This is a genomic window from Neisseria sp. P0006.S004, from assembly GCF_051963015.1.
Taxonomy (GTDB): domain Bacteria; phylum Pseudomonadota; class Gammaproteobacteria; order Burkholderiales; family Neisseriaceae; genus Neisseria.
Genome location: NZ_JBQCUS010000003.1, coordinates 113,190 through 343,875, shown reverse-complemented (window position 1 = coordinate 343,875; position 230,686 = coordinate 113,190). Strand labels below are relative to the sequence as shown.

Here is a 230,686-nt window from a genome sequence, read left to right as displayed (position 1 = left end):
TACGCCGATCGGCCGCTGGCAAAACAGCATGGTGGTAACCGATAACGTCGCGCTGACTTCTTCGCGCGATGTAATTGAAAACTTGTCTAAAGAAGGTGTGGTGGACAAGGCTTTGATCAGTATTGGTTATTCAAAATGGGGCAAAGGGCAGTTGGAGCGCGAGCTGGCAGAAAATGTTTGGCTGACCGTCCCTGCGGACGAGCATATTCTTTTTGATGTGCCTTATGAACTTCGTTATGCCGCCGCTTTTGAAAAATTGGGCGTCAATCCGAACGCCTTGGTTTCAGGAGTCGGCCATGCCTGATGCACCAAAAGGTACGGTTTTGGCCTTTGATTTCGGTGAGGCGCGTATCGGCGTGGCGCAGGGCGATGCCGAGTTGGGCATGACCCATCCGCTGGCGACGGTAACCGGCAACAGCAATGATGAAAAATTCGAAGCCATTGCCAAGCTGGTCAAAGAATGGCAACCCAAGTATTTTGTGGTCGGCCTGCCGACGCATACCGACGGTACGGAGCATGAGCTGACCCGTTTGAGCCGTAAGTTTGGCCGCCGTTTGCACGGACGTTTTAATTTGCCGGTTTATTGGGTTGACGAAAGGATGTCTTCCTTATACGCGGAAAGCCTACTTGCGGAAGCCCAAGTATTTGGCCGAAAACAAAAATCCGTGCTTGACCAAGTAGCGGCGCAGGCGATTTTGCAATGGTTTTTTGAAGGTGGCGCGGCCGAGTATTTCAATGGCCGCGAAGAATAGCATTATTGATTATTAGGCCGTCTGAAACTGGGTTTCAGACGGCCTTTGTTTTGTTACGGCTTTGGGATAAAAGAAGTTTAGTTTGGTTAAGCCTGATTTTTTCAGTGCAAATTTTGCTACACTCCGTTTTCTTTTTTTAGACACAAATACAAGGAAAAAGTCATGGCACTCATGGACAATCTTTTGAATGCGGCTACTCAAATGTTGGGTGGCAACAGCGAAAACGGCGCACAAGGTTCTCTGACCGATATGGCGATGGATTTGGTGAAACAGCAAGGCGGCGTGGGCAACCTGATCAACCAACTGCAACAAGGCGGTTTGGGCGATGCCCTGAGCAGCTGGGTTTCCAACCAATCCAGCAACCTGCCTGTGTCCGGCGCCGACCTGCAAAATGCTTTGGGCAGCGATACGGTAAACCAAATCGCGCAAAAATTCGGTGTGGATGCCGGTCAAGTAGGCGATTTGTTAGCAAAAGTATTGCCTGACTTGGTCGATAAAGCCACACCTAACGGCACGGCTCAAGATGCGGATGGCTTCGGCTTGGACGACATTGCTTCTATGCTGCTGAAAAACTTTATGAAATAATGAGTTGAATCATTTGATAAGGCCGTCTGAATCCGTTCGGACGGCCTTATAACTTTTGGTTTACGGTAAATAACCAATAAGTCTTTTTCTGATAGAGACGGATGGCTTATGATGGTCGCTTCATTTCACCAGATAAGAAGGTTATACACATGTCCCGCTTGACCATACACACAGTCGAAACCGCTCCTGAAGCCGCCAAACCACGCATTGAAGCCGTATTGAAAAACAACGGCTTTATTCCTAACCTGATCGGCGTTTTGGCCAATGCGCCTGAAGCTTTGGCGTTTTATCAAGAAGTTGGCAAGCTGAATGCGGCCAACAGCCTGACTGACGGCGAAGTCGAAGTTGTCCAAATTATCGCTGCCCGTACCAACGAATGCGGTTTCTGCGTTGCCGGCCACACCAAACTGGCTACCCTGAAAAAACTGTTGTCCGAACAATCCATCAAAGCCGCACGCGCGTTGGCTGCGGGTGAGTTTGACGATGCCAAACTGAGTGCTTTGGCGACATTCACCCAAGCCGTTATGGCGAAAAAAGGCGCGGTATCCGACGACGAGCTGAAAGCTTTCTTTGATGCAGGCTACAACCAACAGCAAGCCGTTGAAGTCGTCATGGGCGTTGCTTTGGCAACCTTGTGCAACTACGTCAACAACCTTGCCAAAACCGAGATCAACCCTGAATTGCAGGCATTTGCCTAATCCCATCAAAGGCCGTCTGAAAATTCAGACGGCCTTTTAGCAAAAAGCAAGGGATATCCTTGTTGCAAAGAATAATTCATGAGTAGAGCCATCTACGCTTCAAACCTTATTCAGAGGAAAAAATCATGACACGCGAAGCTTTACTGAACAATGTTGCCGCACTCGTTAAAAGCAAGCTGAAACCATTGGTGGACGACATCGACCGCAAAGGCCTGTACCCGAAAGAATTTATGCTGGAATTGGGCAAAATCGGCGGTTTTGCCGCGACCGGTACGGTTGAAGAAGGCGGTAACGGTTTGGGTTTGGCAACGCAAATCGCCGTATTGCGCGAAATCGGTAAAGAATGCGGCGCGACTTCGTTCAGCGCATGGTGTCAGGCGGCTTGCGCGTGGTATCTGCATCAATCCCCCAACCAAGCGGTTAAAGACAAATATTTGGCCGATATTCTGCAGGGCAAAGTTTTGGCCGGTACGGGTATGTCCAATACTGTCAAACACCTTGCCGGTATCGAAAAACACAATCTGCAAGCCGAACGTGTCGAAGGCGGCTACAAAATCAACGGCGCTTTGCCTTGGGTATCCAATATCGGCGAAGACCATATTTGGGCGAATACCGCCCAAATCAGCGACAGCTATGTGATGTTTATCACCGGCGGTCAATGGGAAGGCGTTACCTTGCAAGATTGCCCTGAGTTCTGCGGTTTGGAAGGCACACGCACTTACAGCCTGAATTTTAAAGACGTGTTTATTCCGGATGAAGATGTGATTGCTACGCCTGAGCAGTTCCAGTCTTATATCCCGACCATTAAAGCCGGTTTCATCTTGCTGCAAATGGGTATCGGCGCCGGTGTGATTGACGGAGCGCTCGGCATTATCCGCATGGCCAATGTAGTGAATGCGGAAGTGAACGCTTACCTAGACCACAGTTACGATGATTTGAAAGCCGCATTGGACGGCGCATGGGCGGAAACTGAACGCCTTGCCGATGATGCGTGGAACAACAAACCTGACACGCTGGCAACCTTGAAACTGCGTGAAGCGGCTGCTGTGTTGGCACTGAACGCCACTCAATCTGCCGCATTGCATGCAGGCGCGAAAGGCTATCTGATGCGCAGTCCGGCGCAACGCCGCGTTCGCGAGGCCATGTTTGTCGCCATCGTAACACCGGCCATCAAACACCTGCGTAAAGAAATCGCCGCTTTGGAAGCAGCTCAATAAATTCAAAATATCAACAATAAAACACGCAAAAGGCCGTCTGAAAATACGGTTTCAGACGGCCTTTTAAAATAGAAGGAACACAAAATGGCTCAATATATGTGCGGCCCTTGCGGCTGGATTTACGATGAAGATGTCGGCGACCCCGAACACGGTCTGCCAGCAGGTACCAAGTTCGAAGACATCCCCGACGACTGGAAATGCCCTGAATGCGGCGTAGGCAAAGAAGATTTCTACCTTCTGGACTTTACCATATAAATTATCCGATTATTTAATAAAAAGGCCGTCTGAAATTTCAGACGGCCTTTGTTTTATCGGCGGTATAAAGCAACTATGGTTTCAGCCGCTTTAACGCAGCTGTCCACATCGGCAACCAAAGCGATGCGGACGTAGCCTTCTCCCGGATTACCTTGTTCGGTATCGCGGGCGAGGAAGCGGCCGGGCAACACTTGGATAGCGGCTTTCTGCCACAGGTTGCGCGTAAATGCCAAGTCGTCGCCATCGGGAACTTTCAGCCAAATGTAGAACGACGCGTCAGGCAGTTTGACATCGAATGCCTGTTGCAAAATGGGGATAACGCGGTCGAATTTTTCTTGGTAGAGGCGGCGGTTGTCAATAACGTGTTCTTCATCGTTCCAAGCGGCAATGCTGGCGCGTTGGACGGGAATACTCATCGCGCTGCCGTGGTAGGTGCGGTAGAGCAGGAAGTTTTTGAGCAACTCGGCATCGCCTGCGACAAAGCCGGAACGCAAACCGGGGACATTGGAGCGTTTGGACAGGCTGGTGAACATAATAATGTTGCGCGTGCCGCGTCCTAATTGCGCCGCAGCCTGCAGGCCGCCGATTGGTTTGTTGTCGTCAAAATAGATTTCGGAATAGCATTCGTCAGAGGCAATAACGAAGCCGTATTTGTCTTGTAAATCAAAAATTTCTTTCCAATCTTCTAATTGCAGGACGCTGCCGCTCGGGTTGTTGGGCGAGCAGACAATTAGGACTTTGGTGCGCTGCCATACGTCTTCGGACAGGCTGCTCCAATCGGGATTGAAGCTGGGCGCAGGACAGTTGGCAAAATGGATTTCGCCGCCGCCCAAAATAGTCGCGCCTTCGTAAATTTGATAGAACGGATTGGGGCTGATAACGACCGGTTTGGGGCCGTCTGAAGCCGGATTTAAAATGGTTTGGATAAAAGAGAACAACGCTTCCCGGCTGCCCAATACGGGCAGGATTTCATTGTCGGGATTGAGGCTCAAACCATCATAACGGCGGGCAACCCATTCGGCGCAGGCTTGGCGCAGTTCGGGCAGGCCTGCGGTCAGCGGATATTTTTCCAGTTCATGCAGGGAGGCGGTCAGCGCGTCGGTGATGACTTTGGGTGTCGGGTGTTTCGGCTCGCCGATTTGCAGATGAATGGGCGTTACGTCTTCGGGTGCATCAATGCCTTGCATGGCTTCACGCAGGCGGGCGAAAGGATAGGGTTTGAGATGGTTTAATAATGGGTTCATGATGTTTCTGCCGATAAATTAAGGCAATAATCTTAGCATTTTTTAGATGGATTGGGACAAAAAGGCCGTCTGAAAACAGGGTTTAAATGTTTTCAGACGGCCTTTTGAATGCAGCCAAAACGGTCCCGTCATCACCAACTATTACAGCAACGTCTGCTACGGCCAGCACAGCGACCGCACCTTTTTCACCAATTCGGAAGGCATCATCATCGATTATCACTGGGCACTCAGCAATTCATGGTGTGTGAATTGTAATAATCATGTTTTGGGACGCCCGCCCCGATAAGGCCGTCTGAAAGCGCGAGCTTTAACGAAGTTGGAACACAAAAGCAGCCTGCACTTGGGCTTTCCCAAATGTGCAGGTTGCTTTTCACGCTTTCAGGCTGCTTATCCCCGCCCACCCATCTTCTCACGATACCACGCCAGCTTCCGCTCCAAAAACGCCCAATGAGCGTCCAATTCCTGCCGTTTGCGTTTCAAAGCTGCCTGATGTTCCTGCAAAATCCGGTAACGTTCGGGGACGGTTTCATCGCCCAAATGCCGCAGCCGCGCGTATTCCTTGATTTGCGCCAGCGGCACGCCCATGTCTTTCAGCCGAAGGATGAAACCCACCCATTCCAAATCGCGCGCACCGTATTCGCGGTAGCCGTTGGCGTTTCGTTCGGGGCGCAGCAGCCCTTCCTGCTCGTAGTAGCGCAGCGTGGCGGCGGACAAACCCGTTTGCGCGGTAAATTCCTTGGTCTGCATCAAATCTCCTTGCTATAAAGTGCGCTTGATAGTTTAACCTGTCCGCGCAATTTTGCAAATTTGAGTATGGAGACGAAAAATGTTGAATCATCAGGATTTAATGGCACGCGGCTCAGCGAAGCTGAACGAAATCGACGGCGAGCAGGGCGACAAGGTGAAGCAGGCGTTGGCGGATATTTCGCCCGATTTGGGCAAATACATCATTGGTTTCGCGTTTGGCGAGATTTACCAGCGCCCGCAGCTTGATGTGCGGCAGCGCGAGCTGGTAACGCTGGCGGCTCTGGCGGCGCAGGGCGGCTGTGAAAACCAGTTGCGCGTGCATATCCACGCTTCGCTGAACGTGGGGCTGACGCGCGATGAAATTGTGGAGGCGTTTATCCAATGTATCCCGTATTTGGGTTTTCCAAAGGTGCTGAATGCGGTGTTTGTAGCGAAGGAGGTGTTTGCGGCGGCGGAGTGATGCAGGCTGCCTGAAACCTAAAAAGGCTACCTGAAAGCGTAGCTTCAACGAAGTTAAAACGGAGTTTCTGCGAAACGAAAAGCAGCCTGCACATCCACAAAACAAATTGATGCGTTTATTTGGCAGGGACGACGGGCAGGGAACCGTTCAAGAGATAATGAATGGTTTCTTGAACCGTACGGATGGCATTGCCAAACGGCAACGGGTCTTTACCGCGGAAAAACAGGCCTTTATCGACTTCGCCGCGGAATGCGGCGGAAAGTTGGATGTCGATACAGAATTGACCGGCTTTGGCCAAACCGTCGCGCAAACCGCAGCTGGTCAGGCAGTTCAGGCCTTGTGTGCAACGGCGCGGATCGTTTTTGGCATTGGCTTGCAATTTGGCCTCGCGTTTGATGTAGTTGTCGAGGAATTTGGTGCGCACGCCGCGTGCAGGCAAACCGGCAACAGACATGAATTCAACCACTTTTTCAGTTTCCGCACCGGCCAGCGTTTTCTTGAAGTTGATGTGGGCATCACCTTCTTCGGTAACGGCAAACGCGGTACCGATTTGGACGGCGGACGCGCCCCAGTTTTTCAAGGCTGTTTTGACTTTTTCAAAGTTTGCCATGCCGCCGGCGAGTACCAACGGGATTTTTTCGCTTTCCAAGCCCAAGTTTTTGAATACTTCAAACGTTTCTTCAATAACGCGTTTGAACTCGAATTTGGCATCGTTCACGCCGTCAACGGTTGCCGCGCCCAAGTGGCCGGCTGCGTGGGCAGGGTGTTCGATAACGATGGCATCGGGCAAAATGCCTTTTTTCATCCAACGTTTCAAAACGATGTTGATACCGCGTGACTCGGACAAGATAGGGAAAAGGGCGACATCTTTGTGGTAACCCTCGGTCATTTCCGGCAAGTCCAAAGGCAAGCCTGCGCCCATCACAATCGCGTCAGCACCGGATTCGCAGGCCTGACGGACGTAGGCGGCATGGTCTTTAACCGCTTTCATGACGTTGACGGCAATCATGCCTTTGCCTTCTGAATCGGCTTTGGCTTTTTTGATTTCGCGGTCAAGCGCGATGCAATTGAGGTGGGTGTATTTTTCTTCGCTGGAATCGATTTTTGATTCGGCCAGCAAATCTTCGTGCAAGTGGCGCAAATCGACGCTGGCGATGGTGCCTACGCCGTTTTCGCGCGCAACAGCGCTGGAGAGTTTTGATGCGGAAACGCCTACACCCATACCGCCTTGTACGACGGGAATCAGTGATTTACCACGGATAATCAATGGGTCAAAGTTGTTTTGCATGGATGCTCCTTCATAGATTCTGGATGGTGCCGTCTGAAATCTTATGAAATAGATTGGATAACGGGCTGATGTGTATATAAATAAGTGTGTTTTTCGCCGCCGTTTTTCAGACGGCATGAGGCGTGTTTTTAAAATTTTAGGAATTATACTCTAAGTTAATGTAAAAATTAGAGTATTAATACAGTTTTTTTGAAGGAAAAATTGAAAAGTCTTGTTAATAAAGGAATAAATTTTATGATGGATTGGATTGAGGAGGAGAAATTGCAAACAAAATCTACAAAGAAAAAGGCCGTCTGAAATTTCAGACGGCCTTAAGTATGGGAATCAGACAGATGTCGGATTACATTTGTTTTTTAGCGGCATCAATGGCGCGTTGGTCTGGGTTGATCAAGATTTCAACGCGGCGGTTTTGTGCGCGGCCTTCAACAGTAGCGTTGGAGGCGATTGGTTGGCGGGAGCCGTAACCGAAAGTGCTCAAACGGGTGCTGCTTACGCCACGGGATTGCAGGAAGGTGGCAACAGATTCGGCGCGGTTGCGAGACAATGGTTCGTTGATGGCGTCGTTACCGGTGTTGTCGGTGTGGCCGTTGATGGTCAAAGTCGTGTCAGGATATTGAACCAAAGTTTGTGCAGCGGCAGACAAGGCGCTTTGAGCATGGCCGCTCAGGGCAGCGCTGCCGGTAGCGAAGGTTACGTTTTCAGGCATAACCAGTTTGATTTGGTTGCCTTGACGTTCAACTTCGATGTTGGTGTTGGCCAGGCTTTGACGCAGTTTTTTCTCTTGGTAGTCCATGTAACCGCCGATACCCGCACCTACTGCACCGCAAGCCAATGCGGAGTTGCGCGCGCCTTTACCGCCATGGGTCAGCGCACCAACGATGCCGCAAACAGCCGCACCGCCCAAACCGTACATAGCGGTTTTGCTGGCGGATTGTTGGCCGGTAACAGGATCAGTTACACAGCCGGTGAGTGCCAAAGGAATTGCAGTAGCAATAACGGTCAGGGGTTTCAAGAATTTCATGTCGTATCCTCTTTTTAGATGACGGCCCGGGCCGTCTGAAAAAATGAATAAAAACCGCGTGGGTCATTACGGATTTATGATACCCAATATCCGAAACGCAAAAGAATGGGTTTAACCCGATATTACGAAAATATTTGCCAGTTAACATAATTCTGAAGCATTTCTGCATTTCTCCGACAGTTTGGTCATTTTGCCGCGAAATAATAAGCAAAGTTTTTTACAGTTTCTTCCGTTTTTTCTGCTTGCGGCGATACCAGCTGACAAATGCCCATTTCAATCTGACCTTGACATCGTATCCCACCGAGCCTGCGCCCAGTATGAACAAAACGGCGGAAACGGGCAGGGCGAAATGATGGCCGACCAGATGATAACCCCATGCGCCAACCACGCCGCCCAGCAAAAACGACAGCATCAAGCCGCTTAAAAGCCACATTTTCGGTTTGTTAACGCGGACGTGCGGCAGGCGCGGATGATGCTGTTTTGAGTAATAAAGCGCGCGTGAAATTTCAATGCCTAAGTCGGTCGCCGTGCCGGTCATGTGGGTGGAGCGGATGGCGCCGCCGGAAAGAAGCGTGATAACCGTATTGTGCATGCCCATAATAAAACACAATAAAAACAATGCCAAAGACGGCATAATAAAATCAGAGCCGCCAAAATCCCATTCCATCGCGGCAATACCGAACCAACCGAATATCAACAGATAAACTGCTTCCAGCCACATGGAAAACCCAAAGCTGCCACGGAAACGCATCTGCTGCGTCCATAAAATCACCCAACCCGAATGCGCGGCACCGGCAACAAAACACAACACGCTGATTGTGGCAATAATGGCCACACTCCACTCTTGAAGATACAAAACATCTGCCAACAGCGACATTGAGCCGGTAACGTGGGAGGTATAACGTGAGAACGCGAAGAAGCCGCCGGCATTAATCGCGCCGGCAAGAAAGGCCATGATGTAGCCCAGCCGTCTGAAACGGGCATCGGAAATATTGTGTTCGTGTAGATACGGGCGATCCGCCTGCCAAAACGGCGGCGTGTGTTGCCTGTGGTGGCGCAATCGGTAGGAGTGGGGCGGTTTGTCAGCGTTCATTGAGTGGGTTTGTAGTTAAACATTCATACAGAGTGTATTTTATATGCAACTGCCTGCTGCCAAAAACAAATAATATAAAGTGTCCCCAAGTTGCCACACTTGCCCATTACACAATGAGGGCGTACATTAATAGCCATACATGAGTATAAGGAAACATCCAATGAATCCTATCCGTCTGACCTTATTGTTTGGCGCCGTTGCATTGCTGGCCGCCTGCGCCACCACGCCCGAGCAAAAAGCCGCACGCGCCCAAGCGCAGAAACGCTATGAACAGGATCTTCAAGTACATCTTGCCGCCCAATGCGATCAGGAAACTGCCACGCTGATCCGCCGCAAATTTGACGAAGAAGGTAAACCTGGTGCCGCAACTGCGGAACAAAAAGCTTTCCGCCTCAAATATATCGACAAAGTTTCCGATCCGATGTTCCAAGCCTGCTACAAAATGGCATGGCAAAACTATATTTCCCAAGAACAGCTGCGCGAAGCCCGCTACTATCGCTATTACGACGATTGGGGTTATCCGTTTGGCCGTTATCCTTGGTGGTGGTAAGGTATTAACAAACTTTAGGGCCGTCTGAAAGCATATATTTAAAGAATTTTAGACATTAGATAGAAAAGGATTGTTTTAAGATTTAGATGTTGTTTGAATAATTAATTGCAACTGTTATAATATTGATCTTGAACATTTCTACTTGCAAGAGATGTTTATGAATATATTTTAATTATTTCTTTTTTTAATTATTTTATTAAATAGAAAGGGTATCTTAAATGAGTCAGGAAAACGACAAGTATCAGGTATTACCTGATAGTAAAAAAATTCTTAAAAATGCCAGTTTAATAGATATTATCTTATCAATTATTATACCAATATTTGGATTAATTATTGGAATTTATGCTCTTATTAAAGGGGAAAAAAAGAGAGGTTTTACATTGTTAGGAATTTTTGCATTGTGCTGTGTAATACAGTTCATTGTGATTTATAGTTAATTCGAATAAAAGTTGGTACTATAGGTTTTAGGCGGCCTAAGGTTTATTGAAACAGCAATAACGTTTACAATAGCCGCCTATTCAAACACAATACCCACCACCCATGAACATCTGGCTTGGACAGCGACACGCGCCCAAATTTCCGCAAGGAGCCGCCGTAACCATCGGCAACTTCGACGGCGTACACCTCGGGCACAAACACATTCTACAAAAACTCAAACGAGAGGCAGACCAACGCGGTCTGCCTGTTGTCGTTGTTGTTTTTGAGCCTCAGCCCAAAGAATTTTTTGCGCGCAAAGCCGGGAAAAAGCTGCCTTACCGTATCAGTCCGCTGCGTACCAAATTGCGCCTTTTGCGTGAAACCGGCTGTGTGGATGCCGTTTGGGTCTTGCGTTTTAACCAAGCTTTCTCCGATATGAGCGCACAAGCGTTTATCGACCAACTTTTGCGCCAAACGCTCAATACGCGGTATCTGCTGATTGGCGACGATTTCCGTTTTGGTGCCGGCCGTGAAGGCTGTTTTGAACTCTTGGCACAACAGCCCGATATGCAAACCGAACGCACGCCGTCCGTTATCGTTGAAGACATCCGCACCAGCAGTACCGCCGTCCGCCAAGCCCTTTCAGACGGTAAGTTGGAATACGCCAAAAGACTGTTGGGCCATGATTACGTTTTAAGCGGAAAGGTCAAACATGGACAAAAACTTGGCCGCACCATCAACGCGCCTACCGCCAATGTCCAGCTTCCCCCGTATCATTATGCGCTAAGCGGCGTATTTGTCGTTGAAGCAGACGGCACATTCGGCACGCGCCGAGGCGTTGCCAGCTTTGGTTTTAACCCCACTGTCAGCAACAACCGCTCGCAAAAGCTGGAAGTCCATCTGTTTGATTTCAACGGCGATTTGTACGGCCAGCGTATCTTCGTCCGCTTCCTGCACAAACTGCGTGACGAGAAAAAATTTGAGAGTATCGAAGCATTGAAAACCCAAATTTTGCAAGATATGGAAGATGCGAGGGTTTGGGAAGCATAGAAACGCTTCTAGAAGCTTATAAAATCAAGACAATTGGGCTACAATAAGTCCTTTGAATTTTTTCAGACGGCCTGTTCTTTTCAAAATGAGCAATCAGGCCATCTGAAACCGAAATACCGCAACAATAGAGATCAAAAAATGACCGATTACAGTAAAACCGTAAACCTGCTCGAGAGCCCGTTTCCAATGCGCGGCAATCTTGCCAAGCGCGAGCCTGCATGGCTGAAAAGCTGGTACGAGCAAAAACGCTACCAAAAACTGCGCGAAATCGCCAAAGGCCGTCCGAAATTTATTCTGCACGACGGTCCTCCGTATGCCAACGGCGACATCCACATCGGTCATGCCGTCAATAAAATTCTCAAAGACATCATTATCCGCAGCAAAACCCAAGCCGGTTTTGATGCGCCTTATGTACCGGGTTGGGACTGCCACGGTTTGCCTATCGAAGTGATGGTAGAAAAACTGCACGGTAAAGACATGCCTAAAGCCCGTTTCCGCGAATTGTGCCGCGAATACGCTGCCGAACAGATTGCCCGTCAGAAAAAAGATTTTATCCGCTTGGGTGTGTTGGGCGACTGGGACAATCCTTACCTGACCATGGATTTCAAAACCGAAGCCGATACCGTGCGTATGCTCGGCGAAATCTACAAATCCGGCTATCTCTACCGCGGCGCGAAACCGGTTCAATTCTGCTTGGACTGCGGCTCTTCCTTGGCTGAAGCCGAAGTGGAATATAAAGACAAAGTATCGCCTGCGATTGACGTTGCCTATCCGTTTAAAGACACTGCCGCGCTTGCCGCCGCATTCGGTTTGGCAAGTATTGAAGGCAAAGCGTTTGCCGTTATCTGGACAACTACGCCTTGGACTTTGCCTGCGAGCCAAGCTGTTTCAGCTGGTGCAGACGTGGTGTATCAACTGATTGATACACCTAAAGGCAAATTGGTGTTGGCCAAAGATTTGGCAGAAGACGCGCTCAAACGTTACGGTTTTTCAGACGGCATTGCTATTCTTGCCGAAACCACCGGCGACAGGCTGGAAAACCTGCACATGAATCATCCGTTCCTCGAACGCGATATTCCCATGCTCAACGGCGACCATGTGACCACCGATGCCGGTACCGGCTTGGTGCATACTGCGCCTGCGCATGGTCTGGAAGACTACGCTGTCTGCAATAAATACGGCATTGAGCTTTACAACCCTGTAAATGCCGAAGGCAAATACATCAGCGAAACACCTCGTGTTGCTGGTATGCGAGTTTGGGAAGCCAATCCCGTTATCCTGCAATGGTTGGAAGAAACCGGCAACCTCTTGGCAAGCAGCAAAATCGAGCATAGCTACGCCCACTGTTGGCGCCACAAAACCCCGCTGATTTACCGCGCGACAGGTCAATGGTTTGTCGGTATGGACAAAGCAGGTGCAGATGGTAAAACCCTGCGCGACAAAGCCATCAAAGCCGTTGATGACACCGAATTCTTCCCATCATGGGGTCGTGCGCGTTTAGAAGCCATGATTGAAGGCCGTCCTGACTGGGTGGTTTCACGCCAACGCTATTGGGGCACGCCGATGACTTTCTTTGTTCACAAAGAGACCGGTGAATTGCATCCGAACTCTGCCGAGTTGTTGGAAAAAGTTGCCCAAAAAATCGAAGGAAAAGGTATCGAAGCGTGGTTCTCTCTTGATAAGAGCGAACTCTTGAGCGCGGAAGATTGTGAAAATTACGACAAACTTTCCGACACGATGGACGTATGGTTCGACTCCGGCTCGACCCATTATTCCGTCTTGAAACAACGCGAAGAATTGGAATGGCCGGCTGACTTGTACCTCGAAGGCAGCGACCAACACCGCGGCTGGTTCCAATCCTCCATGTTGACCGGTTGCGCCTCATCAATGGGTCGTGCACCATACAAACAGCTGTTGACCCACGGTTTTGTGGTTGACCAAAACGGCCGCAAAATGTCGAAATCCATCGGCAACGTCGTCGCACCGCAAGAAGTCTATAACGAGTTCGGCGCCGACATCCTGCGCCTGTGGGCGGCATCTACTGATTACAGCGGCGAATTGGCGATTTCCAAAGAAATCCTCAAACGTGTAACTGAAAGCTATCGTCGTATCCGCAATACCCTGAGCTTCCTGTTTGCCAACCTCAGCGACTTCAATCCTATTGAAGATGCCGTGCAACAGGCAGACATGGTGGAAATCGACCGCTACGCCTTGGTATTGGCGCGTCAGCTGCAAGAGCGTCTGGCGGGCGACTTCTATCCGCGCTACGCCTTCCACTTTGCTGTAAAAGACATTGTTTCTTTCTGCTCGGAAGACTTGGGCGCGTTCTACCTCGACATCCTGAAAGACCGCCTCTACACCACCAAAGCAGACAGCCATGCACGCCGCAGCGCGCAAACTGCCCTGTATCACATCACACGTAGTTTGGTTCTGCTGATTGCTCCGATTTTGTGCTTCACCGGCGAGGAAGCATGGGACATTATCGGCGGCGGCGAAGAAGACAGCGTCCTCTTCCACACATGGCATGAGTTTCCATCTATCAATGAAAAAGCCGAAGCCGAATTGGTGAAAAAATGGACGGCAATCCGCGAAGCACGCGAAGCGGTAACTGCTGCCATCGAGCCTTTGCGTACGGATAAAACCGTCGGTTCTTCATTGCAAGCCGAAACCGAAATTACGGCTCCGGAAGAAATTGCCGACTATCTGAACACTTTGGGCGAAGAATTGCGTTTTGCTTTGCTGGTGTCTAAAGCTGAAGTGAAAGTAGGTAATGAGCTTGCTGTAACCGCTAAAGCCAGTGATGGTGAAAAATGCGAACGCTGCTGGCACTATACCCACGATGTGGGTGCAGTTGCAGGCCATGAAACCATCTGTAAACGTTGTGCCGACAACGTTGATGGCAAAGGCGAAGACAGACATTACGCTTAATTGTTTGGTCTAAATAAAGGCTGTCTGAAAACTTTGGTAATAGGTTTTCAGACGGCCTTTGTTTATTGAATCTGTTTCGTATAGCGAATAGATTTTGAAGGGTAATTGGGATTTGTGATTTAGGTAAAATACAGGATAGGGTTTCAAGTTATTGTGGGGTAGGAGTTTAATTGCAAAAAATGACTCTTACTTCAGAGAAAATTTGTTGAGGATATAGGAATGACGAATAATCATTTGTCTAGAATTGAGATCAATCATTATAATTCTGTATTCGTCAGTCTTTAATAACAATGAGGTATCCTATGCGTCCTAAAGATAAGTTTGACATCAAGGCTTGCAAAAAAATTAAGGACTGCAACGATGAGGAATTAATTGAGATGGGGGAGTGGCTCTCAGGATGGTTGGGAGATGCGAACTTTCCTGTTTTTAGTGAAATTGTCGAAATCTTTGTAGAACGACAAGACACATTACTTCCATTCGTTTCAAATATTTTTTACTCAAATGATAGTATATGCATTTATTGGGTTTTACTTGAACTCTATCCAAAATTATCCTATCAAAACCAAGTAGCCTTAGCCATTGATTTGGAGCATTGTCTTCATAATATTTCGGAAAAATTAACTTTGGATGAAGATGATGAAAACCTTAAAGAAATCTTGGAAAAAGTTTTAAATTAAGGTAGATATATATATTTAATGATTTTGAAATAATGCATTGTCGGAGAAGATGCCTTTCAAAGGGTCTTACTTATCCGTGGAGTATGGACGTATTTTGAATCTTCAAATAGCCTCATATTTACATTTTATCCTTAAACGGACTTTCGTTTTATCCAATATAAAAGGCCGTCTGAAACAAGTTTTCAGACGGCCTTTAGTTATTCTATTGCTTAGTAGAAATTAGCGGGCAGAGCAAGAGGTTTCTACTTTGTTGCCGTATGGGTCAGTGAAGCCGAAGAATGCTTCGCTGCCTTTTTGATGCCATTCAGCGCCTTTGCCGAACAGGCCTTGGTTGGCAACATAGCGTTCGCCTGAACCTGCAACGGCAGAAGACAGGGTGGCAACTTTGTCGTCCAGACGCAGTTCAACTTGGTTGGTGCTCAGGTTGCGGACTTGTACAGACAGGCCGTTTTCGCAGCTGAATGATTGAACACGGCCATGGCTGTGCATGTCATGATGTTGGTGGCCATGTTCGTGTGCATGATTGTGCTCATGACGTTGACCATGGTCATGGCGATGGGCTTCAGGTGCGGCGCAGGCAGCGAGGCTCATGGCGGCGGCAATTGCAAGCAGGGCTTTTACTTTCATTTTTGACTCCTATGGTCAGTGTTGAAGGAAGAATGTAGCGGCATGTTATAAATATCTTTATGGCTTCACAATAGGGATAACCATTATTTACTTTTTCTTCCTGTTTTTGGGAGTATGGCAGGATTTTTTGTAGTTTTGATATGAATGATTAATGCTGTTTGAAAAAAAGCCGCACTTGCGCTAGAGGTAAACGAAAGTGCGGAAAATTCAGAGAGTTACATTGAAATATGGGTTGGGCCGCTTAACGTTGGCGTGCTTTAAAACGGGGATTGCTCTTGCAAATGACGTACACTTTGCCTTTTCGGCGGACAATTTGGCAGTCGCGGTGTCGTTTTTTTGCAGTTTTCAGGGATGAGAGGACTTGCATCATTTATCCTTTCTGAAAGAAGACATCATGGATTGGTAACGTTGGTTGAACTTGCTGGCGCGACCTTCGACATTGATATTGCGTTGTTTGCCTGTGTATACGGGGTGGGACGCGGAAGAGGTATCAAGAGAGAAGAGGGGATACTCTACTCCGTCTTTCCAAACCATGGTTTTTCCGTGGGTATTGGCGCATGAACGGATGAGCCATCCTTGGTCTGCACCGCTGTCGTAAAACAGGACGGTACGATAGTTGTCTGGGTGGATATCGGGTTTCATTTCTTTCTCCAGTAAATGTTATGGTATAACATTATACTCCTAAAAAAAGAGCAGGCAAGTGTTTTTTGGTTTTTCTTTATCACGGGGTTGTGGCATTTTGATAAAATATGTTGTTTCAGATGGCCTTTTTTATGAGGCCGTCTGAAACATTTTGTTTTCTGATGATAGGAATATGATGTATCTGCATAAGGGTTTCAGATTGGGCGGTGCGGTAAGCAAGGTGATGCCGATTGTCCATGTATTGTCCAAGCTGGGGCTGTTGTTTTCATTACTGTTGGCCGTGCCGACACTGATGTCGTATTTTTATCACGACAGCGCGTTTCTCGTGTTTGCCTATACGGCTTTGACCGTATTGCTGGTGTCGTGTGTAACTTGGGTGTTGACGCTGCGTTTCAACCGTGAATTGCGGCCACGTGACGGATTTACCCTGGTATTGATGCTGTGGCTGGCTTTTGCTGTCGTGGCGGCGATGCCGATTTATTTTTATATGCCGTCCATGAGTTTCACCGATGCATTTTTTGAGGCGATGTCAGGGCTGACGACAACGGGGGCAACAGTGATTTCCGGCTTGGATACGCTGGATCCGTCGGTAAATTTTTGGCGGCACATGCTCAACTGGCTTGGCGGTATGGGTATTATCGTGCTGGCTGTGGCGATTTTGCCGATGTTGGGCGTGGGGGGGACGCAGCTCTTCAAAGCGGAAATTCCGGGTATGGATAAGGAAAGCAAGATGGCTCCCCGCATTTCGCAAGTGGCCAAACGGCTATGGTTTGCCTATGCGCTGACAACTGCTGCCGCCTTTGTATCCTTGCATATTGCCGGCATGGGCTGGTTTGATGCCTTGTGCCATGCGATGTCGGCAGTGGCCTTAGGCGGTTTTTCGACACATGATGACAGCGTTGCCTATTTTAATTCTGTAACAGTCGAATGGACGTTGATGTTTTTTACTGTCTGGGGCGGTATCAATTTCGCCAGCCACTTTACTGCGCTGGGCAACCGCTCCTTGCAGGTGTATTGGAAAGATGAAGAATGCCGTTCCATGTTGTTAGTTTTGTCGGGCAGTATTTTGATTTCGGCATTGTATTTATGGCAACAGGACGTTTATCAAAGCCTTGGCGAAGCTTTGCGCTTTGTCAGCTTCAACTTTGTGTCCATCGGATTGGCCAGCGGTTTCTCCAATGCTGACTTTGCCCAATGGCCGCTGATTGTGTCGCTGTGGATGTTTTTCCTGTCGAACGTATTGGCAAGCTCAGGCTCTATGGGTGGCGGTATTAAAAATGTGCGTGCGTTAGTGTTGTTCAAATTCAGCTTGCGCGAAATGCTGATTTTGCTGCACCCGCGTGCGGTTCGTACGGTAAAGGTCAACAATCGCTCCATTCCGGATCGCATGGCGCTGACCGTCATGTCGTTCATCTTTATTTATTTTATGACGGTCATCGTATTCAGCTTTTTACTGATGGCGGCAGGCTTGGACTTTTTATCCGCCTTTACGGCAGTCATTGCCTGTATTACCAATGCAGGACCGGGTTTAGGTGCAGTTGGTCCGTCGCATAATTATGCCGCGCTGAGCGATGTACAGAAGTGGCTGTGTACGGCGGTGATGTTGTTGGGACGTTTGGAGATTTTTACCGTTCTGATTTTGCTGACTCCGGCATATTGGAAGAAATAAGTTTGAGAAAAAGGCCGTCTGAAATTTCAGACGGCCTTTTTATAATGGCTGGGCTTAAGCGTATTGTTTGAGCAATTCTTTGAATTGTTCGCCAGTTTCAGGGTGTTTCAAACCATAAGCCACGGTTGCTTCAAGGTAACCCAATTTGCTGCCGCAGTCGTAGCGTTTGCCATCAAAAGCATGAGCCAATACAAACTCATGGTCGAGCAGGCGGGCGATACCGTCTGTCAGTTGGATTTCGTTACCGGCGCCTCGGGGCAGGTTGGTCAACAAGTCAAAAATACGCGGGGTCAGGATGTAGCGGCCGACAACGGCGAGGTTGGAAGGCGCTTCTTCCGGTTTTGGTTTTTCAACAATATTGACTACACGTTGATAGCTTTTCAGTTTTTCAACTTCAACGATACCGTAAGAGCCTGTTTGGGAAGGATCAACGGTTTCAACGCCTAAAACGCTGTTGCCGCTTTGGTCATACACGTCAACCATTTGTTTTAGCGCGCCTTTAGGCGCATCAATCAAATCGTCTGCCAAAATAACGGCAAAAGGTTCATTACCGACGGCAGCTTGCGCGCACAATACGGCATGACCCAAACCCAATGCTTCAGTTTGACGGATGTACATGCAGGTAATGTTGGAAGGCAAGATATCACGAACGTGCGCCAACAGTTTGTCTTTTTGACGCAATTCCAATTCGGTTTCCAACTCGTATGCTTTGTCGAAGTGATCTTCGATGCTGCGTTTGTTACGACCGGTGATGAACACCATTTCGGTACAGCCGGCTTCAACCGCTTCTTCAACTGCATATTGAATCAGAGGTTTGTCCACAATAGGCAGCATTTCTTTGGGGCTGGCTTTGGTCGCAGGCAAGAAACGGGTGCCCATACCGGCAACGGGGAAGACGCATTTTTTAATGGGTTTCATATTATTATCCTATTTTAACTGTGGGTTTATACCCCAAAAAGTGTAAAGATGTAGTCGTATGTAACAATAATACCACATGATAAGGAAGCAGTTGGCTTGAAAAGGCGGATTGCTTGTAGATACTGTCTTATCTCAGCAACGACAGTAATTCTTCTTCGGTTAATACGGCCACGCCCAAAGCTTGGGCTTTTTCCAATTTACTGCCTGCAGCTTCTCCGGCGACAACGTAGTCGGTTTTTTTGGATACGCTGCCGGAAACTTTACCGCCTGCAGCCTCAATCATGGCTTGGGCTTGGTCGCGTTTGAGTGTGGGTAAAGTCCCTGTTAATACAAAGGTTTTACCTGCTATGGCCTCGTTAATGCCGTCTGAAATAGTTTCATCTTGAAGATTAGACAGCGTTTGAGCAAAGAAAGTTTTCATATTTTCAAGCAGGGCTGCGTTTTGCGGTTTACTGCGCCATATTTGCCAATCGGCAGGCAACGCTTTGTCAGTTTGCAAACCTTCTATGCTTTGTCCGGCAAGCTCCCACAAGGCCAGCGCTTTGGTTTCGCTGATTTTAAAATCAGGCAGGCGGGCAATCCAGCGTTGCGGCTCGGCATGGCGTAACGGCGGGATAGTGACAGCCTGGCTTTGCGGGGCAACACCTACAGCCAGCAGCTCGTCTATCATCGCCTGTTGTGCTTCTTGGGCAAAAAAGTGGGCGATGGAGTGGGCAACCACTGTACCGATATCGGGCAGGCAGGCGAGGATGGGTTCGGGTGCATGGCGGACGTTTCCCAGTGTGCCGAATGCCTGTGCCAGCGTTTTGGCGGTGCGTTCGCCGACGTGACGGATGCCGAGGGCAAAAAGGAAGCGGGCAAGTTCAGGCGTTTTGCTGGCTTCTATGCCTGCGAGGATGTTTTCCGCCCATTTAGTTGGCTGTTTTTTACTGGTTTTGCTAAGCAGGGCATTGCCGCTCTCGCTTTCAAAGTCTTCATCAATCTCACTGTTTGATAGTTCTTCCTCATTAGCTGACGCTTTATCCGCCGTTTCCTTCATTTTTTGCAGGGTTGGGATATCGAGGCGGTAGAGGTCGGCGAAATGACGAACCAAATCTTGTGCTACCAGTTGCTCGATTTGTTTTTGTCCAAGTCCGTCGATGTCCATGGCTTTGCGTGAGGCGAAGTGGATTAAACCTTGCGCACGTTGTGCTTGGCAAAGCATGCCACCGCTGCATCGGGCAACCGCTTCGCCTTCTTCACGTTCGATTTCGCTGCAGCAGATAGGGCAATGGGTGGGCAAGCGGTAGGGTTTGTGAAGCGGTTCGGATCGGGTTTCAGAAGGTGTTTCGGCAAACAAATCGTCTTGCAGGCCGTCTGAAACAGCAATGTTGATCTTCTGCATTGGGCGGCGTTCAAAAATTACGCGCACCACCTCGGGAATCACGTCTCCGGCACGGCGCACGACAACTGTATCGCCAACGCGCACATCTTTGCGCGATACTTCGTCCTGATTATGCAGGGTAGCGTTGGTAACGGTAACGCCGCCGACGAATACGGGTTGCAGGCGGGCAACCGGGGTTACTGCGCCGGTGCGTCCGATTTGTACATCAATGGCTTCGACAATGGTCAATGCTTCTTCGGCAGGGAATTTGTGGGCAATGGCCCAGCGCGGCGCACGGGAGATGAAACCCAGTTTTTCTTGTTGCGCCAAGCTGTTGACTTTGACCACCATGCCGTCGATTTCATAAGGCAAAGTAGGGCGTTTTTGTTGCATTTTCTCGTAAAACGCTAATACTTCATTGATATTTGGGAAACAGCCGAAATTACCATCGGGCAGGCTGAAGCCGAGTTCTTTACAGTAGCTCAGCTCTTGCAGGTGTTCTTCCGCGACAAAACCGCCTTGTTGTCGAGCGATGGAATAGGGGAAGAAATGCAGTTTGCGCTGTGCCGTAATGCGCGAATCGAGTTGACGCAGACTGCCGGCGGCGGCATTGCGCGGATTGGCGAAAGGTTTTTGTCCGTTTTCAGCCTGTCGTGCGTTTAAAGCGGCAAAATCGGCTTTGAGCATCAGTACTTCGCCGCGTATTTCGATAAGCTCGGGAATATTTTCTCCATGCAGGCGCAGGGGAATGTTGGATACGGTTTTGACGTTTTGGGTAACGTCTTCGCCTGTTGTGCCGTCGCCACGGGTTGCCGCTTGAGTCAATACGCCGTCGCGGTACAGCAGGCTGATGGCCAGACCGTCAAATTTAGGTTCGATAACGTATTCCGGTTTTTCTCCGTTTAATCCGCCACGAACGCGCTCATCGAAAGCATACATTTCGGCATGGTCGAACACGCCGTTTTCATCTTGTGGCGAGAAGGCGTTGGTCAGCGACAGCATCGGTACTTCGTGGCGCACTTCGGCAAAGCCTGCCAAAGGCTCGCCACCGACGCGCTGTGTTGGGCTGTCGGGCAATTTGAACTCGGGGTAGTTCCGCTCCAATGCTTCAAGCTCACGGAACAATTTGTCGTATTCGGCATCGGGTACGCTGGGCGCGTCTAGGGTGTAGTATTCGTAGGCGTAGCGGTTGAGGAGGTCGGTCAGGTATTTGATACGTTGTTCAGTCGGATTCATTGTGTAATCGGAATAGAGTTTTCAGACGGCCTGATGATAGAGAGGCCGTCTGAAAATTGATGAATATTGAAGATGAAGGGATTTTACCTGAAAAAAGCGGATATGCCGTCATTGCATATCCGCTTTTTGATTGGGGAAGTTTAAGAGAACAGGCGCAGGGCTTGTTTGCTGCCGGGTTTTAGGCCGACTTTAAGCATTTCTTCCTGACGGGCTAAAACGTAGTTGCGTACGTCTTTGAGCCATTGGGTGGAAACTTCTTCCATTTGGTCGTTAACCAAATCTAAGCTGAGTTGGCCGGAGAGTTTGACAGCCAAGTCCATAAATTTGTCGAAAGTTTTTTCGCCGGCAGGAACATGCGGAATATCCAACAGCATGCTGAAGCCGCGGTAGGCTTGGTTGTCCAACAGAGGATTGGTAAACGGTTTGTTGTCCAAAGTATGGATGGAGAACAATTGAGGGTTGTTGTTGTCGCCGAAGTGGAACGCGCCGTCTTCACCCAGTTTGAAACCGGTTTCTTCCACGGCGGCACGCAACTCTACGCCGCTGATGTTGGAATGGGAAACCAAGTGAATGGCGATGGTTTGGTCAACACGCGCACAGAATTGGTCGAGGGCTTGTGCGACTTCGGTGAACGCATCCAAGTCGGTATGCAAAACTTTGCCGTCCATCAGTTGGGCAAAGGCATCAACCTGTTGGTCGAAGTGTTGCAGCTCTTCACGCGCTGCCAAACCGTTACGGCTGACAGCTTGCAGGCCCATAACGAAGCCTTGGTAGTAAACGCCCGGAATCGGCTCTGCAACACGGAAATGGTCGTCCATGGTGCAACCGATGATTTGGAAGCGGTGTGTGCTGGAAAGGCGCGGCAGTGCGTGCAATTCTTGGGCCTGTTTCAGGGAGATGTAGGCCATGTAGTCGAAGCGCGGGTCAAACCAAGGCAACTCGACTTGAGACAATTCGTCCAAGCTGATCAATGGTACTTGTGCCACAGGTTCGGCTGCGGTTTCAACCGGAGCAGAAGCGGCTTCGGCAGGGCTGACGGTAATTTCGTTGTTTAAGCCGATAACGGTGTGTTGGACTTTTTCTTCTGCGGAGAAGTCGTCTTCCATGGTCAGCTCGACATCGGTTTTAAGTTGGGCAGGATGAGCCAGTTTGGCTTTTGCCGCGTAGATTTCATCTTGCTCTTGCAGGTTGCGCAATGCCTCTTCGTTTTTTTTGTTTTTCTTGATAAACAAACCTTGGCCGCCGGTTTCTTTGCTGTCGCGGACGTGCTTGGTTTTGCTGGTTAAAAGTGCATCCTTATCGGAATGGCCGAATTGTTCACGCACTTGTTTGCGGTATTGGTTTTCCTGGTACATGTTGTAACCGATGACCGCCAAAAGGGCGGCGAGGGCTAAGACGATGAAAATCATGGAGTAATCACTTTTTAAAAAGGCAGCATTCCGTCTTTTTCAGGGTGCGGAATCTTGCTGCGTGGGAAGTTCGTTGGAGCCGGACTTTATGCGTCCGAATGAATAGCTGAATTATAACGAAAATAAACGGTTGTGACAGCATTATGTCTGCCAATCATTTCAGGCCGTCTGAAAGTTATCCGCGCCGGATGGGAAAACCTGCTTTTTGAAGGCGAGGCCAATCGAAGAAATGTCCGGGATCGGTTTTCCTGTCCGGAGCAATGTCCTGATGACCGGTAACGGCCTGAATCGGGTAATGTTTGGAAATGGCGGTCAGCAAGGCTTGCAGGCTGGTGTATTGTGCTTCGGTAAAAGGCTCGAAATCGCAGCCTTCCAATTCGATACCGATGGAAAAAGCATTGCATTTTTCTCTGCCTTGAAACGACGATACGCCGGCATGATAGGCCATGTCGTCGCAGGAAACGAATTGGACGGTTTCGCCCTTACGGCTGATGAAAAAATGGCTGGAAACGCGCAAGGTGTGGATAATGCTGAAGAAAGGATGCTCGTCAGGGTTGATTTGGTTGGTAAACAATTTTTCCACTGCCCCTGTGTTGTATTCAAAAGGAGGGAGGGAAATATTGTGGAGGACAACCAATGAGACGTTTTCATCCGGTTCGCGCGGGCTGAAATTGGGCGAATGAGTTTGGCGTGCATTCAGCCAACGGCCGTTTTGCCAAGTGTTTTTTAAAGGGGAATTCATGGTTTCAGACGGCCTTTCGGGATAGGAAAACATACGTTGGGTAAGGTGGCAGGCGTGGTGCGCTTGTTTTCGGTTATACTGTCGCCCGACACGTTCACAAACCAAGAATCCTACCATGCTGAAAAAATTGTTGAAATGGCTGGCCGTATTTTTGACGGCATTTGCCGCCGTGGTTGCCGCATTGTTGTTTGTTCCGAAAAACAACGGCAAACCATACCGTATTACCATTACCAAAAATCAAGGTATCTCTTCCGTCAGCCGTAAGCTGGCTCAAGACGGCATCGTTTATAACCGTTATGTGCTGGTAGCCGCCGCGTATGTGATGGGCGTGCACAACCAACTCAATGCCGGTTCTTACCGCCTGTCTGCCAAAGTATCGGCTTGGGACATTTTAAAACGCATTAAAAAAGGCCGTCCTGATTCGGTCAGCGTGCAAATTCTAGAGGGTGCACGGTTTGCACAAATGCGCCGTATTATCGACAACACTGCCGATATTTCCCATGATACGCGCGGCTGGAGCGATGAAAAACTGATGGCCGAAGTAGCCCCCGACGCTTTGAGCAGCAATCCCGAAGGACAGTTTTTCCCGGATAGTTACGAAATTGATGCCGGCGGCAGCGATCTTCAAATTTACAAAATCGCCTACCGTAAAATGCGGGAAAACCTGCAAGAAGCATGGGACGACCGTCAAAGCGGCCTACCTTATAAAAATCCGTACGAAATGCTGATTATGGCGAGTCTGATTGAAAAAGAAACCGCGCACGAAGACGACCGCGCCCATGTGGCCGCCGTATTCGTCAACCGCCTGAATATCGGCATGCGCCTGCAAACCGACCCGACCGTCATCTATGGTATGGGCGATGCGTATAAAGACAGAATCCGCAAAGCCGACTTGCAACGCGATACGCCTTATAATACCTATACGCGCAGCGGTTTGACGCCGACGCCGATTGCGCTTCCCGGCAAGGCCGCGCTTGAAGCAGCGGGTCATCCGTCTGATGAAAAATATCTGTATTTCGTCTCAAAAATGGATGGTACGGGCCTGAGCGAGTTCAGCCACAATCTTTCTGAACACAACGCCGCTGTACGCAAATATATTTTGAAGAAATAAACCGAATAGGCCGTCTGAAACATTTATAATCCCTGTTTCAGACGGCCTTTAAATTGACGATATCCATATGAAACCCAGATTTATTACCCTTGACGGCATAGACGGCGCAGGAAAATCCACCAATCTTGCCGTAATAAAAGCATGGTTTGAAAAACACCAACTGCCCGTATTGTTTACGCGCGAACCGGGAGGTACTCCGGCCGGAGAAGCATTGCGTGAAATCCTGCTCAATCCTGCCACCCAAGTCAGCCTGCGCACTGAAACCCTGCTGATGTTTGCAGCCAGACAGCAACACTTGGAAACAGTCATTCTGCCTGCCCTGAAAAACGGCACGCATGTCGTTTCCGACCGCTTTACCGATGCAACGTTTGCCTATCAAGGTGGCGGACGAGGCGTTCCCTTGCAAGATATTGCCACGCTTGAGCATTGGGTGCAGGGCGATTTTCGTCCAGATTTAACTTTGCTGTTGGATGTGCCTTTGGAAGTGTCAATGGCGCGCATCAACCAAACGCGTGAGAAAGACCGCTTTGAACAAGAAGAAGCCGAGTTTTTCAATCGGGTGCGCGAAGTATATCTGCAACGTGCTAACAAACAGCCGGAACGCTATGCCGTCATCGACAGCAGCCAAAGTCTGGACGCAGTAAAAAATCAGATTGAAACCGCGCTAGACAATCATTTTGGATTGAATGTTTAAGTTTAAATAAAATGCCGTCTGAAAGAAGGGTAATGTGGCGAAGAAATATTATTACAGAAGTTTTTAGACATAAAACCAAATAAAACGAAATATCAAAACAAATGTAATAAATATCGGTATGCGCCACCAAAATAACATGATAAAATTACGGTCCCTTACAAAGCCGGTCTGTTAACAATCCGACTTTAGAAATTTTAAATGTCTGAAGCAGCCTGTTTCAGACTTGTTCGCTGTAAAATCTCTCTCGCAAACAGGATCGATAAATGGAAAATTCATTAAAAGAAGCCGCCCTGCAGTTCCACGAATTCCCCGTGCCGGGCAAAATCTCCGTTACCCCAACCAAATCTCTGGCCACTTCTAAAGATTTGGCGTTGGCGTACTCTCCGGGCGTAGCCGCTCCTTGTATGGAAATCCATGCCGATCCGCAAACTGCCTACAAATACACTGCCAAAGGCAATTTGGTTGCCGTGATTTCCAACGGTACCGCAGTGTTGGGTTTGGGCAACATCGGCGCATTGGCCGGTAAACCTGTAATGGAAGGCAAAGGCGTATTGTTCAAAAAATTCGCCGGCGTTGACGTATTCGATATCGAAATCGATGAAAAAGACCCTCAAAAATTGGTAGACATCATCGCTTCTTTGGAACCGACTTTCGGCGGCATCAACCTCGAAGACATCAAAGCGCCTGAGTGCTTCTACATCGAACGCGAATTGCGCAAACGTTGCAAAATCCCTGTATTCCACGACGACCAACACGGTACCGCCATCATTACCGCTGCCGCTGTACTGAACGCTTTGCGTTATACCGGCCGCAAAATCGAAGAAGCAACTTTGGTGTGCTCCGGCGCAGGTGCGGCCGCGATTGCCTGCTTGAACCAATTGCTGGATTTGGGTTTGAAACGCGAAAACGTGACCGTTTGCGACTCCAAAGGCGTGATTTACAAAACCCGCGAAGACAAAGACCGTATGGACGAGTCCAAACAGTTCTACGCTATTGAAGATAACGGCCAACGCGTATTGGCCGATGCCGTTAAAGGTAAAGACATCTTCTTGGGTCTGTCCGGCGCAAACCTGCTGACGCCTGAAATGCTGAACACCATGAACGAAAAACCAATCGTGTTCGCTATGGCAAACCCAAATCCGGAAATCCTGCCTCCATTGGCAAAAGAAACCCGTTCGGATGTAGTAATCGGTACCGGCCGCTCAGACTTCCCGAATCAAGTAAACAACGTATTGTGCTTCCCGTTCATCTTCCGTGGCGCATTGGATGTCGGCGCGACCACCATCAATGAAGAAATGAAACGCGCTTGCGTATACGCTTTGGCTGACTTGGCAATGGAAGAGGTAACTGAAGAAGTAGTTGCCGCTTACGGTAAGAAATTTGAATTCGGTGCGGAATACCTGATTCCTACCCCATTCGACTCCCGCCTGTTGCCTCGCGTTGCTACAGCTACTGCTAAAGCAGCAATGGAAAGCGGCGTGGCTACCCGTCCAATCGCCGACTTGGATGCGTATGCTGCTAAACTGGCCGGTTTGAAATTGTAATCCGGTAAGTAGTATTTGATTGAAAATGCCGTCTGAAAGTTGTATTTCAGACGGCATTTTTGTTTGTCGCGTATTTTATAGAGAGTTTAATGAAACGGCTGGAATGATGAACATGGTAAGCTGTCGATTCAAAATAGGCGTGGAAATATGAATTGCTTTCTAAAATAGGTTTCTTATTTTTGAGCCGCTTTGATTTTGCAGAATTGGTATGGGTTTCAAATACAACATTTTTGCCAGTCTTTAAAAAAATATCAGGCCGTCTGAAATTGGGTTTTCAGACGGCCTAAGTTAATGAAACGGTTTATTTTTGCCAATAGGTTTTGACGTTGACGAATTCGTACAGCCCGAATTCTGATAGCTCGCGTCCATAGCCTGAAGCTTTGACACCGCCAAAGGGAAGGCGCAGGTCGCTGCTGGTGTGGCGGTTGATAAAGACAGAGCCTGCTTGGATTTTTTCGGCATATTTCCATGCATTTGCCGTGTCGGCTGTGTAGATACAGGCGCCGAGGCCGAAAGGTGTGTCATTGGCAAGCGCAACGGCGTGATCCGGATTGTCGGCGCGTAAGATCATGGCGACCGGGCCGAAGACTTCTTCGTGCCAAACGCGGCAGTTTGGGTTGATTTGATCCAATACCGTGGCAGGGTAAAACCAGCTTTCTCCCTCAGGGATATAGCCGCCGCTTAAGCATTGCGCACCGTGTGCAACCGCATCTTGAACCTGCTCGTGTACGGTTTGACGCAAGTCTTCACGGTGAAGTGGGGCAAGGGTGGTGTTCGGGTCTTTGGGGTTGCCGGTTTGCAGTTTGGCGCACTCGGCAAGGAAAAGCGGGATAAACTGTTCGGCAATATCTTGGGTAACAACGATGCGTTTGGCGGCGTTGCAGGATTGCCCGGCATCACGGAAACGAGAATAGCAGGCATCGATGGCTGCGCGTTGCAGATCGGCGTCGGGCAGGATGATAAACGGATTGCTGCCGCCCAGTTCAAGGACGGTTTTTTTCAGATGTTTGCCTGCATGGGCGGCCAGCAGGCGGCCCGTATGGGTCGAACCGGTAAACGCCATGGCATCGGTATCTTCAATGGCTTTAAGCGTGTCTTCATGGCTTAACCATGCGCCGATAAGCGGCAAACCTTTGGGGACAAGACCGAAGAGGGCCTCGCTGACGCGGGCGACACTGGGCGCAGGTTTGACCGCACAGGCATTGCCGGCACAGAGGGCAGGGATGGCAAATCGTAAAATCTGCCAAACAGGATAGTTCCACGGCATGACTGCCAAAACAACGCCCAAAGGCTCGAAGCGGACTTGGCTGAGGCTGGCTTGGGTGGCGATGGTTTTATGGGCTAGCAGTTCGGGCGCGAGGCGAACGTAGTAGCGGATAAGCTCGATGGATTTGCTGATTTCGGCACGGCATTCGTGCAGGCAGCGTCCGACTTCTTCGCAAACCATTTCGGCGAGGCGTTCTTGGTTTTGGGTGAGGCTGTCGGCAAATTGCTGTAAGAGGGCGGTGCGCTCGATAATGCTTGATTGTGCGAAGGTTTGCTGAAGGGTTTGGAGGCGGTTTAATTCGTCGGTAAATTCAGTGTAGCTTTGTGCTGGTCGGCGGCAAATGGTTTCACCGGTAAAGACATGGGTGCTGTGAAACATGGTTGGCTCCTTTGTTTTTATGTTTTTATGAGGCCGTCTGAAAATGTTTCAGACGGCCTTTTATTGTGATAATTGTACTTCAAGCGACCAGTTGGGGAAAAATAGATTTTAGGCCGGCAACAATAATCTCTACGGAAATGGCGGCAAGCATCATGCCCATAATGCGGTTGAGGATGGTCAGGCCAGTCGTGCCCAAGCGTTTACTGATGCGTCCGGCAACGATCAGGATGAGATAGCAAATCAGGCTGACCAGAAAGCCGGAGATGATAATTAGAGCAATATCGCTGTAATTTTTGGCGGCAGAGGAGTAAATAATGACGGTAGAGATACCACCGGGGCCGATGGTAATCGGAATGGCAATGGGTACGACGGCAATGGCTTTTTCATTGCGGCGGACTTGTTGCGCACTTTGATGTTCTTCTGAATGGGAATCAATTTTGGGTTTGGCAGGATTATCGTTGCCGTTCATTAAGGAGATGGCAATCAGCAAAACCAGAATACCGCCGCCGACTTGGAAAGAGCCCACGCTGATACCGAGTACTTTCAACAAGATACCGCCGCCCAGCGCAAAGACGACAATCACGATGAAAACGGCTAGTGCGGCAGTACGCGCAATTCTGCGTTTTTCTTTGGTGCTGTGGTCTTGCGTCAGGTCAAGATAAATCGAGAGTGCGCTGAAGGGGTTGATCAGTACAAGAAGTGCAACGAGAAGTTTGCCGATTTCTACACCTAATTCCATATTATTCCTTGCTTGCAGTCAGGTCGTCGTTGTCCATATTACGACGGCGGAGGTTTTTGTGTTCGTTGGCAATACCCATCAACAGGGCGAGCACCACCATGATGGAAAGCGTAGCCGTACCGCCGTAGCTGACCAAGGGGAGAGGGACGCCGACAACGGGCAAAATACCGCTGACCATGCCCATGTTTACAAAGGCATAGCAGAAAAAGGTCATGGTCAACGCGCCTGCCAGAGTACGGCTGTAAAGGGATTGAGCTTGCGCGGCAATCCACAATCCGCGTGCCAAAATGATAAGGTAAACCAGCAGTAAAAGGATATTGCCAATCAGGCCGAATTCTTCGCCGAATACTGCGAAAATAAAGTCAGTCGTTGATTCGGGAATATAGTCCAAATGGGTTTGCGTACCGTTGAGCCAGCCTTTACCCCATACGCCGCCCGAACCGATGGCAATCATGGATTGGATGATGTGGTAGCCTGCGCCTAACGGGTCTTTGGTTGGATCGAGCAGAGTGAGGACGCGGGTTTTCTGGTAGTCGTGCATGCCGTAATTCCACAAGAGCGGCAAAGCGGCCACAAAGGCAATAATGGCGGCAAAAATAGCCTTCCAAGGCAATCCGGCAAAGAAGATGACAAAAATACCCGAAGCCATAATCAGCGCGGCTGTACCGAGGTCGGGCTGTTTCAAAATCAGGGCGACAGGAACAAGAATCAGAACGAGGGCGACAATATAATGTATCCATTTCAGACGGCCTTCATAGCGTTGGAAATACCACGCGACAGTCATGGGAATACCGATTTTCATGATTTCGGAAGGTTGGATACGGGTAAAGCCGAGGCTCAGCCAACGGGTCGAACCGTTGACGGTAACGCCGGCAACTTCGACGCCAATCAGCAGTAATACGCCGACAATATAAACAGGCAGGGCAACTTTGGCAGCCGTTTGCGGCTTGAATACGGCGATAATCCATAACAGGGCAAAGCCCAAAACGGTATGGATGGTTTTGTTTTCCAATTGGCCGAACTCTTGCCCGTCTGCAGAATAGAGCAGGAATAGGCTCATGATGTAGATAGCGAGCATGGCAAAAAACAGCCAAGGGTCAATCGGGGCTGTAATGGTGGATTTGAACGTTTTCCACGCTGATGTGTTATTCATGATGAACCTCCGGCTGTGAGGCAGGGCTTGTCGGAGTCAGTCCGTAGGCAGATTGGAAAATGCTGGTAATAGGCTGATGCTTGTCCATTGTTTCAGTTTTGGCCAAATCTGCCTCAAGGCCGTCTGAAAACTGTTGCGGCTTGACATTAAGCATATAAAAATCAGTCATTTCACGGGCCAATGGCGCGGCATACGCACCCCAACCGCCGTTTTCCAAAATAACGGCAATGGCAATTTCAGGTTTTTCCAATGGCGCAAACGAGATAAACCATGCGTGGTCGCGGTGTTGTTCGCGCAGGGCTGCGGCATTGTAGCGGCCGCCCTGTTTGATTTGTACGACCTGGGCCGTACCGGTTTTACCGCCCATCGTATAAGCGAGTCCGCCACCGATACGGTGCGCCGTACCACCCGGTTTCAATACCTTTTCCATTGCGCGTTTGACGTATTCGAAGTTATCGGCTTTGAACGGAATTTGACGCTCAGGATTGGGATTGATACGGGTAATTTTGCGCGCGCCGAAATCCAATACTTCTTTGACCAAATGCGGCTGATGAACGACCCCGTTATTGGCCAGAGATGCTGTCGCATGTGCCATTTGCAAAGGCGTGTAGGCATTGTAGCCTTGGCCGATACTGACGGAAACCATCTCGCCGGCGCGCCATTCTTTGGCAGTCGGGTCGGAAGATTTGGCAAAGCGTTTGGCTTTCCATTCGCGGCTGGGCAAAACGCCTGTGTATTCGCTGGGCAGGTCAATGCCGGTTTTTTGGCCAAAACCGAATTGCGCCAGATACGGAGAGGCTTTATCAATACCCATCTCGTAACCCAAGCGGTAGAAGAAAGTATCTGAGGATACTTGAATGGCTTTGCTCAAGTTGGCCGAGCCGTGACCGCTGCGGACAGAGTCGCGGAAAATATGGCGGCTGCCAGGTATGCTCCATGCGCCGGGAGCGGGGACAATGGTGTTTTGAGTGATTTTTCCGCTTTCCAACAAAGCCATGCCCATAAAGGGTTTGAATGTAGAACCCGGCGGATAAAGGCCTTGGGTAACGCGGTTGATCAAAGGCTTTTTCCAATCGTCATTCAGCATTTTCCAAGTATCGCTGTCGATGCCGTCAATAAAGAGGTTGGGATCGAAGGAAGGTTTGGAAACAAAAGCCAAGACAGTACCGTCTTGCGGATTGATGGCCACCAATGCGCCACGGCGGTCGCCCAAGATTCGGTCGGCTTCCTGCTGCATACGGATATCCATCCCTAGGCGCAAGGTTTGCCCCATTTTGGACGGGACATTTTTCAATACGCGGACGATATTGCCGTAAGCGTCTTTTTCGACTTCCTGATAGCCTGGAATGCCATGAAGCTGGTGTTCGTAATATTTTTCCAAGCCGGATTTGCCGATATGCGTACTGCCACGGTAGAGGGCGGTCAGACCTTCTTCTTCCAACATTTCTTTGTCTTTATCGCTAATACGGCCGATGTAGCCTAAGAAATGGGAGGTCAGTTTGCCGTAAGGATATTCGCGGAATGTGCGTGAGTTGATCTCTACACCTTTGAATTCGCGCAGATGCACGGACAAACGGGCGACCTCTTCATCGGTCAGCCTAAGCTTGAGCGGGATATTTTCAAATTTTCGATAGCTTTCGCGGTATTTTTTGAAGCGTTTTAAATCTGTCGGCGTGATATCGACGTATTTTTTCAATGCTTCAATAACATCTTCCATCTTGCCTTCGATGCGGCTGGGAATAACTTCGAGCGAAAAGACGGGATAGTTTTTGGCTAAAGGAACGCCGTTGATATCGACGATTTCGCCGCGTACGGGCGGCGTTGGAATCAGGGTGATACGGTTGCTTGATGCTTGACCGGAAAACTCATTGTGTTGAGTTACTTGCAGGTAGAAGAACCGCGCCAGTAAGATGGAAAAGAAGATGACAATCAGGATAAAGGCAACGAGCAGGCGCAACAAAGCATCGGCTTGTGCTGCCTGAGCGGAAGGTTTTTTGGTATGTTGACCACCGGAAAGACGGCGTGGAAGAATCGGTTTCATCTTTTCAGTGGGAGCGGTAAATACGGGTCACGATCAGCATCAGCTGGCTGAGTATCGGCCAAAGCAATGCGCCGACAAATGGGGCAACAAAGCCTTGCAAAGTAATGACCTGATGATTGAGGAACAGACGGGCAACAGTTAAGACGGCCTGATTGATAAGCAGCGCAGCCAAGACAGCGGCCAATTGCATAATATGGCCGTAAAGCATGATTTGGCGGCGGCGGTTTAAGATGAAATAAGTCATCACGACGTAAGACAGGGCGTGCAAGCCCAAAGTCGCGGCGGTTGCTGCATCGACAATCAGACCGATGGCAAAAGCCAGTCCCATGCCTGCGCGTTGCGGTTGGTGCAATGCCCAATACAGCAACATCAGTGCCGTCATTTCAGGCAGCCAGAAGAATCCGTCAAAGGAAAACGGCATAAAGTCCAGTATCATCATCACAATGAGACTGGCCGCCATGATGTGCAGCGGTACTGCACGGTAAGAATCGTCAAAATCGTTCATGAAATCAGCGTGGGGAAGAAGGGCCGGAAGAAAGTACCAAGACAAAACGGCTGCTGCGTAAAGCGGCCAAAGGCGTCAGTTGCGTATCGTAATAAGGTGTTCCCGATGCGCGGACAACCTTGCTGACGGTTGCAACGGGAATCCCCGCCGGATAAGTACCATCCAGGCCGGAAGTCAGCAGAATATCGCCGGGTTTCAAGTCTGAGCCGGTTGGAAAATAGCGCAAATCCAAACCGTTGCCATTGCCGTATGCCAAATTGCGTTCACCGGTGCGGCTGACGGCTACGGGGACAATGCTTTGTCCACTTGAGATCAGTTCAATTTCCGCGCTTTGTGTGTGAACTTGTGTCAACAGGCCAATCAAACCGCTTTGATCGATGACTGCATCGCCAACTTTCAAACCGTCTTGGCTGCCCTTGCCGATAATCAGTCTTTCGGAAAGCGGATCTTTGCCATTGGAAATGACTTCCGCACCGATAACGTTGTGAATGCCTTTTTGTTGCAAACCATACAGTTTTTTCAATTCGCGCAATTCATCGGTATTGACTTTATCCCGCTGCAAATCGATTTTCAGACGGCCATTTTCTTCTAAAAGCTGGCGGTTCTGTTCCAAGAGCTCGGATTTGGACTGGGAGAGGTCGGCAAAATATTGATAAAGTTGAACAGGTTGATTCGCCAGCCATTGAACAGGGTAGAGCATGGGCATTACTGCCGCACGCACCGGCTGCATCAATGAAAAGCGGTAATCGGCCACCATCAGGCCGGCAGCCAGAGTGATATAAACGACAAAACGAGGCAACAGCTTAGGGCCTTTTGCCTCGTCAAAGCGCAAAGAAGAGCGTTCCATAACCATCTACCTTATGGGTTTTCCGTAAACACGGTATCCCATTTGCCGATATAGTCCAAAGCCTTACCGGCACCATAGGCGACACAGTTCAGAGGCTGGTCGGCAATGCCGACGGGCAGACCGGTTGCATCGGCCAAGACGGTATCGATACCGTGCAGAAGTGCGCCGCCGCCGGTCAGCATAATGCCGCGGTCGGCTATGTCGCCGGCCAGTTCGGGCGGAGCTTGTTCCAAAGCCAGACGGACGGCGCGGATGATTTGATTTACCGTTTCACTCAATGCTTCACGGATTTCATTTGACGTAACCGCCAAGGATTTAGGCGTACCTTCGGCCAGGTCGCGGCCTTTAATGCGCATGGCTGTTTCGGTTTCAAAGCCCGAGGCCGAGCCGATTTGTTTCTTCAATTCCTCTGCCGTCGCTTCGCCGATCAAGACGCCGCGATGTCGGCGCAGGTAATGGATGATGCTTTTATCGAATTCATCGCCGGCTGCGCGGACAGAAGCAGAGTAGGCCATACCGCCCAGTGAAAGAATACCGATCTCAGTCGTACCGCCGCCAATATCGACAATCATCGAACCTGCCGCATCTTCAATCGGCAAGCCCGCGCCCAAAGCGGCGGCCATCGGCTCTTCAATCAAATGCACGCTTGCCGCGCCGGCGGCAAACGCCGAATCCAAAATTGCTTTACGTTCCACTTGGGTAGAGCCGCCAGGAACACAGATAACCACACGGGGCGGAACCAAAGATCGTCCTTCAGTGGCTTTTTTAATCAACATACCCAGCATACGCTCGGTAATCACAAAATCAGCAATCACGCCGTCCCTCATCGGGCGGACGATTTCAATATTGCGCGGCGCACGGCCCTGCATTTTTTTGGCTTCCGTACCAACTGCCATAATTTTACTTTTATTGCCTGCGCCGGATTGAATCGCAACCATGGACGGCTCATCCAAAACAATCCCTTTGCCGCGTACAAAAATCAGCGTGTTGGCCGTGCCCAAGTCGATGGCAATATCATTGGAGAGGAAACGAGATAAAAGACGAAACATAGGATTCCTGAAATTCCGGCCCAGCCCGGATGTGTTTAGCATTATTTAAAATAAGAAAAACAGGTACACGGTTTTAGACGGATAAATGCACCCTTTAAAGGCCGTCTGAATTAAAACACCATGCCAACCTGTTTGGTTTTCGGTTATAATTCTTCGCTTCATAGAAGACGAAATGCAATGATACCCCAAACCCAAGAGGCATTGCTATCAGACAAGGATTTTTTATGGCTTTAAGCTTAAATGATGTGGAAAAAATCGCAAAACTCTCGCGCCTCACTTTAACGGACGAAGAAAAAAACAAAACGCTTGCCGAGTTGAACGACATTTTCGCCATGGTTGAAAACATGCAAAGCGTCAATACCGACGGCATCGAACCCATGGCGCATCCGCACGAAGCCGCTTTGCGTCTGCGCGAAGATAAAGTAACTGAAACCGACCACGCTGCAGAATATCAGGCGGTTGCCCCCGAAGTGCGCAATCGTCTGTATATCGTTCCTCAAGTGATTGAGGAATAAGGCTTCAGACGGCCTTTGCTTATCGGCAAACCCCTATTGCAAGGCCGTCTGAAAGGATATTTTGTTCAGACGGCCCGATTTATTGATTTAAACGGATGTTTTCAATATCTGTTTTGAAAACAAAAACTGTTTTATAGAAAGTACGGCACAATGACCGCTTACACGCTCAAACAAGCCAGCAGCCTGCTGCAATCCAAACAAATTTCTGCAGTCGAATTGGCGACCGAATATTTGGCCGCTATTGCTGCGAAAAATCCTGCCATCAATGGCTATGTGACCATCGATCAAGATAAGACCCTTGCTGAAGCCAAGGCAGCCGATGCGCGTATCGCGGCCGGTAATGCAACGGCTTTGACCGGTGTGCCGGTTGCTTACAAAGATATTTTCTGCCAAACAGGTTGGCGCAGTGCATGCAGCTCCAAAATGTTGGATAACTTTGTTTCTCCTTATACTGCCACAGTGGTGCAAAACCTGTTGGATGCCGGCATGGTGACCCTTGGCCGTACCAATATGGACGAGTTTGCCATGGGTTCGACCAATGAGACTTCGTTCTACGGCGCAACCAAAAACCCGTGGAATCTTGAACATGTTCCCGGCGGTTCGTCAGGCGGTTCGGCTGCTGTGATTGCGGCGCGTTTGGCACCGGCTGCGTTGGGTTCGGATACCGGCGGTTCTATCCGTCAGCCTGCATCGCATTGCGGTATTACCGGCATCAAGCCGACTTACGGTACGGTTTCACGCTTCGGTATGGTTGCTTATGCTTCCAGCTTTGACCAAGCCGGTCCTATGGCGCAAACGGCCGAAGACTGTGCGATTTTGTTGAACGCTATGGCCAGCTTTGACGAGCGCGATTCCACCAGCTTGGAACGCGACAAAGAAGACTACACCCGTGATTTGGACAAGCCGCTCAAAGGTTTGAAAATCGGTTTGCCTAAAGAATATTTCGGTGAAGGCGCGGATGCCGATGTTCAGACGGCCTTGCAAAGTGTTATCGATTTGCTCAAAGCACAAGGTGCGGAGACTGTTGAAGTTTCCCTGCCGCAAACATCATTGTCGATTCCTGCTTATTACGTTCTTGCCTCTGCTGAAGCAAGTACCAACTTGTCCCGTTTCGACGGCGTACGTTATGGCCATCGTGCAGCGCAATTTGGCGATTTGGAAGAAATGTACAGCAACACCCGTGCCGAAGGTTTCGGCAGCGAGGTTAAGCGCCGTATCATGATCGGTACTTATGTATTGAGCCATGGTTACTACGATGCGTACTACCTGAAAGCGCAAAAATTGCGCCGTCTGGTTGCCAATGATTTTCAGACGGCCTTTGGTCAATGTGATTTCATTTTGGCGCCGACTGCACCGACTGCTGCGCCGAAACTTGGCAGCGACATTCAAGACCCTGTGCAAATGTACTTATCCGATATTTACACTATCGCCGTGAACCTTGCCGGTTTGCCTGCACTGACCCTGCCTGCCGGTTTCAGCGCAAACGGTCTGCCGATTGGTGTGCAATTTATCGGTAACTATTTCTCTGAAGCCAAAATTTTGGGTGCCGCACATCAAGTTCAACTGAACAGCGATTGGCATACTAAAGCACCGGAGTAAGGGCAGGGAGTCTATATGCCTGAAAAGTTTTCTTTTCCAGGATTTAAAACTGTTTATCAGAATGCGCCAAAGTTTAAAACGCAGCATTTAAAATTTACATTGAGGACATTGTGGTATCGTAAAGAAATTAAGGCATTTGAGCAGTTTGTAAATACTTCGAAAATATGCCAAAGTTTTTTTAGTGAAATGCCTCAAGATGCCTATCCTTTGATACATGAATTTGTTGATAAACAATTTAGTGGTGCCGATAGATTAAAAATTATGCAGTCAGATTTTGAGGCTGCAGAAAAGCTTTTTGGAAAAGAAAGAGTAATGGGTATGAAAACCCGTTCCTTTCATATTGTTTTGGCAAAACCTTCAGACGGCCTTGAGATTTGGCTTAACCGAAATGACAATTGTGTCGATGAGGGAATGTGGTCTCTTTCTTTGCGGGAAGACGGTGGAAAACGGCTGTATATGGCAACTTTTGCCTTTGTAAATAATATGCTGCTTGCCGCCTCTCTTCAGGGGCCTGCAGGAGAAGAGGCGAAAGATATAGTCCGGAGCTCAACTAAGAGGCTGCATGGATTGCGTCCTCAACAACTGATGGTGCATGCATTGCAATATTTTGCTATTGCACTAAAGCTGGATGGTGTGATTGGTATTACACAAGATAGGCAAGTTAAGCTACGTTGGCGCTTAAAGAAACGTGTCAAAATGAATTATGACCAATTTTGGCAAGAGCATGGTGCCCGAAAAGGTGTTGATGGATTATGGCATCTGCCAAAAGAGCCGATACGTAAGGACTTTGAGGAAATTGAAAGCAAAAAACGGTCTATGTATCGTAAGCGTTATCAGATGTTAGATGAAATAGAAATGCAAATAAGAAATGTTTTAGCATCTACAAATTAAACTATCATCTGACGAGAATACATGTTATGAATACAACCGACTTCATTCAAATCATTGGGACAGCCGCGTTTGCCATTTCCGGCTATTTGGTCGGCTACAACAAGCGGTTGGATGTACTCGGTGTCGTCATTACTGCGTTATTGACGGCTGTCGGCGGCGGCGTGATACGCGATGGCTTGGTCGGCCGGATTCCGCAAGTATTTTTGCAAACCGATGCGCTGATAGTCGTGTTTGCCACGCTTGCCATCGCATGGTTGATAAGGGTGCAACGTTATCGCAGCACCTATTTGGCCGCTGCTTTTATTATTGCCGATGCCATCGGTTTGGCAGCGTTCAGCATTACCGGCGCACAAATCGGTATGGCCTTGCAGCTCAATCTATTCGGCGTTATTTCTTTGGCTTTTGTGACAGCCGTTGGCGGCGGTATTGCGCGCGATATTTTGGTCAATGATGTGCCGATGATTTTGCGCACCGACCTTTACGGCAGCGTGGCCATTTTGATTGGCGGATTGATTTATCTGTTCGGGCATTTGGGCTGGATTAATATTTTTACGTTAAACCTGCTCTTTGCCGGTGGATTGTTGTTTCGCCTGACTGCATACCGTTTCCATTGGCAACTACCCGGTTTCCAACGCCGCAGGAAATAAACTTATCTTACAGACGGCCTGTTATGGTTTTTTATTCAGGCCGTCTGAAAAACGAATCACTCATTTAACCGATTAACTTTTTTTCGACAGAAAGACCCTTATGACTTGGGAAACCGTAATCGGACTGGAAATCCACGTCCAACTCAACACCCAATCCAAAATCTTCAGCGGCGCATCCACTGCATTCGGTGCCGAGCCTAATGCCCACGCCAGCGTGGTTGAGTGTGCGTTGCCGGGCGTATTGCCGGTAATGAACCGCGAAGTCGTCGAAAAAGCCATCAAACTCGGTTTGGCTTTGGATGCGAAAATCAATCAGAAAAACGTGTTTGACCGTAAAAACTATTTCTATCCTGATTTGCCGAAAGGCTATCAAATCAGTCAGTTGGATTTGCCGATTGTTGAACACGGCAAACTGGAAATCGTGGTGGGCGATGAGGTTAAAACCATCAATGTTACCCGTGCGCACATGGAAGAAGATGCGGGTAAATCCGTACATGAAGGTTTGAACGGTGCTACCGGTATCGACTTGAACCGTGCCGGTACGCCTTTGTTGGAAGTTGTCTCCGAGCCTGAAATGCGTTCCGCAGCCGAAGCTGTGGCATATGCTAAAGCGTTGCACGGTTTGGTGACTTGGCTGGATATTTGTGACGGTAATATGGCGGAAGGCTCGTTCCGCGTTGATGCCAACGTTTCTGTACGTCCCAAAGGTCAGGCGGAGTTCGGCACACGCCGTGAAATCAAAAACCTCAACTCTTTCCGCTTCTTGGAACAAGCCATCAATTATGAAGTAGAAGCGCAAATTGAAATCTTGGAAGACGGCGGTAAAGTACAGCAGGCAACCATGTTGTTTGACCCTGAAAAAGGTGAAACCCGTGTGATGCGTTTGAAAGAAGATGCGCACGATTACCGCTATTTCCCAGATCCAGATTTGCTACCGGTCATTATTTCAGACGGCCAATTGCAGAAAGCCAAAGAGCAAATGCCTGAATTGCCGTATGAAATGGCGGCGCGTTTTGTTGCCGATTACGGTGTGTCTGACTATGATGCGCGCCTGTTGACTGCCAGCCGCGCCCAAGCTGCCTATTTTGAAGAAGCAGCCAAAGCCTGCGGCCAAGGTAAATTGACGGCGAACTGGATGAACGGGGAGCTTGCCGCTATCTTGAACAAAGAAGGTTTGGAATTGGCTGAAAGCCCGATTACAGCTCCACGCCTTGCCGAGTTGGTTGCTAAAGTTGCGGATGGAACATTAAGCAGTAAACTGGCGAAAAAAGCTTTTGAAGCAATGTGGGCTGAGCCTGAAGCAGGTATTGCCGAAATCATCGAGAAACATGGTTTGCAACAAATTACTGACACTGGTGCAATTGAAGCGATGGTGGACGAAGTGTTGGCAAACAATGCGAAAGCCATTGAGCAATTCCGTTCCGGCAATGAAAAAGCCTTGAATGCGATTGTCGGCCAAGTGATGAAAGCAAGTAAAGGCAAGGCCAATCCGGCTCAAGTTCAAGAGTTGATTAAAGCCAAATTAGCTTGATAGATAGGACGGGCCGTCTGAAAAATAGGTCTTATTTTTCAGACGGCCTTTATTTTTAATTCTAAAATTATTCTAAATACCATGACACATACTATTACCTTATCAGATGAAATCACATTTACGGCAAACGAGGATGAAACCGTTCTTGCTGCCGCGACCCGTCAGAATTTAAATCTGCCTCATTCTTGTAAAAGCGGTGCTTGCGGACAATGTAAGGCCGAGTTGATGAGTGGTGAATTTGAGATGGGCGATCATATTGATAAAGCCATCAGCACAGAAGAAAAAGTGCAGGGTAAAGTGTTATTGTGTTGCACTACTGCGAAGAGCGACCTCAAAATCAATGTGCCTGGGTTTAATCCGAATGCTTTGCCGGTGCGCACTTTGCCTGTACGCATTGAAACGATTGAACTCAAACATGATGTTGCTTTGTTGCGATTGGCTTTGCCTAAAGCGCCGTCATTTGTATTTTATGCTGGACAATATATTGATTTGCTGCTTCCTGGCAATATCAGCCGCAGCTATTCAATCGCCAATTCGCCTGACCAGGAAGGCATTTTGGAATTGCATATCCGCAAACGTGAAAACGGCGTATGCTCAGAAATGATTTTTGGTGCCGAGCCTAAAATCAAAGAAAAAGGTATTGTCCGTGTTAAAGGTCCATTGGGTACGTTTACTTTGCAAAAAGGCAGCGATAAACCGATTGTTTTGTTGGCAACGGGTACAGGTTATGCCCCTATCCGCAGCATTTTGCTTGATTTGATTTATCAGAATAGCGAACGTCAGGTTCATTTCTACTGGGGAGCACGTCAGCAGGCGGATCTGTACGCATTGGAAGAAGCCGAAGCATTAATAGGCCGTCTGAAAAATGCGAAATTCTCGCCGGTTCTTTCTAAGCCTGATTCCGATTGGAAAGGGGAGAATGGCTATGTGCAAGATGTTGCTGCGCAAAATTATCCTGATTTGGGCCAATATGAAGTTTATGCTTGCGGATCACCAGAGATGACCGAAAGTGCACATGGTTTACTTACTCAAAAATGCGCTTTACCGGAAGATGCCTTTTTCTGTGATGCTTTTTCACCGGCATAGGAATATATTTTACGGAATTCATATGTTTGGATAAGGGTATTAAGCATAGAGTTTGACGACAATTCGTTTGAAGAAGAGAGTGTGTTTTTGCACACTCTTTTTTTTATACAGTAATTTTCAAAAAATATTTTTATCTTTAAGTAAAGACCATTCTGTTTGTTATCAAACATTAACTTGAGTATCTATCATCAAGAAAAAGGCCGTCTGAATCTTTCAGACGGCCTTTTTTTGAAGTAAGTATTAGCTACCCATCAGTTTTAAACGTTGACCAGGGGTCACAGTACGGGTATTGCGGTTCCAACGACGAATATCATTAACATCAACATTGAAATGGCTGGCAATGGTGTTCAAAGTATCGCCTTTGCGTACAGTGTAGGAAACGTTTTGAATCGGGTTGCCGCGGACTTTTGCCGGAGCAGCTGTAACACGGAGGATTTGGCCTTTTTTGATATTGTTGCCTTTAATGTTGTTGGCAATAATCAAATCGGCTACGCTCAAGTTGTAACGTTTGGAGATGTTAAACAATGTATCGCCATCTTCCACGCGGTGTGTGCCTGCTGCAAGTGCTGCAGTTTGTGTGTTTTGTTGGCCATTTACACGGGCAAGACGCGCATTGATGCGTTGTTGTTGTTTAGCGGTATTAGCTGCGATACGTGCGGCACGAGCGCTTTCAGCAGTAACAACAGTTTGAACTTGTTTGTTCTCCGGTGTGGTCTCGGCAACAGTTGCTGAAGATTCCTCTGCCGGTCGGTTTTGTACCAATGCCATCAGGTCGTCATGCTCTTCTTGCGCCGGCGCAGCGGCAACAGTTTCAACTACAGGAGTAGTGGCTACATCGTTTGCGGCAACAGTCGGCGCGGTCAAGTCTGCAGGGATGGCTGATTTGGGTGCTTCTGTAACATTTTTAGCAATGGTCTCGGTAGTCGCATGGGTCATGGCTGCAACTGGAGCAGGCACTTCCGCATTTGCAACTTGAGGTTGGGCTTTGGCTTCTGTTACCACTACGGAAGTAACGTTTTCAGTTTTGCTGCGTGCAATAAAGTCAACCGGTTTGCTGGACTGTGGAACAACAGGAGCAACAATATTGGTCACGGTATTTTGAGCGACTTTAACCGGTTCTGCTACGCTGGAAGCAATAATCGGAGACATAGCCGGCATATTGGATTGGTAAGTATCCGGAGTATTGTCTTTGTCGATAAAGTTAATAATGTCTTGATTTTGGGTAGCTGAGTTTTTAGCCACCAAAATGCTGCGGCCTTCAGAAATGGCGCTACCGCTCAGGCCGTTGAGGCGCTTGAGTTCGGCTACGCTCATGCCGGTATCGTTGGCGATGGCATTAAGCTTTTTGTTACCCAAAGAAGTATAAATATCCCAAGACATCAGGGTATCTGGATTGGCATTGCGGTAGTTCTTCTCAAATGCAGAAACCGCAGAAACCGGCAACAACAGGCGACGGTTATTTTTAGGGATGAATACTGGAGCATTGAAACCTGGGTTGAGTGCCAACAGTTCGCTTTCGCTGATATTTGCAAAGCGAGCAATTGTGCTGTTATCGATAGGTTTGTCGATGCTGACAGATTTGAAATACGGCTGATTGCTGATTTCACTGATATTCATGCCAAAAGTTTGCGGATTGGCGACGATATTACGGACAGCCAAGAGTTTTGGAACGTAGTTGCGTGTTTCGTTCGGCATACGCAGGTTTTCGTATGTCGGCTCCAAACCTTGCGCGCGGGCACGGTTTACGGCACGGCCGACGTTACCTTCCCCCCAGTTGTAAGCGGCAAGGGCCAAAGACCAGTCGCCGAACATACCGTGCAAGTATTGCAGGTAGTTCAATGCAGCATCGGTAGCGGCGTAAATATCGTGGCGGCCGTCATACAAAGGCGTTTTTTCCAAGCCGAAGTGGCGGCCGGTAGCCGGCATAAATTGCCACAGGCCGGATGCGCCGACGTGTGATTTGGCTTTGGTTACGAATGCGCTTTCAATGAAAGGTAGCAAAGCAATTTCGGCGGGCATATTGCGTTTTTTAACTTCATTGGCAATATGGTACATATAAGGTTTGCTGCGGGAGATGGTGCGGTCGAAATATGCGCTGTTTGCAGCAAATTTGTTTTCATGGCGGCGAACCAGTTCTGTGTTGACTTCGTTGATGCGGAAGTCTTTACGCAACGATGCCCATAAGCTACCGGAGCCGAAGGTTTGTGCTTTGGCTTGGTCGAGCAGGGCGGAGTTGAGGCGCATCATGGCCATGCCGACTTGGTTGGGCGTAGCGTTTTGCGCATAGGCTGTGGCGGAAACCGCCGACAGGCTTGAAACGGTCAGAGCGATGGTTTTTAGTTTTGCCATAGTAAATAAAGTTATCAAATATATAATAAAATTTCGTCTTTTTGATAGTATCGTTTCAGCATTTAAACGTCAAGTCGAGCAGGGAATTTGCTTGTGTGATGTGGCCGTGGTGTTAAAATTCTGTCACACAAGTCGGGATGAATAGGGGAGCATTTAATGGAAACTTTTTTTATGCAAATGCCAATGGGACAATATCTCGCTCAAAAAGAGGCGGATTTTTTCAGACGGCATTTGCAGTATTTGAATAGGCAAGTGGCGGTTCAATTAGGCGGTATATGGCAGAAGCCGTCTGAAAATATGATTGTGGTGCCTCGCGATGTACGGATGGATGCTGAAATGTTGGCATTTGAAACGCATTCCGTGGATGTGTTATTGATGCCTCATCTTTTGGAAGTTTCATCTGCAGATTTGGTGTTGCAAGAGGCGTTTAGGATATTAAAACCTGAAGGCAGGTTGATTTTGACGGGGTTCAACCCTAAATCTTTGTGGGGATTGAGCTCGTGGTTTGATGGGGAAAAGCTGCCTTTAAAATCTCAATGCTTGGCTCTGGCTGAGTTGAAACGAAAAATTGCGGATATTGGTTTTGAAATAGAATATGGGCAGTTTATGGATTATCTGCCTGCTGTGAATTCGCCTTCTGCTTTGAAGTTTTGGCGGTTTATGGAAAAGGCAGGGGATAGGTGGTGGCCGCAGTGTGCAGCGGTTTATGGGATGGTGTTAACGAAACATTTGGTTGGTGTCCATCCTTTGCCTGAATTGGAAACTGCATTCGATGGCAATACGGTTGCTTTAAGTACGGCACGCTTGGCCGAATAGTTTTCAGACGGCCTATATATAATGATGAATTTGGAGAATAATGATGCCTGAATTACCTGAGGTAGAAACGACTTTACGTGGAATCGCGCCGCATATTGATGGCAAAAAGATAGAAAAAGTCATTATTCGCCAGTTTAAATTGAGATGGCCTATTCATCCGAACTTGGTGCAAATTTTGGCCGGGCGCAAAGTTTTGGCATGCAGCCGACGTGCGAAGTATTTGATTATTACTTTTGAAACGGGTATTTTACTTATTCATTTGGGTATGTCCGGCAGTTTGCGGATTTTTACCGCTGATGATGAGCGTATCGCCACGCCGGATAAACACGATCATTTGGATTTTGTATTTGATGACGGTACCATATTGCGTTATCACGACCCGCGTAAATTTGGTGCGGTATTGTGGTATGAGGGTATTGCCGAACATCATCCACTGTTGGAAAAGTTGGGACCGGAGCCGCTCTCGGGCGATTTTGATGCAAATTACCTGTATCAGAAATTGAAAACCCAAAAGCGTGCAGTCAAATTAGTGCTGATGGATAATGCGGTGGTGGTTGGCGTTGGCAATATTTATGCGAATGAAAGCCTGTTTAAGGCGGGTATTTCGCCATTGCGTCCGGCGAATAAGCTGACCAAGAAAGAATGCGCATTATTGGTGGAAACCGTCAAAGCGGTTCTGCAAAGGGCGATTGAAACGGGCGGTAGTACGCTGCGGGACTTTGTCAATAGCGATGGCAAAAGCGGCTATTTCCAGCAGGAATATACGGTCTATGGCCGTCATAACGAGCCTTGCGTTCAGTGTGGCGGGTTGATTTTTAAAGAAACTTTGGGGCAGCGTGGAACATTTTATTGTCCAAATTGCCAGAAATAGTTTCAGACGGCCTTAAATGTCAGAGGCCGTCTGAAAATAATGAATACAATACAGAAGAAATTTTATGTCTAAACAAAAAGCTCCTTTTTTTAAACGACTGGGCAGGCTTTGCCGTTTGGCGGCTTGGTTGTTCCGAACCGGTCGGAATTTGCGTGCCATCGATGGCAATAATGCAGAGGAACGCAATCATGCGGTGGTTGTTTTGGGAAAAGGTGCGTTGGATGCTTTGGATATCGAATTGGAAATTGGCGTACCGCCTCAAGGAAATGTGAGTGGTACTTTGGTGGTGGCCAATCATGTATCTTGGTTGGATATTTTTGCCATGAGTGCCGTTTATCCAAGCAGTTTTATTGCGAAACAGGAAATCAGCGGCTGGCCGGTTTTGGGGAAAATGGGTAAAAATGCCGGTACGGTGTTTATCAACCGCAACTCCCGCCGTGATGTCGAACCGATTAATCAGGCGATTTGTGCAGCATTGAAAGCAGGGCAGAATGTAAGTTTTTTCCCCGAGGCGCGCACTTCTTCCGGCTTGGGTATTTTGCCGTTTAAAGCAGCCCTGTTTCAATCGGCTATCGATGCGAAAGCGCCGATTCAGGCGGTAACCTTACGCTATTATGATGACGAAGGACAACGGACGGACTTGCCGTCTTATGCGGAGATAAACCTGTTTCAATCTTTATGGCGCATTGTTTCGATGAAGAAAATCCGTATCCGTTTGGATTTCTCGCCTCAATACAAACCGACAGATATGCCGGATAAAGACCGCTATGCTTTGAAGGATATTGCGGAAACAGCCATCGGCGAAATTGTGGCTTCGGATTCGCCTGTTCAGCCCTTACCTAAAAAATAATTTCAGTCAGGTACTTGTTTTATTTCAGATGGCCTTCATTTAGAAGAACAGCTGTTTTCGATTTAATTAAATTGATAGTTTGATGTAATTAATATTATTTGAACTATAAATTATACAAATCGATAGGCCTGCATTAAAATGCAAGCATTGATTCATTTCTCAAACCTGAATTTTTAAGGAGCTTAAAAATGGCTTTGCAAGATCGTACCGGTCAAAAAGTACCTTCCGTAGTATTCCACACTCGCGTTGGCGACACTTGGAAAGATGTTTCTACTGATGATTTGTTCAAAGGCAAAAAAGTAGTCGTGTTCTCTCTGCCTGGCGCATTTACTCCAACTTGCTCTTCTTCTCACCTGCCACGCTACAACGAATTGTTTGGTGCGTTCAAAGAAAACGGTGTTGACGCAATCTACTGCGTATCTGTAAACGACACTTTCGTAATGAACGCTTGGGCTGCTGAAGAAGAAGCCGACAACATCTACATGATCCCTGATGGCAACGGTGAATTCACTGAAGGCATGGGCATGTTGGTTGACAAAGAAGACTTGGGCTTCGGTAAACGCTCTTGGCGTTACTCCATGCTGGTTAACGACGGCGTGGTTGAAAAAATGTTTATCGAACCTGAAGAACCAGGCGATCCTTTCAAAGTGTCTGACGCTGACACTATGTTGAAATACATTGCTCCTGACTGGAAAGCTCAAGAGTCTGTTGCCATCTTCACCAAACCTGGCTGCCAATTCTGCGCTAAAGCTAAAAAAGCGCTGCAAGACAAAGGCTTGTCTTACGAAGAAATCGTATTGGGCAAAGATGCAACTGTTACTTCCGTACGCGCTATTACCGGCAAGATGACTGCTCCTCAAGTATTCATCGGCGGCAAATATATCGGCGGCAGCGAAGACTTGGAAGCTTACTTGGCTAAAAACTAATTGCCTGTATGCTTGAGACGGCTTGAAAAGGCCGTCTGAAAGACCAAATATAGAGTTATTCAGACGACGTTTGCAAATCGGCGTTCTGAATAACTCTATATTTACAAGTAGAATTTGAGATTATTGTTTTAAATCGATATTTAGATATTGGCTATTGATTTTTAAATTTTGATAGTTTATGAAGTTTAGGCCGTCTGAAAACGGATAACCTGATGGCAATATCGGTTTGGATATAGACAGTAAGGATAAATTATGAAAAAGATTCAAGCAGATGTGGTGGTACTGGGTGGCGGTACAGCCGGTATGGGCGCATTTCGCAATGCCCGCCTTCATACAGACAATGTTTACCTGATTGAAAACAATGTATTCGGAACAACTTGTGCGCGCGTGGGCTGCATGCCTTCCAAACTCTTGATTGCCGCCGCAGAAGCGCGCCATCATGCTTTGCATACCGATCCGTTTGGCGTGCATTTGGACAAAGACAGCATCGTCGTCAACGGCGAAGAAGTCATGCAACGCGTCAAATCCGAACGCGACCGTTTTGTCGGTTTTGTGGTCAGCGATGTAGAAGAGTGGCCTGCCGACAAGCGCATTATGGGTACGGCAAAATTTGTTGACGAACACACCGTCCAAATCGATGACCATACTCAAATTACTGCAAAAAGTTTTGTGATTGCTACAGGTTCGCGCCCTGTGATTTTCCCTCAGTGGGAAGTTTTGGGCGATCGCTTGATTGTGAATGATGATGTTTTCTCTTGGGATACCCTGCCTAAGAGTGTGGCCGTATTCGGCCCTGGTGTAATCGGCTTAGAGTTGGGTCAGGCTTTGCACCGTTTAGGCGTAAAAGTTGAAATTTTTGGCGTGGCAGGCGCTATTGGCGGTATTTCCGACCCTGTTGTTGCTGAAGAAGCCAAAGCTGTTTTTGGCGAAGAGTTGGCTTTACATCTGGATGCTAAAACCGAAGTCAAACTGGATGCGGAAGGCAATGTTGAAGTTCATTGGGAACAAGACGGCGAAAAAGGTGTGTTCGTTGCCGAATATATGCTGGCAGCCGTAGGCCGCCGTCCGAACGTGGACAATATCGGTTTGGAAAATCTGACTATCGAAAAAGATGCGCGTGGTGTGCCTATTGCCGATCCGCTGACCATGCAAACCAGCATTCCGCATATCTTTATCGCAGGCGATGCGTCCAATCAATTGCCTCTGCTGCATGAAGCTGCCGACCAAGGCAAAATTGCCGGCGACAATGCGGGCCGCTATCCGAATATCGGCGGTGGTTTGCGCCGCAGTGTAATTGGCGTGGTGTTCACCAATCCGCAAATTGCCTCTGTCGGCTTGAAATACGCGCAAGTTGCGGCGAAATATCAACCTGACGAGTTTGTAATCGGCGAAGTTTCCTTCCGAAACCAAGGCCGCAGCCGTGTTATGTTGGTAAACAAAGGCCATATGCGTTTGTATGCTGAGAAAGCGACCGGCCGTTTCATTGGTGCGGAAGTTGTCGGCCCTGCTGCCGAACATTTGGCACACTTGATGGCTTGGGCGCATCAAATGAAGATGACGATTCCGCAAATGCTGGATATGCCGTTCTACCATCCGGTTATCGAGGAAGGTCTGCGCACTGCATTGCGTGATGCCGATGCAAAATTGAAACAGGCTTGATTATTTGATGGGATAAAGGCCGTCTGAAACTCGTAGTGAGGTTTCAGACGGCCTTTTTTTATGCTTTGAAGCTGTTAAATCAATTCTAAATCCGGACCGGCATTTTGCGCACGACGGCTTCGTAATTGAATGTCTAAGCGCAAGTCATGAGCGGAGTCGGCATTTTTAATGGTATCTTGATAGCTGATATCGCCGTTTTCATACAAGTCATACAAGGCTTGGTCAAAAGTGATCATGCCCATGCCGGTTGATTTTTTCATCATTTCTTTGATGTTGTGGACTTCGCCTTTTTGAATCAAGTCGGCAATAATCGGCGAATTGAGCAAAACTTCGACCGCCGCCACACGACCCCGGCCGCTTTCACGGGGAATCAGACGTTGTGAAATAAAGGCTTGCAGGTTGAGCGACAAGTCGGTCAGCAACTGGGTACGGCGCTCTTCGGGGAAGAAGTTGATGATGCGGTCGAGCGCTTGGTTGGTACTGTTGGCGTGCAGTGTCGCCATACACAAATGGCCGGTTTCCGCGAAGGAAATGGCGTAGTCCATGGTCTCGCGGTCGCGGATTTCACCAATCAGAATAACATCTGGCGCTTGGCGTAGAGTATTTTTCAATGCAATCGGCCAATTTTCGGTATCTACACCGATTTCGCGTTGGGTAATGATGCAGTTTTTGTGTTGGTGGATAAACTCAATCGGGTCTTCGATGGTAATAATGTGGTCGAAGCTGTTTTCGTTTCGATAGTCGATAAGGGAGGCGAGGGAAGTGGACTTGCCCGAACCTGTACCGCCGACAAAAATAACCAAACCGCGTTTTCTGAGGGCGATGTCTTTCAGAATAGGAGGCAGATTGAGCGTTTCAAATTTAGGGATATTACTGGTAATGGAACGGAATACCAAAGCAGTTGCACCGCGTTGAACCATTGCATTGACACGGAAGCGGCTGGTATCGGGCAGGCTGATGGCGAAGTTGCATTCGTTGGTGGAAGAAAATTCTTCGATCTGTTTGGAAGACATAATCGAAAAAGCGATTTCCATACATTTTTCAGCACTCAGCGGCTCATCGCTCAGTCGCGTAATTTTACCGTCCACTTTCATGGCCGGCGGGAAATTGGTGGTAATGAAAAGGTCGGAGCCTTTGTATTTGTTCATATGGCGTAGCCAAGCGAACAATTCTTCTTTTGCGCCCGGAGTATTTTCGTTAAACATAAGAATTTAGGTATTTAAAATAGAGTTATTTTATCTATAGTAATTATAACAGAGGCAATCATTATTTGCTGATTGCTAGCTAGAGCATCAATCTGTTTTAAATTGGGTGTCGTTCTGGGAATATAGCAGATTTTTCAGTATCCCTGTGATTTTAAATTCTGCTGTTATAATGTTGCCCGATTAGTGAATGGAAAGGTAACGAGATGTCAGTACAAACAATTGCCGTGGTCGGCGCAATGGAACAGGAAATCGAGCTTTTGCGTGAAAGCATGACCAATGTCAAGCATGTGTCCTTCGGTAAATTCTCGGCGTATGAAGGTGAATTGGCCGGAAAACGTATGGTATTGGTTTTGAGCGGTATCGGTAAAGTCAATGCGGCGGTTTCGACTTCTTGGGTCATTCATCAGTTTGCACCGGATTGCGTCATCAATACCGGCAGTGCAGGCGGTTTGGGTAAAGGTCTGAAGGTTGGCGATGTGGTTATCGGCGAAACTGTGGCGCATCATGATGTTGACGTAACGGCTTTTGGTTATGTTTGGGGACAAGTACCGCAACTTCCTGCTGTGTTTGTATCGGATTCAAACCTGATTCGTCAAGCAGAAAAGGCAGCGCAAGTGTTTGAAGGTGCGGCCGTAACGCAAGGCCTGATTGTCAGTGGCGACCGTTTTGTACACAGCAGCGAAGGTGTTGCGGAAATTCGCAGTCATTTTCCTGACGTAAAAGCAGTTGAAATGGAAGCTGCGGCGATTGCGCAAACCTGTCACCAGTTGGAAGTGCCGTTTGTGATTATTCGTGCCGTATCCGATTCGGCAGATGAGAAAGCGGACATTAGCTTTGAAGAGTTTTTGAAAACGGCTGCCGTCAGCTCGGCGAAGATGGTGACCGAGATTGTCAAATCGCTATAAAATCATGCAAAAGCGTTGAATTTCCGTTAGAATACGGAACGATTCAACCTTATTCTAAGGCCGTCTGAAAACCGAATCCCTGTTTTTTCAGACGGCCTTTCAGCCTTTAATTGCATTTATCTTAATAACAATATGAAAAACATACGGAATTTCTCCATTATTGCCCACATCGACCACGGCAAATCTACGCTTGCTGACCGTTTTATCCAATACTGTGGCGGTTTGGATTTGCGCGAAATGAGTACGCAGGTGCTCGATTCCATGGACATCGAAAAAGAGCGCGGCATTACCATTAAAGCGCAAACCGCCGCGCTCAACTATAAAGCACGCGATGGGCAGGTGTATCAGCTCAACCTGATTGATACTCCGGGACACGTCGACTTCTCTTACGAAGTATCCCGTTCGCTGTCGGCTTGCGAAGGTGCGCTTTTGGTGGTCGATGCGTCTCAAGGTGTAGAAGCGCAAACCGTGGCGAACTGCTATACCGCGATTGATTTGGGCGTGGAAGTTGTGCCTGTTTTGAACAAAATCGACTTACCTGCAGCAGAACCCGATCGCGTGGAGCAGGAAATTGAAGACATCATCGGCATTGATGCCGTTGGTGCGGTGCAATGTTCTGCAAAAAGCGGCATTGGTGTGGAAGATGTTTTGGAAGAGATCGTTGCCAAAATCCCTGCGCCGACTGGTGATGAAAATGCGCCGTTGCAAGCGGTTATTGTCGATTCGTGGTTTGACAACTATGTCGGCGTAGTCATGCTGATTCGTGTGAAAAACGGTACCATCAAGCTGAAAGACAAAGTGCGCTTTATGAGTACTAAGGCGGAAACACAGGTTGAGCAGCTGGGCGTATTCACACCAAAATCAGTTCAAAAACAAGAACTCAAAGCCGGTGAAGTAGGCTTTTTAATTACCGGCGTGAAAGAATTGGGTCAGGCGAAAGTCGGCGATACGGTTACGTTGGTTGCCAACCCCGCTTCTGAGCCGCTGCCCGGCTTCCAAGAAGTACAAAGCCAAGTATTCGCAGGCCTTTATCCGGTGGAAAGCCATGACTACGAAGCCTTGCGTGACGCTTTGGAAAAATTGCAGCTGAACGATGCTTCGTTGAAATTTGAGCCTGAGGTTTCCCAAGCATTGGGCTTCGGCTTCCGTTGCGGCTTCTTGGGTCTGTTGCATTTGGAAATCGTGCAGGAACGTTTGGAGCGCGAGTTCGACATGGACTTGATTACCACTGCGCCAACGGTGGTTTATGAAGTCGTGTTGAAAAACGGCGAGAAAATCGAAGTTGAAAACCCGTCCAAACTGCCTGAAATCAGCACCATCGAAACTATTCTTGAGCCGATTATCACTGCGACCATTCTTGTGCCGCAGGAGTATGTCGGCAACGTCATGACTTTGTGTAACCAAAAGCGTGGTGTTCAGGTCAATATGCAATACATGGGCCGTCAAGTCATGCTGACTTATGATTTGCCGATGAACGAAGTCGTAATGGATTTCTTTGACAAGCTTAAATCGACTTCGCGCGGTTATGCTTCGTTGGACTACCATTTCAAAGAGTTCCAACCGTCTGATTTGATTAAGCTCGACATTATGGTCAACGGCGAAAAAGTCGATGCCTTGAGCCTGATTGTGCACCGTCAAAGCGCCGTTCACCGCGGTCGAGAGCTGGCATCAAAAATGCGCGAACTGATTCCGCGCCAAATGTTCGACATCGCCGTCCAAGCCGCCATCGGCAGCCAGATTATCGCCCGCGAAAACGTCAAAGCCCTGCGTAAAAACGTTTTGGCGAAATGTTACGGCGGCGATATTACGCGTAAGAAAAAACTTCTTGAAAAACAAAAAGCAGGTAAGCGCCGCATGAAACAAGTGGGCAATGTGGAAATCCCGCAAAGCGCATTCTTGGCGATTCTGCAAGTGAGTGATAAATAATGAGTATAAATCTGACTTTAGGCGCAATCGTTGTACTGCTGGCCGGCTTGGTCCTCAACTTCAAAAGCAGCAAAGAGCGTCAGGAAAACGGCGAATGGAGCTCCGGCTTGCAATGGAGTTATCTCTTGTGCATGGTCGGCGTATTCGGAATTTTGTCCGAATTTATGAGCTTTACCGCCGTATTGCTGGTGTTTGTCGTGTTCACCGGTATTGTTTGGGCAATCCATAAAGGCCGTCTGAAAAAAAGCGAAACCGGCGAAGACAATGCACATTTTACCGACTACATGGGCGGCTTTTTTCCTATCATCTTGGTTATCTTTGTATTGCGTAGCTTTATTGCTGAGCCGTTCCAAATTCCGTCCAGTTCCATGCGTCCGGGCTTGGTCAAAGGCGATTTTATCTTGGTAAACAAATTTTCTTACGGTATCCGCCTGCCGATTTTGAATAAGGTCATTATCCCTGTCGGCAATATTGCCCGAGGCGATGTCGTGGTGTTCAATTACCCACTTCAGCCTGAGATGAATTACATCAAACGTATCGTCGGTATTCCGGGTGATGTTGTGGAATATCGTGATAAGGTTTTGACTGTTAACGGTGAAATTATTCCCGAAAAACCAAACGGCAATTATCAATACGCAGATGATACCGATCCGTCTATGATTCATACGCTTGAGCGTTTTCAGACGGCCTTGAACGGCAAAAACTTTGATGTGGTCAAAGAAGCCGGTCAGCCTTCCGTATCCATTGCCGTATTGAACAAATACACCTCCGAAGTAATGCCTGAAAGCAATTACTCGCTTGAAACGAGCGGTTTGGAAAATTGTGAGTACGCAGAAGACGGCAATGGCTTTATTTGTAAAGTTCCCGAAGGCCGTTATTTCGCGATGGGCGACAACCGCGACAACAGCGCCGATTCTCGTTACTGGGGATTTGTCGATGACAAGTTGATTGTCGGTAAAGCCTTCTTTGTTTGGATGAACTTTGGCGAACTCAGCCGTATCGGTACCAGTATTAAATAAGCAATAACAGATGAAAAGGCCGTCTGAAATTTTTCAGACGGCCTTTTTGGTATCTATTTTTTGTCTTTTAACGAACCTAAATAAATCGCCAATAAAGTCAAAGTAGCGCCGCTCCATTGGACGGCGTTAATCGGTTTATCTAGCCAGAAATAATCGATCAACATGGCGGCAACTGGTTCGGAGAGCAGTAGTAGGCCGGTCAGTGACAAGGATAAAAGCGGGATGGCGTAAGCAATCAATGCCCAAGCAAAGCATTGCATAACGATGCCGTAGATGGAGACTAGAATCACATCGTTTAAAGTTTTGGGGTAAAGATGGGCGGCATCGAATAGCAGAGATGGGATGACCAGCGCCATTGCGCCGCCAAAGCTTAAAATCATCATCAGTGGAAACAAACCGACTTTTTCCTGTTCATGGGTTTTGCGTACGAAAACCATAGACAGGGCCAGCATAGCACCGGACACTACGCCGCTGACAAATCCCCATGCGGCATTGTTGTTATGACCGAATTCTGGGCTGCCGATTAAGGCTACGCCTATGGTAGCCAATATCAAACTTAAAATTTGCAGGGCGCTTAGACGTTCCGAATAAAAGAAGAAGCCGATGGCGGCTAAAAAGAAAATCTGCAGGCTGTTGAGCAAGGTGGAAATGCCGGGGCCTACGGCGTGAATGCTTTCATGCCACAGAGCGAGGTCGAATGCGAGGAAAACGCCGGATAAGACTGCGTAGCCAACTGTTTTTCTTTTCGTGGGCATTTTTTGTCTGAAAAAACGCCCGAGCAGGAAGAATATAGGGGCGGCGATCAGCAAGCGCCAGAATGCGATGGCGTAAGAGCCGACATCGACAAATTTGACGATCAAACTGCCCAAGCCGAAGACGACGCAGCCGACGACTAGCAGGGGCGCTGCATAATTTCCTGAACGTGTGTTCATCGGCTTCTCCAAGAATTAAATGAAGACGATTATTCCATAAAAGACAGATGAGGCGTTAATGATAAATAGTGGTAAGCCAAGATAAAGGGTTTATGATGAAAGGCCGTCTGAAAACTGTTTCAGACGGCCTTTTGATGATTTTCTGGCTTGATTTCGTATTGTTGTAGTATAAAATCGTTTTACGCCGTGTTTTCAGACGGCCTGATCAGTTTTGGTTTTGAGAAAAGGATTATTGGAAATGGCAAACCCTATTCGTGCGTTTTTGGATTATGTGCCGTCGGTTGATGAGTCTTGTTTTGTAGATGAGACTTCGGTAGTGATTGGCGAAGTGTCGCTGGCGGAAGATGTATCGATTTGGCCTTATGCTGTATTGCGCGGCGATGTGAACAGTATCTCTATCGGTAAGCGCAGCAATGTGCAGGATGGCAGCGTTTTGCATGTGTCGCATAAGAATGCGGCGAAGCCTGACGGTTCGCCCCTGATTATCGGCGATGATGTGACGATTGGGCATAAGGTCATGCTGCATGGCTGCCGAATTGGAAATCGTGTTTTGGTGGGCATGGGTTCAATTATTTTGGACGATACGGTTGTCGAAGATGATGTGATGATAGGCGCGGGCAGTTTGGTGCCGCCGCGCAAGCGATTGGAAAGCGGTTTTTTATACGTCGGCTCGCCTGTGAGACAAGTGCGTCCGCTGACGGATGAGGAAAAGGCATTTTTGACGTATTCGGCTGCGCATTATGTCCGCCTGTTCGGACAGCATAAAATTTCAAAATAAGGAAGTTCAATACAATGAACGCAATTTATCTGGCCTCGGGCAGTCCGCGCCGTCGTGAGATTTTGGAGAATTTAGGTTTCACGGTACGCCGCCTTCCTGCGGATATTGATGAAACCCCCAAAGAAGGCGAAGCCGCAGTAGAGTATGTGCGCCGTATGGCCTGCGAGAAAAATCAGGTAGCGGTAGCGCAATGGTTTACTGCTCATGATCAAGAGCCTGAGTTTGCTGTATTAACGGCGGATACGACGGTGGCGGATGGTGCGGCTATTTTGGGTAAACCGGAATCCGAGGCGGATGCGGTCGATATGCTGGAACGCTTGTCCGGACGGACGCATCAAGTGCTGACGGCTGTATGCGTTTACTGGCGAGGCGTGCGCCATGATGTGGTGCAGACGAGCGAAGTGCGCTTTAAAACGTTGACGGCTGAGGAGATTGCAGCCTATGTTGCCAGCGGCGAGCCGATGGACAAAGCCGGTGCGTATGGGATTCAGGGCTTGGGCGGCGTATTTGTCGAGCATTTGCAGGGCAGTTTTACCGGCGTGATGGGTTTGCCGGTTTATGAGACCGCGCAACTACTGAAATCTTTGGGTTTGGAAGCGCCGCCGTTTGCTTAAAATTAGGCAAATGCCGTCTGAAAGCGTGCCGACAAAAACGCCTGTTTCAGTTACAATACTGCCTTAAACAGCTTGCTTGAAGAAAGATATGAAAGAACATAAGGCCCGGAAACGCTTCGGGCAGAATTTTTTGCAGGATACGCGGATTATTAGCGATATTGTCAATGCGGTCAGACCGCAGCCCGATGATATCGTGATTGAAATCGGCCCGGGCTTGGCAGCCATTACCGAGCCTTTGGCGAAAAAACTCAACCGCCTGCATGTTTGCGAAATCGACCGCGACATCGTACGCCGTCTGAAAACCTTGCCGTTTGCAGACAAATTGGTGATACACGAAGGCGATGTATTACAGTTTGATTTTAACAGCATTGAAGGCAAGAAAAAAATTGTCGGCAACCTGCCGTACAATATTTCCACGCCGCTTTTGTTCCGATTGAGCGAAGTGGCAGACGATGTGATCGATATGCACTTTATGCTGCAAAAAGAAGTGGTCGAACGCATGGTGGCGCAGCCGAAAACCAACGACTATGGCCGTCTGGGCGTAATGCTGCAATATTTCTTCGATATGGAAATGTTGATTGAAGTACCGCCTGAATCCTTTGATCCTGCGCCGAAAGTAGATTCGGCCGTCGTGCGCATGATTCCGGTGAAACACCGCATTGGTAAAGCGGAAGATTTTGAACATTTTGCCAAACTGGTGAAACTGGCTTTCCATCAACGCCGCAAAACCATACGCAATAATTTGAAGGAACTTGCCGGCGATGATGATTTGCAGGCAGTCGGCATCAATCCGCAGGACAGGGCAGAACACATTGCCGCTGAAAAATATGTGGCATTGAGCAATTATCTGGTTCAAAAGGCCGTCTGAAACAGTGATGGCAATTTTTAAGCAACCTCCTATTCAATGGGGGTTTCTAGGTAATTCATATTTGTGGCGCAAGTTGGCGCAGTATTTTTCCGGTAAGGATATGCCGCCTGAGCGGCACCGTTTTGAAGCGGCAATTATCGGCGCAGTTTGGGTATTGACCGGGCATCGTCTCGATAGGGAAGAGCAATTTAAAGTCAATCGGTACAATCAAGGTGGAACCTCCGACGGCATAGTCAGCTGCCGTTTTTGGCTTGAAACGGCCATTCCTTTGCTTTGGCAGCGGCAAGCGAAACTTAAGCCCCGAAAATTTTGGCAGTTTGGAAAGAAATAATGATTAAATTCAAAAATGTACACAAACATTTTAAAGATTTGCACGTTATCAACGGCGTGAATCTGGAAGTCAAACAAGGCGAAGTGGTCGTTGTATGCGGCCCTTCAGGTAGTGGCAAATCTACGCTGATTCGTACGGTAAACCAACTCGAGCGCATTGAAAGCGGCGAGATTTGGGTGGACGGCATCAATGTTGCCGATCCGAAAACCGATTTGAACAAAGTGCGCGAAGAAGTGGGCTTTGTGTTCCAAGGGTTCAATCTGTATCCGCATTTGACTGTCTTGGAAAATATTATTCTTTCTCCGATGAAAGTGAAAAACCAAAGCCGTGAAGAGGCGGAAAAGAAAGCGATGGAGCTTTTGGAACGTGTCGGCTTGGCGCATAAAAAAGATGCGCTGCCCGGTCAGCTTTCCGGCGGTCAGCAGCAGCGTGTGGCGATTGCACGCGGTTTGGCGATGGAGCCGCGCGTGATGTTGTTTGACGAGCCGACTTCTGCGCTTGACCCTGAAATGGTCGGCGAAGTATTGAAAGTGATGAAAGACTTGGCGGAAAGCGGCATGACCATGATGTGTGTAACCCATGAAATGGGTTTTGCGCGCGAAGTCGCCGACCGTGTGATTTTTGTCGATAAAGGCCAGATTTTGGAAGACGAAACGCCGGAAGAATTTTTTACCAATCCGAAACACGAGCGTGCCAAACAATTCCTGCAACAGGTGATGACACATTAAACTCGGGTCGTCTGAAATTTCAGACGGCATGATCGGTTTGAATGATTTTGAAAGTTGAAAATAATGTATTTTGTTGACCGTACTGCTGTTGTGCTGAAGCCGACCGCCCGTTTTTTGGAATGGCTGAAATCCGCCGATGAAAATATGCCCGACTTGACCGTCGAGCAACTGCGCACCAACTGCTCCGTATTCCTTGTGCCGCAATTTGACGAACCCGAATCCGTCATTTCTTATTTTGACGAACGCTACCAGCAGATTTTTGAAGCCGAATTGGCAGGCTGGGACATTGATAAAAGCAAATGGCCGCAAGACATGAGCTTGAAGGCTTTTTGGGAATTTTTCGATACCGAAATCCACGATATGGTTTTGGATATGGAAGAGGCGGAATTGAACATTACGCCTGTTTTCGACAATATGATGTAAAGCCGTGAGAAGTTTTCAGACGGCCTTAAAGCCCTCGCGTTCTTTGAAAATTCTGATTGTTTTCTTACACCTTTCGGCGTTGGCCTTATGCCTTGCCGAGTTTTACGGCTGGATGATGTGGTTGGGTTTGGCGGCATTGGCCGGCAGTTTTGCCTATGCATGGCACAGCGTTAATTTTCATGCTCAAAATTCGGTCAGAAAAATCATCATCGACCGCCAATACCGTGCGACGGTTTACTTGAATGACGAGGAAGAGGGAAGAAGCGCGGTTTTGCAAGACAGCAGTATGTTGACGGTTTATGCTTTGTTTTTGCAATGGAATGTTGACGGAAAAATGATCAAACACTGCATCTTGCCCGATATGGCCGACCGCGATGCCTACCGCCGTCTGAAAGTGTGGGCGCGCTGGTGCCGTGAAAAAGAAGACAAAGCAGAACTTGCAGCAGATATGGATTAAACGGCTGTTTCAGACGGCCTTTTGAAGCGATAAATACTAATGAAAACATTACAAGACTGGCTTTCTCATTTGGAGACTGCCCATAGTTCCGGCCTTATTGATATGGGTTTGGAACGCGTGGGAGAAGTGAAAAAACGCATGAATTTGGTGCCGCAATGTCCTGTCGTGGTGGTGGCGGGTACCAATGGCAAAGGTTCCGTATGTGCCTATTTGTCGCATATTTATAAAGAAGCCGGTTTTAAAGTCGGTACGCTGACCAGTCCTCATCTTCTGCGTTACAACGAACGAATCGCCATCAACACTCAGCCGGTTTCAGATGAATTGATTGTTTCCTCATTTGAGCGTATCGAAGCGGCGCGCGGCGAAATTTCGCTGACGTATTTTGAGTTTAATGCTTTGGCGGCCGTCGATATTTTCATGCGTGAAAATGTGGACGTAATGATTTTGGAAGTTGGTTTGGGCGGACGATTGGATGCTGTGAACGTATTCGATGGCGACTGCTCGGTTGTTACCAGCGTGGATTTGGACCATCAGGCATTTTTGGGTGATACTGTCGAGCAGGTCGGTTTTGAAAAAGCCGGAGTGTTCCGTAGCGGCAAACCTGTCGTATGCGGTCAGAATCCTGCGCCTGAATCATTGGTCAAACACGCAGAAGAAATTGGCGCAAAACTGTTGATGGTTCAGCGAGATTTTGATTTTGCGTCAATGGAAAGCGTACAGTGGAACTACCGCTTCCATCCGCAATCTTCAGACGGCCAAAGCCGTAACCGCAATTCCTTGCCGTTTCCTGCTTTGCGCGGTGCCTATCAGTTGTCTAATGCCGCATGTGCATTGACTGTGTTGGAATGTTTGAACGAACAATTGCCGGTTGATATCGGCGCGATTAAACGCGGTTTGCTGTTGGTTGAGAATCCTGGACGTTTCCAAGTTTTGCCCGGCCGTCCGCTGGTGGTTTTGGATGTCGGCCACAATCCGCACGCAGCCCGTGCTTTGCGCCGCAGTCTGATTAACCTTGCCTTTGCCCAAAAACGTACTGCTGTATTCAGTATGTTGTCCGACAAAGATATTGATGGCGTGCTGGAAATCGTTAAAGATCAGTTTGACGAGTGGAACATCGCGCCTTTAGATGTACCGCGCGGTATGACGATAGAGGCTTTGCAGGCCAAACTGGCTGAACACGGCATCGACAATGTAAATGTTTTTGAAACTGTCGCTGCTGCCTACCGCGCTGCTTTGGCTAAAGCAACCGAAAATGATAGAATCGTTGTTTTCGGCTCATTCCATACTGTTGCCGATGTAATGGCTGTTTTGAAAGAACACTAACGAGGAAATTATCATGTCCGACAATAAACAAAAAGAAACTCCAAACGGATACGATTTAGACGGTTACGAACAACTCAAACGTCGCAACCGCCGTCGCTTGGTCTTAGCCTCCGGCTTGGTGGTGGCATCGGGTATGCTGTTCGGTCTGGCACTGACTTCCGGCGACGATAAAAATTCACCGTTTAAAGAAGCACCTGTCGGTCAGAGCCAAGTCAAAACGGCTGATGAGCCGAGCAAGGCCGTTGTTTTAGAGCCGAATAAAGAGGATGTTGCGATGGCTGAAGAAGCAGCCCGCCATGCGGATGCCGAAGCGCAAAGCAAACCTCAAAATGCCGGCGACGAAGAAGACAATGCGCCGGTTGAAGTATTGAAGCCAAACCGTGAGTCTGCTCCCGAAGATGTCGGCGAACCGTTGGTTTTGATTAATGATACTTTGGATGACGGCAATATTAAAGGTTTGGAAGAGTCTGAGCGTATTCAACGAGCTGAGGCCGCCAAACGCGAAGCTGCGGAGCGCCGAGCCGAAGAACGCCGCCAACGCCAGGCAGAACAACGTGCTGCGGCACGCAAGGCACAAGCCCAACAGGAAGCGGATGAAAAAGAAAACGCATTGGCTGCTAAAAAACGTGCACTTCAAGCGCGTGCTGAAAAAGCAGAGCGTGAAGCTGCTGCTGAACGCAATAAATTAGCACAATTGGAAAAAGCAGAGAAAGCCATTGCCGAGCGTAAATCTGCCAAAAACAGCAAAGACAGCGTAAAAGACAAGGCCGAACCTACTAAGAAAGCAGAAGCCAAAGTTGAAAAACCAAAAAATGAAAAAGCTAAACCAGAAACGGCCAAAGCAGAAAAAGCCGATAAGGTAAAAACTGCCGAGAAGCCGTCTGAAAAAGCCAAACCTAAAGCTGAAAAAGAAAAAGCAGAAGCTAAACCTGCTAAAAAGGCCGCTATTCAGGCTGGTTATGCTGAAAAAGAACGCGCACAAAGCCTGCAACGTAAAATGAAAGCCGCAGGTATCGATTCGACCATTACTGAAGTGATGACCGATAAAGGTAAGGTGTATCGCGTGAAATCAGCCAGTTATAAAAATGCACGCGATGCAGAGCGCGATTTGAACAAATTGCGTGTACATGGCATTGCCGGTCAGGTGACCAGTGAGTAATTTGCCTGTTGCCGATTTATTGGCTGCCGCCGTCATCGTCATCTGCATCATTGTCTCGTTGACACGGGGTATTATTGCGGAAGCAGGGGCGATGGTGGCGTGGGTGGTATCGTTCATTGCAGCCCGAACGCTCGCTGTGCCGTTTGCCGATGTGGTCTTTAAATCGGTTGAACCGCATTCCTTGGCGGTTGCCATGGGTTTTGCCGCTGTGTTTTTTCTGGCATGGCTGTTGCAGAAACTGGCACGATCGCTGTTGAGCAGTTTGATGTCTGCCGTTGGTTTAGGAAGCATCAACCGTTTGCTTGGCGGCGTATTCGGTGCTGTGAAAGGTGTGATTTTAGTGACACTGGCAGTGATGGTTTTTTCACACACTGATTTGCCGAAAACGGAAGAGTGGCAAAGCTCGCATACGATTCCGTATTTTGAATCACTTGCCGATGCTGCGATGCCTTATCTGCCTGGAAAAGATACCGCAATGCCGCATCTTTCGGGTAAAGCAGCTGAAGTTGAAGAATTGGATGATTGAGTTTGACGGATTCAGACGGCCTATGGGTCGTCTGAATCCGTTTTTATTTGCGTAAATTTGACATCATATTGTCAACAATTCGAGCAAACTCATCTAAATTATTTTATAATGACAGCTTACCCATTTAATCTTCAAACTCGGAGAAGCACGATATGTGTGGTGTATTAGGTTTGGTTAGTCATGAGCCGGTCAATCAGATGTTGTATGATGGTTTGCAGATGTTGCAACACCGTGGTCAGGACGCAGCAGGTATTGTTACTGCCGAAGGCAATATATTTCATATGCACAAGGGCAAAGGCATGGTGCGCGAAGTGTTCCGTACCCGTAATATGCGCGACTTGGTCGGTAATGCAGGCATTGCACATGTCCGCTATCCGACTGCAGGCAATGCGGGCAGCAGTGCAGAAGCCCAGCCGTTTTATGTCAGCTCCCCATTCGGCATTGTTTTGGCACACAATGGTAATCTGACCAATACCGAAGAGCTCTATGAAAACGTATGCAACAAACACCTGCGCCACGTTAATACCAGCTCCGATTCTGAAGTCCTACTCAATGTATTCGCACACGAATTACGCCGCGAAGTCTCTAAAAATACAGCCCCTTATCAACTTACCATCGACAATATTTTCAACGCCGTTTCCGAAGTGCACCGTTTGGTGCGCGGCGCATACGGTGTTGTAGCCATGATTGCAGGATACGGCATGCTGGCTTTCCGAGATCCTTTCGGTATCCGTCCGTTGGTTTTGGGTTCGCAAACCGATGAATCCGGCAAAAAATCGTATGCTGTTGCCTCCGAATCCGTTGCCTTTAATGCACTTGCCTATGATTTGGAACGCGATATCCAGCCGGGCGAAGCCGTATTTATTGGTTTTGACGGCACGATTATTTCCCGTCAATGCAGCGAGAAAGCCAAATTAAGCCCTTGTCTTTTTGAATATGTTTATTTTGCCCGCCCAGACTCCGTCATCGATGGCGTTTCCGTTTATCAGTCCCGTATGGATATGGGCGTATCTTTGGCAGAAAAAATCAAACGCGAGCTGCCTGTCGATGATATCGATGTCGTGATGCCGATTCCCGATACCAGCCGACCCAGCGCGATGGAGCTTGCCGTTCATCTCGAAAAACCTTACCGCGAAGGTCTGATTAAAAACCGCTACATTGGCCGCACCTTTATTATGCCTGGCCAAGCAACACGCAAAAAATCAGTACGCCAAAAACTCAGCCCGATGGAAACCGAGTTTAACGGCAAAAGCGTTTTATTGGTGGATGATTCCATTGTACGCGGTACGACCAGCCGTGAAATCGTCGAAATGGTACGCGCGGCAGGTGCACGCAAAGTCTACATTGCTTCTGCCGCTCCTGAAGTACGCTATCCGAATGTGTACGGCATCGATATGCCGACCCGTGAAGAACTGATTGCAAACGGCCGCAGCGCAGCAGAAATAGCAACCGAAATTGGCGCGGATGGCATCGTCTTCCAAAACTTAGAAGACTTGGAAGCAGTAGTCAAAGCACTCAATTCAAAAATTGAATCCTTTGATTCTTCATGCTTTAACGGTGTTTATCAAACAGGCGATATCGATGAAGCATATCTGAACCGTCTCTCTACCGAAAAATCAGGTTGTGGCGGCTTGAAAGTACATCCAAGTAAAATGGAACACAGCATCAGTATCAGCGATAGCGATGATGAAGAATAAAGTAAATTGACTTACAATAAAGGCCGTCTGAAAATTAACGTTCAGACGGCCTTTAATTATGTTTTAGACACATCATGAGTACCGAAACCAAAAATTACATCACGCCTACTGGCTGGCAGGCATTGAAAGACGAACTTTATCATCTGGTCAACAAAGAACGCCCGGAAATCGTCCAAATCGTTAACTGGGCGGCAAGCAATGGCGACCGCAGCGAAAATGGCGACTATCTTTACGGCAAACGCCGTATGCGCGAAATCGACCGCCGTATCCGCTTCCTAACCAAACGCTTGGAAGCAGCCGTTGTCGTCGACCCTGAAGCGCGCGAAGCCACGGACCAGGTTTTTTTCAGCGCCACCGTTGATTTATTGCGCGGAGACGGTCGTGAACAAACCGTCAAAATCGTCGGTGTAGATGAAATCGATACCGCTAAAAATAAAATCTCATGGATTTCCCCTTTGGCACGCAGCCTGATTAAAGCACGCGAAGGCGATGAAGTTGTCTTGAATACACCGGAAGGGCGTGAGGTTATAGAGATTCTGTCGGTGGAATATATTAAGATTGACTGATTATGCGTGAATAAAAACTATAAAGGCCGTCTGAAAAATATACTTTCAGACGGCCTTTAAAATGATTTCAAAGAAAATCCTACATTTGCACCGAGCCGTTGACGGTCAGGCTGATCTCTTCCGAACCGGGGGAAGCAGGTATGCCATCTTCTATTCCTGCAGCCACTTCTGCAGCAGGGATTGCACGCAGCATTTTGGCGTGTGCAAAGTTGCCGCCGACTTGGCGGTTGCCGATATGGCCTAAGTTGAGTTTAACGATTTTGTAGCTGGAGAAGCCGAGCGTTTGGGCGAGATTTTGGGCGCGGTCTTTGAAGCGCAGGATGACGGCTTTGCTCAGTTGGTCGACGGTTTCTTCGCGTTTTTCTTTGGATACGGAAAATGAGGAGCTTTCCAAAACGGCGATATTGATGCTGTCGGCAATCAGGCGGTTGAGTGCTTCAAAGTCTTTGCTTTCTACTTTGAAGTAGGCGTGTTCTTCCCAGCCGGTTTGGGTGCGTTTGCCGTTGGTGTATTGATAGCGCGGGGATGCGTTGCGCTCCATCAGCTCGGCTTTAAATTTGCTGTTTTGGGAGATTTTGTTGAACTGGTTGAATTTCTTCATGAAGGCTTGGTTGACGGCTTGACGGTCTTTACCTTCTGCGTTGACGCTGAAATGCGCGGTCATGGTGTCCCGCGGCACTTCCATATTCGCGGATTCGGAAAATTCAACGATGTTGTAGTTGAGGCTTTCTGCTGCAATGGGCAGGGAGGCGGCTAGGAGTAGGGCGGTAAGGGTTGGGCGGAGCATTTTGTTTTCCTTGTGATGCGGATTTTAAAAAAGTAATTTAGCATGAAAGATGGAAATGTTGGCTTTGGCAAGCGTAAGGATTTGTATGGGTTGAGGCCGTCTGAAAATAAGTTACTTTGTGTCCATCAAGCCGACCTCATGGGGATTGAGGCGGGCTTTTCCTTCTTGGCCTAAGCCGACCAATTTCCGTAAGCGAGTCATGTAGGCATTGACATCAAGGCCTCGTCCGTAGCGTTGCGCCTCCCAGATGGTTTCTGCCAAGGCTTCCATCATATCGTGTTCGGCTTTGACCCAGTCGCCGTTGTAACGGGCGCAAAGTTGATGGTGGATGGCACGGATGCCCGGGGGCTGGTCAATGGCACTTTGCTCTTGCAGGGAAAGGTGTAGCGACATATGCAGGAATGGGTTGCTTTCTCCGTCTTCGGGCAACCATTCTTTATCTAAATATTGTTCGATGTCTTCGAGATAGTGTCCGTATTCGGGATGGGCTTCGATAATGCGCAAAGCTTTTTGTTGCAGGCCGTCCAATTGGAGCGGTGCGAGCCTGTGTTGCCAGACGTGGGCAAAGAATCGGCGGACATCGTGGGTGTTTACGTCATACATGATGGGTGTGATTTGATTTTGGGATATGTGATTATATAGCGATTGCGATAAAAAAGGCCGTCTGAAAAACATGTTTTCAGACGGCCTTTGTTTTGCAGGGTTTAGCGGCGGTCGATGATTCGGTAATACACTTCGCCGTCTTGGACATAGCCCAATTCGACGCGGGCAATTTCGGCGATAGCCTCTTGTCCGTGTGCCAAATCTTCAACTTCCGCATTGAGGAAATTGTTGCGTAAAGTGAGCGTTTGGTTTTTTTCCTCCTGACGGACGAGCTGCTCCTGCAATTCTTCCGTATGCCCGACACTGCCTTTACCGAACCAAAGGCTGTACTGACAGCACAAAAGTGCGAAGGTTAAAACAAAAGTTACCCACTTCATACAATCAATATCCTATATTTTGCTTATTTGCCCAGTTGGTAGAATGCGGCTTTGCCAGGGTAGTAGGCGGCTTCGGCCAATTCTTCTTCAATGCGCAACAATTGGTTGTATTTCGCCATGCGGTCGGAACGGGACAGGGAGCCGGTTTTGATTTGCATACAGTTGGTGGCAACTGCCAAGTCGGCAATAGTGCTGTCTTCGGTTTCACCGGAACGGTGGCTCATTACGCTTGCGTAGCGGTTGCGTTTGGCCAAGTCAACGGCTTGCAGGGTTTCGCTCAATGTACCGATTTGGTTGACTTTAACCAGCAATGCGTTTGCCACGCCTTTTTCGATGCCTTCGGCCAAGATTTTTGGATTGGTTACGAACAAGTCGTCGCCGACCAATTGAACTTTTTTGCCCAATTTTTCGGTCAGCAGTTTCCAGCCTTCCCAGTCGTTTTCGTCCATGCCGTCTTCGATGGAAATGATTGGGAATTCGTTAACCAGGCCTTCCAAGTATTCGGCAAATTCTGCGCTGGTGTAAGAGCGGCCTTCGGCTTCCAGATGATATTGACCGTCTTTATAGAACTCGCTGGATGCGCAGTCCAGGGCGAACAATACGTCTTCGCCTGCTTTGTAGCCTGCGGCTTCAGTGGCTTCTACGATCAGTTGCAGGGCTTCTTTGTGGCTGTTCAAGTTAGGTGCGAAACCGCCTTCGTCGCCCACGGTGGTTGGGAAGCCTTTGGCATCACACAGTTTTTTCAGTGCGTGGAAGATTTCGGCGCCGCAACGCAGGGCTTCGCGGAAAGATTTTGCGCCGACAGGCATAATCATGAATTCTTGGATGTTCAGGCTGTTGTTGGCATGTTCGCCGCCGTTGATAACGTTCATCATTGGAGCAGGCAGAGCCATTGGGCCTGCGCCGCCCAAGTAACGATACAGAGGCAGGCCTGCATCTTCAGCGGCTGCGCGTGCTACGGCCATAGAAACGGCCAAAGTGGCGTTGGCACCCAAGTTGCCTTTGTTTTCAGTACCGTCCAATTCGATCATGATTTGGTCGATATAAGATTGTTCGTTGGCATCGATACCGATGAGGGCTTGCGCGATTTGGTTGTTTACGTGGTCAACGGCTTTCAATACGCCTTTGCCCAAGTAACGGGATTTGTCGCCGTCACGCAGTTCCAAAGCTTCTTTTTGGCCGGTTGATGCGCCGCTAGGTACGGCTGCGCGTCCCATGACGCCGGATTCCAACAATACGTCACACTCTACAGTAGGGTTGCCGCGGGAGTCCAAAATTTCGCGTGCAAAAATATCAACGATTGCGCTCATGAATATCTCCAAATAGGATAGTAAAAGAAAAGTAGCTTTGTTACGTTTCAGACGGCCTTAAGGATGATTGCCAAAGTCTGATGAATGCAGACATTATACCGTCTTTGCCAAGTATGGCATCGGAGTCGGTATGAAACCGACTGTAAGTTTGTTTCACGTCAATATCGTTCAAACAAACATAAGCCGTATAGTGTAACATTTTTTACCCTTTTTAGGGTGAAAAGCTGATTAAATAAGGCATAAGGCCGTCTGAAAACCAGATTAGCCTGCTCCCAAAATCATCGAGCCTACGCCGTCATCGGTCAGCACTTCCAAGAGCAGGGCGTTTGGAACGCGGCCGTCTATGATATGCGTGGCTTTGACGCCGCTTTTGGCGGCTTCGACGGCAGAGGCAATTTTAGGCAGCATACCGCCGTACAGCGTGCCGTCTTCAATCAGTTCGTCAATGCGGCTTGGCGTCAGGGTGGTCAATAATTTGCCTTCTTTATCCAGTACGCCGGGAATATTGGTCATCATCAGCAGTTTTTCGGCCTGAAGTTTTTCCGCCAGTTTGCCGGCAACCAAGTCGGCATTGATGTTGAACGCTTCGCCGTTTTGACCTACGCCGATGGGTGCGATGACAGGAATGCAGCCGCGCTCGACCAAACCTTCCACCAAACGGGTGTCGATATCGGCCACTGTGCCGACTTGGCCGATGTCCACGCCTTTTTGTTCGGGCGTGTCGATCAGGAGTTTTTCTGCTTTGATGAAGTGGTTGTCCCGGCCGGTAATGCCGACGGCGCGACCGCCGAAGGTGGTAATCATGGAAACGATTTCTTTATTAACGTGTCCGCCCAAAACCATTTCTACGATGTCCATGGTTTCGCTGTCGGTCACGCGCATGCCTTGAACGAACTCTCCTTTTTTGCCGACTTTTTCCAGCATTTCATTGATTTGCGGACCGCCGCCGTGAACGATGACGGGATGCAGGCCGATCAGTTTGAGCAGGACGACATCGCGTGCGAAACCCTCTTTTAAGGCCGACTCGGTCATGGCGTTGCCGCCGTATTTGATGACGATGATGGAGCCGGAAAAACGGCGGATATAAGGTAAAGATTCGGCAAGGACGCGCGCTTTGATGGCAGGGGAGACAGATTGTTGCTGGGTCATGGTTTCAACCTTGTTTCATGATTTCGGCCTTTATCTTAATCCCAAAGGCCGTCTGAAACAATATTTCCAAGCACTTGAAATCCTGTTAAATCAGTTAAATGGTTGAAACCAGCCTCATGCAAACGGTAAAATGACGGTTTGCTTCGGCCTCTTCGCCGATTACTAAGGATACCCATGATGAAAATCAGCACCCAATTCGATGCCGGTTCGGTCGTTGTCAAAGACTTGAGCAACCCTGCCGATATCCGCCTCGCCCTGCGTCCCGACAATGCTTCGGAGTTTGCCCAATGGTTTTACTTCCGTTTACAGGGTGCGGCCTATCAAAACTGCGTGATGCATTTTGAAAATGCGGCGGACGCTGCGTATCCTTTGGGCTGGGAGGACTATCAGGCTTGTGCTTCTTACGACCGCCAAAATTGGTTTCGCGTGCCAACAAGCTACGAAAACGGCGTGTTGACCATCAACCATACGCCTTTGTCCAACAGCGTTTACTACGCTTATTTCGAGCCTTATTCCCACGAGCAGCATTTGAACCTTTTGGGCGATGCTCAGGGAAGCGGTTTGTGCCGTATCGACGACTTGGGCAGTACCGTTCAAGGCCGCGACATCAATCTTCTGACCATCGGCAACCAAGTCGAAAGCGACATGAAAGTTTGGATTATCGCTCGCCAACATCCGGGCGAAACCATGGCGGAATGGTTTGTCGAAGGTTTGCTGGGCCGTCTGCTTGATCCGCAAGATCCGACCGCGCGCATGCTGCTTGACCGCGCGACTTTCTACATTGTGCCGAATATGAATCCGGACGGCTCGGTTTTGGGTAATCTGCGCACCAATGCCGCCGGCGCCAACCTCAACCGCGAATGGGAAACACCGACTTTGGAGCGAAGCCCCGAAGTCTTTGCCGTCCGCGAAAAAATGATGGAAACCGGCGTGGATTTGTTCTTGGATATTCATGGCGATGAAGGTCTGCCGTTTGTCTTTGTGGCCGGTACCGAAGGCGTGCCGAACTACAACGAGCGCATCGAAGCCTTGGAAGACCAATTCAAACTGGCGTTGCTCAATGCCAGCCCAGATTTCCAAGACGATTACGGCTATGACAAAGATGCGCCGGGTCAGGCAAACATGACTTTGGCGACCAACTGGGTCGGCAATCATTTCAACTGCCTTGCCTATACTTTGGAAATGCCGTTTAAAGACAATGCCAACCTGCCGGACGACGATTTCGGCTGGAATGGCCAACGCTCGCTGCGCTTGGGCGAGGCAATGCTGTCTGCTATTTTGAATGTGGTTGGCGATTTGCGTTAAACCATCCGACACCGCATACAGGCCGTCTGAAAGTTCAGGCTTTCAGACGGCCTTTGAGATAAGGAACACACATTATGATGATACATCCCCAGTTTGATCCGGTGCTGATCAGCATCGGCCCGCTTGCCATCCGCTGGTATGCCTTGAGCTATATCGTCGGCTTTATCCTGTTTACGATTTTGGGCCGCCGCCGTATTGCGCAGGGCAATTCTGTGTTTACCAAAGAAACACTCGACGATTTCCTGACTTGGGGTATCTTGGGCGTCATCTTGGGCGGCCGTATCGGCTACGTTTTGTTTTATAAATTTTCCGACTATCTTGCCAACCCGTTGGATATTTTCAAAGTATGGGAAGGCGGTATGTCGTTTCACGGCGGCTTCTTGGGCGTGGTCGTTGCCATGTGGCTGTTTGGCCGCAAGCACAACATCAGTATCTTGAAATTGATGGATACCGTTGCGCCGCTCGTACCGCTGGGCTTGGCTTCCGGCCGTATCGGCAACTTTATCAACGGCGAACTTTGGGGACGCGTGACCGAACTCAATGCTTTTTGGGCAATGGGTTTTCCGCAAGCGCGTTACGAAGATGCGGAGGCTGCGGCGCACAATCCTTTGTGGGCCGAATGGCTGCAACAATACGGCATGCTGCCGCGCCATCCGTCTCAGCTTTACCAGTTTGCCCTTGAAGGCATTTGCCTGTTTGTCATCGTTTGGATTTTCTCGAAAAAACCACGTCCGGCCGGACAAACGGCGGCATTGTTCTTGGGCGGTTACGGTTTGTTCCGCTTTATTGCCGAATTTGCCCGTCAGCCTGACGACTATCTCGGCCTGCTGACTTTGGGTTTGTCCATGGGTCAATGGTTGAGCGTGCCGATGATTGTATTGGGTGTGATTGGTTTTGTTTGGTTTGGTCGTAAAAACAGTGTTGCCAAAGCGTAAATAAAACAAGAAATAAAGGCCGTCTGAAAAGGTTTTCAGACGGCCTTTTTATCGCTTCAAGCAAACGGATTTTGGGTTTAACCGAAAAAGCCCATTTTGACTTGAATGAGTTTTTCCAGCTCCGGCAGAACGCGGCGGCGTGAAACGAAGAAGATAATGTGGTCGCCGTCTTGGAGGATGGTTTCGGTGTGGTGTCCCATGATGACCTCGCCGGTTGCGCCGCGGACGATGGCGGCGATGTAGCAGTCGCTTGGCCATTTGATGCCGCTGATGCGGCGGCCGACGATGGCGGAAGTGTTTTTGTCGCCGTGTACCACCACTTCAATAGCTTCGGCTGTACCGCGGCGCAAAGGATGGACGGCAACGACGTCGCCACGGCGGATGTGGGCGAGGATGGAGCCGATGGTAATCAGGTGGGGGGAAACGACGATATCGATTTTGTTGCCTTCGAGCAAATCGACGTAGCTTGAGCGGTTGACGATGGTAATCACGCGTTTGGCGCCAAGGTTTTTCGCCAACAGACTGGACATGATGTTGTTTTCGTCATCATTGGTCAGCGCGCAGAAGACGTCGATTTCGTCGATGTATTCTTCATCCAGCAGGGTTTCGTCGGTGGCGGAACCTTGCAGGACGAGGGTGTTGTCCAGATTTTCGGCCAGCCATTCGGCGCGGTGGGGTTTGTATTCGATGATTTTGATGTCGTATTTGGATTCGAGCTGCTTGGCGAGGCGGTAGCCGATGTTGCCGCCGCCGGCGATCATGATGCGGCGGGTACGCGCTTCTTTCGGACGCAATTCGCGCATGATGGCTTCCACGCTGTTGATGTCGGCGGCAAACAGGACTTCATCGCCTTCGATGATGACGGTTTGCGGGGTAGGGACGATCAGGCGGTTGTTGCGGTAGATGGCGCAGATTTGGCAGTCCACGCCTTCGAGCAGGTGTTGGTTGATGTCGGCAATTTCACGGCCGATCAGCAAACCGCCTTTGCGGGCTTGAACAATCACCATGCGGACTTGGTCGTTGGCAAAGCTGAGTACCTGCAATGAGCTGGTGTAGTTGAGCAGGCCGACAAGTTGTTCGGTAACCAGTTGTTCGGGGCTGATGGTTTCGGTAATGCCGAAGATGTTGAGGCTGCCTTCTTCGGGGTTGTCGCTGCCGGCAACCGGATATTCGAGGTATTCGCTTGAGCGTACGCGTGCGATGCGGCTGGGGATGTTGAACAGGTCGGCGGCGATTTTGGAGGCAACGATGTTGGTTTCGTCGCTGCGGGTCAGGGCAAGCAGGAGGTCGGAGTCCGCCGCGCCTGCCTGTTCGAGGGTAAAGGGCGATGCGCCGTTGCCGACGATGGTTTGGACATCGAGGCGGCTGCTGATGCGGTTGAGCGCTTTTTCGTCGATGTCGATGATGGTAACGTCGTTGCTGGGAACGGAGGCGAGGTTTTGGGCGACGGTCGAGCCGACTTGGCCGCTGCCGAGAATAAGTATTTTCACGGTAATCGAGTGTGTTCGGTAAAAATGAAATTGTAACAAAAGGCCGTCTGAAATTGGAGTTTCAGACAGCCTGATTTTTCAATCGGCTAAAGGATTACCAATAGCCCAAGGCTTTCCACCACAAGATACCGACAGTGCCGAAAATCAGGATTTCAAGCACGCTCATGATGAAGCCGGCTTTCCACCATTCGGTCATGTTGACGTAGTTGGAGCCGTAAATGACAGGTGCAGAACCGGTAGCGTAGTGGGTCAGCGACATCATGATGCCGGTAGCGGCTGCCATAACCAGGGCAAACAGCATCGGTGGTGCACCCAAGGCCAAGCCTGCGCCGTAGAATGCGCCGAACATGGCGGTAACGTGTGCCGTGCCGCTGGCGAAAACGTAGTGGGCGTAGAGGTAGGCCAGCATCAACAGGGCACAACCGGCTTCCCAACCCAAGCCCATGTGGGCGATACCGCTTTGCATGGAGTCGGATAACCAGCTGATGAGGCCCAGTTTGTTGAGGAAGTTTGCCATCATAACCAAGGCAGCAAACCAAACAATGGTGTCCCACGCGCTTTTTTCTTTTAGCGCATCTTCCCAAGTCAGTACGCCGGTCAACAGGCACAGGCTCAAGCCGAGGAAGGTGGTGGCGGTAGCGTCCACTTTCACGCCGAATAGCATTTCAGGAATACCCGCCCACAACAGCAGCAGAACCAGGAAAATGCCCAGCATGATTTTTTCTTCACGCTTCATCGGCCCCATGGCAGCCAAATGCTCTTTTGCCAATGCAGTGGCGTTGGGGGTTTGTTTGATTTCGGGCGGATACAGGAAATACAGCACCAGCGGCATCAGTAGCATAGCAAGCAGGCCGGGTACGACCATCGCCAAGAACCAAGTACCCCAAGAGAGTTGGATTTCCGAATTAGTGGCTTTGGCAACCAATTCGACTACCAGCGGATTAGGTGCGGTGGCAGTGATAAAAATCAGACAGGTAATCACGTTGGAGTGAAAGTTGACCAGTGAAAGGTATTTGCCGATTTTGCCTTCCGTACCTTTTTCAGGATCGGAGTCGAAGCTTAAGGCAATGGATTTCATAATCGGATGCACGATTGCACCGCCGCGCGCGGTATTACTTGGCGTTACCGGACCGATGACCAAGTCGGCCAATGCCAAGCTGTAACCTACGCCCAGCGTGCGTTTGCCGAAAAGGGAGATCAGCAGGTAGCCGATACGCATCCCCAAGCCGGTTTTCAACAAACCGCGCGAGATGATGATGGCGATACCAATCATCCAGATGAGCGAGTTGTTGAGGCTGCTCAGAGCGTCTTTGGTTGCGTCGGCGGCTTTTTCGTTGGTCACACCGGTCAGTGCAACCAAGGTAATGCCCAAAATCGCCATTGCGCCGATAGGCATGGCTTTGCCGATGATGCCGGCAATGATGCCGACAAACAATGCCAAAAGATGCCATGCGTCAGGCGATACGCCTTGAGGAACGGGGATAACGAACCAGATAAGCAGCGTCAGCACAAGTGCGACCGCAGCAGGAATTGGCTTGAAGCCCATGTTGAATCTCCTAATTTGAGGATTGAAGTATTGGGAAATCGGTTTTCAGACGGCCTGAGTGTCGCTTAAGCCTGTCTGAACGTATTTTGGTAGGTTCGGAAGGTATTTTTCTTATTGGGTTTCTCTTCAATCTTGGAAAGAAGAGAATGGGAGTAGGGTATCGTTTTTCAGACGGCCTTTACAGTAACAGGCCGTCTGAAAACAACGCCGTTTTATTCCTGTTCTTGCGGCAGGCCGTACTCTTCGGGGAAGGTGCGCAGCGAGCTTTGCAACACGGTAACCGCGCCGTCAATCAAACCGCAACGACCGCTTCGTGGCAACAGTTGGCACAGGCTTTGCAGGGCGCGCAGATCGTCGGGAGTGCCGATGCCGGTGTCCACGCGGTTGAGCAGGCGGGAAAGCTGGAATGTGCCGCCTTTGCACGGCGGGCATTGACCGCATGAGTTGGAAGCGAAAAATTCCACATACTCGGCCACTTTGCGCACCACGCTGGTGCCTTCGGAAATCACAATCATCGCGCCGGTACCGAGGCTGGATTTGCGTTCGCGTACGGAAACGAAGTCCAAAGGCACGTCCAAATCTTTTACGGTCAAAAGCGTGTTTGACGGGCCGCCGGTGAAGACGGCTTTAAACGTGCGCCCTTCGAGCATACCGCCGCCGTGATCGTAAATCAGCGATTGCAGGGTCGTGCCCATCGGAAGCTCGTACAGGCCCGGATTCAATACGTCGCCGGAGAGCGAGTAGAGTTTTGTACCGGCCGCATCGCCCAAACCCAAAGATTTGTACCATTCCGCGCCTTTGGCAAGGATTTGCGGAATATTGGCGAAGGTTTCGGTATTGTTGATAAGGGTCGGCTCACCGTTGACACCGCTTTCGGCAGGGAAAGGCGGCTTGCGGCGAGGGAAGGGGAAACCGCCTTCCAGCCATGAAATCACGGCAGTTTCTTCGCCGCCGATATAACGGCCTGAAGTTTCGACCAGTTGCAGGTCTAAAGGTTTACCCAAGTAGTTTTCGATACGGATAAACAAATCGCTGTTTTTCCATTGCTCAATGGCCGGTGTGATGGAAGCGATGGAGTCGGTTTGATGCGGATTGACGTACAAAATCGCTTTATTGGCACGGCAGGCAACGGCGGCAATTAGGACGCCTTCGATGACTTGGTGCGGCGTATTTGCCAGCAGTACACGGTCTTTAAATGTACCCGGTTCGTCTTCGTTGGCATTGCAGACGACGTATTTGTCGCCATTTTTGCTTTGGGCGGCAACGGCAGCCTCCCATTTGCGCCAAGTCGGGAAACCTGCACCGCCCATACCGCAAAGATTGGCATCTTGCAGTTTGGAAACAATGCTTTGTGGATCGGCAAGCGCAGCCAGCAAGCCTTCGCCGCCGCCTACTTTGCGCCACGCGGCTAAATCTGCGCCGACTTGGCGGGAAGGATGCAGTAAGTTTTGATTGGCTTGATTCATGATTGTTGCTCCTGCAAACCGGCGTGTTCGCGCAAATCGAATTTGCCGTAGTCGGGATATAAAACGGGGGCTTTGATGTCGCTGGTCAGACCGGCGCGGGTCATTTCGCGTTGCAGATCGTGGACGTGACCGACACCGCCGCGTACTTTTTTCAGCGGCAGGCCACAATTTGCCGCGGCTTTACCGGCACGGCGGCCGAAGCTGATGATGTCCAGAAGCGCATTGCCCATCAGGCGGTTGCGGCCGTGGATGCCGCCGGTTACTTCACCGGCGCAATAGAGGCCTTCCACGCAGGTCGCGCCGTCGCCGTTGATTTCTACGCCGCCGTTTTGATAGTGCAGGGTCGGATGAATCATCATCGGCTCAACAGCAGGGTCGATGCCGCATTTGTGGGCGACGTGGCCGAGTGTTACCAAACGGTTCAATACATCGGGGTCGTTGGCAATCAGGCGCGGGGTGTCGAGGAACACGCCGACTTGACCGTCGCGCACCACGCCGCGGCCTTCGCGGCATTCGCGCAGAATCGCAGCGGCAACAACGTCGCGCGGTTGTAATTCGTCAACGAAACGTTCGCCCAAACCGTTGACCAGTTTGGTGCCTGCGGAGCGCACGGCTTCAGAAATCAGCGCGCCTGCCAAGTGTGGAGGGTGGGCAACGCCGGTTGGGTGATATTGGAAAGAATCGACATCGCGCAGTTTGGCGCCGATACGGTAAGCCATTACCAGGCCGTCTGCAGTCGCGCCATAGTGGTTGGAAGTGGCAAAACCTTGCAAATGCAGGCGTCCGCTGCCGCCGGTTGCCAATACTACGGCTTTGGCGTGAACCAATACCAAAGAGCGTTTTTCCAAATCGTACAAAATCGCGCCGACGCAGCGTCCGTGTTCGTCCGACAATAATTCGATGGCGGGGTGGCGGTTGAGCTGGGTGATGTTTTCGTCGAGTTCGACTGCTTCGCGCAGTACGCGCATCATTTCGAGGCCGGTAAAGTCGCGGTAGCTCAAAATACGCGGCACGGTCGTACCGCCTGCGCGTTTGCGGCTCAACATGCCATTACTGTCTGCGCCTTTGGCAAGGTCGAAAGTCATGCCCAAGCCAATCAGCCAGCGGATAGCGGACGGCGCATCAGTAACCATCTGGGCAACCAATTCTTTTTTGCCGACGTTGTGGCCGCCTTTGATGGTGTCGTCAAAGTGTTGTTGCAGGCTGTCTTCCGCGCCGACCGCAGCTTGAATGCCACCTTCGGCCATCACGGTATTACTGTCGCCGATACGCAGTTTGTTCGCCATGATGACGCGTGCGCCGGCTTCAGTCGCAGACAATGCCGCTGCCGCGCCTGCACCGCCACCGCCAATTACCAATACGTCAGTGTTCAAGTGTTCAGCACCCGACAAATTATAGTCGTCAATCAGAGGCTGACTGATTAAGAGTTTGGCCAAATCAGGATGGCAGTAATCGCCTTGGTTTGGGCCGATAGGCAGTTTCACACGTGCATTTGCCTGATAGTCAGGGTGAAATTGGCTCAGTAATTCGTTTTTTTCAGGTAAATCGCCGCGCAGCTCCAATGAGGACGCACGCAGGTTGGCAAGGGCAGTTTCGTAGTCTATGCCTTGGATTTTGTTAACCATTACACTGACTCCTCTTCAAATTCGACTTTCATTTTGCCGCTGTCGATTTCGCGCAGGCGGCGCATCAAATCCACAGGACGCAATGTGCGCGCCGCTTTCATACGGCGGGCGAACAAGCCCAAGTGGTTCGGACGGATGTGTTCAGGGCAGGAGAGGGTGCAGAGGTTGCACATCACGCATTGGTCAAAGGTCAGCGCAGCCGCACTGAAATCGCCGGAAACTACCTGCGCTACGCCGTTTTCCACTTGCAAACCTTTAGGACAGGCTCGATTACAGCCGCCGCAATGACGGCAATTTTGCGCTTCTGGGAAGGCTTTGGCGGTATCGTCCAACCAGTTCCAGCCATCACCAATTTCGCTGACGTCGTAATATTGGATATGCTCGGGAATGAAGTAGTCCAAGAAGCTGACCTGCATGCCTTCTTCGACTTTGGTCTCGCATGCCAGTGCAGTTGTTACTTCGCGCTCGCCTTCTTTACGAATCATGCAGCGGCAGGAACCGCATACGCCTTGACCCATACAGCCGACATTGGCAGTAATCGCATTGCCTGAATGGGCATAGGCTTGGATGATTGACGAGTCGGCGGAAGCTTTAACTTCATGGCCGTCTATGGTCAGGGTTAACAAATTTTCACTCATGGTTTGTTCCTGTGAAATTGGAAGTTGGAATAGTGGATAATTTGATTAATTGTATTTTTATTACATATGTTGTGTATGAGAAAATATCCAAGTGATTTACTCAGAAATTCTTTTAAAATCAATGTTTATCTTTATGAGTCGAAGTGTATCAGAATTTAGTAGTTTTGAAGATAGGAGCAATCTAAGGTTTCATAGAGGAAAGATTGTAAACAAAATATGCCTATTATTTAGACAAAATTATTACAAAAATTTGATTTTAAAAGTAAAATAAAATTACTTTTTATTATAAACTTTAAAATATTCTTCTATTTACTAGTAAAAATCATTATTATATGTTAGATAATTTTGCATAGATTGTTGTATATATTGAATAATATTTGGATATGTGAGCAAGTGAAAAGACTGTTATAAAATTTCAGAAAATCAAACAAGTTTGATATCAGTCAAGAAGATTGAGGGAGAAAATGACATGGATTTTACAATTGTGTATTGTATTGGAGAATAAGAAAGGCCGTCTGAAATTTAGGTAGTTTTCTTTTAAATACAGGCTACTAAATTTTTTCTCAGATACTTAAGGCAAGCATTTTCAGACGGCCTGGCAATAAGGTTATCGTTTAAAAATAATGTAGTTTTATTTCTATGTAAGTGAATGGCCAGTAGATATAGGTTATCAATAACCAAGTGATTTAATATGTTATTAAATTCTAATTAAATCAATGAAGTATGAAAATGATATTGTCTGGATTATTCATTTGAAAGCACTATTACGCTATTGAAGGCCGTCTGAAAAATCGGTCTCTTAAAAAATAAACAAACCCTTCCTACCATGACTCCCGAAAAGGAACACAATCATGACCGTCATCAAGCAAGAAGACTTTATCCAAAGTATTTTCGACGCTTTCCAATTCATCAGCTACTACCATCCTAAAGACTACATTCAGGCTTTGTACAAGGCTTACCAAAAAGAAGAGAACCCTGCCGCCAAAGATGCGATGGCGCAGATTTTGGTCAATAGCCGTATGTGTGCAGAAGGCCATCGTCCGATTTGTCAGGATACCGGTATTGCGACCGTATTCTTGAAAGTGGGCATGGATGTACAGTGGGATGCCGAGATGAGCGTACAGGAAATGGTCAATGAAGGCGTACGCCGTGCATATACCTATCCTGACAACAAACTGCGCGCCTCCGTATTGACCGACCCGGCTGGTAAACGTCAAAATACCAAAGACAACACCCCTGCCGTTGTACACATGGAAATCGTGAAAGGCGACAAAGTTGAGGTTACTTGCGCGGCCAAAGGCGGCGGTTCTGAAAACAAAACCAAAGTGGCCATGCTCAACCCATCAGACAGTATCGTGGACTGGGTATTGAAAACTGTTCCTCAAATGGGTGCAGGCTGGTGTCCTCCGGGCATCTTGGGTATCGGTATCGGCGGCACGCCTGAAAAAGCAGTGTTGATGGCCAAAGAAAGCCTGATGAGCCATATCGATATTCAGGAACTCAAAGAAAAAGCCGATTCCGGTGCAGAATTGTCTACCACCGAAGCCCTGCGCTTGGAACTCTACAAAAAAGTAAATGCCTTGGGCATCGGCGCACAAGGTCTGGGCGGCTTGAGCACCGTGCTGGATGTCAAAATCCTTGACTACCCAACCCACGCGGCTTCCAAACCGATTGCCATGATTCCAAACTGCGCGGCAACCCGCCACATCGAATTTGAATTGGACGGCTCAGGTCCGGCCAAACTGGAAGCCCCGTCTTTGGAAGACTGGCCGGATTTGACTTACAGCCCTGACAACGGCAAACGTGTCGATGTCAACAATCTGACCAAAGAAGAAGTAGCCACATGGAAAACCGGCGACGTATTGTTGCTGAACGGTAAAATCCTGACCGGCCGCGATGCCGCGCACAAACGTCTGGTTGACATGCTCAACAAAGGCGAAGAGTTGCCGGTGGATTTCACCAACAAACTGATTTACTACGTCGGCCCGGTTGATCCAGTCCGTGACGAAGTTGTTGGCCCGGCCGGTCCGACTACTTCCACCCGTATGGATAAATTTACCCGCCAAATGCTGGAGCAAACCGGTCTTTTGGGTATGATCGGTAAATCCGAACGCGGCGCAGCGACTTGCCAAGCCATTGCCGATAACAAGGCCGTTTACCTGATGGCTGTCGGCGGCGCGGCATATCTGGTGGCCAAAGCCATTAAAGCATCTAAAGTCTTGGCGTTCCCAGAATTGGGCATGGAAGCGATTTACGAATTTGAAGTCAAAGACATGCCGGTAACCGTTGCGGTGGATAGCAACGGCGAATCGGTTCACGCCATTGCACCAAAACAATGGCAGGCTAAAATCGGTATTATCCCGGTTGAAGCTTGATATTTGACTGAATAATCAAAGGCCGTCTGAACGATTTCAGACGGCCTTTTTTGCGTATAAATAATTCAAATATTTTCAAACGAGTAAATTTCCCTTCCTAAAAAACACTTGTCAAAATCAGTATTTGAAACTAAAATTCACAGATTATCGAGTCGGAGTGTGGCGCAGTCTGGTAGCGCACTTGCATGGGGTGCAAGGGGTCGAAGGTTCGAATCCTTTCACTCCGACCAAAAGATTTAGGGACTTAACCTGTTTTTCCGGTTAAGTCCTTTTTGTTTTTACTCTTTAAGTTTCAATATAGATTGCTCACTTCGGTATAGGCTATTAGGCTGAAAAAAATCTTGCAACCTTGTGGAACAGTATGATGATTTTGTGTAGCAAAGGCCGTCTGAAAAATAACGATAAAACAAAACCTGCTTAAAAAAGCAGGTTTTGTTTTTTCTAAAGCAGGTCTATTCGGCACTATCTTTCAGCGTGTCTTTATAAGTATAAAGATACGATGCGCCGACAAAGGATGCGCCACCGACGACATTGCCCAGGAATACGGGAATCATGTTGAAGAAAAATTGCCCCCAAGTAATGTTTGCGCCTGCCAAAATGCCGGCTGGGATAACGAACATATTGGCGACAAGGTGTTGGAAGCCGTTTAATACGAAAATCATGACGGGGAACCAAATGGCCAGCATTCGTCCGGTTGTGTTTTTAGCGGCAAAGTGCAGCCACGCGCCCATGCAGACCATCCAGTTACATGCGACTGCCGATACGAAAGCACGGCCGAAATCCATATGGACTTTTGCTTCCGCCACAGCAATGGTTTTTTCTGCCACGCTGCCTTCGGTCATGCCGACATAGTGTCCGAGAAAAAACGCCATCGCCAGCGTGCCTACCAAATTGCCCATGCAAACGATAACCCAGTTTCGCAGCAACATTTTAGAGGAAATCCGTCCGGCCAACCTGCCTAAAGACATAATCATCATGTTGCTGGTTACCAGTTCGCCGCCGCCAAGCAGGATACAAATCAAGGCGATTGGGAATACGGCGGCACCGAGTAAAGTTGCAACACCACCCCATTCGTGCGGAATGCCGCTGACTACTTTTAAATAGGCAAGATAACCGAAGCCGATGTATCCGCCGGCCAAAATGCTCAAGATTGCCAGTGTGGGGATGCTGGATTGTGCTTTGGCGCAGCTTTTGTCGAGAACAACCTGTAAAATTTCCTGTGGGTATAAATCGCGCGAAGCCATGATGTTCCTTAAAGTGGGTTGAGGAGGAAACGTTGTTTTAAAGGTGGTACAAACTGTCGCGGTAGAGTGGTGTTATAGGGAGCCGGTGTGCGGTCTTTGTCTTATCAATCAGCCTGGATTAAACCTAAAAAACAGATACTTCGCCTTGCTTTAGCTCAAAAGAAATATTATTACATTTTGTCTCCATATTAAAAAAAGGCCGTCTGAACATTGAAATTTCAGACGGCCTTTTTTTTGATTTCTTAAACTGACAAATGAGCCAGCTTTGCATTGCCTTCGCGTGGAATAGGGCGCGGATTGCCTTGTGCATCGATAGCGACGTAAGTGAATACGGCTTCGGTAACCAGTTGGCGGTCTTCCGTTACCATATCGTTCATCAAAGTCTTCACCCACACTTCGATTTTCAGTTGCAAAGAAGTATTGCCGACACGGACGCAATGACCATAGCAGCATACAACGTTGCCGACCTTTACCGGTCTGATGAAATTCATTTCTTGAACGGCCACGGTGACAATTCGTCCCTGTGCGATTTCTGCCGCCAAAATACCGCCGCCCAAATCCATTTGCGACATAATCCAGCCGCCGAAGATATCCTGATTAGGATTGGTATCGCGCGGCATGGCTACCGTACGCAATAAAAGTTGTCCTTCGGGTGCAGCATGGGTTTGTTTGTTGTCAGTCATAAAAAAATCCTGTCAAAAAGTGGTATTTTACGCCATTTGTGGCGCTAAACCTATGTAGGCCGTCTGAAAAATCAGCAGGTAAAGTGTTACAATTAAATATATTCATCAGACAAAGGAGAAAGCTCATGCATCCGATTCAAGAACCACGAAATAGCGGCCTTTTGCGCGTATCCGACATTCACGAAATCTATTGGGAGGAATCAGGCAATCCTGATGGCCACCCCGTGATTTTCCTGCATGGCGGCCCCGGAGCAGGCGCATCACCTGCCTGCCGCGGCTTTTTCAATCCAGAACATTTCCGCATCGTCATCATCGACCAACGCGGCTGCGGACGCTCCAAACCGTATGCCTGTATCGAAGACAACACCACATGGGATTTGGTTGTCGATATCGAAAAAGTACGCGAAATGCTCGGCATTCAAAAATGGTTGGTTTTCGGCGGCTCATGGGGTAGCACCTTGTCGTTGACTTATGCCGAAACCCATCCCGATCGCGTCAGCGGCTTAGTTTTGCGCGGTATTTTCCTGTGCAGGCCGTCTGAAATGGCATGGCTGAACGAAGCAGGCGGCGTCAGCCAAATTTATCCGGCTCAATGGCAAAAATTCATTGCCCCAGTAGCCGAAAACAAACGCCAAGCCCTAATCAAAGCCTACCATGAAATGCTGTTCAGCGAAGATGAAGCCACGCGCCTCAAAGCAGCCAAATCATGGGCAGACTGGGAAAGCTACCTTATTCAGTTTGAACCTAAAGACGTGGATGAGGACCCACAAGCTTCCCTTGCCATCGCAAGAATGGAAAACCATTACTTCGTGAACGAAGGCTGGTTGCAGGGCGATAAAGCCATCTTGGCAAACATCGGCAAAATCCGCCATATTCCAACCATCATCGTCCAAGGCCGCTATGACCTATGTACCCCGATGCAAAGCGCATGGGAACTCTCGCAAGCCTTCCCTGAAGCAGAATTGAGAATTGTTCAAGCAGGCCACTCTTCTTTTGATCCCTCGCTTTCTGAAGCATTAGTGAAAGCAGTAGAGGATATTAGAAGCAAGTTATAAAGGTTAATCAACAACAATGCCGTCTGAAAAAGTTTCAGACGGCATTTTTTAGTTAGGATAAATGTAATTTAAATATATTTAAGAAATTATATTGCAGTTGAATATTTGCGAGTATATGATTTGTGGTAAGTTACAGTAATAGTATTGTATGCCATGAAATTTACTTTTATTGCACATGTTCGTCAAACTGATAAGTGTCCTCAATCTGTTCAAACCCATTTAGTAGAAACGTCAGAACTTGCAAAAATATTTGCTCGAAAACTAAATTTAGAACCAGTGGGCGAGCTGCTCGGACTCATGCATGATTTCGGTAAATACTCCTGCAAATTCCAAAAATATATCCACGATGAAACGGGGTTGTTCAATCCTGACTTGGATGATGAAGAAAGTACGCCGAACGGCAGTAAAGTGGATCATTCCACCGCCGGTGCGCAATGGGTTTACCGCGAATTGAGAAAATTTGGTGCAGAGCAGGGCATCGGCGAATTGTTCGGACAAATGCTGGGTTTATGCATAGCATCACACCACGGCGAAGGCTTGATTGACTGTTTGGATGGAGAGGGTAATCCGAAATGGATTAAGCGGTTTAATAAAACTGATGAACTGACGCATTTGGCAGAATGCGAGCAAAATGCCGATGAAGTCGTTCAGCAAAAAGCACATGAATTGGCAGGAGAAAACCTGATTCGCAGCCTACTCAAAGCAGTAAAACTGATACTTTCCGACTCAACGACCAATGACAAAATTAAAGAATTCTATCTCGGCTGCCTGACCCGTTTTTTATTCAGCTGCCTGATTGATGCCGACCGTATCAACAGTTCGGATTTTGAACGGGAAGCGCAAAAAGAAGTCCGCTGCTTGACGGAAAAATCTGATTGGCAATCGGCAATCAATAAATTAGAAACGCATTTGGCGAGTTTTGAAAACCGTTATCCTATTGACGAAATCCGCCGTCGAATTTCCAGCGACTGTCTAAAAAGAGCGGTCGATTCTCAAGGTATTTATACACTCACAGTGCCGACCGGCGGAGGTAAAACATTGGCCAGTCTGCGCTATGCCCTTCATCATGCACAAAAGCACAATCTCGATCGCATCATCTACATCATTCCCTATACCTCCATCATCGATCAAAACGCCCAAGCCGTACGCGAAATTCTTGGCGAAGATTGGGTACTGGAACATCATTCTAATCTAGAACCCGAAAAGCAAAGCTGGCAGGACAAACTGCTGTCCGAAAACTGGGATAAACCCATTGTCTTTACCACGATGGTGCAGTTTCTAGATGCGTGGTTCGGCGGCGGTACGCGCGGCGCGCGGCACATCCATCCGATGACCAATGCGGTGCTGATTTTTGACGAAATTCAAACCCTGCCCGTGAAATGCGTACATTTGTTTTGCAATGTGCTGAACTGGTTGACGGCATTTGGCAAAAGCACGGCTGTTTTGTGTACAGCGACGCAGCCTTTGCTCAGCGAATTGGGCTTGCAGAATTTCCCAAAAGATAAAAGGGAAAGCATTGCCGTACGCGGTTTGTTAAAGCTACCTGAAAACGCCGAAATCATGGGCAAGCATCAGGATTTGGACAAACTGTTTGCCGACTTGTCACGCGTGGAAATCCAATTTAACGAAAAATCAGGCGGTTGGAATGTGGAAGAAGCAGGCACATTTTTGCTGAAACAGTTTCAGACGACCCCAAGCTGCCTGTTTATCGTCAATACAAAAAAATGGGCGCAGGAGCTTTATCAATATTGCCAAAAGCAGAATGTGCCGCTAGAGGCCTTGTTTCATTTAAGCACCCACCAATGCGCGGCGCACCGCAAAGCGATTTTTGACACCATCAAAGCTCGTCTGAAAAACGGCAAACCTGTTATCTGCATCAGCACCCAGTTGATTGAAGCCGGTGTAGATATTTCCATGGCTTGCGTAATTCGCGCCTTAGGCGGATTGGACAGCATCGCCCAAGCGGCGGGGCGTTGCAACCGGCACGGCGAGAAGGGAGGAAAGGGGCAGGTTTGGGTGTTAAATTTGCAGGAGCAGGATTTTACGCGGATATTGCCCGATATTCAGGCAGGCAAAACCCATGCCGAACGTGTGTTTCACGATTTTGCTGGGCAGGATATTTTGCAGCCTGCCGCGATGGAGCGTTATTTTGAATACTACTTTTACCAGCGTAACGATGAAATGTCGTATTCCGTCAAAAACAGCGTAACGGGTTCACTGCTGGATTGGTTGAGTGATAACGCGCTGAATCCTTATGGCGAAAAAAACAATAAAAGAAGCAAACCATTGCCGTTGCTGATGCAATCCTTCAAAAGTGTAGGGCGTGCTTTCCAAGCCATAGACGCGCCGACCCATGCCGTGATTGTGCCGTATGGCGAAGGTGTGGGACTCATTGCCAAACTTTGCGGCGAATGGGATCCAAAAGAAATGTATGATGCAAAGAAAAAAGCCCAGCGTTACAGCGTGAACGTCTTCCCCAACGTTTGGGATAAATTGCAAAAAGAAAACGCCTTACATGAAACCATTGAAGGATCAGGTATTTATTATTTGGATGAACGCTATTACAACGATGAATTCGGCTTGTCTTTAGATGAAACAAGCGAAATGACTTTTTACGACTTATAGGAGCAATATGGACAGCAAAATCAGTTTCCGCGTATGGGGGCGGCAAGCCTTGTTTACCGACCCCGTTACCAAAATTGGCGGCGAAAAATTCAGCTACCAAGTGCCGACATACGAAGCCATTAAAGGCATCGTTAAAAGCATCTATTGGAAACCCACCTTGATTTGGTATATCGACCGCATCCGTGTGATGAACCCCATCCGAACCCAAAGCAAGTCCACCAAGCCACTGGATTGGAACGGCGGCAATACTTTGGCGATTTACACCTTTTTGCAGGACGTGGAATACCAAGTAGAAGCCCATTTTGAATGGAATGAGCATTGGGAAGAATTGGCAGGCGACCGCAATTTCGGCAAACATATCGCCATTGCCAGAAGAATGTTGGAACGCGGCGGGCGGCAGGATATTTTTCTTGGTACGCGCGATTGCCAAGGCTATGTTGAACCCTGTGAGTTTGGCGAAGGTAAAGGATTTTACGATGAAATCGATAATTTAGATTTTGGCCTGATGTTCCATAGTTTCGGCTATCCCGAAGAAACTGGAAAGCCTGAATTGGTTAGCCGTTTTTGGATGGCGAATATGCAAAATGGTGTGATTGAATTTCCAAGCATCAATGACACAGAAGGTCGTCTAAAAACTCGACTTATCCGCAAAATGCAGCCTGAAAAACCGTTCAAGCGCGGTGAGAATGTGAAACCGGTGGAAGATGAAGCCAAGGAGCTGGGATTATGAGCTGGATGCAGAAACTTTATCGGACCTATGAATATGCTCAAGAACACGGTTTAGACGATGAAAACTTAGCATTGCCGTTTCATATGTCCAAAGCAGTTCATTTAAAAGTTATTTTGAATGACAAAGCAGAGCTAGTTGGAACAGAGCGATTTGATGGAAAAAAACAAGTTCCGATACAGGTAACAGAAAAATCATCAAAACGTGCAGGTTCAACCATCGCTTCTTATGCGTTACATGATAGTTTGCAATATATTGCTAAAACAGCGGGAAATTACTTAACAATTGAATATCTTTCTAAAGTCGCTGAGAAGGAAAACGGAAAGAAATGGAAAGAATTTCTTGCAGGGACTGATGAAGATAAACAGAAATTTGCCGATACGGAAAAAGCAAAATATAAAGATTGTTTTGAGTTTTATGAAAATCAATTATCAGGCTGGAGTGAATTCGGGAATTTGAAAGAAATAAAAATTGTTTTGCAATATATTCAAAAAGGTTCATTGATTGAAGATTTATTAGAAAAACAGATTTTTTCTTTCAAGGATAATATCTTGTCAGCTGGAAAAGATGATCCTTTTAGCTTGACCATTGTATGGGCTGTTGAAATATCTAACGATCCACATTCGGATTTATGGAGCAAAAACAGTATAAAAAAACAATGGATAAAATATCAAGAGAACCAGTCTGGAGAAGAAAGTGAACAACCAGAATTATGCTACATCACTGGTGAAAGAGATTATTCGGCAAAGGCTTATCCCAAAATTGAGGGTAATGCAAAATTAGTTTCTGCTAATGATACTAGTGGCTTCACTTTTCTTGGTAGATTCTTGTCAGATAAGCAAGCGGTTGCTCTAGGAAGAGATGTATCTCAAAAAGCATTCAATATGTTGAAATGGCTTATAAAACGCCAAGGTATCAGGAACGGTGACCAAGTTACCATTGCATGGGCAATCAGCGGCAAACCTGTTCCATCGCCGATGAAAGATATTTCCACCGAACTGGATTGGGCGGATATGGAAAACTGGGACATCAGTGCAGTTGAAAATCCCGATGAAGCCGCCGCGCAAAGGCTACCTGAAAATTCGGAAGCATCCCACGATTGGTCGGTAAATATCGGGCGTGCTGCTGCGCAAATCATCAAAAAGAAACTGCACGGCTATCAGGCAGAATTGAAAGACCACGAACAAATCTCCCTGATTATGCTCGATTCTGCCACGCCGGGGCGCATGGCATTAACTTATTACCAAGAATTTCTGCCTACTGACTATTTCGCCAATTTAGACGCGTGGATTGACGATTTTTCTTGGTATCAGCGTTACAGCATTGAAGTCCCAAACGGCAAGAAAACCGACAAGCGTACCCAATGGCGTTTCCTCCCGCCATCGCCTTACAGCATTGCCGAAACCGTGTACGGCAAATCCCTGTCCGACACGCTTAAAAAACAGCTTTATGCCCGACTTCTTCCTGTTATCGCAGGCGGAACATCCGTGCTGATTCCCGAAGATTTGGTGCGTCAAAGTTTTCAGGCGGCCTGCAATCCTAATGGCTGCGAAAACTGGGAATGGCAAAGAAACATCGGCGTTGCCTGTGCCCTATACAAAGGCTGGCGCGCTCGTCATCACGATTTATTACAACGGAGAACTTACCCTATGAGTTTAGATACCCAAAACCGCTCGCGCGATTACTTATACGGCAGATTGCTTGCCGTTGCCGAAAACACAGAATCCTACGCCCTGTATTTGGCGGGCGAAAAACGCGCCACCACCGCCGAACGCTATATACAGCGTTTCGCCGAACATCCGTTTGCCACATGGCGCAATATCGAGCTGGCGTTGAAACCCTATCAAGAACGCCTGCGCAACAACGGTAAAGATACCGGTGCACAGGCAATCGGCGAGATTATGGAATTATTTGCCACCGATGATTTTACCCGCGACGACAAATTAAGCGGCGAATTTCTTTTGGGCTATCACTGCCAAAAAATGGAAATAGCCCGCCGTATTGCAGAGCTTTCCGCCAACAAATCCAAAACTGATGAATAACCCAACTTAAAGGAAAACCAAAATGAGCTTAACCAAAAAAATCGACTTCGCCTTAATCCTGAAAGTAACCAATGCCAACCCTAATGGCGACCCTTTAAACGGCAACCGCCCGCGTGCCGATTTCCAAGGCTTCGGCGAAATGACCGATGTATGTTTGAAACGCAAAATCCGCGACCGCCTGCAAGACAGTGGCGAGAGTATTTTTGTGCAATCGGACGAAAAGAAAACCGACGGCATGACCAGCCTAGCCAACCGTGCTAAAGACAAAGATGTCGGCTTGGGCGCGGATGCATTTAACGCTAAAAAAGCCAACAAAGACGACACCGCTAAAAAAGCCTGCGAAAAATGGCTAGATGTGCGTAGTTTCGGACAGGTTTTCGCATTCAGCGGCGACGGCAGCAGCGGCATATCCATCGCTGTACGCGGCCCCGTTACAATTCAATCCGCATTTAGCGTTGAGCCGATTAACATTATCAGCACCCAAATCACCAAAAGCGTCAGCGGCGAAGGTGATGGCACGAAAAAAAGCTCCGACACCATGGGCATGAAACACCGCGTCGATCATGGTGTTTATGTTGCTTTCGGTGCCATGTCGCCGCAGCTTGCCGAGCGCACCGGATTTTCAGACGACGATGCCGAAAAAATCAAAGCCGTACTCACCAAACTCTTTGAAGGCGACGCATCATCCGCCCGCCCCGAAGGCAGCATGCAGGTGTTGAAACTCATCTGGTGGGAGCACAACAGCAAATCAGGACAATACTCTTCCGCTAAAGTGCATGGCAGCCTGAAAGTGAATGCCGATGGTAGCTATGAACTGGAAAAACTTGATGGTTTAACTCCGCAAGAAATCGACGGCTTCTAAAATATTTAAAAAAATGACCGCACTTTTAACCGAAACCCAAGGGGAAAATCAGGACACGCGCCTGATTTCCCTTTCCGCCCTGCAACACTACGCCTTCTGCCCGCGGCAATGCGCCTTGATTCACAATGAGCAGGTATGGGCGGAGAACTATTTGACCGCGCAGGGCAAGGTACTGCATGAGCGGGTGGATTCGGGCGAGCTGGAAATGCGCAAGGGCGTGCGCTTTGAGCGGACGGTGCATGTGTCTGCGGAGAAACTGGGCATCAGCGGCGTGTTGGATTTGGTGGAAGTGGACATGAAAACAGGCCATCTGAAACCTGTGGAATACAAACGCGGCAAACCTAAACCCGACCCGATGGACGAAATCCAGCTTTGCGCCCAAGGATTGTGCCTAGAAGAAATGACGGGGCAAATCGTCTCTGAGGGCGCGCTGTGGTATATGCAAACCCGCCACCGCGTCCCCATCTTGTTTTCAGACGACCTACGCGCTCAAACACTCGCCACCATCGCCGCCGTGCGCGAACTCTTGAACAGTGGACAAACTCCGCCGCCCAACTACGGCAAACGCTGCAAAGCCTGCTCGCTGGTGGAGATTTGCCAGCCGGAACTATTGGGGAAACGGGATAAGAGTGTAAGGTATGTAGAGGGGTTGTTTGGGGAGTGAGAAACATTTAATTGTAACTTTGATTTAATGATTTAATAAGGAAAAATATGACTACTTTGCCAGAAAGATATGCGGAAGTATCAGAAGAAATTTTAAGTGATATTTTCTATCTAAAGGGATTGTCTAATAGAGGACGCGTAACACTTATTCGGCAATACACTGAAATTCTATGCCGAATATTGCTTAAAATAAACGACCATTTTCATTTGGGGAAATTTAATAAGAGATTTGATGAGAAACTGCCAAATGCAATTTTGTCAGATGAAATTAAAAGTCATATTAAAAATTTAGTAGATTTAGGCAATGCAGCAACACATTTAGATACTGAATTAAAGGAAACAATTGAAGATTCAGATTGCGAGTCTGCACTAAATAGTTTAAATTTTGTTATCAGTTATTTATTTATTAACTATTTTAGCAAATATAGATTTGGTTCAAAACCTGAAGCACAGAGCATTATTTCTCTATTACCACCCTTCATAAGAGTGACTATTTTGGAGAGTCTCTATAAGCAGGATAAAAGCAATATAGCAGTTATAGATAAATTGTTTCTAGCTATTTTAAAATCAGAAGGGGAGCAAATTGCTCTTAATTGGTTGAAGAAAGAAAAAAGCGATTTAATTTATTTAAAATGTGTTTCGGGGGAAGCGCTGGAAGACCTTAGAAAACAAGGTTATTCTGAGAAACATATTGAACAAATATTAAAGGGGGGGGCTGATAATATGTATGTGCTATGTTTGGAAAAATTAGAAGAGTTAAAACAGAAATATCCAGGACTCATTTTCCCTTATTACACATTTGAAGAAGCGAAGTCTACATATCTTCATGAAATTGGTATATATAAATTAAGTTGTGATAAATCCATCAAAGAATTGATATCATTAATGGATTTTGTTTACGTTGGTAGAAATATTTTAGAAATAGTTTAGCAAGCCGTAGCTAGCAAGCGTAGGTTGGGTTGGCTATAGGCGTAACCCAACAAAATGTTGAGATTTCAAGCTCGAGGTCGTCTGAAAAACAATATTTGAGCAAACGAACCGTTTCGTTAGGTTACGGCGTTCCGCCTAACCCAGCATACAGATAATTTTCAGGTAGCCCAATCGCCCCAAAAAGTGCGGTCAAAACCCAAGGAGTTCCCACGTGCGCAAACTACAAAACACGCTCTACATCACCACTCAAGGCAGTTATTTGCATAAAGAGCGGGAGACGCTGGTGGTGGAGCAGGAGCGTAAGAAGGTGGCGCAGTTGCCGGTGCATTCCATCGGGCATATTTTCTGTTTCGGGAATGTGCTGGTGTCGCCATTTTTGCTGGGGTTTTGCGGCGAAAATAATGTGAATTTGGCGTTTTTTACCGAAAACGGGCGTTTCTTGGGGCGGCTGCAGGGGCGGCAGAGCGGCAATGTGCTGCTGCGTCGGGTGCAGTATCGGGTGTCGGAGCAAAATCCCGTGCCGATTGCACGCAATATCATTGCGGCGAAGATTCAGGCGAGTAAACGGGTGCTTCAGCGGCAGATTCGCAATTACGGCGAGAATGCGGCGATTCAAAGTGCGGTCAATGCTTTGAATATTTCGCTGCGGCAGTTGAAGGGCGCGGCGGAGCTAGATGTGGTGCGCGGCATTGAGGGCGACGCAGCGGCGCGTTATTTCGGTGTGTTCGGGCAGCTTTTGAGCGAAAAAAGCGGTTTTACTTTTGACGGGCGCAACCGCCGTCCGCCCAGAGACAGGGTGAATGCGCTGTTGTCGTTTGTGTACAGCATCTTGGGCAAGGACATCAGCGGCGCGCTGCAAGGCGTGGGGCTGGATCCGCAGGTAGGCTTTTTGCACGCCGACCGACCGGGGCGCGATAGTCTAGCGCAGGATATTTTGGAAGAATTCCGCGCGTGGTGGGCGGACAGGTTGGTGTTGTCGCTGATTAACCGCGGGCAAATCAAACCGCAGGATTTTGTTACCGAGGCGAGTGGTGCGGTAAGCCTGAAAGCCGATGCGCGTAAGCTGTTGTTCCAAGCCTTGCAGGCGAAAAAGCAGGAAAAAATCGTTCATCCGTTTTTGGGCGAGGAAGTAGAAATCGGCTTGCTGCCGTATATTCAGGCCATGCTGTTGGCGCGGCACTTACGCGGGGATTTGGCGGAATATCCGCCGTTTTTGATGAGATAGGTTTGCAGGTCATCTGAAAACGGGTTGGATGTTTTCAGACGACCTCTAAAGCAGCCTGCACATGGGAATACAAAATGCTGATGCTGATTACTTATGATATTTCGCTGGAAGACGCGGAAGGGCAGGCAAGGCTGCGGCGCGTGGCGAAATTGTGTTTGGACTACGGCGTGCGCGTACAGTATTCGGTGTTCGAATGCGACATCTCGCCCGACCAGTGGGTTGTTTTAAAAGACAAACTTTTGAAAACCTACAACCCTGAAACCGACAGCCTGCGCTTTTACCATTTAGGCAGCAAATGGCGGCGCAAAGTGGAACACCACGGCGCGAAACCGGCGGTGGATGTGTTTAAGGATACGTTGATTGTGTGAATCGCCAACCTACGGTTCTCATGAAAATGCGGCAGGGTTGGCGAATTAGGATTGTTCTTTAACAATCAGGATATTGCGAATACGGGCGCAACGGAAAAGGCTGTGTTATACTCGCATTTCTGCTTTTCTTGAGAGTTTAGCGAGATTAGGCTTGCGAAACCTGATGTAGCAAGGCTTTTGAGAGAGGCACCAGCCGCCTTCGGGCGGCTGTGTGTTGAAACAACCAAAAAAGCTTTAGGGGGAAATGGGTACAAACCCAGCCGCCTTCGGGCGGCTGTGTGTTGAAACCATGCGAAAAAAAAACAAATTGGCGCAATCGCAACCAGCCGCCTTCGGGCGGCTGTGTGTTGAAACGATCCAAAGGTTTTCGTATATTGAAATAGTAGGGCCAGCCGCCTTCGGGCGGCTGTGTGTTGAAACTTGTGTCGGCCTTGCCTATTTTGGATATGCGGCTCCAGCCGCCTTCGGGCGGCTGTGTGTTGAAACTTTGATACGTCTATTCCTAAGTACATTGTTTTACCCCAGCCGCCTTCGGGCGGCTGTGTGTTGAAACCAGTTGGCGCCCACCTTACAGGGAATCCATTTTCCAGCCGCCTTCGGGCGGCTGTGTGTTGAAACTTGTTTTTTGCCTTTTGACCCTTGATACTCAGTCCAGCCGCCTTCGGGCGGCTGTGTGTTGAAACAGTTCATACAGGACATAGCTAACGAAACCGGTCTAGCCAGCCGCCTTCGGGCGGCTGTGTGTTGAAACTTTCAGGCGCAACACAAAATTATTTTCCGCGCGTTCCAGCCGCCTTCGGGCGGCTGTGTGTTGAAACGCTTGAGTGGTACATATCGCGCTGAATCTCAAGCCAGCCGCCTTCGGGCGGCTGTGTGTTGAAACCAGAATACTCAGCCGCAAGCGGCGAAACCGTGCAACCAGCCGCCTTCGGGCGGCTGTGTGTTGAAACCTCTTCAGTCACTACGCCCAAGTTAAATGTATAACCCAGCCGCCTTCGGGCGGCTGTGTGTTGAAACAGATAATGACAGCGGATATAACGGCATTGATGTGGCCAGCCGCCTTCGGGCGGCTGTGTGTTGAAACTACGTAGAAGAAATACAAGCTACAGTAAAAAATGCCAGCCGCCTTCGGGCGGCTGTGTGTTGAAACTCTTCGGACGAATATAAAGCCGCTCAAATATACTCCAGCCGCCTTCGGGCGGCTGTGTGTTGAAACGACAGAATAGATGCGAAAGCCAAGAAAGATTACCCAGCCGCCTTCGGGCGGCTGTGTGTTGAAACATGTACCCCGGTCAAATGACTGGTAAATGGAAATCCAGCCGCCTTCGGGCGGCTGTGTGTTGAAACCAGCCGCTTGAATTGCTTGTATTTGGATTGGTTTCCAGCCGCCTTCGGGCGGCTGTGTGTTGAAACTCAGACGCGACTATTGGCGAGACCGTGATGGGCGCCAGCCGCCTTCGGGCGGCTGTGTGTTGAAACTTCAAGGTGCGCGTGGCCAAAGGTGCGCCGCTTGGCCAGCCGCCTTCGGGCGGCTGTGTGTTGAAACCTATGCTGTCCTCGTCAACAAGAGTTTGGCTATTTCCAGCCGCCTTCGGGCGGCTGTGTGTTGAAACGGTGCAGATGGCCGCGGCCAGCGGTACGGCAAGGATCCAGCCGCCTTCGGGCGGCTGTGTGTTGAAACAAGTCAGGATGTTCTGGATCGGTACAGCCATGGTCCAGCCGCCTTCGGGCGGCTGTGTGTTGAAACAGCCTTTTGCGTAAATTGTTATAACTTGGATTGTCCCAGCCGCCTTCGGGCGGCTGTGTGTTGAAACGCCTTCTGGAATAGGCAAGTTAGGAATAATTTTGCCAGCCGCCTTCGGGCGGCTGTGTGTTGAAACCGAAATCTCCTAAAGCAAGAACTGAACCCTCAAATCCAGCCGCCTTCGGGCGGCTGTGTGTTGAAACCAAGTTACGTTGCAATTTTGATTTAAAATCTGCAGCCAGCCGCCTTCGGGCGGCTGTGTGTTGAAACCAGCGTATGGCCGTCAAAAGCTCGCAAAATGTTGGTCCAGCCGCCTTCGGACGGCTGTGTGTTGAAACTTATGAGGGTTTGGGTTTTGCTTTTGATGGAATTTCCAGCCGCCTTCGGGCGGCTGTGTGTTGAAACAACCCGAATGGCGGTGTCGTGGGGTCAAATTAGAGACCAGCCGCCTTCGGGCGGCTGTGTGTTGAAACATGCCGATGGTGACCAAAGACAGGGCGATGGATTCCAGCCGCCTTCGGGCGGCTGTGTGTTGAAACAATACGCGCGTAAACGGAGACAACGAAATCCAAATCCAGCCGCCTTCGGGCGGCTGTGTGTTGAAACTCAGATCCATCATCCTCAACCCTGAACGAAGATCCAGCCGCCTTCGGGCGGCTGTGTGTTGAAACCATCAGCGCGGCCGCCCAAAAAGCCGCAGCCAAAACCAGCCGCCTTCGGGCGGCTGTGTGTTGAAACTGGCAAACGCTGATTAATAGCACGGACGGCAAAACCAGCCGCCTTCGGGCGGCTGTGTGTTGAAACGGGATAGTCGGCGTTTAGATGGCCGCTGCCACACGACCAGCCGCCTTCGGGCGGCTGTGTGTTGAAACCCCTGTTTACGAGGGGCTATCAAATAGCCCTCAGAACCAGCCGCCTTCGGGCGGCTGTGTGTTGAAACTACGAAATCAAGCGCGATGAGGGTTTTTACCCTGAACCAGCCGCCTTCGGGCGGCTGTGTGTTGAAACTGCTTCACCAATCACTTTTTCAAAACGATTTACCCAGCCGCCTTCGGGCGGCTGTGTGTTGAAACATTTACACAAATTTTATATGCCTTTTCAAGCATAGCCAGCCGCCTTCGGGCGGCTGTGTGTTGAAACATCTTGTCTAACAAACTCATTTTTACTTCCTTTTTCCAGCCGCCTTCGGGCGGCTGTGTGTTGAAACAACTTTTGCTGGCCGTGGCCGCATAAAGAATAATCCAGCCGCCTTCGGGCGGCTGTGTGTTGAAACCCTTATCGTTAGTGATAGAATCACCGTGCCTCGCCCAGCCGCCTTCGGGCGGCTGTGTGTTGAAACAAGTACATTGTACACAACAGACACAGTGCCAATTCCAGCCGCCTTCGGGCGGCTGTGTGTTGAAACAACAAATTGCATCCCGTAGTAAAGACGGCTATTGCCAGCCGCCTTCGGGCGGCTGTGTGTTGAAACCCAAAAGGCATTTATTATCTGAATCACGGGGAATACCAGCCGCCTTCGGGCGGCTGTGTGTTGAAACAATAGTCCAGACGTTTGAGTTAATCGCAAACGGTCCAGCCGCCTTCGGGCGGCTGTGTGTTGAAACAATCTCATAGCCGCCGTATGTGTAATAGTCAATATCCAGCCGCCTTCGGGCGGCTGTGTGTTGAAACTCATGTATTCGTTTTTGGCAGACGACATAAAATCCCAGCCGCCTTCGGGCGGCTGTGTGTTGAAACATCAGCAACGACACTGATTTGGCCTTGTTTAAGACGCCAGCCGCCTTCGGGCGGCTGTGTGTTGAAACCACAAGAAGAAACGGAGCAATAAATGAGAGTTTATCTCCAGCCGCCTTCGGGCGGCTGTGTGTTGAAACCGAAAGAGGATAAGCAGCAGCCTAAAGATCCTTTGCCCAGCCGCCTTCGGGCGGCTGTGTGTTGAAACTCTTTATCCATCTCGAATCCTTTTAAATCAATATCCAGCCGCCTTCGGGCGGCTGTGTGTTGAAACCAGTCGATGCGTGAGGGTATGGCGGATGTCGTGTCGCCAGCCGCCTTCGGGCGGCTGTGTGTTGAAACGTATCATTAAGCCAATCAGACCCTATTTGCGAAACCCAGCCGCCTTCGGGCGGCTGTGTGTTGAAACCAAAACACATGCCACTTTCGTGATAGTAGTTATATGACCAGCCGCCTTCGGGCGGCTGTGTGTTGAAACTCCTTTTGGCAATGGAGACGGTGAGCCTGACTGGGGCCAGCCGCCTTCGGGCGGCTGTGTGTTGAAACGACAAAAAAGCCTTTGGCCTTTATAAGTCGGCGCCAGCCGCCTTCGGGCGGCTGTGTGTTGAAACAAATTAGAAAGAAAAGGTCGTTTGTTTCAGACCCAGCCGCCTTCGGGCGGCTGTGTGTTGAAACGAGATTACCGGCACGATACAAAAAGGCAGCCGACCAGCCGCCTTCGGGCGGCTGTGTGTTGAAACTCACTCAAGGGGGGTGAGGATTGGAGTCAGATGGCCAGCCGCCTTCGGGCGGCTGTGTGTTGAAACGAGAACAGCACCGTGTTTGAAGCAACTTTAGAAGGCCCAGCCGCCTTCGGGCGGCTGTGTGTTGAAACAACAAATTGCATCCCGTACTGAAGACGGCTATTGCCAGCCGCCTTCGGGCGGCTGTGTGTTGAAACTTCAGCTGCGGCGGCGGACTGCTTTGCAACTTCCCCAGCCGCCTTCGGGCGGCTGTGTGTTGAAACGGCCACAAATTGATAAGCCCCATCTACTGCACCGGTCCAGCCGCCTTCGGTCGGCTGTGTGTTGAAACTCTGGCCGTCTCCAACATCAAAAACAATCGCAATCGCCAGCCGCCTTCGGGCGGCTGTGTGTTGAAACATTTAAAATATCATCAAGCGTATAATTATCTTTAAGCCAGCCGCCTTCGGGCGGCTGTGTGTTGAAACAAATGGTTAATTAAACTAATTAAGTCTAAGCCAACCAGCCGCCTTCGGGCGGCTGTGTGTTGAAACAAGAAACACGCTTGTGGGAGGGGAGCAGGAAAGGTCCAGCCGCCTTCGGGCGGCTGTGTGTTGAAACTAATCTGTTGATATGATGTTACCTTTTATGTACAACCAGCCGCCTTCGGGCGGCTGTGTGTTGAAACTTTGACACTCATCTACAACGATTATTGCGCCGGGAGCCAGCCGCCTTCGGGCGGCTGTGTGTTGAAACCATTTGATGATTCAACATATAATTTTGGCTTAAACCAGCCGCCTTCGGGCGGCTGTGTGTTGAAACGGCTGATTTCAGAGGGTGGCAACGACGTGAAAATGCCAGCCGCCTTCGGGCGGCTGTGTGTTGAAACCGGGTGCTAAATCATCATCCGCCCGATATGCTCTTGCCCAGCCGCCTTCGGGCGGCTGTGTGTTGAAACTGACTATGACGTTATAAGAAATTGGTCGGAAGTCCAGCCGCCTTCGGGCGGCTGTGTGTTGAAACCGAAAATCCAGTTTAGACAAACCCCTATGCCTAAACCAGCCGCCTTCGGGCGGCTGTGTGTTGAAACAGTATCAGCGGCCAGCGCAATGTATCGGAGCGTGCCCAGCCGCCTTCGGGCGGCTGTGTGTTGAAACCTTAAGGGCTTTAGCACTGCTCTCGGCACTACTTTCCAGCCGCCTTCGGGCGGCTGTGTGTTGAAACCATTGCGGATAAGTGTAGTACGCGCTGCGAATCTCCAGCCGCCTTCGGGCGGCTGTGTGTTGAAACCAGACAGCACCATTTTATGTAAACAAAAGGGTAAAACCAGCCGCCTTCGGGCGGCTGTGTGTTGAAACCGCCGCGATACTCGAAAACGGAAATTGCGGTTGTGCCAGCCGCCTTCGGGCGGCTGTGTGTTGAAACTTATTATCAGGAGCGATAAATGAACGTGAATCAACCAGCCGCCTTCGGGCGGCTGTGTGTTGAAACCATTCAGATGCCAGTGTGGAACGCGCCAATGACCCAGCCGCCTTCGGGCGGCTGTGTGTTGAAACCGCGGCAACGTCATCAGAAAGTATTTTGGGGTCTTTCCCAGCCGCCTTCGGGCGGCTGTGTGTTGAAACCATACTGTACCGTTGTACTCAGGTTTAATGATTTTCCAGCCGCCTTCGGGCGGCTGTGTGTTGAAACATCCGGCAAAATATCCCAGTTCGGCAGGTCGTCGCCAGCCGCCTTCGGGCGGCTGTGTGTTGAAACGATGGGAACGGTTTACGACAATTTAGACGATAGCGAACCAGCCGCCTTCGGGCGGCTGTGTGTTGAAACAATGTCTCGAATGTGTTGTTTTTCCCTGTCTTGTCCAGCCGCCTTCGGGCGGCTGTGTGTTGAAACTACTCAAGCCGTCTGCCTGCCTACGTTCAAGGCGCCAGCCGCCTTCGGGCGGCTGTGTGTTGAAACAGGTAGGCAATAGCCGACAGCAAGACATCGAAAGCCAGCCGCCTTCGGGCGGCTGTGTGTTGAAACAACGTCTTTGGTAGTGGGGTGCAGGAGCTTGCAGACCAGCCGCCTTCGGGCGGCTGTGTGTTGAAACCCTGAAAAAGACGACTAATCCCGACAGGCAGACGCCAGCCGCCTTCGGGCGGCTGTGTGTTGAAACGTTAATCAAACGTGTAAACAGGCAGGCTTTCCGACCAGCCGCCTTCGGGCGGCTGTGTGTTGAAACATTTGGGCTTTCGGGATTCCGTTTTTTTGCCATTGCCAGCCGCCTTCGGGCGGCTGTGTGTTGAAACTGTTACTGTGAACGGCTTGCCTGACGGTGCGGAAGCCAGCCGCCTTCGGGCGGCTGTGTGTTGAAACTCTATATAAACACCTTTTAAACGGTCTTTAGCAGCCAGCCGCCTTCGGGCGGCTGTGTGTTGAAACGTGATTGCCATCGTGAAACGCTTATTGCGCTAATACCAGCCGCCTTCGGGCGGCTGTGTGTTGAAACAGATGATAAGCCTGATAAACGTCCAGATGATAAACCAGCCGCCTTCGGGCGGCTGTGTGTTGAAACTTTACCTCATAATTAATTGATTAAATCCCGCTTTCCAGCCGCCTTCGGGCGGCTGTGTGTTGAAACATCACACCTTTAGAGCGTTTCAAGCCTTGCACCTCCAGCCGCCTTCGGGCGGCTGTGTGTTGAAACTACACTATAAAACACTTTTTTGATACCAGCCAACCAGCCGCCTTCGGGCGGCTGTGTGTTGAAACATCACAGATTGATTTTATACTGTTGACTATATGCCAGCCGCCTTCGGGCGGCTGTGTGTTGAAACCGCTTCAAACGGTAAAGGGATACCATTGAATTTACCAGCCGCCTTCGGGCGGCTGTGTGTTGAAACAATAGACGCTATCACGGCCGAACACCTTTTCCTTCCAGCCGCCTTCGGGCGGCTGTGTGTTGAAACAGCAGGGCAAATACCAATTCATCTGGATGAACAGCCAGCCGCCTTCGGGCGGCTGTGTGTTGAAACCAACTCATCACGGATCCTTAATTTTTAGCTGCCGCCAGCCGCCTTCGGGCGGCTGTGTGTTGAAACAATGACGGTTGAAATGCCATAATACATGGCACGACCCAGCCGCCTTCGGGCGGCTGTGTGTTGAAACACACAAATGGAAAGCACTTTGACCCATTTCTTCACCAGCCGCCTTCGGGCGGCTGTGTGTTGAAACCCGAAAAACACAATGCTCATCACGCCATTGTCGACCAGCCGCCTTCGGGCGGCTGTGTGTTGAAACAATTCATCACACAAATCCATCAATTTTTCAACGTGCCAGCCGCCTTCGGGCGGCTGTGTGTTGAAACCGCCGGTGGTGCTGGCTTGTCAGCAGGCCATTGTCCAGCCGCCTTCGGGCGGCTGTGTGTTGAAACTATGACGGATGCGGTCATTGAATATAATGGAAAATCCAGCCGCCTTCGGGCGGCTGTGTGTTGAAACGATAAGGACTAAATCATGGTTTTATTAGGCAGCCCCAGCCGCCTTCGGGCGGCTGTGTGTTGAAACTCACAGATGCTTGATATGCTTGAAGTAGAATTTTTGCCAGCCGCCTTCGGGCGGCTGTGTGTTGAAACGCGACATTGAAGAATTGGCAGACTGGCAGCCCGACCAGCCGCCTTCGGGCGGCTGTGTGTTGAAACGCTCCTGTATCGCGCCGTCCACGCTGCCGACCAGGGCCAGCCGCCTTCGGGCGGCTGTGTGTTGAAACCTGCCCACCAGCCGAAAGCGTGTTTCTTGAAATTTCCAGCCGCCTTCGGGCGGCTGTGTGTTGAAACATGTGTTCCCAATCAACATTAACATAACCAGTTTCCAGCCGCCAACGGGCGGCTGTGTGTTGAAACAATGGCTTTATCGTCGGCATCTGCCGCCAAGCCCCCAGCCGCCTTCGGGCGGCTGTGTGTTGAAACGCCGCTGTCTATCATGTCTTTTGCGCGCTGTGTCCCCAGCCGCCTTCGGGCGGCTGTGTGTTGAAACGAGCCTGCTGGAGGTGGCGGGTGGTCAAACTTGTCCAGCCGCCTTCGGGCGGCTGTGTGTTGAAACAGGGGTATATGGCGCACTGAGTGCGGTATCAGGGCCCAGCCGCCTTCGGGCGGCTGTGTGTTGAAACAAGAGGCAATTGCTTTTCACGGCTCAATAACCATAACCAGCCGCCTTCGGGCGGCTGTGTGTTGAAACTCCTACATTCATCAGAAGCGGATGATGTTGCGGCAACCAGCCGCCTTCGGGCGGCTGTGTGTTGAAACATGGTTGCCTATCCTATCTGGGGTATCCTGATTATCCAGCCGCCTTCAGGCGGCTGTGTGTTGAAACGTTAGAATGCAGGCCACCAATGCCCATTGTGTACCAGCCGCCTTCAGGCGGCTGTGTGTTGAAACTCGTAATACCATGTGCCAAAGCAACTTAGTCGAACCAGCCGCCTTCAGGCGGCTGTGTGTTGGAACTCTGCCACCGTATCTCATGTCTGAGTAAGGAGGAGGGGCTGTATGTTCAAATATCGTCCAAGCAGACCGCTCTTCTTTTGATCCTTCGCTTTCTGAAGCATTAGTGAAAGCAGTAGAGGATATTAGAAGCAAGTTATAAAGGTTAATAAATAACAATGCCGTCTGAAAAAGTTTCAGACGGCATTTTTTCTATTTACATATTAAATTTGATAGCATATTATCATTGCATCTGTATCAATTTGAATTTTTTTAGAATTTCAAAATGAAACCCCTAATTTACTACGCCCATTCCGCGCAAGACAAACTCGGTAATCTCTTACCTTACGAACATTGGCAAACCTTGCAAAGCCATTCGGTCAATGTTGGGGAAATGGCGGCGAAGTTTGCTCAGGTATTCGGTGCCTGCCATACTGGACAGCTTCATGACTTAGGGAAATATTCAGAACCATTTGACCGTCGATTGCATGGCGGCCCATCAGTCGATCATGCTACTGCCGGAGCCAAAATTGCAAAAAACGCTTGCTTTAGAGTGGAGGCCAAAGTATAACCTGTTGTTATCTCACTTAGACTAGATAACTTTATTAATGAATTAAAAGGCAAAATAATGGAAATTAAACAAACCAATTCAACCATCAAATCTCGTGCGGCGGTGGCATTCGCCCCAAATCAACCCTTACAAATTGTGGAAATCGACGTAGAAATGCCGCGCAAAGGCGAGGTGTTAATTCGTAACACTCACACTGGCGTGTGCCATACTGATGCGTTTACGTTATCAGGAAGCGATCCTGAAGGCGTATTCCCTGTGGTACTTGGGCATGAAGGTGCGGGTGTGGTTGTTGCTGTTGGCGAAGGTGTGTCAAGCGTAAAACCAGGTGATCACGTTATTCCTCTTTATACTGCAGAATGTGGCGAATGTGAGTTTTGTCGTTCAGGTAAAACCAACTTATGCGTTTCAGTGCGTGATACGCAAGGTAAAGGCTTAATGCCGGACGGCACGACGCGTTTTTCTTATCAAGGTCAGCCGATCTATCACTATATGGGCTGTTCGACTTTCAGTGAATACTCAGTTGTTGCCGAAGTTTCACTTGCAAAAATTAACCCGGAAGCAAACCATGAACAAGTATGTTTGCTTGGCTGCGGTGTTACCACAGGTATTGGTGCGGTACATAATACAGCAAAAGTGCAAGAAGGCGACTCTGTTGCCGTGTTTGGTTTGGGGGCGATTGGTTTGGCTGTGGTACAAGGCGCACGTCAAGCTAAAGCTGGCCGCATTATTGCTATTGATACCAATCCTTCAAAATTTGAGTTGGCAAAACAGTTTGGTGCGACGGATTGTTTGAACCCGAACGATTACGATAAACCGATCAAAGATGTGTTGTTAGACATCAATAAATGGGGCATTGACCATACCTTTGAATGTATCGGCAACGTAAACGTAATGCGCCAGGCATTAGAAAGTGCACACCGTGGTTGGGGACAATCCATTATCATCGGCGTAGCGGGTGCAGGACAAGAAATTTCAACTCGTCCGTTCCAGTTGGTCACAGGTCGTGTTTGGAAAGGAACGGCATTTGGTGGCGTGAAAGGCCGCTCTGAACTTCCGAAAATGGTGGAAGATTCAATGAAAGGCGACATCCAGTTGGAACCGTTTGTAACCCACACAATGACACTCGATCAAATCAATGAAGCCTTTGAGTTAATGCACGAAGGTAAATCGATCCGCGCTGTTATTCATTACTAAGGTACGCGATGAAACTGATTGAACAACATCAAATTTTTGGCGGTTTGCAGCAAGTTTGGGCACATGATGCCCAAACGCTTCAATGCGAAATGAAATTTGCCGTCTATTTGCCAAATAATCCGGAAAATCGACCGCTTGGTGTGATTTATTGGCTTTCTGGCTTAACTTGTACGGAACAAAATTTCATTACCAAATCGGGCTTTCAGCGTTATGCAGCAGAACATCAAGTGATTGTGGTTGCGCCTGATACCAGCCCTCGCGGAGAGCAAGTGCCGAACGATGATGCTTACGATTTGGGGCAGGGGGCGGGCTTTTATTTGAATGCGACCGAGCAGCCTTGGGCGACGAATTATCAAATGTATGATTATATTTTGAATGAGTTGCCTAGTCTGATTGAGGAAAATTTCCCTACCAACGGCAAACGTTCCATTATGGGGCATTCAATGGGCGGACACGGCGCATTGGTATTGGCATTGCGAAACCGAGAGCGTTATCAAAGTGTTTCTGCCTTTTCGCCTATTTTGTCGCCAAGCCTCGTGCCTTGGGGGGAAAAAGCCTTTTCTGCCTATTTAGGAAAAGATCGCGAAAAATGGCAGCAATATGATGCTAACTCGCTCATTCAACAAGGCTATAAAGTGCAAGGTATGCGCATTGATCAGGGATTGGAAGATGAGTTTTTGCCGACACAATTGCGTACCGAAGATTTTATCGAAACCTGTCGTGCGGCAAATCAACCGGTCGATGTGCGCTTCCACAAAGGCTATGACCATAGCTATTACTTCATCTCCAGTTTTATTGGTGAGCATATTGCCTATCATGCGGCATTTTTGAAGTAGGCCAAAGAAGTGATTCGTGAATCGATAAACGTTGGTATGAACGTTAATTTTTTATGTTAACGAAAATAAAAGGCATCAGGTTGATGCCTTTTATTTTTATAAATAATAATAAAAGTATTATTAAAATGATCTCCTTCCTGGAATCAGCATGAGGGGGGCTTTGCAAAACCTCCTTGCTCACTCTACTTAAATATCTCCCCATTCTAATCCGAATCGCTGTAAATACTTTCTCAATCGGTCGCTGTCATTGACTTTTGCCCTTTCTGTTCGGGAGACGTTGAACAATGCACGGCCGGCAGCGGCCATATTGGGATGTTTGCGGCATTCGTCGATGACGTGTTGCAGTTGTAGTTTGTCGAACAAATCCAATGTGTCCCAATCGACTTTATCGGGGTAGTCTTGTGTTTTTTCAGACGGCCTGTTATGTAGGAGGCCGTCTGAAAAGGGTTCTTCCGACCATAACCATTTGAGGCGTTCGATTTCGGCTTGGACTTGTTCTACCTGTATCCTGCCTTGAGGTGCAAGTGTGGCAAGGCGCATGATGCTGGCGGCGAGGTCGCGGAAATTGCCGCGCCATGGTGCTTGGTTGGAGAGGGCAAAGTCGAGGTAGGCGGCCAGGGCTTCTTTGTTGAAGCGGGTAGTGCGGCCGAGTTCTTGCGAGGCTAGGGCGAGCTGGTGTTCGACGTTGGGCTCGATGTCTTCGCGGCGGTTGGCGAGTGCGGGCAGTGGATAATTCCAGATATTGATGCGGGCGAACAGGTCTTCGCGGAAGCGTCCGGCGCGAATTTCGTGGCGTAGGTCGCGGTTGGTGCCGGCGATGAGTTGGAAGTCGCTTTCGACTTCGCTGTCGCTGCCGACGGGATAAAAGTGTTTTTCTTCAATGGCTTTGAGTAACATGGCTTGTTCGTCTAAGCCCAATTCTCCAATTTCATCTAAAAACAATACGCCGCCGTCGGCAGTTTTTAGGTAGCCTTCACGTTTTTCCGCCGCGCCGGTAAAGGCGCCTTTTTTGTGGCCGAACAGGGCAGATGCTGCGCCGTCGCCGCGAAGGGTGGCGCAGTTTACATCGACAAATGTGCCTTTAATCAGATGGCGCGCTTTTTTCAATTCAAAAATCCTGCGTGCCAGCATGGATTTGCCTGCGCCTGTCGGGCCGGAAAGCAGAATGGGGGAAGGGGAATTGAGTGCGACCTGTTCGATTTCGGCAATCATGCGGTTGAAGGCAGCGTTTTGGGTTGAGATGCCGCTTTTCAGGTAGCGCACTGCGTCATCGCGTACGGCAGCAAGGCGTTCGGCCAGTACGTCGTAACGAGCCAAGTCTAAATCGATGATTTCATAACTGCCGACATTGCCGTCCTCCATACTGCGTCTTTGGTTTTTGGGTGGAGCGGTTTGTAACAGTACGCCGGGGATTTGACGTGATTCCACCAATAAAAACAGGCAGATTTGCGCAACGTGCGTACCCGTGGTGATGTGGGTGAGATAGGTTTCTTCTTCTGTATCAAATGGATAGCTCGCCGCCCAATCATGCAGTTTGGTATAAACCTCGGAGAAATCCCACGGGTTTGCCAGCTCCATAGGCACGAGATTGACGACTGTGTGCGGCGACACCTGCTGAATATCGGCTTTTACATGATCCGCCAACTCGCGGTATTTCTCCGCATAAAACAGTTCCATGCGGTCGAGATGAAAATCTTGACGCTGATTCATGGCGACATTCGGCCGCCATTTCTGCCAACGCCCTTGACCGAAACCACTGTCCAATACCGTACCGAGAAAGCTGACGGCGACTTGTTTTTTAGGATGAGTATTCATGTTTCAGACGGCCTTTAAATTATTTTTTCCAATACAAATTTGCCGTTGACTTAACCGCAGGCGTTTGTCCAAATCATCGAATCGCATCATATATTCTCTTATATCTTATTTTCTATATAACTATCTATAAATATATTTTTTACTATTCTACGCTTCTTGCCGATAAAAGCTACTTTAAAATATATTCTCTTTATATTCAATCAATTAAAAATTATTTTTATAAAAATTTTATTCTTGGCACGCTGTTGGCTGCGTTGTGAATGTAACGATACAGCAGATGCTTCGGGAAATACAGTTACCGGAGAAAAATTTTCCGTAAATTTAGTTGCTGTGTGGTTACAGGGCGAATGCCAACAAGACTACATTTGGATTAACAGGTTCGAATCCTGTCTCGTCTGATAGACGTTGAACGTCTTGTTTATTTAGTCGCCCACCCTTTTCCAATATGGCAGGCAAATGCCTAGGGAAACTACAACATGGATACCCTTGTGTCACAGGTTCGAGTCCTGTCTCTGTTATCCAAAATAGCAGAGTAGCTCAGTTGGTAGAGTAAAGGCATGTTTCCCTTAAAAACTTGTTGCGTGCCATATTACTTTTACGGCAGCAGGCGGATGCTCGGAGAAGGTACATTAACCTTTTACGTTAAAACCGTTTCTCTTCATGTTTATCCGCTACGTTGCCGCCGTCTGAAATATTCAGGCAGGCAGATATAAAAACTGTTTTTGGTGCAAACGGCAAATGCCGAAGGAATTACAGCCTGCTAAGCGCGAGGTCGCGGGTTCGAGTCCCGTCTCTGCCGCCAACTATGGCAGAGTAGCTCAGTGGATAGAGCGCGTAAAAATTTCTCCACTCTTTGTTGCCCAATGTGCCACCCCTTATGGGCGAATGCCATTAGGATTACATTCCTTTCTTGCTACAAACCTGAATGATCCTAATTAAACTGGTCGCCCTACGGCAGTAGGCGGATGCCCGGAAGAGAATACATTAGCTTTCAGTTAAAAACGCTTCTCTTCATCTTTAGCCGCCACACTGCCACCCATTCAAGGCCGTCTGAAAAACAAAGCTAAAACAAGTTCAGGCGGCCTCAAACCAACAATATGAAAGAAAATGAAAATGGCTAATACTACCTTGTTTCAATCGATTAAAAACCGTTTTACTAAAACCGATACCCATAATGAAGCTGGCGGCATCGCCTACACGCTGACCCCTAAACAACAGCTGGCACAGCTTGCCGCTACCGGTTGTCTGAACAATACCTACTATGCCGATGCCCAAAGTCAGCTTGACCAAGTATTGAAGTTGGCAGAAAGCCTGGATGCCGAGTTTATCGCCAAAACTGCCGTATATGCCCGTCAAAAAGGTTTTATGAAAGATATGCCTGCGCTGTTGCTTGCCGTATTGGCGCAAAAAGACGTGAACATGCTTGCCCGTGTATTCGACCAAGTAGTGGACAACGGTAAAATGTTGCGCAACTTCGCGCAAATTATCCGTAGCGGCGCAGTCGGCAGAAAATCTTTCGGCAACCGTCCGAAAAAGCTGATGCAGACTTGGCTTTTGACCGCCACCGAAAAACAATTGTTGAACGCCGCTATCGGCAACGCCCCGTCGCTGGCGGACGTGGTCAAAATGGTGCATCCCAAACCGCGTGAAGCATGGCGTGCCGCATGGTTTGCATGGCTGATTGGTAAACCGTACGACCGCGAAGCATTGCCGCCCATTACCCGCGCTTTTGAAGACTACAAACAAAGCCGAGAAGGCGAATTGCCCAACGTTCCTTTCCAAATGCTTACTGCTTTAGACTTGAACAGCGGCGACTGGGCGCAAATTGCCTGTAACGGTTCATGGCAGCAGGTTCGTCAAAACCTGAACACTTTCCTGCGCCACGAAGTATTTGCGAAAAGCAAAAACATCAAAATGGTGGCAGAAAAACTGCGTGACGAAACCGCCATTGCCCGCGCCCGCGTCCTGCCTTACCAATTGCTGACCGCGTATCAGGCAACATCTAATCAAATGCCGTCTGAAATCCGTGAAGCCCTGCAAGATGCGATGGAAACCGCCGTACAAAACGTACCGGTAATCCAAGGCAAAGTCATGGTTTGTCCGGACGTCTCCGGCTCCATGCACAGCCCGGCTACCGGCTATCGCGGCAGCGCGACCACCAAAACCCGCTGCATCGATATTGCCGCGCTCGTGTCCGCCGCCATGTTGCGTACCAATCCGCAAGCCCGCGTGATACCGTTTGAACAAATCACGGTAAACGTGAAGCTCAACCCGCGCGACAGCATCATGACCAACGCCGAAAAACTCGCTAATGTCGGCGGCGGCGGAACGGCATGCAGCGCACCGCTCGCCATGTTGAACCGTGAAAAAGCCGACGTGGATTTGGTCGTCATCGTATCAGACAACGAAAGTTGGGCAGATGACAGCCAAGGATGGGGTACCACAACCAGCCTGATGAAAGAGTGGGATATTCTGAAACGCCGTTGCCCAGAAGCCAAACTCGTTTGTCTGGATATCCAGCCCTACACCAAGGCTCAAGCACGAAACCGTCAGGATATTTTGAACATCGGCGGCTTCTCCGACCAAGTATTCTCCCTGATTGGTTCCTTTGCCGAACGAGGTATGGGTACAGATTTCTGGGTAGATGAGATTGAGAAAACGCCGTTGGCAGCTGTGAACTGAAGCTAAGGCCGTCTGAAAAAAGGGTAGAAATATTTTTTCAGACGGCCTATTTATTCAGGACAAGCTGAGAAAAAGAATAAGGAAACAAAATGCAAAAATTTATCTTAATCCGCGGTCATCAAGGTTCGGGAAAATCGACTTTTGCCGAACAAAAAGCCGCTGAATTTAAAGCGCAGTATCCGGATGCGGAAGTGGTCCGTATTGAAAATGATTTGTTCATTACCGATGAATACGGTGAATATCGTTGGTCGGGCGAAGCGGTGGATAAGGCGCAGAAACGCGGCAATGCCTTGATGACTGAAACTTTGAGGCTTGGACGCCAAAATCCGAATCGAAATATTCTGATCATTAATTCCAATACCAACCAAAAAGCTTCGCGTTGCCGTCATTTATTGGATCAGGCGGAGAAAAGCGGTTTTGAAACAGAGGTCTATCGACTGCACAATTTCTATCCCAACCTGCATGGCGTGAAAGAGCATGACGTATTGGCGGCGTATATCAAGCTGAACCAAAACCGTGTGGCAAACGAAATCCATATCGAGGCCGTGCAACCGGCAAATGCGGAGCAGTTAGAAAAAATCGAACAGATGCAGGCTGTCGAGCATAAGCCGCTGCTGTTTGATGAAGCGCAGCAAACCTTTGTGACTGATCACTATCTGCAACACGGCAGCCGTAACTTTACAGCCAAAGCATCCAAGCGTTATCCCGAATTGCGCGTGTTGAAATACGCCCGCAGCGTGTTCTATAACAACCGCTTTGATGATGCTTTGCTGGAAATGCGCGGCTTGATTATCGATGCGCATAATCGAATCATCGTGCGCCCGTTTAAAAAAGTGTTCAATTATTCGGAACGTATTGCCAAAGGCAGCCGCTATCCGATACGAATCAGTGACGAGAAGCTGGTGGACTCGGTTGTAAAAGTGAACGGCTTCCTCGGTTGCTGCACTTTCGTCTCGCTTTCAGACGACCATCCGTCTCACGGCGCAGCGTTTGACGGCAAAGTGCTGTATTCGACTACCGGTTCGCTTGATAGTGCGTTTGCGGACATGACCGCCGCACACTGCGCGCAATACGAAACCTTGTTCCGCGCATATCCGAACCATACTTTTTTGTTTGAAATAACAGACGCGAAAGACGTGCACATCATCCGCGAAGAATTGGGCGAAACCTTAATCGGCTGCATTGACGTGGCGACCGGCCGTCAATTTTCTGAAGCGGAATTGGATGAAATCGGCAAACAATATGGCGTTCGCCGCCCAGAAATGCTGAAAAACATCACGTTCGGCGAGCTGAAAGGCCGTCTGAAAAACGTGGAACACGAAGGCTTTATGGTATTTGATGCGCAAACCGGCGAAATGCTGTTCAAACTGAAATCGCCGTATTACTTGATTTCCAAGTTTCTGGGGCGAAGCAACGAAGGCAACATCGGCCGCAAACTGGACAAACGCCATGTTGATGAAGAATTTTATCCTTTAATCGACTATATCCACGAGCATCAGGAAGCATTCAATGCTATGCCGGAATTGGATAAAATCGCGTTTATCCAAGCATTTTTGAGACAGTTGTAAGGCCGTCTGAAAATAGAGGAAGCAATGCGTATTTATTTTCCGCGCTCGTACGCTTCGATTTCGCCGACTTTAGGTGCATAGCTGCTGCTTGTGTTGTGGCGTAAGTCCAACCAGATATCGACCAATGCCCAAGCGGCCGGCACGGCAATCACGTTTTGCCCCATACATAAAACCTGTGCATCATAGTTTTCCACCGATCCGCGGAGCGTGAGCAAATCGTGCGCCGTAGCCGCCCGTATGCCGCGCACTTTATTGGCGGCGATTGCCGTACCCACGCCTGTGCCGCAAATCAACAGCGCACGGTCGGCGCGTCCTGCTGCGACTTCTTCGGCCGCGGCAAACGAGAGTTGCGGATAGCTTCCTTCTGGCGAGGATAAATCGACCAAGCTGCTGACGCGCGGGTCGTTTTGCAGATGCGCTTTGAGCGCGTCTTTCAATATTGCGCCGTTGGCCGGCGCAGCAATAACCAAACGCATAAAAACTCCTTGAAGCACACAATAAACATTACTCAGCATACGCCCGCGCGTGATACGATTCAAGCCTGCAACGCAGAAAGCACGGTATGAGCAAAACCTACTTCACATCAGACCTACATTTTTCACATAAAAACATCGCTAAATTCTGCCCCCAATTTCGACCGTTCGATAACGTGGAGCAGATGGATGAATTTTTAATCCAGACATGGAATGAAACCGTTACGCCTGAAGATACGGTGTACAACTTGGGCGATTTTTCCTTTGCCCAAGACTATAAGCAGATAGAGCGCGTTTTGTCGCGTTTGAACGGGCAACATCACTTGATTTACGGCAATCATGATCATGTGATTCGGCAGCATGCTGATTTTTTCCGCAGCCAAACCAAGCATGACGGCCATCCGCTGCTGTCGTCCATACGGCCGTATATGAAACTGAAATTGCCGGAAATTAAGAATACGCTGGTTCTCTTTCACTATCCGATACAGGAATGGGACGGCTGCTATCAGGGCTGGTATCACTTGTACGGTCATTTGCATGACAGGGTGGCGGAAATCAAAGGGCGTGCTTTAAATGTCGGATTTGATTTGCACGGCCGCTTTTTGACGGCGCAAGACGTCGATAAGTTTTTGTGTGATTTGCCTAAAATTTCGTATTTTGGCGAAGCAGGCTTGAAGGCCAATTCGCCGGAAGAAGCGGCTGAGCTGGTGTCTCGGAAACTGGCGCAGTTAAATCAGGTATAATTTCAGACGGCCTTTGCGGATTTCTAGCAAAGGCCGTCTGAATATCAATTTCCCATTTTTGAGTGATACATGGAAAAGCTTTTGGCTTACTTACTACAAAAAATCAGCCTCCCAAACCAAACCGGCAAGGACAAGTCATGAGCGGTAAGCCTTTGAAGTATCCCGTTTCCGCTTTGGTCGTTTTGCATGATAAAGACGGCAATATCCTGCTGATTGAACGCACGGCGCCGCAAGGTTTTTGGCAGTCGGTTACCGGCAGTTTGGAAGAGGGCGAGCGTATCGAAGAAACCGCATGGCGTGAAGTGTGGGAAGAAACTGGTATCCGCCTGGCAGACGGACAGCTGGAAAACTGGCATGACAGTACTGTTTATGAAATCTATCATCACTGGCGCCATCGCTATCCCAAAGGCGTTTTTGAAAACCGCGAACACATCTTCTCCGCCCAAATTCCGCGCGATACGCCCATCGTCCTGCAACCGGACGAACATGTTGCCTACGGCTGGTTTGGTGCGGAAGAAGCGGCGGAAAAAGTGTTTTCCCCTTCCAATAAACGCGCAATTTTAGAATTGGTCAAAAGGCTGAATGCCAAAAAGGCCGTCTGAATACGACAGTTTCACATTTTCAGACGGCCTTGGGTTTGCTATACTTTCGCCGTTTGACTCTATTTAAAATCAAAGGAAACCATCATGGCAGACTTCAACAAAATCCTGACCCCGGGCGACGTGGACGGCGGCATCATCAACGTTGTCAACGAAATCCCTGCAGGCAGCAACCACAAAATCGAATGGAACCGCAAACTGGCCGCTTTCCAACTTGACCGCGTTGAACCGGCAATTTTCGCCAAGCCGACCAACTACGGCTTCATTCCGCAAACTTTGGACGAAGACGGTGACGAATTGGATGTATTGCTGGTTACCGAGCAGCCTTTGGCAACCGGTATTTTCCTGGAAGCACGCGTTATCGGCGTGATGAAATTCGTTGACGACGGCGAAGTGGACGACAAAATCGTCTGCGTTCCAGCCGACGACCGCAACAACGGCAACGCCTACAAAACTTTGGCCGATTTGCCGCAACAACTGATCAAACAAATCGAGTTCCACTTCAACCACTACAAAGACCTGAAAAAAGCAGGTACCACTAAAGTTGAATCTTGGGGCGATGTAGAAGAAGCGAAACAAGTCATCAAAGAATCCATCGAACGTTGGAACAAACAAGCCTAATCGGTTTGTCCCGTCCAATATCAAGGCCGTCTGAAAGCGAAGTTCAGGTGGCCTTTTTATGTTTCAAACCAATATAACAAAATCGTCTTTAAAACAAACAAACCATTCTTTCTCATTTTCAGACGGCCTCATTAAAGTAACGCCTATATCAAAAATAAGGAGTGCTTCAATGACTGCTACCACAACCGACCCACGCGCCAAGCTGCCTGAGACGCCTTTGTCCGGTAACGAAGCCTTGAAAGAGCGCAGCGATTATCTACATGGCACGATTAAGGAAGAGTTGAAAGACGACTTTACCGGCGGCTTTACTGCCGACAACTTTCAGCTTATCCGCTTCCACGGCATGTACGAACAGGACAACCGTGATATTCGTGCCGAGCGTACCGAACAAAAACTTGAACCCTTAAAAAACATGATGTTGCGTTGCCGTTTGCCCGGCGGCATCATTACGCCGAAGCAGTGGCTGGGTATTGACAAATTTGCCGGTGAAAACACGATTTACGGCTCCATCCGCCTGACCAACCGTCAAACCTTCCAATACCACGGTATTCTGAAAACCGATTTAAAACAGGCGCATCAGGCATTGCACAAACTTGGTTTGGATTCCATTGCCACAGCCAGCGATGTCAACCGCAATGTGTTGTGTACCAGCAATCCGGTGCAAAGCACGTTGCACCAAGAAGCCTATGAATGGGCGGCGCGCATCAGTATGCACCTTTTGCCGCGCACGATGGCATATGCCGATGTCTGGCTGGACGGTGAAAAAGTGTTCTCGACCGAGCCGCCCGAGCCGCGCAATAAAGAAATTGCCGATGAGGTCGAGCCGATTTTGGGTAAAACCTATCTGCCGCGCAAATTCAAAACTGCCGTCGTGATTCCGCCCGATAACGATGTGGACATTCATTCCAACGACTTGGGTTTTGTGGCGATTGCAGAAAACGGCAAGTTGGTGGGCTTCAATGTATTGGTCGGCGGCGGCTTATCCAGTGAACACGGCAATACTAAAACCTATCCGAACACTTCTTACGAATTCGGTTTCGTTCCGCTTGAATACACACTCAATGCTGCCGAAGCTGTCGTTAGCACCCAGCGCGACTGGGGCAACCGCAGCGACCGCAAAGCTGCCCGTACACGCTATACGCTGCAACGCGTCGGCGTGGATGTGTTCAAAGAAGAAGTTGAAAGGCGCATGGGCATTAAGTTTGAACCCATCCGTCCTTACGAATTCACCCACCGTGGCGACCACATCGGCTGGGTACAAGGGCATGAAGGCAACTGGCATTTGACTTTGTTTATTGAAAACGGCCGCCTGCTCGATTATCCCGGCAGACCGTTGAAAACAGGCATCCGCGAAATTGCCAAAATCCATCCCGGCGACTTCCGTCTGACTGCCAACCAAAATCTGGTGGTTGCCAATGTGCCGCCGGAATTGAAAGATACGATTGATAAAATTGCCAAAGAACATGGGTTAATCAGCAAATCAATTACCATCCAGCGTGAGAACTCGATGGCCTGCGTTGCCTTGCCGACTTGCCCGCTGGCAATGGCAGAGGCCGAGCGTTTCCTGCCGACATTCTCCGATAAAATCGACGAAATGTTCGCCAAATATGGCTTGGAAGACGAATACATCGTTTTGCGCGTAACCGGTTGCCCCAACGGTTGCGGCCGCGCCATGCTGGCGGAAATCGGTTTGGTCGGTAAAGCCGTCGGACGCTACAACCTTTACGCAGGCGGCAACCGTGAAGGCACACGCATTCCGCGCCTGTTTAAAGAAAACATTACCGAACCTGAAATCCTTGAAATTGTCGAAGACTGGGTGGCAGATTGGTCTCGAAACCGTTTGGATGATGAAGGTTTTGGCGATTTCGCCATCCGTACCAGCATCGTCAAACCTGTATTGGACGCTCCGCGAGACTTCTGGGCATAACGCATACAGACAGATCCACAAGTCTACAATAAGAAAATAGAAGAAAACCAAAGGCCGTCTGAAAATCTGATTTTCAGACGGCCTTTTATATTGTGCGAGTTTATATCAAAGATGGGGTATAAACCGAATCAGCGACGGCGGCCAAAGCCCCGACCCATGCTGGGGCGGCGGTAGTTGGAAGGCTGACGCGCGGTTTCGCGGTAACGCTGTTGCTGTTGAGCGTTTTGTTGCTGGGCACGCAGGGTGCGCGTATTCAGCTGTTGGCTGGTGCGTCCGTTTGGACGTGCGGTTTGATAATAGTTGGTACGGGCTTGACGGGCAATCGGGCTGTTTTGATTGCGCGCCTGAGTAAATTTATTGGCCAATGTGTTGCCGATAAATGCACCGGCTGCAGTACCTATCAAGCTTTGCAGCAGCCAGCTGCCGGTGGATTGGTCGTAGATGTATTGTTGGCCGTCTGTACCGGTTACCGGGTGGCCGTTGTTGCCGTTGGCTTGTGCTTCGGCAGGAATGGTGTCTTTCACGGCTTCAGGCGTAAGCTGGTAAACCGTATTGTCTTCTTGTTGGCCGTTTTGTTGTGCCAACTGTTGTTGTAATGCTTCGATTTGTTTTTGTTGCTGCTCAAGCTGCGCCTGGGTATTGTCTTTGCAGGCAGCGAGGGCAAAAGTGGAAAGGGCGGCTAAGGCAATCAGTTTTTTCATTTTTTTTCCTGAGAGAAGTTTGTCTTTGCCGAGATTTCGGCGGAGTGTGTTCGCCTAATATTAAACCATTTCCCTGTTTTTCAAGTGGTTTTACAAAATAATATTGGAAAGTTGCGCTGCAAATGCACGGCTGTTGGCAGCCAGATTGCCCAGCGCAGGCATTTCGTGTTCGGTTTCGATAATCAGCAGGTTGGCAGGGCGGCGGGTGTGCAGGGACATTTGCATTTCAGCGGGAGAGAAGGGCATATGATGGCGTTTGGCGAAAGCTTCGGCGCGTTTGTTGGCAGTCTTGAGCATAGGTAGCAGGGTAATGTCCAAATGGAAACGGCGTACGCCCAAAACCAAAATACGCGCCGCAAAGAAGTCCGCTTCATCAGTAAAAACGTTGGGGCTGCTTTGATTGAAGTCGTGGCGCTCTGCGGCAATCAAGGTCGCGATGGTGCGTACTTGCGGAATCAGGGCTTCGCTGATGAGGCTGTCAGGCGAATCAGGCAAAGTGTGCATGTTGAGCATGCTGTGGTGGCTGTTGCTGTCAACGACCATGCGGCAGGTGTGTAACATTTGTGTTTGGCTGTGGATTTTAGTTGAGGCAGTCATGGCTGTATTCCTTATTTCTTAAAAATGGGTGGATTTAAGCGGCCATGGTGGGTATAAAAAAAGCCGCTCAAATGAGGCGGCTCTAATTTGCGTATTTTCAATTTGGTCTGTTTTAGACAAGCGCAAAAAAGTACCGCACGTTTGTGTGGTACCAATAGAAGAAAGTAGCAGAGCGTTGCGCGGTTTGCATGATGAAAATACGTCTTTAATGTATAAAAGAATGGAACGTAGTTTAAAACAAGAATGCCAGTAATTTCAATATCCAATCGATAAAACCCACCAATAAATCTACAAGTTGTTGTAATCCTTCCAATTTATTTTCTTTCGAGTGAGTCAAATTTGCACAATTATAATGCAAAACCGGGTGAATTGATAACAATCCGAGCAGGCTCTTTAAAAAGGCCGTCTGAAAACTGAATTTCAGACGGCCTTTATTTTTGTTTATCCAATCAATAAACGTCGCGTTGGTAGCGTTTGTCTTCGCGCAGGTCGTTGAGGTAGTCTTCGGCTTCGTCGCGGCTGAGTTTGCCTTGGGTTTCGATGACTTCGATCAGGGCGTTTTCGACATCGCGTGCCATGCGTGTAGCGTCGCCGCAGACGTAGATGTGTGCGCCTTGTTGCAGCCAGTTCCAAACTTCGGCGGCGCGTTCGGTGATTTTGTGTTGGACATAGACTTTGTGTTCGCCTTGTCGGCTCCATGCGAGGTCGGCGCGGGTGAGGAGGCCGTCTTTGCGCCAATCGCTCCATTCGAGTTGGTAGAGGAAGTCGTCGGCCAGGCGTTGGTTGCCGAAGAAGAGCCAGTTTTTGCCGCTGTCGCCATTGACTGCGCGTTGTTGCATAAAGGAGCGGAAGGGGGCAACACCTGTGCCTGCGCCGATCATGATGATGGGGGTATCGCCGTTTTGTGGCAGGCGGAAGTTGGGGTTGGGTTCGATAAAGACGCGGATTTCGCTGCCTTCTTCGAGGCGTTCGCCCAAGTAGCCGGATGCTGCGCCGGTGTAGGTGTGGTCGTGGTGGTCGAAACGAACGACTCCGATGGTGAGGTGGACTTCTTCACCGACTTCGTCTTGTGCGGAGGCGATGGAGTAAAGGCGCGGGGTTTGTGGGCGGAATAGGCTGTATAGGTTTTGTGCGTCCAGTGGGTGCGGATAGGCGGCAAGTACGCCTACGGGCGGTGTGGCGGCGAGGTAGGCATCCAGTTGGGCTTTATCTGCAACTATGGTTTTGAGTTCCTCGTTGTTTGTTAATTCGGCGTATTGTTGGACGAATGCCGGTGTGTTTTGGGTGATGTCTGCGGATTCGGTCAGGGCGGTGCGGATGTCGGTTTCGCGGCCGTCTGAAAGTTGGACGGTTTCGTTGCCGTTCAGTTGGTTGAGGTCGAGGATTTCTTGAACGAGGTCGGCGGAATTAAGCGGCCATACGCCGAGCGCGTCGCCTGCCTGATAATACAAACCTGAGCCGCTGAGATCGATTTCGATGTGTTCGACGTCTTTTTCCGCGTCGCGCGAGGTGATTTTTTGGCGCACGGATAGGGTGGCTATGTAGGGGTTTTCTTTGGTGTAGATGGCATCGTTGCTTGGTGTGGCTGAGCTGTTTGGTGCAGCGGTTGTACTTGGACTTGTTGCTTGGGCGGTTAACTCAGCCACTTTGGGTACGACGGCGGCAATCCATGCGTCGGCATCGGCCTGGAATTCTAAGTCGCAAATGCCCAAGTCGTTCAGACGGCCTGCACCCAGTTCGGCAAATTTGGCATCAAAGTCTTTGCCTGCTTGGCAGAAGTTGGGATAGGAGGAATCGCCAAGGCCCAAGACGGCAAAGGTCAGTTTGCTGAGATCAGGTTTCTTTTTGCCGTAGATGAATTTGTACAAGGGTAGGGCTTCTTCGGGCGGTTCGCCTTCGCCTTGGGTGGAGGTAACCAAAAGGACGATGTCTTCGTCGGGCAGGGTTTTGCTTTTGAAATCGCCTGCGCTGCTGAGGCGGGCTTCTACGCCGGCGGCTTGAAGTTTGGCGTGTAGGGATTCGGCAACGCTGCGGGCATTGCCGGTTTGGGAGGCGGAGAGGACTAACACGCGGCGGCTGACTGCCGAAGCGGCCGTTTGCAGGGCAGATGGTTCGGCTACTATACCGGATACGCCTTGGCTTTGCGCCCAGCAATAGCCGGAGAGCCAGGCAAGTTGGGTGGGGGATAGTGTGGAGAGTTGGACGGAGAGTTCGGGGGGAAGCGGATTGGCTTGGCTCATTTGGATTCCTTTATTGGACGGCTATAACCGATTGTTTGAATAATGGACAGTCGCCACTTTAAACAGGCCGTCTGAAAAAAGGAAAGAATGCTTGGTTTTAATTTAAGATGATTTCGTTATATTCGGGAAGGTATTAGGCCGTCTGAGCATACCTGTTCAGACGGCCTTGGATTGGATAGAAACGAGATTTTCAGTTTCCGCTGGAGAGTTTCATCACTACGACGCCGGAGATGATGAGAAATGCGCCAAGCCAGCGGCCGAAGTTGGCAGCATCGTTGAAAAATACAACGCCTACCAAAAAAGCCCCTGCCGCGCCTATGCCTGTCCAGACGGCGTAGGCTGTACCCATCGGAATACTTTTTTGGGCAAGGTAAAGGAAGTATCCGCTGCCGACGATGCAGGCAAGCGCGGCGGCAAAGCCATGCCAGCGGTAGCCTTCCTGTTGTGCCAGCTTCAAGCCCAATGGCCAGCCGATTTCCAGCATACCGGCTAAGATTAAATAAAACCAACTCATAATATGTCCTGATAGTGTGTTAAGGTTTCAGACGGCCTTAGAAAGATTGTTTTCTTCCGAGAGTTCAACGCGTTGTCCGATATCTTTTAGATTGGAGTATTGTTCGACCAAGCGCGGTACATCGTCCAAGCTCATTGCAAACATCCATAAATAAGTGCTGACGGAATAGATATGGCCGGCGCTTCCGTAGCCTTTAAGCGTCATGTGTATAAAGGCGAAGCCGAACAATACGCTCATCGCCATGCCGATACTGAGATAGCCTAAGGCTTCGCGGTTGGAAATCAGCACGCGTAGTTTGGCAAACCAGCCATAGTGGCGGTAGAGCTGATGCTCGTTGCCGTCGCGGATAAGGTGGTTGTCGCGTTCAAACCGATTGTTTAAATGGAAATATAGGTTTTCGCTGATGGCGGCAAAACGCGGCAGCAACCATAAAAACAGGGCAAGTATCGCGACAGCCAATACGCCCACCCAAAATTCCAATATCAGCAACATCATACATGCACCGAAGATGGAGACCAGCGAAGTAGCAGCGATGGGCAGGTGTTCTTCAAAAAAACTGACAAACTCGCGCGATAGGGCAACGCGTGCGGTAATGGCGGAATGCGGTACTTCTCGCTTGCGCTGTTCCAAAACGACCGGGACGGCTATTTCAGTATAGATTTTGGTAAATGTACGCGTATCGGCTATCCTTCGGGCGGCGCCGATTATCCACATTAATAAGACCACCACACCATACAACATTGCCTGCCAGACGTTGCCTTCCATAACGGCATTAATCGCCCAGCCTCCAAACACGGGATATACCAGCAAGAGCAGATTATCCAAGCCGACGAGAGAGAAGGTTGTGATGAGTTTGCGGCGGTGTGTTTGACCGATGTGTTTCAACATTTTCCACATGGTTGCCCTCCTTCCTTATTTAGTATTGAGGGTTTGCGCCATTAATTCGGCCAACGCGTCCAAATCGGCAAACAGTCGGGCTGCACGTTTTTCACCGAAGGCGGTAAAAATTCGTTTGCTGAATTCCTGCATGTTTTGCACCAATGGTGCGGCGGATTCTTTGCCTTGCTCGGTCAGCGACAATAAGCGTTCGCGTTTGTCTTGTTCGCTTTCGTGAAATGTCAGCAAGCCTTGTTCCGCCAGCGTTTTGCATGTGCCGGAAACGGTTTGCTTGGGCAGGCTCCATTCTTCGCCTATGTGTTTTTGAGTGCGGCTGCCTTCGGTGGCCAAGGTGTAGAGAACGGCGAAGGTATTGTAGTTGGTGTTTTGCTGTTTAATCCATTGGTCAAATGCGCTGTCTATGTGGCTGATACGCATGCCGAGTTGGTCGAGCTGATTTATAAATTGGTCTCAATATTGACTAATTGGATGCGGATTATAGTCATGTTTAGGACTAATTGCAAATGGAGGGCCGTCTGAAACAATCATTTTCAGACGGCCTTGAAACCGTTAAAATAATTAATGTAGAAACGATATATTCAAACTACGATAAACCTAATAAAACCATCTTCAGCACATACGCCATGATTCATTTCTTATCTCAAAACATCTCCTCTAAACAAGCCACTGCCATCGGGCTGCTTGCCGTTGCTTTGTGGAGCTTCGTCATTTCTCTGATACGCTCTTTGAGCCTGCATATGGGGGCAGTGGGCGGCGCGGCAATGATGTACACCCTGTCCACCGTATTGATTTGGCTGATTTTCGGCCGGCCGCATTTGCGTAATTACAACCGCAGCTATCTGTTTTGGGCGAGCGTGTTTTTTGTCGGCTGCGAACTGTGTTTGTCGCTCTCGGTCGGTTTTGCGCAAAACGCGAGACAGGCGGTGGAAATCGGCATGGTCAATTATTTGTGGCCGACGTTTACCATTGTCGGAGCGGTATATTTCAACAAACAGCCGTCAAAATGGTGGATAGTCATCGGCTTTGTGCTGTCATTTTTGGGGATTGCCACTGTATTGGGCGGCGACGTCGGCTTGTCGATTTCCGGCATTTACCACAATGTCCGCACCAATCCCGGCGGCTACATCATGGCATTTGCGGACGCAGTGTTTTGGGCGGCATATTGTACGCTGACGGCGCGCGTGAAAGCGGAAGGCAGCAGCGTCGGTTTCTTCTTTGCGCTGGTGTCGATACTGTTGTGGATAGAGTATTTTCTCAGCGGCGCGGATACGTTGAGTTTTGATTCCGTATCGCTCGGCTATGCCGTTGCCGCCGCATCTTGCATGGGGTTGGGCTATGCGGTGTGGAATATCGGTATTTCGCGCGGCAATCTGACCGTATTGGCAGGCGCATCTTATTTCATTCCGGTATTGTCTGCGGTAGTGTCCTCGTTTTTGATCAGCGCGCCTTTGTCCATGACGTTTTGGCAGGGTGCGGGAATGGTGTGCTTAGGATCGATTGTGTGTTGGTTGGCGACCCGGAGAAAACAGATGGCGTGAGGCAATATCCCATAGCTTCGGGATATAACGAAAACAGCTTTTTTAACAACCAAACATTCTTTCCCATTTTCAGACGGCCTGTTTAAAGTAGCAGTCAGTTTGAGAAATCACGAGAAATGGGAAAGAATCATGACTGCAGCTTCCGCTCCGCTTTTACGCTTCATCACTGCCGGCAGCGTCGATGACGGCAAATCCACCCTCATCGGCCGCCTGCTCTACGACAGCAAAACCTTACTGACCGACCAGATCGACAAGCTTAACCGTGCTGCCGAAAACGGCGAAACGCCCGACTTCGCCAGCCTGACAGACGGCCTTGCCGCCGAGCGCGAACAAGGCATTACCATTGACGTGGCCTACCGTTATTTCGCCACGCCCAAACGCAAATTCATCATTGCCGATACGCCGGGACACGAACAATACACGCGTAATATGGTTACCGGCGCATCGACTGCCGATGCAGCCATTATTTTGGTCGATGCCACGCGCGTCAATTTTTCAGGCAGCGAGCCTGTCCTCCTGCCCCAAACCAAACGCCACAGCGCGATTCTGAAACTTCTGGGCTGCCCCAACATCATCGTCGCCGTTAACAAACTCGACCTGCTCGACTTTGACGAAGCCAAATATCAAGCCATTACCGAGGCTTATCGCAAACTGGTGGAACAAATCGGCCTCCAAGCCCAAATACACTTCCTGCCCATCAGCGCATTAAAAGGCGACAATATCGTTAATGCCAGCAGCCAAACCCCATGGTATCAAGGTTTGCCGCTTTTGCCTTTGCTCGAAAGCCTGCCCGTCAACCGTCAAAATGCCGTCGACCAAGCCGCGCACTTTCCCGTACAACGCGTGGCGCGCCAAGACGGCAGCAGCAGTGACGACTTCCGCGGCTATCAAGGCAGATTGGAAGCAGGCCGTCTGAAAGTGGGCGATGAAGTTAAAGTTTTACCCAGCGGCCATGTTGCCAAAGTTGCCGAAATCTATAATGCCAACGGTAAAACCGAATCTGCCGAGGCAGGGGAAGTGTTGACTGTCGTTTTGGATACCGACATCGATATTTCACGCGGCAACAGCATTGTTTCAGCCGACAGCGCCATTGTTCCCGAACAACAATTTCAAGCCGCGCTTTGCTGGTTTGACGATATTCCGCTCAATCTGCGCCGCAAATATTTGTTGAAACACACTACCCAAACCACGCCCGTAAAAATCAGCGAAATTGCCTACGTTTGGGACGTGAACACCCTCAGCCGCGTCGAATCCGCCGAAACGCTCAAGCTCAACGACATCGGCAGCGTCAGCTTCAAAACCCAGCAGCCGCTTGCTGCTGCCGCATACGAAGACAACCATGCACAAGGCGCGTTTATTTTGATTGACGAAGCCACTAACTATACTGTCGCGGCAGGCATGATACGCAAAGTTAGCGAAACAAACAGTTTTGAAATTTAAAAGAAAAGTTGCAATAAAAAAAGGCCGTCTGAAGTTTCAGACGGCCTGTTATTTTATCCAAGGCAAAATGTTTATGCGCCGTAAACCGGATATTTATCGCACAAAGCAGTCACTTGTTCGCGGACTTTGGCGAGATTGGCTTCGTCTTCAGGGTTGGCCAATACGTCGGCAACCAAGTTTGCCAATACGCGCGCGTCGGCTTCGTTAAAGCCGCGTGTGGTCATGGCGGCGGAGCCGATGCGGATGCCGGAGGTAACGAATGGTTTTTCCGGATCATTCGGGATGGCGTTTTTGTTGACAGTGATATGAGCTTTGCCCAAAGCGGCTTCGGCGGCTTTGCCGGTGATTTTCATCGGTTGCAGGTCAACGAGGAAAACGTGGCTTTCGGTATGGCCGGAAACGATGCGCAAACCACGTTTAACCAACTCTTCCGCCATAGCGGCAGCATTGATTTTCACTTGTTTTGCGTATTGTTTGAACTCAGGTTGCAACGCTTCTTTAAACGCTACGGCTTTGGCAGCAATAACGTGCATCAGCGGACCGCCTTGCAGACTTGGGAAGATGGAAGAGTTCAGCGCTTTTTCGTGGGTATTGTCACGGCACAAAATCACACCGCCGCGAGGACCGCGCAGGGTTTTGTGGGTGGTGGTGGTCACGAAGTCGCAGAATGGCACCGGGTTAGGATATTCGCCGCCGGCAATCAGACCCGCATAGTGCGCCATGTCGACAAAAAGGTATGCGCCGACTTTATCGGCGATTTCGCGGAATTTTGCCCAGTCGATTTGCAACGCATAGGCAGATGCACCAGCCACAATCATTTTGGGTTTATGTTCAAGAGCCAAGCGTTCTACTTCGGCATAATCCAGAACTTCGTTTTCATCCAAACCATAAGTAATGGCGTTGTAGAGTTTGCCCGAAATATTGACGCTGGCACCGTGGGTCAAGTGGCCGCCGTGTGCCAGAGACATGCCCAAAATGGTGTCGCCCGGTTTCAAAACAGAAGCGTACACGGCTTGGTTGGCTTGCGAGCCAGAGTGCGGTTGGACATTGACATATTCTGCGCCAAACAACTCTTTAGCGCGGTCAATCGCCAATTGTTCGACAATATCAACGTATTCGCAGCCGCCGTAGTAGCGTTTGCCAGGATAGCCTTCAGCGTATTTGTTGGTCAATTGCGAACCTTGGGCTTCCATAACGGCACAGCTGACGTAGTTTTCAGAGGCGATCAGCTCGACGTGGTCTTGCTGGCGCTTGTCTTCTTGGGCGATGGCTGCTGCCAAATCGGGGTCATATTGTGCGAGGGTAACGCTTTTTGAAAACATGTTCTCGATTCCTTTGTGATGGGCTGAAAATATAGGATGGAGTGCTGCGGATTGGTTCAAGATGAACTATTTTTCTTGCATTGTCAACAATTGTGTCGGGTGTTTGGTTTCAGACGGTCTGAAATTGAAGGGTTTATTTGAAAATATCATCTTGTTTTAAATGAAAATCCATTTTTTCCAGAAGCGCGGCTAAGTCGGCTTCGGCTTGGGCGGCTTTAAGATTTTTTGCCAGTTCTACTAAGGCTACCGCATTTAAGCGTTCTTTCTCCAGCCGTAGAGCTTCTTCGCTGAAGATTTTGATATTGTCTGTCGATTCGGCGGTATCTATTTTTTCAAATGGATAAAATGATTCTTCGTGCACGGACAAACCGTCGGGCAAGGGGGCAGCATGGTTGAAATCGGCATCATTGACCGGCATCCATGAAGGATGGTTTTCAAGCAGGATAAATTGTCCGTCCATGCCGTTGATGTGACGGAATAGGGTGGTTCGGCCATTGTGTAAACGCATAAGCCCGATTGTATGCCCAAGTCGGCAAGCCGTCTATAAAGCCGTTTCTTTCTATTTTGGCGCTAACTTATGTTGATATTATTAATTTTGATGTAAAACAGTTTCGACTTAAAAAAGACTGGATAAAACGCCCGTGTTTGTTATAATGAAGCTAAAGATTAATTCGTCCTAGTTTTTGGCAGCAGTACTTTTTTATTTAATTAACAAGAGAGGAAAACAAAATGTTTCCAGAATATCGCGATCTGATTTCTAAACTGAAACAAGAGGATGCACACTTTGCCCGTTTGTTTGAGGAGCACAACGAGCTGGACGATAAAATTACCGGTTTGGTGAATAACGTGGTAACCAGCGGCTCCGAAGAAATCGAGGAGCTGAAAAAAGCCAAACTCAAACTCAAAGACGAATTGTATGCTCTTCTGCAAAAAGCAGCAGGCAAATAATTAAAATTTGAATAAGGCCGTCTGAACGGTATGATGGAAATCTCAGATTCCCTTTCATGCCGGTTCAGACGGCCTTTTTAATTATTAGGCATTTGGTTATTTTTATTGGCTTAATTTAACGAATAATTGTAAATCACTCTTAATTGCATTGAAAACTCTGTTAAGTTTATTTAAAATCTCGAATAATTTTTATTTTGATTTTTAACAAACAAAGTTAAAGAGAAACGATGCAATGAAAACATTCACACTCGCCATTTTGCCTTTGGCGTTAATTAGTGCATTCTCACACGCAGCTGAAGAGAAAGCAGTTGAGCAGGCTGAAGTCGATACCGTTTACGTTACTGCCGAGAAGCAACTGCAACAGTCGCTCGGCGTATCGCGTATTTCGAAAGACGACATCGACAAGCGTCCCGCAGTCAACGATATTTCCGAATTTGTCCGCACCATGCCCGGTGTCAATCTGACCGGCAATACGGCAACAGGTCAGCGTGGCAACAAACGCCAAATCGACTTGCGCGGTATGGGTCCTGAAAACACTTTGATTTTGATTGACGGCAAGCCAGTTAATTCGCGCCAGTCCGAGCGTATCAGTATGCGCGGTGAACGCAATACGCGCGGCGACAGCAACTGGGTGCCGGTTGAGGAAATTGAATCCATTACTGTTTTGCGCGGTCCGGCGGCAACACGTTACGGCTCGGGCGCGATGGGCGGCGTGGTCAATATTGTCACCAAAAAAGTGTCTAAAGAATTTAAAGGCCAAGTCAATCTTTACGCCAATCAACCGCAAGACAGCAAAGAGGGCGCAACCCGCCGTATCGGCTTTAATTTGAGCGGTCCGATTATCCAAGATACTTTGGGCTTCCGCATTTACGGCAATCTGAATAAAACGGATGCAGATGCGGCCGATATTAATGCTGGGCACGGCAATGACAGCGCGGCCGGTGTCGAAGGCGTACGCAATAAAGACATTGCAGGCCGCCTGCAATGGAAAATCAGCCCTGCGCAAACGCTGATTTTAGACAGCAGTTACAGCCGTCAGGGCAATATCTACAACGGCGATACGCAAAACAGCAATCCGCGTTCTGCTTTAGTCAATTCTTTGGCCGACAGTAAAGCCGAAACCGCCCGCTTATACCGTTCCGCTTATTCTTTAACGCATGACGGTGCATGGGAATGGGGCGATACCAAAAACGTGATCAGTTATGAGCGTACAGTCAATAGCCACTTGCCTGAATATTTGACCGGCGGTCCGGAAGGCAGCTATACAGGCTTGGATTTTGTTCAAAGCCGTCTGAAAAACTTACGTTTCAGCAGCGAAGCGAATATTCCGTTTAAACTCGGTGTTGATAATGTAATGACGGTCGGCGCAGAATTTACTGACAGTAAGTTAGATGATCCTACATCTAACTCGCAAAGTCTGACAGATATTATTCCCGGTCGTCCTGGTCAACCGCAACGTGTAATTGTCAACACCTTCCCCGGCGTATCGGAACATCGTAGCGGTAAAACTTCACAACGCAACTGGGCGGCCTACGTTGAAGACAATATTTCGTTGACCGACAAAACCCATCTGATTCCGGCTATCCGTTTCGACCATAACAGTGCCAGCGGCAGCAATTGGAGTCCGGCTTTGAACTTCTCGCATCAAATCGGCGAAAACTGGTTGGTTAAAGGCGGTGTTGCCCGTGCGTACAAAGCGCCAAATCTGTATCAAGCTAGTTCTGACTTTATCCTGTACACACGCGGTCAGGGCTGTCCGCTCAATGCGCCGAACACTGTCAGCTGTTTCTACATGGGCAACAGCAATTTGAAACCTGAAACCAGTATCAATAAAGAGATTGGTCTTGAGTTTAACAAAAATGGCTGGCAGGCTTCCGCGACTTATTTCCACAACGCGTACCGCAATAAAATCGTGATCGGCGACCAGCTTATTGCCACTAGTAATATCGGCAACTGGCTCCTGCAATGGGAAAATACGCCGAAAGCGACTATTTCGGGTATCGAAGGCAACTTGGTGATTCCGTTGCATGACACACTCAAGTGGAGCAACAATTTCACTTATATGCACAAATCTGAAGATTATCAAGGCAATCCATTGTCTTTGGTGCCGAAACACACCATCAACAGCACATTGTCTTGGACGCCGAACGAACGCTTCGATGCCAACCTGACCTTTACCCACTACGGCCGTACTAAACCGCGCGGCGTAGCGATTAATATACTGGAACGAGACGGTAATCTACGTTCAGGTATCACGCCTTTAACTTCCGAGCGCAACCAAACCCAAGTCGGTTCTTACGGCATTTGGGGCATCAACGCAGGCTACAACTGGAACAAACGCGTGGCCGTCCGTGGCGGTATCAGCAATCTGTTTGACAAAAAACTGTACCGCACGACTGCCGGTACACAAACATACAACGAACATGGCCGTGCCTTCTACGGCAGTTTGAAAGTATCGTTTTAAGTAGAAGCGTATTAAATCAGGCCGTCTGAAACGGTGTGAAATGAAATCTAGGATTTCTGACACATGGTTTCAGACGGCCTTCTGATTTTAAATTTAGAAGTATTTGTTGTTACGGAATTTGCTTCACTTTTTTAGAAAAGTAAAAGGGCGACATTTGCCGCCCTGAGAATACAAACTGCTTATTCGACCCAAGTCACCATTTCATCAATCGGTTTGCGTGATTTTTTAGTGATTTCTTTGGCGCGATAGCCGAATGTTGCCGCTACGGATACACCCCATTCGTTGGCATCAAACAGGCCTTCTGCCGCCAATACTTCGTTCATTTTGTCGTAGTTGAAGCCTTCGATTGGGCAGGAATCGATGCCGATGGCCGCTGCGCCCGTGAGCATATTGGCCAAAGCAATATAGGTCTGCTTGCCGCTCCAGTCGAAGAGTGCGCGTTGGTCGTCGGCAATTTTAATGTCGGTTTCTTGGAAGCTTTTGTATCTTGCCAATGCTTTTTCCAGCTGCTCTCCTTGCAGGCCCCTGCGTTCGGCAACACTGCGGAAGAAAGGGGTGTCGTAACGGGCATTTTTCTTGGCAAGGATAATCACCAGATGGCTGCAGTCGTCCAGTTGGGATTGCATCCCCCAGCTGAAAGGCTTGATTTTCTCACGCAGGGCTTTGTTTTGAATCACCAAGAATTTCCATGGTTCGGAGCCGACAGAGCTGGGCGAGAGGCGGGCAAATTCTAAAATTGCTGCAAAATCTTCTTGGCTGATTTTTTTATTGGGATCGTAATAACGGGTGGAGCAGCGATTTTCGAATACTTGCAGCATTTGTTCGCGTGTAATTTGATTCATCTGGTTTTCCTAATAAATGAAGATGTTATTCCAATATCCGGTTCCTTTTGAGGCATCATTACCGGCATAACCTTAAGGAAGAAACAGGCTGGGGCAACACCATGTTAAATCAAACCTGACGGTCAGGCTATCTTTTAATTCTGAATTTCGCAAAAAAATTCGATAAATATCAATATCAATGCGAAAGGCCGTCTGAAACTTTAAACGTTTAAAGTTTCAGACGGCCTTTGATTTCAAATCCTGATTACAGATGAGGATTAATCAGGTTTTCTGGGGAGAGGATGCGGTTGAGCTCTTCTTCGCTCAACAGGCCGCGCTCCAGTACGACTTCGCGCACGCCTTTGCCGGTTTGGGCGCAGATTTTGCCGACCAAGTCGCCATTGCGGTGGCCGATGTATGGGTTCAGATAAGTGACCAAACCGATGGAGTTGAAGACGTAGTGTTCGCAGATTTCGCGGTTGACCGTAATGCCTTTGACGCATTTGTCGGACAGGTTGACCGCGGCATTGCCCAAGAGGGAAATAGTTTCAAACATACATTGGGCGATGACCGGCTCCATAACGTTCAGCTGCAACTGACCTGCTTCGGCTGCGAAAGTGATGGTGGTGTCGTTGCCGATGACTTTGAAGCAGACTTGGTTGACGACTTCGGGAATCACGGGATTGACTTTGGCAGGCATAATAGAAGAACCGGCCTGTAATTCAGGCAGGTTGATTTCTTTCAAACCGGCGCGCGGACCGGAAGAGAGCAGGCGCAAGTCGTTACAGATTTTGGACAGTTTGACGGCTGTGCGTTTCAATGCGCCGTGTACCATCACATATGCGCCGCAGTCGGAGGTCGCTTCGATCAGGTTTTCAGTCAGTTTGCAAGGCAGGCCGCTGACTTCGGAGAGTTTCTCAACAACCAAAGCCGCATAGCCTTTAGGCGTATTCACGCCGGTACCGATGGCGGTGGCGCCGAGGTTGACTTCAAGCAGCAGGGAGCGGGTACGGTCGAGATTGAGGATTTCTTCTTCCAACAACACTTGGAAAGACTGGAATTCTTGGCCGGCAGTCATCGGCACGGCATCTTGAAGCTGGGTGCGGCCCATTTTCAAAACATCTTTAAACTCTTCGGCTTTGGCGGCAAAGGCGTTTTTCAAGATGGCCAGTTTGTCGAGCAATTCGCCGATGCTGTAATACACGGCAAGGCGGAAGCCGGTAGGGTAGGCGTCGTTAGTGGATTGGCTGGCGTTAACATGGTCCATCGGATTGACGATGTCGTAGCTGCCTTTTTCGTGACCCAAGACTTCCAATGCGAGGTTGGCAATGACTTCGTTGGTATTCATGTTGACCGAAGTACCGGCGCCGCCTTGATAAACGTCGGACGGGAATTGGTCGAGGCAGCGGCCTTTGACCAATACTTCATCGCAGGCTTTTTCGATGGCGGCCGCGATTTCTGGCTTGATGGCACCCAATGCGCCGTTGGCTTGCGCGGTGGCTTTTTTAACCATGACCATGCTGCGGACAAATTGCGGTACGTCGGAAATTTTTTGTGTGGAAATTTTAAAGTTTTCAATGGCGCGCAGCGTGTGGATACCCCAATAAACATCGGCGGGGATTTCGCGGTCGCCCAGTAAATCGTGTTCGATTCGTACAGTCATTTCTCTTACCTTCTCGTATAGTTGTGTTGGTGTGCGTTATGCGTTTGGAACATTAGCCCAGTTTGGCAAGATTGTCCAGTCGGTAAGGCTTAATCGTCAGGGTGAAAGCGCGCCGCTTCGCGCTCTTTTGCGGCTGTCTCTTTATCTTTCAATTTCGCACCCAAGCCCAACATTTTTTCATATTCGGATTGCGGCGTGCCATCCTCTTCCATGCCGAATGCGCTGGCATTGACCCAAAGGGAAAGCAGGGAAACGATGAAGGCGAAAAAACCAACGATATACCAAAACATTTTTTTCTTCCTTGTGTGTCTGCGTGTGCAGATTGTTGTGGTTTGTAAAGATGTGAATGTAGCACAAACGCGGTTGGGTTTAAATTCTTCTCCCGCATCCTTTCATTGATTTACCTGTAATTGTTTAGAAAGGAAAAGGCCGTCTGAAAAGTAAGACTTTTCAGACGGCCTTGGGGGCTTTGTCGGGAAGATTAGCCGCCGCATGCGCCGCAGCAACCGCCTTCGCCATGACCGCCGCGTTTTTCTTCGTTGTTGATAACGGGCAGCTCGGTTTCTTCGGTTTGCTCTTTTTTATCTTCAGGCAAATCGTTTACTTTGATTTTGTTTTCTTCGGCCATGATACATCCTTTCAATGGATTGAGGAGTGGAAAGATTCATAAAGATAGCATCTTTAAGCCGATAAACCAAGCAGCACAAAACTGCCTTGTGATAATGCCATGACTTGGAACAATAAATTTGCTTGTAAAAGCGTTCAGGCCGTCTGAAAAAATCCAAAGAGGAGTGTTGGTTTTTATGGTTTGAAATGGCACTAGAAAGATTTAAGAATGCTTGATTTGAAGGGATAAACTGACATTGATTTCAAAAAACAATACAATGTTATCATCATCTGGAAACAGCCAATTTATCGGAGCATATATGTATTCACACCACAGCGAACGCCATTTCAGCGACCGTAACAACTGGCTTCGGGCAAGCGTATTGGGTGCCAATGACGGCCTGATTTCCACTGCCTCGCTGTTGACGGGCGTAGCCGCTGCCACGCCAGATTTCCAAACCCTGCTGTTGACCGGTGTTTCGGCACTGATCGGAGGCGCAGTGTCAATGGCGGCGGGGGAGTACGTTTCCGTGTCCAGCCAATCGGATACGGAAAAAGCCGATTTGCACAAAGAACGCCACGAATTGGCAAATAATCCTGATGCGGAGTTGGAAGAGCTGACGGAAATTTACCGCCGCCGCGGTTTGTCCGACCCACTCGCCGCAGAGGTGGCCAAAGCCTTGATGGAACACGATGCACTCGCCGCCCATGCGCGTGATGAGATCGGCATTACCGAAGCTTCTGCCGCCCAACCCATGCAGGCCGCGCTGGCTTCTGCCGCTTCATTTTGTGCCGGAGCGATTTTGCCTTTACTGGTCGCATTGACGGCTTCTACCGCCATTGTTCCGGCCTTGGCAGTTTCCACTTTGTGCGGATTGGCCGGACTGGGCTATGTCTCCGCTAAACTTGGTGGCGCGCCTGTTGTTCCTGCCGTTTTGCGCGTGTGTTTATGGGGCGTTGCGGCATTGGTGATAACCGGATTTATTGGAAAACTGGCAGGCGTGGCCGTCTGATTGTAAGGCCTTATATTCTTTTAAACCTGTATCCAGTAAAATTGAAAATTGATTTGATCGCTAAAGGCCGTCTGAAAATTTTTCAGACGGCCTATGGTGCTTGTATTTACTTATTACAAACTGTTTTGTCATGACCTATCCGATTCCCAAACCCCGTGAAAAATCCCGTTGGCTCAATCTGTCTCAAGGCTCGCTGCCCTTGGCTTTGGCGCGTTATCTGCCGCATAAGCAGCTCAAGGTTGTCTTGACTCAAGATGCGGAACAGGCGCTACGCCTTCAGACGGCCTGGCTGTTTTTCCGTCCGCACGACACGGCGGTGTTCCTGCCGGACTGGGAAACGCTGCCTTACGAGCGGTTTTCGCCGCATCAGGATTTGGTGTCGGAACGCTTGTCTGCGTTGTGGCAGATTAAAAGCGGCGCGGCGGACGTGTTGTTTGTGCCGGTTGCCACGGCGATGCAGAAGCTGCCACCCGTGCCGTTTCTGGCGGGGCGCACGTTTTGGCTGAAAACGGGGCAGACTTTGGATATAGGCCGTCTGAAAACCGATTTGGTGGATGCGGGCTACAACCATGTTTCCCATGTTGTCGCGGCGGGCGAGTTTGCCGTGCGCGGCGGCATTGTCGATTTGTTCCCGATGGGCAGCGAAATGCCGTACCGCATCGATTTGTTCGACGATGAAATCGACAGCATCAAAACTTTTGACACCGAAACGCAGCGCACCATTTCCCCCGTTTCCGAAATCCGCCTGCTGCCGGCGCACGAGTTCCCCACCGATAGCGAGGCGCAAAAGATTTTCCGCAGCCGCTTCCGCGAGGAAGTCGATGGCAATCCGAACGATGCCGCCGTGTACAAAGCCGTCAGCAACGGCCATTTCGGCGCGGGCGTGGAATATTATCTGCCGCTGTTTTTTGAAAACGAGCTGGAAACGCTGTTTGACTATATCGGCGAGGATGCGCTGTTTGTCTCTTTGGGCGATGTTCACGCCGAGGCAAACCGTTTTTGGAGCGACGTCAAATCGCGTTACGCCATGGCGCAGGGCGATGAAACCTATCCGCCTTTGCTTCCACAGTATTTGTATCTCTCTGCCGATGTGTTCGCAGGCCGTCTGAAAAACTACGGACAAGTGCTGCCCGATGTTTCCGGCAAAGAACACACCTTGCCCGATCTTGCCGTCAACCGCCAGTCCGATGAGCCGTTGCAGGCACTGAAGGATTTTCAGACGGCCTTTGACGGACGGGTTTTGCTGTGTGCCGAAAGTTTGGGACGGCGCGAAACCATGCTCGGTTTTTTGCAGCAAAACGGTTTGAAAGCCAAAAGCGTGTCCGACTGGCAGGGCTTTTTGTCGGCACATGAACCGCTGATGATCACAGTGGCGCCGTTAGCTTACGGGTTTAAATTAGAAGATCAAAACATCGCGGTTATTACCGAATCCGATCTTTATCAATATGTTGCCCGCTCGCGCAAACATCATCGTAAAAAACACGCCGCCGTTTCAGACGGCCTGTTGCGCGACCTTGCCGAAATCAATATCGGCGATCCTGTTGTACACGAAGAACACGGCATCGGCCGATATATGGGCTTGGTCACAATGGACTTGGGCGATGAAACCAACGAAATGATGTTGCTTGAATACGCAGGCGAAGCGCAGCTTTATGTGCCTGTTTCGCAACTGCATTTAATCAGCCGCTACTCCGGTCAGGCGCATGAAAACGTTACTTTGCACAAGCTCGGCAGTGGCGCGTGGAACAAGGCGAAACGCAAAGCCGCCGAAAAAGCGCGCGACACCGCCGCCGAGTTGCTCAACCTCTACGCCCAACGCGCCGTCCAATCAGGACACAAGTTTGAAATCAACGAGTTGGACTATCAGGCGTTTGCCGACGGCTTCGGCTACGAAGAAACCGAAGACCAGGCCGCTGCCATCGCCGCCGTGATTAAGGATTTGACACAGGCGAAGCCGATGGACCGCCTTGTGTGCGGCGATGTCGGTTTCGGTAAAACCGAAGTCGCCCTGCGCGCCGCGTTTGTGGCGGTGATGGGCGGCAAACAGGTCGCCGTACTCGCCCCAACCACGCTTCTGGTCGAGCAGCACGCGCAAAACTTTGCCGACCGTTTCGCTGATTTTCCCGTGAAAGTCGCCAGCCTTTCGCGTTTCAACAACAGCAAAGCCACCAAAGCCGCGCTGGAAGGCATGGCGGACGGCACGGTCGATATTGTTATCGGCACGCACAAACTGGTTCAGGACGACATAAAATTCAAAAACTTAGGCTTAGTGATTATCGATGAAGAACACCGCTTCGGCGTGCGCCAAAAAGAGCAACTCAAACGCCTGCGCGCCAATGTCGATATCCTTACCATGACCGCCACGCCGATTCCGCGCACCCTCAGCATGGCGCTCGAAGGCCTGCGCGACTTCTCGCTGATTACCACCGCGCCCAGCCGCCGCCTTGCCGTCAAAACCTTTGTCAAACCCTTCAGTGAAGGCAGCGTGCGCGAAGCCGTATTGCGCGAACTCAAACGCGGCGGGCAGGTGTTTTTCCTGCATAATGAAGTGGATACCATCGAAAACATGCGCGAGCGGCTGGAAACCCTGTTGCCCGAAGCCCGCATCGGCGTAGCGCACGGACAACTGCGCGAGCGCGAGCTGGAACAAGTCATGCGCGACTTTTTGCAGCAAAGATTTAACGTGTTGCTCTGTTCCACCATCATCGAAACCGGCATCGACATCCCCAACGCCAACACCATCATCATCAACCGCGCCGACAAATTCGGGCTGGCGCAACTGCACCAGCTTCGCGGGCGCGTCGGCCGCAGCCACCACCAAGCCTACGCCTACCTGCTTACGCCCGAATACATCACCAAAGACGCAGAAAAACGCCTCGACGCCATTGCGGCGGCAGACGAACTCGGTGCAGGCTTCACCCTCGCCATGCAGGATTTGGAAATCCGCGGCGCAGGCGAAATCCTCGGCGAAGGGCAGTCCGGCGAAATGATACAGGTCGGCTTCACGCTCTACACCGAAATGCTCAAACAAGCCGTACGCGACCTCAAAAAAGGCCGCCAGCCCGACCTCGACGCGCCGTTGGGCATCACCACCGAAATCAAACTGCACAGCCCCGCCCTGCTGCCCGAAAGCTACTGCCCCGACATTCACGAACGGCTCGTCCTCTACAAACGCCTCGCCGTCTGCGAAACCGTGCAGCAAATCAACGCCATACATGAAGAACTGGTCGACCGCTTCGGCCTGCCCGAACAACCCGTCAAAACCCTCATTGAAAGCCACCACCTGCGGCTCGCCGCAAAAGAATTGGGTATCGATGCCATCGATGCCACTAGCGAAGCGGTAACGGTAACCTTTGGCAAAAACAACAATGTCGATCCAACCGAAATCATCCTGCTGATTCAGAACGACAAAAAATACCGCCTTGCCGGAGCCGATAAGCTGCGATTTACGGCGGAGATGGAAAATATCGAAGTACGGATTAATACGGTGAAGAATGTATTGAAGACTTTGAAAGAAAGGGGGATGGTTAAGTAAGGATGAAGGACAAAAGGCCGTCTGAAAAATTTTCAGACGGCCTGCAGCCCAAAATGTTGGCTTTAAGAATCCGACCTACGGCTGCTGAAACTAAATTTTAATTTTCATTTTTTTCTGGAAATAATTCATGGATCCTTTAAAAAATACTGATGAAAAAATTAATAAATATTGTACTCTTATTTTTTATATTTTCTTAACTATATTAGCTTGTATTGGTGCATTTTATGCTATTTTTGCGGCCTACGACTGGAAAATTGAAAAAAATGATTTTACAAATTGGCTTATTACAGTAGGTACAATCGCTTCTGCTTTTGGTTTGATATGCTTCAGTGGTTTAACTTATAAAAATCAAAAAAATAATGAATTTCATAGTCTATTTAAGGTGCTATTAGAAGAAAATAACAAACTATTAAAGGAAATAATTGAGTTTGAAAATAATAACTCACAAATTTCAAATAAATATTACAACCCGCTAATTTTAAATAAACATATTATTGATTTATTTAAAAATACTCTCCTAAAAGATGAGTGTAACTTAAGAAATGAAGCTCAGTTCGAAATAAATTTCAACGAAGAAGTTGTAAAAGAAATTGATTTACATCATAAATTGAAACCGTACTTAATTACATTATTTAGACTTTTGAAACTAATCTCAACAAGTAACAAAATAAGTGATGATGATAAAAGAGAATATTATGGTCTAATTCGAGGATTAACACCACCACACATTCAATTTCTTATTTTGTTTAATTCACTAGGCTATAGAGAAAAAGGAAAACAACCAAACTATACAGATTTATTAGTTGAATCGAGATTCTTTGAGCATTTACCAATAACTGAAAGCTGGTTAACTGACGTTTACTTATCTGGTCAGGGATTTGTAGGAAAGGATGAATGTCCTTTTTTGACTAGCAAGGAGGTAAAAAATTTTTCCTCTCTTCTTGAGAAATATATTTTCTCTGGAAAAGTCATAGATCTACAAGCTTTTGGGCAAAGCATTTATTTAAAGCAAGCAAGCCGTAGCACGCATTAAACCTGCAGAGACAGGGTGTGTGAGGTACGCAGGCACGCGACTTTAAGTGTAAATATAGAAGCAGGATAAAAAAGGTCATCTGAAAATAAATACAATGAAAGGCCGTCTGAAAAAGATTCAGACGGCCTTTAAAATTATAAATGGATAGATTTTTGGGCTATCCTATTTCGGCAACATTTCAAGATTTTTCTGCACAGAAAAAAGAATACAGCAACTGTATCATCTCGGTTACCCTAGGATCCGTAATGTAATATTGCCGTTCCCGATGGTTCACTTCAAACGATACCAAACCGGCTTCACGCAGTAGTGCTAATTGGCTGGACATTGCCGCTTGCGGCAGTCCGGATGACTCAGCCAACTCGGTTACATTGTGCGGCCTTTCATGTAGTTTGCACAATACGGCGAGGCGGTTAGGATTAGCCAGAAGTTTGAGAAAAGCGCTGGCTTCTTCGTAGGGCGGTTGATTGTCGGCAGTGGTCATTTTTCACGCTTGTCGGCAAATGAGGAGGTCGAATTATCAGTCATAATGGCCTCAGCAGCAACTTTCAGACGGCCTTTGCTTAATGGTTCCATGGCATTTTGGCCAGCAGGCGAGCCATGCCGCAGAATCCGGTTAACCCCGCTGTTAATAGGCCTGCGCCGACCATCACGTCTATCAGATAAAACCAAGGCGATACCAGCCAACCTGCCAGCACACCCAACAGAATCAAACTGCCCGCAATGGTTTGCACCTGCCGCATGATGTCCGGTGCAGCACGGTTGGCAACAATAGGAAGCCCTGCAGCTTTCCATGCCTGTAAGCCGCCTTCTAGAATATAGCATTCTCGACCTTGGCCAAGCGTTGACAATATAGTTTCTGCCTGAGTTGTACGTTTGCCGCTCAGGCAATAAAAAATCAGGCATGGGGCTGTATCATCGGGCAGTTTGTCTCGCTGCCGTTCAGGCGGAAGGGATAATGCACCGCCAATATGCCCGCCCCGATATTCGGCTTGGCTTCGGATGTCCACTGCCAACGCGCCCTCACGGATTTTTGCCATTGCTTCGGAAGGCATAATTCGCGGGAGTTGTCCGACCGTGCTCATGTTTTGCCTTCGTTATTTTTTGTTGATGCGGCAGGTGTTGATGCCCAATAAGCTGTACAACGCGCAGTTGCCAATCAGTGCTGTGCCCAGAGGGATAATGCCCAGCCAACCCCACCAGCCAATTTGTCCGGTAGCGGCTGCAGCAATCAGCACTACACCGATAACAATACGGATTACGCGATCCAAAGTACCCAAGTTTCGTTTCATTTTATTGCTCCTTGTTTCAGAATGAATTGTCTATAAATAAATATATATAACAAAAATCATATATGAAAAATATTATAGCTTTAAAGATGACTTTGTCAAATGGTTTACAGTAAAAGTGTAATGAATATTTGCATTGTATTTTTTAAACGCACAAATAGAATCAATCTCCAACGGCATAAATACAGCCTGATATTTTCAGACGGCACTGGAGATGATCTATATAATATTTTATTTATATTGGAAGAATTGGTAGTCAGTTTTCAGAAGGAATCAAATCATGACCGATTCGGAAAAGAAGTCCAATGGAGACGATTTGAAAACTGGATAATCCGTTGTGTAACTAGCAAGAGAGAGGAAATACTTTAAAATCAAATTGTCTACAAATTATAAAAGGCCGTCTGAAAATTGAATTTCAGACGGCCTTTAATTTCTTTATAAGGTCGTTCGTATCATTAGAAACGATAGTTCACGCCCAAGGCAAACTCGCGACCGCGTTCGTAGAAGGGCACGCGTCCGTTGCCGTCAGGGAAGCGTTGGCTGTGCGAACGGTATTGCTTGTTGCCGATGTTGTTGACGGCGAAGTTGACGTTCAGGTTGTCTTTTTTCAGCGGCTGCCAGTTGGCGTATATGTCGTGTACGCCGTAGCCTGATTTCTTGCCGTGTATCGTGCCTTGTCCGCGGGCGACGTCGGTGTATTTCACGCTTTGGGCGTAGCGGCCGCGCCAGCCGATTTCGAGTTTGGGGTTTTCAAACTGATAAGACAGACCGGTCAGCCATTGGCGGCCGGTGTTCCAGAAGGTGAACGAGCTTTCGTGGTCTTCCGCTTGAATCGGGCTTTCGCCGTAGTACATTTCGCCGTTCAGACGGGGTTTGACGTAGGACACGCCGGCGCGCGCGGTCAGACCGCCCCAGCGGTAGGATGCGTCAAGTTCGTAGCCGTAGGTTTTGAGCGTGCCGCCGTTGTAAATCTTGCCGCGTTCGGTGATGGAGGCGGTGTTGTTGTTGATTTTTGCCCAACGGTAGACGATGAGGTCTTTGATGCGTTGGTGGAACACGCTGCCGCTGACGTTGAAGTTATCGTTGCGCCATTTGAAGCCGAGTTCGGCACGGCGGGCGGTTTCGGCTTTGAGGTTGCTGTCCAAATCGGCGGCGGCGCCTGCGCGTTCGTTAGCCAACAGGGCTTCGTTCAGGCGGGGCGCGCGGCTTGCCTGATTGAGGTTTGCCAAGAGCGAGAAGTTGTCGTTGATGTCCCAAATCGCGCCAATGCTAGGGTTGAGCTGGCCGTGGGACGCGCTTTGTCTGCTGGCGGCGTTGTATTTGAAATGGTCGTAACGCAGGCCGGTGGTCAGGGTAACGGGGTGCAGGTTCCAGATACCTTCCGCGTACACGCCGTATTCGGATTTCTTCTCTTTGTCGCGGTCATACAGGCCGAGAATCTTCAGCCACGCGCCTTTGTCGGACGGCTCGGAGGTTTCGTGGCGGTAGTTGACGCCGTATTTCACCATGTGTCCGTCGCCGAAAGAGCTGGCGAGGTTCAGATTCGCGCCGGTTGCTTTGATTTTGCTTAACTCAAGCTGGCCAATGGGAACGCCGCCTTGCGCCGTGCCGGAAGCTTGGGCTTTTGGAGAAGGAGCGCCTTTAGGCGGTTTGGTGTCGTCGGTGTTGATTTGGAAGACATTGGCGTCGATTTTGTCGATGAAGCCGACGTTGCGGCCACGGTATTCCAGATTGTAGGTCTGCTCTTTTTGATAAGTGCCGTCCACGCCGACGTAGCTGTCAACGTTTTGGAACTCGGCTTTATCGGTGCGGTTGCCTTTTTGGTATTCCTGACGGTAGGTCAGGCGGATGCCGTGGTCGTCGTTGAAGTCGTAGCCGATTTTGGCGAGGTAGCTGTGCTGTTTCAGACGACTGCCGTGGTTGACATTGCCGTTGCCGTCTTTGTAGTCGCGGTTGTTGAGGAAGTTGCCTGCAAACAGGGCATCGAAGCCGTTTTGATAGCCGTAAACCGCCGCGTTGCCGGTTGAGCCTTTATTGCTGCTCAAGCCCGCGCCGAGTTTGAAACCGAAAGGTTTGCCGTCGGTCAGCAGGTCTTTCGCGTCAACCGTCGTCACGCGGATGGTACCGCCGACCGCGCCCAAGCCCGCGCTCGCCGCGCCCGTGCCTTTTTCGACGTTGATGCTTTTCACCAAAGCAGGGTCAAGCTGGAAGCGGCTTTGGTGGTGGAAAATTTTGGTGGATTGGCTGGTGCCGTCCACTTCCAGATTAATTTTGTCCTCGCCGACGCCGCGGATGCTGTAAAACTGCGCCACGCCGTTGCCACCGCCGACATCCATACCGATTTGGTCTTTCATGACTTGTTTCAAATCGGTCGAAGTCTCGCGGTCAAGCTGGTTGCGGGTAACGCGGGTCGGTACGGCGGTACCGGTAACCTTAATTTCATTCAGTTCGGCAGTTTCTGCGGGGTGCGTATTTTCGGCATGGGCGAAGCCTGTTGATAGTGCGAGTGTAATGAGACTAAGGCGGAATACAGGAAAAGAGGTTTTATTCATGATTTTTCCCAAGGAATAAAAAATTGACCGCTTATTCTAATTATTTTAATAATGATTATCAAACTACAAATAAATGTAAAAGAACATATTGGTCTCATTTTGATTTGTAGTTTGAATATTTTTATAAATATCAATCGGTTTATTTATGGTTAAATTTTGTAAAACTATTTTAAGAGAAAATATAGTGAGGCTTACTTTTTTGAAACTGAAGAAAAGGGATGAGTTGAATATTTATCGATGATCAATATTGTGTATAGGTGTTTTAAAAGGCCGTCTGAACAGTGCTTTCAGACGGCCTCACTACTTCTTTTTTACAGCAAAGGACTCATCAGGCGGACGGCATTTTCTACGAGGCCGCGGAGTTTGGAGCGTTGTTGCCATGATTTGATGGCAATGTAGCTGCTGTTTTTGAGGTAGTCACGTTGGAGGTTGCAGATTTGTTTGGTGGTGTCGCGATCGTAGATGGCGAGGCTGATTTCTAGGTTGAGGAAGAAACTGCGCATGTCCATGTTGACCGTACCGAAGAGGGAGTAGTCTTCGTCAATAGTCATGGTTTTGGCATGTAGAAGACCACCTTCAAACATGGCGATTTTGACGCCGGCTTCCAGCAGCATAGGGTAGTAGGCGCGTGAGGCGTAGCGTACCATCAGTGAATCGACTTTGGCGGGCAGTATCAGGGTTACTTTGACGCCGCGTTTGGCGGCGACGGTTAATGCCATGAGAAGCGGCTCGTCAGGGACGAAGTAGGGGGTGGTAATTGTGATTTGTTTGGTAGCGGCATAGATGGCGCTGATGATGGTTTCGTAGATGACGAAGCTGCTTTGCTCGGGGGCGGAGGGAATGATTTGGGCAACAATATTGCCTTGCTGCATTTTTTCGGGAAGGATTTGGGGCAGCAGGTTTTTTGCTTGGTTGAGGTATGTTTGTACGTTTTGGAGGTTTTTATCGGTTTCGACGGCAAGGTCGGCGAAGAAGACGGCTGACAGCTCCAGTACCATAGGCCCTGTGCAACGCATCATGGCATCTATCCATTCTCCGACGCCAGAGTTTTGTTTGAAATAGCGTGGGTCGACAAGGTTGAAGCTGCCGGTGTAACCGATTTTGCTGTCGATAACGAGGATTTTGCGGTGGTTGCGCAGGTCGGTGCGCGTGAATAATGTACGCCAGATGCCGACAGGTAATGAGGTATGTACTTCAATGCCTGCTTGGCGCAGTATCTCTACCCAATCGCTTTCAAAAAAGCTCCTGCTGCCGACGGCATCGGCCAGTATGGAGCAGTCTACGCCTCTGGCTTTGGCGGCAAGAATTTCATTTAGAATTTCTTCAATGCGGCCTTTGGGTTCGATAATGTAAAAGGCCAGTAGGCAGGAATGGGTTGCGGCGCGTATGTCTGCGAGCATGCTGTCGATGATTGCATCGGTGGTCGAGAGCAGGCTCATGGCGTTGCCTTTGGTGGCACCCAGCCCCGTTCCTTTTTCGGCAACTTTACTGATGCCGTGGTAACGTGATTTGACTTGGTCGGCAATGTCGAGATAGATATCGGCTAGATGGGTGGCGGCAAAGTTGCGGTAGAAGCGGTTCATTTCGCCGGTACGTTTGGCGCGGGCGGTGCCTAGACGAGGCTCTCCGATAAGGATGTAGGCGATGGTTCCGAATACGGGGAAAAGGAATAGGATAATCAGCCAGGCAAAGGTTGAGCCGATGTTTTTTTGTTTGTACAACACGCGCAGCATGCAGATGAGTGCGGCGCAGGTGTGGGCGAAGATAAAAATTTCGGTCCAGGTAATGTCTTTTAAAAAATTCATATTCGGTAGCGGGAGTAGATGTGTTTTAAGTTTGAAGGTGTCAGCTGATAAGCTTCAAATATTAAGTATATAGAAAAACTGTCTAAAAACAAATTTACACGATAATCGTGTTTTTGCTTTCAGACGGCCTTTGAGTTGCTTTAATTAACGGTGATACTGACGGGATAATTCATGTACGGTATCGACCAAAATTTTGGCGTGTTCGGGGTCGGCGTGTTGGTTGATGCCATGGCCGAGGTTGAATACATGGCCGCTGCCGTTGCCGTAGTCGGCGAGGATGCGTGCGACCTCGGTGCGGATAGATTCCGGTGTACCGAAGAGGGCAAACGGGTCGAAGTTGCCTTGCAAGGCAACTTGTTCGCCGACGCGACGACGTGCTTCGCCGATGTTGCAGGTCCAGTCTAAGCCCAATGCGTCTGCGCCGATTTCTGCCATACTTTCCAGCCATAAGCCGCCGCCTTTGACAAATACGATAACAGGCACGCGGCGGCCTTCGCTTTCGCGTTTGAGTCCGGCAACGATTTGTCGGATGTACTTCAGGCTGAATTCTTTAAATGCTGCATCGCTCAACACGCCACCCCAAGTGTCGAAAATTTGTACGGCTTGTGCGCCGGCATCGATTTGGGCGTTGAGATAAGCGGTAACGGCTTGGGCATTGGTGTCGAGGATTTTATGCAGCAAATCAGGGCGCGAATATATCATGGTTTTGATGGTGCGGAATTCTTTACTGCTGCCGCCTTCGACCATGTAGCAGGCGAGTGTGAACGGGCTACCGGAGAAGCCGATGAGTGGAACGCGGCCGTCCAGTGCTTTGCGGATGGAAGTTACCGCATCAAAGACGTATTGCAGTTTTTCCATGTCGGGAACTTGCAGTTTGGCGATGTCGGCTTCGTGTTGCAAGGCGCGTTCAAATTTTGGGCCTTCCCCTTCGGCAAAATATAGGCCCAAACCCATGGCATCGGGTACGGTCAGAATGTCGGAAAACAGAATCGCTGCATCCAGATCGAAGCGGTCTAAAGGCTGGATGGTAACTTCAGTCGCCAGCTGGGTGTTTTTGCACAAATCGAGAAAGCTACCTGCGCGTGCGCGCGTGGCTTTGTATTCAGGCAGATAGCGTCCGGCTTGGCGCATCATCCAGATGGGCGTGTATTCGACAGGCTGTTTGAGCAGGGCGCGGAGGAAAGTGTCGTTTTTCAGAGCAGTCATGATCAATAGGCTTTCTGATTTGGTATGTTGGAACAAAGTTCAGACGGCCTTAGTTGTTTATTCAGGCCGTCTGAAATAATTAAATAGAAGCTGGTATGAAAGATTTCATGAGTTGTTAATGTGAAGCCGGCACATCAATTTGGTTGAGGAAGGGCTGCCGGATGTTCTTCCTCGGCCACGCTTTCCAAAACCAGATTGCGTTGTTCTTGCGCTTTTTGCGGCTGATCGGTTTCATCAAACACGCGCGCTAGGACTAAATGTGCGGATACGCTGGGTTGCAGGGCGATGCTGGCTTCGAGGTAGCCTTGGGCTTTGCCCCAAAGTTTGCGGCCGTAAGCCAGTTGGCCGAGATACATCAATAGTAGCGCATTGTTCGGTTGTTCCTGCAGCCAAGAGTCTGCCAAGTCGATGGCTTTTTGTTGCTCGCGCTCGCTTAGGAAACGCACGGATTCGACAAATGCTTCCAAAAGCTCGGGCTGGCGGGTTTGCGGATAATGGGTTTTGACCCATTTGACTGCTTCGGCATACAAGCCCAAACGCTCGTATTTTTCGGCAATCGCGACGCACAATTCGCCAGACTTCACACTTTCGGGAATCTGTTTCAAACAGGCTTTCAGACGGCCTGCATCGGTTACTTCGCTTAAGAGGCGGCGATATGCCCAGTTTTGATACTGTTCTGCTTCGTAATCGTTGATGGCGCCGGCTTTGACCAGTTTTTCTGCTTTTGCCAAGACATCTGAAGCATCGCCATGATCAAAGGCATAACGTAATTGCAGGCGGACCAAGCGGCTTAAGTTGCTATTGATTTTTGCTGCGGCTTCAAGGTTTTGTGCGGCAGTCGGATAATCGCGGCGGCTCAGCGCAGATTCGGCCAGCAAAAGATGACGGGAAAGCTGTTGTTTTTGTGGCAGGTGTTCGATTTCGTGCAGATAGCGGTTGCGCAACTCGAAGTTTTCCATTTGGTCGGCCGCGTGCGCGCCCAACATCAAAGCCAGGGTACGGTTGTCGCCTGCTTCTTTATTTTGCAAGACTTTGGCGGCTTCTTGCTCGGCTTTTTCAAAACGGCCTTCAAAATATGCCAAACCTGCGCTGTTCAAAGAGGCAGAAGCCTGACGGCCTTTGCGGGCAATGCCGAAGCGTTGCATACGCGCCGGAATGTTCAAGAGGCCGAACACGAATTTAATCAGGAAATACAAGACGAATACGCTCAACAGCAGGCCTAAAACAAAGGCATGCAGATTGATACGCAGCATGGTTTGCTCAACCACGACATATACGTTGCCGGTATAAATGCCGGAAGCCAACGCTAAACCAACGGCGGCGGCAAACAGAATGACAATCCAAACGACGGTTTTCATGCTTGCTCTCCTTTAATTTTGGCAGCAGGCTTGGTTTGGTTTTGTGGTTTGGCAGCTTCGGCGGCCGGTTCTTTTTTGTTTTCAGACGGCAAAGCAGGTGCTTCCAGAGATTGAGGGGCAGAAGCGGCGGCCGGTGCGGCCGTTGTGGCTTGCTCGGTAGTTGCAGCCGGAGCGGAAGCGGTTTTCTCGGCAGCTTGGGTTTGTGCAGCTTCTTCGGTCGTCATTTGTGTACGCGAACCTTCTTGATAAGCGCGAACGGCGCTCAAGCTGGCTTTCAGGCTGTCGTCTGAAATCATGCGGACATCAAGGGCTTTGAGTTCGGCCAACTCTTTCAACCATGACTGCGTAGCAGGGGATTTGCTGTCGAAGTATTGTTTTACAGTTGCTTCAACGTTGTTTAAATCGCTTTGATACACTTCGCCATTGTGTTGCAACAGGGCAATGCGCGCATCCAAAAGGCGCAGGCGCAGGTTTTCACGGATGAAGTAGGTTTGTTCGGGCGAAATCAACATGGCATCGTTGCTGTCCAGATGACGGACTTCAACCAAGCCTTTGAGGGCATTGAGGGATTTCTCCCATGTGTTTTCCCACCAAGTTCCTGAATTGGCGGTTTCGACAGGCGCGGCACCCGGTTTCAATACGCCGTCCAAGACCAAAGGCAGGCCGGAAATACCGGTTTCCAAACGGTCGATACGTAAGGCAGTTGCGGAAATATCGACATAAGGACGGTTTTTCAGTGCGGCCAAATCATTGCTGATGGCTTGTTTGACAGGGATAAGCTCAGGTTGTTCAAAACGGCTTAAGCGGCTGTCGATGTGTTCCAATACGCTGACCGCGCCTTGAAGGTTGCCTGACAGCATCAATTGTTGCGAAGCAGTGTTCAACATCGATTCGGCTTCGTCAACCAGCCAGTTGATACGGCCTTTGAGTAACTCTTGATAAGCTTTCTGCGTTTGCAGGATTTGATCACTATTGTTTTTTTGACCGTTGTTCAGGCGGTCTAACTCGGCCTGAATAGCGGTTTGGCGGTTGAGGTTGTCTTTTAAAAGGCTGGCGTTTTCAGATTCGCCCAACGCAGCTTTGTCAATTTTTTGGTTGAATTCGAGCTCTTGGTTTTTTAAAACATTTTGGCCCTGTACAAACAGGAATCCGCTCGCGCCTAGACCTAGCAGTGCCAAGACGGTTGCACCTGCGGCCAAGGCTTTGCCTCCAGATTGTTTGATGATAACAGGGGCGTTGTTTTGTGGGAGATTGTTGGACTCGGGCATGCTCGCCTCCACTCGCTGAGGTTGGGTAGGTTTGATTTGTTCAGACGGCCTGGTGTTTTCAGAACGTTCAGGCGCCGGAGCTGCCGTATTGGCAACTTGTTGGGTATCTTTATTATCTTCGACTTGGTTCACTGCTTGGCTCCTTTGTGGCATGGATGAAAGTGCAGCGGATAAAGAAGTGACGGTTTCTACATGTTTGGCACCAACGATGCGAAGCGCATCGGCAATGCGCGGATGATGGGTAAAGTATAGCAAGGATTCGAAGAATCGGGAAAATTGCGGCGGAATCTGATGGAAAAATTCGCGTGCGAGTTCGCCGGATGTGATGTAGGCGGCGGCGATGTCTTCGGTTTTAAAGTGCTGCCAATCGATGGCGTGTGGCCGTCTGAAATAGATTTCGGCGATGTCGATTTGGAAACCCAGTTCGGTCAGTTTGTCTGCTAGAAAATCACGGCCGCCATGACCTCGAATGATTAAAACTCGGGCGTTGGGCGGCAGGTTTTTCCAAATAGGCATTCTCAAGACGGCTTCGCTGTCGTTTCCATCTTCGGGTGAGAATACGGGATAAGGGGAGAATTGCGCCAAAGTATGTTGGCTGGTTTGGCCGACGGTAATGTGTGCTCTGGGGCCGTCTGAAAAGTTCAAGTGCGGCACTGCGGTTTCAATAGCGGTGGGGCTGACCCAAAACACGACATCGGCTTGCTTGAATTGTTCGGGAAGTTTTTTTAGCGCCGAATGATCCGCCTCTATTTCAATCGGACTCAATACCTGAGCCTGCCAACCGGCTGCATGGCAGGTTTGGATATCTTGTTGTGGGCGGTTGGACGGACGGATGATGAGTAGGGTAGGCATAATGTGGGATAAATTATTAAGGTTTTAGGCCGTCTGAAAGAAGGGTTTCAGACGGCCTGTTGCTGACGTACGTTATTGATCGACGAATGCGCGCTCAATCAGGTAGTCGCCGCGAACGCCTGTTTTCGGAGAAACGGTTAGGCCGAATTCGTCCAAGACGTTGCAGGTATCTTTCAACATGGCTGGGCTGCCGCACAGCATAGCGCGGTCGTCTTGCGGATTGATTTTAGGCAGACCGATGTCTTCGAAGAGTTTGCCGCTGCGCATTAAATCGGTCAGACGGCCGTGGTGTACATAGTCTTCGCGTGAAACAATCGGGTAGTAAATCAATTTTTCTTTAACCAAATCGCCCAGGTATTCGTGTTCGGGCAATTCTTTAGTGAAGCGGTCGTAGTATGCCAAGTCTTTTTTGTAGCGTACACCGTGAACCAAGATGATTTTTTCGAATTGCTCGTAAATTTCAGGGTCTTTGGTAATGCTTAGGAAAGGGGCGATGCCGGTACCGGTGCTCAGGAGATAGAGGTGTTTGCCCGGATTTAGGTCGCCGGCAACCAGTGTGCCGGTCGGTTTTTTACTGATAAGGACATCATCGCCGACTTTAAGGTGTTGCAGGCGGCTGGTCAATGGGCCGTCTTGTACTTTAATGCTGAAAAATTCCAGATGCTCTTCCCAGTTGGCAGAAGCCACGCTGTATGCGCGCATCAGCGGCTTGCCGTCCACCATCAATCCGACCATGACGAATTGGCCGTTTTCAAAGCGCAAAGATTCGTCGCGGGTGCAGGTAAAGGTAAAATATGCGTCTGTCCAGTGATGTACGGACAAGACTTTCTGGGTATTGAATGCTGCCATTGATATTTTCTGTCGGATGGGGCCGTCTGAATAGGATAAGTCGGGGCGGCCGAGGTTAATAAAAAGAGTGGAATACGGCTTCAGTTACTTGCTCGCCGGTACGGCTGATTTTTCGCTGAGGCTGTGCAGGTCGGCATAGCGTCCGCCTGCGCTGATTAATTCTTGGTGTGTGCCTTGTTCGACTACATTGCCTTCGTGCATCACAACGATATTGTCGGCTTTTTCGATGGTAGAAAGTCGGTGGGCAATCACCAAAGTGGTACGGTTTTGCATCAGGTTTTCCAATGCGGTTTGTACCAAACGTTCGGATTCATTATCCAATGCACTGGTGGCTTCGTCTAAAATTAAAATCGGCGCGTTTTTCAAAAGCGCACGCGCAATAGCGAGACGTTGACGTTGGCCGCCGGACAGTTTTAAACCGTTTTCGCCGACTTCAGTGTGCAGGCCTTGCGGCATTTTTTGGATAAATTCCCAAGCATTCGCGGCTTTTGCAGCATTGATAATTTCTGCCTCACTGAATTTGTCAGTTTGAGCATAGGCAATGTTTTCAGCAATCGTACCATTAAACAGGACAACGTTTTGGCCGACGAATGCCATGCGGCTGCGCAAGCTTTCGAGCGTATATTCATTGACGTTGATGCCGCCGATCAAAACTTCGCCTTCATTGGGATTAAGGAAGCGCGGCAACATATTGGCCAAGGTGGTTTTGCCGCAACCCGATGCGCCGACCAAGGCAGTCACTTTGCCTTGCGGGACAAGCAGGTTGATGTGGTTCAAGCTGTTGCGTTCGGCTTCGGGATAACGGTGTACAACATCGCAAAATTCGATATTGCCAGGGTTTGGGCTGAGGGTTTGTTTGCCTTCGTTGCTTTCTTCGGGTTGATCCAAAAAGGTAAAGACGCTTTCTGCCGCCGCCAAACCACGCTGCAGGGATTGCATCACGCCGGTCATGCGTTTGATGGGGTCAAACATCAAGATCATGCTGGACAAAAACGACATAAAATCGCCTGCGCTGAAGCCTGAAAGTCCGGCTTGGCGGGCGGCTGCGTAAATAATTGCGGCCAGTGCAACCGAAGCCATTAATTGCGTAATGCCGGTACCGGCAGAGCTGGCGGAAACCTGTTTGAGCAGGTTGCGGCGCACATCGTCGGCAATACGGTTGAAGCGGCGATTTTCATAATCTTGACCACCGTAGATTTTTACAACGCGTTCGCCATTAATGCTTTCGCCCAAAACCTGCATCAGCTGGCCAAGATAAATTTGGTTGTTGGCAGACAATTTGCGCAGGCGTTTGCTGACTGTTTGGATACATACGGCGACGACCGGCAAAATAATAAAAGTAATCAGAGTCAAACGCCAGTTCAGATAAGTCAGCAAGCCCAACAGGCCGACTACGCTCACGCCGTCTTTGGCAATCACGGTAATGACGTTAAATCCTGCATCGGTAATTTGGTTGACGTCGCTTAAAATGCGCGACATCAGACGGCCGCCGGTATTGCTGCTGAAATACGAAGTCGGCAGGTGCATCATTTTGTTGAACATTTCACCGCGCAAGCGCTGCACCAAGTGGCTCGACAGATACGTCGTGCAATATTCGTTGATGAAATTGAACAGGCCGCGAACGAAAAACAGCGCCACAATTGCCAGCGGCAACCATGACATGCTTTTCATGTTTTTATCGACAAAACCTTCATTGATTAAAGGTTTGAGCAAGTAACCGAAAGCCGGCATCGTACCGGCGACAATCAGCATGGCCACTACGGAGACGATAAACATCTTCCAATAGCTTTTCAAATATCCAAGCAAGCGCTTGTATAGCTCCCAGTTGGATGTGGCTTGTGTTGTCTGCATATCAATCCAAATTTAGAGCAAACATGCAATTCTAAACGAAAATATCTGTCATTACAATGTTTGCAATTGAAAGTCAAAAGGAGTCGGTATTGTTTTAACGCCTTGATTTTATATTGGGAACGACTGTGGTTTGGTGGGTTTGGCAATAATGTTGCCCACTTCTCAAATATCGGTTGCGGCCGTCTGAAAGAAGGGTTTCAGACGGCCTGTTGCCGGGGATACGTTATTGATCGACGAATGCGCGCTCAATCAGGTAGTCGCCGCGGACACCGGTTTTCGGAGAAACGGTCAGGCCGAATTCGTCCAAGACGTTGCAGGTGTCTTTCAACATGGCAGGGCTGCCGCACAACATGGCGCGGTCGTCTTGCGGATTGATTTTAGGCAGACCGATGTCTTCGAAGAGTTTGCCGCTGCGCATTAAATCGGTCAGACGGCCGTGGTGTACATAGTCTTCGCGTGAAACAATCGGGTAGTAAATCAATTTTTCTTTAACCAAATCGCCCAGGTATTCGTGTTCGGGCAATTCTTTAGTGAAGCGGTCGTAGTATGCCAAGTCTTTTTTGTAGCGTACACCGTGAACCAAGATGATTTTTTCGAATTGCTCGTAAATTTCAGGGTCTTTGGTAATGCTTAGGAAAGGGGCGATGCCGGTACCGGTGCTCAGGAGATAGAGGTGTTTGCCCGGATTTAGGTCGCCGGCAACCAGTGTGCCGGTCGGTTTTTTACTGATAAGGACATCATCGCCGACTTTAAGGTGTTGCAGGCGGCTGGTCAATGGGCCGTCTTGTACTTTAATGCTGAAAAATTCCAGATGCTCTTCCCAGTTGGCAGAAGCCACGCTGTATGCGCGCATCAGCGGCTTGCCGTCCACCATCAATCCGACCATGACGAATTGGCCGTTTTCAAAGCGCAAAGATTCGTCGCGGGTGCAGGTAAAGGTAAAATATGCGTCTGTCCAGTGGTGTACGGACAATACTTTTTGGGTATTGAATGCTGCCATTTGGGTTTCCTGTCAGTAAAAGAAATGGGAAGTGTTTATTTGGGACGTGTGTCAGAATGAAAATATCTGCCCAATTCGGGATAAAGCTAAAATTCTAAACGAAACGGATGGTTGCGACAATGCTTGATGCACAGCGATTATATGCCGTTTGAAGGGCTTTCAGACGGCATAGCGGGATAGGCGGTGCCTTACGGCGGCATATCCGCAAGGTAAATCAGGGAAATCGAGGCTGCCAGCCTGAGCGCGTCCCGTCCCCAGCGGGGGTGTTCCAGCCCGCGTATTGGGAGGATCGGTTTGACGGTGGCGGCAATCAGCCTTTGTATTTCTGCAGGCTGCGCTGACAGTACGCTGCCCCATTTTTCCGCTGCCGCTTCCAGCAGTCCGCCGTTTTTCAATATCAGCGCGGTAGAATGAATGTAGCAGAGCCAATCGCGGGCTTGGCATTGCGCTATGGTCAGGACTTCGGAAGGGTCGTCTTCAAAGTCCAAAAAGCTGATGTTTTTTCCGTCCGACATCATATTCCGTGCAAACGCCTGACTGAGGAACTGCCGTTTTTCATGCACATGGGCAATGGCTTCCAAACCGGCAAGCCAAGCGTCTGCCTTTCCGGCTTCGGCTTCTTTGCGGATTTGCGTATCGAGCGGGACCCCTTCCAAATTGCCGAACATAAGGGCATTTTTCCGGACGGCGAGCAATTCGGGAACGGCTATCCCCGCAGAGCGCAATTCGTACAGGCGTTTCGACTCGGTTGCAATGGCAGGCTCACCTCCGAGGCTGGGGACCGGCTTCAACAACCCCAGTTTCAAATATCGGGCAACCATACCGAGCAGCGCGTAACGCCATCGCGCATTGTGCCTGCCTGCTTTGCGTACCCATACCTTGGTTCCGTCGGCTAGCAGGTGGGGGGCGATGGCGGCCTCCTGTTTTGCCGCCAGTTCGTCCAGCAGGATGGAAAAACGGGTTTCATGCATAGGTAAAGTCATTTTCTTTCAATCTTAAGTTTGGACGGAATGCCGCCCACACGGGACATCAGGCAAGGGTTTGTTTGATGATGCCTTTTACCGCATCCGCACTGTTCGGCACGGTTTGCACGCGCTGCGGCAGGTTTTCCAAACCTTCCAGAGCGGTGGGGCGCGGAATGGCGACATCGCCGACGGCTTCGCGTATGGTCGCATCGAATTTCGCTGCCAACGCAGTTTCCAAACAAACAACCGTTTCACCTTCTTCACGCACTTCACGGGCAACTTTGACGCCATCGGCTGTATGCGGATCAATCAATTCATGATCTTGCTCGTAAACCTGTTTGATGGTGGCAAGGCGGTTGGCATGGGTCGATTTACCGGAAACAAAGCCATATTGTTGATGTACTTTGTTTAAGGCAAATTCCAAATTGAAGCCTTTGCCGGAGGCTACTTCCGCCCATAAGGTTTGGATTTCGTCCGCATCGCGATCCATCAGGTCAAACACAAAACGCTCGAAGTTGGAGGCTTTAGAAATGTCCATAGACGGGCTGGAAGTAACATGGGTATGTTCGCTATTGCGCGGACGGTATGCGCCGGTTTTGAAAAATTCGTCCAATACGTCGTTTTCGTTGGTGGCGACAATCAAGCGGTGGATGGGCAGGCCCATTTGGCGGGCGATATGGCCGGCGCAGACATTGCCGAAGTTGCCGCTTGGTACGCAGAAGCTGACTTTTTCGTCATTGCTCGAAGTGGCATTGAAATAACCGGCGAAGTAGTACACGACTTGGGCGACGATACGGCCCCAGTTGATGGAGTTGACTGTGCCGATGTGGTATTTGGCTTTGAATTCGGCATCGTTTTGTACGGCTTTGACGATGTCTTGGCAGTCGTCAAACATGCCTTCAACGGCGATGTTGTGGATGTTGGCATCTTGCAGGCTGAACATTTGCGCGCGTTGGAATGCGCTCATTTTGCCTTCCGGCGACAGCATGAAGACGTTGACACCTTTTTTACCACGCAGGGCATATTCGGCGGCAGAGCCGGTGTCGCCGCTGGTGGCACCTAAAATATTGAGTTCTTTGCCTTCTTTGTTCAATACATATTCAAACGCATTGCCCAAGAATTGCATGGCCATGTCTTTGAATGCCAAAGTCGGGCCGTTGGAGAGGGCTTGGATTTTGATGCCGTCTGAAAGTGTGCGCACCGGAGTGATGGCTTTGGTACCGAATACTTCTTCGGTGTAGGTGCGGTTGATAATGTCGCGTAAATCATCAGCAGGGATGTCGGTGGCAAACAGGCTCATGACTTCAAACGCCAGCTCAGGGTAGCTGAGTGTGCGCCATTGGTCTAAGGTAGCACGGTCGATTTGAGGGTATTGCTCAGGCAGCATCAAACCGCCGTCAGGAGCCAAACCCATCAATAAAACTTCGCTGAATTGCTTGCGTGCGGTTGCACCGCGGGTGCTGATGTATTTCATGGTTTCTTCTCTATGTATTTAAAATTCAAATAGAAAGTCAAAACGAATTCAGACGGCCTCGATATTAAAAAAGGCCGTCTGAACGATTATTTGTAGAGTCGTTTGAAGCAGGCGGTAACCGTTTTCGCGGTAACGGAAGCAATGGCCTGATCGCGGGTTGCCGGGCTCAATACCTGCATCATTTCGGTTGCAGTCAATTGATTTGGCGCTTCTTCGCTGGCGCAGCCGCAGATTTTATTTTCCCATTCGGCTTGTTTTTCCGCGCTCATGGCCAAAGCAATGACGCGCCATTCGTTACGTTTGTTTAATTCGGTACGGCATTGGCTGTCTACCGCCATTTTCACTACGCTGCTGCCGATACCCGTACCGCTGCCCAAACCGCCGAAAGAGTCGCCGCCGGTAGCGCATGCACCCAATAAGAAAGCTGATGTAACAGCTGCCAAAAGAGTTTTTGAAGTCATGATGTTTCCTGTAAACAAGGCCGTCTGAAACGTCCGAAGAATTCTCAAAATAGCATGTATTATACCGTAATGCGGCCCGATATGTGTGTTTGCGAAACTACCGTATAATGCTAGCGAGTTTTCTTTTCAATCAATCAGCACGAAAGCCGCTATGTCCGACCTTTTTGCACGCCAACCCGAAGCCCCTTTAGCCGAACGCCTGCGCCCGCATTCTTTAGATGATGTCATCGGGCAGCAGCACTTAATCGGCGAGGGCAGACCTTTGCGCGTGGCGGTGGAAGGCGGAAAGCCGCATTCTATGTTGCTGTGGGGGCCGCCAGGCGTGGGCAAGACGACGTTGGCGCGGATTTTAGCGCAGAGTTTCAACGCCCAGTTTCTGCCTGTTTCCGCTGTGTTTTCCGGCGTGAAGGACATACGCGAGGCAATCGATAAAGCCGAAATCGCTTTGCAACAGGGACGCGCGACGATTTTGTTTGTCGATGAAGTCCACCGCTTCAACAAGGCTCAGCAGGACGCGTTTTTGCCGCATGTCGAAAGCGGTTTGCTGACCTTTATCGGCGCGACTACGGAAAATCCGTCGTTTGAAGTCAATCCCGCGCTGTTGAGCCGCGCGCAGGTGTATGTTTTGCAATCCTTGTCTTCAGACGACCTGAAGAAGCTGATTGCCAAAGTATTGGCTTTGCCTGAATACCAAGATTTCACGATTGAAGCCGATGCGCGGGAATTGCTCGTCAATACCGCCGACGGCGATGCGCGCAGATTGTTGAATTTATTGGAACAACTTTTACGTGCTGCTAATACACGCCGTCTGAAAACCTTAACCGCCGAATTTCTTGCCGATAGTTTGGGTGCGCAAATCCGCCGTTTTGATAAGGGTGGCGAGAGTTTCTACAACCAAATTTCTGCGCTGCACAAATCCGTGCGCGGCTCGCATCCCAACGCTGCGCTGTATTGGTTCTGCCGTATGCTCGACGGCGGTACCGACCCGCGCTATCTTGCCCGCCGCATTGTCCGCATGGCATGGGAAGATATTGGCTTGGCCGATCCGCGAGCTTTAACGATTGCCAATGATGCCGCCACTACTTATGAGCGCTTAGGCTCGCCAGAAGGGGAACTCGCTTTAGCTCAAGCCGTGTTGTATCTCGCCGCTGCAGCCAAATCCAATGCAGGCTATAAGGCATACAACCAAATGCGCCGTTTCGTCAAAGAAAATGCCAGCAACGAAGTGCCCGTCCACCTGCGCAATGCACCGACCAAGTTGATGAAAGAATTGGGTTACGGACGCGAATACCGCTATGCCCATGATGAACCGAACGCCTACGCCGCCGGCGAAAGCTATATGCCCGACGGCTTGGACGAACCGGACTTCTACCAACCCGTTCCACGCGGATTGGAAATCAAAATCGGCGAAAAGCTGAAATGGTTGAAATCCTTGGATAAAGATGCGCTGGATGATTAAAACAATAAATGTACATAATACAAATCTAAGATCAAATTGAATTTTTCAGACGGCCTTTGCTGTTTGAATATTTTTAACCTATACTATACGCATACATTTTCATGAATATTTTTGAAGCCTTACTATTATTGTGCCTGCTGATTATCATTAGCGCGTTTGTATCCTGTTCCGAACTCGCGCTTGCTTCGGCACGCAAAATCAAATTGCAGGTCATGGCGAAAGACGGCGGCGATACGCGCGCGCTTGACGTAATCAATATGCAGCAACAGCCGGGCAGTTTTATTACCGTTGTCCAAATCGGTTTGAACGCTGTCGCCATTCTTGCCGGTATTGTCGGCGAGGCGGCAATACGTCCGTATTTTGGCAAACTTTTGGAGAACGCAGGCAGTTGGGGCAGCACAGTTGCCTCTTTGCTGACTTTCTCGCTGGTTACAGGCAGCTTTATTTTAATTGCCGACCTAATGCCCAAGCGTATGGCAATGACCCATCCCGAAGCGGTGGCGGTACGCATTGTCCGTCCGATGATGTTTTTGATTTTTATCTTAAAGCCCCTTGTCTGGGTTTTTGACGGGTTGGCAAACGCAATATTCAAACTCTTCAAAATTTCAACCGTCCGCCAGGAGCAGCTGACCTCGGAAGATATTTATGCCGTCGTTGATGCCGGCGCTCAGGCTGGTGTGTTGAAAGAGCAGGAACACTATCTGATTGAAAACATTTTTGATATGCAGGAGCGTACGGTCACTTCCACCATGAGCACGCGCGAATATATCGCCTATTTTGATAAACACGATGACAGCGATACCGTGTTGGAAATGATGTCGGACAAACCGCACAACAAATTCCTCGTATGCGACGGCGACTTGGAACGCGTCATCGGCTATATCGAATCGCATACGCTGCTGACTTTGTTTTTAAAAGAAAAAGACGTCCGCCTGACCGACAAGCGCGTGTTACGCAAAGCCTTATTCATCCCCGATACGCTGTCGCTTTACGATGTATTAGAGACCTTCAAAACTTCCGGCGAAGACTTTGCCGTAGTGGTAAACGAATACGCGTTGGTGGTTGGCGTGGTAACGCTGAAAGACGTGATGAGTATCGTCATGGGCGAGCTGGTCAATACCGAAGAAGAGCCGCAAATCATCCGCCGTACCGAAGATACATGGTTGGTGGACGGTGCTACGCCACTTACCGATGTCATGCGCGCGCTGGATATTGAAGAGTTTCCCAATTCAGAAAACTACGAAACCATCGCCGGCTTTATGATGTATTCCCTGCGCAAAATCCCGAAGCGTACGGATTTTCTGGTTTATGCCGGTTATAAGTTTGAAATCATCGATACTGAAAATTTGAAAATCGACCAGCTTTTGGTTTCTAAACAAGGAAATATAGTGGGGAAAATGTAACAAGTCGCTGGGAATACTTGAAAAGAAAATTAAAAAATGAATAAAAAGGAAAAAATATTATGACGACAACCGAACCTCAAAAATACGCCCGCAGCCTGCACGCGCCCATCAGCCTCGGTACCACTTCTGACGACCGTTTTATGCCGCGCGGCTTTCTTTCATATTTTGCCTCACTGCCGAAATTGGTTTTAACCGAAAAATTAGATGGGCAAAACAACTGCTTTGCCGCACACGGCCTCTATGCCCGTAGTCATGCTGCGCCTACCCAGCATCCGTGGGATAAACCTTTGCTGCAACGATGGCAGCAAATCAAAGATGATTTAGGCGATCTGGAACTTTTTGGCGAGAATCTGTATGGCATTCATTCGATTGCCTATTCACAACTGGAAAGCTATTTTTACCTGTTTGCAGTCCGACGCGGCGGACATTGGCTTTCATGGGAAGAGGTTAAATTTTATGCGCAGCTGTTTGATTTTCCGACTGCACCAGAAATCTCCATCGTCCAGCCGCTTGCAGATTTCACTCAAAAATACGCCAATGAAGATATTGCTTTAGCGCAATGGCTTGCCGCTAATTTGGGAGAGCCGTGGACGGACAGCGTACAAACTGCCGGCAAGCTTGGTGGCTACGATCCGAACACAGGAGCAGCATGCAGTGAAGGTTTCGTTATCCGGAACGCCGCTGATTTTGCCACCAACAACGGCAATCTGCCTGTTCAATCCAATGAATTCGACAATCTTTTCAAATTGGTACGAGCCAAACACGTTAAAACCGACGTTCATTGGACAAAAACCTGGAAGCCTGCCCGTCTTATTGATTACGACAAATACCATTGGCAAAGCTGGCAGTTTCAGACGGCCTGAAGTCCAATGATCCAATAATAAGAAAGACGATTATGTGGACATTCCCATATTACATACCCGGTCACCTTCCTGATTGGCAAGCATTAGAACGTCGTTTCAGCTGGTTTGCCGATATGAAGGATGTTCCGCAAGACCCTGAGTGGCATGCCGAAGGCGATGTATTTACGCATACCAAAATGGTGTGCGAAGCCCTTTTACAACTGCCCGAGTTTCAAGCGCTTGATGAACAGGAGCAGCATATTTTGTTTGCTGCCGCCATGCTGCATGATGTGGAAAAACGCAGTACGACCAAGCGTGAAATAGAAAACAGCAAAGAGCGTATCGTTTCGCCGCATCACGCAAAAAAAGGCGAGCATACCGCCCGTACTTTGCTGTATACCGAACTTGCCGCTCCATTTACCGTAAGAGAAGCAATCGCCAAACTCGTGCGTTTGCACGGATTGCCTTTATGGGCGATTAACAAGCCTAATCCTGAGCGAGCTGTCATAGCGGCCAGTTTGCAGGTCAACACTGCGCATCTTGCCATGCTTGCTAAAGCCGATGTTCTGGGTCGTATATGTTGCGACCAACAGGATATTTTGCTGCGCATTGATTTATTTCGTGAACTCTGTGAAGAAAATGCTTGTTGGGGTAAGGCACGTACTTTCGCCAGCGACTACGGACGCTATCTCTATCTTAACGGCCGTAGCGAAATGCCGGATTATCAGCCATTTGATGATCAGACCTTTGATGTGTACGCCATGTGCGCCATAGCAGGTAGCGGTAAAGACAGTTACATCAGGCAACATCTTGCTCATCTGCCTATGCTGTCGCTGGATGAGATTCGCCGTGAGCGAAAACTCAATCCCGCGGATTCCAAACATACCGCCGAAGCAGTGCGTTTGGGTAAAGAGCAGGCAAAAGAATACCTACGCACCCGTACGTCATTTGTCTTTAATGCGACCAATCTTAACCGCGACCTGCGCAGCAAATGGCTGCCGATGTTTGCCGATTACGGCGCACGCGTGCATCTCATTTATTTGGAAGTGCCTTACACGCAATTACTATCGCAAAACCGTAACCGCGAACATTCTGTTCCGAATGATGTGTTGCACCGCATGATAGAAAAGCTGGAAATCCCTGATTATAGTGAAGCGCATACGGTAGATTTTGTGGTCTCTTCTTAAAAAGTAAAGGGTTTTTGTAAGTAGGCCGTCTGAAACAATCCAATGTTTCAGACGGCCTTTTTATGAAATCAAAAATTACTAGAGCTAAGGCGGAGGTCTTTATTCGCAGCTCAAGTTTTTTGTTTTTTCGGCAAATGTATCCATGGCAATCTGACACATGCGCTCACGTTGGCCTACATCGGCGGCAGGCAGGATTTGGCGCAGGTATTTTGTGTTGTCGCGTTGGAACGATGCTTTATCGCCTGCTTTTTGGTAACACGCATCCGCACGGGTAAAGTATTGCTGGCAGATTTTCGGCAATTCTTCAAAGGACAAGGGTTTGCTTTTGTGCATGCCGTGCGCGGAGACGGAGAGGGAGGAAAGGGTACACAACGCGATGATTAAGGTTTGGGAAATGGTTTTCATGGTCAGCCTATTTATTGAAGTGGTGTTTAAATCAATTGTTCGCCCCAATGCAGCTTTTGGCGCAGGGTTTTGAAGTATTGGTAATCGGTGGGGTGGAGGACGCGCAAGGGGTTGTGATAGCGGCGGATGATGATGCGGTCGAAGTTTTGCACGTCGATATGGGATTGTCCGTCAAAATGTGCGCGTGCGTCGCCGCTTTTGGTGATGAGGATTTCGATCACGCTGGTGTCGGGGATAGCAATCGGACGGTTGGTCATGGATTGCGGACAGATAGGCACAAGCGTGAAGGCGTGCAAACCGGCCTGCATGATGGGGCCGCCGGCGGCAAGTGCGTAGGCAGTCGAACCTGTCGGTGTGGAAATAATCAGGCCATCCGAGCGTTGGGTATAGACAAATTCTTGATTGATAAAGACTTCAAATTCAATCATTTGGCCTGCGCCGCCACGAGACAGTACGGTGTCGTTGAGGGCGAGGGCGCGTTCGATGGTTTCGCCGTCACGAATGATGCTGGCTTCGATGAGGATGCGTTCTTCGGGCAGATATTTGCCTTCCAGTACGGGGCGGATGCCTTCAACCATGGTGTCGCGTGAGATTTGGGTGAGAAAGCCCAAGTGGCCTTGATTGATGCCGATAATGGGGACGGCGCGCGGGGCGACTTCGCGGGCGGCGGAGAGGAAGGTGCCGTCGCCGCCGAGCACAATGACGAGGTCGCAGTATTTGCCCAGCTGGGCTTTGTTGACGGTTTCGCAGTAGGCGGAATCTTGGATATAGACGCAGTGTTCTTCTACGCTCAATTCATCCAGATAGATGGTGAAGCCGTTTTCGCGTAGAAAAGAAACCAATGTGTGGACAGTATCTTGAATCTCGGGCGTATTGGGACGCGTAACGATACCGATGTTTTTAAATGGGCTTTTCATGTAATAGGCCGTCTGAAATTAAGTATTTAATCTATCCAGATATCGCGCTCGAGGCGGTCGAGGCGTTCGTTTAGGCGGGCAACGTCGTCACGCAGTTTGTCCACTTCTTCCAGCCATGCGGCAAGCGTGGCTTGGTCGATAACAGGGGATTCGGGTTCGCGTGAAAAGTCGCTGATTTGTTCGGCAATGCTTTTGCCGATTTTTTTCATGGTGCGGCCGATGTCGCCGGCACGCGAGCTGATGCTTTCTGCGGCCACATGACCGAATACACGCGCCAAATCTTCGCTCGGATAATAGCGCAGTCCACCCAAAATAGGAAGGACGGACATGCCCAATACCAAGTCGCCTTCGAGGCTGATGTCGCCCACGCCAGGCTGGCCGCCTTGGAGGATTTTTTGGATGGCGCTGTTGTGGAATGTGATGTTGGTGTCGGCGGTGTCGTTTGCGGTTTCAAGAAAACCTTGTTCGCTGATGCGTCCGGTCAGTCTGAAACCGGTCAGGCTGATGCAGATGATGCTGCCTGCAAATTCAGACAGCTCGCGCTGTTGCTCTGGATTTTGCTGTATCAGGTGGTTGATAAGGGGAAATAGGGCGGACATGGTTTACTCTAAATGCCGTCTGAAACGGATTAATGGGTTGAGTCGCAATTTTACAGGCTTAGCCCGTCTGCGCAAACGGTATTTACAATTTTGCTGTTGCTTTTGTCATCAACGATGAAATCAGGAGCCGGCAGGCCGAGTTTGGCCGCTTCGGCAGTATAAAATTCGGCTCGGCTTGGGTGGCGGGGTTCGACAATATTGCGGATACGCTTGCCGTCAGCTTGGCAGGCCGTCTGAAAAAGGATTTGGACGGCTAAGTCTTTATGAAGGATATTGATGGGTTGGTTGCCACCTTGAATGCGTGTTTTTTTAAGCAGCTTGGTAACGGGATGACGGTCGGCAGAGTAAAGCCCGCCCAGTCGCAGTATGTCGATATGGGGGACGGCGCTTTCAAGCAAGGCTTGCTCGACTGTAAGGATTTGACGGGCAGATTCGGTTTGCGGATCGGGAGGTGTAGTTTCATCGCATATGCGTGCTTGGTCGCCATACACGCTGGTGCTGCTGGTGAAGATGATGTGTTGTACCTTGCATCGCTCGGCAAGTTGAATCCATTTTTTCAGGGTATCGGCGTAATGGTTTAATGACGAAGGCGGAAGTAGGCAGAACCATGTCGGCTTGTTGATATGGTTTTGCCACAATGCCGAACTGTGAAAAATATCGTCTTGATTCAAATCGATGATGTCGAGTTCTATCGGCAGATTGATGTCATCGGAAGTCAGGGTGCGTTTGATGGCGGCTACCTGACTGCCTTGTTCATAACATTTTTGCGCCAACGGCAGGCCGAGATAGCCTAAACCGAGAATGGAAATATCGGGAAGGTGCATAAATAAAGCATCCGAAAATTAACAGGCCGTCTGAAAATAGCTTTAACTTGGTTAAAGCCACGTTTTCAGACGGCCTTTGTATGGAAAAATTAATGGTTGCTGCCGATTTTTTGGTCGAATTCGGCACGATGTTCCGGCAGGAGGTAAGGGCGCAACAGGCTGAGTGTGCGGCTGATGCCCCGTACTTTGGAATCTTCGGTCAACTTGGCGCGGCCGCGCAGGGAGCTGTCAAAGTCGAACCAGTATTTTGTCACCATCCACATATTGACGGCGAGGTCGTTCATCGCGGTTTGGTCTGCGCTGATGATGTTCAGACCGTTGAGCTGGGTCAGCAGGTTGACCAACAGCGGGGACACTTTGGCTTGGGTAAAGGTATTGTGCTCGCCCAATAATTCGGCACTGCGGGCAAGCAGGGTATTCACATCGCTGAAAAGGAAACGGTATTCCCACATCACATCATAAATACCGGCCATGTAGTTGATGGAGTCTTCAACATTAGACGGCAACACAGCTTCGTTAAGGTAGACAAGCAGGGCCTCGCTGTAACGTTTGAACAATTGGACGATGATTTCGTCTTTGTTGCGGAAATGGTAGTAGAGGTTGCCCGGGCTGATGCCTAAGTGGGCGGCAATATGGTTGGTGCTAATATTGCGCTCGCCTTCTTCGTTGAACAAGGCGAGGCTGGCATTGATGATTCGTGTGTAAGTGTTGACTTTAGCAATGCGCGGCATGGAATACACTCCTTTGTTTTATAGGCTGTATGAAGTAGGCAGCCAGTTGGGTTCTGCGTGTAATTCTACCTGAAATTGAGTAAATACTGTATTACAAACATATTGTGCCAGCTGGTGGACATCTTGCGCGGACGCATTGTTTTTATTCACCAAAACCAAAGCCTGTCTGTCATGCACTGCCGCACCGCCGATCTGATGGCCTTTCAGACGGCATTGGTCAATCAGCCAGCCGGCCGCGAGTTTGACCGAACCGTCAGGCTGCGGATAGCGTGGCATATTGGGGTATTGCTGCAACAAATCGGCAGCTTTTTCGGCGCTGACAACAGGGTTTTTAAAGAAACTTCCGACATTACCAAGTATGTTAGGATTAGGCAGTTTACTGTTGCGGATTGCACACACTGCATCGGAAACATCTTTGGCCGTCGCCTCTCGGCCTTGGCTCAGTTCGGCAACCGCTGCCGCCAAATCGCCATAGCCCAAGTTCGGCACAAAATGCTCTTTCAACGCAAATACAACCGAAACAATCACATAACGGCCTTTGCCTTCCTGTTTGAACAGACTTTCACGATAGGCAAAGTCACAGTCGGCATTGGAAAGCTCGACAAAGGTGTCCGTATCCAAATCAAAGCAGAGTACGCTATGGATAACATCTTTCGCTTCAACACCGTATGCACCGATATTTTGTACCGGAGACGCGCCGACCGTGCCAGGAATCAGGCTGAGGTTTTCCAGCCCGCTCAAACCCAGTCCAACCGTATGTAAAACAAAATCATGCCAAATTTCCCCGGCCTGCGCTTCGATATAAACCAGGCCGTCTGAACGCTCAATTTCGCGTATTCCCTTGTTTTCCATATGCACAACAAGACCGGCGTAGTCCTCCATCAAAAGGATATTGCTGCCGCCGCCGAGCCATAAAACAGTATCTCGGTTGAACTCGGGCAGCTGGACGATATCGCGCAACTCGTCGGCATGTTTGAGCGCGATAAAAGCTTGGGCTTTGGCGCGAAGACCGAAAGTGTTGTAGGGGGTGAGGTCGGTTTGGTATTGGATGGGTTGCATGATGATTTGTGATTTTGTGGATTCAGGTCGTCTGAAAACTTACTATTTAACAATTACGATAGGTAATGGGATATTGGGGGGCTTTATAGTTTTCTTGGGAAGAATAGGTCAGCTTGTCCACGATTTCTTGATAAATGTCGGACTCTTTTGGCAACGGCTTGCCTTCAAACATCCAGCGACCTTTAATAATATCGTCGGCAGAAATCCATCTTTCGATTTCATATACTGCTAATGTCCAGCCGCGATAGACTGCAACTGCATATTTTGCTTTTTCACGTCGGCTTCCGATTTTCCAATATTTTCGTGTGCGCTCATAAATTTCCTTATCCCTATTGGCTTCAGGAATATTTCCGGATCTAATATCTTTTTTGAGTTTCTCATATTCTTTATTAATTGTAATTAAAACAATGGGTTCACCAGTTTTTAATTCCTGAGCATCATATTGTCGCTTTAATTCCGAAAAGTCCATTAATCCTACTTTTGAAGAATGTGTGCCCCCTTGAATATTAGTCAGCGGCTGCTGGCTCGGCTTGACCAAAGAGAGTAGGTCTATTGCCATCGATTCATATTCAAAAGCCTGTTCGTCTGTTTGAATGTTGTGTCGCAGAATGTAATACACGGGTTGGTTTCCGCTTTTATGTATTTCCCTAATCAAGGCAATTTTATCACTTGGCTTTTCTGTTTCTTGTAATGAGGCTTGGGCATGATGGAAAACGCGATTGCCTACGCCTTTACCTACATAGAAAATATTGCCGTCTCTAGGGTCAATCAAGCAATAAATATAGTAAGCAAGTTTTTCTATAATGGAAGTTGAAAACATTTTTTTCCTTAAAAGTTAATAAGTCATAAATAAAACATCAATGGAGGTTGTCTGAAAGAAATTTCAGACGGCCTTATGTGATTTGACCATCTCTTTACTGCAAAGCTCCAGGCACCATACCAATGCGATGGCAGCAATCGTCAGTGAAGCGGTCAGCGCGGTCCAAAAGCCGTAAATGCCCATATCGGCATGATAGGCAAGCAGGTAGCCGGGCAACAGGCCGCAACCCCAGAAAGCCACGGCATGGATGAACATCGGCATTTTGGTCACTTTATAGCCGCGCAACGCATATGAAGCGATACATTGGGTGGCATCTGCCAGTTGGAATAGGGAGGCAAAAAATAAAACGGTCGCAGCAATACCTAATACTGCCGCATCGTTGGTGTACATACCGGCCAACTGGAAGCGAAAGATGACCAAGAGCAGCGCGGTGCAGGTGGCAAGTACCCAGCCCAATACCAGCGAAACTCCTGAAATATAACGCGCCCGAAAAAAATCGCGTCGTCCGAGTGAAAAGCCTACGCGTACCGTGCTTGCCGAGCCGACGCTTTGTGGAACCATATACAAAATACCCGACAGGCTGATGACGACTTGTTGCGCGGCGACATAGTCCTCGCCAAATGGTGCCACCAAAAAGACGATAAACGAAAACGCGCTGGCTTCTAGAAAATAAGACAAGCCGATGGGTGCGCCGATTTTCCAAATCTGTTTGAAAGCCGTCAAATCGGGTTTGCCGATTTTTGCCGTCAAACCAAACGGACGGAAGAATTTTTCTTTGGCGATATAAAGCCACAAAGCCAATGCGCTGAACCAAAATACCGCCGCCGTTGCCACGCCGCAACCTGCGCCGCCCAAAGCAGGCATACCGAATTTGCCGTAAACGAACACATAGTTCAGTGGCACATTCAACACAAATGCCGCGAAGCTGACCAACATAATCACGCGCGGGCGGTTCAAGCTGGAGGCATAAGCGTGCAGGGCGCGGTGTATCATGGCGGCCGGCATTGCCAAGCTGGTAAAGAACATATATTGCGCCATCGTGTCTTCGACATAATCGTTCAATGTCAGCCAATGACGGAACGGCGTTATCATCGCCCACATCAACAACATGCCGAATACGCCCAAACACAAGCCAAACCAAATGCCCTGCATTCCTGTTTTGCCGACTTCTTCGGTTTTACCTGCGCCGTACAACTGGGCAATCATCGGGTTCAATGCCGCCATTACGCCCATAAAGGTAATGTAAATCGTGGAAAACGCGCTGCTGCCCAAAGCCACTGCGGCCAAATCTTCCTTACCTGCGCCACCGGCCATCACCGTATCGACAAAACCAATGCCCACTTGCGCCACTTGTGCCAACAGCATAGGCAGGGCGAGGGCGGTAAGCAGGCGGGTTTCTTTTAAGAAAACAGGAAAGGCAAAGCGGTTGAGGTTCAGTAGCATAATGTGTGCGATTTGAGGATAAAGGCCGTCTGAAACAGAAACTTAAAATTATAAAGGGTAAAGCTGATAAACAGGCAATATGTTGTTTAATCGCTAAATTCTTCAGACGGCCTTAAATGTCGGATGTCTTTTTACTGCTTCCAACCAGCTGTCCGGCGTTTGAAACTGCATCAGGCCGTCTGAAAGCGAAACTGCGGCTTGGGTAGTCGAAGCGCGGGTCAGTTTTTCATTGGTTTCGGCATCGTAAATGGTGTAATCGATACGCAGGCAGCTTTCGATCTCGACGATGTCCATATCAACGCGGATTTTTTGGCCGAAACGGGCAGGGCGGATGTATTTGAGGTTCATCTGCACAATCGGCCAGCTGTACCCCTGCCGTCCCATCTCATTGTAGTCGTAACCGATGGAAGACAAAAAAGCACAACGTGCGGTTTCAAGGTATTTGACATAGTTGCCGTGCCACACGATGTGCATGGCATCTACGTCAAAAAAAGGAACTTCGGTTTCAAAGCTGTGTTGGCAGTAGATGTGTTTTTTCATGGTTTAATAGAGTGAGTGTGATGGTTTCAGACGGCGTCTTCGCCCCAAAAATCATAAAAATTGAACCATTGTAGCGGATTTTGCGCACATTCTTGCGCCAAAATGTCGGCAAAACGCTGCATTGCGTCTTTGACGGCAGCCTCGCGGTTGCCGCGTTTCCAGCTGGAAGTATCGGTAAAGCGGCGCAGTTTCAAATGATAGCGGCCGTTTTGTTTGACGCAAAACAGCGTGTTTACCTGCGTTTTTAAAAGCGAAGCCAATAGCCATGCGCCTTGCGGCATAGGGGCCGTGTGGCCTAAGAAATTAATGTCGGCGGTTTTCTCGCCACGTACAGGCACACGGTCGGCCGCGATGGCAATCCATTCGCCGTCTTCGATACGGCGGTTCAATTCCATCATCAGGGTGGTGTCCAAATCTGTCACCTGAATCAGACGGATATGATCTGCGCCGGCTTTTTGCAATGCCTCGTTAAATGCCTGCGCGTGTTTGCTGTGTACTAATACATTGAGTCTGAAATCTTTGTGGTGCGATACCAGCGCACGGCAAACTTCGGTATTGCCCAAGTGTGAGCAGGCAAAAATCTGGCCGCGTTCGTTGCGCTTGACTTGCGAATAGATGTCGTCCGGGTCTTCAATTACCAAATCTTCATAACGGATTTTGCGTTGCCACACGGCAAAACGGTCGCAAACCGCTTCGCCAAATGCGACGAATTGTTTGAATACGCTGTGTTTCGGCAGGACAGTATGGGGAAAGGCCGTCTGAAGACGGGTTTGATAGCGTAAAACATGACGGCGCGGTTTGGGCGCGGTTGCATAAAAATACAGCACCACAAACCAAATGCACGGCCTCATGAAAAAAGCCGGCAGATAGCGCACCATCAATGTGGTCAGAGCGAGAAATAGGCGGCTGCCGCGTTCGGGCTGCGCCGCCCAATGGGTTTGTTTATTGTCGGTCATGGTTTCAGACGGCCTTTCCGAAAACTTTACCCAATCGGTGTTTCAACATACCGAAAAATAGCCGTGTGTGCATTTTGCTGATGCGGACATTGTCGGCAAAGGCATCGAAATGGGACACGCCGTCGGCGGCGTATTGGACGGGCGTTTTAATCCAAACTGGCTTGACGTCGCGCCAGTACAGGCGGATAAGGATTTCCGTGTCGAAGTCCATGCGGTCGCCTACGGTTTCTTCGCGGACAACGGATAGTGCGGGTGCAAGCGGATAGAGGCGGAAGCCGCACATGCCGTCTTTGATGTCGCATGACCAAGTGTGCATCATATTCCAGAAGTCGGTAATTTTGCGTCCGTACAGCCGCGCTTTGGGCGCATCATCGCCGTATTGCGGCCAGCCGCAAACAACGGCTTCGGGGTTTTGTTCTGCTGCTGCGAGGAGTTTGGGTGTGTCGCTCAAGCAGTGTTGGCCGTCTGCATCGACCTGCAAGACGTGGGTATAGCCATGTTCTTGAGCGTATTCCAAGCCGGTTTTGACCGCTGCGCCTTTGCCGCCGTTGATTGGGCGGTAAAGGACATCAATGCCGTCTGAAACCAAAGCCTGCAATACAGGTTTGCATTCTTCGCGTGAACCGTCGTCTACAATTAAAACGTTTAAACCGAAGCCACGCATGGTTTGGGCAACGTGGCTGATGGTGGTCGGGTGGTTGTAATGTGGAATAAGGGCCAGGGTTTTCATAAATATTTTTTAGACGACGTTAACACAATGCAGAGTATAGCAAATAAACATGCCATGGCGTTTGAAAAGGCCGTCTGAAACGGCGATGACAAAATCGTTTGATTTCGTTTTTCACTGTTTCAGACGGCCTTTTATATGCCATTAATTCAGCATTGTACATGACCGACATCGAGGCATAAATCATGAAATTCGTTGAGCGTGCTGCGGTGGCCGATACTGATGATGATGCTGTCGGGTAGTTTTTGCTTTAAGGCGCGGTAGAGCAGGGCTTCGGTCGGTTCGTCCAAGGCAGCGGTGGCTTCGTCAAGCAGGATAACTTTGGGCTGCGAGAGTAGGGCGCGGACGAAGGCGACGCGTTGCAGTTCGCCCGGGGAGAGTTTGTGTTGCCAGTCATCGGTTTTATCTAATTTATCGACCAGATAACCTAATCGACAAGTATTCATGGCTTCGGCTAACTCGGGATGCTGTTTGTCGATGTCGGGATAACAAATCGCGTCGCGCAGGCTGCCTTGTGCCGTGTACGGGCGTTGCGGTAGGAAGAGGATGTCTTGATGCGGCGGATGGCTGACTTTGCCGCTGCTGCCAAACGGCCAAAGCCCAGCCAGCGCGCGCAGCAGCGAGGTTTTGCCGCAACCGCTCGGGCCGCGTATCAGCAGGGAATTACCGCTTTTGAGGTTGATATTGATACCGTCTAATAAAACTTCGCCGTTGTGGCGGTATAGGGCAACGTTTTCTAAGATTAGGCCGTCTGAAACTTCGGTAAGGTCGGGTTGTCGTGCGGTGTGTCTTTCTTCCGTACTCAGCAAAAAGCCGTACAGACGTTCCAATCGGGCGCGGTAGGCGGTGAATTTGTTGTAGAACATTCGAAAGAAAGACAGCGCGTTTTGCAGTCGTGCGAAAGCTTGGACGGTCTGCTGGATGTCGCCGATTTTGATTTGTCCGGCAAACAGGCGCGGAGCTTGCAAAATAATCGGGAAGAGTTTGATGCCGTTGGTGAACATATCGTTAAAGCCGCTCAGGCAGACGCTTTGCCGCGCAATGCGCCAACGGTTGCGGATAATGGCTTTAAAACGGTCGGAAAGCTGGTCATGTTCGTGTTTTTCACCGCTGTAAAACGCCACGCTTTCGGCGTGGTCGCGCACGCGGATAAGGGAATAACGGTAGTCGCCGTTGAGCTTTTCGTTTTCATAGTTGTAACGAATCAACGGGTTGCCTATCCACATGGCGATAAAGGTCGCCAAAATCACAAACATATAGACAAACCAAACGATGCCGTGCGGAATGTCGAAACCGAACACGGTCAGGATGCCCGCCAAACCCCATAAAACAACGGCAAATTCCAGCGAGGTAACGACCGAATTGACCATGCCGCGCACAAATTCTATGGTCGAGGCGATGAAATCCTGCGCATCTTGTTGGATACGCTGGTCGATATTGTCTGGCGCATGACGGCGCATTTGCAGGCGGTAGTAGTTTTTGTCGGCAAGCCAGCGTGAAGTCAAAACTTCATTGAGCCGCTCCGACCATTTAATCGCCAAGCCTTGATCGAGAAAGTCGTTGACGACGTTGTTAAACGCCCGTATCAACACCACGCCCGCATTCATCGCTGCAAACATCCAAAACGCGGAGGCATTCAAATCCTGCATCGAGTCGTAAAGCCCTTTGGACATAAAGGTACTCAAAACATTCAACCGCACTTCGGTCAGCAGCAGCGTAATCATCGCCGTAATCAGCAGCAATACTTTAACTGCACTTTTCGGCGTCAGACACAGCCGCAGGATATAGCTAAACTCGCGCCCGAAGCGTGTGTTGCGTGCAAAAAACAGAATTACCGCCGAGGCTGCAGCGACCATCAATAAGGTCTGCAATAGCCAAGACGGCGTGGAATAAAGCTCGATTTGCCATTTTTGCATGGGGTGTTCTCTGAAAGGAAGTAAAGGCCGTCTGAAAGGACGGCAAATTTATTTGACTATGGTAACTGTAATAATAGTTTTCTGAACTGTTGTATTTTTGTATTTACAAACGGTTCTTATTTGTTTTTGTGGAAAGCAGAAATCTTATCAAATATAATCGCAAAACCAAATTACTTTGTAATTTTTTACTCGATATAAGAAATAAGAATTATTAATATTTCAAACCAGAAGGTATTTTATGAACAGCAAATTAGCCCTGATGCCGCTTGTGGTTGCAAGCGCATTCGCCTACGCCGCCGATGAAGCCACTTCTGCTCCCGAAGCATATGCAGAAGTGCAGGAAGTCAAAGTCCATGCCGACGCCAAACGCGTGAAGGCCGCACGCTCCTATTCTATTGCCAGCGACGGCGATATGCGCGACCGTGTGAATTTGGGTGTGTTAGGTAAAGCGAATGCCTTTACCGCTCCGATTACTGTGGTCAATTACGACGAAAAAGCCCTTAACAATACCGAAGCGCGTACTTTGGTAGATGCCGTAGCGAAAAAAGACGCTTCGACTTGGCAGTTCGGCGGTGAAAGCAACACCTTGACTGGCCTGTATTTCCGCGGTTATCAACTTGATGCGCGCCAATTCAGCGTCAACGGCTTGGCCGGTATGTACGGCACACAAGGTACGGCCAGCGTGCAAGTCGGCTCCGCGCAACTGATTAAAGGCGCATCCACTGCCGTAAACGGCATGGACCCTGAAGGCGCGGTATCCGGTTCCGTCAACATCGAAACCAAAAAAGCCGCCGACGAAGGCAACCGCAAAATCGGTTTGGGCTGGTTCAGCAACAACCGCGCCCAAGGTACGTTCGACTTGGGTCAACGCTTCGGCGAAAACAAAGAATTCGGCGTGCGTGCCAACGGCAAACTGCGCCACGGCGACACCCCGCGCCACGGTTACAGCGAAGACAACAAAGAATTTGCATTGAATGCCGATTATCGCGGCGAAAAACTGCGCGTGGCGTTCGATTCCATCTACGCGAAACGCAAAACCAATGGCGGCCGCGCGCGTATGCAGGACATCCAAAACGCTGATGGTCGTTTGTTCGATGCACCGGATGGCAAAACAAATCTGTTGCCAAGCTGGAACTGGCAAAATACCGTCGGTCAAACCAATATGCTGACTTTCGAATGGGATGCGTTTGACAATGCACAGATTACAGGCGGTATCGGTTACAACAAGGCGCGTTATTACGGCACGCTGATTTCTCCAACTATTTGCGGCAAAGATGGCGCAAGCAGCCAAATCGCAACTTGCTCAAGTGCCAACCAATACCACACAGGTACGGCACGCCTGACCGACCAATATTTCCGTACTTTGAGTATGAATTTATCCGCGCGCGGCGAATTTGAAACCGGCCCGGTAACGCATAACTGGAGTACTGCTTTTGACCGCATTATCCGTCAACGTGCAACGATCAATGGTAGTGCAGCCGGTAAAAGCAAGGTAGAAGTAAAAGCAAACGAAAATATTGAGAGTAAATTGGCATCATTTAGAGCTGACTATCCAAACTCATGGGCGAACTCTGCCAACTTGGATGCCAATATCAAAGTCAACAGCCTGGCTTTGTCCGACACCTTGGGCTTTGCCGACAATAAATACCGCCTGACGCTGGGCGGACGTTTCCAAGCAGTTGAATACACCAATAAAAAAGAAGGTCAAAGCGGAGATTCCAAACGCTTCAGCCCGATGCTGATGGCTGCATGGGTACCGCAACCTGACTTGGTCGTGTACGGCAACTACATGGAAGACTTGGAGCCTGCCGACATCAAAACCGATGATGACGGCCATACCACCATGTCCAAACCTCGTGTCAGCCGTCAGTTTGAAGTCGGTGTGCGCAAAAACTGGGGTAATTTCGTGACCACGTTGAACGCGTTCCAAATCAAACGTCCGGGCTACTGGCGCGGTCAGACAACCACCAAGACAATAAATGGGGTAACAACAACAACGCTGACCTATGGCAACAATTCTGATTTTGCCCACTATAAAGCCCAAGGCGGCGCGGCCGGAGACGAACAAGGCATGGAACGCAGTCGCGGTATCGAGTTCAACACCTACGCGAACTTGCTCAACAATACTTTGCGTCCGACTTTGGGTCTGATGTATCTGCAATCGACCGTGAAAGACTACCCAAATTCACGCGATATGCTGGTTAACGGCGTACAAGTCGCCAACCCGCGCGTGATTGCCAAAGCAGGCGTTGAATGGGACACCCCGTTTGCCAAAGGCTTGACCTTGAGTAGCAATGTTTCGTATTTCGGCAAGTCTTACCAAGACACGCAAAAACAATACGCCTTCCCATCCTACACTTTGGTTGACGTAGGCGCGCGCTACAAAACCAAGCTCGGCAAAAACACCCTGACCGTCAGCAGCTCGGTAGAAAACCTGTTCAACAAAAACTACTGGCAGGTGCAACGCGGCCAATACGACCGCAGCTTCGCCGTCGTCGGTATGCCGCGCACTTATTGGCTGAAAGCGGAATTGGATTTCTAATCTGATTTCGGTTTGACCGTAATAGCAGGCCGTCTGAAAAGGAATGATAAAAAGCAAGAATTTGGTTTTTATCCCTTTTCAGACGGCCTAATTTGATTGCCTTATGTTTTTTGCTTGAAAAATCTTACATGTTTTTTATGGATTTCACGCGAAACAAGGTTAATATTCCATTTTCACAATACATCATTCGAGAAGACATATGAAAAAATCCATCAAACTGACCTTGTGCGCCCTTGCACTCTCACTTTCCGTGCAAGCGCAAGCGGTTACCCATGCCGTGATTGAAACCAATATGGGCAACATCCAACTGGAGCTGGATGAAGTCAAAGCGCCGAAAACCGTGGCAAACTTTGTCAATTACGCCAAAAAAGGTTTTTACGACAACACGATTTTCCACCGCGTTATCGACAATTTTATGATTCAAGGCGGCGGATTTACCGAGAATATGGTACAAAAATCTACCGATAAAGCCATCACTAATGAAGCATACAACGGCTTGAAAAATAACGTCGGCACCATCGCCATGGCGCGTACCGGCGATCCAAATTCCGCAACCAGCCAGTTCTTTATCAATACAGCCAACAACGACTTTTTGAATTTCAAAAGCAAAACCCCTCAAGGCTACGGCTATGCCGTTTTCGGTAAAGTCACTTCCGGTATGGATGTGGTTCGTAAAATCAGCAAAGTGAAAACAGCGACACGCGGCTATCATCAAGACGTTCCAACCGAAGCCGTGATTATCCGTAAAGTCAGCATCAAATAATTTTGATTACTTGAATCCAAACAGCAGGCCGTCTGAAACATTCAGACGGCCTGAATTTATTTATTTGATAATAAGCGGTAATTTGGGCGATAATTCAGCATCCACAATTTAAGGAGTCGATTATGCAAACCCGCCTGCCTTTTTTCGGTGTTGTCCGTGTCAGCGGCGAAGACAGAGCTTCATTTCTTCATGGTCAATTATCCAACGATATTAATAATTTAGCTATCGGTCAGGCATGTTACGCCACATACAATACACCTAAAGGCCGTGTGTTGGCGAATATGTTGGTCGTCAATAGTGGAGAAGATTTACTGTTGATCATGGCGCAAGACCTGACCGAAGCCATCGTCAAACGCCTGAGAATGTTTGTCTTGCGTGCAAAAGTTGTCTTCGAGTTGATGCCTGATTTGGCAGTCAGCAGCGAATTGGCAGACAATGCAGAACCTCATCCTGCTACCGAACCGCAACTGTCTTTCCCTGCCCAAATTCAAGAAAACGCCGTAGAAATTGCCTTGCCGCACACAGGCCGTCTGAAAATTTCAGCAGCCGAAAACGCAGCCGAATATCAAGCAGGAGCCGAAAACGCGTGGAACCTGCACGAAATCCGCAGCAGCTATCCGTGGATTTGCGCCGCAACCAAAGAAGCGGCTGTTGCTCAAATGCTCAATCAACACATCATCGGCGCAGTCCATTTCCGTAAAGGCTGCTACCCCGGCCAAGAAATCATCGCCCGCGCCCAATACCGAGGCCAAGTCAAACGCGGTCTGGCCGTATTAAGCGGCGATTCTTTAGAAGCCGCCGGTATTGCCGTCAAAGTCGGCGAGGAAGAAGCAGGCGTCATCCTTAATACAGCACTGACTGAACAAGGCAGCCTCAGCCTTGCCGTTATCAAGTTTTCCGCAGCAGAAGCAGCATTGACCGATGTAGACGGCAATGCTTTGAAACAGGAAGAACTGTTTTTTACGGTTGAGAAAGATTGATGTTAGATGATTGAATAAAAAGCTTAAATTTAAGGATTAATCAGCTTTAAATGAAAACAGAAAGGCCGTCTGAAAATTATTTTTCAGACGGCCTTTGATATTGAGTTTTGTTGGTACATGACCCAAGCAGCGTTTGCTGCCGACTGAATTACGGCATGGTTTGGGATCATTTGGTAACAACAAAAACCGCGTGCGTGCGTACCGCACACACTCTACACCTCAATCTTAAGGTTTGCGTCGCTCGCAGGTAGGGTGTGTGGCGTAGCCACGCACGCGGTTGGTAGGATGCAGGCTACGGCTTGCTAGATAGCTTCAATATAAATGTTTCATTTGGTCATATCCTACCTACGCTTGGATACAGCTTTCTTACAATAGAGTCCCATTCTTATAGTTTGCTAAAATCTGCTCAGCTAAATTACCGAAAAAATGGCGTCTGAGTGTGAAAAAACTACTCAACCTATGTTTTATCGGAAAAAGTTCTATTTCTGTCCAATATACCATCTCATCATCTGTATGTTTATCGAGTAAAGATTCTAGTTCTTTATAAATTTCTTCCCGTTTGGTTATTAAAAACGGACAGTTCAAATTTAATATATTTATGGTGTATAGAGCTTTATCTTGTTCTGTTTGTGATAATCGTGCATTTGGTTTAATACTGCCATCAGATAAATAGATAAAATAATCAGAGCAATTTGCTTGAAGCGGAGAAATAAACTGATTCATATCTACCGCACCATTTACACCTCGTTTGCCAACTGCATGTCCACCAAAAACATTATTTGGAAGTTTCTTTAAATTATCGGAACGAAATGCACTGGCTACTAAATTTGTATAATCAAAAGTTCTAGCAGGATTTTGGCTTTTATTTTCAATATGCTCAATATGGTAGTCAATACCTTCTTCATCTGCACGAAGTTCACTATAGCAACAAAGATGGTATTGCTCATATAATAAGAGTTCTAAATTTTTTAATTTGTCATTAAATCTTTGCCACCGAGTAGTTGCTTCTTTCGAAGTAGTGGGTGGATGATGATGTTGATTATGAAGCATAGCCGTTCCTCCCTTATTGATTTTCTTAATATGCCGCATTATTTGTCCTGTCCTTTTAATTTTGAAAACCGTTGTTGTCGTTCAATGCTGCGTTTGATTCGTTTAATTGCCTCTGCATTTTCGCCAAGTGCCATGGTTACGTTGTCCAATAATTTCTTTACCTTTGGATCGTTATACAAACCGCTGTCCACTAGCCTTGTTAGTTCGTTCAAATCTTGACGCTCAGGAACTGGCGGACGCGGATTAACCTCCATTACGGTATATAAAACATCACTGCTTAATTCGCCATAGGTCTGTATTGCAGCATTTAACTTTATCAGTTCCCCATCTTTTACAATACGAATATGTTCCTTCTTGATTGTGCTTAATACCTGTGGGCTATGTGTAGTAACGATAAATTGCAATTTTGGGAAGGCTGTTTGTAAATCCTGTAGAATGGTCTGCTGCCATGCTGGATGTAAGTGCATATCTACTTCGTCAACCAGAACAATACCTTCAGTTTCTTTGGCTGCATTTTTTCCTAGATGAGAATTGAGAAGGTAACAACGATAAGCAATATCCGCAACCATACCGAAAATATTTTGAATACCATCACTTAACTGATTGAGTTTTAGTAATCCATACTGTGGATGCTCTAAAACAATTTCATTATCAAATATTTCACTATATTCTGGATTTTGCCATCCAACAATTTTTAATACAATATTTATTGCATCACTAACATTAGCTATTTCTGACTGAATTTTTCTGAATATTTCCGATATATCTTCCTTTGTTTCTCTAGAAATAGCGTATTCCCTAGATAGTTCTTTATATTTTTGAATAAACCAATCTTCAAATTGTTTATAACTAGATGCAGGATCTAAACTGTTCTGATAAGCAAAAGTGCGAATTTTTTTATCATTTTTATTTTGTCTCTGCTTTTTCATAAGCCGTTTTTCATGCCATAATCTCCCTGTTCCATAATAAGCAAAAAGCGGTAAATCTTGGGCTTCTAACTGCGAATTACGAATATTTTTCTGTATTTTCTGTGCTTTTTTTTGTAATAGTCGGGCATTACTATCTTCTTTGGTACGACTTCCCGCTGTTTCACTATCTTTATAGCGCTTCCATGTGAAATCATTTAAATCTGTTGCAATGATTTCCGTATCAAGCTGTCGAATCATACCTCCTTGTAGCCTATATTCTACAATTTCTTCTATATCTTTAATGATACGGATATCATTTTTACTAATACCGATATTATAAGCAGGGGATGGTTTAGCTAAGTCGAATTTCTTAACAAAATCCCATAAAGCAATACTAATTGCATCTAGAATCGCTGTTTTACCCTGTCCATTTGGTGCTACTAACACCGTTAGCTGTTCATGTAGTGGAACAGTTAAATCTTCATAGCAACGGAAGTTCTTTAGACGAATTTCTTTTAATTTCATCAAATTTATCCTTTATATTAAATTCAGGCTGCCTGAAAACCCACTTTCAGGCAGCCTGCACTTTCCTACATTACAGCTTCTCTTTAACCCAACCTTCCACACTTACCAGCATTTCAGGCAATTTATCGGCATCCGTGCCGCCGGCTTGAGCTAAGTCAGGACGGCCGCCGCCTTTGCCACCGACTTGTTCGGCTGCAAATTTAACCAGATCGCCTGCTTTGACTTTGCCTGTCAACGGTTTGGATACGCCTGCACACAGGGAAACTTTGCCGTCGTTGACTGCGGCGAGCAATACGATGGCTTGTTCTGATTTGCCGGTTAAGTCGGTCACGATTTCGCGCAGGGCGGCTGCGTCGGCTTCGATTTGGGCGGCGACGAGTTTGGCTGCGCCCAAGTCTTTTGCGTTGTCCAAGAGTTTGGTGCCTGCGTGGACGGCGAGTTCGGCTTTGGCGCGTGCCAATTCTTTTTCCAATGCTTTGGCGTGTGCTGCGCCTGCTTGGATTTTCGCCAGTACGTCTTTTTCGGTTTGAGCTTTGGTTTCGGCAATAATGTCTTTAACCAAACGCTCTTGATCTTGCGCCCATTTGAGTGCGTTCAGGCCGGTGATGGCTTCGATACGGCGCACGCCTGCGGCAATACCGCCTTCGCTGATGATTTTGAAGAGGCCGATGTCGCCGGTGCGTGAAACGTGTGTACCGCCGCACAATTCGGTAGAGAAACCGCCCATTTGCAGTACGCGTACTTCGTCGCCGTATTTTTCGCCGAAGAGCATCATGGCGCCGGTTTTTTGGGCATCTTCCATGCTCATAATGGCTGCGTTGACGGCAACGTTGGCCAAGATGGCTTCGTTGACGCGGCGTTCTACTTCGGCGATTTCTTCGGCAGTTACTGCTTGAGGATGGGAAATGTCGAAACGGGTGGATTCGGCGGTAACCAAAGAGCCTTTTTGTTCAACGTGTTCGCCCAATACATCGCGCAGGGCTTTGTGCATCAAGTGGGTCGCGCTGTGGTTGCGCATATTGGCATTGCGGATTTCGTCATCCACTTTGGCAGTAACGCTGTCGCCGACTTTCAGACGGCCTGAAGTTTGTACGCCGAATTGGCCGAATACGGCTGCTTTGATTTTTTGGGTATCGTGTACTTCAAAGCGGTTTTCGCCTGCGAAGATATAGCCGACATCGCCGACTTGACCGCCGGATTCTGCATAGAATGGGGTAAAGTCAATAACGATGGCACCTTCGTCGCCTTCGTTCAATTCGTTAACTTGCTCGCCGTCTTTGTAGAGGGCGAGGACTTTGGATTCGGTTTGGCGTTCGCTATAACCTTTAAACTCGGTGTCTTGACCTTCGTAAGGCAGTTGGGCGTTGGCTTTGAAGCTTTGTGCGGCGCGTGCGCGTGCGCGTTGGGCTTCCATTTCGCGCTCGAAGCCTGCTTCGTCCAGTTCGATATTGCGCTCGCGGCAGATGTCGGCAGTTAAGTCGTATGGGAAACCGTAGGTATCGTAGAGTTTGAAGATGATTTCGCCGTCGAGTTTTTTGCTGCCTTTGGCAAGCGCGTTTTCCAACAAAGCCATACCGGTTTCCAGAGTTTGGGCAAAACGGCTTTCTTCGTTTTTCAACGCTTCTTCGATTTGAACTTGTTTTTCTTTCAATTCAGGGTAGGCATCGCCCATCTCTTTGACTAAATCGGCCACCAGTTTGTGGAAGAATGGTTTGCTTTGACCCAGTTTGTAACCGTGGCGTACGGCGCGGCGGATAATGCGGCGCAATACGTAGCCGCGGCCTTCGTTGGAAGGCAATACGCCGTCTGCAATCAGGAAGGAGCAGGAGCGGATGTGGTCGGCGATGACTTTCAGGCTTGGTTCTTCCAGGCTGAAAGCTGCGCCGGTTTCGCGGGCAACGGCTTTGAGCAGGTCTTGGAACAAGTCGATTTCGTAGTTGCTGTGAACATGCTGCATAACGGCGGACATGCGCTCCAAGCCCATGCCAGTATCGACGGAAGGCTTAGGCAGCGGATTCATATTGCCTTGTTCGTCGCGGTTGAACTGCATGAATACGCAGTTCCAAATTTCAATCCAGCGGTCGCCGTCTTCTTCAGGGCTGCCCGGAATGCCACCCCAGATTTCTTCGCCGTGGTCGTAGAAAATTTCGGAGCAAGGGCCGCAAGGGCCGGTATCGCCCATTTGCCAGAAGTTGTCGGACGCGTATTTCGCGCCTTTGTTGTCGCCGATACGGACGATGCGCTCAGCAGGCATGCCGATTTCGTTCAACCAGATGTTGTAGGCTTCGTCGTCTTCTGCGTAAACGGTTGCCAACAGTTTGTCTTTAGGGATGTTCAACCATTCCGGGGAAGTCAGGAATTCCCAAGCGAAGTGGATCGCATCGCGTTTGAAGTAGTCGCCGAAGGAGAAGTTGCCCATCATTTCAAAGAAGGTGTGGTGGCGGGCGGTGTAGCCGACGTTTTCCAAGTCGTTGTGTTTGCCGCCTGCGCGTACGCATTTTTGCGCGGTAGTGGCGCGGTTGTAGGGGCGTTTGTCAAAGCCGAGGAACACGTCTTTAAATTGGTTCATGCCAGCGTTGGTAAACAGCAGGGTCGGGTCGTCGTGTGGCACGAGCGAGGAGGAGCGGACGATGGTGTGGCCTTTAGATTCGAAAAATTTCAGGAATTTTTGGCGTAGTTCGGTGGTTTTCATAATATCTCGATAAATTTTTTACAAGGATTTCAGACGGCCCGGACGGCGCGTTGCGATTAAAAACGAATGGGCGTTATCTTACCGCAAAACCATATTTCAAGCTATCGGCAGAAAGGTTTTAAGTTGGCTGCAACCCGTCTTTCAGACGGCCTCAAGCGGGGCAATATCTTTTAACAATGAAGCCTATCCGCTCGGGCTTGCCTGCTTTATAATGCCTCTCTATTTTCAACCGGATACGCAAGGAATGATAATGACCAAACATCTGCCCCTCATCGTACTGACTGCGCTGGCGCTGGCCGGCTGCGGCGGCTCGGACAAAACTTCTGCCGACAAGGCGGCTCAAACCGATAATCAAAAGGTATTGAGCATTTACAACTGGTCGGAATATGTCGATCCCGAGACGGTTGCCGCGTTTGAGAAAAAACACGGTATCGCAGTAACTTACGATGTATATGACAGCGATGAAACGCTGGAGAGCAAGGTGTTGACCGGTAAGTCGGGTTACGACATCGTGGCTCCTTCCAATGCGTTTGTCGGTAGGCAGATTAAGGCAGGTGCGTATCAGAAAATCGACAAATCCCTGATTCCCAACTATAAAAACTTGAATCCTCAGTTAATGAAACTGATGGAAGGCGTTGATCCGAACCACGAATATGCCGTTCCGTTTTATTGGGGTACTAACACCTTCGCTATCAATACCGAGCGTGTGAAAAAGGCTTTGGGCACGGATCTGCTGCCGGACAATCAATGGGACTTGGTGTTTAACCCCGAATACACGTCCAAACTCAAGCAATGCGGCATCAGCTATTTGGACAGCGCGGCGGAAATTTATCCTATGGTATTGAACTATATGGGTAAAAATCCAAACAGCAGCGAAACGGCGGATATTAAGGCGGCTACGGAAGTTTTGAAGAAAAACCGTCCGTACATCAAGCGCTTTACCTCGTCCGGTTTTATCGATGATTTGGCGCGCGGCGATACTTGCGTAACGATTGGCTTTGGCGGTGATTTGAACATTGCCAAACGTCGTGCCGAAGAAGCAGGCGGCAAGGAAAAAATCCGTGTGATGATGCCGAAAGAAGGCGTGGGGATTTGGGTGGATTCGTTTGTGATTCCGAAAGATGCCAAACATGTGGCCAATGCCCATGCGTATATCAATGATTTCTTAGATCCTGAAGTTGCGGCTAAAAACGGCAATTTTGTTACTTATGCGCCATCCAGCAAACCGGCTCAAGAGCTGATGGATGAAGAGTTTAGAAACGACAATACAATTTTCCCAACCGAGGAGGATTTGAAAAACAGCTTTATCATGGTGCCTATCCAACCGGCGGCGTTGAAATTTATGGTCCGTCAATGGCAAAGCGTGAAAGCAGGAACCTAAGCTGATTTAAACGTATTAAGGCCGTCTGAATGGTGTAATCGAAATCCTTGATTTCGTTTTACGGCTGTTCAGACGGCCTTTGGTTTGTATTAGCTTGGCTTGGGTAAGGTTTAAAAACAAAGGGCATGTCTATCAATCAAAGGGCGTGTCTATCAATCACGCCCTTTGTGTTTGTTTCAGACGGCCTTAGAATTTCACGCCTTTATGCAGGGCGACGATGCCTGCGCTCATGTTGTGGTAATCCACGCTGTCGAAGCCTGCATCCAGCATCATTTGCTTCAAGGTTTCTTGGTCGGGGTGCATACGGATGGACTCGGCGAGGTATTGGTAGCTGTCGGCATCTTTGGCAATCAGTTTGCCCATAATCGGCAACAGTTTGAAAGAGTAGAGGTCGTACACGCCTTCCAAAGGTTTGTACACTTTGGAGAATTCCAACACCAGCAGGGTGCCGCCCGGTTTCAATACGCGGTACATTTCTTTCAGCGCGGCATCTTTGTGCGTCATGTTGCGCAGGCCGAATGCGACGGAAACCAGATTGAAATAGTTGTCGGGAAACGGCAATTTCTCAGCATCTGCCAACGATACGGGCAGAATCATGCCTTCGTTGAGCAGGCGGTCGCGGCCGACCGTCAGCATGGAGGAGTTGATGTCTGTCAGCCAAACTTCGCCTTCTTTGCCCACACGTTTCGCCCAGCCTCGGGACAAATCGCCAGTACCGCCGGCGATGTCCAATACTTTGTCACCTTTTTTCAGGCGGGCGGTATTGATGGTGAAATGTTTCCAAACACGGTGCAGACCGCCGGACATTACGTCATTCATAATGTCGTAGTTTTTTGCCACGGAGTGGAAGACTTCGGCAACTTTGCCTGCTTTTTCGTCTTCGTCAACGGTAGAGAAGCCGAAATGGGTTTTGTGGTCGCTCATAGTGTCTGCCTTCTTAAAATAATACGGATTCAGATATCGAATACGTCGAAATCGCCAACCACTTTCGACGCGGGAAATATAGTTTGTGCCTGCCGCTTCAGCATCAGGCGTTGCTCTTCTTCGGTATAACGTGTGCTGATGTGGGTCAGGTAAAGTTGTTTCACATTGGCTTGCAAAACCAGCTTGGCGGCATCGGATACGGTCGAATGGAATACTCGTTCCGCTGTCTCTTCATCGCCTGCCGCAAAGGTTGCTTCATGCACTAAAACGTCTGCGTTTTGCGCGGCGCGCACTGCCTGCGGGCAGGCTTTGGTATCGCCGAAGATAGCCGCTACTCGTCCTTTTTTAGGCGGAGAGGAACGCTTTGCCGTCAATGATTCTGCCGTCGTTGAATGCTACGGTCTCGCCTTTTTTCAGACGGCCTTTCCGCCGCAACCTCCGCTACCGCAGGAATGCGTGTGTTTGGGTTTTAAATCTTCGGCACTTGGCGTTCTGGACGCGCCGGCTTTTTCGAGGCGGTCGAGATAGTCTTGCCAAAGCGCGTCTTGATTGTGCGCCAGCCGGTAGAGATAGTCCCAATCGTAAAGGCCGCTGTCGTGGCCGTCTGAAAAAGTAATTTTCAAGGCATATTGGCCGACGGGGTCTAAATCGGTAATGCTGACTTCGGCTTTGCCTGTTTGTAAAACATCTTGACCGGCACCGTGTCCGCGCACTTCCGCGCTGGGCGAGTACACGCGCAGGTATTCGGCAGGAAGGCTCTTGGCACCGTCAACATAGACCAAAGTCAGTACGCGCCGCTCTTGCTGGAGGCGGATTTCTTGTGGAATTTTATCGGCTTGGGTCATGTCATGCTCCGTTCTTTTTACGCAAATAGGCAACGCGTACAGAAAAAATACCGCCAAGTACGGCAAACAGCACGATTGCGTAGAGTGAAAGCCGTATCAGGCTTACTTGCGTGCCCGCCGTCAGCCCCAAAGGCAGCAACATCACGGCAACGAACAGTAAAAATGCGGCCAACATGGCGGCAATGCTGGCAAAGGCATAGCGGGTATTGGCTGCTGTTTGCGGATGTTTGGTCATATTGGATAGCTTGCCGTAGGGTGGTGAGGCGGTATTTTATCAGCTTTTTGGTGCTTCATGCCGTCTGAAAACGGCTTTATTTCCATAAATAAAGTGTAATGGCGCGCCTGTCTTCGCCTTCGGGCATTAAGCGGATGCTGCTGCCTTTGCTTCCGTTGACACGGATAATGATGCCGCCGGCCTGCCGCTCGATAATGTCGAGTTGGGTGTCGCGGTTCATGCGGTAGTTGTAGCGTTCGCATTGCTTCAAGCACCAAAAATCCTGCCAATGGATAAAATATTTTTGTCCGGATTCGATGGCCAGCGTTTCGCCGCCTTTGACGATGAAATAAGGATAATCGGGTTTTTGCGTGCTGAATGTCCATTCGACCGTTCGGTCTTTTCCGTTTTGACGGTATTCGAACACGGCACGGTAGTCGGTGTCGTATTCCAATGGCTGTAAAGGAAACAGCGCAAATTGGCGGTCGGTCAGGAGGTGGTTTGGGTCATTATCTTTATCTAAGATTTTGACATCTCTGATTTCTTTTGTGTCCTGATACAGTTTGAACGAACGCATTTTGACCGGAGGCGATTGTTCTGAGAAGGCGATGCTGACCGGATTGCCGGTCATTTCATAATGCGGCATAGGGTCGGGACGTTCGCCATGGAAAACCGGCGAAGCAAAGTTGCCTTGCGGATAGGTGATGTAAGGCCGGAGTTTGCGGTTGGAAATTTCATCCGCATAAACAATGGCATGACCATGACAGGCATCTTGATAAAACGAACGGCTGAGGTCGGAGAGGGAGCGGTTTTTCTGGCAGAGGCTGTTAAATCTGCTGTCGCCTTGATTGATGCTCAACGCGATTTGTTTGCCTTGTGATTCAAATGCGGCTCCGGCCTCGTCGATATTTTGATCGAGCAAGGAGAGGCGGTGGTAAATCGCTGTCATCAGATTATCCAGCTGATGTTGGGCTGGTAGATGGTCGTTGATTTTTTCGTTTGGCGGATGCTGGCCGGTACTGACGTTTTCATGCACGCCTTTATAAGCATAACCGGCTTTGCGCGTGCGGTCTGATGGGCGTGGGCCTGTATAAAAGGGATTGCGCGTATTGTGTTCGTCATGGCCATCGTCAGGGTTTTGCAGCAGATAGCGGGCATGATTGCGTGCGGCGCGTTCGAGTGTGTCTGAGTGCGCCAGTGCGGGCAGATTGGCTGAGGAGCGGAGGAAGTTTAAATACGCCAAGGCGTCAAAATCGGCGACGGCAGAACGATTTTGCGGCGGTTGGGCATAGATGAGCTGGCCTTCGGAATAGCGATGGGTTTCGTAGTATTGGAATATGCCGAGGGCGACGGCAAAACCACCCAGCCAGTAAAGAATGTGTTTCATTATATGTACTGCGTTCAGACGGCCTTGAGCTGCGGCTCTTTCCCCTTGAAACTCATGCCGTTAAATGATTATTTTGATAGCGGCTTGACTTGGAATGCTTCAGGATGGGATTTGAAATATTCGACAGCGATAAATCCGCCGCCAATAATAATCAACAGGGCAATGGCCATGCCGATCATCGCTAAAATGAATTTGTCCATATTTGTCCGTTTGAATGAAGGCCGTCTGAAACACTTGAAAGCGTTCAGACGGCCTTAAAGTCAGGTTAATTAACGTTCGATTTGCGATACGTCGCGTACTGCGCCTTTGTCGGCAGAAGTCGCCATCGCGCCGTAGGCACGCAGGGCTGCGGAGACGTAGCGGTCACGTTTTTCCGGTTTCCACGCTTTGCTGCCGCGTGCTTCCATTTCGGCACGGCGTGCGGCAAGCTCTTCATCGGAAATGACAAGGTGGATGCTGCGGTTTGGAATGTCGATTTCGATGGTGTCGCCTTCGTGTACCAAACCGATTGCGCCGCCTTCTGCCGCTTCAGGCGAGGCGTGGCCGATGGAGAGGCCGGAAGTACCGCCGGAGAAGCGGCCGTCGGTCAGCAGGGCGCAGGCTTTGCCCAAACCTTTGGATTTCAGGTAGGAAGTCGGGTACAGCATTTCTTGCATGCCCGGGCCGCCTTTAGGGCCTTCATAGCGGATGATGACGATATCGCCAGCTACGATTTGGTTGCCCAAAATACCTTCTACTGCGTCTTCTTGGCTTTCAAACACGCGGGCGCGGCCGGTAAATTTGAGGATGCTCTCGTCTACGCCTGCGGTTTTCACTACGCAACCGCGCTCGGCGATATTGCCGAACAATACTGCCAAGCCGCCGTCTTGCGAGTAGGCATGTTCGACATCGCGGATACAGCCTTTTTCACGGTCGAGGTCGAGGGTTTTCCACATACGGTTTTGCGAGAACGCCTGAGTAGTGCGCACACCACCTGGAGCCGCTTTGAAACGCTCGATGGCATGGGTGTTTTCAGGATTAGTCACGTCCCATTTTTCAATTGCGTCTTTCAGCGTCGGCGCATGGATGGTGTACACGTCGGTGTGCAGTTTGCCTGCTTTGTCCAATTCTTTCAGGATGGCGAAGATGCCGCCTGCGCGATGCACGTCTTCCATGTAGTAGTCGTGGTTGTTTGGCGCGGTTTTGCAGATGCAAGGTACAACGCGGCTCAGGCGGTCGATGTCGGCCATTTTGAAATCGACACCGGCTTCGTTGGCAACGGCGAGCAAATGCAGGATAGTGTTGGTAGAGCCGCCCATGGCGATGTCCATGGTCATGGCGTTTTCAAACGCTTTTTTAGTGGCAATGCTGCGCGGCAGTACGGTTTCGTCGTCTTGCTCGTAATAGCGTTTGGTGATTTCGACGATCATGCGGCCGGCTTCGAGGAACAATTCTTTGCGGCCAGCGTGGGTCGCCAGATAAGAACCGTTACCCGGCAGGGAAAGGCCGAGTGCTTCGGTCAGACAGTTCATGGAGTTGGCAGTAAACATGCCGGAGCAGGAGCCGCAAGTCGGACAGGCGTTTTGTTCGACTTCTTCGACTTGTTTGTCGCTGATGTTGTCGTCAGCCGATTCGATCATGGCGTCAATCAAGTCCAAACGGCGTTCGGGTTGAATGTTTGCAACTCCGATAACTTTACCTGCTTCCATCGGGCCGCCGGAAACGAAGATGGTCGGAATATTCAGGCGCATGGCGGCAATCAGCATGCCCGGGGTGATTTTGTCGCAGTTGGAAATGCACACCAGCGCGTCGGCGCAGTGGGCATTCACCATGTATTCAATGGAGTCGGCAATCAGGTCGCGGCTGGGCAGGGAGTAGAGCATACCGCTGTGGCCCATGGCGATACCGTCGTCAATGGCGATGGTGTTGAATTCTTTGGCAATGCCGCCAGCTTTTTCGATTTCACGGGCAACCAGTTGACCCATATTGTGCAGGTGCACATGGCCTGGGACGAATTGGGTGAAGGAGTTGGCAATGGCGATAATCGGTTTGCCAAAGTCGGTTTCCATGACGCCGGTCGCACGCCACAATGCGCGCGCGCCTGCCATATTGCGGCCGTGGGTAGAGGTTTTGGAGCGGTATTCAGGCATTTTTGTTCCTTTGTTTTATGCTGAGGCCGTCTGAAATAGGCTGGTTGGTTGGCGGCCCGTTGTAGAAATAACTCGGTATTTTATACCAATTACGAGCAATGAAGCACGCTATTTTGTAATAAAACTAAACTGTATTTGCTTCACCTGAATTTGCTGCTCATTCTTTCAGACGGCCTGAAGTTTTCTTAAGATGAAACGCTGTCTTTCTCAGTTGCAAAAGATGTTAGCATCAAAAAGTGATATGATAGGGAACTTCTCACACTTTTAAGGATAAGACGATGAAAAAAATCATGTTTGCATTGTGTTCGGCCATGTTGGCTTCTGCTGCGTCTGCCGCTGTTTATAAAGTGGACGAATTCCATGCCAATGCCCGCTTTGCCATCGACCATTTCAACACCAGCACCAACGTCGGCGGTATTTATGGTTTGACCGGCAATTTGGAATTTGACCGCGCCAAACGCCAAGGCTCTATCGATATCGTATTGCCTTTGTCCAAACTGCAAACCGGTTCTGAACACTTTACCCAACACTTGAAATCTGCCGATATTTTCAATGCAGACAAATACCCTGAAATCCGTTTTGTATCCACCAAATTCAATTTCAACGGCAAAAAACTGCTGTCTGTTGACGGTAATTTGACCATGAACGGCAAAACTGCGCCGGTAAAACTCAAAGCCGACAAATTCAACTGCTACCAAAGCCCGATGTTAAAAGCAGAAGTATGCGGCGGCGACTTCAGCACCACCATCGACCGTACCAAATGGGGCTTGGATTATTTAGTGAGTGCCGGTATGAGCAAAAAAGTAAACATCAATATCCAAATCGAAGCAGCCAAACAATAATCCTGCTTGATTTCAAAATAAAAGCCGTCTGAACAGCTTAGGCAGAAATCGTTGATTTCGTTTATCCCTGTTCAGACGGCCTTATGATTAAAGACGTTTAGGATTCTTTATTTTTATCGGCTTTGGCTGCCCAATAAGTTGCCAGAAGCGAGCCGGAGATATTGTGCCACACGCTGAACAATGCGCTGGGAACGGCAACAACCGGCGCGGCGGCAAAGTGTGCGGCGGCAAGCGCGGCGCCTAAGCCTGAGTTTTGCATACCGACTTCGATGGCCAGCGTTTTTTGTGCATCATAAGGCAGGCCGGTCCATTTGGCGGCAAAGAAGCCGAGCAGATAACCGATGCCGTTGTGGAGTACGACAACCGCGAAAATCAGCAGGCCGCTTTCAATAATCTTGCCTTTGCTGGCGCCGACTACCGCGCCGATAATCAGTACGATGGCGGCAACGGAAACCAGCGGCAGCGCGTCGGTCAGTTTTTCAGTTTTGTTGCCCAAGACTTTATGGACAATCAAGCCCAAAACGATGGGGAACAAAACCATTTTGACGATGGACATCAACATACTGCCCGCTTGTATTTCCAGCATTTCACCGGCAAGCATCAGGAAGATGGCGGGGGTCAGCAATGGGGAAATCAGGGTGGAAACCGATGTAACGGCAACCGACAAAGCCACATTGCCGCGCGCCAGATAAGTCATTACATTGGAAGCCGTACCGCCCGGGCAGCAGCCGACCAAAATCACACCGACTGCGATTTCGGCAGGCAGGTTCAACAGCTTGGCCAGCAGATAGGCGGTTGCTGGCATGATGGCGAATTGTGCAATCACGCCGATGATGACGGCTTTGGGGCGTTTGAACAAAATGTCGAAGTCGGAAGGTTTGAGCGTCAAGCCCATACCGAACATGATGATGCCCAGAAGCCAAGGAATGTAAGGACCGACCCATTTGAAGGTTTCAGGTGCGGAAAAAGCGATGCCGGCAAAGAGCGCCGCCCAAAGGGAAAATGTTTTTCCAATAAAGTTGCTGATTTTGTTGAGGGTATTCATGATGATATGTTGTGAAGTTGTTTTTAAGGGAAGTCAAGGATACACGCCTTAACCTTAATTTGCAAAATGACTTAAAAATAAACCAGGCCGTCTGAAAATAGAGATTGATTTTCAGACGGCCTGCAATTTGTATTTATGATATAGACAGTATTACTCTTTTGATAAAATATTGCGCAGCCATCGGGCGGCAGGTGCGATTTCTCCGGCGAGCATGCCGGTTTCGATTTGGCTACTGTGTTTGATGACATCGGCCGCCGCACCATGCAGCCAAACGCCGGCACAAGCGGCCTGGAATGCCGGAATGCTTTGTGCCAGCAGGCTGCCGATCATACCGCTTAAGACATCGCCGCTGCCGGCGGTGGCCAAACCGGCATTGCCGCTGGTGTTGGTATAGGTCATGCCGTCAGTTGCGGCAACTAATGTATGATGGCCTTTCAATATGACAGTCGCGCCATATTTTTGGCTGATTGCGGTTACAGCTTTCTGTCTGTCGGCTTGAACTGATTGAGTATCGGTACCGAGTAGGCGGGCGGCTTCGGCCGGATGGGGTGTCAGGACGATATGTTTGTACGATTTGAGGCGTTCGGCTAATTCGGGAGAACGGGCCAGCAGTGTCAAGGCATCTGCATCGAGCAATAAAGGCCGGTCATGGTGTGTCGACAGGATTTCGGGCAGCAGCTGCTCCGATAATCTGTCCAGACCGAATCCGCAGCCGATTACCCGTGCGCTGACATCGTTGCGCTCCATCAGTTGGGCCGCAGTGGCCAGCATGATTTCAGGGCGTTCGGGAATGATGGCAAAAGGCAGCGCGGCTTGGTTGAAACCTGCCCAAACCTTGCCGCATCCTTGATACATGGCGGCTGTGGCTGCTAAAACCACTGCGCCGCTCATTCCCGTTGCGCCGCCGATAATGGCAAGCGTGCCGTATGTGCCTTTGTGCGACTCTTGGGCGCGGGAGCGGAATACGTCGGGAAATGCTAAGGCCGTCTGAAAAGCTTGAAACGATTCGGGAAGCGTGTAGATGGGCTGCATGGCGTAACCTTCCAAGATAAGAAATTTAATTTTAAATCAGAAAGTAAAAGGTAATGAAGCAAAAAATAAAAGTTTGGGACGCACCTACGCGCCTGTTCCATTGGCTCTTGGTGCTGTTGATGGGATTCATGTGGTACAGCGCCACCCGAGGCGGCGATATGCTGGTATGGCACTTGCGTGGCGGTTTGTTGATGTTGGCGTTGGTGGTTTTCCGCTTGTGTTGGGGGATATGGGGCAGCGATACGGCAAAATTCAGCCGATTTGTGCGTCCATTTTCCGAAATCCGCCGCTATACGCAAGGCCAGATGTCTGAAGGCGAATTGGTCGGCCATAATCCTTTGGGCGCGCTGATGGTCATCGCTTTATTGGCCGCCTTGGTTTTTCAGACGGCCACTGGCTTATTTGCCGCCGATGAAAATACGTTTACCAATTCCGGTTTTTTGAATCATTTGGTCAGCGAACACGCCGGTACGCTGGCGCGAAAAATCCATGTCAATTTCTTTAATATTTTGGCCGTTTTAGTGGGCGTACATATTGCGGCTGTTTTGCTGTACCGCTTTGTGAAAAAACAGGATTTGATTACGCCGATGATTAACGGCTTTAAAACCATCGATGCCCGGCAGCCTAAGTTGGCCGGAATGGGGCAACTGCTTGCCGCTTTGTTGGTAGCGATTGCGTTAGTGTGCGCAGTATGGATGTTGCGCGGCTGATGTTTTAAGGCGGACACCCAAAAACAAACCGACCCCGATAGCTGCAATGGCTGTTGGGGTCGGTTGCTTTTTAGGGTTTAAAAGATGATGTTCAGACGGCCTTAACGCAGCGCAAGATGCTGTGGCCGCGGCCGATGCCGTCTGAAATTTCCGCTACTTTCAATCCGGCTTTTTCAACGCAACGGATCAGGTCTTCAGAATGGAAGATTTTGCTGTTGCCGTTGGCCATGACAGTGAAATACAGGCTGGTCATGGTCAGGCAGTAGGCGGCGGTTTCGTATCGTTGTCTGTCCCAGAAAGGCTCCATGATGTAGAGGCTGGTGTGTTCGCTCATGGACGCAGCGGCGCGTTGAAGAATGCTGGTGGCTTGTTCTTCGGTGAAACAGTCCAGGAATTGGCTCATCCAGATCGCGTCAAAACCGGTTGGGAACGGAATTTCAGGATCAAGCAGGTTGGCCGGATGGGCGTGGATACGGTCCACACCGTTTTTGCCTTTGGTTGCTTCACGCATCAAGCCGATTTGTTGCGGCAGATCCATGATGGTTACTTCGACTTCGGCATTGTGGTTGACGCATTGCTCCGCCCAGCGGCCGGTATTGCCGCCAACATCGAGCAGTTTTTTAACCGGTTTGGCGAACACGGTGTTGAGCGCTTCGGCGAAGGAGTTGTCGGAATAATAATGGTCGAACGCAAACCATTTTTCTTGCGCGATGCTTGGCAATGAAGACAAGCCTTCGTAAATAGTCGGCCAGTCGCCGAATACTTTCAGGCCTTCGGGCTTGCCGGTTTGTAGGGTTTTTTCCAAATGAAACATGCCTTGGTAGCAGATTTCCTGCGTGAAATCCATGTTGACGCGGGCCATTTTGTCTTTGAGGACAAACCAACCGGCCTTGCTGATGAAATAGCGGTTGTCGCGAGTCAAGACAGTGCCGATAGACAGCGAGGCTTCAAGCAGGACTTGTGCCGCGTAGTTGCTGATTTTCGTTTTTTCAGCGATTTCGGCTTGAGTGAGGCCGTCTGGATGGTCGTTCAGCAGGTCCAGAATGCCAAATTTCACCATCAGGCGGGAAACTTGGAACACAATCGGTGCAAAAGCGATTTCTTGAGCCAGACGTTGAGCCTCGCCTGCGGACTGGTGTTCGTGGGAGTAGCGTTGTTCTAGGGCGGGGAAGAGTTGCATATTGTTGGTTTTCCACTAAAAAGTTAATAAGTATATTCAGACGGCCTCAAACACAATCCGTCCTGATGCACACGGATGCTCTCCGTTGTTGATTTTAAAGCTCAGTTTGTTTTTGCCTTCATCGTATTTCAGCTCTACCGACACTTCATCATGAGGACGGATAAACTGCTGATATTTTAGATTTTCGATGCGGATGACGCGTTGTTTGCCCCATGGCTGGGGCACGATCAGGTTGCGCACCCATTGCAGCTCGACCACGCCGGGAACCAGCGGGAAGGTGGCAAAATGGCCGCTGAAATAAATCAAATCTAAAGGCACGCGGCCGATGAAGGTTTCGGTATTGGTTTCATCGTCAGATGATGTTTTCGACCAAACGGGCGAAGTTTGGGCAACAGTAAAGGCCGTCTGAAAATCCGCCGCAGCGATTTTGGCTTGGGCGTTGCGCGGCAGGCTGTCGGTAAAACGCCAGTAGCGCGGCAGGGCGATGGTGTCCTGCGTGGCGGCCAGATGGTGTTTGAGCGTATCGGCAACCGCAGCGCGGCCTTTCTCGCGCAAGGCGGCGATACCGTCTGCGTTCAATGCCGCCCATATGGCAATGCGTTGGTGTTGCGGATGACGGCCGCAGTGGGCGTCGGCAATCCAAGGGTGTTGTAAAAGTTCGTGTTCGATTTGGGTCAGCGACACGCGTTTGTCCTCAAATTTAATAATACGGTCTTGGCGACCGAGTAACAGGAAACCGTTATCTTGCGGCTCGATCAAATCGGCTGTTTGGCGGCGTTCGGGCGACCAAGGCGAAGAAGCCCACAGTGCGCCTTCTTCGTTTTGTCCGATTTCCACGCCATTGAAAGGCTGCCATTCTTGGCGTTCGCAACGTGAGGCAATCACGCCGGTTTCGGTACTGCCATAAACTTCAAACGGGCGGACGGCAGCCTGTTGCAGCAAATCCGCCGTGGCTGCGGGCAATGCGCCGCCGGCTGAGACAATGCCTGCAATTTTATGGCCGATACTCTGCCAGTTGCGGTTTTCGCCCAAGCGGTTGAGTACGGCCGGGCTGGCAATCCAAACCACTTTATCATGTGAGGCCGTGCTGGAAAGCAGGTTTTCCGGATAAACCGCCTGCTGTCGTTCCATAGTCCAACCCATTGTCAGCGCGAGTGCGAAGCGGAATGTGAAGCCGTAAAGATGTTGCGGAATCACGCTGCCGACCACGGTTTCACCGTATTGCCCAAATGGCAGCGTATTTGCCAAAGTCAGGGCTTCTGCCTGCATTTGCGCGGCGGTTTTCACAATAATCTGCGCTTCGCCGCTGGAGCCTGATGTTTTCAGCCACGCTTCGGCATGGTCGGGAATCAGATGGTTTTCAGGATAGGTGTGCAGCCCTTCCGATTCTGTTTGAGTCAATACATCAGGCAAGTGCCAGATATTCAGGCCGTCTGAAGACAGCTTTTTATCTGTTGAATCTGTTAAAAACGCTTCTGCCGTTTTGCCCCACTCCAAATTGTCTTGCGCCAAATTGGGCAACAATAGAACCTTTCCGCCAGAATGCCACACTGCCAACACGGCACAGGCAAACAGCGCGGCATCGTCAAACCACAACGCGGCTGTTTGCACGCCTGCCTGCTTCAGACGGCCTGACAGATGGAAAACCGCACGGTTGAAATCAGCACGCGTCCAATTCGGATGGGTGGCGATAAGGTCGTGTTGGGGTAGGTTGGGAGATAGGATTTGGGTTAGGTGCATGGTTTGGTAATCGAAAAATGTATTAATGATTAAATTACGAAGAGTTTTTAGATTTAAGTTGCTTTAGTTCGGAGCGTAATTTTTCATTTTCATTAAACAGTCTATCATTTTCAGAGTTTGCATCTTGTTGGATGAGGTAAAGCTGTTCATCGTGTTTGTGCATCATCTCGTTATAATCAATTTGTGCTTGGTTTTGTATAACTGAAATTTTATCTTCTAATTCAGCTATCACATCGTTTAAATTCTCAATTTTTCTTTGATAGTCAGTATGAATACTTAATATTTCATTACTATGCATCTCGTTAATACGTTCTATCAGATTATTATGATCATTTGATAGGCTTTCAATTTTTCTCGATAAATCATTTATTTGATCCTCTTTGTCAAATAGTTGTTCTGCGTACCTCTGTTCCATCCGGTGATGATTGTCCTGTTCTTTAGTGTAGATATATGAAATCTCTTCACTTAAGGAATCTTTTTCTTGATTTAACTGTTCAATTTTCTTTTTGTAATTGTGATGAATATTTTCTATCTCATTATTATGAATTCTATCAAGTTCATTTATCTGATTATTAAAATCCTCTTGGGATTTACTAATCTTATCTAGTAAATCTAATATTTGATTATCTTTGGAAAGTATTTGCTCATCCTTTTTACGCAGTTTTTCTTCAAGGATTTTGTCGTTAGCATTTCTATTTTGTAAATCTCTATATTCTTGTTCTTCCTTTTCTATTTTGATATTCCTTTTTCTTTTTGCAGTTTCTAATTCAGCAAAGATATCAAAATGTTCTTTTTTATACTGGAAAGCAATTTATCAACATGAAGCTGTATATAAGGAAATATAATTGTGTAGATACCAGCTATGATTATAGAAAAGAAAATAGCTAGCCAGAAGGGATGGGTGCTAAAATTTTTTTCAATCAAATTAATTTCTTCATCTATTGTTTTAATTCTATCTTCAATTTTTGTTGTGGAAAGTAGAAAGATGCTGATTGGTTTCCAATAAATCCATATCTTAAATACCAAGAAAGCAATTAAAAATGTAATAAATGTAGGAAGTTTTATTTTTTCCTCTTGCGCTTTTAAGAAATTTGATAGTAAATTTTTTATAGTTTCCATAATGGGGGTACGAATATTGTAATTTTTAAAATCAAGATAATTAGTTATTGGTATGGATTGCAATCATCATCTTTGTAATGGAAGGTAAGGCAGAAACATGTACATGATGTTTTCCAGCCGACCTACACCTTCAAAACCCATTTCCGATAAATCCACTCTCCGGCAAATAAGATTCCCATTAGTACATACGACACAATGCCTGTATAAGCCGCCCACCAGTCGTAATATTGCAAGCCTGCCAGAATGGCTGCGGTTGCGCCGTTGAAGATAAAGAAGGCGCACCAGATTTGCGTAACTCGTCGAGTGTGGCGCACGCCTTCAGGCGGCAGGTCGGGGTGTTGCAGTCGGGCGAGGCGTTCGATGACGGTTTGTTTGGCAAATAGGCTGCCACCGAAAACGGCAAGCATCAGCGCATTGACGGCGACGGGATACCAATACATCGAGTCAGGCCGTCTGAAAACCAGTACCGCCGCAAAAAAAGCAGCAAGGATAATCGCCGTAATGCGTTGGCCTGTGGTTTGCGGCATGGCGGCGCGTATCAGCCATAACACACACATGGCCGTGGCAAGCCAGAAAAATGCGCCGTTTTCCCTGCCGTAATACCATAGGAGCGGATAGGCGAGGCTGGCAAGGGTCAGTAGGAGTTTTCCTAGTATTTTCATGGTTGCGATTGATTTTCAGACGGCCTTGCGGATTGACAAGGCCGTCTGAAAATATGCTGATTCAAAGCAAAATCAGGAATCTTGTTGTACTTTCAAAACCGCTTGAACCACGTCTTCTACGGTACGCACATTGCGGAAGTCTTCGGCTTGCAGTTTGCGGCCGGTTTCGCGTTTGATGTGGTCGATAAGGTCGATGGCGTCGATGCTGTCGATTTCCAAATCTTCGTAGAGGTTGGTTTCAGGTTTGATGCGTTCCGGTTCGATTTCAAACAGGTTAACCAGTGCATTGGTCAGCAGGGTGCGTACTTCTTGTTCGGTCATCTTCTCTCTCCCTTATGCTTGGCGGCTCTTGACGAACTCGGCCAGTGTTTTGACATTAGCGAAGTTTTCGCGCAGGTTGTCGTTTTCACCGTCGAGCTGGAAGCCGAAGGTTTTTTGTACGGCCAAACCAAGTTCCAATGCATCAACCGAATCCAGACCCAGGCCGTCGTCGCCGAAAAGCGGATCTTCGCTGCCGATGTCGGCAACGGTAATGTCTTCCAGACCTAAGCTGTCGATGATTAATTGTTTGATTTGGTTTTCTAAATTGCTCATGTGGTTTTCCTTGTAAAATAGTCTTGCAGGTATTCGTTTAAACGGCGTGCGGCGATGGGTAGGGGTTTTTCTGCCAGCCATTCTTCCGGCAGGATGTCGTCGCCGACGGTAATTTCATAATGAATTTTTTTCGGTGGGATTTTGTACCACGGTTGCCCCTTTTTAAAATTGGGCGGCGTCATCTTGATGCACACGGGCGTGATGACTGATGCGCTGCGCAAACCGAGTGATACGGCGCCGCGGTGCATTTTAACCTGTCCGTCCCAACCTGTGCGCGTGCCCTCGGGGAAAATCAGCAAACTTTGCCCGCTTTTGAACACGGCATCGATTTCTTCCAGCATTTCCATGCTTTCATCGTTGGGGATGTAGCCGGAAGCGATAATCTGGCTTTTCATGCTGGGGTTGTGCAACAGGTCTTTTTTAACCAGTACGTTTGGCTCCGAATAATGGCTGATCAGCAAGACGACATCCAAAAGCGAGGGATGGTTGGCAAGAATGAGCTGGCCGGGCCTGCCGAGTTTTTCTAAGCCGTTGAAGCGGACGCTCAATACGCCCGACCATTGCAGGTAGCCGACGAAGAAACGCCAAACTTTGCCTATCATGCGCCTTGCTTCAAGTTGGCGTTTGATGTCGCCTTTGGTCGATTTGAGCGTATAGGGCAAAAGTGCGATTTTGAACAATACGCCTGCAACGCCGAAAAGGATAAAGCCGAAGAGTGTGGCAAAAAAGCGACGGAAATAGTCTAAAGTCTTCATGCGTTTTTCTGCCAGTGCCAGTTTCTACCGATATATTGTTGCGTGTGTTGTCGGCCGTCTGAAAGCAGGAAGCGTACCCACTCCAAGCTGCTCCAATAGGGCTCGACTGTTGTATCTTTAGGGTTTTCAGACGGCCTTGCGGATGTGGTTTCCAAGCTTAAGGTATAGTCTTCGCCCTTTGTGATGACCAGTGCCAATGCATAGGCAAACGGCGCACGTGTAGCCAAGACAGGATAGTCTTCGGACAACGGATCATCGGCGACAATCACTAAAACAGACGGCGCGCCGTCTTGCAAAAGCGCGAATGCCTCGGTCAACGCGGTTTCAAAGGAATCGGCGGCAACGGCCAACGCGGTATGTTCGCTCATGTCTTCGCGCAACATCGACCATTGTCCAATCGTTGCGTTGTGGACGGATAGACCGAATGAGGTCGGCGAGACGGTATGCATGTTCAAAAGCTCTTGCCATAATTCAAAGCTGCGGTTGCTTTCGCCGTCGTGCGAAACGTAAACCGGTACGCTTTCGGGATATTGGTCGGCCAGATTCCATGCGGCATCACAAACCAAGCGTGCTGCTTTTCCCAAGCGGCGGCGTTGCATAGGCGGCAAAAAGGAGAGCGCGGGTTTGCACTCCGGCAGGGAGGTGGTATCGAGTTTTCCCTGCGCCCAGTCCTGCCATTGCTCCGGCGTACTGATTTTGCTGGAGGAGGCCTGCCATGCGGCGATATTGAAGCTGAAACGGCAAACGTTTTGAGGCATGATGTCTTTCAATGTTTTACATTTTCATACATTGTAATGAAATGGGTTAGTAAAAGCTAGGCTCTGTTATAATGCATATTGTAACGTAATTTATTCCCGGATGACATTTTATGCCTTCAATACCGAGTGCCCCGATTTATGATGTGGCGTCGCTACTTCCGCACAGCGGACATATGGTGCTTATCGACTGTGTGAAAGAATTTGGCGATGACTATACGGTTTGCCGTGCGCCGGTTGGCGACAAGCATATTTTGCTGCAGGATGGCGTGTTGTCGTCTATGGCTTATATGGAATTGATGGCGCAGGGTATAGGCGCGTTTGCAGGTATTGAGGCTTTAAAGGCCGGAGAGCCTGTACGCTTGGGTTTTTTATTGGGAACGCGCAAGCTGGATTTGTTTGCCGATTCCGTGCCTGTCGGTACTGAGCTGGAAGTCAGGGCGCATGTGTCCATTCAGGATTTGGGCGGCATGGGCGTATTTGATTGCGAGTTGCGCTGGACGGATGCGCCGGAAGATGTGAAGCATCTGTTGCCGCCGGACGGTTTACTGGCAAAAGCTTCTTTAAATGTGTACAGTCCGAAAGACGGTCAAGTCATTTAAACCGTTTACAAGGCCGTCTGAAAAGACAAAGATTCAGACGGCCTGTCGATATAGTGAGAAAACGTATGAGTGAAACTATTTTAATTACAGGGTCTAATCGCGGTATCGGCAAAGCCGTCGCGCTTGGTTTGGCGCAGGACGGCTTTGATATTGTCGTCCACTGCCGCAGCCGCCGTGATGAAGCGGAAGCTGTTGCGGAAGAAATCCGTACATTGGGTAGAAACGCGCGCGTGTTGCAGTTTGATGTGTCCGACCGCGAAGCCTGCCGTGAAATGTTGACTGCCGACATTGAGGCAAACGGCACATATTACGGCGTGGTGTTGAATGCCGGCCTGACGCGCGACAATGCGTTTCCTGCGTTTACTGATGATGATTGGGACTTGGTGCTGCGTACCAATTTGGACGGTTTTTATAATGTGTTACACCCTTTGACCATGCCGATGATCCGCCGCCGCAAAGCCGGACGGATTGTGTGTATGGCGTCGGTATCCGGTTTGACGGGCAACCGCGGTCAGGTCAATTACAGCGCGTCCAAAGCGGGTTTGATCGGCGCGGCAAAAGCTTTGGCGGTTGAGTTGGCAAAACGTAAAATTACCGTCAACTGCGTGGCGCCGGGCCTTATCGATACCGATATTATCGATGAGAACGTGCCTGTCGAAGAAATCTTAAAAGCCGTCCCTGCCGCGCGTATGGGATTGCCCGAGGAAGTGGCGCATGCGGTGCGTTTTTTGATGGATGAAAAAGCGGCGTACATTACGCGCCAAGTGATTGCTGTGAACGGAGGTTTGTGTTGAATACCAGAAGAGTCGTTGTAACAGGTATCGGCGGTATTACCGCCTTCGGCCGTGATTGGCAAAGTATTCAGACGGCCTTTAAAGCCGAAAAAAACGCAGTCAAACACATGGACTGGAGCGAACGCTTTCCTGAATTGGAAGCGCAACTGGGTGCGCCGATTGAAGGCTATTCCCCTCCAGAGCACTGGACACGCAAGCAGCTCAGAAGCATGGGGCGCGTGTCGCATTTGTGTGTCGATGCGGCGGAACAAGCCTTGACGGATGCGGGTTTGCTGGGTGATGAAAGCATTACCGACGGCCGTATGGGCGTGGCGTGCGGTTCATCTGTCGGCAGTACCAAAGACATCGGCGATATGGGCGAACTTTTGATAACAGGCACATCGCGCAATTTCAACGCCAATACTTATGTGCGCATGATGCCGCATACGACTGCCGCCAATATCGGCATTTTCTTCGGCTTGAAAGGCCGCATTATCCCGACTTCGAGCGCGTGCTCTTCCGGCAGCCAAGGCATAGGCTATGCCTACGAAGCGATTAAATACGGCCTGATTGATATGATGCTGGCCGGCGGCGGCGAAGAATTTTGTCCGTCCGAAGTTTATGTTTTCGATTCACTTTATGCCGCCAGCCGTCGTAACGGCGAACCTGAGCTGACGCCGCGCCCTTACGACAACGCCCGAGACGGCTTGGTCATCGGCGAAGGCGCAGGCATTTTTGTATTGGAAGAATTGGAACACGCCCGTGCGCGCGGTGCGAAAATCTATGCCGAACTTGTCGGCTACGGTGCCAACAGCGACGGCAGCCACGTTACCCAACCGCAAAAAGAAACCATGCAAAAATGCATGGAGCTTGCGCTGAAAGACGCCGGTATTACGCCCGACAAAGTCGGCTATGTCAGTGGTCACGGTACGGCGACCGAAAAGGGCGATATTGCCGAAACATTGGCGACCGAGGCCGTGTTCGGATTCATCCCCATGAGTTCGCAAAAAAGCTACCTCGGCCATACACTCGGCGCGTGTGGCGCGTTGGAAGCCTGGTTCACTATCGAAATGATGAACAGCGGCTGGTTTGCGCCGACCGTCAATTTAGAAAACATCGATCCGCGTTGCGGCAAGGTGGATTACATTCAAACAGGCGGACGCGAGATCCAAACCGATTATGTGGTCAGTAATAACTTTGCTTTTGGCGGCGTCAATACTTCGCTGGTGTTCAAACGTTGGCAAGAATAATCATTGCTTGATTTCATGATTAAAGGCCGTCTGAAACTTATCTTGAGTTTCAGACGGCCTTTATTTTATTTACGGATTGAGCCGCTTTTGGATTTTATTCGTTTGTTTTCTTCTGATTCAAATCTACCAGCCTTGTTCCGGCCAAGAAGTCGTAGAGGAACTGGTGGTCGGGATGGAACAGGGCGAAACCCCATGGCAGGATAAGCCAAATGAGCGCTGCGCCGAATGCGCCTTTGGGCGGTATATTGAGCAGATGGCGCAATCCGGCGTAGGCAAACAGGGGAATGAAGACAATAAAAATACTGGCCCAAATAAAGCGCAGGCGCAGCTGCGGCAGGGGCGGCTGGGTATCGTTTTTATCAGCCAAGCCGATCTTCCATGTCTGCATGGCGAGGGTTTGGCCTTTTTTGTGCCAGTTGGCGCGGAAGTAGAGCCACCATGCGTAGAACAGAATCAGACAGGTTGTCAGCATGGACAGGCGAGTGGAAACGGGATTGAGAAAGATAGCGACAATACCGGCTGCAAGGGCAACAATGCTGGTCACGGCGCCGGTCAGCAGAAGTTCGTAAACCAGTGCGGCGAGGCGGCGTTTGAGTGGGGCGGTGGGAAGACGGGTCATAATGCGATGGAAACGGAAATGGGTTTGATGGAAATAAAAACAGGCCGTCTGAAACGGAGTGGGATGTTCAGACGGCCTGTTACTGTCGGGATTAGCGATGTGGACGTTTTTGACCGCGTGCCTGTTGGGCAGCCATTTGGTTCATTTCCTGACGGGTCGGACGTTTTTTGAAGATGGCGTGCGCTTCGTCAACGGAACATTTTTGCGACAGGCAAACCAAGGTAATCGCGTCTTTTTGATGTTGGCCGCCACTGTGGTACATGCGGCGCAGGTTGGCTTCGTTGATACGGCCTTTTTCCGGATCGATGTCGAATTTTTTCAGGCGCTCGAGGAATTGGCGTTGCTGACGGCGTGAAGTCCAAACGAAACCGCCTGCGGCAGCGGCTACGATGATGACGGCCAACAGGATGGCCAGCGGCCATGAATCGACGATCAGAACGATGATGAGGCTTAATACGGCAGTGGTCAGCAGAGCCAGACCGCCGATACGAAGTTTGGTTTTATTATCCATACGGTTGGTGTTTCCTTGTTTTTTGCTGGAAGAGGCCGTCTGGAATGCGAGGTTCAGACGGCCTGAATTTAAGTTTACGCTATTTTACAGTATTTTCTGTTTTTGGGGCGTATTGCGTGCAAGTTTCTTGACGCGTGGCAACGGTTTCAAGCGGCCAGCGAAGTAACGAGTTGTTTGAACTCGGTCCATGCATCGCCTTCTTCCGCGCCTTTGATGATGCGGTCGATTTTGGCGCAGGTTTTGAGCGCATCGAGCAGGCGGTTGATGGAAATACGTTTGGCCGCCATCGGTGCAAGGGTCTGCTTGTCGCCCCATAAACGCAGGCTGTTGCGCAGGCTTTGGATGTTTTGGCCTTGCTTGAGTGCGGCAGTCAGGCGGATTAGGATGCGGATGTCTTCGGCAACCGCCCACAACAGCAAAACCGGCTCTTCGCCTTCTTCTTCCAAACCGTCCAGCAAACGGGAAACGCGCAGGGCATCGCCTTTCATCCATGCGCCTGCCAGTTGGAATACATCGAAGCGGGCGACGGTGGCAACCGCGGCCTCTGCGTCGGCAATATTGATCAAATGGCCTTGGGGATGGAGCAGGGCGAGTTTTTCGATTTCCTGACGGGCGGCCAAAAGATTGCCTTCGACGCGCTCGGCAAAAAGGGCGAGTGCTTCTGGTTCGATATCCAAACCCTGCTGTTTCAGACGGCCCTGTATCCATTGCGGCAAAGCATGTGGCGCAACGGCTTTGGCTTCTAAGACGATGCCTTTGCCTGCCAATGCGGAAAACCATTTGGACTGGATTTGCGCTTTTTCAAGCTTGGGTAGGAGGATGAGCGTAACCGTATCTTCGGGCAGGCGTTCGGCGAAGGCTTGCAGGGCATCGCCTCCGTTTTTGCCGGGTTTGCCGTTGGGAATGTGGATTTCCAGTAGTTTCAAATCGGCAAACAAACCTGCGCTGCCGGCGCTTTGCAACAGCTCGTTCCAGTCAAAATTGTTTTCAGCGGTATAGACTTCGCGGTTGAGATAACCTTGTTTTTTTGCGGCTGCGCGCAGCGTATCCAATGCCTCGATGCGCAACAAATCCTCTTCGCCGTGGATGATGTACAACGGCTTGAGCGGCGTATCGGGGCGCAGGCTCTCAATGGGCGCGGCAGCCATTATTGCGCCTTCAGAAAAGTCAGGCGGCGGACGATTTGATCTGCTGCATCGATGCGCATTTCAGACCAAATGGTTTCTTCCTCTTCTTGTTTGCCCAAAACTTCGCTGTCAGCGTAGTCCATGGTGCGGTGCACCTTAACTTCCATCGGTTCGCCAACCGGCTCGCCGTTGCGGAAGGCTTGGGCTTTGACGGTCATGGCCAGCAGGTATTCGTTGATTGCGGCGGCGCGGGTGATGGTGTAGATGTCGCGGCGTTTTTGAAAGTCGACAACGCGCAGGGTGATTTGTGATTCAGCTTCGCTAACCGGATGGCCGTCGGCACGGCGTAAGGCATTTTCCAGCGCTTTTTGCATGACGGATCCGCCTTCTACATGCCAGTTTTGATAAGGCAGCGGCTGAGAAGTCACGCCTGTGCCTTTCAGGTGGAAACCGCAAGAGGCAAGCAATAGGGCGAGTGCAGGCAATAGGATTTTTTTCATTGGATATTCCTTCGTTGAAACCGGTTACGGTATCGTCGGATTATAACGAATAATGTTTAGGCCGTCTGAAACCGTAAACGGAAAGTATTTCAGACGGCCTTGTCTTTGATGGTGCAAATCTTATTTTTCCAACCAGATCAGGCTGACCATGCGGCCGGTTTGTCCGTCGCGGCGGTAGGAGAAGAAAGTATCGCGTTCCAAGACGGTGCAATGGGTGCCACCATAAATCATGTTCACGCCTTCGCGGTGCAGAACCATGCGCGCCAAAGCGTAAATATCGGCAAGGTATTTGCCGCCGCCGATGTCTTCAAACGCATCGGCAGCTTCCGGCATGGGGGTGCAAAACGCATCAAATACATCTTGCCCCACCTCAAACGCATCAGGGCCGATGGCAGGGGCGAGATAGGCCATGATTTCCAACGGCTCGACCTTCATTGCCGCAATGGTGTTTTGCAAAATGCCGCCGGCCAAACCGCGCCAACCCGCATGGGCCGCTGCAACCACCGTCCCTGCTTTGTCGCAAAACAGGACGGGCAGGCAGTCGGCAGTCATTGAAGCGCAGGCGACCGTACCCGTCGTATCAACTGAGGCATCGGCGTCGGGCGTATTGCCTAATGCTTCGGCGGCGTTCACAACAATGGTGCTGTGGATTTGATTAAGGTAGGCAACGGGCAGGCCGACTTGTTCCTGCACGATTTCACGGTTGCGGAACACGGCTTGCAGATTGTCGCCGACGTGCGAACCAACATTCAGGCTACGGTACACGCCTTCGCTGACACCGCCGTTGCGCGTGGTAATAAGCGTTTTAACATTGGCAGGGGCAGGCCAGTCGGCAGTCAAAAAGTTCTTGCTTTGCGGGGCGAGGTTTAGGGTTTCTGTGATGGTTTTCATAAAATCTTTGAATCGCTGAATATTGGAACGGATTGATTTCAGACGGCCTGAAATAATATTTTATGCCGTCTGAAAAATGGGTTTAATCCCTTACATAAACGACTTCGACATCGTAGTCGTCTTCATTCCAATCATCGTCATCGTCCGTACCGAATTTCTCCTGCCATTCTTCCTCATTACTTAAAGACGAATCCAAACCGGCTTCCAAACGCAGGACGGAAAGCAGGTGGTACATATCGTCAGGCATAGGTGCTTCAAAAGAAACGGTTTCGCCGGTTTTCGGATGGACAAAGCTCAAGCGGTAGGCATGCAGGGCTTGGCGTGCACCGAGGGCTTTGACGGCTTCTTTAACTGCGTCGCTGCATGGATGGCGCAGGTTGCCGTAAACAGGGTCGGCGGCCAGCGGATGGTTGGCTTCGCGCATATGAACGCGGATTTGGTGGGTGCGGCCGGTTTCGAGCGAGCATTCGATGTAGCTGTGTGCCAGATAACGTTCCAACACTTTGACATGGGTAATGGCAGGTTTGCCGCCGAATTTGACGACTGCCATTTTCAGGCGGTTATGCGGATCGCGGCCGATTTGGGTTTCGATTTTGCCGTCAAAAGGAACGATGCCGTTGGCGACTGCGCGGTAAATGCGTTTGACTGTGCGCTCTTGAAGCTGTTGAACTAATGAATTTTGCGCTGGCAAGGTCTTGGCAACCACCATCAGGCCGCTGGTTTCTTTGTCCAAACGGTGTACGATGCCCGCACGCGGCACTTGGCTTAATTCGGGACAGTGCGCCAACAGGCCGTTGAGCAGGGTGCCACTCCAGTTGCCTGCGGCAGGATGGACGACCAATCCGGCCGGTTTGTTGATGACGATGACGGTATCGTCTTCATAAATGATGTCCAAATCCATCGGTTCGGGTGTGAACGCGAGGTTTTCTTCGCTCGGACGTACCGTAACGGCAATCAATTCACCGCCTATCATTTTATCTTTGGGTTGAGCGGGCTTATCGTTTACAATGACTGCACCCTCTTTAATCCACGAACTCAGGCGGCTGCGCGAGTAGTCGGGCATGAGTTTGGCCAATACGGCATCCAGTCTTCCGCCCGCCATTTCGAGCGGAACGGTCAAATTAACACAACTTTCTGTTTCAGGGGATGACGGAAAGTCTAAATCATCGCTATAATCGGCTTCGTTATCAAAGGAAGTATTCTGCATGAAAAAAATTCTTTTAGTAGTTTCTTTAGGTTTGGCACTGAGTGCCTGCGCAAATAAAGGCACAATCGATAAAGACGCCCAAATTACTCAAGATTGGAGTGTGGAAAAGCTTTATGCCGAAGCGCAAGACGAATTGAACAGCAACAATTATACGCGAGCTGTCAAGTTATACGAAATTTTAGAGTCCCGTTTTCCAAACGGCCGCTATGCCCAGCAGTCCCAGTTGGATACGGCGTATGCCTATTATAAAGACGATGAGCCGGAAAAAGCCTTGGCTGCCATTGCGCGCTTCCAACGCCATCATCCGCAACATCCGAATATGGACTACGCGCTGTACTTGAAAGGTTTGGTCCTGTTTAACGAAGACCAGTCTTTCTTGAACAAGCTGGCTTCCCAAGACTGGTCCGACCGCGACCCGAAAGCCAACCGCGATGCTTATCAGGCGTTTGCCGAGTTGGTTCAACGTTATCCAAACAGCAAATACGCTGCCGATGCAACCGAGCGTATGGCCAAACTGGTGGACGCTTTGGGTGGTAACGAAATATCTGTGGCGCGTTATTACATGAAACGCGGTGCTTATGTTGCAGCGGCCAACCGTGCGCAAAAAATCGTCAGCCGTTACCAAAATACCCGTTACGTCGAAGAAGCTTTGGCGATGATGGAATTGGCATACAAAAAACTGGACAAGCCGCAACTGGCTGCCGATACACGCCGTGTTTTGGAAACCAACTTCCCGCAAAGCCCGTTCTTGCAACACGAATGGCGATCTGACGATATGCCTTGGTGGCGTTACTGGCGCTAAGCGTCGGGTTGTTCAGGCATGAATAAGGCCGTCTGAAAATGATGCAGCTATGCATTTGGTTTTCAGACGGCCTTATATATTGCACTCCGTTAAGGGAGTGTAAATTTCAAACCAAACCCCTTGACAAGTTCCGATTAGCCGACTTTTCAAGGGGTCTGAAATGTTAAAATTTGCTTACTACACAATTACACCGCAACCCGAAAAAAATCCCGTTGCCTACATCTTCCGCCTGTTTTCCGATACCTGCGGAACGTTTGATTGCTTGGAAACCAAAGCTTTTTCTATCCGCAATCCCAACAATCCCCAAATCACTTACGGCGAAGCCGATTTATACGGTCAATTAAGAGTATCCGCACTGATGGCGGAGGTGCAATCATGAACCGTTCAGCTTCAGCAAGCGCGGAACGCGCTCTTCCTTGTCTAAATAGTAACAACTGCATTGAGACCGCAAACAGCGGCGAAATCAAGCAGTTGCCAAGTCAGTATGAAAACCGTAAAGCGGACACGCTGAACGAGTTTTCCACTTCTTACAAAAAATCCACTACCGCCCTAGAAATGAACGTCAAAGCGTTCATTGAAGCCTTTGGCCTGAACAAAGTCGGCTTTTTAACCCTGACATTTGCCGATGACGTAACCGACCCGAAAGAAGCGCAACGCCGTTTTCACAGCTTGAGAACCAACTTCCTCAAACGCCACTTTTCTGAATACGTCTGCGTATATGAGCGCACGAAGAAAGGCCGTATCCATTTCCACCTAATCGTAAATACCCGTGTCGATATACGGCGCGGCCTGAATTTCCGCGAAATCGCCGCAGGCCGTTACAGCTCGGCAAATCCAGCATTGCGCCAACTGTGGGCATTGCTCCGCGAAAACGTCCACAAATACGGCTTTGGCCGTACCGAACTGCTGCCCGTCAAGACCAACAGCAAAGGCTTGGCGCGGTATGTGTCCAAGTACATCAGCAAACATATCAACAGCCGCCTGCCGGAAGACAAAGGCTATCGGCTCGTTCGTACCAGCATGGACAAAAAATCCGTGTGGAAAGTAGCAAACAGCAATTTTGCTTTCGTGTCCAAAGGCTCGAAAGAGTGGAGACGCAAGTTAAAAAAGTGGGTTGAGCAGGTAGAAAGCTATCTGAACATGGTGGCCGAATGGAAACACCGCGCAGCCTTACCCAGCATTACCCAAGATAATTACAACACCGTTTTGGCCTTTGTCCTAAGCCCGAAATGGGCATTTAAAAACCGCGAAATCATCGTAAACATGGAGTAACCAGCATGAGCGAAAACCAAACCCCGAAACAAGGCTTTTTTGTAACCGCGTCATTTGACCGCGCCTTTGTCAAAGAGCGCAAAAACGCGGACGGCACATACATCAAAGTCCACTATATCGGCCTGCTCGTCCGCAGTGACGATGGCACGCAGCTTTGCGAAGTGCGTACAAAGCACCCTGAAAAATACCAGCATTTCAAGCGCGACCAAGTCGTAACGCTGGAAATCTACCCGCGCGCCTTTAAAGACAACGTTTATTACTCGGACGAACGTTAACGCACAAACAAAATTCAGGGGTTCGGCGGTGTCCCCTGACTTGACCCCGAAACACCGCCATAACCATTTTTTTAACTCCATAAAGGAAAACATCATGAGTATCAAAACCAAATTTCAACAAGCAGCCGCATTTGTAACCGTTGCAGCATTGCCAGTATTGGCATTTGCCGATGATAACGGCCTGGTTGATGCCGCTAAAACCGAATTGGGCGCGTTGAAAACAGGCATTATTGCCGTCGGTGCTGTAGCGATTGCCCTCGCCGTTGCAGCCGTTTCAATCAGTGTTATCAAATCCGCTGTGAAACGTTCCGCATAAGGTGCAACATGGGTTATCAGGTCGGTCGAATCTGTCATGAAACGGCAGAGCAGGCAACAAACGAAGTGATGACCCAAGTCGTACCGACCATAGACAAAGACGGGGTGTTGCATCACCTCGTTTTTAACGGACAGACTTGGACTTATAACGAACAGACCGTAAAACTTCAATTTCCGCAGTGCGACAGCATGAAATATTACCGTTTCGGCGAACAAATAGGCACACAGATGATGTATGCCATGATTGCCGTCTTTGCCGTTGTCGTTATTGTGAAACTGGTTTTATGGCAGAGAGAAAGAAATGAAGAATGACACCCGAATCAGCATTTTTATTGGGTATTGTAAAGCCCATAACATTAGCCGTCTTTCTGTATGTCTTGGCTCGTTCTTGGTCGTAGGGCAGGCATGGGCAGAAGTAGGATTGCCCCCGCCGGCACAACATCAAAACGCAGGTTTCCCAAGTGACCAAGCCCTGCAACGTCGTGGCTACGATCCAAAAACAGGCATTTGGAAAGTTGATGTACAGAACAACGGCAAACCGACAGTAACTAAAAATGGCGGAAATATTAATGGTAGCCAAGGCAAAACTGTAACGGTTACAGGCCGATATGGCGAAACTGGCACGATGAACACAAATGTTAATCAACGGGTGAATGTTGGTAAAGTTGAAACTGTATTGGGTGGGACATTGGCCGGTGCTACTGCTATGGGTGGGGCTATTGGTTCTGATTATGCAGCTTGGACATATAGAGACATAAAAAATGGCGATTGGGCTATGGCTGCGCGTAATGGTGTCGGTGCAATTCTGACAGGTTTATCTAAACTAGATATTACTGGACTCGGGTCAGGTATTAATTCTTTTTTAGACAAAACAGGATTAAGAGATGGGGCATCACAAGAACAAATATCTAATGCGATTCAGAAAGCAGCACAAGCCCAACGCCAAGCAGAAGCCGAAGGCAATTATCAAAAAGCAGTAGCACAAGCAGCAGCTAAAAAAGCAGCAGAAGCAGCAAAAAAAGCGCAACAACAAGACCAACAGAAAAAAGAGGAACAGAAAAGAGAAGAAGAAGCCAAAGCAAAAGGTCTTTATGCTTATGATTTAATTCTTATGAAGAGTTTCCAACCAAACATGTACAAATCTGAATCATCAACTACATATAAAAGTTTCAAGGTTTATTCAAATAACTCTAATTTAAGTATATATTCAAACGGTTTTATAACGAATGACAATTTTTATAACTCGATTAGTACTGGTTTAGAAAATCCGTCAGTAATTAGTTTAGGAATTGAAAATCTGTCTAATAATAGTAGAGTCTATTACGAGCTTAGATCATACCCCGCAGGCAGTCCCAATATTCCCAATGCAGCTAAGCATACTGATCAAGTAAATCAATCAGACTTCATGCTGACACAAAAAGAGATGTTAGACATCTTAAAACGCATGTTGGAAAACAATCAGACAAACCATGCGGAGCTGATGAATCAACTGTCAAAAATGGGCGTTATGAATCAATCTGCAGAGTCAAGCACATTTAGCCCTGATACCGCACTTTCTGCGCCATATACTCCACAAGGTAGCAGTACCCCTCAACAAACAAGATTCAAAATGAATCAAGACGGCACTGTCGGCGTTGATTATGTACCGCGTCCAGATTTAAAGCCAAACAGTCCAGAAGCACCGAATAAGCCCGAAAAGACAACACCGAGCAGACAGGAGAGTCCGGACACGCCAAACACACCCAATAGCCCGAATACACCTACAACGCCGAACAATCCTACAGGGCAGCAAAATCAAAACCAAGAGAATCAGCAGCAGAATTTTTGTCAGCAAAACCCAAATACTGCGCAATGTATGCCAAGTGGTGATGCGACCTACGAAGACATAAAACTACCTGAACAGACAATAGACCTTAATTTCAAGCCTTTGAACGTATTCCAGTCTGACGGGACGTGTCCCGCTCCTCGCTCCGTCGATTTCGGCGCATTGGGACAGGTAGAGTTCAGCTATGATCCGCTGTGCGACTTGGCACGCAAACTGCGCCCCATCTTCATCGCCATATGCGTGCTGACCTGCGCCTATTTTGTATATGAATCCGTAAAGGAATTGTGAAATGAACTGGGCTTCATTGATAACAGGCGTTCTTATGTCTGTAGCAGGGCGCATACTGACCGCCGTAGGTTTAAGTTTTATTTCAGTAACAGGACTGAATGCTTTGCAGGATTATTTCATCAACGAAATAAGCCGCAGTATCGGCGGTTTCCCCGACGAAGCATTGCAAATACTGTATATAGCAGGATTCGGTGTCATTCTGAATTGGATATTTGGTGCGTTCAGCTTCGTCATATCCCTAAAAGGTTTTAAAAAACTGTCTACCATCATTCAGTCGAAATAGGAAGCAAATATGTTATATCTGTTCACAGGCGTACCGGGTTCGGGCAAAACTTTGAACGTCGTTTCTATGCTTGCCAAACGCAAAGATTTCAAAAACCGCCCCTTGTTCATTGACGGCATACCTGACCTAAAAATACTCCACGAAGAAATACCCGAAGGCGAAAGCATTAAAACGTGGCCAAAATGGGCGCCTGACGGCGCAATCATCGTCGTTGACGAATGTCAGCGTATATTTCGCCCACGTTCCAGCAGTTCTGCCGTTCCCGACTATGTCGCAGAACTCGAAACCCACAGACACAGAGGTTTAGATTTCTTGCTTATTACACAGCATCCGCGCCTGATAGACGTAAACCTCCGCTCCCTGATTGAACACCACACACATTTCGGCAAAACAAATCTAGGATTGCGCCGCAAGCTCGAATGGACGACAGGGGGAGCAAAAGAACCAGAAAGCAGGGCGAACATTAAAGAAGCCCTCGTCAGCGTTTATAAGCTCGACAAGAGCGTGTACGGCTTGTACAAGTCAGCCGAAGAACACACCAAAATCAAAACCAAGCGTAGCAAGGTTCTGTACCTGATACCCATCGCAATAGCCATGCTTGGCGGAGGTTTGTATTATTTCGCTTCCTTTTGGAAAAATATGGAAAAACCAATAGAAACAGCGGGACAGACGGCACAAGCACACGTTGCCGCGCAAGCGGCAAGCCCCGAAGCGCAGGCGGCAGCCGCTCCCGCGGCGGACGACGGCGCTTCGGGGCAGTACGCAGCCGCAAAGGTGCAAACGCCGTCAGAACCGCCAAAGCTCCATCTGACAGAAGAAGACTATCAGCCCCGTATCGCCGAACGCCCCGAAACCGCACCGATATACGACGGCATGAACAAAGCCGTAAAAGTCATGCCTTGGCCTGCCGCCTGTATCAAAGTAGAGAACCGCTGCACTTGTTACACCGACCAAGGCACGAAGATTAAAGACATCGGCAAACAAACCTGCCTGAACTACGTCAAAGACGGTTTACCATTTAATCCCTACAAAACGAAGACGGCAGAAGCTGTAAAACCGACTGAGACCGCATACACTCCAGACGCTCCGCAGGTCTTGACAATGGGCGGGGCATCCCAGCAAAATCTGATGTATGACGGATACAATGATAAAGCCCTGACGAATGTGGGTGGAAAGGTAAATTGATGAATGCGGGATTGGCGTTTTTTTTAGGGATATGGGCGGCAACGACCTATGAGCGTAAAGGCTGGCGAGGATTTTTTAAATATTTCGTTCTGCCGATGTGCATAATGTCGTTAATAGGAGCAGCAGTAATTATTTATTATGGATATAACGTAGCCAAATAGACCACCCTAACACAAGTCAGGGGGAGGACGTCCAGAAAGATTTGTAAAGGCGTGCTTTTTGCCTTTATAAATCTTTTTGGATACCCCTTGACGCTAACCCACCCAAAGACGCTTCCAGCAAGGGGTGGGGTGTGTTTTTTGCCCCACCCTCTGCCACGTGGCGAACGTCGCCGAAGGCAAAAACATTTAAAGCCCCAAGCCCTGAACGTGAAACCAGCATTTTCAGGGCTTGGCGTTTGACGAAACACCAAGCAAAGCCCGTGACTTCGTAAGTACGGCACAGCTACAAGGCTGTAACAAAGATTGAAGCACGGGTCTTCTAATAACCTGAATTTGAACACTATCTAGGGCAAAAAGCCCGTATTCATAAGGCAAAACCCCATGTACTTAGGAATAGACGTATCGAAATTAACAATAGATTGCTGTCTGATTTCAGACGGCCTTTTTTTTGAGCGTAAGTTCAAAAACAGCCAGGCCGGATTTCAAGACCTGAAAGACTGGCTGAAAGAAAACGGCGCAACAGAAAGGCTGCATTGCTGCTGCGAAGCAACAGGGAAATACTACGAAGCAGCAGCTGAATATTTGAGCAAATACTACCGAATGAGTGTAGAGAACCCACGTAAAATAAAAGGTTTCGGAACAGCCGTTTTACAAAGAAGCAAAACAGACCGCCAAGACGCAAAAACTATAGCCCAATACTGCAAAGCACTAGAACCCCGACCGTGGCAGAAACCCACCGAAGCACAAACAAAACTGCAAGAACTGACACGATACCAAAACCGCCTGAAACGCCAAAAAGCAGCCGAACAAACCAAACTCCAAACCGCCCCCGCTTACCTGCTTCCACTTATACAGTCCACCATTACCCATCTTCAACAGCAAATCAAAGCCGTTCAAAACCAACTGAACCAGTTTCACAAAGACAATCCCGACTACAAAATCCAAAAAGAGCGCCTGAAAACCATCACAGGCATAGGCGAAGCAGCGGCCAACAGCCTTTTGTCAGTTCTGATCCAAAAGGACCGATTCAAGAGCGCAGCGCAATTTGTAGCCTATATAGGCTTAGACCCCAAGGAAAACCAGTCAGGAACAAGCCTAAAAGGCAGACCGCGCATTTCCAAGTTGGGCAATACTCATTTGCGAACAACCCTGTTTATTCCGGCTATGCACGCATACCGAAGCAGCACCTTTGCCAAGTATGTAAGCCGACTGCAAAAGAACGGCAAAAGGCCGAAAGTGATAATCGTCGCACTCATGCGGAAACTGGCTGTAATTGCCTACTATCTGATAAAGACAGGGCAGGACTTCGATAATAGCCGCTACGAGTAGAAGCTAAAGCATAAAAAGAAATGCCCTGAAAACTCAGGGCATTGCATTGTTGCGCAGTTAAGAAATGTAAATATTATAGACAGGTAAAACACTATCTTTGTTTTTAATGTTTTTTACGTTCTCTGTAAACAGGGTGCAAAATTCGTTTTAATATGGTAAAGTCTGATTTTAATAACTCGACGGTTTGAAGCCGTTACTCAGGGGCTGTTTAAATTTAAAATCAGTTTTGTTGAAGCCGCATCGGATTTGCCGTTGACGCATTCAGGAAAATTTCAGTCGTCAGGCTGATTTGGTTTTAAATTTAAGCAGCCCTTTATGTTTACAAAAAAAACAGAGGTAGATTCTCATGAAGTCTTGGCAGCTTCCTGAACACGTTGCCGACGTGTTACCGACCAATGCCCGACAACTGGAAAGCGCCCGTGAGCGGCTGTTGGCTTTGTTCCGCGTGCATGGTTATGAATTGGTGCAACCGCCATTGATGGAATACAGCCATTCCTTATTGACGCATATCGATGCCGGTTTGTCTTTGAAAACCATTTTGGTCGTCGATCAGCTCAGCGGCCGTCAACTCGGTATCCGAGCGGATATTACGCCGCAGGTGGCGCGTATTGATGCCCACTTGCTTTCTGCCAACCAAGGCATCAACCGTTTATGCTATGCCGGTTCGGTGCTTCATGCGCGGCCTGACGGATTGCTCAATATGCGCGAGCCTTTGCAGGCGGGTGCGGAAATGTATGGCTTGGAAGGCATTGAAGCGGATATTGAATTGATTGATTTGATGCTGAAAAGCATGAAGATCGCTGATATGGGCGAAGTTTTGCTCTCGTTGGGACATATCGGCGTATTCCGTTCTTTAGCAAATGCCGCGCATTTGGATGAGCAGCAATCGGCAATCCTGCTGTCATCGATGCAGGACAAAGATGCCGAGGCTGTCAGCCAGTTGGTCAAAGAGTGGAAGCTTGACGGTATGTGGGCAAAAGCGTTTTCATTGTTGCCCCGACTGTACGGCGGTCGCGAAGTGCTGACTTTGGCTAGAGAGAAATTACCGGAATTGTCCGCAGTCAGTGCGGCTTTGGATGAATTGCAGGCAGTATGCGATGCGTTCCCAAATCAAAAAGTGCATATCGATTTGTCGGAACTGCGCGTTGACAATTACCACACAGGTTTGCTTTACGCGGCTTATGGTTCAAACCGTCATGATGCTGTGGCACGCGGCGGCCGTTATGATGGATTGGGCGGATACTTCGGACGAGCGCGTCCTGCAGCCGGATTCAGTTTTGATTTGCGCAGCTTTATCGGCCGCCTTCCTGCTATCGGACGGGAATCCGTCGTGGCTGTCGATGTAAAAGACATGCCTGCGGCTCAAGAAGCGGTAGATGCTTTGCACGAACAAGGACAATGTGTCGTTATCGATTACGGTATCGGCTATAACGGTTCGGAAGAGGTTACAGGCCGTCTGAAACAGGTAGACGGTGTTTGGAAAGTAATCGCTTTGAACGATTGAGTTTTATTTTGAAATTTTGTATCTGAAATAAGGTTAGATGGCTATGGCTAAAAATGTTGTCGTAATCGGTGCCCAATGGGGTGATGAAGGCAAAGGTAAGATTGTTGACTGGCTGGCGGAAGAAACCAGCGGTGTTGTACGTTTCCAAGGCGGCCACAATGCCGGCCATACTTTGGTCGTCGGTGGCAAAAAAACCATTTTGCGCCTGATTCCAAGCGGCATTTTGCACGAGACTTTGGACTGCTTCATCGGCTCAGGCGTCGTGGTTTCTCCTGAAGCATTGTTGGGTGAAATCGACGAATTGAACGCTGCCGGTGTGAAAAACGTTGAAGGCCGTCTGAAAATTGCTCCGACCTGCCCATTGATTCTGCCTTACCACATTGCGCTTGACCAAGCACGCGAAGCTTCACGCGGTAAAAGCAAAATTGGTACAACCGGTCGCGGCATCGGCCCCGCCTATGAAGATAAAGTTGCCCGTCGCGCGATTCGCGTGGTGGACTTATTGCACCCTGAAAAACTGGTTGAAAAACTGGAAGCTGTTTTGGCTTATTACAATGTTCAGTTGCAACACCTGCACAGTGCCGAGCCGGTAAAAGTTGAAGACGTGATGGCGGTCATTGAAAAAGTTGCGCCGCGCATTACGCCGATGATTACCGATGTTTCCCGTATTTTGAACGAGAAAAACCGCAAAGGCGAAAGCCTGTTGTTTGAAGGCGCGCAAGGTACGTTGCTGGATATCGACTACGGTACTTATCCGTTTGTAACTTCGTCCAACTGTTTGGCTGGTGCCGCTTCTGCTGGTGCAGGCGTAGGCCCGCAAATGCTGGATTACGTTTTGGGTATTGTTAAAGCCTATACGACTCGCGTGGGTTCCGGTCCATTCCCGACTGAATTGTTTGACGAAGTAGGCGCAGGTTTGGCTGAGCGCGGTCATGAGTTCGGTTCTGTAACCGGTCGTGCGCGTCGTTGTGGCTGGTTTGACGCGGCTGCTCTGAAACGCTCTATTCAAGTTAACGGCATTTCCGGCATGTGCATTACCAAGCTGGACGTAATGGACGGTATTGAAAACATCAATATCTGTGTAGGTTATGAATTGCCTGATGGTAGCAAAACCGACATTCTGCCTTGCGGCTCCGATGCGGTAGAAACCTGCAAACCGATTTATGAAACCATGCCTGGTTGGAGTGAGTCGACTTTCGGCGTGAAAGAGTACGACAAACTGCCTGAAAACGCTAAAGCTTATCTGAAACGTATTGAAGAAGTGTGTGGCGCGCCTGTGGCTATTGTTTCAACCGGTCCTGACCGTGAAGAAACCATCGTTTTGCATCATCCGTTTGCTTAATTGATTAAGTGAATAAAAGGCCGTCTGAATTTTTCAGACGGCCTTTTATATGAAATGCAATAAAAATTCAGCCCTGAAGAACACCTGTCTTCAGGGCTGAATTTTGTATTTTACGCTGTTTTTAAGTACGAATGTTTGGAAAGTGAGATGTAGTGCCAAGTAACAATTATTCTCATTGACGTAAATCAAGAAAAACCAAATCTGTAATTTTATTTCATAAAAACCCCTGTAAATAAATGGGTATTGATGTTATCCTTTCAGAAAATTTACAGTCTATATTTTCAATAAAATTAGGAGCTTGATATGTCAAATGATGTTCAGCAACGTCCTGCCGCTTGGGAAGGTTTTGTCGGTGGCAACTGGGAAACCAACGTAGATGTCCGCGATTTTATTCAAAAAAACTACACGCCATATGAAGGCAATGCCTCTTTCTTGGCACCAGCAACCGAAGCCACAACCAAGCTGTGGGCGGAAGTGATGGAAGGCATCAAGGTTGAAAACCGTACGCACGAGCCGTATAAAATCGACGCGCAAATCGTCTCCGGTATTACCAGCCATGCTCCAGGCTATATCGACAAAAATTTGGAAACCATCGTCGGCCTGCAAACAGACGAGCCTTTGAAACGCTCTATCATGCCGTTTGGCGGTTTAAAAATGGTGCAAGACGCGTGCAAAGTGTACAACGTTGAATTGAATCCCGAAGTCAGCGAAATTTTCACTAAATACCGCAAAACCCATAACCAAGGCGTGTTTGACGTTTACACTCCCGACATCCGCCGTTGCCGTAAATCAGGCGTGATCACCGGTCTACCGGATGCTTATGGCCGTGGCCGTATTATCGGCGACTACCGCCGCGTGGCATTGTACGGTATCGACTTCTTGATGAAAGACAAACTCAACCAGTTCAACTCACTGCAAGCCGATTTGGAAAACGGTGTGGACTTGGAAGAAGTGATCCGTCGCCGCGAAGAAATCAACGAACAATATAAAGCCTTGGGTCAAATGAAAGAAATGGCGGCTTCTTACGGCTATGACATTTCCGGTCCTGCAAAAAATGCACAAGAAGCCATCCAATGGACTTACTTTGCCTACCTTGCCGCCGTTAAATCTCAAAACGGCGCAGCGATGTCCTTCGGCCGTGTGTCTTCGTTCTTAGATATTTACATCGAACGCGACCTGAAAAACGGTGTGATTACCGAAACCCAAGCGCAAGAATTCATTGACCACTTAGTGATGAAACTGCGTATGGTTCGTTTCCTGCGTACTCCGGAATACGATCAACTCTTCTCCGGCGACCCGATTTGGGCAACCGAATCCATCGGCGGTATGGGCTTGGACGGCCGTACTTTGGTAACACGCACCAACTTCCGCGTGTTACACACCCTGTACAACATGGGTCCGTCTCCTGAGCCAAACATCACTGTATTGTGGTCTGAACAACTGCCACAAGGCTTTAAAGAATTCTGTGCCAAAGTATCCATCGATACTTCGTCCATCCAATACGAAAACGACGATTTGATGCGCCCTGACTTCAACAGCGACGACTACGCCATTGCCTGCTGCGTCAGCCCGATGGTGGTCGGCAAACAAATGCAGTTCTTCGGCGCCCGTGCCAACTTGGCGAAAACCCTGTTGTACGCAATCAACGGCGGCGTGGACGAGAAATCTAAAGAGCAGGTTGGTCCGAAAACCGAGCCGATTATGGACGAAGTTTTGGACTACGACACTGTCTTTGAGCGCATGGACAAATTCATGGATTGGTTGGCAACCCAATACGTTACCGCGTTGAACATCATTCACTACATGCACGACAAATACAGCTACGAAGCCGCGCTGATGGCGTTGCACGACCGCGACGTGAAACGTACGATGGCTTGCGGTATCGCCGGTTTGTCTGTGGCTGCCGACTCATTGTCCGCCATTAAGTACGCCAAAGTGAAACCGATTCGCGATGAAAACGGTATTGCTGTTGACTTTGAAATCGAAGGCGAATACCCACAATTCGGTAACAACGACGACCGTGTTGACGATATTGCCTGCGATTTGGTTGAACGCTTTATGAAAAAAGTGGCAACCCACAAAACTTACCGCAACGCTACTCCGACTCAGTCCGTACTGACCATTACTTCCAATGTTGTTTACGGTAAGAAAACCGGTAATACTCCAGACGGCCGCCGCGCAGGTGCTCCGTTTGGTCCGGGTGCAAACCCAATGCACGGCCGTGACGTCAACGGTGCAGTTGCTTCATTGACTTCTGTAGCCAAACTGCCATTTGAGTTTGCCAAAGACGGTATTTCTTATACCTTCTCCATTATTCCTGGCGCGTTGGGTAAAGACGAGCATTCTCGCGAACGCAACCTTGCCGGTTTGATGGACGGTTATTTCCACCATGAAGACGGTATTTTGGAAGGTGGCCAACACTTGAACGTCAACGTATTGAATCGTGAGACTTTGGAAGATGCGATGCACAATCCGGAGAAATATCCGCAGTTGACCATTCGTGTGTCCGGTTATGCGGTTCGCTTCAACTCGCTGACCCGCGAACAACAGCTTGATGTGATTACCCGTACGTTCACAGAAACCATGTAATCGGGTGGAGAAACAAACCAGAAGCTAAATTTGCATTTGGTTTGTTTTGAAACAAAGCTCCGAGGCCGTCTGAAATGTTCAGACGGCCTTTATTATCGTACAATCCATATAAGCAAAAACATTTTTGAGCCGAACACTATGTCCACGACTTTTGCCATTACCCCCGAGCCGGAACTGAAAGACCTTGGCCACCGTCACTATAACGGCAAAGGCATTATTCATTCTATTGAATCTTGCGGCGCTGTCGATGGTCCGGGTTTGCGCTACGTGCTTTTTTTGCAAGGTTGCCTGATGCGCTGCCTGTATTGCCATAATCGTGATACTTGGGATTTTCATACTGAGCAGGCGCAGGAATTGGATGTGGCAACCGTGATGAAGCAGGTCATGACTTATCGTCATTATTTACGTGCGACAGGCGGAGGCGTAACGGCAACCGGCGGCGAGCCGTTATTGCAATATGAGTTTGTGCGCGATTGGTTTACGGCCTGCCGGGAACACGATATCCATACCTGTCTCGACAGTAATGGCTATGCTTTGCACTATGATTCGATTTTGGATGATTTGCTCGATCATACCAATTTGGTCATGCTCGACTTAAAACAAATCGATCCTGAAATTCATAAAGTGCTTGTCGGTATTCCAAATACCAAAACGCTGAAATTCGCGCGCTATCTTGCCGAACGCAATCAGCCGACGCGTGTGCGCTATGTGGTTGTTCCCGGTTATACTGATGATGAGCGTTCAGCGCATTTATTGGGCGAGTTTATCGGTGATATGGATAATGTCGAAATGGTCGAGCTTTTGCCGTATCACGAATTGGGCGCACACAAATGGGCTTTGTGCGGTGACGAATACAAATTAAAAGGCGTACATCCGCCGCCTAAAGAAACCATTTTGAAAATCAAAGAAATATTAGAGAGCTACGGAAAAAACATTATTTATTAAAACAGAAAAAGGCCGTCTGAAACGAGATAATCGGTTTCAGACGGCCTTTTCATGATTGAAAAAGACTTAAGCGTTCAATGCGGCCAAAATCTTGGAGACAACTTCTGATACTGCAACGGCTTGAGCCTGATTGTCACGGCGTTCGGCATATTCGACATTGCCTTCTTTTAAAGCGCGATCGCCGATGACGATGCGGTGAGGGATGCCCAACAGCTCGGAGTCATTCAGCAATACGCCTGCACGTTCGTCGCGGTCATCCAGCAATACATCCGCACCGGCAGCCAAAAGCTCGGCATAGATTTTGTCGGCGGCTTCGCGTACGGCTTCAGATTTTTTGTAGTTCATCGGCACGATAACGACTTCAAACGGCGCCATTGCTTTGGTCCAAACAATGCCTTTTTCGTCGTTGTTTTGTTCGATGGCGGCGGCAACAACGCGGGTAATACCGATACCGTAGCAGCCCATTTCCATGATTTGGGATTTGCCGTTATTGTCCAAGAAGCTAACATTCATGGCTTGGGTATATTTGTCGCGCAATTGGAAGACATGGCCGACTTCAATACCGCGCGCCAGTTTCAGACGGCCTTGTTCGTCAGGGCTGATATCGCCTTCGATGACATTGCGTAAATCGACAAATTCAGGCTCGGCAGCATCTCGGCCGAAGTTGAAGCCGGTATAGTGGTAGTCGTCTTCATTCGCGCCGATAACCCAGTCTGCGCCTTTTTCGGTGGCGAAATCGGCATAAACTTTACCTTTGAAGTTAACAGGGCCGAGAGAGCCGCCGTTTGCGCCGAACTGTTCAACAATCGCCGCAGGGCTTGCCATGGTCAGTGGCGATTTCACGCCGGCCAGTTTTTCTGCCTTGATGTCGTTAAATTCATGGTCGCCACGTAACAGCAGCAGGACGAGTTCTCCTTCGTTTTCGCCTTCGACCACGATGGACTTGAGGGTTTGTTCAACCGGAATATTCAGGAATTCAACCAAAGACTCTATAGTTTTGACGTTTGGTGTATGTACTTTGGTCAATTCAGCCTGAGCGACAGCGCGTTCGCCTTTAAGCGGCAAAGTCGGTGCCAACTCGATATTGGCGGCGTAATCAGAAGTGTCGCTATATGCAATAACGTCTTCGCCGCTTTCAGCCAATACTTGGAATTCGTGAGAGCCGGTACCGCCGATGCTGCCAGTATCTGCGGCAACAGGACGGAATTCCAAACCCAAACGGGTGAAGATACGGCAGTAAGCGTCGTACATATCTTGATAGGTCGTCTGAAGCGAGGCATAGTCGGCATGGAAGGAATAAGCGTCTTTCATGACGAACTCGCGCGCGCGCATCACGCCAAAGCGCGGACGTACTTCATCGCGGAATTTGGTTTGGATGTGGTAAAAGTTTTTCGGCAGTTGTTTGTAGCTGTTGACTTCTTTGCGCACGATGTCGGCAATCACTTCTTCACAAGTCGGACCCATGCAGAAATCACGGTCATGACGGTCTTTCAGGCGCAGCAGTTCTTTACCGTAAAACTCCCAGCGGCCGGATTCCTGCCACAGTTCGGCAGGTTGTACCACCGGCATCAGCAGCTCCACGCTACCTGCGCGGGCCATTTCTTCGCGCACGATATTTTCAACTTTGCGCAATACGCGCAGACCCATCGGCATCCAAGTATAAAGACCGGATGCGTTGGCTTTGATCAGGCCGGCACGAATCATCAGCTTGTGGCTGGCAAGTGCGGCTTCGGCAGGGGCTTCTTTAAGAGTGGAAATGAAGAACTGGGAGGCTTTCATGGCGTATTTTTCTTTCTTTAAAATAAGTGCGTATTGTAACGCAAAATGTATGGCCGCGTGTCTTTTGAATAGCATCTGATGAAATCGACCGTTGTTTTACGCAGCTTTTGATTCAGGGCGATTTTTAGGGATGTCAACCCTAATTTATGCACAAAGCCGCATAACCTTGTTTTACCTATAAATTTTCACTGTATGATTATAGTAAAATCTTATAAATATAACTATTTGATTTTATTATGTTTTATTTGATTAAATTTTAGTCAATTTAAGACTTGGTTTGTTCCTAAAGAAAATTTTACGATTACCCAAAGCTTATCAACAGATTTATCCACAGAGATTGTGTATAGATTTTAAATGCTGTCGGCGTAATGATTTCGCATGATTGGCAAGCCTTGTTTAAAGCAGATTGGGTTGACTTAAAAGGATAGGGCAACAACACGATGGGCAGGTTTTGCGCTAACATTCTGCTTATTGTTGTTTCCCTACAAGGAATAAAATGAAAAATTCAGAATTGCATTTGCTGGAACGCAGAAAGATGTTTAATGGGCATCAGGAACGGTACCGCCATTTTTCTCAAACCTGCCGGACGGATATGGTATTTGATGTCTATCTGCCGCCACAAGTCTTAAAAGGCTATCCCGCGCCTGTTTTATATTTTCTTTCCGGCTTAAATAGTGATGGTTCTGAATTGGTTCGGCAAAGCGGAATCCAACGTTTTGCGGCACAATGGAATATTATTGTGGCTTTTCCGGATACCTCGCCACGCGGTCAGCATGTTGCCGACAGTGAGGAATATTATCTTGGGCAGGGTGCCGGATTTTATGTCAATGCAACTGAAGCACCTTGGACGCAGCATTACCAAATGGAAAGTTATATCAGCCAAGAATTGCCTGATTTGATCGAGCATCATTTTCCGGTAACGAAAGAGCGCAGCATTGCAGGTTTCAGCATGGGCGGGCATGGCGCGCTGCATTTGGCTTTGAAGCATCCCGGCCGATATGCTGCGGTTTCCACTTTTGCGCCTTTATGTCATCCTATCGATACGGAAGGCGGCAGGCAGGCGTTGTCAGCTTATTTGGGTCAAAACGTGGAAACATGGAAACGTTATGACAGTACAGAGCTGCTTCAGACGGCCTCGCATAAATTGCCTGTTTTGATTGATGTCGGCAGTGAAGATGCTTTGTATCCTGAAGTCCTGCAACCGGAAGGGTTTGTTCGCTCAGCACGAGAAAAAGGTTTCAATATCCAATATAAAGTACGCCCGGGCTATGGGCATGACTATTTCTTTATTGCCAGCTTTATCGATTCGCATATTGAGTTTCACGCTCAGGCATTAGGGCTTTAAGCAGTATTGAATAAAAGGCCGTCTGAAATCCGATTAATGGTTGGATTTCAGACGGCCTTTATTTGGTCTTTAACCTTTAATTTCAAACAGACTTATTCCTCAGGACGTTCGCCGTCGGTATCGTCCAATTTGCCTTCGGTAATATCAACATTGATACCGACTGCCGCACGGATTTTGGCATCGATTTCGTTGGCGATATCAGGATTTTCTTTCAGCCAAACGCGTACATTGTCTTTACCTTGGCCGATTTTTGCGCCGTTGTAGCTGTACCATGCACCGGATTTCTCAACGATGTCATGTTTAACGCCCAAGTCGATCAATTCGCCTTCCCAGCTGATGCCTTCGCCGTAAAGAATATCGAATTCGGCTTGACGGAACGGAGGTGCAACTTTGTTTTTGATGACTTTGACTTTGGTTTCGTTACCAATCACGTCATCACCTTTTTTAATCTGACCGGTACGGCGGATGTCGAGGCGGACAGAGGCGTAGAATTTGAGCGCGTTACCGCCGGTCGTGGTTTCAGGGCTGCCGAACATCACGCCGATTTTCATACGGATTTGGTTGATGAAGACGACCAATGTATTGGTGCGTTTGATGTGGCCGGTCAGTTTGCGCAGGGCTTGGCTCATCAGTCGGGCTTGCAGGCCGACGTGGCTGTCGCCCATTTCGCCCTCGATCTCGGCTTTAGGCACAAGTGCCGCTACGGAGTCGACAACGACCATATCGATACCGCCGGAACGTACCAATGTATCGCAGATTTCCAATGCCTGTTCGCCGGTATCCGGTTGGGAGAGATAGAGTTCTTCGACTTTTACGCCGAGTTTGCGGGCATAAATCGGGTCAAAAGCATGCTCGGCATCGATGAATGCACAGATGCCGCCATTTTTTTGGCATTGTGCAATGGCTTCGAGACAGAGTGTGGTTTTACCGGAGGATTCCGGGCCGAAAATTTCAACTACGCGGCCGCGGGGCAAACCGCCAACGCCGAGCGCCAAGTCCACGCCGAGGGAGCCGGTGGAAATAACATCAAGGTTTTCTTCCTGTTGGCTGCCGTCCATTTTCATGATGGAGCCTTTGCCGAAGTTTTTTTCGATTTGGGCAAGGGCGGCAGCTAAGGCTTTGCTTTTTTCGTCTGACATGTTTTCTCTCCGAAAGGAAATATGAATCGCTAAGAATTTATTTAGCTATTATCGCATAAATTAAGAAAAAGTATAGTTTTATTTTTATTTTTCAGACAGTCTGTGTTTTTTGTATGCAACAGGCCGTCTAAAACTTTGAATAATCAATCAGTTGGTTAATGATGCGAAAACTTGGAAATAGTCGGGGAAAGTTTTATGCGTGCATCTCGGGTCGTTGATGATGATGGGGACGCCCAAAAGCGAAGCCAGCGAGAAACACATGGCCATGCGGTGGTCGTCGTAAGTATCGATGACGGCATCGGGGATAAGTGTTTCGGGCGGCGTAATATGGATGGCTTCGGCTTCTTCAACGACTTCAGCCCCCAGTTTGCGCAGCTCGGTTGCCATGGCGGCGATACGGTCGGTTTCTTTGACGCGCCATGAGCCGATATTGCGCAGGGTGCAGGGCTGTTTGGTAGCTAGTGCAACAATGGCCAAGGTCATGGCTGCGTCTGGAATATGGTTGGCATCCAAATCAAAAGCCTGAATCTTGCGCTCGGCAGGGCGGGAAATCTCAACAAAATTTTCGCCCCAAATAACATCCGCACCGATTTTCTCCAGTTCGCGTGCGAAGGCAACGTCGCCTTGAATGCTGTGTGCGCCGATGCCGGTCACGCGGATGGGTGTACCCGAAATCAGGCCTGCGCCCAAGAAATAAGACGCGCTGGAGGCATCGCCTTCCACATATAAATGTTCGGGTGCATGATATTTGGCACCGGCCGGGATTTTAAATACACGGTAGTCTTCATTGATGATGTTCACACCGAACTGCGCCATCAGCTTGAGCGTGATGTCGATATAAGGTTTGGAAATCAACTCGCCTACCATGTGGATTTCAAATGCTTGTCCGGTCAGGGGCAAAGCCATCAGCAGGGCGGTCAGGAATTGGCTGGAAACATTGCCTTTAATCGGAATAACGCGCTCGTCGTTGTCTTGGCGTTTGCCGATCTGAAGCGGAGGATAGTTTTCATTGCCCAGATATTGTACGTCCGCGCCTGCAATCCGCAGCGCATCCACCAAATCGCCGATGGGGCGTTCGTGCATACGCGGTACGCCGTGCAGATGATAGTCGCCACCCAGAACGGCAAGTGCGGCAGTCAAAGGGCGGAATGCCGTACCAGCGTTGCCTAAAAACAAATCGGCAGTTTGGTTGGGAAAGCGGCCGCCGGTGCCATGAACTTTCAGACGGCCTTCAGGTAAAGATTCAATTTGCACGCCGAGTTTGTCGAGTGCTTCAAGCATTCGGTCGGTATCGTCGGATTTGAGCAAAGAATGAATTTCGCAAACATTGTCGGAGAGTGCGGCCAATAGCAGCGTGCGGTTGCTGATGCTTTTGGAACCGGGCAGGGCAACGGTGGAAGGCTTGAGTGTAGAAGCGGGCAGGCGGATGGATTCGGTCATTGGTTAGGATTTCAAATTGTAGACAAAACGATATTATACGCAGGCAAAGGCCGTCTGAAAAATGGAAGTGGCGTTGTGGGTAAGAAAAGCCGGACTCTTTTTAAAAGTCCGGCTTTGGGATGCTCAATATTTTAATGGTTAACCTAAAATATGCATTAACTGGTCAATGTTGAACGTACCTTCGTCAAAGCGGAATTCGCTGACTGAGGGAATTTTTTTACCTTGGGCGTCGGTATGGATGCCGGCATATTGGTGGTCGATGGTGATGAGGTCATTGTGATTGTTTTCGCCACGAATGGTGATGTTCCAAGTCGTGCCGTCCTTTTCGTTGACTGTTTCGAGTGACAGATCCGAGAGGGAGATGCCTGCGCCGAATTGGATGGCGTTTGTGCCGTGATGGTCGAAAATGGTGTCATGGCCTTCGCCGCGATTGAATACATAGGTATCGTTACCGGCTTCGCCGCGCAATATATCGTCCCCTAAGCCGCCGAATAGTGTGTCGTTGCCTGCGCCGCCGTGAATGATGTCGTTGCCTGCTTCGCCCAACATAGTATCGTTACCGGCGCCGCCATACAGCGTGTCGTTGTCTAAACCGCCGTTTAGATGGTCATTGCCACCGCCTCCGTAGAGAATATCGCTGCCAGCATCGCCGTTGATAACGTCGTCGCCGGTGCCACCGGACAATTTGTCATTGCCGCTGCCGCCGTGAATCTCATCATTGCCCCGGTTGCCGTAGATGATGTCTTCGCTTTCAGTACCTTTGATATGGTCGTCGGTGTGGGTGCCGTTGAATGTGGTTTTGTCGTCGGCAAAGGTTTGGCTGACGCTTGCCTGCCCTAAATTGCTGACATAAAGCATATCCCAGACATCCAGGCTCGGTACGGTGACTTCCAGTGCCACCGGTTTGCCGTTTTCATAGATGACGGAAGATTCCAATGTGTGCATGGATATATCGTCTGAGTCGGGGGAAGCCAGTTGTACGATGGCTTGCTCGGCCTGTTCTGCGCTGATTTCTATATCAAACGGGATTCTGACTTTAGGGTTGTCGAGTTTCAGCGTGTGGTGGTTGGAGCTGTTCCAATTGGTGTCTTTGTCGAGGCCTGCGAGATTGATTAATTGGACAACTCGGCCGCCGTCTGCGGTGGCTTTGGTCCATGTATAAACTTTGCCTCCTTCACCTGAGATGGAAGTCATGTCGTAGCCGTCGGATGCTACGATGGAGGCATGACTGTCTTTGAGTTCAACCAAGCCTTCGCCGCGAAGCAGCTCCTCATAGGCGGTAATGAATTGTTGATAGTTGAATTCTGATTTGGCCAGGATTTCGTTGGTTTTGAGCGTTTGAGCGGGATAGTATGGATCTTGCAAAATACCAAAACCATGTGCGTTTTTATCCGGGAGGTTGTTTAATGCGGCAACAGTCATGTGGTAGCCGCCACTCGCTGCGATAACGGCATCGACCAGCAATTCGTTGTCCGGATTGAGTTCGGAAGAATGATCTTCTAGCTGGGTATCTTTTTGAGTATAGGCGGCAATAATCGGGGAAACGTGATTGTAATCGTACAGACGACCTACCAAGCGTTTAAGCTCGGCATAGTTGTGGTTTTCATAATGGGTATTTCCGGCTGTATCTTTAAAATCGCGTGGCCAGATTTCTGAGTAAGGAACATCCATGCCGGTGGCAGATAAGACATCGGCCCTGCCGGTGCTGATGTCGTTGATCATATAAGTTTGACCGTAATCGTGTAGTTTTTCCGCAGCCGCGGCTGACAAATCGTCATAACCGTCAGACATTCTGAAGTTTTCAGTCTTTTGGCCGTTTTGTATTTTGTAAACGAGGTTATCACCCATGGTGTCGGCCTGCCAGCCGTCAAAGCCGCCTGTTTTCAGGGCTTTGATCATGGTGTTGACGATATGGTTTTGCCAGCTTTTGTCGGCAGGATCGACGAATTGTTGTACGGATGTTTTGGTCTCTGCACCGGCTTTGCCGAAGTTGGAATGCTCTTGGGCATTGTAGAGTTTGACATTATTTAAAATTTCTTTGATGGCCGGGTTATCGAGTTCGTCATTGGAGGCGGCGTTAAGCATATTGTAGAGCATGGCACTGCCGCCTTTTTCGTGAATTTTGTTCACGAGGTTTTTAATCAGCAGGGTATCGATTTGGGGAGGGTTTGGTTGGCCGTTTCTGACAGCCCAAGTCGCCCATTCTTGCTTGAAGCTGTTTACGTTTGGAAATGGATTGGAGGTTGTGTCGTACACATCATAGAAGAAATAATTGTTGATGTGCATTTGTGCCAGCTGATCGATATTGTTTTGATAGCCTTTGAGCTGGTCATTGGTCATGGAGTTGTTTCGTTCTGCCGAATTATCGTTAGACCCCGCTACTACGCCATAGCGGGGGAAAATGGTCCAGTCGTCTTCGACAGACAATCCCAGTGTTTTGCTGGTGTGGTTGCCGGTGCTGTCAACGGTTTCTACTTTGACGACGTAGCCTGAATTGGGTGAAAAAATATCGGAAGAGAGTTTGACGGAGGTTGAGTTCAGATTATCCAATTTTTGGATTTCCGTACCCAAATGGCTGACGGTAACAGAGGTGATTTTGTCTGTCGCATTGGAGATGTTCAGAATAGCATCATCGCCGTTGGCATAGGCTGCCTTGTTAAAGAGAATAGTCGGCAAAGGGGCTGTTTTTGCTTCAGTTGTCATGCTGTATATTCGCTTCTAAATATTATATTTTGAAATTACCTTAACAAATTAATATCACTTAAGTTGTTGATATGAATAATTGTTAAGACTTTTTAGTAGGAAGAGCAGAAAATAAGTTCCCCGTTTGATAGCAAATATCTAAAATAATTCGGTTTATGATTGAAATTCAAAAAGGCTGTCTGAATGTTTTGTTATTCGAAAGACGGTTTTTGCAGGCATATAACCAAACACCATAAGAAAATCAGAAACCATTCTTTCCTATTTTTTCAGACGGCCTTTAATATCGGCGGACAATCATTGATAAAGCAAGAGCACGACCATGAGCCATTATCCTTTGTTTGCCGATTTGAGAGACCGCCCAGTTTTACTGGCAGGCGCGGGCAAGGTTGCCGAGCGCAAGGCGGAAAGTCTGTTGTCTGCCGGAGCGCGTGTGCGCGTTGTTGCGGAAACTTTGAATCCGCAGTTTCAGCAATGGGCGACTGAAGGGAAAATAGTTTGGCTGGGCGGCTTGTTTGAAGAAGCCATGCTGGACGAAGTGTATTTTGTTATTGCGGCAACGAATGATGATGGATTTAACCGCCGTGTTTTTGAAGCGGCGGAACGACGGGCGAAATTGTGCAATACGGTGGATACGGCGGACTTGTGTTCGTTTATCGTGCCTGCCGTGGTGGATAGGGGGCCGTTGAAAATAGCCATATCCAGTGGTGGTACTGCGCCTGTTTTGGCGCGGAAATGGCGGCAGATTATCGAGACATTGATTCCGCTGCATACGGGTACAATGGCGCGTATTGCCGGCAAATGGCGTGAGAAGGTTAAGCAAACGCTGAATAATGTCGAACAACGCCGTTATTTTTGGGAAAAGTTGTTTGACAGCCGTTTCGGTATTTTTGCGGCTCAAAACAATATCGAAGCGGCGGAACGCGAATTGATCACGCAGTTGAACCGGGAAACGCCGTTTGGCGGCGAAGTGGTTTTGGTGGGCGCAGGGCCGGGCGATCCGGGCTTACTGACCATACATGCTTTGCAGGCGATTCAGGCTGCGGATACCGTGTTTTACGATGCTTTGGTGTCGGATGAGATTTTGGCGATGGTGCGTAAAGATGCGGTGAAAATTAGTGTAGGCAAACGCGCCGGTGCGCATCATGTCCAGCAGGAAGAAACCAACCGTCTATTGGTTGAACATGCTCAAAAAGGCGAGCGCGTAGTGAGGTTGAAAGGCGGCGATCCGTTTGTGTTCGGGCGTGGCGGGGAGGAAGTGCAAACCCTGCATCAGGCCGGAATTGCCTACCGCATTGTGCCGGGCATTACTGCCGCGCTTGGTGCCACTGCTTATGCTGGTATTCCGTTAACCCATCGCGATTGCGCACAAAGTGCTTTATTTGTGACCGGCCACAGTAAACATGAGGGCAGCCAGCCCGATTGGCAGACTTTGGCTTTAAGCCGCCAAACGTTGGTAATTTATATGGGGACGCTTAAAGCGACCGAGATTGCGGAAAAACTGATGGCTTATGGCAGGCAGCCTTCTACGCCTGTCGCCGTGATTTCCAATGGGACTTTACCGAATCAAACCGTGCGGACAGGCCGTCTGAAAGATTTGGGCTTGTTGGCTGCCGAAGCGGAGCGTCCGGCTTTAATGGTGATTGGGGAAGTGGTTGCCTTGCGCAATGAGATGAAATGGTTCGGAGAAGGTATCGAATATTTCGAAGAAGCCGCGTAAAGAGAATGGATTAACTCAGGCCGTCTGAATATTGGTTTCAGACGGCCTTGCCTTATTTAAAAGCTTGGCAATATTGCTGATAACGTTCTGCCAGTCCGTATAGAATGAGTGCGGTCAGCCCCCAGATGTCGTAGTGTTGGAAAGGCAGGGCGGGGAGGGCGAGGGTTTGATTGTTGTGATGAAGTTGGCGGAATGTGTAGTTTTGCAGGTTTAAGGCGAAGTCCAAAGGCAGATAAAAAATTTCTGCTACTTCGTCGGGATTGGCTTTGGGGTTGACGGGCTGGACGCAAATTGCCGGAACAGGTGTAACACGATAGCCGGAAGGCGTGTCATAAAAGGGTAGCGGCGCAAAAGTCTGCCATGCGGTAATCGGAATGGCGGTTTCTTCATAAGCTTCTCTTAACGCCGTTGCCATTAGGCTGTCGTCTTGGGCATCTTTGCGGCCGCCGGCAAAGGCGATTTGCCCGGTGTGCTGCCTTAAGGTATCGGCTCTTTTGGTCAGTAAAATTTGCCACGCATCTTCATGCAAAACAATACCGACCAAAACAGCTGCTTCTTTGACCGTTTGGGCGGTAACTAATTGATTGCGCTCTGCTTGCATACGGCTGCTGAAGTGTGAAGCTTGAGTGAGGAAATGGATAAGTTGGTCGGTATTCATTTTTGGTGCTGATTGTTTTATGCAGATGAGGATTACACAAGGTTTACGGTTACCGTGTCAACAAAATAGGGTGCGTGTGTTACAGTTATGCCTGAATGATAAATAAAGCTTTGCGTCTGTTCTGCAAGTGCTTAGGCCGTCTGAAAATGCCGGCAGGTTCTCAAAAAGGATAGTTATGTTGTTTTCCCCATCACGTATTCGAGTGGCAGCTGCGGCTGTAATGATGTTGTTTGCTACACAAACTTTTGCTGCGCCTGGCGATTCAAATGCAGTTTTTGAATCGGCTAAGATTATTAAAAAGAAAAGCCGTGCCGACCGTTTTTCTCCCGAAGAGCGCGAGCAGGAGCGGATACGTCTGTTGGGTATACAAAACCGCACCTCGCAGGTTTTTACTTTGTTAAATTCAGAACTGGCTTTACAAAAGGGCGATGCGGCTTCTGCGCTGTTTACGTATATTTTGACGTTGCATAGCACCAAATCTCCCGAAGTGGCCGAACGCGCTTTGGAGATGGCGGTTTCTTTAAACGCATTTGAACAGGCTGAAGCCATTTACCAAAAATGGCGCGAAATCGAGCCTGAGCCTGGTGAAACACAAAAGCGTATGATTTGGTTGCGCAATTTGCTGCTGGGTAAAGCCGATAAGAATTTGAGCGGCTTGGACAAGGTAATTGCAGGCGGTAGTGAAGATGAGCAAAAGCGCGTGTTCCTGCTTTTGGCACAAACCGCAGCCCAACAGCCGAATCTGACCAGCGATGCGGTCAAGCAAGTACATAAAACAGCATTGAATTATAAAGACTTTCCAGAAGCGGCGATTGCGGATGCAATTTTTAGTGCAAAAGACGGTCAAAAGAAACACGCCATTGCGGCATTGCAGCGATTGGCCAAGTTAGACAATGAAATTTTGCCACCGACTTTTGTTACATTGAGACTGATGGCGCAACGGCATCCTGATATTCTGGACAATTTCTTCAAAGAGACAGACACCAAAACCTTATCTCCGATTTGGCAGGAATTAGACATCGCCAATTTGATCGCTCATGGCCAAAATGATAAGGCTTTTAAGCGTTTGCAGACTTTGTTGGAAGAAAATCCCAACCCTGATTTGTATATTCAGGCCGCCTTATTGTCCGCCAGCAAGACGGAAAATATTTCTGCGGTAAACAGTTATCTGGAAAAGGCTTATAAAGCTGGTACGGAAGAGCAGCGCAGCCGTGCGGCGTTGATTGGCGCGGTTTCTTACAATGATGCTGAAGATTTTGCCAAAGCCAAACAATGGCTGGATAAGGTAACAGCTACGGCTTATACGTTTGATAAGACCATTTTGGCTGCTTCCATCGAAGCCAAACAGGGCAACCATAAAGAGGCTTGGGCTTTGGTGCAACGCGCACAAAAAATGCCCGAGCAAAGAGGACGTTATTTTGAAGCCAGTGATTTGCTAAATACGGCTTTGTTTGTATTGTCTAAAAATACCAATCTTCAAGAATCGTTGAACGCTTTGAACAGCTTGGTAAATTCCACTGAAAAATCCTTAAAAACCCAAGCTTCTCCGGAGTTGCTTGCCAATGTGTTGTATCAGCGTTCGATGGTGTATGAGAAGCTGAATCAGCCAGGAAAGGCGATTGCCGATTTGCGCCGAGTTGTTGAGTTGTATCCGGACAATCCGCACGGTTGGAATGCTTTGGGCTATACCTTGCTGTCTAACGGCAAGGATTTGGAAGAAGCGTTTAAAATGGTTCAGACGGCCTATCAGATGGAGCCGGAAAGCGCAGCCATTAATGACAGTGTAGGCTGGGCTTATTATCTTAAAGGCGATGCCCAAATGGCTTTGCCGTATATCCAATATGCCTACGAAAAAGAACCTGAAGCCGAAGTCGCCGCACATTTGGGCGAAGTCCTATGGGCACTTGGCGACCAAGACAAGGCCAAAGAAATCTGGAATGACGGCTTGAAACGTGGAAGCAATCTCCGAGTATTAAAAGAGACAATGTCCAAATTCGGTATAACGCCCAGCAAACCGCATACTCAAAAACACAAATAAAACCAAAAGGCCGTCTGAAAAGCGTTTGATTTCAGACGGCCTATGAAGGAATATCCATGAATTTAAAACAATTATCATCGGTTGCAGCCTTATTGCTTTTAGCTGCCTGTGCGCAGCCAAACTTACCTCAGCAAAACAGTTGGCAAGCGGCCGAGCAGGTGCAGGATTTTAGCGCAGATGGTCGTTTGGCTGTCAAAGTGGAAGGCAAAGGCTCTTATGCCAATTTCGACTGGACTTATCAGAACGCGGTTCAAACCATTGATGTGAATACCCCATTGGGCAATACCGTAGGCCAGCTATGTCAAGACAGCGAAGGTGTATTGGCAGTAGACAGTAAGGGTAAGGTTTATCAGGCGGAAACGGCTGAGGAATTGAGCAGACAGCTTTTGGGCTTTGCTTTACCGGTTCAATATCTGCATATTTGGGCAGATGGTAAACGCGTTGCCAATGCGCCATACAAAATTCTGCCTGATGGCCGTCTGGAGCAGTTTGACTGGACGATATCGCGCACTTTAAATAGTTCAGGGCAGCCCAAAACGCTTCAACTTGAGAATGCCAAGTTTAATATCCGCTTGGTGTTCGATACGGTAAACCACTCTTTGGATAAGAATGGACAAACCCGATGCGCAGCACGCAAATAGAAGATGCCATGTCTGTTTCAGAGGAAATTCAAGCCTTTCCTGCGCCGGCTAAATTAAATTTGGATTTGAGGATTACCGGCCGTAGGAGCGATGGTTATCATAATTTGGAAAGTATTTTCTGTTTGATCGGCTTATACGATACCGTTCATCTGAAAATGCGTACTGATGGGCAGATTATTCTGCATACGCCGGTCGAAGGGCTTAAGCCTGAGCAAGACTTGACTTATCGGGCGGCTAAATTATTACTGCCCTATGCAAACGTGCCGCACGGCGTTGAAATCTGGTTGGATAAGGTGATTCCGACCGGAGGCGGATTGGGCGGTGGCAGCTCTGATGCAGCCACAGTCTTAATGGTTTTAAACCAATGGTGGCAATGCGGCTTGAGCAGGCAGCAACTGATTGATTTAGGCGTAAGTCTTGGCGCAGATGTTCCTTTTTTTATTTTTGGAAGAAGTGCTTTTGCCAAAGGCGTGGGCGAGAAGCTGGCTGAAATAGATGTCCCTAAACAATGGTATGTTATCGTTAAGCCCCCCGTCCATGTGGCAACAGCTAAAATTTTTGCGCATGAAGGCTTGACACGGGATTCCAAACCCAGCATAATGCCGACTTTCCAATCGTTACAGCCGTTTCAAAATGATATGCAGGCGGTTGTGTTTCAGGAATATCCTGAAGTTTGGAAGGCTTATGTTGAGTTATCCCAATATGGTCATGCATTAATGACTGGTTCCGGGGCTTGTTTGTTTATAGCAAGTGAATCTCATCAAGAAGCACATACAATTTACCAACAGGTTTCTCAATCATATGAAGCTTATTGTGTGGAAGGATTAGATGTTCATCCACTGTATCATATGATTTAGTAAGTTGGGGAGTCGTCAAGCGGTTAAGACACTGGATTTTGATTCCAGCATGCGAAGGTTCGAATCCTTCCTCCCCAGCCAA

207 protein-coding genes, 2 tRNA genes, 2 pseudogenes and 1 CRISPR repeat array (1 of these 212 running past the window's edge) are annotated in these 230,686 nt (G+C 49.0%); of the genes and pseudogenes, 104 read left to right on the top strand and 107 right to left on the bottom strand.

Annotation, left to right across the window (positions count from 1 at the left end; translation table 11 throughout):
- The 6 genes from ACTHR2_RS06775 to ACTHR2_RS06750 form a co-directional block, all read left to right on the top strand.
- Positions 1-304 carry the 3' portion of a YqgE/AlgH family protein gene (locus tag ACTHR2_RS06775; RefSeq protein ID WP_263337288.1) on the top strand. 245 nt of this gene lie to the left of the window's left edge, so the window shows 304 of its 549 coding nt (coding positions 246-549); its start codon lies beyond the left edge, outside the window; its stop codon occupies positions 302-304.
- Positions 297-752 carry a Holliday junction resolvase RuvX gene (gene ruvX / locus ACTHR2_RS06770; RefSeq protein ID WP_263337285.1) on the top strand — a complete coding sequence of 152 codons (456 nt, stop codon included), beginning with the start codon at positions 297-299 and terminating at the stop codon, positions 750-752. Before ACTHR2_RS06775 ends, ruvX begins: the two co-directional genes overlap by 8 nt.
- A gap of 162 nt (positions 753-914) precedes the next feature.
- Entirely contained in the window at positions 915-1,337 is a 423-nt protein-coding gene (locus ACTHR2_RS06765; RefSeq protein WP_263337282.1) for a YidB family protein, read from the top strand.
- A 149-nt stretch (positions 1,338-1,486) separates the two neighbouring features.
- Entirely contained in the window at positions 1,487-2,035 is a 549-nt protein-coding gene (locus tag ACTHR2_RS06760; protein ID WP_039862234.1) for a carboxymuconolactone decarboxylase family protein, read from the top strand.
- Positions 2,036-2,160: 125 nt separating this feature from the next.
- Positions 2,161-3,252: an acyl-CoA dehydrogenase family protein gene (locus tag ACTHR2_RS06755; RefSeq protein ID WP_263337277.1), complete on the top strand. Its 1,092-nt coding sequence runs from the start codon at positions 2,161-2,163 to the stop codon at positions 3,250-3,252.
- A gap of 84 nt (positions 3,253-3,336) precedes the next feature.
- Complete coding sequence (locus ACTHR2_RS06750; protein WP_003747315.1) at positions 3,337-3,507, top strand: rubredoxin; 171 nt, start codon at positions 3,337-3,339, stop codon at positions 3,505-3,507.
- 53 nt (positions 3,508-3,560) lie between these two features.
- Here the strand turns inward: ACTHR2_RS06750 and dapC are convergent, their stop codons facing one another.
- Together dapC and ACTHR2_RS06740 are read right to left on the bottom strand one after the other, a co-directional pair.
- Complete coding sequence (gene dapC / locus ACTHR2_RS06745) at positions 3,561-4,751, bottom strand: succinyldiaminopimelate transaminase (RefSeq protein ID WP_263337273.1); 1,191 nt, start codon at positions 4,749-4,751, stop codon at positions 3,561-3,563.
- Positions 4,752-5,138: 387 nt separating this feature from the next.
- A complete protein-coding gene (locus tag ACTHR2_RS06740) occupies positions 5,139-5,498 on the bottom strand; it encodes a MerR family transcriptional regulator (protein WP_263337271.1) in 360 nt (119 codons plus the stop codon).
- 79 nt (positions 5,499-5,577) lie between these two features.
- Between ACTHR2_RS06740 and ACTHR2_RS06735 the strand changes: the two genes are divergently transcribed.
- On the top strand, positions 5,578-5,958 hold the full coding sequence (locus ACTHR2_RS06735; protein ID WP_440375518.1) for a carboxymuconolactone decarboxylase family protein: 381 nt from the start codon (positions 5,578-5,580) through the stop codon (positions 5,956-5,958).
- Positions 5,959-6,073: 115 nt separating this feature from the next.
- Here ACTHR2_RS06735 and ACTHR2_RS06730 read toward each other — a convergent pair whose 3' ends face one another.
- From ACTHR2_RS06730 to ACTHR2_RS06720, 3 genes are all read right to left on the bottom strand, one after another.
- Positions 6,074-7,246, bottom strand: coding sequence for an NAD(P)H-dependent flavin oxidoreductase (locus tag ACTHR2_RS06730; protein ID WP_263337267.1), 1,173 nt, complete (start codon positions 7,244-7,246; stop codon positions 6,074-6,076).
- 340 nt (positions 7,247-7,586) lie between these two features.
- Positions 7,587-8,267 carry an OmpA family protein gene (locus ACTHR2_RS06725; RefSeq protein WP_004520099.1) on the bottom strand — a complete coding sequence of 227 codons (681 nt, stop codon included), beginning with the start codon at positions 8,265-8,267 and terminating at the stop codon, positions 7,587-7,589.
- 217 nt (positions 8,268-8,484) lie between these two features.
- Positions 8,485-9,360 (bottom strand): YoaK family protein, encoded by an 876-nt coding sequence (locus ACTHR2_RS06720; RefSeq protein ID WP_263337264.1) that lies wholly within the window; start codon positions 9,358-9,360, stop codon positions 8,485-8,487.
- Between the two features lie 160 nt (positions 9,361-9,520).
- Here ACTHR2_RS06720 and ACTHR2_RS06715 point away from each other — a divergent pair, with 160 nt between their 5' ends.
- From ACTHR2_RS06715 to ACTHR2_RS06695, 5 genes are all read left to right on the top strand, one after another.
- Positions 9,521-9,910, top strand: a complete 390-nt coding sequence (locus ACTHR2_RS06715; protein WP_263337262.1) for a hypothetical protein — start codon at positions 9,521-9,523, stop codon at positions 9,908-9,910.
- A gap of 218 nt (positions 9,911-10,128) precedes the next feature.
- Positions 10,129-10,347, top strand: a complete 219-nt coding sequence (locus tag ACTHR2_RS06710; RefSeq protein WP_263337261.1) for a hypothetical protein — start codon at positions 10,129-10,131, stop codon at positions 10,345-10,347.
- Positions 10,348-10,450: 103 nt separating this feature from the next.
- On the top strand, positions 10,451-11,377 hold the full coding sequence (gene ribF / locus ACTHR2_RS06705) for a bifunctional riboflavin kinase/FAD synthetase (RefSeq protein ID WP_070461603.1): 927 nt from the start codon (positions 10,451-10,453) through the stop codon (positions 11,375-11,377).
- A gap of 138 nt (positions 11,378-11,515) precedes the next feature.
- A complete protein-coding gene (ileS, locus tag ACTHR2_RS06700) occupies positions 11,516-14,305 on the top strand; it encodes an isoleucine--tRNA ligase (protein ID WP_440375517.1) in 2,790 nt (929 codons plus the stop codon).
- 302 nt (positions 14,306-14,607) lie between these two features.
- Positions 14,608-14,982, top strand: coding sequence for a DUF5071 domain-containing protein (locus tag ACTHR2_RS06695; RefSeq protein ID WP_263337255.1), 375 nt, complete (start codon positions 14,608-14,610; stop codon positions 14,980-14,982).
- Positions 14,983-15,201: 219 nt separating this feature from the next.
- Here the strand turns inward: ACTHR2_RS06695 and ACTHR2_RS06690 are convergent, their stop codons facing one another.
- From ACTHR2_RS06690 to ACTHR2_RS06680, 3 genes are all read right to left on the bottom strand, one after another.
- Entirely contained in the window at positions 15,202-15,609 is a 408-nt protein-coding gene (locus ACTHR2_RS06690; RefSeq protein WP_063075394.1) for an MliC family protein, read from the bottom strand.
- 241 nt (positions 15,610-15,850) lie between these two features.
- Positions 15,851-15,976: a type B 50S ribosomal protein L36 gene (ykgO, locus tag ACTHR2_RS06685; protein ID WP_003685279.1), complete on the bottom strand. Its 126-nt coding sequence runs from the start codon at positions 15,974-15,976 to the stop codon at positions 15,851-15,853.
- Positions 15,976-16,251 carry a type B 50S ribosomal protein L31 gene (locus ACTHR2_RS06680; RefSeq protein WP_263337250.1) on the bottom strand — a complete coding sequence of 92 codons (276 nt, stop codon included), beginning with the start codon at positions 16,249-16,251 and terminating at the stop codon, positions 15,976-15,978. Before ACTHR2_RS06680 ends, ykgO begins: the two co-directional genes overlap by 1 nt.
- Before the next feature lie 172 nt (positions 16,252-16,423).
- On the opposite strand from ACTHR2_RS06680, the gene ACTHR2_RS06675 reads away from it, so the two are divergent.
- Positions 16,424-17,920 carry a TrkH family potassium uptake protein gene (locus ACTHR2_RS06675; RefSeq protein WP_263337248.1) on the top strand — a complete coding sequence of 499 codons (1,497 nt, stop codon included), beginning with the start codon at positions 16,424-16,426 and terminating at the stop codon, positions 17,918-17,920.
- Positions 17,921-17,974: 54 nt separating this feature from the next.
- Here the strand turns inward: ACTHR2_RS06675 and galU are convergent, their stop codons facing one another.
- The 4 genes from galU to ampD all read right to left on the bottom strand — a co-directional run bounded on the left by galU (position 17,975) and on the right by ampD (position 23,588).
- Positions 17,975-18,838, bottom strand: a complete 864-nt coding sequence (galU, locus tag ACTHR2_RS06670) for a UTP--glucose-1-phosphate uridylyltransferase GalU (RefSeq protein ID WP_263337246.1) — start codon at positions 18,836-18,838, stop codon at positions 17,975-17,977.
- 127 nt (positions 18,839-18,965) lie between these two features.
- A complete protein-coding gene (gene ligA, locus ACTHR2_RS06665; protein ID WP_263337245.1) occupies positions 18,966-21,437 on the bottom strand; it encodes an NAD-dependent DNA ligase LigA in 2,472 nt (823 codons plus the stop codon).
- 140 nt (positions 21,438-21,577) lie between these two features.
- The gene (locus ACTHR2_RS06660; RefSeq protein WP_263337243.1) at positions 21,578-22,846 is read right to left on the bottom strand and encodes a cell division protein ZipA C-terminal FtsZ-binding domain-containing protein; all 1,269 of its coding nucleotides are present in this window, start codon (positions 22,844-22,846) and stop codon (positions 21,578-21,580) included.
- 175 nt (positions 22,847-23,021) lie between these two features.
- Positions 23,022-23,588 (bottom strand): 1,6-anhydro-N-acetylmuramyl-L-alanine amidase AmpD, encoded by a 567-nt coding sequence (gene ampD / locus ACTHR2_RS06655; protein WP_263337241.1) that lies wholly within the window; start codon positions 23,586-23,588, stop codon positions 23,022-23,024.
- A gap of 115 nt (positions 23,589-23,703) precedes the next feature.
- Here ampD and mltG point away from each other — a divergent pair, with 115 nt between their 5' ends.
- From mltG to ACTHR2_RS06640, 3 genes are all read left to right on the top strand, one after another.
- Positions 23,704-24,699 carry an endolytic transglycosylase MltG gene (mltG, locus tag ACTHR2_RS06650; RefSeq protein WP_440375516.1) on the top strand — a complete coding sequence of 332 codons (996 nt, stop codon included), beginning with the start codon at positions 23,704-23,706 and terminating at the stop codon, positions 24,697-24,699.
- Positions 24,700-24,766: 67 nt separating this feature from the next.
- Positions 24,767-25,393, top strand: coding sequence for a dTMP kinase (gene tmk / locus ACTHR2_RS06645; RefSeq protein WP_263337237.1), 627 nt, complete (start codon positions 24,767-24,769; stop codon positions 25,391-25,393).
- Positions 25,394-25,656: 263 nt separating this feature from the next.
- On the top strand, positions 25,657-26,937 hold the full coding sequence (locus ACTHR2_RS06640; RefSeq protein WP_263337226.1) for a malic enzyme-like NAD(P)-binding protein: 1,281 nt from the start codon (positions 25,657-25,659) through the stop codon (positions 26,935-26,937).
- 301 nt (positions 26,938-27,238) lie between these two features.
- Here the strand turns inward: ACTHR2_RS06640 and ACTHR2_RS06635 are convergent, their stop codons facing one another.
- The 7 genes from ACTHR2_RS06635 to ACTHR2_RS06605 all read right to left on the bottom strand — a co-directional run bounded on the left by ACTHR2_RS06635 (position 27,239) and on the right by ACTHR2_RS06605 (position 34,916).
- Positions 27,239-28,582, bottom strand: coding sequence for an aldehyde dehydrogenase family protein (locus tag ACTHR2_RS06635; protein ID WP_263337223.1), 1,344 nt, complete (start codon positions 28,580-28,582; stop codon positions 27,239-27,241).
- Between the two features lie 79 nt (positions 28,583-28,661).
- Positions 28,662-29,321, bottom strand: coding sequence for a MarC family protein (locus ACTHR2_RS06630; protein ID WP_070625463.1), 660 nt, complete (start codon positions 29,319-29,321; stop codon positions 28,662-28,664).
- A gap of 1 nt (position 29,322) precedes the next feature.
- Positions 29,323-30,474, bottom strand: coding sequence for a rod shape-determining protein RodA (rodA, locus tag ACTHR2_RS06625; protein ID WP_263337216.1), 1,152 nt, complete (start codon positions 30,472-30,474; stop codon positions 29,323-29,325).
- Positions 30,467-32,515: a penicillin-binding protein 2 gene (gene mrdA / locus ACTHR2_RS06620; RefSeq protein WP_263337213.1), complete on the bottom strand. Its 2,049-nt coding sequence runs from the start codon at positions 32,513-32,515 to the stop codon at positions 30,467-30,469. Before mrdA ends, rodA begins: the two co-directional genes overlap by 8 nt.
- A gap of 4 nt (positions 32,516-32,519) precedes the next feature.
- Positions 32,520-33,020, bottom strand: a complete 501-nt coding sequence (mreD, locus tag ACTHR2_RS06615; protein WP_263337211.1) for a rod shape-determining protein MreD — start codon at positions 33,018-33,020, stop codon at positions 32,520-32,522.
- A 4-nt stretch (positions 33,021-33,024) separates the two neighbouring features.
- Positions 33,025-33,867 carry a rod shape-determining protein MreC gene (gene mreC, locus ACTHR2_RS06610; protein WP_263337206.1) on the bottom strand — a complete coding sequence of 281 codons (843 nt, stop codon included), beginning with the start codon at positions 33,865-33,867 and terminating at the stop codon, positions 33,025-33,027.
- Positions 33,868-33,878: 11 nt separating this feature from the next.
- Positions 33,879-34,916: a rod shape-determining protein gene (locus ACTHR2_RS06605; protein WP_039862245.1), complete on the bottom strand. Its 1,038-nt coding sequence runs from the start codon at positions 34,914-34,916 to the stop codon at positions 33,879-33,881.
- A 224-nt stretch (positions 34,917-35,140) separates the two neighbouring features.
- Here ACTHR2_RS06605 and gatC point away from each other — a divergent pair, with 224 nt between their 5' ends.
- From gatC to ACTHR2_RS06575, 6 genes are all read left to right on the top strand, one after another.
- Positions 35,141-35,431, top strand: coding sequence for an Asp-tRNA(Asn)/Glu-tRNA(Gln) amidotransferase subunit GatC (gene gatC, locus ACTHR2_RS06600; protein ID WP_003685110.1), 291 nt, complete (start codon positions 35,141-35,143; stop codon positions 35,429-35,431).
- Positions 35,432-35,581: 150 nt separating this feature from the next.
- Positions 35,582-37,030 (top strand): Asp-tRNA(Asn)/Glu-tRNA(Gln) amidotransferase subunit GatA, encoded by a 1,449-nt coding sequence (gene gatA, locus ACTHR2_RS06595; protein WP_263337195.1) that lies wholly within the window; start codon positions 35,582-35,584, stop codon positions 37,028-37,030.
- A gap of 15 nt (positions 37,031-37,045) precedes the next feature.
- On the top strand, positions 37,046-37,921 hold the full coding sequence (locus ACTHR2_RS06590) for a VirK/YbjX family protein (protein WP_263337192.1): 876 nt from the start codon (positions 37,046-37,048) through the stop codon (positions 37,919-37,921).
- A 26-nt stretch (positions 37,922-37,947) separates the two neighbouring features.
- Positions 37,948-38,568, top strand: a complete 621-nt coding sequence (locus ACTHR2_RS06585; protein WP_263337189.1) for a trimeric intracellular cation channel family protein — start codon at positions 37,948-37,950, stop codon at positions 38,566-38,568.
- A 100-nt stretch (positions 38,569-38,668) separates the two neighbouring features.
- Positions 38,669-40,099 (top strand): Asp-tRNA(Asn)/Glu-tRNA(Gln) amidotransferase subunit GatB, encoded by a 1,431-nt coding sequence (gene gatB / locus ACTHR2_RS06580; RefSeq protein ID WP_263337187.1) that lies wholly within the window; start codon positions 38,669-38,671, stop codon positions 40,097-40,099.
- An 81-nt stretch (positions 40,100-40,180) separates the two neighbouring features.
- A complete protein-coding gene (locus ACTHR2_RS06575; RefSeq protein WP_263337185.1) occupies positions 40,181-41,185 on the top strand; it encodes an FAD-binding oxidoreductase in 1,005 nt (334 codons plus the stop codon).
- Positions 41,186-41,425: 240 nt separating this feature from the next.
- Here ACTHR2_RS06575 and ACTHR2_RS06570 read toward each other — a convergent pair whose 3' ends face one another.
- Entirely contained in the window at positions 41,426-43,534 is a 2,109-nt protein-coding gene (locus ACTHR2_RS06570) for a LysM peptidoglycan-binding domain-containing protein (protein ID WP_440375515.1), read from the bottom strand.
- Positions 43,535-43,690: 156 nt separating this feature from the next.
- Between ACTHR2_RS06570 and ACTHR2_RS06565 the strand changes: the two genes are divergently transcribed.
- The 5 genes from ACTHR2_RS06565 (at position 43,691) to ACTHR2_RS06545 (ending at position 48,656) form a co-directional block, all read left to right on the top strand.
- The gene (locus tag ACTHR2_RS06565) at positions 43,691-44,350 is read left to right on the top strand and encodes a class I SAM-dependent methyltransferase (protein WP_440375514.1); all 660 of its coding nucleotides are present in this window, start codon (positions 43,691-43,693) and stop codon (positions 44,348-44,350) included.
- Between the two features lie 43 nt (positions 44,351-44,393).
- Positions 44,394-45,221, top strand: a complete 828-nt coding sequence (gene mutM, locus ACTHR2_RS06560) for a bifunctional DNA-formamidopyrimidine glycosylase/DNA-(apurinic or apyrimidinic site) lyase (protein WP_440375538.1) — start codon at positions 44,394-44,396, stop codon at positions 45,219-45,221.
- 64 nt (positions 45,222-45,285) lie between these two features.
- Positions 45,286-46,071, top strand: coding sequence for a 1-acylglycerol-3-phosphate O-acyltransferase (locus ACTHR2_RS06555; protein WP_440375513.1), 786 nt, complete (start codon positions 45,286-45,288; stop codon positions 46,069-46,071).
- A gap of 188 nt (positions 46,072-46,259) precedes the next feature.
- Entirely contained in the window at positions 46,260-46,997 is a 738-nt protein-coding gene (locus tag ACTHR2_RS06550; RefSeq protein WP_004520136.1) for a redoxin family protein, read from the top strand.
- A 252-nt stretch (positions 46,998-47,249) separates the two neighbouring features.
- Positions 47,250-48,656 carry a dihydrolipoyl dehydrogenase gene (locus tag ACTHR2_RS06545; protein WP_440375512.1) on the top strand — a complete coding sequence of 469 codons (1,407 nt, stop codon included), beginning with the start codon at positions 47,250-47,252 and terminating at the stop codon, positions 48,654-48,656.
- A 74-nt stretch (positions 48,657-48,730) separates the two neighbouring features.
- On the opposite strand, the gene ACTHR2_RS06540 is transcribed toward ACTHR2_RS06545, so the two are convergent.
- Entirely contained in the window at positions 48,731-49,861 is a 1,131-nt protein-coding gene (locus tag ACTHR2_RS06540; RefSeq protein WP_440375511.1) for a PilT/PilU family type 4a pilus ATPase, read from the bottom strand.
- 203 nt (positions 49,862-50,064) lie between these two features.
- On the opposite strand from ACTHR2_RS06540, the gene ACTHR2_RS06535 reads away from it, so the two are divergent.
- The 3 genes from ACTHR2_RS06535 (at position 50,065) to lepB (ending at position 53,711) form a co-directional block, all read left to right on the top strand.
- Positions 50,065-50,766, top strand: coding sequence for a 5'-methylthioadenosine/adenosylhomocysteine nucleosidase (locus ACTHR2_RS06535; protein ID WP_070629661.1), 702 nt, complete (start codon positions 50,065-50,067; stop codon positions 50,764-50,766).
- Positions 50,767-50,898: 132 nt separating this feature from the next.
- Positions 50,899-52,692 (top strand): translation elongation factor 4, encoded by a 1,794-nt coding sequence (gene lepA, locus ACTHR2_RS06530; protein WP_049336500.1) that lies wholly within the window; start codon positions 50,899-50,901, stop codon positions 52,690-52,692.
- On the top strand, positions 52,692-53,711 hold the full coding sequence (gene lepB, locus ACTHR2_RS06525) for a signal peptidase I (protein ID WP_049336502.1): 1,020 nt from the start codon (positions 52,692-52,694) through the stop codon (positions 53,709-53,711). The genes lepA and lepB overlap by 1 nt, the downstream gene beginning before the upstream one ends.
- A 53-nt stretch (positions 53,712-53,764) precedes the next feature.
- Here the strand turns inward: lepB and ACTHR2_RS06520 are convergent, their stop codons facing one another.
- A complete protein-coding gene (locus tag ACTHR2_RS06520) occupies positions 53,765-54,643 on the bottom strand; it encodes a DMT family transporter (RefSeq protein WP_049336504.1) in 879 nt (292 codons plus the stop codon).
- A 238-nt stretch (positions 54,644-54,881) separates the two neighbouring features.
- On the opposite strand from ACTHR2_RS06520, the gene ACTHR2_RS06515 reads away from it, so the two are divergent.
- The 12 genes from ACTHR2_RS06515 (at position 54,882) to greB (ending at position 64,113) form a co-directional block, all read left to right on the top strand.
- Positions 54,882-55,421, top strand: a complete 540-nt coding sequence (locus ACTHR2_RS06515) for a gamma carbonic anhydrase family protein (protein WP_049336505.1) — start codon at positions 54,882-54,884, stop codon at positions 55,419-55,421.
- Between the two features lie 14 nt (positions 55,422-55,435).
- Positions 55,436-56,035, top strand: a complete 600-nt coding sequence (locus ACTHR2_RS06510; RefSeq protein WP_049336507.1) for a Maf family protein — start codon at positions 55,436-55,438, stop codon at positions 56,033-56,035.
- An 88-nt stretch (positions 56,036-56,123) separates the two neighbouring features.
- On the top strand, positions 56,124-56,903 hold the full coding sequence (gene rsmA / locus ACTHR2_RS06505; protein ID WP_004520146.1) for a 16S rRNA (adenine(1518)-N(6)/adenine(1519)-N(6))-dimethyltransferase RsmA: 780 nt from the start codon (positions 56,124-56,126) through the stop codon (positions 56,901-56,903).
- A 7-nt stretch (positions 56,904-56,910) separates the two neighbouring features.
- Positions 56,911-57,234: a hypothetical protein gene (locus ACTHR2_RS06500; protein ID WP_004520147.1), complete on the top strand. Its 324-nt coding sequence runs from the start codon at positions 56,911-56,913 to the stop codon at positions 57,232-57,234.
- Positions 57,234-57,962: an amino acid ABC transporter ATP-binding protein gene (locus ACTHR2_RS06495; protein WP_003747231.1), complete on the top strand. Its 729-nt coding sequence runs from the start codon at positions 57,234-57,236 to the stop codon at positions 57,960-57,962. Before ACTHR2_RS06500 ends, ACTHR2_RS06495 begins: the two co-directional genes overlap by 1 nt.
- A 63-nt stretch (positions 57,963-58,025) precedes the next feature.
- On the top strand, positions 58,026-58,385 hold the full coding sequence (locus ACTHR2_RS06490; RefSeq protein ID WP_003747228.1) for a hypothetical protein: 360 nt from the start codon (positions 58,026-58,028) through the stop codon (positions 58,383-58,385).
- 4 nt (positions 58,386-58,389) lie between these two features.
- Entirely contained in the window at positions 58,390-58,842 is a 453-nt protein-coding gene (locus ACTHR2_RS06485) for a protein YgfX (RefSeq protein WP_263337117.1), read from the top strand.
- Between the two features lie 39 nt (positions 58,843-58,881).
- Positions 58,882-60,165, top strand: coding sequence for a bifunctional tetrahydrofolate synthase/dihydrofolate synthase (folC, locus tag ACTHR2_RS06480; RefSeq protein ID WP_263337114.1), 1,284 nt, complete (start codon positions 58,882-58,884; stop codon positions 60,163-60,165).
- A 13-nt stretch (positions 60,166-60,178) separates the two neighbouring features.
- Positions 60,179-61,324, top strand: a complete 1,146-nt coding sequence (gene ftsN / locus ACTHR2_RS06475; RefSeq protein WP_049336513.1) for a cell division protein FtsN — start codon at positions 60,179-60,181, stop codon at positions 61,322-61,324.
- Complete coding sequence (locus ACTHR2_RS06470; RefSeq protein ID WP_263337109.1) at positions 61,317-61,850, top strand: CvpA family protein; 534 nt, start codon at positions 61,317-61,319, stop codon at positions 61,848-61,850. Before ftsN ends, ACTHR2_RS06470 begins: the two co-directional genes overlap by 8 nt.
- A gap of 152 nt (positions 61,851-62,002) precedes the next feature.
- Positions 62,003-63,547, top strand: a complete 1,545-nt coding sequence (purF, locus tag ACTHR2_RS06465; protein WP_263337106.1) for an amidophosphoribosyltransferase — start codon at positions 62,003-62,005, stop codon at positions 63,545-63,547.
- A gap of 74 nt (positions 63,548-63,621) precedes the next feature.
- Positions 63,622-64,113, top strand: coding sequence for a transcription elongation factor GreB (gene greB / locus ACTHR2_RS06460; protein WP_263337103.1), 492 nt, complete (start codon positions 63,622-63,624; stop codon positions 64,111-64,113).
- Between the two features lie 79 nt (positions 64,114-64,192).
- Here the strand turns inward: greB and ACTHR2_RS06455 are convergent, their stop codons facing one another.
- The 5 genes from ACTHR2_RS06455 to argB all read right to left on the bottom strand — a co-directional run bounded on the left by ACTHR2_RS06455 (position 64,193) and on the right by argB (position 68,339).
- Positions 64,193-64,900: an SIMPL domain-containing protein gene (locus tag ACTHR2_RS06455; protein WP_263337098.1), complete on the bottom strand. Its 708-nt coding sequence runs from the start codon at positions 64,898-64,900 to the stop codon at positions 64,193-64,195.
- Between the two features lie 111 nt (positions 64,901-65,011).
- On the bottom strand, positions 65,012-65,503 hold the full coding sequence (locus ACTHR2_RS06450) for a DUF1841 family protein (RefSeq protein WP_263337094.1): 492 nt from the start codon (positions 65,501-65,503) through the stop codon (positions 65,012-65,014).
- A gap of 101 nt (positions 65,504-65,604) precedes the next feature.
- The gene (gene ftsB, locus ACTHR2_RS06445) at positions 65,605-65,880 is read right to left on the bottom strand and encodes a cell division protein FtsB (RefSeq protein ID WP_003679613.1); all 276 of its coding nucleotides are present in this window, start codon (positions 65,878-65,880) and stop codon (positions 65,605-65,607) included.
- Between the two features lie 23 nt (positions 65,881-65,903).
- Positions 65,904-67,190, bottom strand: a complete 1,287-nt coding sequence (eno, locus tag ACTHR2_RS06440) for a phosphopyruvate hydratase (protein ID WP_263337076.1) — start codon at positions 67,188-67,190, stop codon at positions 65,904-65,906.
- Between the two features lie 261 nt (positions 67,191-67,451).
- The gene (gene argB, locus ACTHR2_RS06435) at positions 67,452-68,339 is read right to left on the bottom strand and encodes an acetylglutamate kinase (protein WP_263337073.1); all 888 of its coding nucleotides are present in this window, start codon (positions 68,337-68,339) and stop codon (positions 67,452-67,454) included.
- A gap of 174 nt (positions 68,340-68,513) precedes the next feature.
- Between argB and ACTHR2_RS06430 the strand changes: the two genes are divergently transcribed.
- Complete coding sequence (locus tag ACTHR2_RS06430; RefSeq protein ID WP_049351776.1) at positions 68,514-69,644, top strand: M14 family metallopeptidase; 1,131 nt, start codon at positions 68,514-68,516, stop codon at positions 69,642-69,644.
- 74 nt (positions 69,645-69,718) lie between these two features.
- Entirely contained in the window at positions 69,719-70,579 is an 861-nt protein-coding gene (lgt, locus tag ACTHR2_RS06425; protein ID WP_003746206.1) for a prolipoprotein diacylglyceryl transferase, read from the top strand.
- Positions 70,580-70,656: 77 nt separating this feature from the next.
- On the opposite strand, the gene trkA is transcribed toward lgt, so the two are convergent.
- The 5 genes from trkA to ACTHR2_RS06400 form a co-directional block, all read right to left on the bottom strand.
- The gene (trkA, locus tag ACTHR2_RS06420) at positions 70,657-72,069 is read right to left on the bottom strand and encodes a Trk system potassium transporter TrkA (protein ID WP_263337066.1); all 1,413 of its coding nucleotides are present in this window, start codon (positions 72,067-72,069) and stop codon (positions 70,657-70,659) included.
- Positions 72,070-72,163: 94 nt separating this feature from the next.
- The gene (locus ACTHR2_RS06415; protein ID WP_263337064.1) at positions 72,164-73,615 is read right to left on the bottom strand and encodes an anion permease; all 1,452 of its coding nucleotides are present in this window, start codon (positions 73,613-73,615) and stop codon (positions 72,164-72,166) included.
- A gap of 212 nt (positions 73,616-73,827) precedes the next feature.
- Complete coding sequence (locus ACTHR2_RS06410) at positions 73,828-75,081, bottom strand: complex I 51 kDa subunit family protein (RefSeq protein ID WP_263337061.1); 1,254 nt, start codon at positions 75,079-75,081, stop codon at positions 73,828-73,830.
- On the bottom strand, positions 75,078-76,706 hold the full coding sequence (locus tag ACTHR2_RS06405; protein ID WP_263337059.1) for an FAD-binding protein: 1,629 nt from the start codon (positions 76,704-76,706) through the stop codon (positions 75,078-75,080). Before ACTHR2_RS06405 ends, ACTHR2_RS06410 begins: the two co-directional genes overlap by 4 nt.
- Entirely contained in the window at positions 76,706-77,344 is a 639-nt protein-coding gene (locus ACTHR2_RS06400; protein ID WP_263337056.1) for a 2Fe-2S iron-sulfur cluster-binding protein, read from the bottom strand. The genes ACTHR2_RS06405 and ACTHR2_RS06400 overlap by 1 nt, the downstream gene beginning before the upstream one ends.
- 851 nt (positions 77,345-78,195) lie before the next feature.
- Between ACTHR2_RS06400 and ACTHR2_RS06395 the strand changes: the two genes are divergently transcribed.
- Positions 78,196-79,719 (top strand): fumarate hydratase, encoded by a 1,524-nt coding sequence (locus tag ACTHR2_RS06395; RefSeq protein WP_263337053.1) that lies wholly within the window; start codon positions 78,196-78,198, stop codon positions 79,717-79,719.
- Positions 79,720-79,872: 153 nt separating this feature from the next.
- Positions 79,873-79,949 (top strand) — tRNA-Pro (locus ACTHR2_RS06390).
- Positions 79,950-80,171: 222 nt separating this feature from the next.
- Here ACTHR2_RS06390 and ACTHR2_RS06385 read toward each other — a convergent pair.
- Positions 80,172-80,963, bottom strand: coding sequence for a formate/nitrite transporter family protein (locus ACTHR2_RS06385; protein ID WP_254344080.1), 792 nt, complete (start codon positions 80,961-80,963; stop codon positions 80,172-80,174).
- A 242-nt stretch (positions 80,964-81,205) separates the two neighbouring features.
- The gene (gene yciA / locus ACTHR2_RS06380) at positions 81,206-81,646 is read right to left on the bottom strand and encodes an acyl-CoA thioester hydrolase YciA (protein WP_049359798.1); all 441 of its coding nucleotides are present in this window, start codon (positions 81,644-81,646) and stop codon (positions 81,206-81,208) included.
- A 125-nt stretch (positions 81,647-81,771) separates the two neighbouring features.
- On the opposite strand from yciA, the gene pip reads away from it, so the two are divergent.
- From pip to fghA (ACTHR2_RS06320), 12 genes and pseudogenes are all read left to right on the top strand, one after another.
- The gene (pip, locus tag ACTHR2_RS06375) at positions 81,772-82,701 is read left to right on the top strand and encodes a prolyl aminopeptidase (protein WP_440375510.1); all 930 of its coding nucleotides are present in this window, start codon (positions 81,772-81,774) and stop codon (positions 82,699-82,701) included.
- A gap of 153 nt (positions 82,702-82,854) precedes the next feature.
- Positions 82,855-85,326, top strand: a complete 2,472-nt coding sequence (cas3, locus tag ACTHR2_RS06370; RefSeq protein ID WP_440375509.1) for a CRISPR-associated helicase Cas3' — start codon at positions 82,855-82,857, stop codon at positions 85,324-85,326.
- Positions 85,327-85,333: 7 nt separating this feature from the next.
- Positions 85,334-86,056 carry a type I-C CRISPR-associated protein Cas5c gene (cas5c, locus tag ACTHR2_RS06365; RefSeq protein ID WP_440375508.1) on the top strand — a complete coding sequence of 241 codons (723 nt, stop codon included), beginning with the start codon at positions 85,334-85,336 and terminating at the stop codon, positions 86,054-86,056.
- Complete coding sequence (gene cas8c, locus ACTHR2_RS06360; protein ID WP_440375507.1) at positions 86,053-88,095, top strand: type I-C CRISPR-associated protein Cas8c/Csd1; 2,043 nt, start codon at positions 86,053-86,055, stop codon at positions 88,093-88,095. The genes cas5c and cas8c overlap by 4 nt, the downstream gene beginning before the upstream one ends.
- A 22-nt stretch (positions 88,096-88,117) precedes the next feature.
- Positions 88,118-88,957, top strand: coding sequence for a type I-C CRISPR-associated protein Cas7/Csd2 (cas7c, locus tag ACTHR2_RS06355; RefSeq protein WP_440375506.1), 840 nt, complete (start codon positions 88,118-88,120; stop codon positions 88,955-88,957).
- A gap of 13 nt (positions 88,958-88,970) precedes the next feature.
- Positions 88,971-89,621 carry a CRISPR-associated protein Cas4 gene (gene cas4 / locus ACTHR2_RS06350; RefSeq protein ID WP_440375505.1) on the top strand — a complete coding sequence of 217 codons (651 nt, stop codon included), beginning with the start codon at positions 88,971-88,973 and terminating at the stop codon, positions 89,619-89,621.
- Between the two features lie 47 nt (positions 89,622-89,668).
- A complete protein-coding gene (locus ACTHR2_RS06345) occupies positions 89,669-90,550 on the top strand; it encodes a hypothetical protein (RefSeq protein ID WP_440375504.1) in 882 nt (293 codons plus the stop codon).
- 211 nt (positions 90,551-90,761) lie between these two features.
- On the top strand, positions 90,762-91,775 hold the full coding sequence (cas1c, locus tag ACTHR2_RS06340; RefSeq protein ID WP_440375503.1) for a type I-C CRISPR-associated endonuclease Cas1c: 1,014 nt from the start codon (positions 90,762-90,764) through the stop codon (positions 91,773-91,775).
- 74 nt (positions 91,776-91,849) lie between these two features.
- Complete coding sequence (gene cas2, locus ACTHR2_RS06335; RefSeq protein WP_440375502.1) at positions 91,850-92,143, top strand: CRISPR-associated endonuclease Cas2; 294 nt, start codon at positions 91,850-91,852, stop codon at positions 92,141-92,143.
- Between the two features lie 189 nt (positions 92,144-92,332).
- Positions 92,333-100,826: direct repeats of the CRISPR family, unit length 32 nt; unit sequence CCAGCCGCCTTCGGGCGGCTGTGTGTTGAAAC.
- 262 nt (positions 100,827-101,088) lie between these two features.
- Positions 101,089-101,337, top strand: a pseudogene (locus ACTHR2_RS06330) (CRISPR-associated helicase/endonuclease Cas3); the annotation flags it as partial.
- A gap of 93 nt (positions 101,338-101,430) precedes the next feature.
- On the top strand, positions 101,431-102,567 hold the full coding sequence (locus ACTHR2_RS06325) for an S-(hydroxymethyl)glutathione dehydrogenase/class III alcohol dehydrogenase (RefSeq protein WP_128581284.1): 1,137 nt from the start codon (positions 101,431-101,433) through the stop codon (positions 102,565-102,567).
- A gap of 8 nt (positions 102,568-102,575) precedes the next feature.
- Positions 102,576-103,403: an S-formylglutathione hydrolase gene (gene fghA / locus ACTHR2_RS06320; RefSeq protein ID WP_263337044.1), complete on the top strand. Its 828-nt coding sequence runs from the start codon at positions 102,576-102,578 to the stop codon at positions 103,401-103,403.
- A gap of 186 nt (positions 103,404-103,589) precedes the next feature.
- On the opposite strand, the gene rtcR is transcribed toward fghA (ACTHR2_RS06320), so the two are convergent.
- Positions 103,590-105,218 (bottom strand): RNA repair transcriptional activator RtcR, encoded by a 1,629-nt coding sequence (gene rtcR, locus ACTHR2_RS06315; protein WP_263337041.1) that lies wholly within the window; start codon positions 105,216-105,218, stop codon positions 103,590-103,592.
- A gap of 1,107 nt (positions 105,219-106,325) precedes the next feature.
- Between rtcR and ACTHR2_RS06310 the strand changes: the two genes are divergently transcribed.
- Both ACTHR2_RS06310 and ACTHR2_RS06305 read left to right on the top strand, forming a co-directional pair.
- A complete protein-coding gene (locus tag ACTHR2_RS06310; protein WP_440375501.1) occupies positions 106,326-107,900 on the top strand; it encodes a vWA domain-containing protein in 1,575 nt (524 codons plus the stop codon).
- A gap of 89 nt (positions 107,901-107,989) precedes the next feature.
- Positions 107,990-109,468, top strand: coding sequence for an RNA ligase (locus ACTHR2_RS06305; RefSeq protein WP_440375500.1), 1,479 nt, complete (start codon positions 107,990-107,992; stop codon positions 109,466-109,468).
- Positions 109,469-109,500: 32 nt separating this feature from the next.
- Here ACTHR2_RS06305 and ACTHR2_RS06300 read toward each other — a convergent pair whose 3' ends face one another.
- Complete coding sequence (locus ACTHR2_RS06300; RefSeq protein ID WP_440375499.1) at positions 109,501-109,944, bottom strand: RpiB/LacA/LacB family sugar-phosphate isomerase; 444 nt, start codon at positions 109,942-109,944, stop codon at positions 109,501-109,503.
- Positions 109,945-110,030: 86 nt separating this feature from the next.
- On the opposite strand from ACTHR2_RS06300, the gene ACTHR2_RS06295 reads away from it, so the two are divergent.
- The 4 genes from ACTHR2_RS06295 (at position 110,031) to cysI (ending at position 113,831) form a co-directional block, all read left to right on the top strand.
- Positions 110,031-110,684, top strand: a complete 654-nt coding sequence (locus ACTHR2_RS06295; RefSeq protein ID WP_440375498.1) for a phosphoesterase — start codon at positions 110,031-110,033, stop codon at positions 110,682-110,684.
- A gap of 137 nt (positions 110,685-110,821) precedes the next feature.
- Positions 110,822-111,286, top strand: coding sequence for a dihydroneopterin triphosphate diphosphatase (nudB, locus tag ACTHR2_RS06290; RefSeq protein WP_070838221.1), 465 nt, complete (start codon positions 110,822-110,824; stop codon positions 111,284-111,286).
- A gap of 84 nt (positions 111,287-111,370) precedes the next feature.
- On the top strand, positions 111,371-111,904 hold the full coding sequence (locus ACTHR2_RS06285) for an inorganic diphosphatase (RefSeq protein ID WP_003678634.1): 534 nt from the start codon (positions 111,371-111,373) through the stop codon (positions 111,902-111,904).
- Between the two features lie 169 nt (positions 111,905-112,073).
- Positions 112,074-113,831, top strand: coding sequence for an assimilatory sulfite reductase (NADPH) hemoprotein subunit (cysI, locus tag ACTHR2_RS06280; protein ID WP_440375497.1), 1,758 nt, complete (start codon positions 112,074-112,076; stop codon positions 113,829-113,831).
- Between the two features lie 128 nt (positions 113,832-113,959).
- On the opposite strand, the gene ACTHR2_RS06275 is transcribed toward cysI, so the two are convergent.
- The 6 genes from ACTHR2_RS06275 to ACTHR2_RS06250 form a co-directional block, all read right to left on the bottom strand.
- Positions 113,960-114,532 (bottom strand): hypothetical protein, encoded by a 573-nt coding sequence (locus ACTHR2_RS06275; RefSeq protein WP_440375496.1) that lies wholly within the window; start codon positions 114,530-114,532, stop codon positions 113,960-113,962.
- Positions 114,533-114,622: 90 nt separating this feature from the next.
- Positions 114,623-115,129, bottom strand: a complete 507-nt coding sequence (locus ACTHR2_RS06270) for a hypothetical protein (protein ID WP_003685697.1) — start codon at positions 115,127-115,129, stop codon at positions 114,623-114,625.
- 449 nt (positions 115,130-115,578) lie between these two features.
- Entirely contained in the window at positions 115,579-117,369 is a 1,791-nt protein-coding gene (locus ACTHR2_RS06265) for an assimilatory sulfite reductase (NADPH) flavoprotein subunit (RefSeq protein ID WP_440375495.1), read from the bottom strand.
- Positions 117,370-117,559: 190 nt separating this feature from the next.
- A complete protein-coding gene (locus ACTHR2_RS06260; protein WP_004520006.1) occupies positions 117,560-117,883 on the bottom strand; it encodes a DMT family transporter in 324 nt (107 codons plus the stop codon).
- Between the two features lie 27 nt (positions 117,884-117,910).
- The gene (locus ACTHR2_RS06255; RefSeq protein ID WP_070588398.1) at positions 117,911-118,780 is read right to left on the bottom strand and encodes an ABC transporter six-transmembrane domain-containing protein; all 870 of its coding nucleotides are present in this window, start codon (positions 118,778-118,780) and stop codon (positions 117,911-117,913) included.
- Between the two features lie 15 nt (positions 118,781-118,795).
- Positions 118,796-119,221: a MarR family winged helix-turn-helix transcriptional regulator gene (locus ACTHR2_RS06250; RefSeq protein ID WP_070588400.1), complete on the bottom strand. Its 426-nt coding sequence runs from the start codon at positions 119,219-119,221 to the stop codon at positions 118,796-118,798.
- 182 nt (positions 119,222-119,403) lie between these two features.
- Here ACTHR2_RS06250 and yddG point away from each other — a divergent pair, with 182 nt between their 5' ends.
- Together yddG and ACTHR2_RS06240 are read left to right on the top strand one after the other, a co-directional pair.
- The gene (gene yddG, locus ACTHR2_RS06245; protein ID WP_440375494.1) at positions 119,404-120,318 is read left to right on the top strand and encodes an aromatic amino acid DMT transporter YddG; all 915 of its coding nucleotides are present in this window, start codon (positions 119,404-119,406) and stop codon (positions 120,316-120,318) included.
- Positions 120,319-120,447: 129 nt separating this feature from the next.
- On the top strand, positions 120,448-121,758 hold the full coding sequence (locus ACTHR2_RS06240) for a sulfate adenylyltransferase subunit 1 (RefSeq protein WP_263337003.1): 1,311 nt from the start codon (positions 120,448-120,450) through the stop codon (positions 121,756-121,758).
- Positions 121,759-121,829: 71 nt separating this feature from the next.
- On the opposite strand, the gene glyA is transcribed toward ACTHR2_RS06240, so the two are convergent.
- Positions 121,830-123,080 carry a serine hydroxymethyltransferase gene (glyA, locus tag ACTHR2_RS06235; RefSeq protein ID WP_263337000.1) on the bottom strand — a complete coding sequence of 417 codons (1,251 nt, stop codon included), beginning with the start codon at positions 123,078-123,080 and terminating at the stop codon, positions 121,830-121,832.
- 133 nt (positions 123,081-123,213) lie between these two features.
- Positions 123,214-123,588 carry a hypothetical protein gene (locus ACTHR2_RS06230; RefSeq protein WP_263336995.1) on the bottom strand — a complete coding sequence of 125 codons (375 nt, stop codon included), beginning with the start codon at positions 123,586-123,588 and terminating at the stop codon, positions 123,214-123,216.
- Between the two features lie 221 nt (positions 123,589-123,809).
- Here ACTHR2_RS06230 and ACTHR2_RS06225 point away from each other — a divergent pair, with 221 nt between their 5' ends.
- Together ACTHR2_RS06225 and ACTHR2_RS06220 are read left to right on the top strand one after the other, a co-directional pair.
- Positions 123,810-124,028 (top strand): YdcH family protein, encoded by a 219-nt coding sequence (locus tag ACTHR2_RS06225; RefSeq protein ID WP_036491484.1) that lies wholly within the window; start codon positions 123,810-123,812, stop codon positions 124,026-124,028.
- Positions 124,029-124,260: 232 nt separating this feature from the next.
- The gene (locus ACTHR2_RS06220) at positions 124,261-126,492 is read left to right on the top strand and encodes a FepA family TonB-dependent siderophore receptor (RefSeq protein WP_440375493.1); all 2,232 of its coding nucleotides are present in this window, start codon (positions 124,261-124,263) and stop codon (positions 126,490-126,492) included.
- Between the two features lie 179 nt (positions 126,493-126,671).
- On the opposite strand, the gene ACTHR2_RS06215 is transcribed toward ACTHR2_RS06220, so the two are convergent.
- The 4 genes from ACTHR2_RS06215 to ACTHR2_RS06200 all read right to left on the bottom strand — a co-directional run bounded on the left by ACTHR2_RS06215 (position 126,672) and on the right by ACTHR2_RS06200 (position 129,604).
- Positions 126,672-127,334 (bottom strand): NAD(P)H-dependent oxidoreductase, encoded by a 663-nt coding sequence (locus ACTHR2_RS06215; RefSeq protein WP_070826894.1) that lies wholly within the window; start codon positions 127,332-127,334, stop codon positions 126,672-126,674.
- A gap of 244 nt (positions 127,335-127,578) precedes the next feature.
- The gene (gene aspA / locus ACTHR2_RS06210; protein ID WP_263336984.1) at positions 127,579-128,976 is read right to left on the bottom strand and encodes an aspartate ammonia-lyase; all 1,398 of its coding nucleotides are present in this window, start codon (positions 128,974-128,976) and stop codon (positions 127,579-127,581) included.
- An 89-nt stretch (positions 128,977-129,065) separates the two neighbouring features.
- Positions 129,066-129,266, bottom strand: coding sequence for a hypothetical protein (locus ACTHR2_RS06205; protein WP_003746297.1), 201 nt, complete (start codon positions 129,264-129,266; stop codon positions 129,066-129,068).
- Positions 129,267-129,457: 191 nt separating this feature from the next.
- Entirely contained in the window at positions 129,458-129,604 is a 147-nt protein-coding gene (locus ACTHR2_RS06200; RefSeq protein ID WP_049336812.1) for a hypothetical protein, read from the bottom strand.
- Between the two features lie 298 nt (positions 129,605-129,902).
- Here ACTHR2_RS06200 and ACTHR2_RS06195 point away from each other — a divergent pair, with 298 nt between their 5' ends.
- From ACTHR2_RS06195 to ACTHR2_RS06185, 3 genes are all read left to right on the top strand, one after another.
- On the top strand, positions 129,903-130,595 hold the full coding sequence (locus ACTHR2_RS06195) for a VIT1/CCC1 transporter family protein (RefSeq protein ID WP_440375492.1): 693 nt from the start codon (positions 129,903-129,905) through the stop codon (positions 130,593-130,595).
- A gap of 130 nt (positions 130,596-130,725) precedes the next feature.
- Entirely contained in the window at positions 130,726-134,130 is a 3,405-nt protein-coding gene (gene mfd / locus ACTHR2_RS06190) for a transcription-repair coupling factor (protein ID WP_263336974.1), read from the top strand.
- A gap of 127 nt (positions 134,131-134,257) precedes the next feature.
- Positions 134,258-135,163, top strand: a complete 906-nt coding sequence (locus ACTHR2_RS06185; protein ID WP_440375491.1) for a putative phage abortive infection protein — start codon at positions 134,258-134,260, stop codon at positions 135,161-135,163.
- A gap of 178 nt (positions 135,164-135,341) precedes the next feature.
- Here the strand turns inward: ACTHR2_RS06185 and ACTHR2_RS06180 are convergent, their stop codons facing one another.
- The 15 genes and pseudogenes from ACTHR2_RS06180 to ACTHR2_RS06110 form a co-directional block, all read right to left on the bottom strand.
- On the bottom strand, positions 135,342-135,644 hold the full coding sequence (locus tag ACTHR2_RS06180; protein ID WP_263336970.1) for an ArsR/SmtB family transcription factor: 303 nt from the start codon (positions 135,642-135,644) through the stop codon (positions 135,342-135,344).
- 79 nt (positions 135,645-135,723) lie between these two features.
- Positions 135,724-136,245: a rhodanese-like domain-containing protein gene (locus ACTHR2_RS06175; RefSeq protein ID WP_263336968.1), complete on the bottom strand. Its 522-nt coding sequence runs from the start codon at positions 136,243-136,245 to the stop codon at positions 135,724-135,726.
- A 12-nt stretch (positions 136,246-136,257) separates the two neighbouring features.
- Entirely contained in the window at positions 136,258-136,452 is a 195-nt protein-coding gene (locus ACTHR2_RS06170) for a YgaP family membrane protein (RefSeq protein ID WP_263336965.1), read from the bottom strand.
- A gap of 452 nt (positions 136,453-136,904) precedes the next feature.
- The gene (locus ACTHR2_RS06165) at positions 136,905-139,001 is read right to left on the bottom strand and encodes a TonB-dependent receptor plug domain-containing protein (protein WP_440375490.1); all 2,097 of its coding nucleotides are present in this window, start codon (positions 138,999-139,001) and stop codon (positions 136,905-136,907) included.
- Positions 139,002-139,312: 311 nt separating this feature from the next.
- The gene (gene cls, locus ACTHR2_RS06160) at positions 139,313-140,806 is read right to left on the bottom strand and encodes a cardiolipin synthase (RefSeq protein WP_049344201.1); all 1,494 of its coding nucleotides are present in this window, start codon (positions 140,804-140,806) and stop codon (positions 139,313-139,315) included.
- 144 nt (positions 140,807-140,950) lie between these two features.
- The gene (hemE, locus tag ACTHR2_RS06155; protein ID WP_049344254.1) at positions 140,951-142,012 is read right to left on the bottom strand and encodes a uroporphyrinogen decarboxylase; all 1,062 of its coding nucleotides are present in this window, start codon (positions 142,010-142,012) and stop codon (positions 140,951-140,953) included.
- 134 nt (positions 142,013-142,146) lie between these two features.
- Positions 142,147-143,370 carry a heme biosynthesis protein HemY gene (locus tag ACTHR2_RS06150; protein ID WP_440375489.1) on the bottom strand — a complete coding sequence of 408 codons (1,224 nt, stop codon included), beginning with the start codon at positions 143,368-143,370 and terminating at the stop codon, positions 142,147-142,149.
- Positions 143,367-144,638 (bottom strand): uroporphyrinogen-III C-methyltransferase, encoded by a 1,272-nt coding sequence (locus ACTHR2_RS06145; protein WP_440375537.1) that lies wholly within the window; start codon positions 144,636-144,638, stop codon positions 143,367-143,369. Before ACTHR2_RS06145 ends, ACTHR2_RS06150 begins: the two co-directional genes overlap by 4 nt.
- 216 nt (positions 144,639-144,854) lie before the next feature.
- Positions 144,855-145,490 (bottom strand): annotated as a pseudogene (locus ACTHR2_RS06140) (uroporphyrinogen-III synthase); the annotation flags it as partial.
- A gap of 72 nt (positions 145,491-145,562) precedes the next feature.
- Positions 145,563-146,339, bottom strand: a complete 777-nt coding sequence (locus ACTHR2_RS06135) for a ferredoxin--NADP reductase (protein WP_003746329.1) — start codon at positions 146,337-146,339, stop codon at positions 145,563-145,565.
- A gap of 84 nt (positions 146,340-146,423) precedes the next feature.
- Positions 146,424-148,190, bottom strand: coding sequence for a lipid A export permease/ATP-binding protein MsbA (gene msbA / locus ACTHR2_RS06130; protein ID WP_150538164.1), 1,767 nt, complete (start codon positions 148,188-148,190; stop codon positions 146,424-146,426).
- Between the two features lie 223 nt (positions 148,191-148,413).
- On the bottom strand, positions 148,414-149,190 hold the full coding sequence (locus tag ACTHR2_RS06125; RefSeq protein ID WP_003746329.1) for a ferredoxin--NADP reductase: 777 nt from the start codon (positions 149,188-149,190) through the stop codon (positions 148,414-148,416).
- A gap of 188 nt (positions 149,191-149,378) precedes the next feature.
- Positions 149,379-150,173: a hypothetical protein gene (locus ACTHR2_RS06120; protein ID WP_263336940.1), complete on the bottom strand. Its 795-nt coding sequence runs from the start codon at positions 150,171-150,173 to the stop codon at positions 149,379-149,381.
- A gap of 46 nt (positions 150,174-150,219) precedes the next feature.
- Entirely contained in the window at positions 150,220-151,629 is a 1,410-nt protein-coding gene (thrC, locus tag ACTHR2_RS06115; RefSeq protein WP_263336937.1) for a threonine synthase, read from the bottom strand.
- An 86-nt stretch (positions 151,630-151,715) separates the two neighbouring features.
- Complete coding sequence (locus ACTHR2_RS06110) at positions 151,716-152,090, bottom strand: hypothetical protein (protein WP_263336934.1); 375 nt, start codon at positions 152,088-152,090, stop codon at positions 151,716-151,718.
- Positions 152,091-152,241: 151 nt separating this feature from the next.
- Here ACTHR2_RS06110 and ACTHR2_RS06105 point away from each other — a divergent pair, with 151 nt between their 5' ends.
- The 4 genes from ACTHR2_RS06105 (at position 152,242) to ACTHR2_RS06090 (ending at position 156,981) form a co-directional block, all read left to right on the top strand.
- Positions 152,242-153,549, top strand: a complete 1,308-nt coding sequence (locus ACTHR2_RS06105) for a replication-associated recombination protein A (RefSeq protein WP_263336931.1) — start codon at positions 152,242-152,244, stop codon at positions 153,547-153,549.
- A 101-nt stretch (positions 153,550-153,650) separates the two neighbouring features.
- Entirely contained in the window at positions 153,651-154,952 is a 1,302-nt protein-coding gene (locus ACTHR2_RS06100) for a hemolysin family protein (RefSeq protein ID WP_263336929.1), read from the top strand.
- 59 nt (positions 154,953-155,011) lie between these two features.
- Entirely contained in the window at positions 155,012-155,815 is an 804-nt protein-coding gene (locus ACTHR2_RS06095; protein ID WP_263336926.1) for an RNA ligase family protein, read from the top strand.
- Between the two features lie 32 nt (positions 155,816-155,847).
- On the top strand, positions 155,848-156,981 hold the full coding sequence (locus ACTHR2_RS06090; protein WP_263336923.1) for an AAA family ATPase: 1,134 nt from the start codon (positions 155,848-155,850) through the stop codon (positions 156,979-156,981).
- A gap of 99 nt (positions 156,982-157,080) precedes the next feature.
- On the opposite strand, the gene ACTHR2_RS06085 is transcribed toward ACTHR2_RS06090, so the two are convergent.
- The 12 genes from ACTHR2_RS06085 to ACTHR2_RS06030 form a co-directional block, all read right to left on the bottom strand.
- Complete coding sequence (locus ACTHR2_RS06085) at positions 157,081-157,386, bottom strand: hypothetical protein (RefSeq protein WP_263336920.1); 306 nt, start codon at positions 157,384-157,386, stop codon at positions 157,081-157,083.
- A 26-nt stretch (positions 157,387-157,412) separates the two neighbouring features.
- Positions 157,413-158,303 carry an NAD(+) kinase gene (locus ACTHR2_RS06080; protein WP_049322157.1) on the bottom strand — a complete coding sequence of 297 codons (891 nt, stop codon included), beginning with the start codon at positions 158,301-158,303 and terminating at the stop codon, positions 157,413-157,415.
- A 26-nt stretch (positions 158,304-158,329) separates the two neighbouring features.
- Positions 158,330-158,902 (bottom strand): ubiquinone biosynthesis accessory factor UbiJ, encoded by a 573-nt coding sequence (locus tag ACTHR2_RS06075; RefSeq protein WP_263336915.1) that lies wholly within the window; start codon positions 158,900-158,902, stop codon positions 158,330-158,332.
- Between the two features lie 50 nt (positions 158,903-158,952).
- Positions 158,953-159,726, bottom strand: a complete 774-nt coding sequence (locus ACTHR2_RS06070; protein WP_263336912.1) for an SDR family NAD(P)-dependent oxidoreductase — start codon at positions 159,724-159,726, stop codon at positions 158,953-158,955.
- A gap of 89 nt (positions 159,727-159,815) precedes the next feature.
- Complete coding sequence (locus ACTHR2_RS06065) at positions 159,816-160,457, bottom strand: TetR/AcrR family transcriptional regulator (RefSeq protein ID WP_004519965.1); 642 nt, start codon at positions 160,455-160,457, stop codon at positions 159,816-159,818.
- A gap of 18 nt (positions 160,458-160,475) precedes the next feature.
- Positions 160,476-161,516, bottom strand: a complete 1,041-nt coding sequence (murB, locus tag ACTHR2_RS06060; protein ID WP_440375488.1) for a UDP-N-acetylmuramate dehydrogenase — start codon at positions 161,514-161,516, stop codon at positions 160,476-160,478.
- Positions 161,517-161,562: 46 nt separating this feature from the next.
- The gene (locus tag ACTHR2_RS06055) at positions 161,563-162,336 is read right to left on the bottom strand and encodes an LEM-3-like GIY-YIG domain-containing protein (protein ID WP_070645984.1); all 774 of its coding nucleotides are present in this window, start codon (positions 162,334-162,336) and stop codon (positions 161,563-161,565) included.
- A gap of 63 nt (positions 162,337-162,399) precedes the next feature.
- Positions 162,400-163,779, bottom strand: coding sequence for an MATE family efflux transporter (locus ACTHR2_RS06050; RefSeq protein WP_263336905.1), 1,380 nt, complete (start codon positions 163,777-163,779; stop codon positions 162,400-162,402).
- A gap of 102 nt (positions 163,780-163,881) precedes the next feature.
- Entirely contained in the window at positions 163,882-164,319 is a 438-nt protein-coding gene (locus tag ACTHR2_RS06045; RefSeq protein WP_004519960.1) for an acyl-CoA thioesterase, read from the bottom strand.
- 26 nt (positions 164,320-164,345) lie between these two features.
- Positions 164,346-165,275, bottom strand: a complete 930-nt coding sequence (locus ACTHR2_RS06040; protein ID WP_440375487.1) for an LpxL/LpxP family acyltransferase — start codon at positions 165,273-165,275, stop codon at positions 164,346-164,348.
- Positions 165,276-165,279: 4 nt separating this feature from the next.
- Entirely contained in the window at positions 165,280-166,005 is a 726-nt protein-coding gene (locus ACTHR2_RS06035) for a glycosyltransferase family 2 protein (protein WP_440375486.1), read from the bottom strand.
- Between the two features lie 146 nt (positions 166,006-166,151).
- The gene (locus ACTHR2_RS06030) at positions 166,152-167,918 is read right to left on the bottom strand and encodes an ABC transporter ATP-binding protein/permease (protein WP_263336895.1); all 1,767 of its coding nucleotides are present in this window, start codon (positions 167,916-167,918) and stop codon (positions 166,152-166,154) included.
- 238 nt (positions 167,919-168,156) lie between these two features.
- Here ACTHR2_RS06030 and ACTHR2_RS06025 point away from each other — a divergent pair, with 238 nt between their 5' ends.
- The 3 genes from ACTHR2_RS06025 (at position 168,157) to ygfZ (ending at position 172,203) form a co-directional block, all read left to right on the top strand.
- The gene (locus tag ACTHR2_RS06025; protein WP_263336892.1) at positions 168,157-170,460 is read left to right on the top strand and encodes a TonB-dependent receptor; all 2,304 of its coding nucleotides are present in this window, start codon (positions 168,157-168,159) and stop codon (positions 170,458-170,460) included.
- A 199-nt stretch (positions 170,461-170,659) separates the two neighbouring features.
- Positions 170,660-171,223 carry a peptidylprolyl isomerase gene (locus ACTHR2_RS06020; protein ID WP_070608800.1) on the top strand — a complete coding sequence of 188 codons (564 nt, stop codon included), beginning with the start codon at positions 170,660-170,662 and terminating at the stop codon, positions 171,221-171,223.
- Between the two features lie 122 nt (positions 171,224-171,345).
- Entirely contained in the window at positions 171,346-172,203 is an 858-nt protein-coding gene (gene ygfZ, locus ACTHR2_RS06015; RefSeq protein WP_263336889.1) for a CAF17-like 4Fe-4S cluster assembly/insertion protein YgfZ, read from the top strand.
- Positions 172,204-172,569: 366 nt separating this feature from the next.
- Here the strand turns inward: ygfZ and ACTHR2_RS06010 are convergent, their stop codons facing one another.
- The 3 genes from ACTHR2_RS06010 to alaS all read right to left on the bottom strand — a co-directional run bounded on the left by ACTHR2_RS06010 (position 172,570) and on the right by alaS (position 177,378).
- A complete protein-coding gene (locus ACTHR2_RS06010; protein WP_440375485.1) occupies positions 172,570-173,253 on the bottom strand; it encodes a retron system putative HNH endonuclease in 684 nt (227 codons plus the stop codon).
- Between the two features lie 38 nt (positions 173,254-173,291).
- Positions 173,292-174,686 (bottom strand): AAA family ATPase, encoded by a 1,395-nt coding sequence (locus tag ACTHR2_RS06005; RefSeq protein WP_263336883.1) that lies wholly within the window; start codon positions 174,684-174,686, stop codon positions 173,292-173,294.
- A gap of 70 nt (positions 174,687-174,756) precedes the next feature.
- Positions 174,757-177,378 (bottom strand): alanine--tRNA ligase, encoded by a 2,622-nt coding sequence (alaS, locus tag ACTHR2_RS06000; RefSeq protein ID WP_263336880.1) that lies wholly within the window; start codon positions 177,376-177,378, stop codon positions 174,757-174,759.
- A gap of 250 nt (positions 177,379-177,628) precedes the next feature.
- Here alaS and ACTHR2_RS05995 point away from each other — a divergent pair, with 250 nt between their 5' ends.
- Entirely contained in the window at positions 177,629-178,759 is a 1,131-nt protein-coding gene (locus ACTHR2_RS05995) for a polyamine ABC transporter substrate-binding protein (RefSeq protein ID WP_263336877.1), read from the top strand.
- Between the two features lie 186 nt (positions 178,760-178,945).
- On the opposite strand, the gene ubiE is transcribed toward ACTHR2_RS05995, so the two are convergent.
- From ubiE to ilvD, 7 genes are all read right to left on the bottom strand, one after another.
- Entirely contained in the window at positions 178,946-179,683 is a 738-nt protein-coding gene (gene ubiE / locus ACTHR2_RS05990) for a bifunctional demethylmenaquinone methyltransferase/2-methoxy-6-polyprenyl-1,4-benzoquinol methylase UbiE (protein WP_004519946.1), read from the bottom strand.
- 29 nt (positions 179,684-179,712) lie between these two features.
- Positions 179,713-180,057: an MBL fold metallo-hydrolase gene (locus ACTHR2_RS05985; RefSeq protein WP_263336872.1), complete on the bottom strand. Its 345-nt coding sequence runs from the start codon at positions 180,055-180,057 to the stop codon at positions 179,713-179,715.
- 39 nt (positions 180,058-180,096) lie between these two features.
- A complete protein-coding gene (locus ACTHR2_RS05980) occupies positions 180,097-180,528 on the bottom strand; it encodes a gamma-butyrobetaine hydroxylase-like domain-containing protein (RefSeq protein WP_004519944.1) in 432 nt (143 codons plus the stop codon).
- Position 180,529: 1 nt separating this feature from the next.
- Complete coding sequence (locus tag ACTHR2_RS05975; RefSeq protein WP_039862213.1) at positions 180,530-180,763, bottom strand: hypothetical protein; 234 nt, start codon at positions 180,761-180,763, stop codon at positions 180,530-180,532.
- 76 nt (positions 180,764-180,839) lie between these two features.
- Entirely contained in the window at positions 180,840-182,129 is a 1,290-nt protein-coding gene (locus tag ACTHR2_RS05970; protein ID WP_263336864.1) for a CAP domain-containing protein, read from the bottom strand.
- Between the two features lie 68 nt (positions 182,130-182,197).
- The gene (locus ACTHR2_RS05965) at positions 182,198-182,329 is read right to left on the bottom strand and encodes a hypothetical protein (RefSeq protein ID WP_256388404.1); all 132 of its coding nucleotides are present in this window, start codon (positions 182,327-182,329) and stop codon (positions 182,198-182,200) included.
- A 69-nt stretch (positions 182,330-182,398) separates the two neighbouring features.
- Positions 182,399-184,258: a dihydroxy-acid dehydratase gene (gene ilvD / locus ACTHR2_RS05960; protein WP_263336859.1), complete on the bottom strand. Its 1,860-nt coding sequence runs from the start codon at positions 184,256-184,258 to the stop codon at positions 182,399-182,401.
- 278 nt (positions 184,259-184,536) lie between these two features.
- Between ilvD and ACTHR2_RS05955 the strand changes: the two genes are divergently transcribed.
- A complete protein-coding gene (locus tag ACTHR2_RS05955) occupies positions 184,537-185,100 on the top strand; it encodes a YceI family protein (RefSeq protein WP_070615259.1) in 564 nt (187 codons plus the stop codon).
- Between the two features lie 97 nt (positions 185,101-185,197).
- Here the strand turns inward: ACTHR2_RS05955 and ACTHR2_RS05950 are convergent, their stop codons facing one another.
- Positions 185,198-186,145 (bottom strand): bile acid:sodium symporter family protein, encoded by a 948-nt coding sequence (locus ACTHR2_RS05950; RefSeq protein ID WP_063068664.1) that lies wholly within the window; start codon positions 186,143-186,145, stop codon positions 185,198-185,200.
- Positions 186,146-186,295: 150 nt separating this feature from the next.
- Complete coding sequence (locus ACTHR2_RS05945) at positions 186,296-187,177, bottom strand: NAD(P)H-hydrate dehydratase (protein ID WP_440375484.1); 882 nt, start codon at positions 187,175-187,177, stop codon at positions 186,296-186,298.
- Positions 187,178-187,230: 53 nt separating this feature from the next.
- Here ACTHR2_RS05945 and ACTHR2_RS05940 point away from each other — a divergent pair, with 53 nt between their 5' ends.
- A complete protein-coding gene (locus ACTHR2_RS05940; RefSeq protein WP_440375483.1) occupies positions 187,231-187,887 on the top strand; it encodes a cytochrome b/b6 domain-containing protein in 657 nt (218 codons plus the stop codon).
- Positions 187,888-187,978: 91 nt separating this feature from the next.
- Here ACTHR2_RS05940 and ACTHR2_RS05935 read toward each other — a convergent pair whose 3' ends face one another.
- The 9 genes from ACTHR2_RS05935 to ACTHR2_RS05895 all read right to left on the bottom strand — a co-directional run bounded on the left by ACTHR2_RS05935 (position 187,979) and on the right by ACTHR2_RS05895 (position 194,695).
- Positions 187,979-189,067, bottom strand: coding sequence for a methyltransferase (locus tag ACTHR2_RS05935; protein WP_440375482.1), 1,089 nt, complete (start codon positions 189,065-189,067; stop codon positions 187,979-187,981).
- A gap of 36 nt (positions 189,068-189,103) precedes the next feature.
- Positions 189,104-190,807, bottom strand: a complete 1,704-nt coding sequence (locus ACTHR2_RS05930; protein WP_440375481.1) for an AMP-binding protein — start codon at positions 190,805-190,807, stop codon at positions 189,104-189,106.
- A gap of 34 nt (positions 190,808-190,841) precedes the next feature.
- On the bottom strand, positions 190,842-191,222 hold the full coding sequence (locus tag ACTHR2_RS05925; protein WP_440375480.1) for a hypothetical protein: 381 nt from the start codon (positions 191,220-191,222) through the stop codon (positions 190,842-190,844).
- Between the two features lie 347 nt (positions 191,223-191,569).
- Positions 191,570-191,989: a hypothetical protein gene (locus ACTHR2_RS05920; protein WP_440375479.1), complete on the bottom strand. Its 420-nt coding sequence runs from the start codon at positions 191,987-191,989 to the stop codon at positions 191,570-191,572.
- Between the two features lie 59 nt (positions 191,990-192,048).
- Positions 192,049-192,588: a hypothetical protein gene (locus tag ACTHR2_RS05915; RefSeq protein WP_440375478.1), complete on the bottom strand. Its 540-nt coding sequence runs from the start codon at positions 192,586-192,588 to the stop codon at positions 192,049-192,051.
- Positions 192,589-192,660: 72 nt separating this feature from the next.
- Positions 192,661-192,909: an acyl carrier protein gene (locus ACTHR2_RS05910; protein WP_308111724.1), complete on the bottom strand. Its 249-nt coding sequence runs from the start codon at positions 192,907-192,909 to the stop codon at positions 192,661-192,663.
- A gap of 12 nt (positions 192,910-192,921) precedes the next feature.
- Positions 192,922-193,182: a phosphopantetheine-binding protein gene (locus tag ACTHR2_RS05905; RefSeq protein ID WP_003680822.1), complete on the bottom strand. Its 261-nt coding sequence runs from the start codon at positions 193,180-193,182 to the stop codon at positions 192,922-192,924.
- Positions 193,179-193,937: a lysophospholipid acyltransferase family protein gene (locus tag ACTHR2_RS05900; RefSeq protein ID WP_440375477.1), complete on the bottom strand. Its 759-nt coding sequence runs from the start codon at positions 193,935-193,937 to the stop codon at positions 193,179-193,181. The genes ACTHR2_RS05905 and ACTHR2_RS05900 overlap by 4 nt, the downstream gene beginning before the upstream one ends.
- Positions 193,934-194,695, bottom strand: a complete 762-nt coding sequence (locus ACTHR2_RS05895) for a beta-ketoacyl synthase chain length factor (RefSeq protein ID WP_440375476.1) — start codon at positions 194,693-194,695, stop codon at positions 193,934-193,936. Before ACTHR2_RS05895 ends, ACTHR2_RS05900 begins: the two co-directional genes overlap by 4 nt.
- Before the next feature lie 110 nt (positions 194,696-194,805).
- Here ACTHR2_RS05895 and ACTHR2_RS05890 point away from each other — a divergent pair, with 110 nt between their 5' ends.
- The 3 genes from ACTHR2_RS05890 (at position 194,806) to ACTHR2_RS05880 (ending at position 197,317) form a co-directional block, all read left to right on the top strand.
- Entirely contained in the window at positions 194,806-195,294 is a 489-nt protein-coding gene (locus ACTHR2_RS05890; RefSeq protein ID WP_440375475.1) for an ApeP family dehydratase, read from the top strand.
- A gap of 65 nt (positions 195,295-195,359) precedes the next feature.
- Positions 195,360-196,088: a 3-oxoacyl-ACP reductase FabG gene (gene fabG, locus ACTHR2_RS05885; RefSeq protein WP_440375474.1), complete on the top strand. Its 729-nt coding sequence runs from the start codon at positions 195,360-195,362 to the stop codon at positions 196,086-196,088.
- Positions 196,082-197,317 (top strand): beta-ketoacyl-ACP synthase, encoded by a 1,236-nt coding sequence (locus tag ACTHR2_RS05880; protein WP_263336815.1) that lies wholly within the window; start codon positions 196,082-196,084, stop codon positions 197,315-197,317. The genes fabG and ACTHR2_RS05880 overlap by 7 nt, the downstream gene beginning before the upstream one ends.
- A 94-nt stretch (positions 197,318-197,411) precedes the next feature.
- On the opposite strand, the gene ACTHR2_RS05875 is transcribed toward ACTHR2_RS05880, so the two are convergent.
- The 6 genes from ACTHR2_RS05875 to rluD all read right to left on the bottom strand — a co-directional run bounded on the left by ACTHR2_RS05875 (position 197,412) and on the right by rluD (position 202,172).
- Positions 197,412-197,936: an RDD family protein gene (locus ACTHR2_RS05875; protein ID WP_440375473.1), complete on the bottom strand. Its 525-nt coding sequence runs from the start codon at positions 197,934-197,936 to the stop codon at positions 197,412-197,414.
- Positions 197,937-198,027: 91 nt separating this feature from the next.
- Positions 198,028-198,447, bottom strand: coding sequence for a hypothetical protein (locus tag ACTHR2_RS05870; RefSeq protein ID WP_003746427.1), 420 nt, complete (start codon positions 198,445-198,447; stop codon positions 198,028-198,030).
- A gap of 146 nt (positions 198,448-198,593) precedes the next feature.
- Positions 198,594-199,595 (bottom strand): DNA polymerase III subunit delta, encoded by a 1,002-nt coding sequence (holA, locus tag ACTHR2_RS05865; RefSeq protein ID WP_440375472.1) that lies wholly within the window; start codon positions 199,593-199,595, stop codon positions 198,594-198,596.
- Positions 199,595-200,074 carry an LPS assembly lipoprotein LptE gene (locus tag ACTHR2_RS05860; protein ID WP_049359748.1) on the bottom strand — a complete coding sequence of 160 codons (480 nt, stop codon included), beginning with the start codon at positions 200,072-200,074 and terminating at the stop codon, positions 199,595-199,597. Before ACTHR2_RS05860 ends, holA begins: the two co-directional genes overlap by 1 nt.
- A 120-nt stretch (positions 200,075-200,194) precedes the next feature.
- On the bottom strand, positions 200,195-200,965 hold the full coding sequence (pgeF, locus tag ACTHR2_RS05855) for a peptidoglycan editing factor PgeF (RefSeq protein WP_263336788.1): 771 nt from the start codon (positions 200,963-200,965) through the stop codon (positions 200,195-200,197).
- Between the two features lie 82 nt (positions 200,966-201,047).
- Positions 201,048-202,172 (bottom strand): 23S rRNA pseudouridine(1911/1915/1917) synthase RluD, encoded by a 1,125-nt coding sequence (rluD, locus tag ACTHR2_RS05850; RefSeq protein WP_070588446.1) that lies wholly within the window; start codon positions 202,170-202,172, stop codon positions 201,048-201,050.
- Here rluD and ACTHR2_RS05845 point away from each other — a divergent pair.
- The 14 genes from ACTHR2_RS05845 to pflA all read left to right on the top strand — a co-directional run bounded on the left by ACTHR2_RS05845 (position 202,171) and on the right by pflA (position 216,287).
- Entirely contained in the window at positions 202,171-202,974 is an 804-nt protein-coding gene (locus tag ACTHR2_RS05845) for an outer membrane protein assembly factor BamD (RefSeq protein WP_003680807.1), read from the top strand. The genes rluD and ACTHR2_RS05845 overlap by 2 nt on opposite strands.
- 160 nt (positions 202,975-203,134) lie before the next feature.
- Positions 203,135-203,353 (top strand): hypothetical protein, encoded by a 219-nt coding sequence (locus ACTHR2_RS05840; RefSeq protein ID WP_440375471.1) that lies wholly within the window; start codon positions 203,135-203,137, stop codon positions 203,351-203,353.
- The gene (locus ACTHR2_RS05835; RefSeq protein WP_440375470.1) at positions 203,350-204,246 is read left to right on the top strand and encodes a rolling circle replication-associated protein; all 897 of its coding nucleotides are present in this window, start codon (positions 203,350-203,352) and stop codon (positions 204,244-204,246) included. Before ACTHR2_RS05840 ends, ACTHR2_RS05835 begins: the two co-directional genes overlap by 4 nt.
- A gap of 5 nt (positions 204,247-204,251) precedes the next feature.
- Complete coding sequence (locus tag ACTHR2_RS05830) at positions 204,252-204,521, top strand: hypothetical protein (protein WP_107831976.1); 270 nt, start codon at positions 204,252-204,254, stop codon at positions 204,519-204,521.
- Positions 204,522-204,615: 94 nt separating this feature from the next.
- Entirely contained in the window at positions 204,616-204,837 is a 222-nt protein-coding gene (locus tag ACTHR2_RS05825) for a hypothetical protein (RefSeq protein WP_107831975.1), read from the top strand.
- Between the two features lie 8 nt (positions 204,838-204,845).
- Complete coding sequence (locus tag ACTHR2_RS05820; protein ID WP_440375469.1) at positions 204,846-205,148, top strand: hypothetical protein; 303 nt, start codon at positions 204,846-204,848, stop codon at positions 205,146-205,148.
- Positions 205,138-206,949, top strand: coding sequence for a virulence factor TspB C-terminal domain-related protein (locus ACTHR2_RS05815; protein ID WP_440375468.1), 1,812 nt, complete (start codon positions 205,138-205,140; stop codon positions 206,947-206,949). The genes ACTHR2_RS05820 and ACTHR2_RS05815 overlap by 11 nt, the downstream gene beginning before the upstream one ends.
- A gap of 1 nt (position 206,950) precedes the next feature.
- Positions 206,951-207,232 carry a DUF2523 family protein gene (locus ACTHR2_RS05810; RefSeq protein ID WP_070459371.1) on the top strand — a complete coding sequence of 94 codons (282 nt, stop codon included), beginning with the start codon at positions 206,951-206,953 and terminating at the stop codon, positions 207,230-207,232.
- 9 nt (positions 207,233-207,241) lie between these two features.
- Positions 207,242-208,417, top strand: a complete 1,176-nt coding sequence (locus tag ACTHR2_RS05805; protein WP_440375467.1) for a zonular occludens toxin family protein — start codon at positions 207,242-207,244, stop codon at positions 208,415-208,417.
- Between the two features lie 542 nt (positions 208,418-208,959).
- Complete coding sequence (locus tag ACTHR2_RS05800; RefSeq protein ID WP_440375466.1) at positions 208,960-209,907, top strand: IS110 family transposase; 948 nt, start codon at positions 208,960-208,962, stop codon at positions 209,905-209,907.
- A 346-nt stretch (positions 209,908-210,253) separates the two neighbouring features.
- Positions 210,254-211,411: an ATP phosphoribosyltransferase regulatory subunit gene (locus ACTHR2_RS05795; protein ID WP_440375465.1), complete on the top strand. Its 1,158-nt coding sequence runs from the start codon at positions 210,254-210,256 to the stop codon at positions 211,409-211,411.
- Positions 211,412-211,454: 43 nt separating this feature from the next.
- Complete coding sequence (locus ACTHR2_RS05790; protein WP_440375464.1) at positions 211,455-212,753, top strand: adenylosuccinate synthase; 1,299 nt, start codon at positions 211,455-211,457, stop codon at positions 212,751-212,753.
- Positions 212,754-213,056: 303 nt separating this feature from the next.
- Positions 213,057-215,342, top strand: a complete 2,286-nt coding sequence (pflB, locus tag ACTHR2_RS05785; RefSeq protein WP_263336769.1) for a formate C-acetyltransferase — start codon at positions 213,057-213,059, stop codon at positions 215,340-215,342.
- A gap of 138 nt (positions 215,343-215,480) precedes the next feature.
- Positions 215,481-216,287 carry a pyruvate formate lyase 1-activating protein gene (gene pflA, locus ACTHR2_RS05780; RefSeq protein WP_263336766.1) on the top strand — a complete coding sequence of 269 codons (807 nt, stop codon included), beginning with the start codon at positions 215,481-215,483 and terminating at the stop codon, positions 216,285-216,287.
- Positions 216,288-216,353: 66 nt separating this feature from the next.
- On the opposite strand, the gene ACTHR2_RS05775 is transcribed toward pflA, so the two are convergent.
- Positions 216,354-218,066 carry a proline--tRNA ligase gene (locus tag ACTHR2_RS05775; protein ID WP_440375463.1) on the bottom strand — a complete coding sequence of 571 codons (1,713 nt, stop codon included), beginning with the start codon at positions 218,064-218,066 and terminating at the stop codon, positions 216,354-216,356.
- Positions 218,067-218,562: 496 nt separating this feature from the next.
- Between ACTHR2_RS05775 and fghA (ACTHR2_RS05770) the strand changes: the two genes are divergently transcribed.
- Complete coding sequence (gene fghA, locus ACTHR2_RS05770) at positions 218,563-219,411, top strand: S-formylglutathione hydrolase (protein ID WP_440375462.1); 849 nt, start codon at positions 218,563-218,565, stop codon at positions 219,409-219,411.
- A 92-nt stretch (positions 219,412-219,503) separates the two neighbouring features.
- Here the strand turns inward: fghA (ACTHR2_RS05770) and recA are convergent, their stop codons facing one another.
- From recA to ACTHR2_RS05755, 3 genes are all read right to left on the bottom strand, one after another.
- Positions 219,504-220,550, bottom strand: a complete 1,047-nt coding sequence (gene recA / locus ACTHR2_RS05765; RefSeq protein ID WP_003680794.1) for a recombinase RecA — start codon at positions 220,548-220,550, stop codon at positions 219,504-219,506.
- A 147-nt stretch (positions 220,551-220,697) separates the two neighbouring features.
- Entirely contained in the window at positions 220,698-221,990 is a 1,293-nt protein-coding gene (gene aroA, locus ACTHR2_RS05760) for a 3-phosphoshikimate 1-carboxyvinyltransferase (protein ID WP_263336753.1), read from the bottom strand.
- 138 nt (positions 221,991-222,128) lie between these two features.
- Positions 222,129-224,693, bottom strand: coding sequence for a glycoside hydrolase family 66 protein (locus ACTHR2_RS05755; RefSeq protein WP_263336750.1), 2,565 nt, complete (start codon positions 224,691-224,693; stop codon positions 222,129-222,131).
- Positions 224,694-225,012: 319 nt separating this feature from the next.
- Between ACTHR2_RS05755 and cysG the strand changes: the two genes are divergently transcribed.
- Positions 225,013-226,410: a siroheme synthase CysG gene (gene cysG, locus ACTHR2_RS05750; RefSeq protein ID WP_263336747.1), complete on the top strand. Its 1,398-nt coding sequence runs from the start codon at positions 225,013-225,015 to the stop codon at positions 226,408-226,410.
- A gap of 52 nt (positions 226,411-226,462) precedes the next feature.
- On the opposite strand, the gene ACTHR2_RS05745 is transcribed toward cysG, so the two are convergent.
- The gene (locus ACTHR2_RS05745; protein ID WP_263336743.1) at positions 226,463-227,068 is read right to left on the bottom strand and encodes a CoA pyrophosphatase; all 606 of its coding nucleotides are present in this window, start codon (positions 227,066-227,068) and stop codon (positions 226,463-226,465) included.
- Positions 227,069-227,243: 175 nt separating this feature from the next.
- On the opposite strand from ACTHR2_RS05745, the gene ACTHR2_RS05740 reads away from it, so the two are divergent.
- The 4 genes from ACTHR2_RS05740 to ACTHR2_RS05725 all read left to right on the top strand — a co-directional run bounded on the left by ACTHR2_RS05740 (position 227,244) and on the right by ACTHR2_RS05725 (position 230,685).
- Complete coding sequence (locus tag ACTHR2_RS05740; RefSeq protein ID WP_263336740.1) at positions 227,244-229,106, top strand: tetratricopeptide repeat protein; 1,863 nt, start codon at positions 227,244-227,246, stop codon at positions 229,104-229,106.
- Between the two features lie 56 nt (positions 229,107-229,162).
- Positions 229,163-229,747: a lipoprotein insertase outer membrane protein LolB gene (gene lolB / locus ACTHR2_RS05735; RefSeq protein WP_070824019.1), complete on the top strand. Its 585-nt coding sequence runs from the start codon at positions 229,163-229,165 to the stop codon at positions 229,745-229,747.
- An 8-nt stretch (positions 229,748-229,755) separates the two neighbouring features.
- Positions 229,756-230,604 (top strand): 4-(cytidine 5'-diphospho)-2-C-methyl-D-erythritol kinase, encoded by an 849-nt coding sequence (gene ispE, locus ACTHR2_RS05730; protein WP_263341810.1) that lies wholly within the window; start codon positions 229,756-229,758, stop codon positions 230,602-230,604.
- Positions 230,605-230,609: 5 nt separating this feature from the next.
- Positions 230,610-230,685, top strand: a tRNA-Gln gene (locus tag ACTHR2_RS05725).
- Position 230,686: the final 1 nt, after the last annotated feature.

What these genes read in the sequence shown, in the direction of transcription:
- ruvX (WP_263337285.1), top strand. Translation starts at nt 297, where the DNA reads ATGCCTGATGCACCAAAAGGTACGGTTTTGGCCTTTGATTTCGGTGAG.
- ACTHR2_RS06765 (WP_263337282.1), top strand. Translation starts at nt 915, where the DNA reads ATGGCACTCATGGACAATCTTTTGAATGCGGCTACTCAAATGTTGGGT.
- ACTHR2_RS06760 (WP_039862234.1), top strand. Translation starts at nt 1,487, where the DNA reads ATGTCCCGCTTGACCATACACACAGTCGAAACCGCTCCTGAAGCCGCC.
- ACTHR2_RS06755 (WP_263337277.1), top strand. Translation starts at nt 2,161, where the DNA reads ATGACACGCGAAGCTTTACTGAACAATGTTGCCGCACTCGTTAAAAGC.
- ACTHR2_RS06750 (WP_003747315.1), top strand. Translation starts at nt 3,337, where the DNA reads ATGGCTCAATATATGTGCGGCCCTTGCGGCTGGATTTACGATGAAGAT.
- dapC (WP_263337273.1), bottom strand. Translation starts at nt 4,751, where the DNA reads ATGAACCCATTATTAAACCATCTCAAACCCTATCCTTTCGCCCGCCTG.
- ACTHR2_RS06740 (WP_263337271.1), bottom strand. Translation starts at nt 5,498, where the DNA reads ATGCAGACCAAGGAATTTACCGCGCAAACGGGTTTGTCCGCCGCCACG.
- ACTHR2_RS06735 (WP_440375518.1), top strand. Translation starts at nt 5,578, where the DNA reads ATGTTGAATCATCAGGATTTAATGGCACGCGGCTCAGCGAAGCTGAAC.
- ACTHR2_RS06730 (WP_263337267.1), bottom strand. Translation starts at nt 7,246, where the DNA reads ATGCAAAACAACTTTGACCCATTGATTATCCGTGGTAAATCACTGATT.
- ACTHR2_RS06725 (WP_004520099.1), bottom strand. Translation starts at nt 8,267, where the DNA reads ATGAAATTCTTGAAACCCCTGACCGTTATTGCTACTGCAATTCCTTTG.
- ACTHR2_RS06720 (WP_263337264.1), bottom strand. Translation starts at nt 9,360, where the DNA reads ATGAACGCTGACAAACCGCCCCACTCCTACCGATTGCGCCACCACAGG.
- ACTHR2_RS06715 (WP_263337262.1), top strand. Translation starts at nt 9,521, where the DNA reads ATGAATCCTATCCGTCTGACCTTATTGTTTGGCGCCGTTGCATTGCTG.
- ACTHR2_RS06710 (WP_263337261.1), top strand. Translation starts at nt 10,129, where the DNA reads ATGAGTCAGGAAAACGACAAGTATCAGGTATTACCTGATAGTAAAAAA.
- ribF (WP_070461603.1), top strand. Translation starts at nt 10,451, where the DNA reads ATGAACATCTGGCTTGGACAGCGACACGCGCCCAAATTTCCGCAAGGA.
- ileS (WP_440375517.1), top strand. Translation starts at nt 11,516, where the DNA reads ATGACCGATTACAGTAAAACCGTAAACCTGCTCGAGAGCCCGTTTCCA.
- ACTHR2_RS06695 (WP_263337255.1), top strand. Translation starts at nt 14,608, where the DNA reads ATGCGTCCTAAAGATAAGTTTGACATCAAGGCTTGCAAAAAAATTAAG.
- ACTHR2_RS06690 (WP_063075394.1), bottom strand. Translation starts at nt 15,609, where the DNA reads ATGAAAGTAAAAGCCCTGCTTGCAATTGCCGCCGCCATGAGCCTCGCT.
- ykgO (WP_003685279.1), bottom strand. Translation starts at nt 15,976, where the DNA reads ATGCAAGTCCTCTCATCCCTGAAAACTGCAAAAAAACGACACCGCGAC.
- ACTHR2_RS06680 (WP_263337250.1), bottom strand. Translation starts at nt 16,251, where the DNA reads ATGAAACCCGATATCCACCCAGACAACTATCGTACCGTCCTGTTTTAC.
- ACTHR2_RS06675 (WP_263337248.1), top strand. Translation starts at nt 16,424, where the DNA reads ATGATGTATCTGCATAAGGGTTTCAGATTGGGCGGTGCGGTAAGCAAG.
- galU (WP_263337246.1), bottom strand. Translation starts at nt 18,838, where the DNA reads ATGAAACCCATTAAAAAATGCGTCTTCCCCGTTGCCGGTATGGGCACC.
- ligA (WP_263337245.1), bottom strand. Translation starts at nt 21,437, where the DNA reads ATGAATCCGACTGAACAACGTATCAAATACCTGACCGACCTCCTCAAC.
- ACTHR2_RS06660 (WP_263337243.1), bottom strand. Translation starts at nt 22,846, where the DNA reads ATGATTTTCATCGTCTTAGCCCTCGCCGCCCTTTTGGCGGTCATCGGT.
- ampD (WP_263337241.1), bottom strand. Translation starts at nt 23,588, where the DNA reads ATGAATTCCCCTTTAAAAAACACTTGGCAAAACGGCCGTTGGCTGAAT.
- mltG (WP_440375516.1), top strand. Translation starts at nt 23,704, where the DNA reads ATGCTGAAAAAATTGTTGAAATGGCTGGCCGTATTTTTGACGGCATTT.
- tmk (WP_263337237.1), top strand. Translation starts at nt 24,767, where the DNA reads ATGAAACCCAGATTTATTACCCTTGACGGCATAGACGGCGCAGGAAAA.
- ACTHR2_RS06640 (WP_263337226.1), top strand. Translation starts at nt 25,657, where the DNA reads ATGGAAAATTCATTAAAAGAAGCCGCCCTGCAGTTCCACGAATTCCCC.
- ACTHR2_RS06635 (WP_263337223.1), bottom strand. Translation starts at nt 28,582, where the DNA reads ATGTTTCACAGCACCCATGTCTTTACCGGTGAAACCATTTGCCGCCGA.
- ACTHR2_RS06630 (WP_070625463.1), bottom strand. Translation starts at nt 29,321, where the DNA reads ATGGAATTAGGTGTAGAAATCGGCAAACTTCTCGTTGCACTTCTTGTA.
- rodA (WP_263337216.1), bottom strand. Translation starts at nt 30,474, where the DNA reads ATGAATAACACATCAGCGTGGAAAACGTTCAAATCCACCATTACAGCC.
- mrdA (WP_263337213.1), bottom strand. Translation starts at nt 32,515, where the DNA reads ATGAAACCGATTCTTCCACGCCGTCTTTCCGGTGGTCAACATACCAAA.
- mreD (WP_263337211.1), bottom strand. Translation starts at nt 33,020, where the DNA reads ATGAACGATTTTGACGATTCTTACCGTGCAGTACCGCTGCACATCATG.
- mreC (WP_263337206.1), bottom strand. Translation starts at nt 33,867, where the DNA reads ATGGAACGCTCTTCTTTGCGCTTTGACGAGGCAAAAGGCCCTAAGCTG.
- ACTHR2_RS06605 (WP_039862245.1), bottom strand. Translation starts at nt 34,916, where the DNA reads ATGTTTCGTCTTTTATCTCGTTTCCTCTCCAATGATATTGCCATCGAC.
- gatC (WP_003685110.1), top strand. Translation starts at nt 35,141, where the DNA reads ATGGCTTTAAGCTTAAATGATGTGGAAAAAATCGCAAAACTCTCGCGC.
- gatA (WP_263337195.1), top strand. Translation starts at nt 35,582, where the DNA reads ATGACCGCTTACACGCTCAAACAAGCCAGCAGCCTGCTGCAATCCAAA.
- ACTHR2_RS06590 (WP_263337192.1), top strand. Translation starts at nt 37,046, where the DNA reads ATGCCTGAAAAGTTTTCTTTTCCAGGATTTAAAACTGTTTATCAGAAT.
- ACTHR2_RS06585 (WP_263337189.1), top strand. Translation starts at nt 37,948, where the DNA reads ATGAATACAACCGACTTCATTCAAATCATTGGGACAGCCGCGTTTGCC.
- gatB (WP_263337187.1), top strand. Translation starts at nt 38,669, where the DNA reads ATGACTTGGGAAACCGTAATCGGACTGGAAATCCACGTCCAACTCAAC.
- ACTHR2_RS06575 (WP_263337185.1), top strand. Translation starts at nt 40,181, where the DNA reads ATGACACATACTATTACCTTATCAGATGAAATCACATTTACGGCAAAC.
- ACTHR2_RS06570 (WP_440375515.1), bottom strand. Translation starts at nt 43,534, where the DNA reads ATGGCAAAACTAAAAACCATCGCTCTGACCGTTTCAAGCCTGTCGGCG.
- ACTHR2_RS06565 (WP_440375514.1), top strand. Translation starts at nt 43,691, where the DNA reads ATGGAAACTTTTTTTATGCAAATGCCAATGGGACAATATCTCGCTCAA.
- mutM (WP_440375538.1), top strand. Translation starts at nt 44,394, where the DNA reads ATGCCTGAATTACCTGAGGTAGAAACGACTTTACGTGGAATCGCGCCG.
- ACTHR2_RS06555 (WP_440375513.1), top strand. Translation starts at nt 45,286, where the DNA reads ATGTCTAAACAAAAAGCTCCTTTTTTTAAACGACTGGGCAGGCTTTGC.
- ACTHR2_RS06550 (WP_004520136.1), top strand. Translation starts at nt 46,260, where the DNA reads ATGGCTTTGCAAGATCGTACCGGTCAAAAAGTACCTTCCGTAGTATTC.
- ACTHR2_RS06545 (WP_440375512.1), top strand. Translation starts at nt 47,250, where the DNA reads ATGAAAAAGATTCAAGCAGATGTGGTGGTACTGGGTGGCGGTACAGCC.
- ACTHR2_RS06540 (WP_440375511.1), bottom strand. Translation starts at nt 49,861, where the DNA reads ATGTTTAACGAAAATACTCCGGGCGCAAAAGAAGAATTGTTCGCTTGG.
- ACTHR2_RS06535 (WP_070629661.1), top strand. Translation starts at nt 50,065, where the DNA reads ATGTCAGTACAAACAATTGCCGTGGTCGGCGCAATGGAACAGGAAATC.
- lepA (WP_049336500.1), top strand. Translation starts at nt 50,899, where the DNA reads ATGAAAAACATACGGAATTTCTCCATTATTGCCCACATCGACCACGGC.
- lepB (WP_049336502.1), top strand. Translation starts at nt 52,692, where the DNA reads ATGAGTATAAATCTGACTTTAGGCGCAATCGTTGTACTGCTGGCCGGC.
- ACTHR2_RS06520 (WP_049336504.1), bottom strand. Translation starts at nt 54,643, where the DNA reads ATGAACACACGTTCAGGAAATTATGCAGCGCCCCTGCTAGTCGTCGGC.
- ACTHR2_RS06515 (WP_049336505.1), top strand. Translation starts at nt 54,882, where the DNA reads ATGGCAAACCCTATTCGTGCGTTTTTGGATTATGTGCCGTCGGTTGAT.
- ACTHR2_RS06510 (WP_049336507.1), top strand. Translation starts at nt 55,436, where the DNA reads ATGAACGCAATTTATCTGGCCTCGGGCAGTCCGCGCCGTCGTGAGATT.
- rsmA (WP_004520146.1), top strand. Translation starts at nt 56,124, where the DNA reads ATGAAAGAACATAAGGCCCGGAAACGCTTCGGGCAGAATTTTTTGCAG.
- ACTHR2_RS06500 (WP_004520147.1), top strand. Translation starts at nt 56,911, where the DNA reads ATGGCAATTTTTAAGCAACCTCCTATTCAATGGGGGTTTCTAGGTAAT.
- ACTHR2_RS06495 (WP_003747231.1), top strand. Translation starts at nt 57,234, where the DNA reads ATGATTAAATTCAAAAATGTACACAAACATTTTAAAGATTTGCACGTT.
- ACTHR2_RS06490 (WP_003747228.1), top strand. Translation starts at nt 58,026, where the DNA reads ATGTATTTTGTTGACCGTACTGCTGTTGTGCTGAAGCCGACCGCCCGT.
- folC (WP_263337114.1), top strand. Translation starts at nt 58,882, where the DNA reads ATGAAAACATTACAAGACTGGCTTTCTCATTTGGAGACTGCCCATAGT.
- ftsN (WP_049336513.1), top strand. Translation starts at nt 60,179, where the DNA reads ATGTCCGACAATAAACAAAAAGAAACTCCAAACGGATACGATTTAGAC.
- purF (WP_263337106.1), top strand. Translation starts at nt 62,003, where the DNA reads ATGTGTGGTGTATTAGGTTTGGTTAGTCATGAGCCGGTCAATCAGATG.
- greB (WP_263337103.1), top strand. Translation starts at nt 63,622, where the DNA reads ATGAGTACCGAAACCAAAAATTACATCACGCCTACTGGCTGGCAGGCA.
- ACTHR2_RS06455 (WP_263337098.1), bottom strand. Translation starts at nt 64,900, where the DNA reads ATGCTCCGCCCAACCCTTACCGCCCTACTCCTAGCCGCCTCCCTGCCC.
- ACTHR2_RS06450 (WP_263337094.1), bottom strand. Translation starts at nt 65,503, where the DNA reads ATGTATGACGTAAACACCCACGATGTCCGCCGATTCTTTGCCCACGTC.
- ftsB (WP_003679613.1), bottom strand. Translation starts at nt 65,880, where the DNA reads ATGAAGTGGGTAACTTTTGTTTTAACCTTCGCACTTTTGTGCTGTCAG.
- eno (WP_263337076.1), bottom strand. Translation starts at nt 67,190, where the DNA reads ATGAGCGCAATCGTTGATATTTTTGCACGCGAAATTTTGGACTCCCGC.
- argB (WP_263337073.1), bottom strand. Translation starts at nt 68,339, where the DNA reads ATGACCCAGCAACAATCTGTCTCCCCTGCCATCAAAGCGCGCGTCCTT.
- ACTHR2_RS06430 (WP_049351776.1), top strand. Translation starts at nt 68,514, where the DNA reads ATGATGAAAATCAGCACCCAATTCGATGCCGGTTCGGTCGTTGTCAAA.
- lgt (WP_003746206.1), top strand. Translation starts at nt 69,719, where the DNA reads ATGATGATACATCCCCAGTTTGATCCGGTGCTGATCAGCATCGGCCCG.
- ACTHR2_RS06415 (WP_263337064.1), bottom strand. Translation starts at nt 73,615, where the DNA reads ATGGGCTTCAAGCCAATTCCTGCTGCGGTCGCACTTGTGCTGACGCTG.
- ACTHR2_RS06410 (WP_263337061.1), bottom strand. Translation starts at nt 75,081, where the DNA reads ATGAATCAAGCCAATCAAAACTTACTGCATCCTTCCCGCCAAGTCGGC.
- ACTHR2_RS06405 (WP_263337059.1), bottom strand. Translation starts at nt 76,706, where the DNA reads ATGGTTAACAAAATCCAAGGCATAGACTACGAAACTGCCCTTGCCAAC.
- ACTHR2_RS06400 (WP_263337056.1), bottom strand. Translation starts at nt 77,344, where the DNA reads ATGAGTGAAAATTTGTTAACCCTGACCATAGACGGCCATGAAGTTAAA.
- ACTHR2_RS06395 (WP_263337053.1), top strand. Translation starts at nt 78,196, where the DNA reads ATGACCGTCATCAAGCAAGAAGACTTTATCCAAAGTATTTTCGACGCT.
- ACTHR2_RS06385 (WP_254344080.1), bottom strand. Translation starts at nt 80,963, where the DNA reads ATGGCTTCGCGCGATTTATACCCACAGGAAATTTTACAGGTTGTTCTC.
- yciA (WP_049359798.1), bottom strand. Translation starts at nt 81,646, where the DNA reads ATGACTGACAACAAACAAACCCATGCTGCACCCGAAGGACAACTTTTA.
- pip (WP_440375510.1), top strand. Translation starts at nt 81,772, where the DNA reads ATGCATCCGATTCAAGAACCACGAAATAGCGGCCTTTTGCGCGTATCC.
- cas3 (WP_440375509.1), top strand. Translation starts at nt 82,855, where the DNA reads ATGAAATTTACTTTTATTGCACATGTTCGTCAAACTGATAAGTGTCCT.
- cas5c (WP_440375508.1), top strand. Translation starts at nt 85,334, where the DNA reads ATGGACAGCAAAATCAGTTTCCGCGTATGGGGGCGGCAAGCCTTGTTT.
- cas8c (WP_440375507.1), top strand. Translation starts at nt 86,053, where the DNA reads ATGAGCTGGATGCAGAAACTTTATCGGACCTATGAATATGCTCAAGAA.
- cas7c (WP_440375506.1), top strand. Translation starts at nt 88,118, where the DNA reads ATGAGCTTAACCAAAAAAATCGACTTCGCCTTAATCCTGAAAGTAACC.
- cas4 (WP_440375505.1), top strand. Translation starts at nt 88,971, where the DNA reads ATGACCGCACTTTTAACCGAAACCCAAGGGGAAAATCAGGACACGCGC.
- ACTHR2_RS06345 (WP_440375504.1), top strand. Translation starts at nt 89,669, where the DNA reads ATGACTACTTTGCCAGAAAGATATGCGGAAGTATCAGAAGAAATTTTA.
- cas2 (WP_440375502.1), top strand. Translation starts at nt 91,850, where the DNA reads ATGCTGATGCTGATTACTTATGATATTTCGCTGGAAGACGCGGAAGGG.
- ACTHR2_RS06325 (WP_128581284.1), top strand. Translation starts at nt 101,431, where the DNA reads ATGGAAATTAAACAAACCAATTCAACCATCAAATCTCGTGCGGCGGTG.
- fghA (WP_263337044.1), top strand. Translation starts at nt 102,576, where the DNA reads ATGAAACTGATTGAACAACATCAAATTTTTGGCGGTTTGCAGCAAGTT.
- rtcR (WP_263337041.1), bottom strand. Translation starts at nt 105,218, where the DNA reads ATGAATACTCATCCTAAAAAACAAGTCGCCGTCAGCTTTCTCGGTACG.
- ACTHR2_RS06310 (WP_440375501.1), top strand. Translation starts at nt 106,326, where the DNA reads ATGAAAATGGCTAATACTACCTTGTTTCAATCGATTAAAAACCGTTTT.
- ACTHR2_RS06305 (WP_440375500.1), top strand. Translation starts at nt 107,990, where the DNA reads ATGCAAAAATTTATCTTAATCCGCGGTCATCAAGGTTCGGGAAAATCG.
- ACTHR2_RS06300 (WP_440375499.1), bottom strand. Translation starts at nt 109,944, where the DNA reads ATGCGTTTGGTTATTGCTGCGCCGGCCAACGGCGCAATATTGAAAGAC.
- ACTHR2_RS06295 (WP_440375498.1), top strand. Translation starts at nt 110,031, where the DNA reads ATGAGCAAAACCTACTTCACATCAGACCTACATTTTTCACATAAAAAC.
- nudB (WP_070838221.1), top strand. Translation starts at nt 110,822, where the DNA reads ATGAGCGGTAAGCCTTTGAAGTATCCCGTTTCCGCTTTGGTCGTTTTG.
- ACTHR2_RS06285 (WP_003678634.1), top strand. Translation starts at nt 111,371, where the DNA reads ATGGCAGACTTCAACAAAATCCTGACCCCGGGCGACGTGGACGGCGGC.
- cysI (WP_440375497.1), top strand. Translation starts at nt 112,074, where the DNA reads ATGACTGCTACCACAACCGACCCACGCGCCAAGCTGCCTGAGACGCCT.
- ACTHR2_RS06275 (WP_440375496.1), bottom strand. Translation starts at nt 114,532, where the DNA reads ATGAAAAAACTGATTGCCTTAGCCGCCCTTTCCACTTTTGCCCTCGCT.
- ACTHR2_RS06270 (WP_003685697.1), bottom strand. Translation starts at nt 115,129, where the DNA reads ATGACTGCCTCAACTAAAATCCACAGCCAAACACAAATGTTACACACC.
- ACTHR2_RS06265 (WP_440375495.1), bottom strand. Translation starts at nt 117,369, where the DNA reads ATGAGCCAAGCCAATCCGCTTCCCCCCGAACTCTCCGTCCAACTCTCC.
- ACTHR2_RS06260 (WP_004520006.1), bottom strand. Translation starts at nt 117,883, where the DNA reads ATGAGTTGGTTTTATTTAATCTTAGCCGGTATGCTGGAAATCGGCTGG.
- ACTHR2_RS06255 (WP_070588398.1), bottom strand. Translation starts at nt 118,780, where the DNA reads ATGTGGAAAATGTTGAAACACATCGGTCAAACACACCGCCGCAAACTC.
- yddG (WP_440375494.1), top strand. Translation starts at nt 119,404, where the DNA reads ATGATTCATTTCTTATCTCAAAACATCTCCTCTAAACAAGCCACTGCC.
- ACTHR2_RS06240 (WP_263337003.1), top strand. Translation starts at nt 120,448, where the DNA reads ATGACTGCAGCTTCCGCTCCGCTTTTACGCTTCATCACTGCCGGCAGC.
- glyA (WP_263337000.1), bottom strand. Translation starts at nt 123,080, where the DNA reads ATGTTTTCAAAAAGCGTTACCCTCGCACAATATGACCCCGATTTGGCA.
- ACTHR2_RS06230 (WP_263336995.1), bottom strand. Translation starts at nt 123,588, where the DNA reads ATGCGTTTACACAATGGCCGAACCACCCTATTCCGTCACATCAACGGC.
- ACTHR2_RS06225 (WP_036491484.1), top strand. Translation starts at nt 123,810, where the DNA reads ATGTTTCCAGAATATCGCGATCTGATTTCTAAACTGAAACAAGAGGAT.
- ACTHR2_RS06220 (WP_440375493.1), top strand. Translation starts at nt 124,261, where the DNA reads ATGAAAACATTCACACTCGCCATTTTGCCTTTGGCGTTAATTAGTGCA.
- ACTHR2_RS06215 (WP_070826894.1), bottom strand. Translation starts at nt 127,334, where the DNA reads ATGAATCAAATTACACGCGAACAAATGCTGCAAGTATTCGAAAATCGC.
- aspA (WP_263336984.1), bottom strand. Translation starts at nt 128,976, where the DNA reads ATGACTGTACGAATCGAACACGATTTACTGGGCGACCGCGAAATCCCC.
- ACTHR2_RS06205 (WP_003746297.1), bottom strand. Translation starts at nt 129,266, where the DNA reads ATGTTTTGGTATATCGTTGGTTTTTTCGCCTTCATCGTTTCCCTGCTT.
- ACTHR2_RS06200 (WP_049336812.1), bottom strand. Translation starts at nt 129,604, where the DNA reads ATGGCCGAAGAAAACAAAATCAAAGTAAACGATTTGCCTGAAGATAAA.
- ACTHR2_RS06195 (WP_440375492.1), top strand. Translation starts at nt 129,903, where the DNA reads ATGTATTCACACCACAGCGAACGCCATTTCAGCGACCGTAACAACTGG.
- mfd (WP_263336974.1), top strand. Translation starts at nt 130,726, where the DNA reads ATGACCTATCCGATTCCCAAACCCCGTGAAAAATCCCGTTGGCTCAAT.
- ACTHR2_RS06185 (WP_440375491.1), top strand. Translation starts at nt 134,258, where the DNA reads ATGGATCCTTTAAAAAATACTGATGAAAAAATTAATAAATATTGTACT.
- ACTHR2_RS06180 (WP_263336970.1), bottom strand. Translation starts at nt 135,644, where the DNA reads ATGACCACTGCCGACAATCAACCGCCCTACGAAGAAGCCAGCGCTTTT.
- ACTHR2_RS06175 (WP_263336968.1), bottom strand. Translation starts at nt 136,245, where the DNA reads ATGAGCACGGTCGGACAACTCCCGCGAATTATGCCTTCCGAAGCAATG.
- ACTHR2_RS06170 (WP_263336965.1), bottom strand. Translation starts at nt 136,452, where the DNA reads ATGAAACGAAACTTGGGTACTTTGGATCGCGTAATCCGTATTGTTATC.
- ACTHR2_RS06165 (WP_440375490.1), bottom strand. Translation starts at nt 139,001, where the DNA reads ATGAATAAAACCTCTTTTCCTGTATTCCGCCTTAGTCTCATTACACTC.
- cls (WP_049344201.1), bottom strand. Translation starts at nt 140,806, where the DNA reads ATGAATTTTTTAAAAGACATTACCTGGACCGAAATTTTTATCTTCGCC.
- hemE (WP_049344254.1), bottom strand. Translation starts at nt 142,012, where the DNA reads ATGACTGCTCTGAAAAACGACACTTTCCTCCGCGCCCTGCTCAAACAG.
- ACTHR2_RS06150 (WP_440375489.1), bottom strand. Translation starts at nt 143,370, where the DNA reads ATGAAAACCGTCGTTTGGATTGTCATTCTGTTTGCCGCCGCCGTTGGT.
- ACTHR2_RS06145 (WP_440375537.1), bottom strand. Translation starts at nt 144,638, where the DNA reads ATGCCCGAGTCCAACAATCTCCCACAAAACAACGCCCCTGTTATCATC.
- ACTHR2_RS06135 (WP_003746329.1), bottom strand. Translation starts at nt 146,339, where the DNA reads ATGGCAGCATTCAATACCCAGAAAGTCTTGTCCGTACATCACTGGACA.
- msbA (WP_150538164.1), bottom strand. Translation starts at nt 148,190, where the DNA reads ATGCAGACAACACAAGCCACATCCAACTGGGAGCTATACAAGCGCTTG.
- ACTHR2_RS06125 (WP_003746329.1), bottom strand. Translation starts at nt 149,190, where the DNA reads ATGGCAGCATTCAATACCCAAAAAGTATTGTCCGTACACCACTGGACA.
- ACTHR2_RS06120 (WP_263336940.1), bottom strand. Translation starts at nt 150,173, where the DNA reads ATGACTTTACCTATGCATGAAACCCGTTTTTCCATCCTGCTGGACGAA.
- thrC (WP_263336937.1), bottom strand. Translation starts at nt 151,629, where the DNA reads ATGAAATACATCAGCACCCGCGGTGCAACCGCACGCAAGCAATTCAGC.
- ACTHR2_RS06110 (WP_263336934.1), bottom strand. Translation starts at nt 152,090, where the DNA reads ATGACTTCAAAAACTCTTTTGGCAGCTGTTACATCAGCTTTCTTATTG.
- ACTHR2_RS06105 (WP_263336931.1), top strand. Translation starts at nt 152,242, where the DNA reads ATGTCCGACCTTTTTGCACGCCAACCCGAAGCCCCTTTAGCCGAACGC.
- ACTHR2_RS06100 (WP_263336929.1), top strand. Translation starts at nt 153,651, where the DNA reads ATGAATATTTTTGAAGCCTTACTATTATTGTGCCTGCTGATTATCATT.
- ACTHR2_RS06095 (WP_263336926.1), top strand. Translation starts at nt 155,012, where the DNA reads ATGACGACAACCGAACCTCAAAAATACGCCCGCAGCCTGCACGCGCCC.
- ACTHR2_RS06090 (WP_263336923.1), top strand. Translation starts at nt 155,848, where the DNA reads ATGTGGACATTCCCATATTACATACCCGGTCACCTTCCTGATTGGCAA.
- ACTHR2_RS06085 (WP_263336920.1), bottom strand. Translation starts at nt 157,386, where the DNA reads ATGAAAACCATTTCCCAAACCTTAATCATCGCGTTGTGTACCCTTTCC.
- ACTHR2_RS06080 (WP_049322157.1), bottom strand. Translation starts at nt 158,303, where the DNA reads ATGAAAAGCCCATTTAAAAACATCGGTATCGTTACGCGTCCCAATACG.
- ACTHR2_RS06075 (WP_263336915.1), bottom strand. Translation starts at nt 158,902, where the DNA reads ATGTCCGCCCTATTTCCCCTTATCAACCACCTGATACAGCAAAATCCA.
- ACTHR2_RS06070 (WP_263336912.1), bottom strand. Translation starts at nt 159,726, where the DNA reads ATGCACCTTCCCGATATTTCCATTCTCGGTTTAGGCTATCTCGGCCTG.
- ACTHR2_RS06065 (WP_004519965.1), bottom strand. Translation starts at nt 160,457, where the DNA reads ATGCCGCGCATTGCTAAAGTCAACACTTACACACGAATCATCAATGCC.
- murB (WP_440375488.1), bottom strand. Translation starts at nt 161,516, where the DNA reads ATGCAACCCATCCAATACCAAACCGACCTCACCCCCTACAACACTTTC.
- ACTHR2_RS06055 (WP_070645984.1), bottom strand. Translation starts at nt 162,336, where the DNA reads ATGTTTTCAACTTCCATTATAGAAAAACTTGCTTACTATATTTATTGC.
- ACTHR2_RS06050 (WP_263336905.1), bottom strand. Translation starts at nt 163,779, where the DNA reads ATGCTACTGAACCTCAACCGCTTTGCCTTTCCTGTTTTCTTAAAAGAA.
- ACTHR2_RS06045 (WP_004519960.1), bottom strand. Translation starts at nt 164,319, where the DNA reads ATGAAAAAACACATCTACTGCCAACACAGCTTTGAAACCGAAGTTCCT.
- ACTHR2_RS06040 (WP_440375487.1), bottom strand. Translation starts at nt 165,275, where the DNA reads ATGACCGACAATAAACAAACCCATTGGGCGGCGCAGCCCGAACGCGGC.
- ACTHR2_RS06035 (WP_440375486.1), bottom strand. Translation starts at nt 166,005, where the DNA reads ATGAAAACCCTGGCCCTTATTCCACATTACAACCACCCGACCACCATC.
- ACTHR2_RS06030 (WP_263336895.1), bottom strand. Translation starts at nt 167,918, where the DNA reads ATGCAAAAATGGCAAATCGAGCTTTATTCCACGCCGTCTTGGCTATTG.
- ACTHR2_RS06025 (WP_263336892.1), top strand. Translation starts at nt 168,157, where the DNA reads ATGAACAGCAAATTAGCCCTGATGCCGCTTGTGGTTGCAAGCGCATTC.
- ACTHR2_RS06020 (WP_070608800.1), top strand. Translation starts at nt 170,660, where the DNA reads ATGAAAAAATCCATCAAACTGACCTTGTGCGCCCTTGCACTCTCACTT.
- ygfZ (WP_263336889.1), top strand. Translation starts at nt 171,346, where the DNA reads ATGCAAACCCGCCTGCCTTTTTTCGGTGTTGTCCGTGTCAGCGGCGAA.
- ACTHR2_RS06010 (WP_440375485.1), bottom strand. Translation starts at nt 173,253, where the DNA reads ATGCTTCATAATCAACATCATCATCCACCCACTACTTCGAAAGAAGCA.
- ACTHR2_RS06005 (WP_263336883.1), bottom strand. Translation starts at nt 174,686, where the DNA reads ATGAAATTAAAAGAAATTCGTCTAAAGAACTTCCGTTGCTATGAAGAT.
- alaS (WP_263336880.1), bottom strand. Translation starts at nt 177,378, where the DNA reads ATGAAAACCACCGAACTACGCCAAAAATTCCTGAAATTTTTCGAATCT.
- ACTHR2_RS05995 (WP_263336877.1), top strand. Translation starts at nt 177,629, where the DNA reads ATGACCAAACATCTGCCCCTCATCGTACTGACTGCGCTGGCGCTGGCC.
- ubiE (WP_004519946.1), bottom strand. Translation starts at nt 179,683, where the DNA reads ATGAGCGACCACAAAACCCATTTCGGCTTCTCTACCGTTGACGAAGAC.
- ACTHR2_RS05980 (WP_004519944.1), bottom strand. Translation starts at nt 180,528, where the DNA reads ATGACCCAAGCCGATAAAATTCCACAAGAAATCCGCCTCCAGCAAGAG.
- ACTHR2_RS05975 (WP_039862213.1), bottom strand. Translation starts at nt 180,763, where the DNA reads ATGACCAAACATCCGCAAACAGCAGCCAATACCCGCTATGCCTTTGCC.
- ACTHR2_RS05970 (WP_263336864.1), bottom strand. Translation starts at nt 182,129, where the DNA reads ATGAAACACATTCTTTACTGGCTGGGTGGTTTTGCCGTCGCCCTCGGC.
- ACTHR2_RS05965 (WP_256388404.1), bottom strand. Translation starts at nt 182,329, where the DNA reads ATGGACAAATTCATTTTAGCGATGATCGGCATGGCCATTGCCCTGTTG.
- ilvD (WP_263336859.1), bottom strand. Translation starts at nt 184,258, where the DNA reads ATGCCTGAATACCGCTCCAAAACCTCTACCCACGGCCGCAATATGGCA.
- ACTHR2_RS05955 (WP_070615259.1), top strand. Translation starts at nt 184,537, where the DNA reads ATGAAAAAAATCATGTTTGCATTGTGTTCGGCCATGTTGGCTTCTGCT.
- ACTHR2_RS05950 (WP_063068664.1), bottom strand. Translation starts at nt 186,145, where the DNA reads ATGAATACCCTCAACAAAATCAGCAACTTTATTGGAAAAACATTTTCC.
- ACTHR2_RS05945 (WP_440375484.1), bottom strand. Translation starts at nt 187,177, where the DNA reads ATGCAGCCCATCTACACGCTTCCCGAATCGTTTCAAGCTTTTCAGACG.
- ACTHR2_RS05940 (WP_440375483.1), top strand. Translation starts at nt 187,231, where the DNA reads ATGAAGCAAAAAATAAAAGTTTGGGACGCACCTACGCGCCTGTTCCAT.
- ACTHR2_RS05935 (WP_440375482.1), bottom strand. Translation starts at nt 189,067, where the DNA reads ATGCAACTCTTCCCCGCCCTAGAACAACGCTACTCCCACGAACACCAG.
- ACTHR2_RS05930 (WP_440375481.1), bottom strand. Translation starts at nt 190,807, where the DNA reads ATGCACCTAACCCAAATCCTATCTCCCAACCTACCCCAACACGACCTT.
- ACTHR2_RS05925 (WP_440375480.1), bottom strand. Translation starts at nt 191,222, where the DNA reads ATGGAACAGAGGTACGCAGAACAACTATTTGACAAAGAGGATCAAATA.
- ACTHR2_RS05915 (WP_440375478.1), bottom strand. Translation starts at nt 192,588, where the DNA reads ATGAAAATACTAGGAAAACTCCTACTGACCCTTGCCAGCCTCGCCTAT.
- ACTHR2_RS05910 (WP_308111724.1), bottom strand. Translation starts at nt 192,909, where the DNA reads ATGACCGAACAAGAAGTACGCACCCTGCTGACCAATGCACTGGTTAAC.
- ACTHR2_RS05905 (WP_003680822.1), bottom strand. Translation starts at nt 193,182, where the DNA reads ATGAGCAATTTAGAAAACCAAATCAAACAATTAATCATCGACAGCTTA.
- ACTHR2_RS05900 (WP_440375477.1), bottom strand. Translation starts at nt 193,937, where the DNA reads ATGAAGACTTTAGACTATTTCCGTCGCTTTTTTGCCACACTCTTCGGC.
- ACTHR2_RS05895 (WP_440375476.1), bottom strand. Translation starts at nt 194,695, where the DNA reads ATGCCTCAAAACGTTTGCCGTTTCAGCTTCAATATCGCCGCATGGCAG.
- ACTHR2_RS05890 (WP_440375475.1), top strand. Translation starts at nt 194,806, where the DNA reads ATGCCTTCAATACCGAGTGCCCCGATTTATGATGTGGCGTCGCTACTT.
- fabG (WP_440375474.1), top strand. Translation starts at nt 195,360, where the DNA reads ATGAGTGAAACTATTTTAATTACAGGGTCTAATCGCGGTATCGGCAAA.
- ACTHR2_RS05875 (WP_440375473.1), bottom strand. Translation starts at nt 197,936, where the DNA reads ATGACCCGTCTTCCCACCGCCCCACTCAAACGCCGCCTCGCCGCACTG.
- ACTHR2_RS05870 (WP_003746427.1), bottom strand. Translation starts at nt 198,447, where the DNA reads ATGGATAATAAAACCAAACTTCGTATCGGCGGTCTGGCTCTGCTGACC.
- holA (WP_440375472.1), bottom strand. Translation starts at nt 199,595, where the DNA reads ATGGCTGCCGCGCCCATTGAGAGCCTGCGCCCCGATACGCCGCTCAAG.
- ACTHR2_RS05860 (WP_049359748.1), bottom strand. Translation starts at nt 200,074, where the DNA reads ATGAAAAAAATCCTATTGCCTGCACTCGCCCTATTGCTTGCCTCTTGC.
- pgeF (WP_263336788.1), bottom strand. Translation starts at nt 200,965, where the DNA reads ATGAAAACCATCACAGAAACCCTAAACCTCGCCCCGCAAAGCAAGAAC.
- ACTHR2_RS05845 (WP_003680807.1), top strand. Translation starts at nt 202,171, where the DNA reads ATGAAAAAAATTCTTTTAGTAGTTTCTTTAGGTTTGGCACTGAGTGCC.
- rluD (WP_070588446.1), bottom strand. Translation starts at nt 202,172, where the DNA reads ATGCAGAATACTTCCTTTGATAACGAAGCCGATTATAGCGATGATTTA.
- ACTHR2_RS05840 (WP_440375471.1), top strand. Translation starts at nt 203,135, where the DNA reads ATGTTAAAATTTGCTTACTACACAATTACACCGCAACCCGAAAAAAAT.
- ACTHR2_RS05835 (WP_440375470.1), top strand. Translation starts at nt 203,350, where the DNA reads ATGAACCGTTCAGCTTCAGCAAGCGCGGAACGCGCTCTTCCTTGTCTA.
- ACTHR2_RS05830 (WP_107831976.1), top strand. Translation starts at nt 204,252, where the DNA reads ATGAGCGAAAACCAAACCCCGAAACAAGGCTTTTTTGTAACCGCGTCA.
- ACTHR2_RS05825 (WP_107831975.1), top strand. Translation starts at nt 204,616, where the DNA reads ATGAGTATCAAAACCAAATTTCAACAAGCAGCCGCATTTGTAACCGTT.
- ACTHR2_RS05820 (WP_440375469.1), top strand. Translation starts at nt 204,846, where the DNA reads ATGGGTTATCAGGTCGGTCGAATCTGTCATGAAACGGCAGAGCAGGCA.
- ACTHR2_RS05815 (WP_440375468.1), top strand. Translation starts at nt 205,138, where the DNA reads ATGAAGAATGACACCCGAATCAGCATTTTTATTGGGTATTGTAAAGCC.
- ACTHR2_RS05810 (WP_070459371.1), top strand. Translation starts at nt 206,951, where the DNA reads ATGAACTGGGCTTCATTGATAACAGGCGTTCTTATGTCTGTAGCAGGG.
- ACTHR2_RS05805 (WP_440375467.1), top strand. Translation starts at nt 207,242, where the DNA reads ATGTTATATCTGTTCACAGGCGTACCGGGTTCGGGCAAAACTTTGAAC.
- ACTHR2_RS05800 (WP_440375466.1), top strand. Translation starts at nt 208,960, where the DNA reads ATGTACTTAGGAATAGACGTATCGAAATTAACAATAGATTGCTGTCTG.
- ACTHR2_RS05795 (WP_440375465.1), top strand. Translation starts at nt 210,254, where the DNA reads ATGAAGTCTTGGCAGCTTCCTGAACACGTTGCCGACGTGTTACCGACC.
- ACTHR2_RS05790 (WP_440375464.1), top strand. Translation starts at nt 211,455, where the DNA reads ATGGCTAAAAATGTTGTCGTAATCGGTGCCCAATGGGGTGATGAAGGC.
- pflB (WP_263336769.1), top strand. Translation starts at nt 213,057, where the DNA reads ATGTCAAATGATGTTCAGCAACGTCCTGCCGCTTGGGAAGGTTTTGTC.
- pflA (WP_263336766.1), top strand. Translation starts at nt 215,481, where the DNA reads ATGTCCACGACTTTTGCCATTACCCCCGAGCCGGAACTGAAAGACCTT.
- ACTHR2_RS05775 (WP_440375463.1), bottom strand. Translation starts at nt 218,066, where the DNA reads ATGAAAGCCTCCCAGTTCTTCATTTCCACTCTTAAAGAAGCCCCTGCC.
- fghA (WP_440375462.1), top strand. Translation starts at nt 218,563, where the DNA reads ATGAAAAATTCAGAATTGCATTTGCTGGAACGCAGAAAGATGTTTAAT.
- recA (WP_003680794.1), bottom strand. Translation starts at nt 220,550, where the DNA reads ATGTCAGACGAAAAAAGCAAAGCCTTAGCTGCCGCCCTTGCCCAAATC.
- aroA (WP_263336753.1), bottom strand. Translation starts at nt 221,990, where the DNA reads ATGACCGAATCCATCCGCCTGCCCGCTTCTACACTCAAGCCTTCCACC.
- ACTHR2_RS05755 (WP_263336750.1), bottom strand. Translation starts at nt 224,693, where the DNA reads ATGACAACTGAAGCAAAAACAGCCCCTTTGCCGACTATTCTCTTTAAC.
- cysG (WP_263336747.1), top strand. Translation starts at nt 225,013, where the DNA reads ATGAGCCATTATCCTTTGTTTGCCGATTTGAGAGACCGCCCAGTTTTA.
- ACTHR2_RS05745 (WP_263336743.1), bottom strand. Translation starts at nt 227,068, where the DNA reads ATGAATACCGACCAACTTATCCATTTCCTCACTCAAGCTTCACACTTC.
- ACTHR2_RS05740 (WP_263336740.1), top strand. Translation starts at nt 227,244, where the DNA reads ATGTTGTTTTCCCCATCACGTATTCGAGTGGCAGCTGCGGCTGTAATG.
- lolB (WP_070824019.1), top strand. Translation starts at nt 229,163, where the DNA reads ATGAATTTAAAACAATTATCATCGGTTGCAGCCTTATTGCTTTTAGCT.
- ispE (WP_263341810.1), top strand. Translation starts at nt 229,756, where the DNA reads ATGTCTGTTTCAGAGGAAATTCAAGCCTTTCCTGCGCCGGCTAAATTA.